The 224876-nt window shown below is 38.1% G+C and carries 188 protein-coding genes and 1 pseudogene; 17 read left to right on the top strand and 172 right to left on the bottom strand.

Going from position 1 to position 224876, the window contains the following annotated elements:
* From T498_RS0101540 to T498_RS0101485, 12 genes are all read right to left on the bottom strand, one after another.
* Positions 1-1165: hypothetical protein (locus T498_RS0101540; protein ID WP_028234403.1), on the bottom strand; the 1165-nt coding region annotated here is incomplete at its 3' end.
* Positions 1166-1172: 7 nt separating this feature from the next.
* The gene (locus T498_RS0101535; protein ID WP_028234402.1) at positions 1173-3440 is read right to left on the bottom strand and encodes a hypothetical protein; all 2268 of its coding nucleotides are present in this window, start codon (positions 3438-3440) and stop codon (positions 1173-1175) included.
* 16 nt (positions 3441-3456) lie between these two features.
* Positions 3457-4134, bottom strand: coding sequence for a DUF4956 domain-containing protein (locus T498_RS0101530; RefSeq protein ID WP_028234401.1), 678 nt, complete (start codon positions 4132-4134; stop codon positions 3457-3459).
* The gene (locus tag T498_RS0101525) at positions 4124-4819 is read right to left on the bottom strand and encodes a polyphosphate polymerase domain-containing protein (RefSeq protein WP_028234400.1); all 696 of its coding nucleotides are present in this window, start codon (positions 4817-4819) and stop codon (positions 4124-4126) included. Before T498_RS0101525 ends, T498_RS0101530 begins: the two co-directional genes overlap by 11 nt.
* Complete coding sequence (locus T498_RS0101520) at positions 4816-6585, bottom strand: CotH kinase family protein (RefSeq protein ID WP_207638267.1); 1770 nt, start codon at positions 6583-6585, stop codon at positions 4816-4818. The genes T498_RS0101525 and T498_RS0101520 overlap by 4 nt, the downstream gene beginning before the upstream one ends.
* Positions 6575-8326, bottom strand: a complete 1752-nt coding sequence (locus T498_RS0101515) for a CotH kinase family protein (protein WP_081779642.1) — start codon at positions 8324-8326, stop codon at positions 6575-6577. The genes T498_RS0101520 and T498_RS0101515 overlap by 11 nt, the downstream gene beginning before the upstream one ends.
* 33 nt (positions 8327-8359) lie before the next feature.
* Positions 8360-9151 (bottom strand): glycosyltransferase family 2 protein, encoded by a 792-nt coding sequence (locus tag T498_RS0101510; protein ID WP_028234397.1) that lies wholly within the window; start codon positions 9149-9151, stop codon positions 8360-8362.
* A gap of 2 nt (positions 9152-9153) precedes the next feature.
* A complete protein-coding gene (locus T498_RS0101505; RefSeq protein WP_028234396.1) occupies positions 9154-9945 on the bottom strand; it encodes a sugar phosphate isomerase/epimerase family protein in 792 nt (263 codons plus the stop codon).
* Positions 9945-12074: a hypothetical protein gene (locus tag T498_RS0101500; RefSeq protein WP_028234395.1), complete on the bottom strand. Its 2130-nt coding sequence runs from the start codon at positions 12072-12074 to the stop codon at positions 9945-9947. Before T498_RS0101500 ends, T498_RS0101505 begins: the two co-directional genes overlap by 1 nt.
* Positions 12064-12990 carry a sugar nucleotide-binding protein gene (locus tag T498_RS0101495; protein ID WP_028234394.1) on the bottom strand — a complete coding sequence of 309 codons (927 nt, stop codon included), beginning with the start codon at positions 12988-12990 and terminating at the stop codon, positions 12064-12066. The genes T498_RS0101500 and T498_RS0101495 overlap by 11 nt, the downstream gene beginning before the upstream one ends.
* A 10-nt stretch (positions 12991-13000) precedes the next feature.
* A complete protein-coding gene (locus T498_RS0101490) occupies positions 13001-13942 on the bottom strand; it encodes a glycosyltransferase (protein WP_028234393.1) in 942 nt (313 codons plus the stop codon).
* Complete coding sequence (locus tag T498_RS0101485; protein WP_028234392.1) at positions 13932-15062, bottom strand: FAD-dependent oxidoreductase; 1131 nt, start codon at positions 15060-15062, stop codon at positions 13932-13934. The genes T498_RS0101490 and T498_RS0101485 overlap by 11 nt, the downstream gene beginning before the upstream one ends.
* A gap of 148 nt (positions 15063-15210) precedes the next feature.
* On the opposite strand from T498_RS0101485, the gene T498_RS0101480 reads away from it, so the two are divergent.
* A complete protein-coding gene (locus tag T498_RS0101480; protein ID WP_028234391.1) occupies positions 15211-16470 on the top strand; it encodes a hypothetical protein in 1260 nt (419 codons plus the stop codon).
* Positions 16471-16483: 13 nt separating this feature from the next.
* Here the strand turns inward: T498_RS0101480 and T498_RS0101475 are convergent, their stop codons facing one another.
* The 18 genes from T498_RS0101475 to T498_RS0101390 form a co-directional block, all read right to left on the bottom strand.
* Positions 16484-18100: a hypothetical protein gene (locus T498_RS0101475; protein ID WP_028234390.1), complete on the bottom strand. Its 1617-nt coding sequence runs from the start codon at positions 18098-18100 to the stop codon at positions 16484-16486.
* Between the two features lie 14 nt (positions 18101-18114).
* Positions 18115-18747, bottom strand: coding sequence for a hypothetical protein (locus tag T498_RS0101470; protein WP_028234389.1), 633 nt, complete (start codon positions 18745-18747; stop codon positions 18115-18117).
* 46 nt (positions 18748-18793) lie between these two features.
* Complete coding sequence (locus T498_RS0101465; RefSeq protein ID WP_036977599.1) at positions 18794-20671, bottom strand: hypothetical protein; 1878 nt, start codon at positions 20669-20671, stop codon at positions 18794-18796.
* 99 nt (positions 20672-20770) lie between these two features.
* Positions 20771-23680, bottom strand: a complete 2910-nt coding sequence (locus tag T498_RS0101460; RefSeq protein ID WP_028234387.1) for a hypothetical protein — start codon at positions 23678-23680, stop codon at positions 20771-20773.
* A gap of 59 nt (positions 23681-23739) precedes the next feature.
* Positions 23740-25695: a hypothetical protein gene (locus tag T498_RS0101455; RefSeq protein ID WP_028234386.1), complete on the bottom strand. Its 1956-nt coding sequence runs from the start codon at positions 25693-25695 to the stop codon at positions 23740-23742.
* A gap of 32 nt (positions 25696-25727) precedes the next feature.
* Positions 25728-27413, bottom strand: a complete 1686-nt coding sequence (locus tag T498_RS0101450; protein WP_028234385.1) for a hypothetical protein — start codon at positions 27411-27413, stop codon at positions 25728-25730.
* 194 nt (positions 27414-27607) lie between these two features.
* Positions 27608-28741 carry a dTDP-4-amino-4,6-dideoxygalactose transaminase gene (rffA, locus tag T498_RS0101445; RefSeq protein WP_028234384.1) on the bottom strand — a complete coding sequence of 378 codons (1134 nt, stop codon included), beginning with the start codon at positions 28739-28741 and terminating at the stop codon, positions 27608-27610.
* Between the two features lie 107 nt (positions 28742-28848).
* Positions 28849-29997: an ATP-grasp domain-containing protein gene (locus T498_RS0101440; protein ID WP_028234383.1), complete on the bottom strand. Its 1149-nt coding sequence runs from the start codon at positions 29995-29997 to the stop codon at positions 28849-28851.
* Position 29998: 1 nt separating this feature from the next.
* Entirely contained in the window at positions 29999-30940 is a 942-nt protein-coding gene (locus T498_RS0101435; protein WP_036977597.1) for a glycosyltransferase family 2 protein, read from the bottom strand.
* A gap of 62 nt (positions 30941-31002) precedes the next feature.
* A complete protein-coding gene (locus tag T498_RS0101430) occupies positions 31003-32136 on the bottom strand; it encodes an ATP-grasp domain-containing protein (RefSeq protein ID WP_028234381.1) in 1134 nt (377 codons plus the stop codon).
* A gap of 6 nt (positions 32137-32142) precedes the next feature.
* Entirely contained in the window at positions 32143-33075 is a 933-nt protein-coding gene (locus tag T498_RS0101425; protein ID WP_028234380.1) for a glycosyltransferase family 2 protein, read from the bottom strand.
* 36 nt (positions 33076-33111) lie between these two features.
* Complete coding sequence (locus T498_RS0101420) at positions 33112-34701, bottom strand: glucosyltransferase domain-containing protein (protein ID WP_028234379.1); 1590 nt, start codon at positions 34699-34701, stop codon at positions 33112-33114.
* Positions 34701-36956, bottom strand: a complete 2256-nt coding sequence (locus T498_RS0101415) for a YfhO family protein (protein ID WP_028234378.1) — start codon at positions 36954-36956, stop codon at positions 34701-34703. Before T498_RS0101415 ends, T498_RS0101420 begins: the two co-directional genes overlap by 1 nt.
* Before the next feature lie 11 nt (positions 36957-36967).
* Positions 36968-38131, bottom strand: a complete 1164-nt coding sequence (locus tag T498_RS0101410) for a glycosyltransferase family 4 protein (protein ID WP_028234377.1) — start codon at positions 38129-38131, stop codon at positions 36968-36970.
* Position 38132: 1 nt separating this feature from the next.
* Positions 38133-39077 carry a glycosyltransferase family 2 protein gene (locus T498_RS0101405; protein ID WP_028234376.1) on the bottom strand — a complete coding sequence of 315 codons (945 nt, stop codon included), beginning with the start codon at positions 39075-39077 and terminating at the stop codon, positions 38133-38135.
* Positions 39078-39089: 12 nt separating this feature from the next.
* Positions 39090-40979, bottom strand: coding sequence for a hypothetical protein (locus T498_RS0101400; protein WP_028234375.1), 1890 nt, complete (start codon positions 40977-40979; stop codon positions 39090-39092).
* Positions 40980-40985: 6 nt separating this feature from the next.
* On the bottom strand, positions 40986-42020 hold the full coding sequence (locus T498_RS0101395; protein ID WP_028234374.1) for a bifunctional glycosyltransferase family 2/GtrA family protein: 1035 nt from the start codon (positions 42018-42020) through the stop codon (positions 40986-40988).
* Positions 42021-42030: 10 nt separating this feature from the next.
* Positions 42031-43731: a hypothetical protein gene (locus tag T498_RS0101390; protein ID WP_028234373.1), complete on the bottom strand. Its 1701-nt coding sequence runs from the start codon at positions 43729-43731 to the stop codon at positions 42031-42033.
* A 102-nt stretch (positions 43732-43833) separates the two neighbouring features.
* Between T498_RS0101390 and murJ the strand changes: the two genes are divergently transcribed.
* The gene (gene murJ / locus T498_RS0101385; RefSeq protein ID WP_028234372.1) at positions 43834-45369 is read left to right on the top strand and encodes a murein biosynthesis integral membrane protein MurJ; all 1536 of its coding nucleotides are present in this window, start codon (positions 43834-43836) and stop codon (positions 45367-45369) included.
* A gap of 29 nt (positions 45370-45398) precedes the next feature.
* On the opposite strand, the gene T498_RS0101380 is transcribed toward murJ, so the two are convergent.
* The 43 genes and pseudogenes from T498_RS0101380 to T498_RS17205 form a co-directional block, all read right to left on the bottom strand.
* On the bottom strand, positions 45399-45971 hold the full coding sequence (locus T498_RS0101380; RefSeq protein WP_028234371.1) for a hypothetical protein: 573 nt from the start codon (positions 45969-45971) through the stop codon (positions 45399-45401).
* Between the two features lie 127 nt (positions 45972-46098).
* Entirely contained in the window at positions 46099-47232 is a 1134-nt protein-coding gene (locus T498_RS0101375; RefSeq protein WP_028234370.1) for a glycosyltransferase family 4 protein, read from the bottom strand.
* A 26-nt stretch (positions 47233-47258) separates the two neighbouring features.
* Positions 47259-48788, bottom strand: a complete 1530-nt coding sequence (locus T498_RS0101370) for a glycosyltransferase family 39 protein (protein WP_028234369.1) — start codon at positions 48786-48788, stop codon at positions 47259-47261.
* Positions 48781-50466 (bottom strand): hypothetical protein, encoded by a 1686-nt coding sequence (locus T498_RS0101365; RefSeq protein WP_028234368.1) that lies wholly within the window; start codon positions 50464-50466, stop codon positions 48781-48783. Before T498_RS0101365 ends, T498_RS0101370 begins: the two co-directional genes overlap by 8 nt.
* Complete coding sequence (locus tag T498_RS0101360) at positions 50447-51406, bottom strand: glycosyltransferase family 2 protein (RefSeq protein ID WP_028234367.1); 960 nt, start codon at positions 51404-51406, stop codon at positions 50447-50449. Before T498_RS0101360 ends, T498_RS0101365 begins: the two co-directional genes overlap by 20 nt.
* A 1-nt stretch (position 51407) precedes the next feature.
* Positions 51408-52244: an NAD-dependent epimerase/dehydratase family protein gene (locus T498_RS0101355; protein WP_028234366.1), complete on the bottom strand. Its 837-nt coding sequence runs from the start codon at positions 52242-52244 to the stop codon at positions 51408-51410.
* Between the two features lie 207 nt (positions 52245-52451).
* The gene (locus tag T498_RS0101350; protein WP_028234365.1) at positions 52452-53537 is read right to left on the bottom strand and encodes a hypothetical protein; all 1086 of its coding nucleotides are present in this window, start codon (positions 53535-53537) and stop codon (positions 52452-52454) included.
* A gap of 3 nt (positions 53538-53540) precedes the next feature.
* On the bottom strand, positions 53541-54914 hold the full coding sequence (locus T498_RS0101345) for a sugar transferase (RefSeq protein WP_028234364.1): 1374 nt from the start codon (positions 54912-54914) through the stop codon (positions 53541-53543).
* Positions 54914-55852 (bottom strand): glycosyltransferase family 2 protein, encoded by a 939-nt coding sequence (locus tag T498_RS0101340; protein WP_028234363.1) that lies wholly within the window; start codon positions 55850-55852, stop codon positions 54914-54916. Before T498_RS0101340 ends, T498_RS0101345 begins: the two co-directional genes overlap by 1 nt.
* A 15-nt stretch (positions 55853-55867) precedes the next feature.
* Complete coding sequence (locus T498_RS0101335; RefSeq protein WP_028234362.1) at positions 55868-57328, bottom strand: hypothetical protein; 1461 nt, start codon at positions 57326-57328, stop codon at positions 55868-55870.
* A complete protein-coding gene (locus tag T498_RS0101330; RefSeq protein ID WP_028234361.1) occupies positions 57329-58582 on the bottom strand; it encodes an O-antigen ligase family protein in 1254 nt (417 codons plus the stop codon).
* A gap of 14 nt (positions 58583-58596) precedes the next feature.
* A complete protein-coding gene (locus T498_RS16025; protein ID WP_051524529.1) occupies positions 58597-60132 on the bottom strand; it encodes an MBL fold metallo-hydrolase in 1536 nt (511 codons plus the stop codon).
* Between the two features lie 13 nt (positions 60133-60145).
* Positions 60146-61291, bottom strand: a complete 1146-nt coding sequence (locus T498_RS0101320; RefSeq protein WP_028234360.1) for a DUF6077 domain-containing protein — start codon at positions 61289-61291, stop codon at positions 60146-60148.
* A complete protein-coding gene (locus T498_RS0101315) occupies positions 61291-61992 on the bottom strand; it encodes an acylneuraminate cytidylyltransferase family protein (RefSeq protein WP_028234359.1) in 702 nt (233 codons plus the stop codon). Before T498_RS0101315 ends, T498_RS0101320 begins: the two co-directional genes overlap by 1 nt.
* Entirely contained in the window at positions 61989-63041 is a 1053-nt protein-coding gene (locus T498_RS0101310) for an N-acetylneuraminate synthase family protein (RefSeq protein WP_028234358.1), read from the bottom strand. Before T498_RS0101310 ends, T498_RS0101315 begins: the two co-directional genes overlap by 4 nt.
* On the bottom strand, positions 63031-63873 hold the full coding sequence (locus T498_RS0101305) for a glycosyltransferase family A protein (RefSeq protein ID WP_028234357.1): 843 nt from the start codon (positions 63871-63873) through the stop codon (positions 63031-63033). Before T498_RS0101305 ends, T498_RS0101310 begins: the two co-directional genes overlap by 11 nt.
* Entirely contained in the window at positions 63870-65066 is a 1197-nt protein-coding gene (locus T498_RS0101300) for a glycosyltransferase family 4 protein (RefSeq protein WP_028234356.1), read from the bottom strand. Before T498_RS0101300 ends, T498_RS0101305 begins: the two co-directional genes overlap by 4 nt.
* A 38-nt stretch (positions 65067-65104) precedes the next feature.
* The gene (locus tag T498_RS0101295) at positions 65105-66730 is read right to left on the bottom strand and encodes a DUF2142 domain-containing protein (protein WP_028234355.1); all 1626 of its coding nucleotides are present in this window, start codon (positions 66728-66730) and stop codon (positions 65105-65107) included.
* Between the two features lies 1 nt (position 66731).
* On the bottom strand, positions 66732-67772 hold the full coding sequence (locus T498_RS0101290; RefSeq protein ID WP_028234354.1) for a sugar phosphate nucleotidyltransferase: 1041 nt from the start codon (positions 67770-67772) through the stop codon (positions 66732-66734).
* Positions 67773-67985: 213 nt separating this feature from the next.
* Complete coding sequence (locus T498_RS0101285) at positions 67986-69152, bottom strand: LegC family aminotransferase (protein ID WP_028234353.1); 1167 nt, start codon at positions 69150-69152, stop codon at positions 67986-67988.
* A 17-nt stretch (positions 69153-69169) separates the two neighbouring features.
* A complete protein-coding gene (locus tag T498_RS0101280) occupies positions 69170-70147 on the bottom strand; it encodes an NAD-dependent 4,6-dehydratase LegB (RefSeq protein ID WP_028234352.1) in 978 nt (325 codons plus the stop codon).
* Positions 70140-71573 carry a capsular polysaccharide export protein, LipB/KpsS family gene (locus T498_RS0101275; RefSeq protein WP_155950998.1) on the bottom strand — a complete coding sequence of 478 codons (1434 nt, stop codon included), beginning with the start codon at positions 71571-71573 and terminating at the stop codon, positions 70140-70142. Before T498_RS0101275 ends, T498_RS0101280 begins: the two co-directional genes overlap by 8 nt.
* A gap of 68 nt (positions 71574-71641) precedes the next feature.
* Entirely contained in the window at positions 71642-73000 is a 1359-nt protein-coding gene (locus T498_RS0101270; RefSeq protein ID WP_028234350.1) for a lipopolysaccharide biosynthesis protein, read from the bottom strand.
* Between the two features lie 21 nt (positions 73001-73021).
* Positions 73022-74836, bottom strand: a complete 1815-nt coding sequence (locus T498_RS0101265) for a hypothetical protein (protein WP_028234349.1) — start codon at positions 74834-74836, stop codon at positions 73022-73024.
* Between the two features lie 19 nt (positions 74837-74855).
* A complete protein-coding gene (locus T498_RS0101260; RefSeq protein WP_028234348.1) occupies positions 74856-75950 on the bottom strand; it encodes a glycosyltransferase in 1095 nt (364 codons plus the stop codon).
* Positions 75951-76110: 160 nt separating this feature from the next.
* Positions 76111-77277, bottom strand: coding sequence for a glycosyltransferase family 4 protein (locus tag T498_RS0101255; protein ID WP_028234347.1), 1167 nt, complete (start codon positions 77275-77277; stop codon positions 76111-76113).
* A 21-nt stretch (positions 77278-77298) separates the two neighbouring features.
* On the bottom strand, positions 77299-78681 hold the full coding sequence (locus T498_RS14515) for an exopolysaccharide biosynthesis polyprenyl glycosylphosphotransferase (RefSeq protein ID WP_036977594.1): 1383 nt from the start codon (positions 78679-78681) through the stop codon (positions 77299-77301).
* A gap of 10 nt (positions 78682-78691) precedes the next feature.
* Complete coding sequence (locus tag T498_RS0101245) at positions 78692-81406, bottom strand: GH25 family lysozyme (RefSeq protein WP_028234346.1); 2715 nt, start codon at positions 81404-81406, stop codon at positions 78692-78694.
* A 21-nt stretch (positions 81407-81427) separates the two neighbouring features.
* The gene (gene rfbC / locus T498_RS0101240; RefSeq protein WP_028234345.1) at positions 81428-82003 is read right to left on the bottom strand and encodes a dTDP-4-dehydrorhamnose 3,5-epimerase; all 576 of its coding nucleotides are present in this window, start codon (positions 82001-82003) and stop codon (positions 81428-81430) included.
* Between the two features lie 77 nt (positions 82004-82080).
* Complete coding sequence (rfbA, locus tag T498_RS0101235) at positions 82081-82959, bottom strand: glucose-1-phosphate thymidylyltransferase RfbA (RefSeq protein ID WP_028234344.1); 879 nt, start codon at positions 82957-82959, stop codon at positions 82081-82083.
* Between the two features lie 45 nt (positions 82960-83004).
* Positions 83005-84123: a UDP-galactopyranose mutase gene (glf, locus tag T498_RS0101230; RefSeq protein WP_028234343.1), complete on the bottom strand. Its 1119-nt coding sequence runs from the start codon at positions 84121-84123 to the stop codon at positions 83005-83007.
* Positions 84124-84176: 53 nt separating this feature from the next.
* The gene (gene rfbB / locus T498_RS0101225; RefSeq protein ID WP_028234342.1) at positions 84177-85262 is read right to left on the bottom strand and encodes a dTDP-glucose 4,6-dehydratase; all 1086 of its coding nucleotides are present in this window, start codon (positions 85260-85262) and stop codon (positions 84177-84179) included.
* 222 nt (positions 85263-85484) lie between these two features.
* Positions 85485-86345 (bottom strand): dTDP-4-dehydrorhamnose reductase, encoded by an 861-nt coding sequence (gene rfbD, locus T498_RS0101220; RefSeq protein WP_028234341.1) that lies wholly within the window; start codon positions 86343-86345, stop codon positions 85485-85487.
* Between the two features lie 3 nt (positions 86346-86348).
* Positions 86349-88037: a 2-isopropylmalate synthase gene (leuA, locus tag T498_RS0101215; protein WP_028234340.1), complete on the bottom strand. Its 1689-nt coding sequence runs from the start codon at positions 88035-88037 to the stop codon at positions 86349-86351.
* A 220-nt stretch (positions 88038-88257) separates the two neighbouring features.
* Positions 88258-88524, bottom strand: coding sequence for an HPr family phosphocarrier protein (locus tag T498_RS0101210; RefSeq protein ID WP_028234339.1), 267 nt, complete (start codon positions 88522-88524; stop codon positions 88258-88260).
* A 111-nt stretch (positions 88525-88635) separates the two neighbouring features.
* Complete coding sequence (gene glmM, locus T498_RS0101205) at positions 88636-89985, bottom strand: phosphoglucosamine mutase (RefSeq protein ID WP_028234338.1); 1350 nt, start codon at positions 89983-89985, stop codon at positions 88636-88638.
* 1 nt (position 89986) lies between these two features.
* Positions 89987-91270, bottom strand: coding sequence for a CdaR family protein (locus tag T498_RS14510; protein ID WP_051524528.1), 1284 nt, complete (start codon positions 91268-91270; stop codon positions 89987-89989).
* Position 91271: 1 nt separating this feature from the next.
* Entirely contained in the window at positions 91272-92129 is an 858-nt protein-coding gene (cdaA, locus tag T498_RS0101195; protein ID WP_242839192.1) for a diadenylate cyclase CdaA, read from the bottom strand.
* Positions 92129-93040 carry a hypothetical protein gene (locus T498_RS0101190; RefSeq protein WP_028234336.1) on the bottom strand — a complete coding sequence of 304 codons (912 nt, stop codon included), beginning with the start codon at positions 93038-93040 and terminating at the stop codon, positions 92129-92131. The genes cdaA and T498_RS0101190 overlap by 1 nt, the downstream gene beginning before the upstream one ends.
* 10 nt (positions 93041-93050) lie before the next feature.
* Positions 93051-93488: a hypothetical protein gene (locus tag T498_RS0101185; RefSeq protein WP_155950997.1), complete on the bottom strand. Its 438-nt coding sequence runs from the start codon at positions 93486-93488 to the stop codon at positions 93051-93053.
* A gap of 116 nt (positions 93489-93604) precedes the next feature.
* Positions 93605-94018, bottom strand: a complete 414-nt coding sequence (locus tag T498_RS0101180) for a flagellar protein (protein ID WP_028234334.1) — start codon at positions 94016-94018, stop codon at positions 93605-93607.
* A gap of 20 nt (positions 94019-94038) precedes the next feature.
* Positions 94039-94545 (bottom strand): ComF family protein, encoded by a 507-nt coding sequence (locus tag T498_RS0101175; RefSeq protein WP_242839195.1) that lies wholly within the window; start codon positions 94543-94545, stop codon positions 94039-94041.
* A 27-nt stretch (positions 94546-94572) separates the two neighbouring features.
* Positions 94573-94773 (bottom strand): annotated as a pseudogene (locus tag T498_RS17205) (double zinc ribbon domain-containing protein); the annotation flags it as partial.
* 78 nt (positions 94774-94851) lie between these two features.
* Here T498_RS17205 and T498_RS0101170 point away from each other — a divergent pair.
* Positions 94852-96240 (top strand): ABC transporter substrate binding protein, encoded by a 1389-nt coding sequence (locus T498_RS0101170; RefSeq protein WP_028234332.1) that lies wholly within the window; start codon positions 94852-94854, stop codon positions 96238-96240.
* 52 nt (positions 96241-96292) lie between these two features.
* On the opposite strand, the gene T498_RS0101165 is transcribed toward T498_RS0101170, so the two are convergent.
* A complete protein-coding gene (locus T498_RS0101165; RefSeq protein WP_028234331.1) occupies positions 96293-96949 on the bottom strand; it encodes a hypothetical protein in 657 nt (218 codons plus the stop codon).
* A 342-nt stretch (positions 96950-97291) separates the two neighbouring features.
* Here T498_RS0101165 and T498_RS0101160 point away from each other — a divergent pair, with 342 nt between their 5' ends.
* Complete coding sequence (locus T498_RS0101160) at positions 97292-98569, top strand: hypothetical protein (protein ID WP_028234330.1); 1278 nt, start codon at positions 97292-97294, stop codon at positions 98567-98569.
* A gap of 87 nt (positions 98570-98656) precedes the next feature.
* Here T498_RS0101160 and T498_RS0101155 read toward each other — a convergent pair whose 3' ends face one another.
* The 17 genes from T498_RS0101155 to flgM form a co-directional block, all read right to left on the bottom strand.
* Positions 98657-99829, bottom strand: coding sequence for a CgeB family protein (locus T498_RS0101155; protein ID WP_036977592.1), 1173 nt, complete (start codon positions 99827-99829; stop codon positions 98657-98659).
* Positions 99822-100097, bottom strand: a complete 276-nt coding sequence (locus T498_RS0101150; RefSeq protein WP_028234328.1) for a DUF4160 domain-containing protein — start codon at positions 100095-100097, stop codon at positions 99822-99824. The genes T498_RS0101155 and T498_RS0101150 overlap by 8 nt, the downstream gene beginning before the upstream one ends.
* Positions 100097-100333, bottom strand: a complete 237-nt coding sequence (locus T498_RS0101145; RefSeq protein ID WP_028234327.1) for a hypothetical protein — start codon at positions 100331-100333, stop codon at positions 100097-100099. Before T498_RS0101145 ends, T498_RS0101150 begins: the two co-directional genes overlap by 1 nt.
* Before the next feature lie 36 nt (positions 100334-100369).
* On the bottom strand, positions 100370-102244 hold the full coding sequence (locus T498_RS0101140) for a glycosyltransferase (protein WP_028234326.1): 1875 nt from the start codon (positions 102242-102244) through the stop codon (positions 100370-100372).
* A gap of 54 nt (positions 102245-102298) precedes the next feature.
* The gene (locus tag T498_RS0101135) at positions 102299-102799 is read right to left on the bottom strand and encodes a hypothetical protein (RefSeq protein ID WP_028234325.1); all 501 of its coding nucleotides are present in this window, start codon (positions 102797-102799) and stop codon (positions 102299-102301) included.
* 136 nt (positions 102800-102935) lie between these two features.
* Positions 102936-104414, bottom strand: coding sequence for a flagellin N-terminal helical domain-containing protein (locus T498_RS0101130; RefSeq protein WP_028234324.1), 1479 nt, complete (start codon positions 104412-104414; stop codon positions 102936-102938).
* 942 nt (positions 104415-105356) lie between these two features.
* Positions 105357-105839: a hypothetical protein gene (locus tag T498_RS0101125; protein ID WP_028234323.1), complete on the bottom strand. Its 483-nt coding sequence runs from the start codon at positions 105837-105839 to the stop codon at positions 105357-105359.
* 262 nt (positions 105840-106101) lie between these two features.
* A complete protein-coding gene (gene fliS, locus T498_RS0101120; RefSeq protein WP_028234322.1) occupies positions 106102-106515 on the bottom strand; it encodes a flagellar export chaperone FliS in 414 nt (137 codons plus the stop codon).
* 119 nt (positions 106516-106634) lie between these two features.
* Positions 106635-109142 carry a flagellar filament capping protein FliD gene (gene fliD / locus T498_RS0101115; protein WP_028234321.1) on the bottom strand — a complete coding sequence of 836 codons (2508 nt, stop codon included), beginning with the start codon at positions 109140-109142 and terminating at the stop codon, positions 106635-106637.
* A gap of 15 nt (positions 109143-109157) precedes the next feature.
* The gene (locus T498_RS16450) at positions 109158-109586 is read right to left on the bottom strand and encodes a flagellar protein FlaG (protein WP_081779640.1); all 429 of its coding nucleotides are present in this window, start codon (positions 109584-109586) and stop codon (positions 109158-109160) included.
* Positions 109587-110480: 894 nt separating this feature from the next.
* Complete coding sequence (gene csrA / locus T498_RS0101100; protein ID WP_028234320.1) at positions 110481-110702, bottom strand: carbon storage regulator CsrA; 222 nt, start codon at positions 110700-110702, stop codon at positions 110481-110483.
* A 2-nt stretch (positions 110703-110704) separates the two neighbouring features.
* Entirely contained in the window at positions 110705-111157 is a 453-nt protein-coding gene (gene fliW / locus T498_RS0101095; RefSeq protein ID WP_028234319.1) for a flagellar assembly protein FliW, read from the bottom strand.
* Between the two features lie 16 nt (positions 111158-111173).
* Positions 111174-112781, bottom strand: coding sequence for a flagellin N-terminal helical domain-containing protein (locus tag T498_RS0101090; protein ID WP_051524526.1), 1608 nt, complete (start codon positions 112779-112781; stop codon positions 111174-111176).
* A gap of 115 nt (positions 112782-112896) precedes the next feature.
* Positions 112897-114810 carry a flagellar hook-associated protein FlgK gene (gene flgK, locus T498_RS0101085; protein ID WP_028234317.1) on the bottom strand — a complete coding sequence of 638 codons (1914 nt, stop codon included), beginning with the start codon at positions 114808-114810 and terminating at the stop codon, positions 112897-112899.
* A 19-nt stretch (positions 114811-114829) separates the two neighbouring features.
* On the bottom strand, positions 114830-116635 hold the full coding sequence (locus T498_RS0101080) for a flagellar hook-associated protein FlgK (protein ID WP_028234316.1): 1806 nt from the start codon (positions 116633-116635) through the stop codon (positions 114830-114832).
* A gap of 48 nt (positions 116636-116683) precedes the next feature.
* Entirely contained in the window at positions 116684-117196 is a 513-nt protein-coding gene (locus T498_RS0101075) for a flagellar protein FlgN (RefSeq protein ID WP_051524525.1), read from the bottom strand.
* 17 nt (positions 117197-117213) lie between these two features.
* Entirely contained in the window at positions 117214-117495 is a 282-nt protein-coding gene (gene flgM, locus T498_RS0101070) for a flagellar biosynthesis anti-sigma factor FlgM (protein ID WP_028234314.1), read from the bottom strand.
* 330 nt (positions 117496-117825) lie between these two features.
* On the opposite strand from flgM, the gene T498_RS0101065 reads away from it, so the two are divergent.
* On the top strand, positions 117826-119952 hold the full coding sequence (locus T498_RS0101065) for a PTS transporter subunit IIABC (RefSeq protein WP_028234313.1): 2127 nt from the start codon (positions 117826-117828) through the stop codon (positions 119950-119952).
* Positions 119953-119972: 20 nt separating this feature from the next.
* Entirely contained in the window at positions 119973-120809 is an 837-nt protein-coding gene (locus T498_RS0101060; RefSeq protein ID WP_028234312.1) for a PRD domain-containing protein, read from the top strand.
* 154 nt (positions 120810-120963) lie between these two features.
* Here T498_RS0101060 and T498_RS0101055 read toward each other — a convergent pair whose 3' ends face one another.
* The 6 genes from T498_RS0101055 to T498_RS0101030 form a co-directional block, all read right to left on the bottom strand.
* A complete protein-coding gene (locus T498_RS0101055) occupies positions 120964-122955 on the bottom strand; it encodes a hypothetical protein (protein WP_028234311.1) in 1992 nt (663 codons plus the stop codon).
* A complete protein-coding gene (locus T498_RS0101050) occupies positions 122930-123832 on the bottom strand; it encodes an ABC transporter ATP-binding protein (RefSeq protein ID WP_330372175.1) in 903 nt (300 codons plus the stop codon). The genes T498_RS0101055 and T498_RS0101050 overlap by 26 nt, the downstream gene beginning before the upstream one ends.
* Positions 123813-124199: a GntR family transcriptional regulator gene (locus tag T498_RS0101045; RefSeq protein WP_028234309.1), complete on the bottom strand. Its 387-nt coding sequence runs from the start codon at positions 124197-124199 to the stop codon at positions 123813-123815. The genes T498_RS0101050 and T498_RS0101045 overlap by 20 nt, the downstream gene beginning before the upstream one ends.
* 121 nt (positions 124200-124320) lie before the next feature.
* Complete coding sequence (locus T498_RS14500; protein ID WP_036977590.1) at positions 124321-125343, bottom strand: SPFH domain-containing protein; 1023 nt, start codon at positions 125341-125343, stop codon at positions 124321-124323.
* 96 nt (positions 125344-125439) lie between these two features.
* Positions 125440-126630, bottom strand: coding sequence for a bifunctional phosphopantothenoylcysteine decarboxylase/phosphopantothenate--cysteine ligase CoaBC (gene coaBC, locus T498_RS0101035; protein WP_028234308.1), 1191 nt, complete (start codon positions 126628-126630; stop codon positions 125440-125442).
* A 72-nt stretch (positions 126631-126702) separates the two neighbouring features.
* Positions 126703-127620 (bottom strand): ECF transporter S component, encoded by a 918-nt coding sequence (locus tag T498_RS0101030; RefSeq protein ID WP_028234307.1) that lies wholly within the window; start codon positions 127618-127620, stop codon positions 126703-126705.
* A 205-nt stretch (positions 127621-127825) separates the two neighbouring features.
* Here T498_RS0101030 and T498_RS0101025 point away from each other — a divergent pair, with 205 nt between their 5' ends.
* From T498_RS0101025 to T498_RS0101015, 3 genes are read left to right on the top strand one after another with little or no spacing between them, the layout of a single operon-like run.
* Complete coding sequence (locus T498_RS0101025) at positions 127826-128113, top strand: nucleotidyltransferase family protein (RefSeq protein ID WP_036977589.1); 288 nt, start codon at positions 127826-127828, stop codon at positions 128111-128113.
* Complete coding sequence (locus T498_RS0101020; RefSeq protein ID WP_028234305.1) at positions 128094-128513, top strand: HI0074 family nucleotidyltransferase substrate-binding subunit; 420 nt, start codon at positions 128094-128096, stop codon at positions 128511-128513. Before T498_RS0101025 ends, T498_RS0101020 begins: the two co-directional genes overlap by 20 nt.
* Positions 128506-129471, top strand: a complete 966-nt coding sequence (locus tag T498_RS0101015; RefSeq protein ID WP_028234304.1) for a tRNA dihydrouridine synthase — start codon at positions 128506-128508, stop codon at positions 129469-129471. Before T498_RS0101020 ends, T498_RS0101015 begins: the two co-directional genes overlap by 8 nt.
* Here the strand turns inward: T498_RS0101015 and T498_RS0101010 are convergent.
* Entirely contained in the window at positions 129439-130143 is a 705-nt protein-coding gene (locus T498_RS0101010) for a zinc metallopeptidase (protein ID WP_028234303.1), read from the bottom strand. The genes T498_RS0101015 and T498_RS0101010 overlap by 33 nt on opposite strands.
* A gap of 165 nt (positions 130144-130308) precedes the next feature.
* Between T498_RS0101010 and T498_RS14495 the strand changes: the two genes are divergently transcribed.
* A complete protein-coding gene (locus tag T498_RS14495; protein WP_051524524.1) occupies positions 130309-130545 on the top strand; it encodes a DUF6465 family protein in 237 nt (78 codons plus the stop codon).
* A gap of 694 nt (positions 130546-131239) precedes the next feature.
* Here T498_RS14495 and ptsP read toward each other — a convergent pair.
* The 18 genes from ptsP to T498_RS0100915 all read right to left on the bottom strand — a co-directional run bounded on the left by ptsP (position 131240) and on the right by T498_RS0100915 (position 149883).
* Complete coding sequence (gene ptsP / locus T498_RS0101000) at positions 131240-132943, bottom strand: phosphoenolpyruvate--protein phosphotransferase (protein WP_028234302.1); 1704 nt, start codon at positions 132941-132943, stop codon at positions 131240-131242.
* Positions 132944-132961: 18 nt separating this feature from the next.
* Positions 132962-133225 carry an HPr family phosphocarrier protein gene (locus T498_RS0100995; RefSeq protein WP_028234301.1) on the bottom strand — a complete coding sequence of 88 codons (264 nt, stop codon included), beginning with the start codon at positions 133223-133225 and terminating at the stop codon, positions 132962-132964.
* 192 nt (positions 133226-133417) lie between these two features.
* A complete protein-coding gene (locus T498_RS0100990; protein ID WP_028234300.1) occupies positions 133418-135331 on the bottom strand; it encodes a PTS fructose transporter subunit IIABC in 1914 nt (637 codons plus the stop codon).
* A gap of 11 nt (positions 135332-135342) precedes the next feature.
* Entirely contained in the window at positions 135343-136248 is a 906-nt protein-coding gene (pfkB, locus tag T498_RS0100985) for a 1-phosphofructokinase (protein WP_028234299.1), read from the bottom strand.
* A gap of 17 nt (positions 136249-136265) precedes the next feature.
* Entirely contained in the window at positions 136266-137018 is a 753-nt protein-coding gene (locus T498_RS0100980) for a DeoR/GlpR family DNA-binding transcription regulator (protein WP_028234298.1), read from the bottom strand.
* A gap of 213 nt (positions 137019-137231) precedes the next feature.
* Entirely contained in the window at positions 137232-140273 is a 3042-nt protein-coding gene (locus tag T498_RS16020; RefSeq protein ID WP_051524523.1) for an EAL domain-containing protein, read from the bottom strand.
* A gap of 168 nt (positions 140274-140441) precedes the next feature.
* The gene (locus T498_RS0100970) at positions 140442-140918 is read right to left on the bottom strand and encodes a hypothetical protein (protein ID WP_028234297.1); all 477 of its coding nucleotides are present in this window, start codon (positions 140916-140918) and stop codon (positions 140442-140444) included.
* Between the two features lie 24 nt (positions 140919-140942).
* A complete protein-coding gene (locus T498_RS0100965) occupies positions 140943-141887 on the bottom strand; it encodes a flavodoxin family protein (protein ID WP_028234296.1) in 945 nt (314 codons plus the stop codon).
* A 71-nt stretch (positions 141888-141958) separates the two neighbouring features.
* Complete coding sequence (locus T498_RS16015; protein WP_051524522.1) at positions 141959-142390, bottom strand: hypothetical protein; 432 nt, start codon at positions 142388-142390, stop codon at positions 141959-141961.
* Between the two features lie 2 nt (positions 142391-142392).
* The gene (locus tag T498_RS0100955) at positions 142393-143607 is read right to left on the bottom strand and encodes an MFS transporter (protein WP_028234295.1); all 1215 of its coding nucleotides are present in this window, start codon (positions 143605-143607) and stop codon (positions 142393-142395) included.
* A 26-nt stretch (positions 143608-143633) separates the two neighbouring features.
* Complete coding sequence (gene buk, locus T498_RS0100950; RefSeq protein ID WP_028234294.1) at positions 143634-144701, bottom strand: butyrate kinase; 1068 nt, start codon at positions 144699-144701, stop codon at positions 143634-143636.
* Between the two features lie 11 nt (positions 144702-144712).
* A complete protein-coding gene (locus tag T498_RS0100945; RefSeq protein WP_028234293.1) occupies positions 144713-145624 on the bottom strand; it encodes a phosphate acyltransferase in 912 nt (303 codons plus the stop codon).
* Positions 145625-145648: 24 nt separating this feature from the next.
* Entirely contained in the window at positions 145649-146212 is a 564-nt protein-coding gene (locus tag T498_RS0100940) for a 2-oxoacid:acceptor oxidoreductase family protein (protein WP_028234292.1), read from the bottom strand.
* Positions 146212-146967, bottom strand: a complete 756-nt coding sequence (locus T498_RS0100935) for a thiamine pyrophosphate-dependent enzyme (protein ID WP_028234291.1) — start codon at positions 146965-146967, stop codon at positions 146212-146214. Before T498_RS0100935 ends, T498_RS0100940 begins: the two co-directional genes overlap by 1 nt.
* 1 nt (position 146968) lies before the next feature.
* Positions 146969-148057, bottom strand: a complete 1089-nt coding sequence (vorB, locus tag T498_RS0100930) for a 3-methyl-2-oxobutanoate dehydrogenase subunit VorB (protein WP_028234290.1) — start codon at positions 148055-148057, stop codon at positions 146969-146971.
* A 2-nt stretch (positions 148058-148059) separates the two neighbouring features.
* Positions 148060-148275 carry a 4Fe-4S dicluster domain-containing protein gene (locus T498_RS0100925; RefSeq protein WP_028234289.1) on the bottom strand — a complete coding sequence of 72 codons (216 nt, stop codon included), beginning with the start codon at positions 148273-148275 and terminating at the stop codon, positions 148060-148062.
* A gap of 33 nt (positions 148276-148308) precedes the next feature.
* Positions 148309-149007: a nucleotide-binding protein gene (locus T498_RS0100920; protein ID WP_051524521.1), complete on the bottom strand. Its 699-nt coding sequence runs from the start codon at positions 149005-149007 to the stop codon at positions 148309-148311.
* Positions 149008-149031: 24 nt separating this feature from the next.
* A complete protein-coding gene (locus tag T498_RS0100915) occupies positions 149032-149883 on the bottom strand; it encodes a hypothetical protein (RefSeq protein WP_028234287.1) in 852 nt (283 codons plus the stop codon).
* A gap of 334 nt (positions 149884-150217) precedes the next feature.
* Here T498_RS0100915 and T498_RS0100910 point away from each other — a divergent pair, with 334 nt between their 5' ends.
* The gene (locus T498_RS0100910) at positions 150218-151591 is read left to right on the top strand and encodes an LVIVD repeat-containing protein (protein WP_028234286.1); all 1374 of its coding nucleotides are present in this window, start codon (positions 150218-150220) and stop codon (positions 151589-151591) included.
* Positions 151592-151741: 150 nt separating this feature from the next.
* On the top strand, positions 151742-152608 hold the full coding sequence (locus tag T498_RS0100905; protein ID WP_155950996.1) for a LysR family transcriptional regulator: 867 nt from the start codon (positions 151742-151744) through the stop codon (positions 152606-152608).
* 10 nt (positions 152609-152618) lie between these two features.
* Here the strand turns inward: T498_RS0100905 and T498_RS0100900 are convergent, their stop codons facing one another.
* Complete coding sequence (locus T498_RS0100900; RefSeq protein WP_028234284.1) at positions 152619-153809, bottom strand: pyridoxal phosphate-dependent aminotransferase; 1191 nt, start codon at positions 153807-153809, stop codon at positions 152619-152621.
* Positions 153810-153952: 143 nt separating this feature from the next.
* Positions 153953-154522, bottom strand: a complete 570-nt coding sequence (locus T498_RS0100895) for a cytidylate kinase-like family protein (protein WP_028234283.1) — start codon at positions 154520-154522, stop codon at positions 153953-153955.
* 136 nt (positions 154523-154658) lie between these two features.
* On the opposite strand from T498_RS0100895, the gene T498_RS14480 reads away from it, so the two are divergent.
* Positions 154659-155792, top strand: a complete 1134-nt coding sequence (locus tag T498_RS14480) for a substrate-binding domain-containing protein (protein ID WP_051524520.1) — start codon at positions 154659-154661, stop codon at positions 155790-155792.
* 33 nt (positions 155793-155825) lie between these two features.
* Here T498_RS14480 and T498_RS0100885 read toward each other — a convergent pair whose 3' ends face one another.
* The 11 genes from T498_RS0100885 to T498_RS14465 form a co-directional block, all read right to left on the bottom strand.
* The gene (locus T498_RS0100885; RefSeq protein ID WP_028234282.1) at positions 155826-157502 is read right to left on the bottom strand and encodes an ABC transporter substrate binding protein; all 1677 of its coding nucleotides are present in this window, start codon (positions 157500-157502) and stop codon (positions 155826-155828) included.
* 61 nt (positions 157503-157563) lie between these two features.
* The gene (yjeM, locus tag T498_RS14475; RefSeq protein ID WP_036977587.1) at positions 157564-159111 is read right to left on the bottom strand and encodes a glutamate/gamma-aminobutyrate family transporter YjeM; all 1548 of its coding nucleotides are present in this window, start codon (positions 159109-159111) and stop codon (positions 157564-157566) included.
* Between the two features lie 219 nt (positions 159112-159330).
* Positions 159331-161355 carry a lysine--tRNA ligase gene (gene lysS, locus T498_RS0100875; protein WP_028234281.1) on the bottom strand — a complete coding sequence of 675 codons (2025 nt, stop codon included), beginning with the start codon at positions 161353-161355 and terminating at the stop codon, positions 159331-159333.
* Positions 161356-161483: 128 nt separating this feature from the next.
* Complete coding sequence (locus tag T498_RS0100870; RefSeq protein ID WP_028234280.1) at positions 161484-162869, bottom strand: MATE family efflux transporter; 1386 nt, start codon at positions 162867-162869, stop codon at positions 161484-161486.
* Between the two features lie 111 nt (positions 162870-162980).
* Positions 162981-163460, bottom strand: coding sequence for a transcription elongation factor GreA (greA, locus tag T498_RS0100865; protein ID WP_028234279.1), 480 nt, complete (start codon positions 163458-163460; stop codon positions 162981-162983).
* Between the two features lie 142 nt (positions 163461-163602).
* Complete coding sequence (gene dusB, locus T498_RS0100860; protein WP_197019889.1) at positions 163603-164577, bottom strand: tRNA dihydrouridine synthase DusB; 975 nt, start codon at positions 164575-164577, stop codon at positions 163603-163605.
* On the bottom strand, positions 164577-165347 hold the full coding sequence (locus T498_RS0100855) for a type III pantothenate kinase (protein ID WP_028234277.1): 771 nt from the start codon (positions 165345-165347) through the stop codon (positions 164577-164579). Before T498_RS0100855 ends, dusB begins: the two co-directional genes overlap by 1 nt.
* On the bottom strand, positions 165347-165673 hold the full coding sequence (locus tag T498_RS0100850) for a DUF6145 family protein (protein ID WP_028234276.1): 327 nt from the start codon (positions 165671-165673) through the stop codon (positions 165347-165349). Before T498_RS0100850 ends, T498_RS0100855 begins: the two co-directional genes overlap by 1 nt.
* Positions 165673-166446 (bottom strand): biotin--[acetyl-CoA-carboxylase] ligase, encoded by a 774-nt coding sequence (locus T498_RS14470; RefSeq protein WP_051524519.1) that lies wholly within the window; start codon positions 166444-166446, stop codon positions 165673-165675. Before T498_RS14470 ends, T498_RS0100850 begins: the two co-directional genes overlap by 1 nt.
* Positions 166436-167434, bottom strand: coding sequence for an ornithine carbamoyltransferase (gene argF / locus T498_RS0100840; RefSeq protein ID WP_028234275.1), 999 nt, complete (start codon positions 167432-167434; stop codon positions 166436-166438). Before argF ends, T498_RS14470 begins: the two co-directional genes overlap by 11 nt.
* Positions 167435-167521: 87 nt before the next feature.
* Positions 167522-168730, bottom strand: coding sequence for a cell wall hydrolase (locus T498_RS14465; RefSeq protein ID WP_051524518.1), 1209 nt, complete (start codon positions 168728-168730; stop codon positions 167522-167524).
* A gap of 186 nt (positions 168731-168916) precedes the next feature.
* Between T498_RS14465 and T498_RS0100830 the strand changes: the two genes are divergently transcribed.
* Positions 168917-169975: an undecaprenyldiphospho-muramoylpentapeptide beta-N-acetylglucosaminyltransferase gene (locus T498_RS0100830; protein ID WP_028234273.1), complete on the top strand. Its 1059-nt coding sequence runs from the start codon at positions 168917-168919 to the stop codon at positions 169973-169975.
* Positions 169976-170043: 68 nt separating this feature from the next.
* Here T498_RS0100830 and T498_RS0100825 read toward each other — a convergent pair whose 3' ends face one another.
* From T498_RS0100825 to dapF, 6 genes are all read right to left on the bottom strand, one after another.
* Positions 170044-170460, bottom strand: a complete 417-nt coding sequence (locus T498_RS0100825) for an HIT family protein (protein ID WP_028234272.1) — start codon at positions 170458-170460, stop codon at positions 170044-170046.
* A 20-nt stretch (positions 170461-170480) separates the two neighbouring features.
* Positions 170481-171473, bottom strand: a complete 993-nt coding sequence (locus tag T498_RS0100820) for a hypothetical protein (RefSeq protein ID WP_028234271.1) — start codon at positions 171471-171473, stop codon at positions 170481-170483.
* Positions 171470-172147 carry a rhomboid family intramembrane serine protease gene (locus tag T498_RS14460; RefSeq protein ID WP_242839191.1) on the bottom strand — a complete coding sequence of 226 codons (678 nt, stop codon included), beginning with the start codon at positions 172145-172147 and terminating at the stop codon, positions 171470-171472. Before T498_RS14460 ends, T498_RS0100820 begins: the two co-directional genes overlap by 4 nt.
* Positions 172148-172149: 2 nt before the next feature.
* Positions 172150-173043, bottom strand: coding sequence for a 4-hydroxy-tetrahydrodipicolinate synthase (dapA, locus tag T498_RS0100810; RefSeq protein WP_028234270.1), 894 nt, complete (start codon positions 173041-173043; stop codon positions 172150-172152).
* The gene (locus T498_RS0100805) at positions 173030-174502 is read right to left on the bottom strand and encodes a UDP-N-acetylmuramoyl-L-alanyl-D-glutamate--2,6-diaminopimelate ligase (RefSeq protein ID WP_028234269.1); all 1473 of its coding nucleotides are present in this window, start codon (positions 174500-174502) and stop codon (positions 173030-173032) included. The genes dapA and T498_RS0100805 overlap by 14 nt, the downstream gene beginning before the upstream one ends.
* A gap of 67 nt (positions 174503-174569) precedes the next feature.
* A complete protein-coding gene (gene dapF, locus T498_RS0100800; RefSeq protein WP_028234268.1) occupies positions 174570-175403 on the bottom strand; it encodes a diaminopimelate epimerase in 834 nt (277 codons plus the stop codon).
* A gap of 230 nt (positions 175404-175633) precedes the next feature.
* On the opposite strand from dapF, the gene T498_RS0100795 reads away from it, so the two are divergent.
* Positions 175634-176491: an AraC family transcriptional regulator gene (locus T498_RS0100795; protein ID WP_028234267.1), complete on the top strand. Its 858-nt coding sequence runs from the start codon at positions 175634-175636 to the stop codon at positions 176489-176491.
* A 1-nt stretch (position 176492) separates the two neighbouring features.
* Here the strand turns inward: T498_RS0100795 and T498_RS0100790 are convergent, their stop codons facing one another.
* From T498_RS0100790 to T498_RS0100680, 20 genes are all read right to left on the bottom strand, one after another.
* On the bottom strand, positions 176493-177302 hold the full coding sequence (locus T498_RS0100790; RefSeq protein ID WP_028234266.1) for a nitroreductase family protein: 810 nt from the start codon (positions 177300-177302) through the stop codon (positions 176493-176495).
* A gap of 322 nt (positions 177303-177624) precedes the next feature.
* Complete coding sequence (locus T498_RS14455; protein WP_036977586.1) at positions 177625-178530, bottom strand: J domain-containing protein; 906 nt, start codon at positions 178528-178530, stop codon at positions 177625-177627.
* A 571-nt stretch (positions 178531-179101) separates the two neighbouring features.
* Entirely contained in the window at positions 179102-179428 is a 327-nt protein-coding gene (locus T498_RS0100770; protein ID WP_028234264.1) for a hypothetical protein, read from the bottom strand.
* Between the two features lie 753 nt (positions 179429-180181).
* Positions 180182-180997 carry a class I SAM-dependent methyltransferase gene (locus T498_RS0100760; RefSeq protein ID WP_028234262.1) on the bottom strand — a complete coding sequence of 272 codons (816 nt, stop codon included), beginning with the start codon at positions 180995-180997 and terminating at the stop codon, positions 180182-180184.
* 147 nt (positions 180998-181144) lie between these two features.
* Positions 181145-183712 (bottom strand): preprotein translocase subunit SecA, encoded by a 2568-nt coding sequence (secA, locus tag T498_RS0100755; protein WP_028234261.1) that lies wholly within the window; start codon positions 183710-183712, stop codon positions 181145-181147.
* 82 nt (positions 183713-183794) lie between these two features.
* The gene (locus tag T498_RS0100750) at positions 183795-184919 is read right to left on the bottom strand and encodes a DUF6382 domain-containing protein (RefSeq protein WP_028234260.1); all 1125 of its coding nucleotides are present in this window, start codon (positions 184917-184919) and stop codon (positions 183795-183797) included.
* Between the two features lie 3 nt (positions 184920-184922).
* Positions 184923-185129 carry a hypothetical protein gene (locus T498_RS0100745; RefSeq protein ID WP_028234259.1) on the bottom strand — a complete coding sequence of 69 codons (207 nt, stop codon included), beginning with the start codon at positions 185127-185129 and terminating at the stop codon, positions 184923-184925.
* A complete protein-coding gene (locus T498_RS16010) occupies positions 185126-185563 on the bottom strand; it encodes a prepilin peptidase (protein ID WP_051524517.1) in 438 nt (145 codons plus the stop codon). Before T498_RS16010 ends, T498_RS0100745 begins: the two co-directional genes overlap by 4 nt.
* Before the next feature lie 11 nt (positions 185564-185574).
* Entirely contained in the window at positions 185575-186279 is a 705-nt protein-coding gene (locus T498_RS0100735) for a hypothetical protein (protein ID WP_207638266.1), read from the bottom strand.
* Between the two features lie 271 nt (positions 186280-186550).
* Positions 186551-188047: a DUF5702 domain-containing protein gene (locus tag T498_RS0100730; protein WP_028234257.1), complete on the bottom strand. Its 1497-nt coding sequence runs from the start codon at positions 188045-188047 to the stop codon at positions 186551-186553.
* Positions 188047-188232, bottom strand: coding sequence for a Flp1 family type IVb pilin (locus T498_RS0100725; protein WP_028234256.1), 186 nt, complete (start codon positions 188230-188232; stop codon positions 188047-188049). The genes T498_RS0100730 and T498_RS0100725 overlap by 1 nt, the downstream gene beginning before the upstream one ends.
* Before the next feature lie 16 nt (positions 188233-188248).
* Entirely contained in the window at positions 188249-189454 is a 1206-nt protein-coding gene (locus T498_RS0100720; RefSeq protein WP_028234255.1) for a type II secretion system F family protein, read from the bottom strand.
* Positions 189438-190205: a type II secretion system F family protein gene (locus T498_RS0100715; protein ID WP_028234254.1), complete on the bottom strand. Its 768-nt coding sequence runs from the start codon at positions 190203-190205 to the stop codon at positions 189438-189440. Before T498_RS0100715 ends, T498_RS0100720 begins: the two co-directional genes overlap by 17 nt.
* Positions 190142-191353 (bottom strand): CpaF family protein, encoded by a 1212-nt coding sequence (locus tag T498_RS0100710; RefSeq protein ID WP_028234253.1) that lies wholly within the window; start codon positions 191351-191353, stop codon positions 190142-190144. The genes T498_RS0100715 and T498_RS0100710 overlap by 64 nt, the downstream gene beginning before the upstream one ends.
* The gene (locus T498_RS0100705) at positions 191346-192344 is read right to left on the bottom strand and encodes a hypothetical protein (RefSeq protein WP_028234252.1); all 999 of its coding nucleotides are present in this window, start codon (positions 192342-192344) and stop codon (positions 191346-191348) included. Before T498_RS0100705 ends, T498_RS0100710 begins: the two co-directional genes overlap by 8 nt.
* A gap of 16 nt (positions 192345-192360) precedes the next feature.
* Complete coding sequence (locus T498_RS16445; protein ID WP_197019888.1) at positions 192361-192789, bottom strand: prepilin peptidase; 429 nt, start codon at positions 192787-192789, stop codon at positions 192361-192363.
* 232 nt (positions 192790-193021) lie between these two features.
* Complete coding sequence (locus tag T498_RS0100695; protein ID WP_028234250.1) at positions 193022-193498, bottom strand: flagellar export chaperone FliS; 477 nt, start codon at positions 193496-193498, stop codon at positions 193022-193024.
* A 55-nt stretch (positions 193499-193553) separates the two neighbouring features.
* Positions 193554-194990 (bottom strand): flagellin N-terminal helical domain-containing protein, encoded by a 1437-nt coding sequence (locus tag T498_RS0100690; RefSeq protein ID WP_028234249.1) that lies wholly within the window; start codon positions 194988-194990, stop codon positions 193554-193556.
* A gap of 204 nt (positions 194991-195194) precedes the next feature.
* Positions 195195-199286: a choice-of-anchor L domain-containing protein gene (locus T498_RS0100685; protein WP_028234248.1), complete on the bottom strand. Its 4092-nt coding sequence runs from the start codon at positions 199284-199286 to the stop codon at positions 195195-195197.
* 219 nt (positions 199287-199505) lie between these two features.
* A complete protein-coding gene (locus T498_RS0100680; protein ID WP_028234247.1) occupies positions 199506-202478 on the bottom strand; it encodes a DUF6240 domain-containing protein in 2973 nt (990 codons plus the stop codon).
* A 179-nt stretch (positions 202479-202657) separates the two neighbouring features.
* On the opposite strand from T498_RS0100680, the gene T498_RS16655 reads away from it, so the two are divergent.
* The gene (locus T498_RS16655; protein WP_155950994.1) at positions 202658-202834 is read left to right on the top strand and encodes a hypothetical protein; all 177 of its coding nucleotides are present in this window, start codon (positions 202658-202660) and stop codon (positions 202832-202834) included.
* Positions 202835-202900: 66 nt separating this feature from the next.
* Here T498_RS16655 and T498_RS0100670 read toward each other — a convergent pair whose 3' ends face one another.
* The 14 genes from T498_RS0100670 to T498_RS0100605 form a co-directional block, all read right to left on the bottom strand.
* Complete coding sequence (locus T498_RS0100670) at positions 202901-204808, bottom strand: DUF1266 domain-containing protein (protein ID WP_028234246.1); 1908 nt, start codon at positions 204806-204808, stop codon at positions 202901-202903.
* 5 nt (positions 204809-204813) lie between these two features.
* The gene (locus T498_RS0100665) at positions 204814-205719 is read right to left on the bottom strand and encodes a DUF1266 domain-containing protein (protein ID WP_028234245.1); all 906 of its coding nucleotides are present in this window, start codon (positions 205717-205719) and stop codon (positions 204814-204816) included.
* 12 nt (positions 205720-205731) lie between these two features.
* Complete coding sequence (locus T498_RS0100660; RefSeq protein WP_028234244.1) at positions 205732-208737, bottom strand: toll/interleukin-1 receptor domain-containing protein; 3006 nt, start codon at positions 208735-208737, stop codon at positions 205732-205734.
* Positions 208738-208851: 114 nt separating this feature from the next.
* Positions 208852-210033, bottom strand: coding sequence for an esterase/lipase family protein (locus T498_RS14445; protein WP_051524516.1), 1182 nt, complete (start codon positions 210031-210033; stop codon positions 208852-208854).
* A gap of 155 nt (positions 210034-210188) precedes the next feature.
* On the bottom strand, positions 210189-212510 hold the full coding sequence (locus tag T498_RS0100650; RefSeq protein ID WP_028234243.1) for a hypothetical protein: 2322 nt from the start codon (positions 212508-212510) through the stop codon (positions 210189-210191).
* Positions 212511-212528: 18 nt separating this feature from the next.
* Complete coding sequence (locus T498_RS0100645; protein WP_028234242.1) at positions 212529-213209, bottom strand: hypothetical protein; 681 nt, start codon at positions 213207-213209, stop codon at positions 212529-212531.
* A gap of 1190 nt (positions 213210-214399) precedes the next feature.
* The gene (gene recR, locus T498_RS0100640; RefSeq protein ID WP_028234241.1) at positions 214400-214999 is read right to left on the bottom strand and encodes a recombination mediator RecR; all 600 of its coding nucleotides are present in this window, start codon (positions 214997-214999) and stop codon (positions 214400-214402) included.
* A 3-nt stretch (positions 215000-215002) separates the two neighbouring features.
* Positions 215003-215344, bottom strand: coding sequence for a YbaB/EbfC family nucleoid-associated protein (locus T498_RS0100635; RefSeq protein WP_028234240.1), 342 nt, complete (start codon positions 215342-215344; stop codon positions 215003-215005).
* A 3-nt stretch (positions 215345-215347) separates the two neighbouring features.
* A complete protein-coding gene (gene dnaX / locus T498_RS0100630) occupies positions 215348-216937 on the bottom strand; it encodes a DNA polymerase III subunit gamma/tau (RefSeq protein WP_028234239.1) in 1590 nt (529 codons plus the stop codon).
* 25 nt (positions 216938-216962) lie between these two features.
* Entirely contained in the window at positions 216963-218036 is a 1074-nt protein-coding gene (locus T498_RS0100625) for a 6-phosphofructokinase (RefSeq protein ID WP_028234238.1), read from the bottom strand.
* A gap of 41 nt (positions 218037-218077) precedes the next feature.
* Entirely contained in the window at positions 218078-219514 is a 1437-nt protein-coding gene (locus T498_RS0100620; RefSeq protein ID WP_028234237.1) for an aminoacyl-histidine dipeptidase, read from the bottom strand.
* A gap of 81 nt (positions 219515-219595) precedes the next feature.
* On the bottom strand, positions 219596-220321 hold the full coding sequence (locus T498_RS0100615) for a phosphatidylserine decarboxylase (protein WP_242839190.1): 726 nt from the start codon (positions 220319-220321) through the stop codon (positions 219596-219598).
* A 99-nt stretch (positions 220322-220420) separates the two neighbouring features.
* Positions 220421-221113: a CDP-alcohol phosphatidyltransferase family protein gene (locus tag T498_RS14440; protein ID WP_036977584.1), complete on the bottom strand. Its 693-nt coding sequence runs from the start codon at positions 221111-221113 to the stop codon at positions 220421-220423.
* A complete protein-coding gene (locus T498_RS0100605; RefSeq protein ID WP_028234235.1) occupies positions 221110-222144 on the bottom strand; it encodes a lysylphosphatidylglycerol synthase transmembrane domain-containing protein in 1035 nt (344 codons plus the stop codon). The genes T498_RS14440 and T498_RS0100605 overlap by 4 nt, the downstream gene beginning before the upstream one ends.
* A 124-nt stretch (positions 222145-222268) precedes the next feature.
* Here T498_RS0100605 and T498_RS0100600 point away from each other — a divergent pair, with 124 nt between their 5' ends.
* Positions 222269-222772: a GreA/GreB family elongation factor gene (locus T498_RS0100600; RefSeq protein WP_028234234.1), complete on the top strand. Its 504-nt coding sequence runs from the start codon at positions 222269-222271 to the stop codon at positions 222770-222772.
* Between the two features lie 40 nt (positions 222773-222812).
* Here T498_RS0100600 and T498_RS0100595 read toward each other — a convergent pair whose 3' ends face one another.
* From T498_RS0100595 to atpD, 3 genes are read right to left on the bottom strand one after another with little or no spacing between them, the layout of a single operon-like run.
* Positions 222813-223040, bottom strand: coding sequence for a hypothetical protein (locus T498_RS0100595; RefSeq protein WP_028234233.1), 228 nt, complete (start codon positions 223038-223040; stop codon positions 222813-222815).
* A 24-nt stretch (positions 223041-223064) separates the two neighbouring features.
* Complete coding sequence (gene atpC, locus T498_RS0100590) at positions 223065-223466, bottom strand: ATP synthase F1 subunit epsilon (protein ID WP_028234232.1); 402 nt, start codon at positions 223464-223466, stop codon at positions 223065-223067.
* Between the two features lie 12 nt (positions 223467-223478).
* Positions 223479-224873, bottom strand: a complete 1395-nt coding sequence (gene atpD, locus T498_RS0100585; protein WP_028234231.1) for a F0F1 ATP synthase subunit beta — start codon at positions 224871-224873, stop codon at positions 223479-223481.
* Between the last annotated feature and the right edge of the window lie 3 nt (positions 224874-224876).

Here is a 224876-nt window from a genome sequence, read left to right as displayed (position 1 = left end):
CATGATGCTTATCACTAAAAAGATAATTCAGTCTATCAAAAGTCTCTTCTTTGGCAACTTGCTCTGCAACTTCTGTATTTCCATTATTCTGGTAATACACATCCAAACAATAACCATTATACCAACCAGGGGCCGTACCATTTTCTTGTAATGCCATGGCAACAAATGCCCATATACCATCATCTCTAATATTCACCCCTGTGGTTTGTATTAATATCTTTTTAGGTACTGTGGAAAACACGCCTACTGTAATACACATTGTAATTATTAAAAGTAGTATTTTGTATACCTTAATCTTATCAGCTGCTCCACGAACAATAGCAAATACAGCCAAGGCTATAATAAAGATGATACCGCTTCCTTTAGCCATAAATGATAGCCCGACAGCAAGCAAACACTTTATTAGTGACCTAACCTTGTTATCTTCAAAATAATTTAATTCGGCATTAAATGCTATTAATGCAAAAGTAACACTCCAGATATTTCCGTATACAAATGAAACGTACATTATCATAGGATAAAAAAGAATTCCACATCCCAATGTGCATACCTGAGAAAAACGCGAACCACCAAATCTATCCCATATATCAACCATCGTTTTATATATTAATACAAGACCTGGAATATTCAAAAACTGCATAAACATGATATTAAAATCGCCAACTAAGTATGCTAGCAGTCTTTCGAGTGTTGTTATTCCTATATTATGTGGCCACCTATCTAGATAACCACCAACCCTGACCATATCAGTTTCTCCAATACCATATTTATAAGCACTAACCATAACGTCGAGCTGATCTGCCCCAGGGACATATTGAGTAATGAAAATCCAAACAAATCCAATAATAGCTATAGTCCATAGCATGATTTTCTTTATTTTTTTATAAAAATCATCATCATCTAGTTTTCCTATAAACGCAGAAATAACTGATTTTTTTTTCAAAATAAACAAAATACCTATAAACACTGCTATCATAAGTATATTCAATACAACGTTGTCCTTACAAAAAAAGGTAACTTCATTGGTATCTGTAGATACATAACAGATAAAGAATACCGACATAACCCATAATAAAGCTATTTCAAATACTCCAAATATCAACAGCATTATTCGATAAAATGTAGCCAAACTTACCCTGCATTCATCTGATTTTATTAGTTTCATAACATTATCATCCCTTCCTAGCTATTTTTTTATATGTAAGAACAATTAAGATACATATAGACAGCAATGAACAAAGTTCTGCTACACGCCATGACCACGGCTCTTGATATTTAATATATACCTCTCCACTGTATGGCTTTTCAAACAATACAGTAATTTTATTATTATGCCCTTTGACGCTTTCTAATCTGTTGCCAGAATTATCTTCCGCATAAAAATGTGGATAAGCAAATCTAGGAACCTCAAGTGTTGCGTCCGCCCCTGCATCAGCATAAACTACCATACCAAGGCCATCTTCGGCAACTATTACAGCATTAACATTATCACCATATACACCATAATCCAAAGCTTCCTTTGATGCATTAGTGCCATCTAGCAGATACTCAAAACCTATAGAAATGCCCATGTTATCGTATCTTGTATATCTTAATAAATCTGCAGTGTCATATGAATTTATTATTGCAGAAATATATTGCTCATCCTCATATTGCCCCGCAAAATAGCAAGTCATAATTACCGAAATCGCAATGATATATCTAAACACTCTTTGGTCAAATATATCTTCTTCAGCAATCTGTTCTACACAAAAACCTAGTAATAACGACAAGAAACACACAGCAATTCCCAAATACCTATATGGAAACTGAACGCTCACTAAAACAGGACCTATAGCTGGAATTTCATATACTTTATTCCACGGAAACACATTACTAGCTACCAATAAACACAGAACTGAGCCTACAACTGTAAACTTTATGGTTCTATTTGCTTTCTTTTTCGCCCATAAATATATTCCTAAAACTAATGCAATCATGAGCAATAATCCCGGTGTCATCAACCCTCGTCTATTAGCGTAATTGCCACCCGTGATTGATTTGAAAAATGAAAAATATTCACTAACATAAGCACCACTGCTCTGAATATAGGTCGATTTGAATTCATCTGAATCTAGCATCGTATTAACACTTGTGCAGTATTCAACAAAAGGAACTATAAATGAGGCCGATAGAAGAGCACATATACCAATAGCCTTAATATAAATCTTAATCGTCTCTGCTCTAAATGTCTTTTTATAATTAACAATGGCTATTATAAACAGTACTATTATAGCCATTTCTGTAGATAAAACGTGAGTATAAATAAGACCAGACATTCCTATTGCAAGCAACATGGCATTATTCTTATATTTCCTGCTTTCTACATTTGCTGTATAAATTTGATATACTGCAAGCATCACAATCGGGTAGAAGCATGTGGCTGAAAATTCTCCAACTGCCGAACGCGCATACACACATATCAAACGATAGGTAGATAGTGTAAATGCTGTAGCAAAAATATAGGCCACCGCATTTTTCTTAAATATCCTATTACCACACCAATAAGATATCGCTGCAGTCATTATATTTATCATGAAAATAAATATCTTATAGCTTTGAATTACGGGAAAGCCTATGATTCTAAGGACTGCAGGCACGTAAAGCAAAAAATCCCCATAGAATATGCCAACAGGATAACCATATCCATCGTTAAAAACAGAATACATTCTAACAGGCAGCTCTCCGCTTTTTATCCCCGATGCAATAGCCTCTATTCTGAGCAAATGAAATCTGATATCGTTTCCTGTCATCATTCCCTTTGAAAATAAAGGCAATGATGCAAGTAGCCCAATCACACAAACTATGAAAACAGCCTTACTTCTGTTTTTGATTCTCTTGCTAAAATAAAAAACATTAAACAGCGCTGCCAAAACTATCCAACTAAATATAGCCACTCTACTGTCATGTGAATTTCTAATAATTTTTACGTCTGTCAACTCAAATTCGCCACCGGCGTACTCTTTTATGCAAAATCTAAAATCTTTAACTGGTGTTGCTGCTGCAAAATCATATCTTACAACATTGGTATTATTGCTGAGGATAAAATAATCTGCCGCTTCTAATGTACCTGAACCTGCTTCAATTACACCCTTTTGAATTTCAGTAGCATTGTAATTTACCTCTATGGTATATGTTCCGCGGCCCAAAGATATATTAGGACTTGCTATATGAATCAGCTTGTCATTGCCTGCGAATCGTTCTCCATTGACTGCGTCTAAGCGCCATTCATCTCCGTAAAAAATCATTGAATCATTTTCAGTGGAGAATGTCTTTAAATCTGCAGAATAGACGGTACCCGTTGCCTTACTTGCAAACATTATTCCAACTAAAATAAAGAAAACGATTAACTCTATTGCTAATACTATTATTGTTCGTTTTTCAATCTTCAAGTTTTTCACCGTCTATCTCCTACCATTAAACGTTTTTAATCTCAGTATCCTGATACATTACTGTCGCATCAATTACACCTGTAATCTTTGCCATGTCATCTACAAGCTCACCACATTGCTTTGTTCTGATTTCGATGATGTAGTTAGTACCCTGCATTGACACATTCTTTGAATTGATATGGATATGCTTTGAATATTTTGCAACGACATCCATTAAATCCTTCTCTGGAACATCTTTTTCAGTCTTTACAATCAAAATATATGGGCTGAATGATAATGGAAGTGCTGAAAACGCCACAATAACCAGTGTAACTGCTAGTGAAACCCAAATTGAAAGCTCATATAAGCTAGCTCCACACATAATTCCAATACCAATTGACCAGAACAAATAGAATAGATCCATTGAATCCTTGATAGCTGTTCTAAATCGTACTATTGAAAGAGCGCCGACCATACCGAGTGAGATAACAAGGTTAGACTGCATCGCCATTACTATACCAGCAGTTACCATTGATATCGCCGCCATAGAAACATTGAAACCCTTGTTATAAAAAGTATTTTTGGTTGTCATTCTATATACAAGGAATATATAGAGCGAAATCAAGAATGTGATTGCTAGTGTAACTAAAATCTTTGTAGTTGAAAAATCAGAGTAGGCAAACCCTTCTAAAACTGAATCTTTGATTGCATCATTAAATGACATTGTTATATATCTCCTTTCGATTTGCAAATTGTCTTACCAACGAGTACTTTGACACTGACTGCCTTCGCAACACATCATAATTTATTGCGTTTAAAAGATACGATGGTAAGAATTCATCATATTTAACCTCAAGTATTAATTGTCCTTTGGGAATTACTTGCTTTTGAATAATTTCTTTATCTAAAAATTTATCTATCTTGTAAGTTCCTCTTACGCGTTTATCAAATGTGATTCGTACATTTCCACAGGGCTCCGTATATGCGGTGCGGTCATATTCCACAATGCACACAGGCTTCATGTACTTGCTGTAATGTTCGCGCATCAAACACTTAAGCAAACTGCCATCGCCCCGAGGCGCTTCACCATTAATTAGTCGCCTTACATCATCAGCGCTGATATCCTCTGCCTCTTTTGACGTCATCTCATGAGATTTTGATTTTTTCTCAAGATGAATAGTGTCGCTATTGCCGTTATATAGCCTTATTCTGTATTTATATCTGTTATCTGTTCCCGCCATCAATTCGTTCAGGCACGAGTCATAAATATCATCAAAATACAGACTTCTTACCTTGTAGAAGGACTCAACGTGATTACCATCAAGCTTCATATAATGCTTTATATTAAATTCGATTTGCTCTGCCAGTAATTCGCTGATGACAAATTTAAGCTCATGTCTATATCTCATTTATTATCCACTCCTAATTCCAAGTATTCCTCTCCAAAATGTTCTACTATCATTTTATGAACATATGTAGGTCTTTCTAATAAAAATTTTCTAATGTTTTCCGCATTTTCAATTATTTCATCACGCCTCTCATTGCCATAAAAACGCATATTACTCTCGCAAAGAGGCTCTAACATCTGTTCATAATAACAATCAATAAAGTTGTTTATATTATCTTCTGTATAGATATTATTCTCCATGTATAACAATCTTTCGCAAAACAACTCTTTAAACGATTCATTTTGAATTAGCGATGCAAATACTTCACTAGTGTTGATAGCATATTCTATTACATCAAACTCTGACACATAAGCATCAAGCCCTTGTTCTTCTGAATTAGCATCAAATAACATCCAACGCCATTTACCATCTTGATATTCTGAATTTAAATTTATATCACGAGAACGCCATGCTGCTATATTTCCCCTAGGCCAATCTCCACATCTACCAATATATATTTGAGATGAAAAATAATCTGCAAAACTATCAATATCTATCATTTCGCATGCTTTTTTGTAGTTCGCATCTATAGACATATCATGTTGAGATATAAATGACACCATATCATTATATAACTCTATATCCTCTTCATTCCCCTCTTCTATTGCATCTTCTTTCCAAATAACAACTTCATCTCGTGGCACATTATAATAGTTCTGAATATAATCACCATTATAATCCTCTGTAATATAGTATGTTCCCCAATACTCTCCTTCTAAGAATAAGACACAAGGCTCAAATTTCATAGTTGCAAAATTCAATTCACTCTCCATTGTATTCGCCAAGTAATCTTTGATTTTGAATATATTATCATCACCGCCGCCAAACAACACATATTTATGCTGATCGACGCCACTATTAAATAAATCTGTCTGAAATATTCTGCTTCCAGAATACTCTTCTCTACTAATAAGTTTTAGGTTTCTAGGTAATTTTCCTCTACTACCATCTCCCTGTACACGAACGCCGCATTTTTGGGCCAGTACTTTATTATGTTTATTATCAAATATCTCTAGTTGAGCTTCTTTTTCAAATTCTCGTCCTTTTTGCCGATAATTTGCCGGCCACATATACCAGTAGGATGACCACCAAAATCTGTTATGTCCTGCCGCATCACTTTCTTCCTTATAAATGTCATATTCCGCACCTGTTACATAGATTCCATCCCAATAATCAAACAAATCATAAGGCTCTACATCAACAGATACGACCATAATATCATCATATTTTTCTTTTATATCAGTTCCAACAAAATATACAGCTGCTATTTCATCAACGCACTGTCCTTTATCATCAAATATTGCTGCGTGAACAATTGTACATTTATCAACATTATAATCAGGCACCACATAACAAGGATCACTACTAGAAGATGAAAAAGAATTTATCTCCTTTTTCAAAAATCCGGTTGAGATGTCCTCTCTATTTGCATAAACATTTGGTTCGGAGGTTCTATCACTTATTTTAATCGGCCCATCATATTTATTTGATTCTAGTGTTGGCGCAGTGCAATCAAGCGTATAATAAATATCATATCCTTTATTTCCATATATTTTCAGTTCAAATGAATCATCATAAAATCCAGAATCCCTAGAAAATCTGAATTTACTATTATAATCAAACAGCAAATAAACTGCTATAAGAACACATACAATCAATAAACAGATGAACATGAATCCCGTGTATGGCATTTTATTATAATAATTATTATTTTTTTTAGCTTCCATACTCATACCCAAAATGTTCCTTAAGGCTTTCATTAACAAATTTGCTTCTTTCCAACAAGAAAGACCTTATATCTTCTGTATTTTTTATTATTTCCTTTCGTTTTTCATCACTATAGAAACGCATATTACTAAGGCAAAGAGGTTCTAACATTTGCTCATAATACCCATCTATAAAATCATTAATCTTTTCTTCTGTATAAATATTATTTTCAATATAGAGCATTCTATCGCAAAACAGTTTTTTAAATGATTCATTTTGAATTAAAGATGAAAACATTGGGCTCCCATTAATTACCTGCTCTAATGTATCATCTTCAAGCTGATCTATATCCAAGTCCCCATCTTCTGAGTTTAAATCAAATAGCATCCAGCGCCATTTACCATCTTGGTATTTTGAGTTTAGATTAATGTCTCTTGCTCTCCAAGCAGCTTCATTCCCACCAGGCCAGTCCCCATTTCTACCTATGTATATTTGTGCCGCATAATAGTCTATATAGCTATCTATATCTATCAGTTCACATGCTTTATTATAGTTTTCCTCGATTGACATATCATTCTCAGAAATAAAGGTTTCCATATCGGAATACAAATCTATGTCTTCTTCATTCCCCTCAGCAATCTCCCCTTCTTTCCATATGACAACATTATCTCGAGGCACATCATAATGGGTCTGAATATAATCATCGTCGTAATACTCTGTAATGTAGTATGTTCCCCAATATTCTCCTTCTAAAAACAAGACACAAGGCTCAAAAGTCATGGTTGCAAAATTTAATTCACTCTCCATTGAGTTTGCCAAGTAATCTTTTATTTTAAATACGTTGTCATCTCCTCCTCCAAATAATACATACTTATGTAAATCAGTATCATCTCCTAAAGGATTAATTTGAAAATATCTACTACCAGAATACTCTTCTCTACTGATTAGCTTTAAATTTCTGGGAAGCTTTCCTCTGCTTCCATTTCCTTGTACTCGTAAGCCACAGGACTGTGACGCAAATAGTTTATTATTATCAAATATATCTACTTGTACTTCTCGTTCTGATTCAATTCCAGTTCTTCTATAGTTAGCAGGCCACCAATACCAATAGGATGACCACCACCTAGAATCATAGCCATAATTAGTCTCACATTCAAATAAATACTTTCCGAAATCTGCACCTGCCACATAAATACCTTCATCGTAATCAAACAAGTTATATGGATCAGTTGCAATGGACACGACCTTGATGTCTTCGTACTTCTCTTTTATATCTTTTCCAACAAAATAGACTCCCGAAATCTCATCAATGCAGTTTCCTTCGTTGTCAATTATTGCGGCTCTTATTATCGTACATTTATCCACATTGTACTCAGGCAAAACATATTGTGGGTCTTCAGCATTATATGAATAATCCGCTACTCTTTCTTTATAATAGCCAGTTGATATATCCTGAATTGTGGAATAATTATTAGGTTCATTAGTTCTGTCTTCTATCTTAATCGGCCCTTCATATTTAGTAGACTCCAGTGTAGGTTCGCTGCCATCGATAGTATAGTAAATATCGTATTTTTTATTACCATATATCTTTAACTCGAATGGATCATCATAAAAGCCCGAATCCACTGAAAATCTAAATTTGCCATTGTAATCATAAAGCAAATACGCCGCGATAAAAGCAGATATAATTCCTATACAAATAAGCATATATTTTGTATAGGACATTTTATTATAATAATTTTTGTCTTGTTTGAGCCGCATGGCTATGCCTTTCTAAAACCCTTTTTCATAATATTAAGGATTATATTTTCCTCTAGCATTGCTAAATAAAATCTTTAATAATTCATTATTTCCCTTAAAGAAGCTAATCTTTGTAGGTGTCTTTTCCCCCTTAGGGTATGCTCGCGTAACAGGAATCTCACATGCCTTCATGCCAATTTGAGTAGCACGAACTGAAAGATATGCCAATAACTCGTAGGTCATAAAGATGTCGCGCAATGGCTGAACTCTTTCGTCTGTAAGATATTTTCTTGAGTATGCGCGGTAGGCGTTTGTTGTATCTGTAAATTTATGATGAGCAGTAAGTGAGATAACTGGAGCATGAATCAAACGCACTGCAATATTTCTAACGAATGGAGTGTTGATTGCCTGTCCACCTTTTATAAATCTAGAGCCCTGAATGATATCATAACCTTCTTCAAGTTTAGCAATAAATTTAGGTACATCTTCTATGCTGTCTTTATTGTTTCCATCAACAGTAATTACGCCCTTGTAGCCCCGCTCCAAAGCCCACCAGATACCCATTCTTAGCTGTGCGCCTTGCTTTCCAGTGTCCTGCTTTACAAGTAGAGTGTTTACATCTAGTGCTTTTAACTTAGCCTCATCTGTACATCCATCAGATGAACCACCATCGCAGATTACAATATCTGCATGAGCCGATACATTATTCTCCTGAGCTCGCTTTAGCTCTTTATGTATCCTATCTCCTTCGTTGATGATAGGAATCAGAACCACATAATCTCGCTGTTTTTCATTGTATTCAAAGCTCTCAAACTTTGGTACACCTGGTTGCTTTTCGTATATCATGTCTATTCTCCAAATACTTCTTTCACATATTTCATCATTCTATCTAATTCACTAATATCTTCCTGGCATCCGACCTCGATAGAAACATATCCTTTATAGGAAGATGCTTTCAGCAACTCTGCCAGCTGATTGTGAAGCTCACGCTTTACAACAGGCTTAAGGCCAGGCTCACTGACATGCACATGGTTAATACAATTCTCGTGTCCTTTAAGAACTTCTACATCTTCACCGTTTTCTATCATCATCCCCATATCAAGATTGAGCTTAAAGCCATCTGAAGCAACATCCTCAATAAGTTTTAATGCCGACTGGGTATCATTAATGAAATTAGTGTTATAGATTGGAGGATTAGCCTCCATTCCGACTACAGTGCCTTTTTCGGCAGCATAATCGCCTATTTCTCTAAAGAAATCTGTGGCGATTTGATAATCAGCATCTTCTGGCATGTTTCTATTTCTAGGACAACCAAATACTAGATTCTTACATTTAGTGGCTGTTGCAAAATCTATAGCCTTTTTTGTGTAATCCACCAGAGCTTCTCGCTCTTCTTTTGTACCGAATAGCTTTTCTGTTCTTCCATACCAGATTGACTGCATTGATGGTACATCAAATCCATATTTTGCTTTTATTTCCTCGGCCCACTTTTCCGCCTCTTCAAGCTTATCATAAGGATTCTCCGGAAAAACACGAGTAGGGGCTATTTCTAGCCCCTCAAAACCCATACTATTCATTTTCTCATACATGACTAAATCGTTTTCACTGGTCCAGCCTATATTAGATATTGATAATTTCATTATTTTTCAGCTCCTGTTCTGCCCTTAGCTACTTCTGCAATTTTTTTGACCATAATATAAAGGCACACTTGAACATATCCCACATACCAAAGTCCAAAGCAAAGTTCAGGATGGACATCTGCATGACCTTTAGCAAGTAAGAACCAGGAAACTGTTGTTAAGAAGAATACAACATATAATGATAATTCTTCTATGTTTAGCTTATTCTTCTTGTAGTCATAAAACATAATGCAAATAGGCGCAACACAATACACTGGGAATAGATTTCCAGGAACTCCCACGAGTATATCAACTGTTGGCATCAGTTTGAAATACTTGCAAAGCACAGCCCAAGAAGAAGTATTTAATGACTCGTACACTTCTGGGAACTGATTCAAATCTAATGCACTTGTACGTCTTAGCACATCATCTTTAATAATGACGCCAATTCCCTTAACAATATCACCCTGTCCCTTAAGACTTGCATGAATGCATATTGCTACAAAGAAACCTAAGAGCGCTGCAACACCAATTATCACTATTGTTCTAACGCAAAGCTTGAATACATCCTTATCTTTCTTACTAAATGCAACAACAGCATCTACTAGTAAGAATGCAATCATCGCCATCATAATAGTGGTTATATATTCATATCCACATAAGCACTTGACTGTAATTGAAATGAAAGCACCTATGTAGCAAAGAATTCTACTCTTCTTATTATTTAACTTCCATGCGCAAATTAAACCGAACAACATTGGTAAGAACCATGTGAATTCTACCCAATATAGATTCCTTGCATAATCTACAATGTATGCCCCAAGGAATGCTGTTACGATAAAACATCCAGCAAAGATGGTATTGTATTTGCGATATAAAACATATGTGACTAATACAAGAACCAATGCTGTAAGCAAACCACAAATCAAATGAAGTACTGGCAATGCATCTTCGTAATCCACGTGTCTAGCTATATGACGGAAGATTTTTCCCTGTAAACCATACTGGCTAAGATATACTTCCAAATAGCCTCTTGGCAATTCTTTTCCATCCTCATCGTAAATACGAATATCGTTAAGAGAGCCATACTTCAATTCCATTAGTGGATTGGATTCTCCTAATGAAATGAAAATGTTATCTCCATCATCATTAATACCTACGATTTCAAATCTGTCTCCGTTTGAAAACTCAATAGTGTTTCCAGGTAAAATAACAGACTTTGTATAAAGATTTGAATCTACTAATAAATCGCCAGCTTTTCTGGAGTATCCATTTACCCAAGTATCATCTGTCAAGAATGTGTAGATATAGTCATCTTTTTCAGCTATGAAATCATAATATCGTCCTAGACCATAACCGTTTTCACTATCATCTGAGAAATATACACCGTTATGCTCTGCCTCAATCATATTTGAAACAAGAGTTTCCGAATTCATTTGGAATTCATTATACTTTTCAATATTTTTAGTATCCAACGAATTGTGAGTGTAAACCCAAGCTAAAAGAGCTGTAGCAAAACCGCAGATAGATACCAAACGCATATAGTCTTTCTTTTTAAGATCAAGCATCTTGCTTGATACAAACAACCAAAGAGAGATAAGTAAAATCACTATTAATACTCTCTCATCGATAGAAAATGTAGGCTGCGCGTAAGAATATGCTAAAAGTGTGTTTCCTGTCAATGTCTCATCTGGAAGATAGTCTTCTAATACATTCTGCAAAAGTGGCACTTCTTTGTAGCCTTCTGCTTCAAATCTGAGAGTATAGGCCACGCCCTTTTTAAGATATTTATTGGTACTTACTTTGTACCACTGGCCAGCTTCAACATCTTTAAGCTTTACACTTACTTCATCGATTAACTTATCTTCAATAAGAATTTTTAATGTTAATGTACCAGTTGCTTTTTCAGGCTGATTACACAAAAAAATTGAAAAACCATTCATAAAGTCCTTAACTGGCGAAAACTGCATCTCGTAGCCCACACCAGTTTCTACTGGTATTTGCTGCTGCCAATCTTCTGGTGCTATATGTCTTACGTAATATTCCTCCACATAATGGCCGTGTCTAAAGACATTTAAAGGCCCGATTAATAAAACTCCCAAGAGGATTAAAACTGTTATAGCGGAATACCAAATCCTTTTATTTTTCATTTTTTCTTACAAACTCCTCTATTTCCTTTAGTACTATTTCCTTACCAAGAATGTATCCATTCTCCCCAGAAAATGCTTTATCATAAATCGTTTTGTAGTCATATCTAGCCGCGCTACCATTTAGCTCATTATTGAAGTCCTTGCCTGTAAGATAGCGGTATACCTCAGATGCTGAAACAGGCTCAGTTGCTGGGTGCCAAAGCTTAATATTATTAGCTAAGCACACCTGAATATCATCCCATAATCTTGCAAGATTATAGAACTGATAGACGCCTCTGCTGTCTGTAAAATTGATAGCAGAAAAACCAAGCTGATTAAAAATATCCTTTAGCTTCTGCTTTTCATCTTCAGACACATTGACTTTATAAAATCCATTGCCCTGATCAACGTAATAGTTCTTAAGCTCTGGATTTATTCCAACCAATTCCTGGAACTTCTCTTCTTTTAACATAAATGGAATCACGTTGATGTAATCGTAAATAAAATTCTTTTTAATATTCTGCCCAAACAAACCTGGGAGGCGAATGATTACAGCTTCTGGATAACGTTCGCGAACCCATAATTCCAACTTATATCGATTTAATCCATATGCATGCAGATTTTCTGTATCGATTGAAGTGTTTTCATCAACATCAATTGGATTTTTAAAAACATCTATAGTTGAGATTAAGACTAAATTCTTTGGATTAATCTTAGTGATGTTTTCTTCCGCCTGAACTATTAGCTCCATATCCTTTTCAGGAGCATTGTTTGCTAAATACTTTTCCGCACGAAGACCGGCATAAATCAACAAATCCGGATTTGTGCCGAAAGCTTTTTCGATATTTTTTGAATTGTAAACTGCATCTATCTTATCCTTGCCGGCGGCGTAAATATTACTGCCAACAAAGCCTGTGTATCCTACTAGTGAAACCATTCTTATCCCCTTATTTTGTAAGCTTTTCTATACTTTCGAAATTGTAATGCTTGCGCTTGAACACAAGATTTACAATCAACTGCAGATATTTGATGATAACCGTTAGTATTCCAAACAATCCAAAGAAGGCAAATGAAAGGAATAAGACAGTTGTTGTCCAGCCCTCTACAGGGTGAGCCGCCACATAAATAAACACTGTGTAAGCAATCATAAGTACTGACATAAGCATCATAACGATTGTCATAACCTTTGCGAAGCTGTAGCCAAGCTCCGTAAAAAGAATAAGGGTATCTACCGCCAACCCTTTTCTGTATTTTAATTCCTTTTTATCACGTACCACATTGTCATGAGCTTCTACTGAATACTTGATTATGTTTGTCTTTAAACCACTGTTGGCATATACAGCTTTTCTGTAAGGAATAGTCTTGTTCATAGAGCTGATACGATTGATGACCCTACGGCTAAGAATCCTAAAGCTTTCTGTAGTCATCTCGTAATCATTGTCAGAAAAGCTATCAAACACAGAATAGAACAAACTAGAAGTAAGGCGTTCTCTCTTGTCTGCAGATGCGCTGACAATATCAAATCCTGTCAGGGCATTTCTATACACTTCCATTATCATTTCTGGCTTGAAATCTAATATCGTATTATCGAATTCGAATACAAAATCACCAATGGATAAATCCATACCTGCATCCATTGCAAGCTCAAGTCCATGAAAATGGCTCATGTTGATTACAGATATGCTAGTGCTGGTAACCTTGTTACTTATATCCTTTATCTTTGCTAAGCTACCATCTGTGGAATGATCATTTACACAAATGATTTCCGAATGCTCGAAATTGTTCTCCAGCTGGCTAATAATCGCTCCTAAGAACTTTTCCAATCGATTTTCCGCATTATGCACATATACAATTGCAGATACGAAATTCTTTTCCTTGTTATCTATCATTTAATACCTCGTCTAAATCGTAAACTGTATTAATTTTTCCTGAAAGCACGCCTACAAAAGTAGGATTACTTGAATATTTTCTAATCACTGTTGGGCGAGAATCATCGATTTCTGAGCTCATAAGAATCGGCTTCATAGAAAACAATGAGTGCTTATACTCAAACTGGTAATCGTCCAACATATATTTTCTTGCTAGATTTGCCATGTATGGGAATGCCGTCTTAGGCTTAGCCTTACAATCATTACAATTGCCCAAACGTTCTGTGGAACAGAATCCGTCACTATTTTGCTGGCAAGCAAAAGTAGGCACGCTATCGTAGCTTGTAGTATGTGGCGTGAATGTAACTGATGTAAGAGAATGCAAGCCAGTTTTTCCAAATGGCATTATGGAGAAGAATGGTCCGTCCATTACCGTGAATCCAACATCTTTTAATTTATCATTCACATCACATAGAATGATTTCGCAAAGCTCATACTTTATTCCAAACTTTTCGAAGCCTGCTTTTTCAAGTATCTGATTGGTGCCGGCATAGGTTGCATTTAGCACATAACCAGATGAATATTCTGTGCCAGTCTCATCTATAATGATGTATGAATCTGTAGTCTTTTCTATTTTAGAAATCTTTGTTCCGTATTTAATCTCAACACTGTTTTGATACTTTGATAATTCTTCCAGTAAATAATCCCTAAGAATCATAGCATCATAAGTGTATTCTCTTGTTCTGAACACCCCATCGCACATCTTATTTTTAAAATATGTACCGGGATTTAATTCCTCACAAGGGATGCCTGCTGCATCACAAAACTGCTTAAACTGCTTGCCATCTGTCCATGAATACTGGCTAGAGGTAGCATAAATCTGATCAAACTCTTTATTTACGCAAAATGCGTAGTCTTTATTAAATCTCTCAAAATATCCTGCAGACTTCATTGCTGTAGAAATCGAACGAGGATAATGATACCCCTGGTGAACACGTGCCTGGTTTATGTATGTTGCACGCTTAAAGGGTGCTGAATCACACTCTAGCACAACGACATTTTCACCTTTTTTACAACAAAAAAGAGCCGCATATAAACCGTATAATCCAGCTCCAATTATTATTCTATCGTATATTTGCACGGTATCCTCCATACTAAGTAGCTTTATAATCCGTTTAATTATATATTTTCTTTACTATTTTTACAATCTTTAGCCATATTGATTTGCAATTTAACGTAAAAATGGGATAATACATAAAGAATTAATATGAATGGAGATTTTTTGTTTTATGAAAGCGAATCTAGCTAAGATTGTAAACTCAAAGTACTATAAGTATTTTGATTATCTTGTCTTCGTTGTGCTTCTAGTCCTGGCAAGCGTTTCTAGCCTTGTTTTATTCTACCGTCAGGCTCAATATGCACCTGGGCCACCATGGCCTTCTGATATAAAGCCATACATTGAAGAAATGTTAGGTACAAACACCAAGTACAACTTCCCATATCCGGTTATGTTCAAACTTGGTAAGCTTATCAACTATTTCGCCCCATCACCTGAATGGGCAATGGTGATTGCCGTGACATTGCTTAATGCGCTGGCAATTATTATTACAAAGGTCGTTCTCGATAAATACTCTGGTGCCAAGTTACTTTCAACCATCAGCACCACATGCCTTTTTTTCGTTTCTATGATTTATGGCTCCGTATTCGAGAAATTCGGTATACTTAACAGAATGCGCGGTGTGTGTTCACCTAATCCATGGCACAATCACACATTCATAGCCGCAAGACCTTTTATGATCCTTGCGTTTATATTTGGTGTAATCACTCTAGCTGAATACGAAAAGGATTTCGCCAAGGGTGCCAAAAATACAGGAAAACAGATCAGCCTATACTTTGCATTTTCTATTTCTTTATTGCTTACAACAATGACCAAGCCAAGTTACACTCTTGTTCACATGGGCACATTTGGCCTGATAATGATTTATCGTTTGTTTGCTGCTAAATGGAAGAATTTCCGACAGACATTTTTACTCGGACTTTTTTACATACCTACAATAGTTGATTTGCTGTACCAGTATTCATCTAACTTTACTGGCGTTGCCTCTACCGGAGAGGAACAGGGCATTGGAATCGGATTATTCAGAGTATGGTCTCACAGCTGTAACAACATTCCACTTGCTGTAGTTTTAGGATTGCTCTTTCCAATCGTAGTATTTATATTTAATTGGAAATCTCTAAAGGAAGATAAAATCTTCAAAGCATCCTGGTTAGTACTTCTCATGAGCTTTTTCATGGCTGCTGTATTCTACGAAAAAGGATTCCGCGAGAACCATGGTAATTTCTTCTGGGGATATCAATGCGGACAGTTTTTAGTATTCATGACATCTGTGATAATAGTTTTAAAGGATACTTTAAAACTTTGGGCTGATGGCATTCGTTCTAAAAAGACCTTAGTTCTTTTAGTTGAATGGCTAGCTTTTGGAATTCATACTCTCATGGGATTATTATATTTCTATTTACTTACAGCTTATGGAATAACATATATGTAAATAAAAAAACCGCCTAGTTGGCGGTTTTTTCTGTTTGATATGTCCTTATGAGCCATATCAATCCATATATGAATATCAAATAACCCACTAGATAAGCTGACAAGAAATACATCAACCATCCTGCTGGTTCTGTAAGAAATACTATTAAAATCTTGAATACCATGGAACTGCATAGCACCCAATAATACCACTTCTTTTTTACAAACAACTTAATCCATGTATAAATAATAATTAATATTGGAATCAAACCATTCCATACAACTCTACATACCGATTGTATACGTTCTCCATCAATAGTTTTACTGCTGAGTATATTTATGACAATAGTACGAGTTTTATATAAGATAGGTCTGTAAGCAAACCAATTCTTTGTATATGCCTCCAATTGTTGTTCATTATCACAATCTTCATCGAATATATATGCCGAATCGTCGTTATAAACTGTTCTCCCATTTAAATTCGTAGCTATAATAAATTTGTTTAATCTTTCAACAGATACAACTTTTGGATACTTTAGTGACAACTTCACTATTGCTTTTATATAATTACGATATTCTTCTTTTGAATAACCATCCCTAACACAATTAGTCCTCCAATATAAACGCTCACCATCGTATTGAGGATTTGTTAATATTACTTTTATATCAGTAACCTTATCAATCGTATTTAACAATTCTGCATCATCATTAATATCTGCTGCTCTAACTAGCTCAGCTGAAGGGCAAAGCAGTGAAATTATCTCGTAATTACTATTAACTAGCTCTGTTTTCTGCCAAGAATTAAGTCCAAATGAACCTAAACAAATCAATACTATGCATACAATCTTTTTACGTATAACAGCAGGTTGTTGCCTTGATATTAGCAATAGTAGTATTACAAATGGTATATAAATCAGCGATTCTGTTCGCCAAATTGCAACTATTACACATACAGCCGCTAATAAAATAATATTCCCCCAAGACCATCTGTAATGCTCTGTATTAATTTCTATTAATTTAACGAGCACAAACAACTCCAGATATACATAAATACCCATTCTATAGCCAGAAAACTGATACATAATAACAGGTGGCAAAATAAAGAATGGAAGTAGTTTTACAATAGTATCAATAACCCAATTACCAGAAACTACCACTTTGAATATTCGCTCTATGCTTAATACTATCGCAGACACACACATTGAAATAATAATATTTTGTAAAATGATTATTCCACCGGGAAAAGGAAGTACTTGCAACAATAAATCTTGATATACGCCAGTAATTATACCTTGCCAAGGAAAAAATGATTCATAGGTATCAATAGTATGAAGTGTCATCAAATCATCCCAGCTCCATGTGCCTGGCCACAATATGATGCCATATATTAACATTATTGCTACATAAACAAGAAAAACTTTTAATGCTCGCTTATGTTCGGCATCTCTACTTTTTAGTTTTCTTATAAAATGAAACAGATAACACCAGAACACTATTAGTAATATTCCATAAAGACACTTAACAATAATGTAATAGTGTGTTACCTGATTATAAGTGAAAAACTTTTTATCCACATTAAATACTAATGTAGCAATCCATTGTAATAGGGAAATAATAATAGGAGCAATATAACTTTTTAAGCATTTAAACATATAAACTCTCCCCTCTAATTTGAGGATTTCATTTGATTCAATGAATCATTTTCTAATCTATACACTGGAGTATCTTCTGCAAATACATCGTATCCAACCGAGTCAATTAGCTCATTATCCTCCAGATCAACAGTAACTATATTTAACCCACTTATATTAGGTGCATATTGTATTGTATCTATAAAAATCTCACCCGTATATCCATCATTATAGGTTCCACTTTGCGCCACAACATAGTGCTTATCTATGGCATCCCCAAAAGTTATCATCTCATCTGAACCAACTTGTTCATATATTATTCTTCCCTTTGATAATATGCCAATATAGCTATGCAATGCATTTTCTTCTAGTAGACCCACATCTTTAAAACCTACGTCTTTCAAATGTTCAATCATTTCATTTGTAACAAATTGAGGCTGAGTATCTTTCAAAACTATTATTACAGTATGGTCAGATGACATTTTTTCAAGGTAATCACTTATGTTTGTCGGATCAACATCAGACTGATTACAGATTAATCTGGATTTACCATAAGATAAAGGAATAGAATCGATAAGGCAAAAACTGCTAAAGATTATCGTTAAAATAATCAGCAATGCCAATATTATTTCCAATGGATATTTATAAATTTTTTTTACTATATTCATTGTCCTTAATTACCTTTCGTTAAATAGACGCATCTATATCTTAGTTTTAATACTCTATTCCATTATCATCCAGCAGTCCCCGATAATAATCACATTGTTCTTGATAAGACTCACACTGATCTTGATAATCTTCAATCTTAGCTTTCATATTATTAATCTCATGAGTAGACTCTGTTAAATCATTCATTGTCCATTCATCTATGTATTTATCAAAAACCTCATTATGTTGAGATAAGCAATTTGAACCATCTAAAAAGTACCCGGCAGTATAAATAACTACTGTAGCACAACTGTATGCCAAAATTACTTTGTTAGTGCTACTTAGCATTTCTTTTCTTTTTTCCATAAGATATTCAAATCCTTCCATCGCGTAAGGAAAAAGAAGAATAAAATATGTAATAGTATATTGGGACTTAGATTCCCACATTAGATTAAATGTAAATCCACCTACAAAGCTCAACAATAAAAATGATTTACAATTAAATTTGTCTTTTTCTTCTAATATCAACCACAATAGTGAGCCTGTTAGTATCAGTATTTCAAATACATCGAAAAACTTTGTAGCAGCAGCATATCCCTTTGCGCTCATAAATAATTCTAACCAACCGGGGAATCTAACTCTATGGTTTCTAGTTTGATTTATCCAATAGCCCTCAAAGGTTGGTTCAATCCACATGGAAGCAACTTTCTTTGAGAAAAACTCATAAGCATGATGCTTATCACTAAATAAATAATTCAATCTATTAAATGTTTCTTCTTTAGCTTCCTTTTCTGCCAATTCAGTATTCCAATCATTATTGGAATAGACATCAAAAACGTAACCGTTATACCATCCTGGTGCAGTTCCATCTTCCTGTAAGGCCATAGCAACAAATGCCCATATGCCATCATCTCGAATATCATATCCCGTTTTCTTTATCATTATTTTCTTTGGAATCACAGAAAATGCAACAACTGATAAACTCATTGCAATAATTATAACAGCAACTTTATAGAGTTTAATCTTATCTTTCAACCCAAGGATAATGGCAAAAATACAAAGTGCTATAAGAAATATAATTCCACTTGCTTTAGCCATAAAAGACAAGCCAATAGTAAGTATACATATTATCAGCGACTTAATCTTGTATTCTCTAAAATAATCTATTTCAGCTTCAAATGCTATTAATGCAAACGCAACGCTCCATATATTTCCATATACAAATGAAACGTACATAATCATTGGATAAAAAATTATGCCACATACCAATGTACAAATTTGCGAAAAACGAGAGCCCCCTAATTTATCCCATGAATCCACCATCTTCTTATATATTAAAACAAGCCCAGGGACGTTCAAAAGCTGCATAAATATAATATTGAAATCTCCAAAAACTCTCGCAAGTATTGTTTCTAAAGTTGTTATTCCAATATTATGAGGCCATTTATCGAGATACCCACCCGATCTAACCATATCTGTGGCACCTACTCCATATCTATATGCACTTCCCAAAACATCAATCTGATCTGCCCCGGGAATATATTGGGTAATTATAACCCAAATAAAACCTATGGCTGCGATAATCCATAGCAGATATTTTTTTACTTTTTTAAAGAATATATCATCACTTAACCTTGTCTTAAATGATGTAATAAAAGGTCTCTTACTTAACAAGTACAATACTATAATAAACAAAACAATTATCAAAATATTTAGAATTGCATTGTCCTTACAAAAGAAAGTAGCTTCATTTTCATCATTAGAAATATAACAAATAAAAGAAATTGACATTACCCATAGTAATGCAATTTCAACAACTCCAAAGAGTAATAAAATCGTTCTATATAATAATCCAATTATTCCATACGAAAATATATTTCGTTTTAAAAAATCCATTAAAATATATTCCTTTCCAACATTATTTCTTCGATTAAATTTAAACATTATCCATTATACCTTTTACTCACTTAAAATAACACAAGGCAAAGATATATTACTCTTTGCCTTGTGTTATTTTATTATTCTAATATCAAAATTATTCTTCTATTTTACCGCCCGCAACTTCAGCATCCTAGCATCTTTTATTTGTGGCACATCAACAATTTCATCATCTATTGTGACCGTTATCCTTATTTCCTCATGATTATCAAATAACCAACCTTTTCCAGCGCCAAGTGGTATTAGAAGTTTTCCTTCATCCATTTCGCAGCGCATACTATTTGTATTATTATTATCATCAGTCCACTCTATTTTGACGTACATTCCTGGGTTATAGCTTTTTTTCATCATGTATTTGACTAATGAATTTTCTGGAACATCATAAAAGAACTCTTCGCTTAAACTTGTTAAAGTATACCGATAATCCTGATCCATGTTCTCAAACTCTACATACAAGAAATCTGCATCTTCCCCAAGCATCGCTTGATCAAATATTATCTTGCCTGAACTTCCATCTTCGACAACAGCTTCATCAACGTTCGGTTCGCTAAATATTGAGTTCAAACTTTGCATTGAGCTTCCCCACGAACCCGCAGTTTTCCCCAAATCAGGATCTGTTAAAGCTGGGATATTCATTTTATTATTCGCAAATATGTCATTAATACTGAGGCTACCATCATTAGGTGTAAATACATATTCTCCCGGATTCCAAATATATTCCCCTGACATAACAAGATAATGATATATATAATAGTTGTTTACTGGATCTAAAGAATACCCAACGATAGTTTTGTTTTTTCTAATTAAGTCAACTGTTTCCTGAGTTGCTTTGTATCCCTTGACAGTAGACCATAATTCTAAAACCGAATCCCCTTTAAAACCATCAAAATAGTATTCTCCGAAATTCCCAACAATCCCTAAATATGCTTTATCCTTATCATATTTTTCTGATTGTTCATAGGATGATTCGATTGTATCATATATATCTTCTGTAACAAAACACTCCCCTAAACTAGCAACAACGTCATTTGCATTTGCATGGATGTATCCGTCTGGTACTTTATAATATGCTTCAAGTTTAGAATCAGCACTTAATTGATTAACGCCTTCTTCCTGTACTAAGGCAATCAAAAAGCAAGCAAAAACAAATACAGCTAATTTATTGTTATTATCACTCATATATTTTGCAACGATTATAACAAGAGCAACAAATGAAAGCTTAACAAACCCATCGCTTCTGGCATATATACTTTCTAGTTCGAAGCGAACAACACTATAGCTCATTGAAATCAATGCTATTATAGAAATTGACAAAGATAAAAAACCATTAACCGGATTATCTATTTTTAATCTCTTTTCTCTATATACCACTTTCCCATTAACATAAAACAAGGCTACCGAAAGTATAACTAATGTAATCACAATTAAATATGACGCCATATAATATAAAAACAACCTTATACCTATAGAATTGATATATGGAAAAAAACTATTTTGTATTATCTGTCCAAAACGAGTTGCTCCATCTGCATATATCGTCTGGCTTGCCATTGCTAACATGTGCCTAGCAGTACCTAACAATAGTGGAATACCTAACCCTACCGGAAGCAATGTAATTATCCAACTTATCCAAAATCTAGCATTTTTTAAATCACTTTTTAATTGCTCTGTCTTAATATAGCTATATATCTGCCAAATCCCTAGTGGCATAAATCCCAAGCAAATTGCCGCCCCATACACTGGATAATATAATCCATGCAAAAAGCTAGTTAAAATCCATATTTTTAGCCACAAGTTCTTATTTTTAATCAAGCGAGGCATAGATAGACACAAAAATACTGGAGTCATTAATACCACTCTATTATATTGCCCAAAGCAAAATACTAGTGAAACAAACAAAACCCAAGTGGAGCTTAGCTGTTTACGTAAAAAATAGATTAAAAATAAACATATAACCAAGTAATATATATTGGCTGATACATTGTAATATGAAACTAGCCCTTCTCCAAAAACTTTAAAAAATACTCCTTGTACAACAGAATATAATCCCGATACAGGTATGTATTGACTATATGGAACCCTTCCCATCTCAAAAATTTGAGAATAACCAATTACATCTTCAAAACTATGATGCATATCTAGTCCAACTAATGAATTGGTACCATAATATTGATTGAATGCCATAATACAAACACATGTCCCATAATTCAATATTTGTCGCACTGAGATTTCTTTCCTAGCATATTTAATTATCTTAACTATTGTCTCTGCAAAAAAGCATAATATCAATATACCAATTGTTATAATTATCTTCTTTGATGATGCTATAGTAATATAGCTGTTATCTGCTGTTAAATAAGTATCTTGAAAATATATTAGAAGTGTAAAAGGTACGAATAGCTGCGCAAACAGAATCCCCAATACAAGCTCACTTCTCCTACGCCACAATACCAATAAACATGTTAGAAATAATGAACATAGAACTAACAACGTTGAATTCGCTTTATTTTTTCCACCCACAAATACATATATTCTATATATACCTACTAGTGAATATATCAATATAAAATATAAAGAAATTGCATCTGTAATCAATTCTTTGTTTAAAACAAATACTATTAAAGCTAGCATTAATGCAGTAAATGATATTGTCTTTATTTCTCCATAAACAATAATAGATGTTATATTAAATACTATTAACGCTATAATGGCATACTTATCTGAATTAATGCTTATAGTATTCTCTACATCAAATGTATTTTTTTGAGCAAAACACAAATAATAAAAACTATAAACTATAATTCCTAGCACCGAGAAAATATAAAACATATTTTTCTCGGCACTCTTGTTGCCCCCCATACCTGCCGTAATCTCATTTACAACATCCGTAAAAACTTGATTTTCATTACCTGTAAACGCGCTATATACAAATATGCAAACTGCGATAAATATTGTCATACAGACAAAAAACATTAATCGCTTTTTGTCTGTGGTAATACTATTTCTTTTCTTCACACTAATTATCCTATTTATAAAATCCTCATTTATACTGATATACTATTCGAAATTATTGATTATAATTTATCTACTTTAATATCATAAAACTCCACTTTGGTATCAGGCGTTGTATTTGACAGGTAAATCTGTAAGTCTTCTATACCAGTAGATAGTACTAAATCTAATTCAATACAATCATCCTCAACCGAGGCAGTACTAAACGATATGCTTTCTTGCGATATTTCCGAAATGACGGCACAATTACATCCTACTAAGTTTTTTCCCTCTATTTTCACTGAATAATGTCCCTTACCCAAGTATGAATATGGACCATGTATAAGTCCATTTTCTTCAAGTATAATTGTGTCCTCTGTCATTGTTCCATACCAATTAAAGTCCATATCCTTAATATCTAAAAGGCCATCTCTAAACCCATCTGCAAGTTTTTCTCCTACATCCTCATCAAAAACATATGCAACTAAATCTGTATAATAAAAATTGCCATTGTCAGATACGTACGCATCCTTTATAAGAAAATCCTCTGTTTGTGTGCCACACATAACAAATACTGCATTGTGACATTTTTCAGCTTCAGCTTGAGTCATTAGTATACAAGATCTGCCTTCTTTTTTTTCAAATGCTTTATCGTCGGCTAAAGGATAATATTTCTGTAAAAGTCTAGGTTTTATTGTTATTGCTCCAGCGGTCAATTTGTTTTCTGAATATACCTCATGTGGGTATGCAATCCAATTAGAAGCATATACTTTTGTGATACCTTTATCTATCAGTTTCTGACATTCTTCTTTTTGGGCTTCAACCTTCTCTTTCCAACCAACAGTACTAGAATATAAATTTACGCCATATATGATAGTGACCGCCAAAAACAATATAGAAAGCACTAAAGAAATAGTATTATTTCTAGTAAAAATATGCCTATAAATATAGTTTGCCGAAATAATGGTAGCCACGAAAATACATGTAATTAAATAACGTTCATATAGCTTAGATGAAAGAATAACTACAATAAGAATAATTATGTTATGGATAAAGGCAAATAATGTATAAGCCATTTCTTCGGCTTTTACTTTTTTATAATCTATTAACTGAAGAACTGGAAATACAATAAAGACTGAAATTGCAATAATTATAGCTAGGCCATTCTTCAACAGATTTCCCTTTAATCCAAATCCAAAAATAGTAAATAGGTTTATAAATGTAGTTTTTAAATTATATAATATCTCTGCTCCTGTTATAGAAAAATCAATTGCAGATGCACGTGTGCTATACATATGAATCTCATTATTTATATAAACATACTTATAGCAAGCATATCCTAGTATTGCTGGAATAATGATATAAATGATTAGATTTTTAATGCTAACATTTATCCTATTATGTTTCTTTAATTGATACACATAAATAGTTCCCAATGATACTATCAGCGGCAATAAATATTCTGCCAGACTTCTTATTCCACAAAGCATCATTAAAAATAATAATGCGAAATGCACCACCCTATATGCGATTCTGTTTTCTTTATTAATCAACATCTTGTAAGCCATTCCAAAACAAAACGTAAATGCGAATAACTGTGAAGTATATGCTGACTCGTAAAAAATCATATTGCGGTAGTTTATACTACTAGCAAATAATAATAGCACTGGAATGGATACTATGTATGAATAGTCATTAAACAATCTTCTGCTTATCCATATTAGTCCCCAACATCCGATGATAAGAACAATTGCAGCTGATACTACCCTTGATAAAATTGCACTAGGAATCAAAGCCTGCATGATTACAGGCATTAAAGTTTCTCTAAAATATATTATTTCTCCATTATTGTAATTCCATGAATCTGGAAAAAGACTCTTACTACTAATAATGCTATTAAATAATCTATTACTAGTACTAGTGTCAGTATGAATCATTGCTTGACCTATCGTTAAGGTAGCATAGATTGCCACTATAAACGCTATAATTGAACAACACTTCAATATTCTTTGTGTGGCTAATTCAGAAAACTTATTCATATTTCTCTCCAGTATTTAAATCTTGTTAACTATTACTTTGTAAACCTATATACATTAATCAATTCTTGCTGACTTACAAGTTCTAGCTTACATCCAGGGACTCTCTCTTCCATATATGAATACAGTAATGACTCCGTTCCCCATGTATCCTGAGAATTACAGATAAAGAACACTCTATCATTAAAAAAATCATCAGGATAAAATGTCTCGAATCCGTTATTATTAATCTGTCTATAGTATATTGGAGAATATGCTTCCCATCCTCCCCAAAGCATTATATTGCTTGGTTTTTCTTTAGGATAAGTTAAAAAAACATCTACTGGAAATCCTACGCTTGTATCATATATAAAAAAGCTATTAGGATAATTCATCGCAAACTGATTAGCACTCTCCAAGAATTTTTTTTCTTCTTTCCTACTGTTGCAAGTATTCACCATATCCTTATATAAGCCATTTACACTCACCATAGAATATATACTAAATAATATAGCTATTAGTCCTAATGCAGAACCTAATACTTTTTTCGTACTAATTACACTTCCTATGTCTAAATCTGAAAAAACTATAAAGAAAGCTGGTATTAAATAAATAATGATGATAGCATACCATACTCTATATAATAGTCTTCCACTTAGCGCAACTGCAAACATTACCGCTATTGTTACTGCCACAAACGAAACAATAGTAACTATGTTTTTCCTTTTGTGAGCAATGAAAGCTAATACTATAGAAGTTATTATCATCAATGTCGCAAATATTTCGATTACTATGCTTCCATTTGTAAAAACTGATTTTAATGCATCTAATACCAGATATCCCTCACTTACATCATTATAGGAATCACGTAACACAGTTAACGCGTCTTTTGTAAAGTTTTCATCTAGGAAAAACCAACTTTTCGTTAACTCATAGAATTTTTCTGACCAGTTTATTGAACTGAAAATTTCAGGGTTGTCTGAGTATGCTAATCGTGGAAAGTCGCTCCAAGCTGAACGTACATTTGCAAATTCTCCAAATTTTCCCCATTCAGTAACATGTAAATACAAGCTATTAATTAGGAACATTATGACCTGCATAATTACACCGCTAACCATGTATTTTTTTGTCTTAGCATTGTAAATGAATTTTAATGACACACCATATACAACTAATGCCGCTGTAAATAAGTATGCTGTTTCTATTCGTAGTATTAGTGTTATAAACGTTAATACTAAAAAACCAACAAATCGCTTATTTATTAAAAATTTGTTAGGATTATTAATTTCATGTGACATTAGCAGTATTGCTGACATTCCTGAAAATGCCGGAATAACTGTAAACTGAAACACAGTTGAATACCAGCAAAAAAGCCCCATAAACAGAAACAAAAAAGCCAATGTTGCAATTACCACTCTTCTATTGAATAGCCTTAAGCAATTATCAAAAACTATAGTCATAGCAACACAAACAATGGCTACATAAATAAGACCATACCATGGAATCATTCCAGTAATTTTATACAGAGTTGAGACAATTATTCCCCAAACAATATTACAAAAAAATGAATGTGGTGTAGGATATCCTGTTTTAAATCCTGCTAAAATAGTCATCATTATGCTATCGTCATTTGTTTCAAAGCATATCTCATTGACACACCAGTTTAAAACTAATATTCCTATAGGCACTAATAAAACTGCTTTTTTTAAAAGCAGTTTTACATTCATCGATTTTATATTCATCTAATCTCCCTCTCAGCTTTTCTAAAAACCATCATATATTTCATTCTTATATAACATTTTCATGGCTTAATATTTATTTCAAATGCACATACAGATAACAAGAATCCATAAAACAATTATCGTCGCTCTATGGATTCTATAATTATTAACTCTTTAGTTATAAAAATGTTTATTAGATATTGATAATGTTATTTTTATCTATTTTTATAAAAATCTCTTACTACATCAATTACCTTGTTTCTGTCCTCATCAGTAAGTCCATAATATAACGGCAATCTTACTAATCGTTCACTTTCCTTTGTTGTATATATATCCTCGCCATTGAAACGCCCATGCTTCTTACCAGCAGGAGCAGAATGAAGTGGAATATAATGGAATACCATCTGAACACCATGCTCTTTAGCAAAGCTAATCAAATTTGTACGTTCTTCCAAATCTTTACACTTAAGGTAGAACATGTGAGCATTATGTTCACAGCCTTCTGGAATAACTGGTAAATCAATCTTTCCAGCATCAGCAATATCTTTAAATGCCTTATAATACTCATTCCATGAATTCATTCTATCGTCAAAAATCTTGTCAGCCTGCTCAAGCTCTCCGTATAGGTATGCAGCATTAAGCTCTGATGGCAAATATGATGATCCGGCATTAACCCATGTATATTTATCAATCTGTCCTCTAAAGAACTTAGCTCTGTTTGTTCCTTTTTCTCTAATAATTTCTGCTGGCTCAATCATATCTTCATTCTTAATTAAGATTGCACCACCTTCACCCATTGAATAATTTTTTGTCTCATGGAAGCTGAAGCATCCATAATCACCAATTGTGCCTAACGCCTTGCCCTTGTATGAGCTCAATACACCCTGAGCAGCATCCTCGATAACAAGTAGGTTGTGTCTGCGAGCTATATCCATGATAGTATCCATCTCGCACGAAACACCAGCATAGTGTACTGGAACGATAGCCTTTGTCTTCTTAGTAATTGCTGCTTCTATTTTTGTCTCGTCTATATTCATTGTGTCAGGACGGATATCAACAAATACCGCCTTTGCTCCTCTAAGAACAAATGCATCTGCTGTTGAAACGAATGTAAATGAAGGCATTATTACTTCATCACCAGGCTCTATCTCAGCTAAAAGTGCAGCCATCTCTGTAGCATGTGTACATGATGTAGTAAGTAACACCTTTGGTGAGCCTGTACGTTCTTCAAGCCAAGCATTACACTTCTTTGTATATTCACCATCACCACAGATTTTATGCTTAGCGATGGCATCCTTTATGTATTTTTCTTCGGTACCCACACATGGTGGAACATTAAATGAAATCATTTTTTATTCCTCACTCTTTCACACAAATTCAAACATTATATGTAATTTTAGCACTTTGTTTACAAATTGAATACAGACATTTTATTAATAAATTTAAGATACAAACATTACTCTATAGTAATTTTTACAATTTTTTCTTCATTAATTTCACTACCTTTAGCGATAATTTGTCCTATTCTATCTGGTCCCACCTGGAACTTATGTACTATTTCACCCGGCTCATAATCCAATGATACCTTTATATCTGGATTATCTGTCAGAATCTTTTGATCAGTAATATGTCCATCCTTGTAAGGGATAATCACCTTACCAATGCAAGGAGTTTTCTCTTTTTCTTCGAAATGTACTTGGTCTCCCATGGCACATGATATCATTTCTTCGTAAAAATCAAAATTGTAAAATATGCTTATTAACTCTGGTATACATGTAGCGCCACATCTACCGCTGGCTTCTAGAATGTAAGGCTGTCCATCGCTAATCATTATATCCATGTTTATAGCACAATCATTTAATCCTATAGCAGAAATAACTTTATTGCACTCATCTTCTATTCGCTTAATCACTGTGCTACTTTCATTAAGTGGGAAACGATGTCCAACCGGAACACAAGTCGATCCATTGAAATAGTTAAGCTTTTCATGAGGTGCTATAAATTGGACTTTGTTATTAACAACAAATGCGTCCAAGCCTATCTCAGTTCCTTCGATAAATCTTTCTATAACCACATAATCCTTTGTCGTAAAGGACATTGCTTTTTCAAATGCTGAATCAAGCTCTGAAATATCATCCACCCTAGTTATGCCCCTGCTACCTGAACTATCCACAGGTTTGATAATAACAGGCGAGTTGAGATATTTCATCCATTCTCTGGCATCATCGATAGAAGAAATCCTTTTATGCTCAGCAGATTTTACACCACCTTTTTCAAAGCAATCTTTCATTAATGCTTTGTCAGCGCAAATGCATGCAGCATCATAGGATACACCATGTAAATTCATTGCATCATTGACATACCCTACAGCCTTTAATGCTACATCAGTGCCTGTAGTGCAAATACCACTAATACCTTCTTCTTTTGCTACTTTAAGAATATTTTCAGTGTCTCTTGTGTCAAAATAATAGTTTTTATCTGAATATTTGAACCCAGGATAATCCCCTGGTCTGCTTACAGCAATAACATAAAGGCCCATTTCTTTGGCTTTTAGTATAAGTGGAACTTGATAGATACCAGCTCCCATAATCATTATTTTTCGCATTCTATTGCCTCTCTACGTTAATAGTTTCTCTCTCAACATATTGCGGAGCATCATTTATGCTTATATATATTCTACCTATATACTCACCTATCATGCCAAGCATAAGCATAATTAATCCACCAATAAATAGCATAAGCGATATAATAGAACTCCAACCAACATGTATTTCAACAATAATAATTTTTCTAAGCACAGTAACTATACCACCTATAAATCCCGCTATTGCACATATTATTCCTATCATTGAAGAAATTCTAAGTGGAATAATTGAGAATGCTGTAAAGCCATTCAACCAGAAGGTCAATAGCTTTGCCAGTGTATATCCAGTTGATCCGCTAATTCTCTCACGTTCTTCCATTGGAACATAACCAATGCTTTTTGTTATCTGTGAAATCAATCCATCCATAAATGGATATGGATTTCTATATTGAATTATCTGATCTCTCACAAATTTTTTCATTGCATAAAAGTTTGATGAGCGAAAATCCTTTGGTACATCCAATACAAGCCTACATGTAACTGTATTGAACTTACTTCCAAAATTCTTAAACCAGCTTTGCTTCTTCTGCGGATAATCTGCCATAGATACATCATAGCCATTCTCAAGTGGTGCAATAAGATCAATAGTCTTGTCTGCTGGACATTGTCCATCATCATCCATAATGATTATATAATCACCAGTAGAATACTTTAAAGCTGCCATCTTAGCGCTAGACTGTCCATAATTCTTCGCCAGATTAATCACCTTAATCCTTTGATCCTGAGCAGCCAATCCCTGCAATACCTCAAATACATTATCCGGTGACCCATCAACTACTGTTATTATTTCGTATTCATATTTATCCTCGACTTTAGCTAGAGTTTCTCTAATCTCTGCAATTACCTGTGGTATTGTATTCGCACTATTATAACAAGGTATTGCAAAACTTAATTTTCTTTTCATCGAACTATAACCTTTCATAAGAACTAATTTTAGGCATTATATTATTATATTAAGAATAATTTCTATTCTTCTGGTAAGTATTTCAATACTTCACCATTTTCATCACACATCATAAAATAACCATATCTTGTCGAACTATCTAAAATTTCACCTTCAAGATTATCAGCCAATTTATAGTCAATAACATTCTCTGACATCTTTTCGAGTGCAGAATCCATCAGTTCTTTATCTTTTTTATTCATCACATATCTTATTATTGCATAATTCTTTCTTGATGGATGTATATCCGGTTTATTTCCCATAGCAACATCGATAACTGCTTTTACGAAATCTACACCTGTAGATAATTGCACTAAACCACTACCAATACAGTCACCACCCATCCGGGCACCTATTTCTATAATCTTAATATTTCCATCTTTATCTATTTTCAATTCTGAATGTGAAGCCCCATTTTCAACTCCAAGGCTGGTTAAGGCATGTTTTACAACATCCTTAATCTTCTTCACGATTTCTACTGATAAGACTGCAGGTTCACAATGAGCAGTTTCAATGAAATGAGGAGCTCCTGTGGTGTACTTTCTTGTAATAGCTAGTATTTCATGATGTCCACGATAGCTTATTCCTTCTATACTATACTCTGTTCCGCTAACAAACTCTTCTATTATTGCTGATTTTTCAAAACCTACTTCTAATGCCATTTTAACTGCAGTCTCTAATTCTAAAGCCGAGTCTACCTTAGTGATGCCTCGACTTCCAGATCTATCAAGTGGTTTTACTATGACAGGGTAATTAAATTCTATTTTATTGTAGTCTTGCTCCGATTTAATTATAGCAAAACGTGGTGATGGATCTGCGTTTTTTAGGAATGTCTCTCTCATTACCCACTTGTTTGTAGATTTTATAGTACAATCCATACTGTTACCAACCAGGCTCATCTCATTAGCGACATAATTAACAGCTACAGTAGCCAAATCGGATGCAATTGTGCATATTCCATCTATTTTTATTTCCTTACATTTTTGAAGGATTTGTTCCTTTTCAATTATGCTTATGGGGTAAAAATAATCTGCAAGCGCTTCTCCTACATCGTTTGCTTCCCAAGCAAATACGTGAGTTTCATACCCCATCTCCTTTGCTTTATTGATTAATGGAACCTGTAAATAAGAGGCTCCTATTATAGCTATTTTTTTCAAACCACTCTAACCTTCCTCTTTATCCTCATTAATTATCTGTCTTATAACATATTTAGGTCTATCCTTTGTTTGCACAAAAATATTTCCAACATACAAACCGACCATTCCAATTGTTAAAATAACAAGACCACCAATCAAGATTATCGAAGCGACCATACTGGTCCATCCAGGGTCAACATCAATTGTAAAATATTGGATAACAATTACAATAATTGCTATAAACGCTAAAAATGTCATACTGAATCCCAGTTTTACAACTAGCTTTAGCATCTTATCTGATTGAGATGTCAGCAATTCAATTGCCATATCAACTTTTTTCTTAAACGTATAAGAACTTTCACCTTCAAATCTCGCATTATGCTCTACATCAATAGCCGTGGAGTGAAATCCTAACCATTTTATATACATTACATAGTCACGATACTGCTCGTTCATGGAACAATATGCTTCAATAACTTTTCTATTAATAACCGAATAGTTACATAAAGCACCATCATAATTTCCGTCTGTCGCATAATTGTATACCTTATAAAATAGATTTGACCAAAATATTTTTATTTTGGAGTCTTTTCTATCAGCGCGTCTTGCGAAGACAACATCATATCCCTCTTTGGCTTTTGCATATAATCTCGGTATTTCCTCTGGCCTATCCTGCAAGTCACAATCCATAACAATAACCCATTCGCCTTTGCAATTATTAAGACCAGCAAGCATGGCATTCATCTGCCCAAAATTACGTGACAGCTCAATACCGATTACATGAGAATCCCTAGCACATAATTCTTCAATTACTTCCCAAGAATTTTCTGGGCAATTATCATTCACTAGTATTATTTCATAATCTGTGGTTAACTCAGATATAGTTTCTGTTAACCTTCTGTGAAGTTCAGGTAGAGCAGCTCTACAACCATATACAGGAATTACAACCGAAAATAACATATTTCATCCTCGTTTCATTTTAGAATAACTATATATCTACATTTCCCCCATCTTAACAATAACCTTCCCATCCACAATAGCTATTCCACCATCATTAGGATATGTAGGCATTGCCTTTACTTCTGGAAGTTCAGCGTATTCATTATCATCATCAATAATGATTTGATCATTTCCGATACCTAGATGATCACGCATAAACTGTACATTCACGCCGAAGTTTATCATTTCCTCTAGTGAATTATAGTACTTTTCTAGCTGAATACCATCCAATTCTTCTTTCTTTGCGACTTCATTTATTGTTGAATCTTCTACATTATTGAAGCCAACAAACACGATATCCATATCATCAGCAAAGCCTTCAGTAGCTTTGATATTTGCCATAAGCGCTGTCATATAAACAACAGCCTGTTCCTGGTAAATGGCAGCCTTATTATAAGCACCATTATCTAAATATACATATCCAAGTGTCACAACACTAGTGCACAAAATCATTAATCCGGCAATTATCTGTGACATTCTTCCTGCAATTACACCATCAAATCCTTCATATTTCTCTAATAGTATTAACGGAATGATGTAAACAAACACTTCTGCATAAATCATCAGAGTACTTACCTGGAACATATCACTTGTGGAAAGAAGATAAATAACTGTCATTGATACAGGTAAAAGTAATGCGCCTACAATAGACGAAAGCTTTACTGCCAGCTTAGCCTGTGACTTAATTAAAAGCATTACAATCATAACTACTGTTAATGCAAAAATTAGCAACGAAATCATTCTTAGATATCTAAGCTGATTAATGCCTTCCATTCTAAATGACAAGAAGCTTGTAATGGCTTCTTTGAGTTTTAGAGGGAATTTGGCGATGTTGTATGGCTCGCCCCAGCCTTTATAATCATTGAGTTCCATGTGCTTAACGGTTCTAAATATCTTTGCGATGATAGACCAGATTCCAAGTGAAAGGCCCAATTCAATTAAATATGAGAAACCTGAAATTGCATATTTCACTACCGATTCTGTCTTAGCATCAATTACGTCTATAAGCATCTTAAGCAAGAAGATAGTAACTACCACTCCAAGGAATGCCTGGTAAAAGCTAAGGCAAACCGCCATCCAAAGAGCACTGATGATTACATTTTTAACAGAAAGCTCTTTTGTAAGAACCCTCGCTGCCTGAAATCCAAATACAAGGCCCATGAAATATGGCCAGCTTGTAAACATAAATGAAAATACGCTTGTTACCATCGGGAACACAACCATAAGGCCACCAATGATTACAGCTACTACCTTTGACCTTATCTCAAAGATGTCCATAAGAATCATTGCGCAAATTCCAATAAATACCACAGACATAAATCCATTAAAGAATGGCAATGAATAGGTCTTTGTAGTAAACACCATTAATCTATAAAGAATACCAAGGCCCCAGCGATTTACTTCGTAAGACGCACCCAAATCAAATAGGCAATGGCTATTGTCATGCACAGACAATCTATTAAAAAAAGCAAATCCGTGAGCAAATATTCCAAACAATATTGCTGAACAAAATGCATACTTCTGCGCAACTGTCAGCCTTTCAATGAATTCTTTTATCTTATTTTCGATAGTTGTTGCTACTGTCATCAGTTTCTATCCTTTCTCCTAGCCATTAGCATCAATGCTGTAAATGCGCACCATCCTAAGGCGGCAATAATAAGTCCGATTTTAAATCCTGGTGTACCATACGTGAATTCCACATTATGATTTCCTGCTGGAACCTTGATAAGCATCATACCGCCAGATTTAATAATGTCCGTTTGAATGCCATCAACTGTAGCTGTCCAGCCCTCATCATAAGGCACACTGAAATACACATAAGTGTCTTTATCATAGCCGGTCACACATTTCATACCGTGACCATCTTTACTAAATCCAAGAACCGAACCATAGGTGTGCTCTGTAACATAATCATCTATAGATTTATCAAAATCTATATCATCTGCTGTATTTTGCTTTAAATCATTTGCAATTTCTTTTGTTACATCAGCCTCATCAATCACTGCACTATCAAGAAGTGCTATTGCTCTTTGATTGACTGGTAAGCTCTTTAATTCCTCAAGTGTGATGTATGAATCTACCGCAAATCCAATTGGACAAGCACCACGCTCCATTAAATAGGCTGTGCCTAGATCTGTATCATAAGTGTCAACAACAGTTCCTGCTGTTTCTTCATACATCAAATAGTATTTTCCTGCAATTAGCTCTGCCAAACCTGGAATATCGTTCTTTGGCATTCCAGCCACATTGTGGTAGTAATCAAATAAATCTTCAAACTCGATAATGCTATTTGCATTTGTAGATGTTTGGTTAGTAAAGCCAGCTACATGTGCAGCCATGCTGATAAGATTCATAGTGTTGTTTAATCTGTACTGTTCACTAGGGAGCTCCAACTCAACAGACACATCATACTTTTGCTTGTAAGCTTGTAAGCCCATCCAATCGCAGGTCTTATATATAAAGGCTGTGCTAAACATGAGGCCTACTGAAACGATAGCTACATTTACAAATACATTTTTGTAATTTATCTGGCTTCTTGTGGTGATGATACAAGTAATAATCGCACCGACTATAGCAATTGCTACATATACATAAAATCTAACTGCATCATTAATCCACTGATGATCGTTGATATTTAGGCCATTTAATACATTTATGATAATCGCAAACATTATGATTATCGCAATGTAGCCTACTGTCGCAACTTTTATAGCTTTAACCTCTGGCTCTTCTATCATTCTGATAGATGCCAATACAACCATAAGGCCGAATGCGTACCACCATCTCATTTGCGCCGCACTGTACATATAAAACAAATCGCTTAGAAGTGGTATAAAACTAGCCACTGCACAAAACAGGATTATTCTAGAAAGCCAATCGCGTTTTTTTATAATATAGGCAATCACCAAAACTAATCCAAACAAAGGTAAGTACATTCCATGGCTAGAGAAATTCTGCTCATTTATAACACTAACAGATGTTAATGTCTCTGCCGGAAGCAGCATATTTTTTAGTATGTACAGGTAATCTTCTAAAGTAGTGGTGAGCATCGATAAGATACCACTGAACTGCCCTGTTCGAGGATTACCCGAGATATACATGATGTTTGGAATAAACATAAATGCTGCCATGGCAACGCCAAGCACGCCACAGCCAATGCACTTTACTACATCTAGGATTAATGTCTTAATATCTTTACTTGCAAATCTAAATAGATAATAGATTATTAGAAATACAACATCTCCCACAAAGAAGAAGTAGTTAACGAAGCAGTTAATGAATATCGAAAATATAAATAATCTGCTATCCTTTTTCTCTTTGTAAATTTCTAATCCAAGCAACATTAGTGGGAAACAAACTATCGCATCATGGAAATGATAGAAAAGCATGTTGGCAAGTGAATAACCCGAAAACGCATAAAGCACTGAGCCAAGCACCGCCCATTTGCTATCCTTTACAAATCTCTTAAGATAAAGGCAAGAGGTAAGGCCTGCAAATGCAAATTTAAGCATAAAGAACCATGCCACCATATAAGGAAATGCATTAACTGGGAACAACATGCTCAACCAGAAAAATGGTCCCCCCAATTCATAAAAACTATAAGCCTGAATTGTGGATGTGCCTAAATCAACGCTCCAACTAAAGCCATTAAAACCACCATCTAATAAGTCTCTATGCAATCCCATTGTAAAAGGAATCTGCTGATCATTGAAATCGTTCGTCAACACAAAAAAGCCATGCCCTGCTACTACAAACGGTAATAGCGAAAGGCAAGCTATAATAAAACATATAATGAATGATTTAACATAATCCTTTTTCAAAAACTGCTTTATATCTATCATGAAATCAACCTTTATAATTCTAAGCTCTTTCTTGCAATCTGTTGATAAGAGAAGTATTCCATTCCCTTTGACTGAGCCACTTCTTGCATTCCTTTAAACACTTCTTCGGAACCAAGCACGGTGTTAATCACTTCTGTCAATTCTTCAACTGTGTCTTTATATAGGAACTTAACATTTCCTCCTAAATCCACATGAGTAGTACCATCCCAATATTTGCAAATCATAGGCTTTCCAATTCCTACAACCTGCTCCCAAAATACTGAGTGACGACCTGGGAATATAACTAAATCTGAGGCGCCATAATAATTCAATGTCTCTGCAGAATTAATCCATCCAATATATTTACATCTATCGCTACACTGAGCATTTACAGCATCCTTTAGTTCATCTACAACTGAACCGAAAACGATAAGCTTCACCTTAGGATTATCAAGCTTATTTATGGCTTCCATAAGATTGACTGTCTGCTTTTTAGCCATATCGATTTTGCCACCAGTCATCACAAGAATATCATCATCCTCAATGTTATATTTCCTACGAATCTCGGCACGAGTGTCAACCGCTAGCGCCTTTTTAACCTCATCATCATCCACGCCCATAACAAGAAGCTCGGTCTTTTCTGTAGGGATATGATAAATATCTCTGAGGAAATCTACGCGGCTAGGCATAACGCCATAAAACTTCTTAATATGGGGAACCAAAAGCTTAGCATAGTGTCTCCATACAATTTTATGAAGAATGTTTTTTGAAAACCAGTTAGTACCTGAATTTGAAAAATCCGCATGATTATCTGCGTAGGCCACAACAGTTGGATGAGCCTTTAAATATTTTACTATTGTAGTATTTTCAGGCGAACTAACACCATGAATAAACATAATGTCAGGATTCTCTTTTTCAATAGCTTCATACAGACCTTCAAATCGCTTGAACTTGTTGGTAAAAGATTCCTTACCTTTGATTTTCAAACGAACTACATGAACGCCATCGTCATTTACATAATCATCTCTATCATCCCAGATTACATTTCCCTTATCATCATTAATCCAGTGTGATGTGATATCTGTAACTGATAGCCCCATCTTCTTATGAAATTTTGTAAGCATCTGATCCTGATAAGACCAGCCATCTGTAAATAAACTATTGAGACTAAGATGGACTATTTTTTTACCGCTCATTTTATTCTTGCTCCTCGTCAGTCTCCCCAATAATGTAGATAGGTCTATGTTTTGTCTCAAGATATGTCTTTGCCATATATTGACCTATGATACCCAAGCATGAAAGCTGTATGCCTGACACCAACAGAATTATACAAACCATTGATGGCCAACCATTTGTTGGGTCACCAAATACTAATGTGCGAATAATGATTACGATTATAAATAAGAATGCCACCATGCACATTATTAGTCCAAGCAATGAAACCATGGTAAGCGGAGCTGTCGAAAATGCTACAATTCCGTCTATCGCATATATAAACAGCTTCCAGAAGGACCATTTAGTTTCGCCTGCAATACGCTCTGTATTTTCGAACTCAAGCCACTTTCGCTTAAATCCAACCCAGCCAAATATTCCCTTGCTAAAGCGATTGTATTCTCCCATAGAAAGAATCGCCTCAACAACTTTTCTTGTCATCATCTGGTAATCTCTTGCGCCATCCACAATATCAGCATCGCTGATTTTATTCATAAGACGATAGAATTTGCGAGCAAACCAAGAACGAATAGGTGGTTCCCCTTTTCTATCTACACGACGGGTGGCTACACACTGGTACTCTCCACTCTCAAGGTACTTTAGCATCTCAGGAAGAAGTGCAGGTGGATCCTGTAAATCCGCATCCATCATAACCACATAATCACCTTTTGAGTGCTTTAGACCGGCAAAAATCCCAGCCTCTTTACCAAAGTTTCTCGAAAATGAAACATAGTGAACTCTTGAGTCTTTTTTCTTAAGCTCTTTTATAACCGATAATGTGTTATCCTTCGAACCATCGTCTATGATAAGCAGCTCAATATCAACATTATTTAGTTTTTGTTCTATCTCTATTATTGCATTATAAAATAATGGCAACGACTCCTGCTCGTTGTAAGCAGGCACTACGATAGAAAGTAACTTCTTTTCCATATTGGCTCCTTATTATTGCACCAGGCTAAGCATGCCTGACTCTTTATCTACTTGATATAATGTAAGATCCTTTATCTCTGAAGAATCTTCAAACAATCCAGCATAAGTATTTACAAGATTATCTGTAGGATTGTATATAGCTACATAATCAAAATTATCAACTAGAATCTCCTTGAATTCCTCTTCAGATAAACCTGCACCACTTTCATCTACATAGCTTGAAATATACACATCACTATATGTAAATGAACGAGGCTTTGCTATTGTTGCAAGTATTGGATGGAATACAACATTAGTATCATCACCCACAATTAAAATAGATGCATCTTCCGGTGTGTTAGCATTAATCTTACCAGCAAGGATATTTACTGCGGCGCGGAAGCTAACAGAATCATCCACAAGCTGTCTAGAAGTATAATATCTAATTGATTCAGCCTTACTGTGGAACACCAAAAGTGTCACCGCAACTGCTGCGATTACCGCAACCTGCTTTTTTGTAATATCTGAAATGGACTCTCTAACAAGCCAAGTCAGAAGTAATAGCCCTGTCAAAAACATGATTCCACAGTATCTATCAAATGAGGCAAGATTAATGGCTTCCTCTTCTGAAAATCTAGATATGTAAAGTGGAAACATTGAAAGTATGTAAAAAATAATCGCTATACTTGGAATCACTGCGCCAGCTATACTTGCAGCCTTTGTTAGCTGTGATTTTCTGTACAGCTTGATATGAAGCCCAATTAATGCAGCTGTAATCAACACCATAAGCGCCGTGTAGTTGAATCCCATTCTTTCAAAATAGATATATCTGTAAGTAATGGCATCCATGAAATTTCCATGTACTGTTGTCTGGAATTCATTTCCTTTTCCTTGCAGCGTAGCAATTGTACCTGCGAAATCAAAAGGTGCACTAAATTTGCGAGGTGTGTGGGAAATAGTAAGCTCTAATTTCCATAGCATCTTTGCAGCAACAAAAGAGATAACTGGAACAAGCGATACAGCTAGCAATTTAATCTTGCTTACAGCATCTGCCCTTTTAGCTGAGATCATGTCAATCACATAATAAAGCGCAATAAACATTGCAAGATATATTCCTACATCCTTAGCAAGTGTAAGTGTTGCACAAAGCATTGAAATATATGTAGTGTAGAGCCAATCCTTATTCTTGGTAAGAGAGATAGCAGCAAAGCCGCATCCGCCAAGAACTCCTAAGAATGGGTCAATATACAAACTGCAGTATGCTTCACTAAAGAAATACAATGGCATGACAACTGCTGCAAACCACATAATGATGCTTGCAACCTTTTTAGCTGTAGCTTCTGCCTTTACCTTTGCAAATGGAAGCATTGAAACAATTGCTAAAAGCTGATATGCATAGTAAGTTTTCCACTCTGAAAACTCGCCTGTAACCAACATGTTTATCTTTTCTAGCATATACTGAAAAAGCGACATTGCTGGTGGATACGAAGGAAACACGGCTGTTGAACCAGGTGCTGTTCCGAAAGCATCTAGCTGTGACATAATAACTACAGTATCTAGCCAATGTGAGAATTCATCAGTACGGGTAGCCATTCTGTCCTGATTCCAATATGCAAGTAGCATTGAAAATGCTGCAAATATCAAAAATCCAGGAGTAACCAGATTAAAGATGCGCTCTTTAAGAACTGATTTTGCCCCGCCTTTAATTATCCAATAAATGGTGTAAACGTATAGCAGTGCTGCAGCAACACCTATCACTACAGCACCGATTTTTAAAATATGTAAAACGCCAAATAGGAATAATACAAGTATTATTCCCATGCAAGATATTGGAAGAGCCTCCTCAAATGTCTTATCTAATTTAAAACATGCAAACACAGCAAAAGCTGATATTACAATCAAAAACAGAATTATTGATAGCATCTACTGCTACTCCTTGTTATTAAAAATAAATGCACGCTGTACCGCGTAATTGAAAATATAAAGTATGACTTCTACTGGCACCTTGATAATAACTGGTGCAATCATAGGCAGAAGCTGTGACAAATTGGTAACAGCCCAACCTGAAATAGTACCTGAGATTACAACAAGCACTAAGTATTTTGCAAGCTGCACTGCAACCTTGCCTTCGCCTTTGAATACCATTTTTTTATTTAAAGTGAAATTCACAAGGCAAGAGCAAGCTCTTGCAATATATGTGGCTGCCATGATTTTGGCACCACAAGCATGAGCAATAATAAAAATAATATAGTCAATCAACGCTGAAAAAAGCGATGAGAATGAATACTTTAAAATGATACTGTATATACGAATTGAATCTCTTACTGGATTAAAGTGAGATGATTCGTTATTGTTCTCGTAAACAGTCTGGATTGTAACTTCCTTCATTGGGACATTGTTGCTCTTAATATCTAGAAGCATATTTGTCTCATATTCGTATTTCTCTCCATCGCATCTAGCTGCGATTTCAAGGAATGAATATGGCAATCCTCTAAGACCTGTCTGAGTATCAGAAACATCGATACCGCAAGCCCACTTGTAAACCTTGCGAGATATTCCATTTCCCATACGGCTTCTAAATGGTATGTTGCTAGCATCAAAAGCACGGCACCCCATTACAACTGCATCTGGATTTGCTTCCATTGCATCTGCAATCTTTACAATGTCCTCTGGACGATGCTGACCATCAGCATCCACAGTGATAACACCAGCTTTTGCAAGCTCTGGGTTAAGTAGGCAATAATTGATTGCACTTTTAAGCGCACGGCCTTTACCCTGATTGATTGCATGAGCTACAACAATTGCACCCATTTCTTTTAGCTGATTAAATATGTGTGCGTATTTTTCTCCTCCACCATCATCGACAACTAAAACATTGTTAAACAGTGTCATTATTTCTTTTGTAAGTGGCACCAAGCTCTCAAGTGGCTGGTACGCAGGTATGATAATTAATTGCTTTTTCATATAATCATTCTCACTTTGAAAGTAATATAAAAGATCCCTCTTCTGCAACAGTAGTAGGGTAGTTTTCTAAAATATATTGATATGTTTCGCCTGCCTCAAATTCCTCGTAGTATTTATTGGCTGTATCTATCAATATGTAATCTGGCAACTGTTCTGGATGTGCCTCCCAATATGCCAATACTCTTGTTTGGCCTTTGCCAGCTCTGGCGTAGGATGTTCCTGCTGCCATTTTAGCGTCGCTATTAAGGTAGGCACTAGACCCGTGTCCCATTGACACAAACAACTTATCCTCTGCACTAACATACTTAGTCAATAATGTATAACACGATTCATTCATGTAGTAATCTTCATCAGATAATGCTATTCCCTGGTACGCTCCATAAGTCACATATGTCCTTTTTTCAAATATGGTACTATAACCACCTTCACCTTCAGCCACCCATATTCCCATAAAGAATAATGTAAAACCCACTACAGCAAAACGCAAAAGCTTCATTCCTTCTAATCGTTCACCAGTGATCATTACAATAGCCAAAATCACATATATAGTCATAAAACCTGGTATAGCTATATCTTGATTGGTTGATAGTGCCCAAACTAACTGCGCACAAACTGACACAAAGAATATGATGCCAAGTTTTTGTTTACCATCATAACCAGGTTGACCGTATTGGCCTATTCTGGTGTATTCATTACTTTCCCTTTTATATACCAAATAAGGGAACCACATAAATATAATCAAGAATCCATATATTAATCTAGAAAGACTGATGCTTTCTGGTTTTATGGCGAATATAGCTACCATAAATATAATCCAATATAAAGATAGTATAGTGTTAAAAAAGCTTTCACTAACATATGACACTTTGTTAACAACATGCATTATTATAATTGGTAAATATGCTATGCAAGCAAATGCAAAATAACTAATCAGCATTTTAACTAAGCGCATGGAGGGATTTCCCGTATGAGATGAATCACTAAGATATGTCATACTAGAAAAAGCATCTACTAAGCCAGATGTAAATTGCAAATATATTAAAGTCAGTGCACCACATACAAAACAAGTAAAAATATATACTATTATTGGTTTAAGCAAATCATAACCTTTGTATGTCATAATTGCTAATACTACAACAAATAGAATTGGCATCAGAATCATAGTAGGATACGCTAAAATTGCGATGCATGTAGCCACTCCCATTAACACTATGTAGATTTTGTTCTCTGTTTCAAAAAATCTATATGCCCAGCATATAAACAAAATAAGCCCAAAATCACACAATGATTTATAAGAAAAGTTCTTAAAGGAAATAATGAATGCGTAGTATACAAGTGCTGTCAAAAAGGCACTATCTCTGTACTTTGTTCTCTTGATACAAGCGTACAGATAAATGGCGATCATCAATCGAATGATTTGATATGAGATACGCATAAATAGAACCACTCCGCAGCCTAATGGTGCGATGATTGGTGCCAGCACTCCATAATACAAAGCAAACAGTGGATATACTAAAATGCCACCCATCTGCAAAGTATCCCAGTTTTCAACAAAAAGCTTTTTACCAAGGAAAGTAGTCCTATATAAAGCAAGTAGCCCAGACTCATCCATATAAAAGCCCCTGTCGATAAAGTAAAACGACCATACTAAAACTGCAATTCCAATTATTGTATTAAAAACGATTTTTTTCTTGTTACTTTCAGCAAACATAATTATCTCCATATTATACACATAGATATTGACATTTTATACCATTTTCTTTGCTTATGCTAGTATTTCGATGTATAATCTCTTTATTTGGAGGACCAGTCAATGAGCAAAAAGAATAAAGGCATTTTAGCTACTACCGCTATAATTGCTGTAATGACCTTATGTTTTAAATTACTCGGCTTTGTTAAGCAAGCCGTTGTAGCATATTATTTTGGAACCACCTTCGAAACTGATATTTACAATCTAGCATTTACATTTGTAGGCACCTTGACTTCAGCATTTGTTAGGGCAATATCTATTTCGATGGTTAGTATCTACACCCACACTTTAGTTCAAAAGGGTAAAGAGGCGGCTTCAAGGCTAATCTGTGCTTGTATGGAATTTATGCTTCCGATAGCACCAGTGATACTGCTTTTCACTTACATGTTTACGCCACTGATTGCAAAGATGCTTGCGCCATCATACTCACCTGAAGAATCGATTTTGCTTCAGCATTACCTTAGAATCTGTTATCCATTCTTTGTATTCTCCATCTTTACTATGGTTGGAACATCACTGATGGATTCAAACAAGGACTTTGTTATCAGCAGAACAGAATCATTCTTTACCAGTTCCATTACTATTTTATGTTGTGTCTTGCTTTACAGTACTCAGGCAGTTACATCACTTGTAATAGCCCAATATTTAAGCTACATACTATTCAGTTCACTGCTCATCTTTAGGGGACGCCGTTATGTACATTATTCATTTGTAAAGCTTAGGGATGTTCCAGAATTAAAAGTAATCCTTACTGCTGCACTGCCGGTATTTATTGGAAACTCAGTTTTTCAGATTAACAAAATCGTTGATGGTTCTATTTCATCTGGCCTTGGAGCGGGAAATGCATCGGCCCTTGCATACGCAGTAGTTCTTGAAGATTTAGTAGTAAACGTAATCGTCAACAATGTTGTAGATATTTTATATGTTAATTTTTCAAACTTCGCTGCAGAAGGAAATATTCAAAAGCTTTCAAATACAATGAAGTCTGCCGTAAGAGCAATGATATGCCTTATGACACCAATTACTATTATCACTTGTTTGTGCTCGAAAGAGATTGTTTCAATTGTATTTTTAAGAGGAGAGTTTAATCAGAAATCTCTAATTATGACTAGCGCAGCTTTAATAGGATACGCTGTAGGATTTATAAGTTCTGGTGTAAGAGATATTGCTTCACGTGCCCTATATGCTTTTAAAGATACAAAAGGGCCAATGATTACAGGTTTTTTTGCTGTAGCTGCCAACGTATTTTTCAGCATCTTACTTTCACGTTTTATCGGTATTATGGGCGTAGCAATTGCAAGCTCTATATCGCTTACTGTTAACTTTATTATTAACTCACTTATGCTTAGAAAGTATGTGCCTGATTACTCATTATTTGATCTTATTCCTGTTATATTAAAACAGGTGCCAGGAAGTGTTGTTTTAGTTATACTCATAATTGTTATAAAAAATTTATTCAACAATAATTTCCTTATCTTCTGCATTTCAGCTCTAGTAGGACTTATTGTTTATGCTATAATCCTAACGCTTATGAAAATCGATGAAGTGAACCTATTAAAAACAAAACTTATTTCTAAAATAAAAAATGCCAGCTTCTAATGAAGCTGGCATTTACTTTATTCTATTCTTTATTCAAACTGCTTATTAGCCTCATGTGGGTCTTCACCATTAATAAATACATCAGGATGATAGTTTCCTGTCTGTACTGGAACTGCGCCTTCTCTTGGCTTCTCCTGACCCTCTACAAAATCATATACGCTATAGATAATGCAGTTATTCCATAATGCATCATATTTTGTAGGCTTTGTTCTCCATGACTGCTCATTCTGATGTGTTGCAAAGTACATATAGTAAGCAACAATATCATCACCGAACTGAATATGTAAATCCGGATTTCTTGTTGCATATACATCTACATTAAATGCTACAGATGGCTGTCTCTGCTCCCAGATACCAAATGTAATAAAATGATTGAAAAGAGTCATCTCATCAGTTCCAAGAACTTCTTTGACATCAGGGTACATCTTTGTATACTCATCTGCTACGAATAAGGTATACAATGTCTGTACTTCCTCGGCAGTAAGCTCTCTCATGTGAGCCTGTCCCTCTGCTGACATTGCTGCTTCGCTTTTAACTGTAAAAACAGATACTGCGAAAATTACTGCAAATGTCAATGACAAAAACTTTGTAAATTTCTTCATAATCTTTTACCTCACTATAAAATATTATATACTCTATAAAATCGTCTTCTAATTTTAATATATCCTAAGATGTTTAACAATTCAACTCATATCACCTTATTTAAACAAATAATTCATGGTTTTATCATTAAATGTTTTTTATTACTGCCAATATGTTTTTTGTTCTCATTTCAATCGTGAGTGTTTTCCCCATTGAATATGATGCTTCGCTCATCTTTTCACGTAATTTTTCATCATTTTTTATTTTTAAAATAGCTTCTTTAAGCTGGTCCTCGTTGTCTGGATCAATCAAAATAGCACAGTCATCATCAAGAATTTCTTTGTTAAAATCTCGTTTTGATGATATGATTGGCAAGCCGCAACCTAAAGCTTCTACTATCACATTTGCACATCCTTCATGCTTTGTTGGAAGCACAAATACATCTGCGGCACATAAATATTCAGGTATATTATCATGATCTAAACTGCCTTTAAATAGAATATGCTCACAATCAGGAGGATTCGGCCCTCCTCCAATAAATATTGAGTACACATCATCCAAGCTCTTTAAAACATGGTTAAGTTCTATTATTCCTTTTCTAGGAATAAAGCTTCCCACGAAGGCTATAATAAATGCCTCTTGTGGGAGATTTAGTTTTTCTCTCATCGATTTCTTGTCTAAAGGTTTAAATACATTTGCATCAAATCCATTAGGTATCAAGACATACGGAGCTTTTTCAATAAGATTAAATCTATTACACTCATTAACCTTTTCAGATGATACACATACAATAGCTTTTAAATTATTAAAATTGTATTCTTCTATTTCGTTACCGTTTTGTAAAACAGATTCACTAGATTCAACTATTAAATTAGTATTTATCTTTAGTTTTGACAATGCCTCATCGAATTGCTTTCCCATTTCCCAAAACATCGAGTAGCAATAATCTGTCTCACCTATTTTTGCTTTTTTTATGCACCTCCTTAAAGCTCGTTGATTACTAGCATCCTGAAGCTTTTTCAGAAATCCTTTTTTTGTATCAGAAAATGTCAAATAAGGATATGCATAAACTGTTAATGTATTTCCATTATCCAATTCTTTTTTATAAACAGATTTAGTTATTCTTTTTCGATGAATAAGTTTTCTTGTAATACTCTGAGGGCTTATTACAACTGTTTCAACATTATGATAATAAGCCATCGCTTCGGCAATCTGCTGGGAAAACACAAATATTGGATCTCCCTCTACAGGATAATGCTTCGAAACCATGACAAAGCGCATATTTATTCTCCTAACTCTATTCCTTATTAGTTGGCCACACCTACATAGTAATTTCCAAACTGTGCTACGGCCATATCATTATCAGTTAACCACGTAACAACTTCTTCATTGTTAACACTGCATATGTAAATATCATTCTTAACCGGTGACTGAGATACAAAATCCCCAAAGTCATATCCTTCAAAACTAACAGGTTGTAAAAACTTTGCATTCTCATCTTCGTATACAACAGTCTCTACATACTTATCGGTTGGATACTTACTATAACATAAAACAAAAGGATGACGAATATCCTGCACATGTATTGTCCCGTCGTAAGTGTTTGCAAATACAATAGCCTCCTCAACACCTTCTGGCCACACGCGCTCCATCATAGCGTTATAATCAGTAAAATAATATTTCGCAAATAATACTCCACTAATGCAATACAGAGCACCTATCACAACCGAATCAACTGCTTTTGTGTTTTTAAAAAGGTCAATAACAAAAACTATACCTGTGCCAATGAAGTAAAACAAAGGCAAAAACAACATATTAATTCGTTCAAAATTAGCTTGAACCAATATTCCAAGAATCAACGCGCAAATAAACCAAAACCACATAACAAATGATTTCTTGCTACGTTTTATCAAATCCTTAATTAATCCAATCACCAAAAATACATTTGAGAATAAATAATAAGTTCCATAAGGCAATGCAGAATCGTACGAAATGTAGTCATACTGTGTCCAAAAATAAGTAACCAATTGTTTTAAATTAGCTATAGAAGGCTTTGCATCATCGCTCCTAAAATAACTTAGTCTTGGTATTGAAATATAGCTCGTTCTTATTTCACCTATAAAATCAAGATTAACCATAATAAATAAAAATAATGGAATGACCACAATGCCTAAAGTCATCGTATATATTATTATGGATTTAAGATTCATTTCTTTTTTTATGTATAAAACTAATATAATTCCATAAACTAGAAAAGGCATAACAACCCAAGGAGAAGCATAGCTATAAAGTGTTATTCCCATTACAATAGCCGCTACTATTGTCTTCCACAAAACATTTCTAGATGTAACCAAAAGGTACAAAGCAATTGTTACAAAACCAACGTAATAATTACAATCTAATCCCCAACGGCTCATTATAATATGCCATGGCGCTATTGCAAGTACAAATGTCGACCAAAATGCAACTCGTTCCTCTGCAACTTCTTTTACTAATAGGTAGAAAAATATAAGTGTCAAACATCCTAGTAACGCTTGTGGTAAACGTATTGCCACAGGGCCAAATCCCAATATTCTAACAAATAAAGATTGTATATAACACTGGACAGCGCTCATTCCACTTCCCCATGTTTCCAAATATACCGGATTATGATATCCATGAGAATCTATCCCATAATTAACTATAGAATATGCTTCATAAGCAGAAAATGCCTCATCTTGAAAATAATTATAATTTCCTGGAATTTTTCCAATAAACATCAATCTAAGTATGCAACCTATTATGATGACAATAATACTCTTATTATTGTTCAATACCTTCAAGGCTCTATTAATCATCAACGTCCCCCTTATTAATCAATCGTAATGCCCTAATATCTATAGTATTAAAAGCAATTACCCAAAAAGCACTATACATCATAGGGAATAAATAGTACAGCCTTCCTTCTGGCATAAAAGCTATAACCGCCAATAGTTCCAAAATAATCCCTAACGACATAATCAAACCATATATATTATAATCAGTTTTCTTCACAAAACATGTCAATTCATATGTAAACATTCGAATTATTCCTAACATTACTAGCATTCTATAAAGTGTTCCTATATGTGTTGTTTTAATAAACAATTGCCAACTATAGCACGTATTTCTTATAACAACACTAATACTTTTTCTCACCTCATTCTTATCCCATTTACCGACTAACCATACACCTAGAATATCATCTCTTCCTTCTATATTACGTAAATCAGTATACTGCGGCAAAACAATTGTTGGCTTTCCTTGAAATATATGAGTCTTATCAACAAATGGAAAATCTATACAGTAAAAATAACTACTAATTTGCTTATAAATATAATCAACAAAGTTGTTTTTTACTATACTATAATAACTACTAATATAATTAGTTGAATCTGATTCTGACATTAGGGTTTGATTTCCATCTTTCCTCCCCATCAAGTAATTATAATTACGATATCCATCTATTCCAGTTTCTTTTATTATTTGAGCTGGTACACAAGCATTGATTTTGTCAATTTCAGACTTAGTAATAATCGCCTTTTCATCATTTAGTATATTATTTAATACGTTTATAGTACTTACAATTTGATAGTCTTTCCCATAATACTTTTTTGCTCCAATGTTCTGGATTCCATTCAAAACGGAAAATATAACAATGCATAAGATACATATTTTAAATAATTCTTTTTTTGATATCTTCATACAAAAGCATATCATGAAAAACAACCCAAATACGCCAATTATTATACCTTCTGTTCTCCATATCATTATGAAACAAGACAAAAAAATAATACTTATATTAATTCTATTTCCTTTTTTGTTTTGAAAATAAAAGAAAATATACGAAAAATAAAACATACAAATAATTGTATAATAGTTATTCCTATAAGCATTAAATACTAACTCATATGTCTCTGGAACTAACAAAAGTACCAACGGGATATATTTAATACTATTACCATTAGTCAATTCAGAAATACCGTTGTATATATATGCAATTACTACTATAAGAAGTAGCCATTGAAAAATAAATATAGATATTGGATTAGGCAATACCATTAAACAACCGGCATAAATAATACCTGTATATATTGAATGCCAATACGTTGGCAAAAAACGGATTGCCAACGCATACACGCCATAATTATCAACTTCCATACCAAAATTATCTGGAAATACAATTACACCAATTATTAATCCCACTAAAAAAATACTTCCAAAGCATTTTATTACATCTTTTCTTATTCTTTTTTCTTTAATTAAAAAAATTAATTTCCATAGCAAAACAATTATTACAATAGAGCATATTTTAGATAATATGTAAACCATTATCATTTCTGTTTTATCACCCAAAATATAATTTTTAGGCTGTGTTGTTCTAAATAAAATGTTATCCCATGAAAAAACAAAAATTAACCTTTCAAATAGAAAGGTTAATAAAATGTGAATAGCAATGATTATTGTTTTCTTCTTATTATCTATCTGAATCTTCATATGTTTTCTCACTAATGATATATCTAGGTCTTTGTTTAGTCTCCATGTATGTCTTTCCAACATACTCACCAATTACACCAAGAGAAATAAGCTGAATTCCTCCAAGGAAACATACCGCTATCATAGTACTTGTCCAACCGCCTAATGTGTTACCCATGAAATGCTGAACGATAGAATAAATAATGAGTAAAAGGCTTATAAAAGCTACAAAAATACCAAAGCCAGTAATCATTCTGATTGGCTTTATGCTAAGACTTGTGATTCCATCAAAAGCAAGACTAAGCATCTTTGAAAGAGGATAATGGCTTTCTCCTGCAATACGCTCATTACGTGCGTAATATACGCTAGTGCTCTTAAATCCAACAAGTGGAAACATTCCTCTAAGGAAAATATTAACCTCTTTGAAATTGGCAAATTCCTTTAATACCTTTGACGAAACCAATCTATAATCAGCATGGTTGAATACAACCTCTGCACCCATTCCATTTAAAAGCTTATAGAAGCTTTCTGCTGTAAAACGCTTAAAGAATGTGTCTGTATCACGCTTATTTCTAACACCATAAACAATCTCACAGCCGTCAGCATAAGCATCTACCATTTCATTCATAGCATTAATATCGTCCTGGCCGTCGCAGTCGATTGAGATAGTGATGTCACATAGTTCCTTTGCTTCCATAAGGCCAGCCAACACAGCATTCTGATGACCACGGTTACGGCTCTGTGTGATTCCTACAAAGTGCTCATCCTGTTTAGCTAAATCCTTAATAATTTCCCATGTTTTATCCTTTGAACCATCATTTACAAACATTATGCGTGATTTATCATCAACTTTTTCTAAGGATACAAGTTCCTTAATCTTATCCAAAAACAAAGGTGCTGTAATTGGAAGAACTTCTTCTTCATTGTAGCAAGGTATTACAATATAAAGTACTGGTTTCATCTCATTCTCCTTTAAAGCTCGAAAGAATCTTATCTATCTTTGTGTTATCTCCCCACACAGCCTTACTATCATAAGGTCTATCAGGGAATGTGCCGTATGCCAAGCTTATTGCAAATCCATTGTCTTCAATAAACTTTTCAACACGGTCTGCAAGTTTCATAGGCTTACCTGTGCAGCATTCAATAATGCCTAATACTTCATCCTGCATAGATGCCTTTGCAACCTGTTCGCAGAACAAATCATAGTCTGTAAAATCAAACTGATTCTGCCCTGTGGTGAATGGGAATGTAACATCACCAGCCTCAGCTGCTGCTGTAAGCTTTGAGAAGATGCTGCACCCCTTATGAGCATTACCCACTATATAGTAGCCTCTGAGCCATTGAAGCTTAGTATTATTCTCTTTGCAAAGAAGAATTGTAGCTTGTCGAAGTGCATTTTTAGCTATTCCATACAATGACTGCGGTGCGCATGGTGTATCTGCCTTGATGCAACCTTCCATAAAACCTACTTCATGCATAGTTCCCATAACGCAAAGCTTTCTGATACCAGCCTTGCACATCTTTTCAAGGAACTCATAATGATGTGGCAAATCATTCATATGATTAGCTGATGCATGTCTGAATCCATCACGCCAAGCCAAGTGAATTACCACATCAGGCTTTTCAAAATATCCATATGGATCTTCAAGCTTAAATAAATCTGCATCAATTCTTTTAGCTCTCTCGTCCACATCATCTGTGTGAAAATCTGTGGCTACAACCTCAGCCCCTAAATCAAGCATAGTCTTCACTACGCCTTGGCCAATATAACCATTTGCACCTGTCACCAAATACTTCATCTTATGTACCTCTAATCCGTCGTCTTTCTATTGAACACCACACTGTTTATTCGACACGCTTTCGCTCTTTGCGCAACGTAGCAGTACTAAGTTCGCTTCGCTCACTAAGTGCTGACGTTGCTCCACGGTCTCATAAACAGTATGTTATTCAATCTCAAGCCGACTCATCTAAACTATTTACCAATTGATATATTACCCAAGTCTACGTTAACGAAATAGATTATCCAACCATGCATGAATGCTGTAGCGTTTGCGGAGGTCTTCGTTCTCCACATATGGTTTATCCAGCCATGCGCTATCTGGCAATACGAAGGCTGAGTAATCGCCTGAAGCTTCTGCTTCATCAGCCTTTTTCGCAAGGTCTTCTAGGACAATTGCATTATCGCTGTTGTAGAACTCGTAGTCCTTCAAATAAACATTATTTGTAACGATTTTGCGTTTGATACCAAGTGTTTCCATGGTACGCATTGTGAGCCCCTGCTGTGTCTCATTTGCTAAATCTAATACTGCCTTTGAGTGAAGGCAAGCATCACGAATGTCTTGTGGTGAGAAAGGTTCGAAGCTTACGATATCCATATCAAGATTCTTTACAAGCTTTGGATCTGTAAATTTCTTTCCCTTGTACACACTAGGTGCTAAATAAAGCTTTAAGAAAAGCTTCTTATCTGGATTAGCCTCCTTGAAGGCCTTGAAATAACGATATCTAAATGGGAAAAATGCAGATACTGACGCGTAATCGTATTTGTTTTCTACATCCTTATCAACTAATGTGGCATCAAAATCATCTGAGTAGAACAATGGAAGTAGCTCATAGTCAGAATGATTTTTGGCATCTACTGAATCAAATGTTGCTCGGTGGTCGAATAATCTGCCAAGCTCACCCTTGTGGTTCATGTTCTCAAATGAATCCCAAGCATAGTAAATAGTCTTAGCACCTTCCTTTAGAGCATTTGCATTGATTGTATTTACCGTCTCTTCGGTGATTATATTGCCTCTGATAACAAGAAAATAATCATAGCCGCCTGCTGGCATCTCTGCAATAATTCTGCTTGCAAGCTCCTTATTGAACTTCTCGAAGATGTTGCTCTTTTTGAAAAGCTTGCCCAATCTCTGCAGAATCAGGAACTTGGAGCGCTCAGGCTCCTCGTCATAAAACATGACATTTGCCCCGCGGGCAATCATATCATCTCTAATCTTAGTTTGGTAGGAATAGAAATTTGGCATGATTATCAATATGTTTTTCAGTTTTAAATCAACTTCATACTCAAATTCTGTATTCTGTAATGTTCTCAAAATTTAGTCCTCTTTTTTACTGCTGCTTGCATCAATAGATGCTAATATCTCATCTGCAGATGCAATCTTATCAAAGCCCTCTGTGCTTTCTTTCTTGAAAACAATTCTTATAGTCATAAGAATAAGCTTTACATCTAACAAGAAACTATAGTTTTCAATATACATCAAATCAAGCTTAATCTTATCGTAAGCTGATGTGTTGTACTTGCCGTAAATCTGAGCAAAGCCTGTAAGGCCGCCCTTTACTTTACTTCTAAATTCAAACTCTGGTATAGCTGCTGTATATTTTTCAACATGCTCTGTTCGCTCTGGACGTGGTCCCACAATAGACATGTCGCCCTTTATAATGTTGAAAATCTGTGGTAGCTCATCGATTCTTGTAGCACGAATCACGTGACCTACCTTTGTAATTCTATCGTCGTCATCTGTAGCTGGACGCTGCTCTGCATCTTCGACCATGCTACGGAATTTAAGGATATCAAATACCTTACCATCTTTTGTTACACGAGCCTGCTTATAAAAGACAGCGCCGTGATCTTCAAGCTTAATTGCAATGGCAACAATAACCATAAGTGGTGAAAGTACTACTGCCGCAATTGCACAAAGCAGTACATCAAAAAATCTCTTAACAAGCTCTTGCTCAGGCGCAAGGCCCTTTGTATTAATCATAGTAAGTGGGGTATCAAACTGATGAATATCCTCGCCACCTGCAATGATTACATCTGAAATCTTTGGTGTAATATATGTTTCGATTTCATGCATGTAGCAATACTTAAGCAAATCGTTTCGCTGCTCTGCACTAACATCGGAAATAACGATACCATCAAAATTTTCAAGCTCTTTGAAGATGGCATCTAAACCTTCTTCAATGCTAATAATCTTTTTAATATTGTAACTATCTGAGCGAGTATCCATTTTCAGCTTGAGCCCAACCGATTCCTTCACTCCATATACCATCAAAAGCTTGCTAGCTTTGGAATGTCTGTAATAAATAAAAAAGAAAATATATACAAATATTCCCGAAATCACATAATCAATAGCCGTAAGCCCTATAATAGGCTTAATAGAAATCATTCTGTTAGCCATCAATGAAAGCTGTAAATAGGTGATTACGTTTGAAATACCGATGGCAATCCACTGTGAAAACAACACATCTGCCATTCTAAGAATTCCATATTTGAATCCATCGCACAAATGTATAATCACAAGATTAAGGATGAAATATACACCCATGAATACATACTTACCACGGCCCCACATAGGATGAAAATCATTCCAGTTGAAAATGTGATTCCAGTAGATATACAAGTAAACAAAAGTAAGTATACATAACTCTATTAAGCTTTCGATTTTTCTGATGGTATTTTTGTTTTTCACTAGTCTTCTGACTCCTTAGTGTACTTTTCCTTGATAATAAATTGTGGTGAATTGTTACCGTTAATGAAGATTCTTCCTACGTATTCACCTAACATTCCAAGCATCAACATCTGCATTCCGCTCATGATTAATATAGCAGCCATCATTGATGTCCAGCCTTCCACATCACCGTTTAGCAATGTTCTAACCACAATAATCGCAAGTAAAACAAATCCTACTATTGTTGCAAAAACGCCAAGCACAGATGTAACTCTAAGAGGCTTGATTGAAAATGAAATAAATCCATCAAACCATAAGCCAATAAGCTTACTTAAAGTATATGTGCTCTTACCAACTTCACGAGCTTTATGCTCAACAAATACGTTTGCAACATTATCTGTCGCTCTAAGAATAAGTCCCCAAATATAAGGATATGCGCCCTTATACTTAATCATCTGGTCTCTTACAAAAGCTGTGATAACAAAATAGCTGTTAAGCTCTATATCCTTAGGCTTACCAATCAAAGATGTAACCATCTTATCATTTAGGTCATGACCAAACTTTTTAAATGCAGAATCTTTTTTTACATGGTACTTTGCAAATACAGCCTCATAGCCCTTTTCGATTTCATCAAGCAGCTTATGTGCTTCTGATGGAGGATTCTGACCGTCATCATCAAGCACTACCATGTAATCACCAGTAGCATTAGTAAGGCCACACATTGTGGTAGCATCCTGCCCGAAGTTCTTAGACTGATTGATTGCCACAATGCGGCTATCTTCATCTGCTAATGACTTTAATACGTTGAAAGTATTATCCTTTGAGCCATCATTAACAAGCACTATCTCAATATTATAATCTGTCTTTGGAAACTCTTTACGTATATCATCTACTACATCTTTGATAGTATCCTGCGAATAGTAGCATGGAATTACGAAAGATATCTTTTTATCAAACATATAAAACCTCACTGCTTATCTTATTTTATATACAATTGTATCTCCGTATGTTGCAATAACTTCGCATCGCTCAGCTAGGAAATCATTTAAATCTCCCTCTGGGCTGTATGCAATATATTTACTATTGAGATTATCCCAATTTTCACGGACATAATCATCTAAGCAACTATTTAATGCGAAGCCCTCTGGGATGGCATACATATCATTAGAATATGTCAATCTAGTAGAGATGACTGTATTATCCCACTCATTATCGCTTAATTCCATTACCTTGCTAAGTTTTTCATGTCCATCTTCTATAGCTTCGATTAAAGCCTTGTTCTCTGGTATCAGCTCTGTAAAATGAGCATCTGTTGAGAACCAATTAGTATATATAAGAACAGCTATCATAATATATGATGCTTTCAATTGAACTTCAGAATAAGCTATAAGCATAACTGCTATCATGCAATATGCCATTAAATGTCTGCAGCCTTCCTTTGCTGTATAAAGAGTCCACATTGCGATTATAAGTGCAACCCATGAGAATAAAAGTGAATAATCGACAATGTTTTTATTCTTAATGCATCTGCGAATGATAAATGGCACTACCAATAGATAGATAATATACCAAGAGCCACGCATATTCTTTAAAAGCACTGCCTCCCACATATACTGTAGGCTTTCGATAAAGCCCATAAGGTTAAGCTTTACAAATGCCTTTGGATGTGTAAGCCATTCTGTATTAATATCTGGAACAAAGTATTCTGCCAAGCAGAAGTGTACTATGAGCACAAAGCCTACTGCTGCTACTAAAGCTACAATCACCTGTATGATGATATTTAAGCTAATCTTTTTGCTATCATTGTATAGTATAGCGAGAATACAAACTATGAAAAGTATGTAATAGCCTCTCATTAATGTGAGATAAACTAATACAACATCTGCAAATATCAACCAACCTAAAGACTTAGGATTCTTATAAAGCTTAACAAACGCAATTGCAACCCACAAGAAACATACTGTTATAAGTGTCTCTGGTGTAGCTGAAAAGATGTATCTAATATTAATTGAATAACTTAACCATACTAAGCCAACAAAAACCTGCTGCTTAAGAGATGGACGTAAAGCAACTGCAAACAATACAAAAGATGCAAGCCATAATACAAGGTTTATTACTACAGGAGTCATGTAATTCCACCCAACAAGCTTACCAATTGCAACAAATGGCAAATACATTGCTATACTCCAACCACCTAAGTTGCCCCAAATGGCATGGCTTTCATTGTAACCGTAGTATCCCTGAGGAAGTCCGTAACGAACCATCGCCTCAATCATTTTATAATACCATAGTTCATCATTCCAATCTGAGCAAGCGATTGATATATCTCCGACTCCGACTTTATATTTAAGCATATATAAAGCCATTCCTAATATAGGTGTAAGAACCGCAATTACCATTATGGCTATATTTCTTTTAGTACTATTCTCTTTCAACTAGAGTTCCTCCCTCTTTAGGAATGTGTAAATAACTAAATATGTAAAATAAGGTGTCATGTACTTGTAGTACATATCAAGACCTAAATCCATAAAAACAAATGAGATTAAAAATGATGCACAGATTAATTTAATCTCCTTGCTATGGCTCTTTATTGTATCAATAACTAATTTAAGTGGTAACCAGTAGTATGCCACAAATCCAACAATACCAAAGCTAAATAATAGCTCCATATAATTCATGTGAGTCTGCACGTGTCTATATGCTATCTCACCACTTTCTAGATGATATTCTTCAAGCTGAGAATATGACATTCCAAGGAATGAATAAAATCCATGACCAAAGATTGGTGTCTCCCAGAAATGCTTTTTAAATGCATCGATTATTGCAAGTCTCTGACCAGTACTTGTATGTAAATCGTACTCACTGGTATCTGCAAATGCCGTAAACACTTCTGCTATACGATATCCTAATGTTCTGTAAAGGATTGGCACTGTCATAAGAGCTATTGTAGCAATCACTCCAACTCCTACCAGGCAGGCTATGTATTTTCCAGCTTCTTTCTTACTTTTTGCAGTTCCCAAAAGCATTATTCCAATAACTAACACTAGTGGTAGCGCAGATGATTTTGAGCCAGTAAGAACAATTCCAACTCCACCTATTATCGCAAATGCGATATAAGCCTTAATCTTTCTAAGAACGATTGTTGAATATAGAATTGGAATCATCATTAATAAATAAAGGTTTCCAGTATCAATATCAGAACCGCCTGGTACCTTTCCTAATCTAAAGAATCGACCTTCTAGAGCATCGCCCCAGAGATGATCTGTTTTCATAGATGTAATGTATGTAGCAATGATGATTATAATACCAACAATACTAAGAATCTCTATCATATCATCACTGTTGTGCCAGAGAATCTCGTAGCAAAGAACTGCTGGCAAAATAGTGAGTATAGTGTATTGCATGCTATAAATATTGCTATTGCCACTAAACAAATCAAAATGACCATAGATAAATACAATAGCTTGGAAAATCACAAGCCAAAGTATTGCCACATTGAAAATACTCTTTTTTGTTTTATTAAAATCCTGCTTTGTCAGAAACAGGCAAAAGATGAAACCAAGTATATCAACAGCCAAATTACATGCTATTGCGTAGCCTTTTGTAACTCCGTGGTCACATCTAAAATATATTATTAAAGCAAGTAGAATAATTGATATTATCTTTTTATTCTTTTCAATGAATGTCATTTGATTTCTCCAATTTATAGTCCAAATGTGTTAGGTGCGGTGCTATACCATACGATTCTAGAACCAAGCTCCTGTAAATATGATGCCAATGCTCCAGCTGTATATTCTGGACTAAACATTATTTTATCTGGTGTATCAAATACAGCAACCTCAGGATTTACAGCTTCATAAAAACCTGTCTCCGTAGGCATGCTGTTGTTGCCGTGGTGGCCGCATTGAAGTATATCTGATTTAAGCTTATCGCCATATGTTTCAACAAAATATTTTGCCATATATTCACTGTGGCAATCTGCGCAGATTAACATGCTGCGATTGTCTGTGGCCATTTGAAATACTAGTGAATCGTTGTTAGGTATATCTGTGCCACAATCTACAACTACATCATCATAAGCATTGAAAAATGTAATTGTTAAATCGCCGTAGGTGAGCACATCATCACGACTGACATAATTTATATTATCAGCCTCCTCAGTGACTTCTAAGAATTTTTCATAGGAATCAACATCATCCCACTCTTGCGCCACCGAATAGAACTTTTCTGAATCAAGTGGTGTGACATACACATCTTTTATTTTTATACCCTGAGGCTCTTCGTAAATCGCATTAAATGAATCTACATGGTCCTGATGATAATGTGTGATTATCCAAGCATCCACATTGCCACCTTTTTCTTTTATGGCATCTCTAACCACTTGCTCATTTTCGGCATCGCCACCATCAATTACAAGCAAAGTGCCATCCTCAAGATTCTCTACTGTATAAAACATGCCCTGGTCACCTGATGCCATAGGATATTCTGTCACAAGCCATGTAGGGTCATTTGGCATCAGCACAGCATAATTAGCAGTGCGTCCATATAACGTAAATCCGAAGTTTAGATATGCATTAAGTATATCTGGTATAGCAGATACAACTACGTAATCCACATCCTTCTTTTTCGCATATTTCACTACTGCTGCAGCATCTGGCTTTTCATTTGTAAGCTCATAAGCTTCATCAGGAAGTGAGCGGGAATAAGGCATGGAGAACCTACTATCCATCTGCCTTAAATAAACGGCAATATCCTGAGGTGCCATTATTCTAATCTGATCACCTTCGTAATCTGCAAACAAATCACAGATTGTTACCACATCCTGTGGAACCTTATTGCGGTTTTCAGCTTTTGTGTACCAATCCTCTGTGTAGATGCAATTGCCCGCTAGCGCAATGACAACGCAAATCACTATGAGGCCACCAAGCTTTTTTATTCCTGAAAGCTTTTTCAAAACCAGTGTAAACATGTATGCAATGACTAGCATCACTGGAAGCAAAGTGAAAAATCTCAAGTAATACTGATCAAAAGTAGTCTCTTCTAAAATCTTTCGGCTCACAAAAAGCGTAATAGGATTATATATGAAAACGAGCACCAGTATGGAATACCATAAAAAGGTGTATCGTTTTATTTTTTCTTTTTCTAATAATAGTATTCCTATCAGACCTGCTATGAAAAGCAACGGGAAAAACCAGCTTCCCCAGTAGTCTGTAGTAACACTAAGCAGATATTTTAACATACCACAAACACCTTTATTCTACTCTGAATCTAAAAAACTTAAACTCATGCATCTGCATATCATACTGAAGCATACAAATCAATGCATAAAAGATTCCTAGATATATAGGTCCAATCAAACTTGCAAGTAAATACTTGATTCCACATATTTTCTTGTGGTATACGCACATCAAGGCCCATACGAAAATAGCGATTGGCACCACAAACAATAATGACTGTGATGTAATTGAACATGCGCCAAGGGATACTGCTACAATCGGTAATAAATTAGCTTTATCGTATTCTCGTTTGTACTGCTCAAATAAATAAACTGTAAAGAAAGGAACTGCAATAATGGAAAGCACTGCCTTGCCTTGCCAGATAGCGCCAAGCAATCTAAATGTTCCTGAGTAATGAGAATACAATCCGAAAATATATCCCATTGATAACAGAATAAGAAAAATCATTCTGTCATCTGTTTTTGAAAACAGAAATCTAGCAATGTAGTAAAAGTTCAAGTAAGCAATCAACAACAAGAACACCGGCAAAATAGTATGATAAACAGTAGTCACTTCAAAGCCAGATGTCTTGGCTACCATTGCCACGTATGTTCCCCAAGATGCTACAGCTCTTTTAGCTGAAACATTTGGCATGGAACCATCAATAAAATTAACGTAAGAAACTGTGTCACTTGAGATTGCATCGTTGCTAGTAACAACATAATCATAATCATCATAGGACCATTCGTTAATTTCATAGGCATAAGCCATATATAACTGAACTAGTAATAACGCAATTACAATCAAGATATAGATGATTGAAAACTTATCATCAGTGATTTTTTGCTTAGTACCATATATCTTAAACTTTATTCTAGCAGGTAATTTTTTAATCTTATCCCTTCTGAGAATAGACCATACAACTAGAGCAATAAGAATAATTCCTGAATAAATGCTTGTAAGCGCAGTGAAGGCGCCAGTAACTGGATCCACAATTGTTTTCCAGTTTTGCCGCCATTCAAGTATCGAATACAAAACGTAAAAGATTGCTAAGTTACCAAAGAATCCTATCAAGTAGCTCTCAATCCATTTACTTTTTGTTCTATATGTAATTAGTCTGCCCACTGCTATTGGCACTATAGTAAAGTGCAATAAAAAGGCCAATGCTCTAATTAATGTCATTAGTTAATCCCTAATTTTTTCTTCATCATAAATTCTGCGATTTCAAAATCTATTGGATAATCTATATCAATTGAATCCTGTCTGCTCATGATGTATGCATAAGTCTCGTCACAGTAATATGTGCGCTGTTCCTTAAGAAGCTTATAATCCAAAATATAGATTGCACCATTAGGAACATAGTAAGTTGCATTTGTCTGGCGATTAGCCACATTAGAACCAGACTGACCAAAGCCTGCATTCTTTATTCTGCCCTGCTCATCCATCATGTGATACCAGCCTACAGGACATTCAGCCTCTGTAAATGAAATAAGTGTTGTGGCGCCATCCTTTTCAAACTGCTCAATAGCTTCGTTGATGTTTTTCTCATCACGAAGTGGAGCTGTTGGAAGAAGCACCATAAACTTATCTACAGGCTTGCCTGTTTCATTCATAACAAACTCTGCTGCATGAATATAAACATCTATAGCTGATGCTGTATCGCTAGCCAAATAATCAGGACGCATAAATGGAACCTCTGCGCCCGCTTCTCGGGCCACTCTTGCAATATCCTCATCATCTGTAGTAACAATGACTCTATCAATCTTATCTGCTTTAAGGGCTGCCTCAATAGTATGCACAATCAGAGGCTTGCCACATAAATCCTTTATATTCTTTCCTGGGACACCCTTACTACCGCCCCTTGCTGGAATAAATGCAATCATACGAGATCCTCCCACTGGAAGATGTCGTCGTATTTTACGTCGTGCTTGAGCGCGCGTCCGATAACCATTTCGTAATGCTTTGGGGAGATTCCTGTGCCTGGGCGTTTGTATGCAAGATCCTCCAGTGTAAGTACGTGACCTGCTGGCATGTCGTACTTAGCAACGATTGAACGCTTGAACTCTTCGCGACGATTCTCGTCCTCTACAACTACCTTGCGGTAACTACCAAGCATAGCGTAACCTTCTCTAGCAGCATCGCAGATAACCTTAAGCTCTTCTGGGTTGGCACTAACCTTGTGGTCCCAGCCTTCCATGTTCTTATCCATAGTGAAGTGCTTTTCAATGATGCAAGCGCCCTTGGCAATACTCATAATTGGAGCGATTGTTCCAAGTGTATGATCTGAATAACCAACTGGATAATCGAATACTTTCTTGTACATATCCATGTTGTTGAGGTTAACATTTTCATCCTTTGGTGGATAAAGTGAAACGCAGTGAAGAATTGCAATTTCCTTACATCCGCCTCTTTCAAGAGCAGCAATTGCAGCACATACATCTTCCATTCCTGTAAGTCCTGTAGAAATAACTACTGGCACTCCCTTGCTTCCGATGTACTCAAGGAAAGGAATGTTTTCTACATCAAGGGATGCAACCTTGATAAATGGAACATGTAGATCATCTACAAGTAAATCAACACCTTCGTTACTGAATGGTGTAGAAACAAAATCTATATCTAGCTCATCACAGTACTTCTTTAATTCGAAGTGCTCCTCACGAGATACTGCATATTTTTCCATGATTGTTCTAAGAGAATAATCTGTACGATTGCGATAATCGTCTGCAAGGAAGTAATTGTCCTCGTATTTCTTCTTTGAAAATAAATCATCTGCAGTCCATGACTGAAGCTTTACAGCGTCTGCTCCACATTCTTTCGCAGTCTTAATGAGTGTTCTAGCTAAATCCATATCACCATTATGATTAGCGCCAAGCTCTGCAATAACATATGGTCTCTGATTTCCTGCAACTAAATCGGCATAATTAAATCTCATAATTGTCCTCCATCTGAATGTCACTCCACCAATATCCCTGATGATCAGCTCTTGCTGAAATGGCATTTATATCTATATCTTCTAACTTAGAAAGTAAATCTCTGAAATAATTATATCTCTTGGCGAGATTTGTATAATGAACCTTTTTTACCTCTAGCTCTTTTTTGATGTCTCTTGTGACACCTACCTCGTTATTATCATAAATACGATAAATAGTAGATGTATTTGGCACCAAGTTGCCATAACCCACATCTAAAAGAAGTCTTGAAAAAAGGTACCAGTCAAACACAGGGCAATCTCCCTCTTTTAAGGAATCAATAAAATCCTCTGTCACATGGTTTAAGTTGATTGCGGATGTAGACATTCCAACAAAATTCCCTTGGGAAATCTGCTTGATACTTTCAGCCTTTGTTGGAAGTGTGCTGAACACTTCTTTTCCACCATCCGTAACTAATTTATTATAAAAGAATACTGCAGATTTGTCTAATTCATAGGCTTTCTTAACCTCTTCTACTCTGCTTGGGGCAAATGTATCATCCACATCCCCCATAACCATTAGGTCGTAGCCCATTTTCTTGGCTGATGCCATCATTTGAATACGAGTACCAGATATGGATAAATGCTGGTCAAACAAATCTACTACATGAATCTTTAAACCTGTTGTTAATGAATTAATCTGGTGTTCCACATCTTTTAACTCTTCACTGTTAAAATTATCATTAATTATCAACAGGTCGAAGTCTTTGTCGGTCTGGTTATCCACAGATTTGATGTATTCCGGTATAAAGCTTTCAGCTTGTTTGTATATTACTGTTGTAAATACTGTTTTCATCGTAAATATGTGTCCATATAATCCATAAGTTTCTTTTTAGAGAAGTGCTCACTGTTATATGCAAGAGCGTTTTCTCCCATCTGATTCAACCTATCCTTAGGAAGATTTCGCATAGCGATGATGTTCATAGCAAGTGCTTTGGCATCTCCGATATCAGAGCACATACCACAATCTGCCTCACTGATAACTCTGGCTGTCTCGCCTTTTGCAGATGCAACTATAGGCATAGCACATGCCATATATGACTGGAGCTTAGCTGGGATAGTCTTAGCAAACAGCTCATCATCTGCAAATGAAATAAATGCCACATCACCTTTTGCCAAAAGTCCTGGAACCTCGGTTGGCTTTACTCTTCCTGCAAACTCAAATAAATCCCAAACGCCTGCTGCAGTAATGCTTTCTTTGAAGCTTTCTCTAGCACGACCATCGCCTACGATTGTAAATCGAATATCCTTTATTCCCTCTGCTCTAATGATTGCTGCCGCCTTTGGAAGAATCTCAAGGCCCTGAGCCTGACCAATGTTTCCTGTAAAGATAACATTAAAGCCTTTGTGCTCCTGCTTTTCCTGTGGCTGATAGAACTCTTCTGCGTACTGAGGCCAAAAACTTACTTTATCCTTTTCATCCTCGTCTACGTATTTACGAATTGAATCAACGAAGCTTGGACTGGTTCCCCAAATATGAGTACAGCCTTTATATATTTTTCTAACCATTCTCTCAATAGGCTTAATAACTATTGGTGAATGAATTCCTGTAATCATCTCTACATTTTCAGGCCACAAATCCTGTACATACAAAAAGCAAGGTATATGGTGCTTTTTGGCATAGGCTACACCTACCTTGCATTGATTCATTGGTGAGGTCTCAAACATGTAAACCTCATCAGCCTTTATCTTTGTAAATAGGTTCCAAAAGAATCCAAAGAATGGAAAACTGAAGTAGTTCAGCACTAGCTGGAATCTGTTATTACCGCTTGGAATAAGCGGTATACGATACACATCTACTCCATTAATAACTTCATGTCTTCTTTTGAAAAATCCATAACCCTTATATACTTTTCCCTCTGGATAATTAGGAAAACCAGTTACAGCCGTAACCTGGTATCCTCTTTTTACCCATTCAAATGCCATATCATTTATCCTGAAATTTTCAGGATAAAAATGCTGGCAAATAATGATAATATGCTTTTTCATATATATTCTCTTCTATTTTTTAGTAATAGTTCCAGCGTTTAGAATGGAGCTGGCATTCCATCTCGCAAATGTAATAAGAAATATAATGTGCCACAAAGTGAAAATGCTAGCACAAGATTCTGTACATAAATAAGTGTAAGTGCAAGCTTATTCTCTTTAGCATTAGTTCCAAGGATAATTGATAGAGCCATGTATAATGGAATCAAATATCTGTATGAAATCTGAATACGCTGGCTATCTGTAGGTGTGAATCGTGTCATACAGCCGATAAATATTGCAACGATACACACGAATAATCCAAGGCCGATAAAGATATATTGCCACTTTGTTAAGCGCTTACCTTTAATGCAAACTATACCAATAATCAAGATGGCGAGTAATGCTAATATGCATGCTGTTGGAACTTTTGCGTTGAGCATTACATGTCCTAATTCACTTCCAACTACATGCTGAATGTTGTACCAAAAATCTACTTTGATTCCTTCTAAGGCAAACTTAATGGTCTCCCATTTATGATCAAGGAAATATTCCCAGCTAAGTACCTGTCGTGATGGATCAACCTCAGAAACATCAGCATTGTAAGTCCAGAATACTAGCTTAACAACTCTATAGAAATACGTGATAACAATCTTATCTATAACAACGGCAGCACCTGCTACAATAAATCCAAGTGTCACATATTCATACCACTTCTTACTGAGGATGACATCTGTCCACCATTTCTTTACAGGAATAGCTAAAATCCAAATAGCGAAAAGCGCATAAACTGTCTTGTTAGGAATCAGGAATACAACGCAGATTCCAAGGATAATTAAATCCCATGCATGAAGCTTTACATGAGGCTGTCCGTAGTACAAGCATAGTGTTAAAAGTGCAAGTGAGAATAAAATACTCATGTTGTCGTATGAGTATGAACTACACAGATGCAACACTGCTGGGAACAGCGCAAATGTAAAGAACTGATGCTTTCCTACAGGAAGAAGCTTCAGTGCAATCCAGCCTGCAATTATTAATGACAGTGAATTCATGAAACGTCCCAAGAATATTACACCTGCAAATCCAAAGTGAAGAAGTCGTGCTATTGTAATACCGAATCCAGACACTAAATATCTAGATGCTTTTGTTGGGGCGATATGACATTCAACATTGTCCTGCATATCATCTGCATGCTTAACCCAATTACCATTTGCAAGTACTGCATACTGATATGGGAATGTAACATCTAAATAAGGGAGCATGTAATAGTCTTCCGCTCTCATGTAGAAGAATGTATCATCTTCCCAAACAGTTCCGTGGAATCTATCAAGGCCAAGGTTATGATCCTTCATTCCCATCATAATGTTTGAACAGTGATATGCACTGTAGAAATGAGTAGTCTCATCAACACCAGAAATAGGTGGCATTACAAGCTGCATACCAATTGTCCATCCTAAGGACAGAATTACAAATAGTCTAGGATAATTCCATTCTTTGTTTTTTAAGAGCAATCTTAGTACAAATAGAACCATTGCAATCATTACAATGAAGATCACTGCATAGTATAGGTTGATTCTTAGACCAGCAGCTTTATTAAAACAGTTCTTGAAATAAAAAAACAAACTGTATGCAATCGTGATAACTGCACCTAAAATGGCTCCGATTTTAAATATCTTTTCTTTTTCCACTCTATTTTCCTCTAAGTCTACTTTCCATCTTGCTTAGTTCATCAAGCTGTCCCATATCCATCCAAGTGTTTTCGTTTATAGGATAAACACCTGCTTTTTTACCATCGTTTTTGATTCTATTGATGATATCTGGGAATCCAATGAATTCTCCATCCTTAATGTAATCGATTACCTCTGGCTCAACTACATAAATACCTGTATTTGTAAAGAAGCTAAACTCTGGCTTCTCCTTCATATCTGTGATATTTCCGTGCTCACCAAATTCAACGACTCCGTAAGCCACCTGGAAATTTCTTAAAGAGCAAACCATTGTAACTAAGTTGCCTTCTTTTTTATGGTGCTCATATATCTTTGAATAATCTTCTTCAATGAGGATATCGCAGTTTGTAAGGATAAATGTCTCATTAATCTTGCCTCGAAGAAGTGCAAGACCTCCACCTGTTCCAAGTGGTTCATCCTCATCAATATATTCGATATTATATGGTCTTTCCGCCTCGCCAAAATATGACTTAATCATATTTTTCTTATGATTTACTATCATAATCATTCTGTCTATTCCATAGTCAGCAAAGCTATCCATAATAAGCTCAGCGATTGGCTTTTCACCTACTGGAATAAGTGGCTTTGGCAAAATTCTTGTGTATGGATAAAGTCTTGTGCCTTTACCACCTGCCATCATGACAACAGGTGTGCTTAATGTTGAATGCTTCTTGTAGTGATTCTCACTCCAAAAAACTGTATCGATAACAACACCATTTTCATCAACAATAGGCAAGCCTTCGATATTATGACGACGTAAGAAATCTCTAGCATCAGCCTTTTCATCTTCAGTAATGCTACGAGGTTTATAATTTGCAATCTTTTTTACAGACTCATTTAAATCGCCACCAGACAAAATAAAACGACGCACATCGCCCTCTGAAAGAGCTGCCAAAAGCTTGTTGCTATCATCAACAATAAACACTGTGCGTCTGCCACTAGCATCAAATGTACGCATCGCCTGTAAAATGCTGTCATCTTCTCTAATTAACACATTATCCATATATCTACTCCATAAAATTCTACGTTAACAATCAATAGATGCTCTTTCGGTCACTAGATGTTCCCTACAGAGCACAATTAGATTGTTAACTGAATTTCACCAACAAATCTTTACGTTAACAATAATTAGATTCTCTTCCAGTCACTAGATGTTCCTTTCAGAGAACAAATATATTGTTAACTAAGATTTGTTCATCTAATTTCTATAGTTATTTTAATTACCAAATGTTTTAACCACGTCAAGAACACGCTTTACACCTGCTTCGTCGAGGTTTGTTGAACATGGTACATTTACAACACGTTTCCAATACCATGGTGCCTTTTCTAATTCATAAGTGCGTGCACCTTCGTATGGCACCTGATCTGAAATCAAGCCCCAAATAGGACGTGACTGAATATGAGCTTCCTTAAGTGCTTCGATAAGCTTATCACGACCCTCTTCATCGTTCTCAAATACAACTGAATAGAACCAGTAGTTGCTGCGAATGCCCTCTCTGAAATCCTGAACGTGAAGTCCTGGCATCTTATCAATAGCATCTTTGTAGAGATGATAGTTCTTCTCTTTTGTCTTAATGAAATCTTCTAGCTGCTCCATCTGCGCAAGACCAAGTGCTGCCTGAAGATTTGTAAGTCTATAGTTATAACCAATTTCATCATGAATGAAATTAGCCTGATCTGCTTTTGCCTGAGTTGTAAGGTGCTTAGCATGAGCTAAGATTGCTTCATCATTTGAAACAATCATTCCGCCGCCACCTGTTGTGATAATCTTGTTGCCATTGAATGAATAGCAGCCAATATTTCCGATTGTTCCAGCATACTTGCCAGCATACTTGCCTTCAGTATAATATGTCCCAAGAGCTTCTGTAGCATCTTCAACAACCTTGATATTATACTGCTCAGCTATAGGCATGATAGCTTCCATATCGGCCATGTTACCAAATACATGAACTACTACCATTGCCTTTACATGACGACCTGTAGCTCTATCAATAAGCTTGCCATCTGTGAAATCACACTCTTCTTCACAGAACTTCTTGAGCTTGACTGGGTCGATGCATAAGCTATCATCACAATCCATAAATACTGGTTCTGCACCAATATATTTTGTAGGATTAACTGCCGCGATAAATGTAAGAGTTGGAACAATAACTGCATCCTCTCTCTTTACACCACAAAGCATCAAGCTAATATGAAGTGCTGATGTACCATTCTGAGTACTAACAGCCGCAGGTACATGCACATACTCTGCAACTTTCTTCTCAAAATCTGATACGTATGGACCTGCAGTAGAAACCCACTCTGTCTCAACAGCATTAGTAACATACTTTAATTCATTTCCCTTTAAGTTTGGCACTGAAAGTGCAATAAATTCATCTGACATTTTAAACACCTCTTAATTTAAATATTGTAAATGTCTACCTTATACTTATCTAAATTATGACGTAAGAATTCGATTGTCTCGGCTAAGCCCTGCTCAAATGTATACTGAGGTTTCCAATCTGTAAGCTGAAGAATCTTCTCGTTAGAACCAAGAAGACGATTAACCTCAGACTTCTCTGGGCGGAGACGATCCTCATCGCAAATAATACGAGCATTAGGATTAATCTGGCGGATAAGCTCTTCTGCAAGCTGTCCGATTGAGATTTCCTTCTGTGTTGCGATATTTATTTCCTGACCGATAGTCTTATCACTTTCGTACATAGCGATGAAGCCATGTGCTGTATCTTTTACATAGTTGAAATCACGTGTTGGTGTAAGTGAACCAAGCTTGATTTCTTCCTTGCCTGCAAGAAGCTGTGTGATAATTGTAGGAATAACCGCACGAGCTGACTGACGTGGTCCAAATGTGTTAAATGGACGCACGATTGTAACAGGCAAATCAAATGAACGATAGAATGACTCAGCCAATCTATCTGCACCAATCTTTGTAGCTGAATATGGTGACTGGCCCTGGTACGGGTGTTTCTCATCGATTGGCACATACTGAGCTGTACCATATACCTCTGATGTAGATGTAACAAGGACACGTGTGCCAAGGTCTCTAGCTGCCTGAAGGACATTAAGTGTACCCTTGATATTTGTGTCTACGTAAGCATCTGGGCTATGATAAGAGAATGGAATTGCGATAAGTGCTGCTAAATGGAACACTGCATCTACGCCCTTCATAGACTCTCTAACGCCATTAGGATCGCGGACATCACCTGCGAATACCTCTACGTGATTCATGATATCCTTTGGAAGAGTGTCGAGCCATCCCCAATTATTAAATGAATTGTAATAAACAAATGCTCTTACTTCATAACCCTTTTTAACTAATTCCTCAACTAAGTGAGAACCAATAAATCCATCTGAACCTGTAACTAATACTTTACTCATGTTTCATCTCCTTAAAATACGAATACATTGATTCCGCTACGTCTGCTAGGTTCTCGTCTGATAGACGCTCCTTGCTTAGTACGTAGGTATTTCCTTTGCGAGCATGGCTCATGTATACGGCCATGTACTGTACGATTTCATCTCTTGTTGGACGCTTGTATTCAGCCATCATCTTTTCGTAATTTCCGAATACTTCCTCCAGGTACATAACGCCTGGAGCGCCCTTGTATATAATGTCGCCACTCATGAATACTGGATGGCGAAGCATCATTGCTTCCTGCCCTGCTGTGCCAGTCAAAGTTGCAACACACTCGCTCTTTTCAATGAGCTTGATTGAATCCTCCCATGGGTCGATTAAGACTACATTTGGATATAATTGCAACTGCTCATAAAAGCTATTTTCACGAATGCCTAAGAACGAATAATGTTCTTTTACATATAATAATGTATCTGCAGGCAACGATTTAGCCAAATTATCAATGAAATACAGCTGTTTTTCATACTTCTGTGCACATACAATTGTGGTAGCCTCCGGCTGCATGTGAAGTGGAAAGTATACAAACTTCTTGCTGTAATCAGCTTTTTTGAAATACTTCTTACCCTTTGAATATCTAAGGTAGAACACCAACTGGTCCATTGTATGCTCATACGCTTTGTAATAAATGTAAGAGCCCTTATCCCTTGTGAGCGGATTGAAAAACCTCTGTCTCAAATAGAAAAATGGCAATATAAAGAACAATGCCTTCCACTTTGGCTTCTTGCCAGAGAACTTCATGAATGCAGGCTTTGAATGCTGCTCCTCAAACTTTGTAAGGAATGCATCCGCTGCTGCACGCTGCTCCTCAGTAACAGGAATATTCTGATAGTCAGCCTCCATATCATACATCTTTTCAAATGGATCATTTAAGATGTAATGATGTGTCAAATCCATGCCACAGGCTCTCATGAACATTAATGAATAGTAACCTGTGTTTGTCTTCTTTCCAACCAAATATGCTGCGTATGTGAGAAGTGTTGCGATAACTTCATCATAGAAGAAATCTACATGATATGTGTTAAACACATACTCCCAAAACGCAAAAAGACCTGCAGCTGTATGCACGCAGTAATCATAATCTCTATATATTAAATATCTGTCTGTGTAGATGTATTTCCACATCGGCTGTGCATCGTATTTCTTTTCGAATTCAGCCATCTTTTCCACTGTGAACTCATCCCAATGGGTATTCATGAATTCTGAGATTTCACAAACAGCGATATCCTTTTTTTCTTCTTCGTTGAATTTAGCCCATATATAGGCCGATTCCTGCTTATCACAGGTAATGAAAACTGCCTTTACATCATCATGAGCTTCTTTTAATTTTTTGTATACAGCTGGCGAAAAATCCTCAAAGGGACGCCTAGCCATAAAACATATTGTGTACACTTGTTTCTCCTAATCAATTATTATAATCCGTATGTATCTTAAAGAAGTTTCTTACCATTGTCAATCAATCAAAAAATCACCGAATATACTGCAAGTCCTGGTACCAGTATTGATACTGCAGGCCCCCAGCTATTAATAAGTAGTTTCCACAATGAAAACTTAAAACGCTTTGATAGCTTGATTACTAGTAAAAGTGAGTACAGGGCATATGAAAGACCTGTACCGATAGCCACCATATTAATGCTTCTCTCCACAAATAACACAAGGCTACTTGAGAAGATTGCATTGAAAATGCACAAAGCAATTGAATTTGCTATCAACGATTTATTAAGCTTGAGCACTGAGAAAATGTTGCCATAAAGCATCGTTGTGGAATATATTGCAACTCCAATTACAAGTATCTGTGTTGCCTTTGTTCCATCTGTGTACATTGGCATAAAGAAATGCACAAATACAGGCATTACATAGAATACAAATAGGCAAGCAGCGCCTGAAATAAGTGCGGTGATTCTTGTAAAATATGCAGCTTTATTTAACAGCTCATTTTCATCATGATTAGCTCCATACAAATGGCTAACCTTTATATAGAACACTTGTGATATCGTCTGTGGCACAAGCACCATTGTGGTAAATCCCATAAGTGGTACGGAATACACACCAAGTGCTTCTGTAGACAAAAATCCAAGTATTACAAACTTATCCACTGACTGGACTATTGTCCAGATTAAGCTATTGATAAGAAGAGGTAATCCCCCGATTATCATAAGCTTCATATACGGAATGTCAAATGTAAGCTTTGCTCCAGCGAAAGCTTCGCTTCTAAACATTATGATTCCCAATAAAGCTGATGCAATTGTCATTGCATACAAACCGTAATATCCTGACACATTTATTGCAATTACACCAATAATAAGTGCAATAACTGTTCTTACGAAACCTATAATCGCTGATTTATTATAGTGCCCGTTCATCTTAACTGTTGCATTTGACATATCATCAAAGCTCTTAAGAAAGATCATTATTGGGCAAAGCATATATCCAAATGCGTAGTAGGTACCCTCAGTATCACTACCTATTGCACCTCTATAATGTATGGCTACCCAAGCTTCAAAGAGAACAAATATTATCGTATATACGATAACCATAAATGTCATTGCTGTATTTTTGAGCTTGTTGGCCTCAGCCATATCTCGCCTGCCAAGTGCTTGAGGATAGTCCCTATTGTAAGCATTTAATACACCAAACTGTGCATAGTTCATATAAGTCATAGCAAGCAGGCATGTACTGTATATTCCAAGGGGTTTTGTCGCCACTATCGACTTATTATATACGCTAAATACGAATGACATTGCTGAACATGCAACTGTGGATAATGTAACTAGGATGAAGTCAGCATTTTTTATCTTTTCAATTATTTTAGTAAACATATTATTTTCTAATCTTAAACTTTAGTATGATATATTATTTTCATCTAATTTTTCTTCAAGATATTTTATTAATCCTTCATTATCTTTTAAGTTGTTTTTCATATGATTAATTTCTAGTACACTCTCATCTGTATTAAACCCACCAGTTGTCTCAGTATAACCAATATATGATTCTGTATTTTCAACCAAACAGCCATATGCATACTTCTTATATATAAATGCAAATGCCATTATCGCAAACACACAAATCATTAAGTTCAAATAATTAATATTCAGCTTATTTGTTTTCTTTTCTACGAGCATTGAACAAGTTGCATTTAAGAATAATTCATATCCCATCACTGCACATGGTAATAATAAGGCTACATATGTCACTGAATACTGTGTTTTCGCTTCCCAAATTAGGTGAAACAGAAAACCACCACAAAATGTTAAAAAGAAAAATGAATTATCAATAAAATCTCCTTTTGGAGCAAGCAAAAGCCAGAGAATAGCTCCAAAATATATTAAAACTTGAACACGATCTAGAATTGAAGCCCAGGACAAATACCCATCCATACTCATAAGACTTTCAAACCATTGAGGAAGTAGCGCCCTATGATATCTTATTTGATTTATCCAAAATCCTTCAAATGTTGGTTCAGACCACATTGAAGCAATCTTTTTTGAAAAGAAATTTACAGCATGTCCTTTATTATCTTTAAATTCTGTTAGTCTTTCTTCAATCTCTTTTTTGGCTATCTTTGTATGTTTATCAGTATTATAGCCACTCGCTTCATAGGATTGATTATTGTAACCATTCCACCATCCTGGAGCAAACTTACTTTCCTGCAATCCCATAGCCATGTATGCATAGCTACTTTCACCTTGATTCAGTTTATAACCTGTTTGCTGTTCTATAATCCATACAGGAAGTTTAGCTGTACCTATAACAAATAGAATCATACAAGCAGCAATAATCATTTTTTTCCAATAATACTCTTTATCTGAAAACAGTTTTACCAAGACAAAAATAACAATTGCAATCAAGAAAATCAATGCATTACTCTTTATCATCATTGCTAGAGATATATTTAAAGAAGCTATTAATATATCTTGCCATTTATATCTCTCAATATACTTCTGTACTCTATTGAAGGCTACCAATGCTAACGCAACATGCCATATAGTGCCATATACAAATGAAGTATACATAGTCATCGGTAAAAATAATCCGCATGTAATCAAAGTAAAAACCTGGACTAATCTACTTGCCTTGCATGTTTCAAGAACATCGATTATTTTCTTATACAAAAGTGTTAATCCTGCTGCATTGAGCAATTGAAGAACAACTATATTGTAATTGCCAATCACCTTTGCAAGATAATACTCAATCAAAGTAAGTCCAATTTGATTGGTACATTTATTCAAATATCCTCCAGGTTCTAGCATGTCATATTCTTTGATAGAAAGCTTATGTGCACAGTTTATTATGTCCAACTGATCTGAACCGGGTATATACTGCGAGAACAACACCCATGCACAGCTCATTGCAAATATCACTAACAGCAGTGTTTTTTTTATTTTGTCAAAATTATTATCATTCTCTATATATTTTTCAATCTTATTGAAAAACGAAAACTTCTTTGCTATAAAAAGCATTAATAAAAACAAAAGTATTACAAAGATATTTTTTAATATACTATCTTCACAAAAGAAAGTAATCTCATTACTATCTACTGTTTTATAGCATGTTGATATAGTACAAATAAATAAAATAACACTAAGCGCTATTATACTAACTGAAGAAACAGCAATTCTATAAATGTTTTGTATAATATTATTAACCTTATTCATCAAGTTCCTCAAATTCTATTTAATTTTTGGTAGAGGCATCGTAAGCATCTTCATAGATCTTCAATACTTCTTCCATATATTCATCGAAATTATTTATATCCTTAGCACGCTTTCGTGCGCCTTCAGATTTCATTCTGTAGATTTCTTCATTTTCAAGAAGCTCATTTATGTTTCTCACAAAAGCTTCTCTATCAATAGGCTTTTTATCTGTTCCACAGATTTTGCCACAATCATCGTTTACATTTAGAACTAGACCGCCCACTTTGCTGGCAAGTACTGGCTTACCAAAGGCCATAGCCTCTGCCACAGCCATACCAAAGCCCTCAAATTTTGAAGGAGCAACTAGTATCTTTGTATAATTCATGTAGATATAAGGATTATGCTGCAGGCCAGCCATTTTGATATTATCGCCAAGTCCTAGCTTGCCGATAAGCTCAAGGCATTCGCTTCCCAAATCACCACCGCCTACCATGACAGCTTTTATATCTGGATGGGTCTTTTTCACCTCGTTGACAATACGAACAAATTCATAAGGATTTTTATTGTCAGTCAGATATCCCACAAAAAGCAAATCAGACTTATAGCCTTCAAGCTTTTCTTTTGACATTTCTTTGCCTGGCAAATATCCTTTTTCGAAAATGCGCACAGCATTAAATGGAGTGCCAAGCACTACTGTCTTGCCTTCCATCTTATCTCTAAACCAAGCCTTTTCTTCGACCTTCTTTACAGGGATGATGATTTTGGCAAAGTTTTTGCAAGCGCCACCATAGATAACTGACTTAGGGCCAATCTTTTGAACCCATTTTGGGAAAGAATACAAATGGCTGATAATTGGAATTGTATCAGTGACTTTCGTACACATAAGGCTGCAATCATATTCATAGGCATGGATGATGTCAGGTTGAACCTCCTCAATGGCTCTTTTTATTGCAGCCTCATCTACCTTTTCCACGCCAATGTACTCAACATCCTGCTCTAACAGCTTTGTCTCGATTGAGCCAGTGGCTGTGAGATAAACGCTATGAATCTTTTCAGGCATAGCCTTAATAATGTTGATAGCAACATTTTCCATACCACTGTATGTACTCGACTTAGAAATATGCAATATTGTCATACAAATCTCCTAAATCCGCATCATGTTACAATCACAAGCATTATGTTTATTCACTCGGCTTAGAACGCCTCGCTCATAAGCATAATAGCTTGTTATTTACATGATGCTCATCTAAAATTTATAGTTACTCGCTGACAATAACCTTGCTTTGTCCGCAAAATTACACTTTCGTATACAATTCTCTCATTACGCTATTTACGTGGTCTTTATCGAATGATTTCATGGTTTCGATGTTGTGGGCTCCCATAGCTGCGCGAGCTTCTTTGGATGTGCACAGCATGTGGTTAATAGCTGATACCAATGTGCCCGAATCCTTTGAGTCGAAGAGATAACCACCTACGCCATCTTCGATTAAGTCTGTGTTGCCTCGGATTTCACTACAAACTACTGGAAGGCCAACGCTCATCGCTTCCATCAGTGCCACAGGAAGGCCTTCCTGGTGAGATGGAAATACGTAAATATCGCTAGCAGCAAATACATCTGCCACATCAGACCTAAATCCCAACATCTTTACATTATCTGTAAGGCCAAGTTCCTTGATTTTGCTCTCCAGCTCTGCTTGAATCTTACCTCGGCCGGCAATCAGATATTTGATTTTGCTGATATCTTCCGACTGCTTCATTTGCTGAAGTGCCTCAAGTACTTCCATGTGATTCTTTCGTGGTATCAATTCCCCAACAGAAAGAAGCACTGTGGTATCGTCTGATATTCCAAGCTCTTGTCGAACTCGTTCTCTTCCACCTTCGCTTGCCACAAACTTATGGGTGTCAACACCAGCGCCTGGTACATATACAGCCTTTTTCGCTTTGAACTTTTTAGCTCTTTTATAATCTTCCTTGTTGATAGTTATCAACAAGTCGGTGAATTTGCTGCACCACTTTTCCACATTGTAGAACACTAACCAGTTCTTAAGTGGAGCACCTTTGAAGAAATGAAAACCATGGGCTGCATATATCACTTTTGTGCCATACAGCTTTCTGGCTTTCCTACAGGCCAACCTACAAATGACTCCGCCTATAGGGGACTGTGTATGAACAATTTCATACTTATTGCTCTCCACCTCAGACTTAAGCTGCTTATAGGCTTTGCTTAGCTCGCCTATATTAAAAATCTTACGCAAGCTTGCAGTCTCGATTACTCTACACCCCAGGTCATCAAGAATCTTTCTACGGCCCTTCATAGCCTCTGGACTCAGGGCGCTGTCATCATCTTGCCAGCAGCATGCCGCATCCACCGTATAACCTAAATCCTGCAAAATCTTAATATTATCTATATTAAATTGTGTCAACATATACGCAGTATGCGCATGCATTAGAGCTTTCTTCATCTCGTAGTCTTTCTCGCTCCTTTACTTATGTACGTTGGCGTTTGTGGCGCCTTCGGCGACACCTTCAGTTGCGTCTTTTGTGAAGATGACGCGCAATGTCATAAGAATGAGCTGTATGTCTAATAGTACACTGCATTTTTCGCAGTAAATCATGTCTAGCTTGAGTTTGTCATAGGATGTGGTGTTGTATTTACCGTAGACTTGTGCGTAGCCTGTAAGGCCAGCTTTAACGTGTGTACGGAATGCAAACTCTGGTACATCCTTGATGTATTCCTGAATGATTTCTGGACGCTCAGGACGAGGCCCAACAACAGACATTTCGCCTTTTAGAATATTAAAGAACTGAGGAAGCTCATCAATTCTAGTGGCTCTAATAAAATGTCCAATTGGAGTGATTCTGTCATCATTTTCGCTGGCAAGGCGAGCCTTTCCATCCTTTTCAGCATCAGTAATCATGGAACGGAACTTCATAATCTTGTATTCTTTTCCACCGATTGTGCAGCGCACCTGTTTATAAAATACCGGGCCACCGTCATATTTGTGGATAAGTATAGCTGTCACCAGCATGATTGGTGATGAAAGAATGATTCCAACACCTGAAATCAGAATATCACCTAATCTCTTGATAGCAGCTGATATGCCATCCATTCCTACATTTTTGCAAAGGTAAAGAGGAGTATCAAAAAGATTAACTTCCTCTGAGCCTTTAATCAAAATATCCGAAATCTTCGGTGTAAAATATACACGCTTATCTGTTGCAAAACAGGCCTTAACAATGTCATTTCTAATCTCCGATGGAACATCATTGATTAACACGGCATCGTAATTTTCAAGCTCTCTTGTAATCTTCTCAAGAGGCTCTCTGCAACTCATTTCACCTGTGATACGATACTTATCAGCTCTTCTGTTCATCTTGAGAACCAAATCATTTTCGTATTCACCGTAAATATTCAAAATTGTAAATGGTGGGAATACCGCTCTATATATCTTTGTGCTAACGTATGTGACAACAAGCACTGCCACAGCTTGCGCTAGTGTGAGCACAATTACATAAGCAAGTGTCATCCACATCAATGCCCTAATACGGGTCATTAAAAGCAAGATGATAAACTCTAACACATTTACAAGCCCCATGGCTATGGCCTGAGACATTGTAAGTATTGATATACGTCCACTTCCAATGCCAAATCCCTTAAACGTATTAATCATCAGCACTGTAAGTACCACGTACAAGCCTATCATCAAATAGTTACCTACGCTCAAGAAACGCTGCATCATCAGCATCTGAAAACGCATGTACCACATAACGCCAAAGAGCGTGGCTAGTACTGCTACTAAAACCACGCTACTTACAAAGCGGAATAATCTCTTTTTAGTTTCTATGTTTGATACGTTGTTTGTCATATTACTCCTGTTAGAAGGCCCTATTCATATCTACATGACCTTTAATTCCTGGTATAGAACCCTTGCTAGAATACTGCCACATATTCTTTCTTCCTGAATATGTACATGAAGTATTGTACTGAGCAATCCATACACTACATGAGCCTGGAATTGCTCCAGCATTCATTCTTGCTGTCATCCAGTTCTTACTGCAGTATAAACCTGCCTTATAGCCTGATGACTGTACTGTAGATACAAACGCATTTACGATAGCCATTCTCTGGTCTACTGAAAGTTTGCTCTGACCTCTAACTGTATCCTCCATATCTAGATAAATTGGATATGAACATCCTCCTGCCTTCTGTGCCATTGCTACAGCCATAGAAGCTTCCTGCACTGCCTCGGCTTCATTCAATGCTGTTGAGTAAATGTAAACACCAACGTTTACACCTGCTCCCTTGGCACCAGACATATTTTTATAGAAGTATGGATCCTCGTGTAATTGTCCATCGTACATACCACGATAACCACAACGGATAATTGCAAAGTTGACAGCTGATTTAGCAGCCTTCCAATCGATTGAACCCTGGTACTTAGATACATCGATACCATTGCCCTTAACTACAAGAACTCCGTCAGCACCAAAGTCGTACTGAACACCTTGAATTACCTGTGTTCCTGTAACCTTGTTTCCGTTTTTATCGAAGAAATATGTATTACCATCTATTGTCTGCCATCCAAAGTAATTGTATGTAGCATCCTTGTAATAGTATTTTTTACCCTTTTCGTAGTTGGCAGCTGTAGCTTCTGTCTTACCTTCTGGATCAAGATAAAGCTGATTGCCCTTTGAATCCTTAAGCTTTTCTGTAGAAGCTGTACCAAATCCTGATACTGTGTAAGTAACACTCAATGTGTTATCTGTCACGCCATCAGAGAATTTTGCTGTACCAGTAAGCTTATAATCACCGTCTTTTGTAACTTTATAAGTGCCCTTGCCACCGCTCATTGAAACATCAGTGCCATTTACCTTTACACCACTTACATTTGATGAAGCAGAAATTGTAAATGTACCACCTGAATATGACATATCAAGTGTTGCTGTTTCAGTTGTCTTTGTCTCAGTAGCATTCTTCTTGTACTTGAAGGTGATATTTATATCCTTTGTGACTGTGCCGCTTAAAGCATCACCACTTGCTGAAACATATGTGTATCCAGTAATTGCATCAGCAGCGTAAGAATATGACTCGCCTTCTTTTTTAGTCTGCACGAAAGCATTCTTTATAGATTTATTAGCTTCATCTACATAATTAATTGTAGCCTTGAATTCTTTTTTAGCTGGCTCTGGAGCAGGTGCTGGCTTCTCCTCCGGCTTAGTCTCAGGCTTTGTTTCAGGCTTTGTTTCAGGTTTTGTCTCAGGCTGAGTCTCTGGCTTTGTTTCTGGCTTGGTCTCAGGCTGAGTCTCTGGTTTTGTCTCTGGTTGAGTTTCAGGCTGAGTCTCCGGCTTTGTTTCTGGCTTAGTCTCACCTGATTCACTTGAGCCACCCTCGGTCGTACCTTCAGTGTTTTCTTTATCTTTATCTTTGTTCTCGTCAGTAGCTGTATTGCCATCTGTTGAGCCATTAGAAGTATCTGTTACAGTAGCTACCTTACGAACCTTGCTAGCTAAGAAATTAGTTGCATACATGTTATTTGCTACAGCAACAGGTCCTTTAGCCTTTACATAGCCCTTAGCTGTTTTGATAACATCATGTGTAGTCTTTGTAATACCACCTTCTTTTACTGTAGCTTTACCGCCTGCAGCATTAGCTGTGGCTGAAGCCTTTGGTGCTACAACATCTGTAGTCTCCTTAAATGTACCGCCACCCGTCTCATCTTTACGAGAATCAATATACTCAACTGTATCTGTAAGCTTATTCTCAACAGGAACTGCCTCTTTCTTCTGTCCATCCTCTGAGGCAACATCCTTCTTAATCTGCTTAGTGATTTCCTTCTGAACCTTGAACTCCACTTTATCTTTTACGTTTGCAGCGATAGTGTATGTAGTTGGCTCATAGTTTACCTCTGCATCAACATCATTCACAAGACAAAGTACATAATCGCCAGGTTCCATTTCTTTCTCAGTGATGACACCATCTTCATCATCATCTGTATAAACCTTTCCCTCAACATCATTAAGGGCCAGGTTATAAGACTGAATAGCTGTCTCTTTATCCAAATACAAAAGATAAAGAGGATCTGAGCTGATGTCCCCCTGCTGTGTCTCCACAACATTGCCTTCTTCGTCAGTAACTGTAACATCGATATTACGCTCCTGAAGAAGATCACTGATAGACTGACCTTCTGTAGCATATTCTGCCAACTGGCCATCTATATCTTTGATTGCATCAACATATGATTGAATTTGCTCTGCATTTTCTGGAGTTAAAAGCTTAACCTGAAAAGGTACACCCTCAATCGGATTTTCTTCTTCATCTGAAATGTAGATTGTCAAATCCTTCTCAAGTGATTCACTTGTAATCACTACATTTTTGATTTCTGGTATGTAAACATCTTCTTTCTCGACAGGTGCCGCCTCTGCAACTTGCTCTTCCACAACCTGAACTTCCTCAGGCTTTGCGTTTGCTACATTGTAGATGCTATAGCCACCCACACCAACTGCAGTTGCGCCTACAGCTCCAGCTACAGCAAGACTTACAGTCCTGTGTGCGCCAAGAAATAACTTTACACCTTCCCATACTCCACTCATATCATTTCTCCCATACAATACTTAAATATTGTGCTCCTTACAATAATCCTTGAAAGAGCCGTTAACCTTATCCTTATCAGATAAAATCAGATCTGCCTCTGTCATTCCCTCTGGAATAGGCCACTGAACCCCGATATCAGGGTCGTTATACATAAGTCCGCCCTCATCATTTGGATGATAGAAATCAGTAACCTTATAGCAGAACTCTGCAAAATCACTAACAACTAAGAATCCATGAGCGAATCCCTTAGGAATCATAAACTGCTTTTTATTCTCTGCTGAAAGAAGAATTCCATAGTGCTGACCAAAAGTCTTAGAAACTTCTCTCAAATCCACTGCTACGTCATAAACCTCACCAGAGATAACTCTTACAAGCTTATCCTGTGAGTACTGCTTCTGAAAATGAAGACCACGAAGTACGCCCTTCTTTGAAGCAGACTGATTATCCTGCACAAACACATAATCAAGGCCTTCTGCCTTCATATCATTCTCATTATATGTCTCTACAAAATATCCTCTGTCATCACCAAAAACCTTTGGAGTGATAACACATAGGCCCTCGATACCGCCTACATTTTTTTCAACTGTTATTGCCATTGTAATTTTACTTCCTTATTTTTTTACACCTCATCAGTCACCTTCGGTGACAGCTTCCCCTTTCTAGGGGAAGCCTTTTATAAGCCGTTTGCTACGTCTACGAGATATTTGCCGTAGTCTGTTTTCATGAGAGGCTCAGCGAGCTTAAGAAGCTGCTCCTTGTCTATGAAGCCACGCTTGTATGCGATTTCCTCGATGCAAGATACGTACATACCCTGGCGCTTTTGGAATGTGCTTACGAATTCTGCAGCTGCAAGAAGCATGTCGTGGTTTCCTGTATCAAGCCATGCGAATCCACGGCCAAGTGTCTCAACGTGAAGATTTCCACGGTTTAAGTACTCGTTATTTACTGCTGTGATTTCAAGCTCACCACGAGCTGATGGCTTGATTGTCTTTGCAATTTCTACAACAGAATTGTCATAGAAGTAAAGACCTGGAACAGCGTAATTACTCTTTGGCTTTTCTGGCTTCTCTTCGATTGAAATAGCCACGCCGTTTTCATCAAACTCAACTACGCCATACTCTCTTGGGTCACGAACATAGTAACCAAAGATTGTTGCACCTGGCTCATTTTCTGTACGGTTAGCTGCTGAAAGAAGTACTTTCGAGAATGACTGACCATAGAAAATATTGTCGCCAAGTACAAGTGCTACTGCATCGTTTCCGATGAAATCTGCACCTATAATAAATGCCTCAGCAAGTCCGTTAGGAGCTTCCTGAACTGCATACTGAATGTCCATACCAAGCTGCTTACCATCACCGAGAAGCTCCTCAAATACTGGAAGATCTCTTGGTGTAGAGATAATCAAAACCTCGCGGATACCAGCAAGCATAAGTGTAGAAAGCGGATAATAAATCATTGGTTTATCATAGATAGGCATAATCTGCTTACTAATAGCCTTTGTAAGTGGATACAATCTTGTTCCAGAACCACCTGCTAAAATAATTCCCTTCATATTTTCCTCCTAAATACGCAATTGTTACGCCTACAATTGCTAACTTTACAATTCAACCTCTACGCAGGCCAACGCGGCTGCTACGACCTTGTCCATATCGTAGTATTTGTACTGGCCGAGGCGGCCTCCGAAGATTACGTTGTCTTCTTTTGATGCCTTTTCTGCATATTTTTCATATACTGCATTGTTCTTGTCGTTATTTACTGGGTAATAAGGCTCAACACCCGGCTTCCACTCTGATGAGTATTCCTTTGAAATGATTGTTGTTGGCTGCTTGCCAAATTCAAAGTGTTTGTGCTCAATGATTCGAGTGTAAGGCACATCCGCTGCTGTATAATTTACAACTGCATTGCCCTGATAGTTTTCTTCGTTAAGCTTTTCTGTTTCAAAACGAACTGAACGATATTCAAGTGGTCCGAAGCAGCTATCATAGTATTCATCAATCTGACCTGTAAATAAAAGCTTATCCCAAGAAACTTCACTGCCATCAACAAGCTTTCCTGACTCAGCCAGCTTAAAGTAATCCTGCTCAAGTACAACATCTGCTCCCTCAAGCATCTTCTCAACTATCTGTGTGTATCCGCCAATTGGAATCCCCTGGAATCTATCGTTGAAGTAGTTGTTATCGTAAGTAAATCTAAGTGGTAATCTCTTTATAATGAAAGCTGGAAGCTCGTCGCAAGGACGTCCCCACTGCTTCTGTGTATAGCCCTTAATGAGCTTTTCATATACATCAGTTCCTACAAGAGAAAGTGCCTGCTCTTCAAGATTCTTAGGCTCAGTAATGTTGAGTTCCTTAATCTGCTCGGCAATCTTTGCCTTAGCTTCTGCTGGAGTCTTGATACCCCACATCTTCGAAAATGTATTCATGTTGAATGGAAGATTGTAAAGCTCGTCTCCATAAACAGCAACTGGTGAATTGATGTAGTTATTGAACTCAGCGAACTGATTCATGTACTCCCAAATCTTCTTGTCGCTTGTGTGGAAGATATGAGCACCATATACATGTACATTGATGCCATCTTCTTCCTTTGTGTAAATATTTCCAGCAATGTGGTTGCGCTTGTCAATCACAAGAACTGATTTGCCGCGCTTCATAGCCTCGTAGGTAAATACCGCGCCGAAAAGACCGGAACCTACCACTAAGTAATCGTAATTCTTCAAGTTAACACCTCATCCGCCCCTACGGGGCACCTTCCCCTCAAGGGGAAGGCTTTTTATTTATCTTTGTACATATCGTTGTAGTATTTCTGATAGTCGCCAGATGTTACATTCTTCATCCAATCCTCGTGCTCGAAGAACCACTTGATTGTCTTCTTAATTCCTTCTTCGAAGCATGTTTCTGGATACCAGCCTACTGCTTCCTTAATCTTATCTGGAGCGATTGCGTAACGACGGTCATGTCCCTTACGGTCTGTTACGTACTTGATAAGGTTCTCAGATACGAGCTCCTTACGTGGGTCGCCCTCTGGAAGCATCTCCTGAAGTGTATCAAGGATGATGTGGATGATCTGGATGTTCTGCTTTTCATTATGTCCACCGATGTTGTATGTCTCGAAAAGCTTGCCCTGCTCCTGAACCATATCGATTCCCTTAGCATGATCTTCTACGAATAACCAGTCACGTACGTTCTTACCATCACCGTATACAGGAAGGTCCTTGCCCTGAAGTGCATTGTTGATGATAAGTGGGATAAGCTTCTCAGGGAACTGGTAAGGGCCATAGTTATTAGAGCAGTTTGTAATGTTTGCTGGGAACTTATATGTATCCATGTAAGCCTTTACAAGCATGTCTGATGAAGCCTTTGAAGCTGAGTATGGTGAATGTGGATCGTATGGGCTTGTCTCATAGAAGAAAGCGTTATCATCATCTGGAAGTGATCCATAAACTTCGTCAGTAGAAACGTGAAGGAACTTCTTACCTTCCTTGAATGTGCCATCCTCAAGCTCCCAAGCTTCCTTTGCACAGTTAAGCATTACAGCTGTACCAAGTACATTTGTCTGTACGAAAACTTCTGGGTTCTTGATTGAACGGTCTACGTGTGACTCTGCAGCAAAATGAACAACTCTATCAATATCGTTCTCTGCAAAAATCTTGCGGATAGCTTCCTTATCGCAGATATCAGCCTTAACGAATGTGTAGTTATCGCGATTCTCAACATCCTTGAGGTTCTCAAGGTTACCCGCGTATGTAAGCTTATCTACGTTGATGATGCGAATCTCGTTATCATACTTCTTAAACATGTAATGAATGTAGTTACTTCCGATGAAGCCTGCTCCACCTGTTACTAAATATGTTCTCATTTTTAATCCTTTCTCGGATTTTCATTTAAGTTTTTTCTCGGATGTTACGCTCTCAAGCCTGTCCAAACTCCGCTCGACAGCACGTCTCGCTTGAGCTTTGGCCAGAGCTTTATAGCTACATCCTATTTATAATATATGATGAAAATCCTATTCAAAATCTTAATCAGTTTTATTTATAATAATTGTTCATTCGAACAACGATTAACGTTTTGCGATATGCCTTTACGCCAAATATTCGCGGAGTGCGTCGTGCCAGTCGGCCATGCGGTAGTCGCTTGTGAGGCGAAGCATGTAGTTATCCAAAATGCTGTAGTGCGGTCTATCGGCACTGGCAGGATTCATGCGCTTGTATTCATCGCTAGTGACATGGTTGACCTTTGCATTGATGCCCTTAAGCTTGAAGATTTCTTCTGTGAAATCTGCCCAGTTGGTATCGCCTTCGCATGTGCCATGGAAGATTCCATAGTTTTCTGTAGGCTCAAGATGATGGATGAGTCTAGCAAGCTCTGCAGCTGATGTAGGTGAACCAAGCTGGTCGCAAACAACTGAAAGTTCATCATGTGTCTCTGCTAATGAAAGCATCGTCTTGACGAAATTCTTGCCATCGCCATAAAGCCATGCTGTACGAACGATGAACCATTTCTCGGCAAACTGCTGAACAAATTTCTCGCCTTCGTACTTTGTCTTGCCGTATGCACTGATTGGCGCTGGCTGGTCAAACTCTGTGATTGGCTTTGATGCATTGCCAGGGAAAACATAATCTGTACTGACATGCACAAGCTTTGCTCCAACCTTTGTAGCGGCAATTGCAAGGTTTCTAGGGCCAAGTGCATTAAGCTTGTATGCAAAATCCCAATCCTTCTCGCAACCATCTACATTTGTAGCGGCAGCACAATTGATGATTACATCTGGCTTTTTCTCTTCAACGAATGAAAGAACCTCATTCAAATCCATAATGTTGAGAGGTGAAATCTTTTCTCCCTCTACTACATCTGTAAGGATAAACTCTACTTCATCCTTGTACTCTTCCTGTATTGCACGACCAAGCTGACCGTTACAACCAGTCACTAAAATCTTTCTCATTTCTTATACATAGTCCTTTGCTATTTTGATAAGACGATTGTATGCGCTGAACATACCACGGATAGAAGCACGTGTGATGTTTGAACTTACGCCTACACCAAATGTGGTATTGCCGTGTCTCTCGTCTCTCATTTCTATATAAGCAGCAGCCTTTGCACCTGAGCCCTGTGATTGAGCAAGTGTATGCTCAGTATAGTCGATAAGTGTAAAGTCTAACTCTGGTACGCACTGCTTAATTGCAAGCTTAACAGCATCGATAGGTCCGTTACCTTCAGCCTCTGAGTGGAATTTCTCACCATTGTAGCTGAAGTCAAGAACTGCAACTGTATCGTCTGTTTCCTTGTCATCCTTAATAACCACATACTCAAGTGTAAGTGGCTCTTTATTCTCAAGATACTGAGACTTGAATGCTTCCATAATGCGCTGTGGTGTAACTTCGCCACCCTGCTTTTCAGAAATTCGCTGAACAACATCAGCGAATTCACGCTGCATCTTCTTTGGAAGCTTGTAGCCATATACTGTGTCCATAACAAAGGCAACTCCGCCCTTGCCAGACTGGCTGTTGATACGAACCACTGGCTCGTACTTACGTCCGATATCTGCAGGATCGATTGGAAGATATGGAACCTCCCAGTACATGTTGTTGCGATCCTTCATTGCACGAACGCCCTTATTTATAGCATCCTGGTGTGAACCAGAGAATGCAGTAAACACAAGCTCACCAGCATAAGGGTGTCTTGCGTCTGTTGGCATTTTAGTAACTCTTTCGCATACTTCAACGATTTCTTTGATGTCGTCAAGATTAAGCTCTGGGTTTACGCCCTGTGAAAACATATTGTATGCGATTGTAAGAATATCTACATTACCTGTGCGCTCACCATTACCAAGAAGTGTTCCCTCTACTCTGTCTGCTCCAGCAAGAAGACCAAGCTCTGTAATAGCAACGCCTGTACCTCTATCATTATGTGGGTGAATTGAAAGGATGATGTTTTCTCTATCTTTAAAGTGTGTACTCATCCACTCAATCTGATCCGCATATACGTTAGGTGTGTTCATCTCTACTGTTGCAGGTAAGTTAAAAATAATCGGAGCATCTGTTGCATGATCCCATGTATCCTGAACTGCTGTACAGATATCAAGAGCAAATTCTACTTCAGTACCAGTAAATGATTCTGGAGAATATTCAAGCTGAAGATTGCCATCATATCTATCAAGTCTATCTTTAACCATCTGAGTACCTGCTTTAGCAATCTTGATGATTTCATCTTTATCTGCATTGAACACAACATCACGCTGTAATGTAGATGTCGAGTTGTAAATATGGAAAATAACATTTGGGATTCCCTGAATAGCCTCAAATGTACGATCTATAAGCTCTTCACGACACTGTGAAAGCACCTGAACCTTAACATCTGAAGGAATCTTATTTTCCTTAACAAGTTTTCTTAAAAAATCATATTCAATTTGGCTTGCTGCGGGAAAGCCAATCTCTATCTCTTTAAATCCAAGTTTTAGTAGGAGGTCGAATAGTTCCATTTTCTCGTCAACATTCATTGGTTCGACGAGAGCCTGATTGCCGTCACGTAGATCAACTGAACACCATAGTGGAGCTTTTGTGATCTGTTTTTCTGGCCATGTACGCTCAGGAAACTTTAACACTGGGTTCGCTTTGTAACGCTTGTAGTTTAACATTATTCTTCCTCCTTATTCTGCGTCTAGCTTGCTCATTCAAGTCTGTGGCTCGGCTGTTACGCTCTCAAGCCTGTCCAAACTCCGCTCGACAACACGTCTCGCTTGAGCTTTGGCCAGAGCTTTATAGCTACAGCCTACTGTTAATCATTCTTAAGCAAGCTTTTTTTAGTATATGTATATAAATCTAATGATTTAACTACACGATTTTTTTATACGAATTTTATTCGCCTAAGCCTCCTTCGATGGATGCTACGAGGTCTGATAGCGCTGCCTCTTCGTCATCACCATCACAGCTTAGTTCTATTTCCTCTCCAGACTTCACACAAGCGCCCAGAACACTGAGCACTGATTTGGCATTTGCCTCATAGTGATTGTCTGTAGTAAATGTAACCTTACTATTGTATTTCATAGCTGTCTCGCACAATACTCCCGCTGGTCTTAAGTGCAAGCCAGTAGCATTTACTATCTTAACTTTTTTAGAAACCATATCAAAAATCCTAGTTTATGACAAATTCTACATTAACAATCATTATGGCTCTTTCAGTCACTAGATGTTCCTTACAGAGCATAATAGATTGTTAATTGAATTTGATTATATTTATAACATTGTTTTAGTAATAAGCTCTGCTAAAGCTTTTGCGTCGGCATCGATTTCTGCCTGATTCTTACCCTCGATCATAACACGTACAAGTGGTTCTGTACCTGATGGGCGGATGAGAACTCTTCCTTCGCCGGCAAATTTCTGCTCGAGCTTTTCGATAGCCTGTGCTATCTCAGGATATTCCATATAGCTCTCTTTCTTGTGGTTTGGAACCTTTGCATTTACAAGAGCCTGTGGAAGTACCTCCATAATAGATGCAAGTGATGACAATGACTCGCCTGTCTCTACCATTACGCGAAGTAGGTGAAGAGCTGATAACAAACCATCACCTGTTGTATTATCGTCAAGGAAAATGACATGTCCACTCTGCTCGCCGCCGATGTTGTAGCCATTAGCAAGCATGTTTTCTAATACATATCTATCTCCAACCTTTGTTGATTCAACGTTGATTCCCTGCTCCTTAGCCATAAGTGTGAAGCCAAGGTTTGTCATAACTGTAACAACGCATGTGTTCTTCTTAAGTGTGCCCTTGTCCTTCATGTGCTTTGAACAGATGGCCATAACCTGGTCACCATCAACAAGATGTCCCTTTTCATCAACTGCAAGCATTCTATCTGCATCACCATCGAAAGCAAGACCAACTGCTGCGTTTTCAGCAACAACTCTAGCCTTAAGCTCATCCATGTGTGTAGAACCGCAGTTACTATTGATGTTTGTTCCATCAGGGTTGTTGTGAATTGTGATTAATTCAGCACCCATTTCTGAAAGACATGCTACAGATGTTCTGTAAGATGCACCCTCTGCGCAGTCAATAACAATCTTTAATCCTGATAAATCCATTGGTACTGTCTGCTTTAAGAAATCAACATACTCTCTACCAAGATCAAATCTATAATCAATTTTTCCGATTTCAGCGCCTGTTGGAAGGTTAACTCCCTTCATATCACTTTCGATAAGCGCCTGGATTTCATCCTCCAATGCATCTGAAAGCTTGAAGCCTTCGCCATTGAAGAACTTGATTCCGTTGAACTCCATTGGGTTGTGGCTGGCAGAAATAACAACTCCTGCATCAACCTTGTGCTTACGTGTAAGGTAAGCGATTGCTGGTGTTGGTAACACTCCAACATAAACTGCATTAGCACCAACTGAGCAGATACCACTCATAAGTGCAGATGCAAGCATTGTGCCAGAAATTCTAGTATCACAACCTACGATGATTGTAGGCTGATGTGAAGCCTCTTTAGTCAAAACATATGCGCCTGCCTGACCAAGTGACTTTGCAAGCTCAATAGTAAGTTCTGAGCCAGCAACTCCTCTGACTCCATCTGTTCCAAATAATCTTCCCATGTTACTCCTCTTTTTCCTTTGATGATGAGTCTGAACTCTCTGATTTTTCAGTAGCGACAACATCAACTGTCACCGATGTGTTTTGGATGGTGAGTCCTTCTGTATTTTCAAACTGTACCACAGCGCTTTGTCCTTCACCGACTGTCAAACTTGAACAATCAATAGTTCCTTTGATTTTGCTTGTATCAAGATTTGATAAAGCAGACTCAGTGCCAAATACATTAACTGTAAGGCTCTTTGTGGTAACTGCAACTGCAATTCCTTCAGGAATATTGGTAAGTTCTATATTGTCAGCGGATATATCCGCAGTGGAAGCTGTCTGTCCAGACATAAGTACGTAAATAGTAACCTTTGAGCTCGAGCCCTCTGTTAGAGTGACATTAGCAGGTATGTACGAACTTATATCGACTGTTGTGGTAAATGATCCTGTCAGATCAGATAAGTTGATAACTGAATCTGGAATAGTGATGCTAGTAACATCATTTAAGGCGCTAGCCTCTCCAATTATCATTACTGATGAAGGGTCTGTCTTTATTGAATCAAGTGAAAGACCATCAGGCAATGTGCCACTTGTCTTTACAACGATATCTACTGTTTTAGTGTTGGCAAACACTACACTAACTCCAACGGTTGAAACCGAAAGAGTAAGCTCCTTTGAATCTACCTCATCACCAGATGCATTGTAGAACTTAGGAATAACGCTCTCTGTAAAATTGTTAGTTACACCTGTAATATTTGCAGTAGCTGTAACTGTTTCGATTGTAGATACAACTTCTTCAGGACCTGTTACTGTGATTACAGTAGGACTACAAGTAACAGAATCTACTGCAAGGCCGGCTTCAAGAGTACCTGTTGTCTGGGCATTGATAACAAAACGCTGTGTCTGCTCATCCTCAAGCTCTACATACAGATAATTCTGTCTGCTGGAAATAGTGATGTAGTTAGCATATGTTTTAGCGCTAATAGTTACAGGAATGCGCTCTTCATTTTCCAAATTGTTCATATCTGCAACTGCAGAAAAATCTGATGGAGAAAGCTTTTCTATAATAGAACGCTTTGCTGTCACTCTGAAGCTTACAGTGTTAACTCCATCTTTTATCTCATATAGCTTTCCTGCTGATTTAAGAACATCCTCATTGGTAACAGTTACAACCGATGTGAAGGTCCTAGTCTGGGTTGGGTCATCGATGTTGACAACCACAAGCCATAACAAGAAAGCAAAGACAAATGCTAGTATTTTTAATCCGACGTCCTTTGTGAGGGCATTAATTATCTTCTGCTTCATGCTAACCCTCCTTCTCCGCCGCGTTTTGCTCTTCCTTGTCAGGATTCTGAATCTTCTTGAGCTCAGCAATAAGCTCATCTTCTTTTACATCCCTGACAATCTTGCCTTCGCGAGCATATGAAACAGTACCTGTCTCCTCGGAAACGACGATTGTAAGGGAATCAGAAACCTCACTAATACCAACCGCAGCTCTATGTCTAGTACCTAAATCCTTTGACAAAGCCATGTTATCTGACAAAGGTAAATAGCATGTAGCAGAAACAACTCTGTCGCCACGAACTATAACCGCTCCATCATGAAGTGGTGTGTTCTTTTCAAAAATATTTATAAGAAGCTGTCTTGTTACGAGAGCATCAAGATTAATACCTGTTCTCTCGAATTCAGTCAGCTGCATGTCGTTTTCAACTACGATTAACGCACCAGTCTTTACAGCCCCCATCTCGTAGCAGGCTGTAACCATACCTGTGATGGTAGAATCATCAAATTTCTTGGCACCAGTCTTGAGAAGATTCCATGTGAAGATAGATGTAATCTTACGTCTCCCGATTTGTTCGAGGGCTCTTCTGAGCTCTGGCTGGAATACGACGATGAGCACAGTGACCGCAACCGAAACTAGCTTTTCGCCTAACCAAAGGATTGTGTTCATCTGGAAGATGGCTGCAAGCACAAAAAACAGCATGATAATCAGGACACCTCTAATAAGCATCCAAACCCTGCTGTTTTTCACCCAAACTAATAGATGATACATAAAGTATGCAATTATGACAATTTCAATAATATCTGTAATGGATACATCTGGAATATTTACATTGAAATAATCATCGATGAAGGCATCTACAGCATTGACAAAATCAACCACTATATCTTCTTAACCTCTTTCTCTTCTTCTACAATTCTAATCTTAGGAACAGCAGTTACATAATAGTAGTAATCATCATCCTCAAACTGAACCTTTTCTATTCTGGAATAATCCAAATCAAGAATGAAGTAATTAAGAATAATTCCAACGATAATAACAAAAATATTTCCAAGTACAAGCCCTGGAATTTCCGCCTTTTGGCTAGTAAGTGAATAGCCAGCAAGCATGATTATAAATTCAACTCCAACGCCAACAAGGTTAGCAACAATCCAAGACATATTGATATTGGACTGACGGAGCATATAAACAACTAAAAACATAGCAGCCATTGCCACCAGGAAGAAGTAAAACATCTTACTTCTAAGAAGCTGCTCGTTAAGTAAAGTGATAACAGAAACATCTGATGTCTCATCAACGATTGCCGCTGCATTATCCTTTACAATATGAAGATAATAAGCAGTAACACTACCGCAAAGTACCGCGCAAATCTCATTAATATTTGATAGCAAACCTGAGCCAAGGGCCATTACATATGGCGCATTAAATGAATAGCACATAGGTACCATCGCTACATTATAAGTGTTTTTGCTTCTAAAATATGCACAAACAAGGTAAGACACTATCACAAGTGCCAATCCAACTAATGCTGTCTGAGCGCCAAGCTCCAGCAAATCAATAAGCAAAACTATTGTCAATACAATGGAAACTCCCTGAATTGGGAAAAATGCACAAACAAGTGCTATTAAAACAGAAATCCACCACTTACTGATAGTTTCGTTGTATCCAAAATTAACCTTGATGCACATCAAACCTATAAATGCAACAAGAGCACTCCATATCTTCAAGAAAAGCATTTCTCGGGAGAGAATATACCTTCTAATATCATCTCTGAATCTAATAAATGCGTTCATTATTTTCCCTCTAGTCTATGTCTTCTATATTTCTAGCAAGAAGCGGCCTGGTTTCTCTGGCTTCGTCTTCGTACATAAGATTAAGCTTGGAATATTTGTTAGCAAGCTCCTTAATAAGCCTCTTGCCTTTTCGGTATTGCTTGGCAGCGCGACGTCTGGTGTTGTGCACATGAATAATGATATAAAGGGCGTATGCCAAAAGGCCTGCCAATATCATAAGTAGAATGTACATAGTAGTGATGTTTTCCAAAACATTACCGGCAATATACAAAACAATACCTATATATATAACTGCAAAGAACAATGTACCTGTGAGGAAACCTCCCCAGCCATGAAGCGCAACATATTCCTTTTTCGAATAGCGCAGCATAGGCTGATATTCAGGTCCAAGCTCCTTTTCGAATATAGCCATAGACGTCATATGTCTGACGCGATCTTCGTTAATCAAAGCTTTTCTCCTTTATAGGAACAAATTTATTCAGAATGAGTATATCACAAAATGTCAATAAAAAGAAATACCTACAAGCTTTTGCTTGTAGGTATTGATATTTGTGCAATATATTTTTATTTCTCCAAGAAACGCATCTTGTTTTTGTTCTCTTTTTTTGCTGGCTTTGGAGGCTCTGGAGCCTTTGGCTTTTCAATAGATTTTGATAAAGCGTTAGCCATAGTATTCTTGCAGTTCTCACAGAATCTTCCTGTTCTAATTGTAGCGCCGCAGTTTTCACATTCGATTCCAATATCAGAATCCTCTGTAAACTGCAATCTTTCCTCACGTATCCACTGGCGAATCTGATTAGTTGTAACTTCATTTTTATCAGCAATTTCCTGTATAGACGCTCTTGGATTTTCCCTAATAAACTCTTTTACGTTCTGAAACTTTTTTTCATTTTCTTCTCTACAAGCCGGACATATATTTATGCCACCGCCCATGTAATTGAATAATCTTCCACAACTTCTACAATTACGAACATCCATAGGTAATACCTCCTGTTAAGCTACTGCATTTCGCCTATGCAGACACATAGCCCATAAACTTCATCTACTCCCCCTGCTTTTAGCACTTTAGCAACCTCATCGATTGTTGTTCCAGTTGTATAAATATCATCAACTATAAGCACTTTTCTAAATTGTACAACATTTTCTTCTAATATAAAAGCTTTTAACAAATTTTTCTTTCTTTTTACACGATTTAACTGTTTCATAGCAGTTGTATTTACATCTCGTCTGACAATTTTATCCATAGTTGGAATCCTGGTAAGTTCACTCAGTGCTCTTGCAAATACTTCAGCCTGATTATAACCACGCTTTCTTTTCTTCTTTTCATACATGGGCACTGGAATAATCGCTTCTATATTTTTCGCTTTCATCCATGGGCCATATTGCTTTACTGCAAACTTTGCATAGCACCTTGCATAATTCCTTCTATTAGCATATTTAAAGCGATACATGGAGTTTTTCATGTTGCCTGTATATCTAAACACAGCCTTTGATTGATCAAACACGTGGGCTCCATCTTTACAGTTAATACAATACACCTGGGACTTATCCCTCATAGGGACGCCGCATTTCATACAATAATCTGAGCCAATGAGCTTTACACTCTTACTGCATTTCTTGCAAATACCCACTTCTTTTTCTAATTTTGATAAAACTTTATCGCATACAACACATCGTTTTGGGTACAATAACCCTAGGCAAAAGCCTATAATACCCTTTATAATATGATTCATCGAATTTCTCACCTATTTTATTGACTAATTCGGGATTTGAAACTATCATTTAATAACTGATGTTTCGAAAGGAAAGATATGAAAAATAAAATTTTAAGCACATTACTTGCTTTAACATTGGGATTTTCACTTGTCGCTTGTGGCAGCAAGTCAGACTCAAAGCCTGAAAACGAAAAAACAGAAGAATCCGAATCGGATTCATATCAATATAATATATCAGCACTTTTATCAGAAGACAACACTTACGATCAAATTCTTTTACAGGGTTTTACTGATGCGTTGTCAGATTATATCGGAGAGGAGCACTTCACCATCACTACCAGCTCTGTTTCAAAGGACGCTTCAAGTGAAGACATTGCAAACGCTGCAATCGCTTCATCACCTGATATGATTTTTACAACTGGCAAGCCTACTTTACAGGCAGCCACTGATAACACTGATACTATTCCAATCATCGCCACAGGCATTATTGATTTTAAGGGAACGTTGCACATACCTAGTCTTAATGGTAAGTCTTGGGACAAGACCACAGGCACTAATGTCACTGGTATCAGCAGTAAGCCAAGCATCGTAGATCAGGTTTCTCTTATGATAGAAGCTACAGATAATCTCGAGACTGTCGGTATCCTGTTTTCACCAGAAGACACAGATGCCATCTATCAAAATGAAATCTTCGAAGCTTATCTGGATCAGGCAGGTATCCCTTGGAAGGAATATCTAATCCCTGCAACCAACACTACTATTAAAGGTTCAGAAGGGCATTCTTCAATAGCACTTAGCCCTAGTAAGTTTGTTGCTTTCTCTGCAAAGGAAGGCATGGACAACAGTGTAGAGCCTCTTGGAGATGATACAATTTTAGGATTGAATTCACCTTCATCTACTCGAGTAGCTCTCGTATCTGAGTTCTGGACTGGAGGCAAGACTAAACCTAAAACAGACGATGATGAATCAGACACTGATACGAAATCAAATGATGAGGAGGATTCTGCCTCTTCAGAAGAAACTGACACAGAAGAAAAGATTGATGTATCTGAAGAATACGATTCAGACACTACTATAGAAGAAAGAATCGCAGATGTTTGCGATGAATGTTCTGTTATTTATGTTCCATTTGGAAGCATGCTCACAGATCAGATGGATTCCATTGGCAAGGTAGCCGAAGAGTCCGATGTTGTAATTGTAGCTGGCGATACTCAGATTGGTGAGAACGCATTAGTAACTCTTTTCTCTGACCCATATTCACTTGGATATGACGCCGGAAAGAAAGCTGTTCGAGTATTCAATGGAGACGATATTTCCACAATCAAGGTGGGATACGGAGATTCAGACGATTCTATAAAGCTTTATAATGGAGAGATTGCTAAGGAATTTGGCATTGAATTTCCTAAATCATTTAGTGAATTTAATGAATTCTTAAGTTCATACAAATACGGAAGCAATACAGCAAGATATTCACTAGCTGAATAATAATACCCCGATTAGTCATTAAAACTAATCGGGGTATTTTACATAAGATTAACTATTTTAAAATTTCTACTGATTCTACATTTCCATCTGCATCAAAAGTTACAGCTACCTGAGTACCAGTACTTATACTTGAAAGTGATACTTCCATATCTCCTTCTGCTGGCTTTTGATCCTGGCCGCCCTGTGGCATATCAGCTGGTGCATCTCCATCTGGAGCCTCACCTTCTGGCGCCTGCCCCTGTGGCATATCTGCTGGAGCTTCTGTCTCATCTGAAGTCTCTTCTGAAGTCTCTTCTGAAGATTCTTCTGTTGTGTCCTCTGTTGTCTCCTCTGTCGCTTCTGTATCTTCTGTTGTTGAATCTTCCTCTACATTTGCATCATCTGGTTTTGCTGGAGCTTCTCCATCTGGTGCCTCTCCTTCTGGTGCGCCGCCTTCAGGTGCTTGTCCGTCCTGCTTTCCGCCTCCCATAGCTGCCATCTTATAAACAGTGTTATCGCTGACTGTGATTTCTGCTGTCTCATCGCCAAGTGTCAATTCATTATCAGCATATGTGCCAACAGTAATTGTAAACCCATCATCGCTTACAGCAGTAACCTCCCCGTAAATTGTCTCGCTTGCATAAGCCGTGGTGGAATCTGCCCCACAAGCTATTAATGAACCGCATGCCATTGCTGCAGCCATCATTAATGCAGTAACCTTTTTTCTCATTTTTCTAGTCCTCCAATTCTGCGCCAGAAATATTCTGGTGGTCAATATATTTTTCGCGCTCTAACCGTAGCGCCGTTACGAGTTATAGTTAATCACTCATATGTGAAGACTAGCTTGATATAAAAGTGAAGATTAGGTGACAGGAAGGTAAAAAGTATTAGTGGCTGTGTAGAAATGCTAGATATTGGAAATTATCAGAATTTTTTACTAAATCTAGGGGGTTTTCAAAATACTTGACTTATGGTATTATGATAGTAACTATAAGTATACATATATCTATGCCCTGGCGGAGACAAAGGATTGTCGATGGCATAATTTCAAGGAAGAAAGGAGGGGCGTCTTATGGCACGCATTGATGCTGCGTACAATTATTTCATGACAACCTATGGCGATAACATAGGTAATCGTTACGAATCTCATAAGAAGAGCGAATTGCGCGATACGTACAATAAAATAGTGAAAGCCAACAAAGATTCTCCTCTTTATAAGATTAAGGACACTGATGACATGGGTCAGTTTGCGATTGATATTAAAGAGCATGCTAATTCTATGGCACTTTCAGTATCTAATCTGTCTTCTGCCGGTGAGGATATTTCTTCAATATTGGAAAAGAGAATTGCTTCTTCATCTGATAATGATTCAGTTGAGGCTCTCTACGTAGGTGACAATAATTCATCTGCTGAAAGCTTCGCTATCGAAGTTGATTCACTTGCCAAGCCGCAGATCAACACAGGTAATTTCCTTGTTAGAGATGGACATGATTTTGCCGAAGGCCAGTATTCATTCGATTTAGACATTAGGAACCACTCTTACGAGTTCCAGTTTAATGTTAACAGAGGCGAAAGCAACCTCAATGTTCAAAACAAGATTGTGCGCCTGCTTAATACATCTGATGTTGGTTTATCAGCAAGCCTGATCACCAACACAGCTTCCAACTCAAGCGCTATTCAGATTACCTCAAAGGCTACGGGTCTTTCTGAAGATGAAAGCTCATTGTTCAATATCTCCTCTACTATTTCATGGAGAGAATTGAACACTTTGGGTATCGACCGCGTAACGCAGCCAGCCAGCAACTCAAGCTTTAAGCTAAACGGCAATGCTCACGAGTCATTATCCAACACCTTCACCGTTAACAAGGCCTTCGAATTAATTCTTAAGGCTCCTTCAAACGAGCCTGTTCAGATTGGATTAATGAACGATACCGAAGCCCTCTCTAATGGTGTTAATCAGCTTTTGGACAGCTACAATGGAATGATTGATGTTGGATTGAAATACAATGGTGCACACCAGAATCGTACATTATTTAATGAGATTTCTTCCATCGCCAAGAATCAATCTGAGAGCCTTACAAAGGTTGGAATTAGTTCTGATACATTAGGACACTTAGAATTAGACAAGGATACATTATCAGACATCATCAACAGTGGTGAACGTGACAATGCATTCTCAACACTGAACGAACTTAAAGAATCCATCAGCAAAGCTGCTACGAAAGCCTCTATCAACCCAATGGCATACGTAGACAAGGCTGTTGTAGAATACAAGAATCCTGGCAAATCACTAGCTGCACCTTATGCGGCTAGCCAGTACTCCGGAATGATGGTAAATTTTGGTCTCTGATAAACCTACGCCCCTGTTACATTCACAAGCCTTAAGTTTCTCCGCTCATCTAACACGATTCGCTTGAGAAACCTAAGAGCTTGTGAACTACAGGGGCTCACTTTTTATCACATCCAAAATTTGTTCGACACGTGATTCATATCCACAATTTTCTTGGACGTATTCACGACCTGCTGCTGCAATGTGCTCACGTTCGGTTTCGTGGCGTATATAATAATCTACTTTTTCGTAGAGGTCTTCGTTGCTGTAGTACCAGACCAGGTGTTTTTCATTTTCAAAAAACATTGGTAATTCTGCCTGGAAATTGGTGAGGCAGAATCCCCCAGCTCCTAATATATCGTAAATGCGAAGTGGCACTCCACTTTTTATATTCGGTATTGTCATATTCAGATTGATCTTAGAATCTCTAAATACGAATGGCATTTCGCTCCAGTAATCCACGCTCCCCTTATACTTAACCCTAAGCAAATCATTTGTGTTTGAGTTGGTGTAGATACTCACATCATGATGCTTCGACAAATCTACTAGTATTCGACGACGCTGCTTTTGAGCAATCTTAAATCCCAAGGTGGTCACCGAAAATATCAAATTCAAATCTGACAACGAATCCTCTGATTTTTCCAACTCAAAATAGTTTTCAAGCTCCATCAATATTTCTGGAGTAAGCATTCTATCGATTATATTCATGCCCTGCAAATCCCGCTGGGCTTCCATCAGCGCCTCAAAATATCCTCTTAGATACTCAGGCAAAGTGTATTCCAACTTATCGTAAGAATTCTTTTCATAAAGAGATCCAACAAAGCTTATCTCATTTGAAAAATCCTGCTGATGCTTCGTATTTGCGAACAGATAATCCAAGCGACCACAATCAACCGCAAGAGGCAGGTGATATACATGTTCCACTCCCATCCCTTTGAATTCTTCCACATTGGTCAAATCAAAAAGAAATATCCTGTTCACATCATTGAATACTGATTGATGATACATCGAAATCAAAGGATTGTCGCAACTCCAGCACACATACAAAAGCCCGCACTCCTGGCACACATTCGAAATAAGCGGAAAATAATTCACCGTAAACAAAAACTCAAAGCTTTCCGCCCGAACAATCCCTCTCAACTTTTCGGCGAACTCCTCGTCCACATCATAATTAAGAAGGTCCTGCCAGACCTCCTTAACCTCATATCCCATCGATTCAAATGTACACTTAATATCCTTGTAGTTGTACGCCTTCCAGCGATACATAAGTATTTTATTCATCAATATAGTGAATCTCTTTTTGATACTGCTTCCATAAATCTATGTATTCTTCTACTGCGACCTGCATTACTGCCAAAATATGTCTCAATATCTTTGCAGGTACTTTACTATTATTATTCTCTAATTTAAATGAATGATTCTTAAGAATCCAGATTTTAGTTGCATTCATTGAAGGTTTTCCTTCTGCAATATGAAAATGAATTGGCTCATTATTTTCATTAGACCAAAAATAAACATACCAACCATCATATCTGATATATACTGGCATTAGACAACATCCTCCAAATTATCAAGTGTTCTAAAGTATGAAATAGTAGGATATATTTTCTTAAACTCCTCAATAAAGTAATTTGTTTTCTCTTCATTATCAGAAAAATTATTATGAATCACTTCGCCACTATTTGAAATTAGAATTGACATTGCGGTGTCTATTTCCTCAAATGCAACATCCTCGTCTGAGTATGTTATCAATATACCGTTTTTCTCACAATATTCTTGTCTCATATATACACCTCATAATCTTTCATATCACAATTGAACCTATATATGTAGTGTATCAACTCCAAATGTATTCTGCAATATTTCAACCAACTGCTTGTATGTAGCCACCGCCTCATCTGTTCGTCCGGCGGCATCAAGCTCTGCGATTTGCGTAAGTACGGATTCCTCCAGCCTGTACATTTCGTTGAATTTATCAGGGTCGGCATCCCTTGCGGTGAACAGCTTGATTCGCTCTTGATATAGACGAGAAAGCTCGCTAAGGGCGTTATTCATTCGGTTGCGAAGCCCAAATAGGTTTTTCAGAGTTTTGAGGGCAGCCGCATAGTCTCTGTCTGCAAGTTCCATAAACTGCTGCAAACCTTGTCCAAGCATAGTTGCATCAGCTAGTGGCTCCTCGTCGCCTTCCTCCAAAAGCCATGAATCATGCTTCTGTTGGAATGTGATTGTCATATCAGCATACTGTGACAGGTTATCTATCAGCTCTCGGTAGCTGTCCCAGGTCTCGATGCCGTTAAATTCTTTTTCCATCAGCCTGATATCTACGAATAATCGTATTTCCTGCTCTCCTGCTGTGGTCTTGAAGGCCTGGGCAATCTTTTCCAATTCCTCTGGCGACATCACTACAGAAGCTCGCTCAATCATACTTTCTATCAGGTTCCTGAATCCGTTGTTAGTAAAGAACTTGTTAAAAACATCTCGCAATTCTTTCTTATATCCGATTTCAGAGGCCTTTGTTATAATCTCCGACATGAATCCTCTGTTCAATCTGACCACTCTATCATTCCAAGATATCTTGCGATAATAGCGAGTCAGCGCAGAATAGTCATCCTTTTCCAATCCCAAGGTCATCAGGAAGCAGTAAATCATATTTAGTTTAGTTGATGTAAATGCCTCTGATGCAAAAAGTCCACCTTGAACAAACATCAGTGCTCTATCTTTTCCTACTTTTTCGTATGACTTTAGATAGTATTCGCCAGCTCTAATGCACTCCTCATTATTTCTATCCTTAAAAAATATGGTCGCAGCGTAATATGCTAAAAATGCCAGTGGCAACTGTAAGATAGTCGGCTTTTGGGCCTGCATATTGTACAAATCAATTAATTCATCATGCCTTCCTAGCTCGTGTAAAGCTATAGCCATTCCGCAGATAAAGCTACCTCTATATCTTATGTTTTCATTTTCCTCTTCGGCATTATAGATGCTTGCGCGCTCAAAGCCATCCTTGCATACTTCATAAAGCTTTTCATAATCATGAATCGACTTATATTCCTGGGCAATCTGATATGGCCATCTGAAGTTGTTTGGATCCTCATCAATCATTTCCTGCAAAAGTGGGATGTTACGCATTGAGTGAGCTACATTGTCCTCATCACTTGTGTACACGTAGCCAAAGTGTCCCGCTTGAGCATCCATAAACATGGCATTGCCGTAGGATGGTTCGATATATTCATGCACCATTCCAATAAATCTAGTTTCTGGTGTCACAGTACACATTCGCACAACCTCGATATCGTTGTACTCCTTGCCCTCGAAATCAAGATAGTTTCGTTGGAAATATCCACCAATGTTATAAGTTACGCAATCTGGACGCTTGAAAAAACTGATGATATATTTCGTATCTAAAAACCATTCATCATCGTCTATAAACAGAAACATCTTTCCATTGGCCTGGTCTAGCTGGAAATTTCTGGCTTTAGCAAAATCATTGCACCACTTGAATTCAAAGACTTCATCTGCATACTTTTCAATTATCGCTCTCGTATCTGGACTGCAGCCAGTATCCACCACTTGAATCTCCGAATCAATTGCCTCGCGAATAGGCATCAAAGATTTAAGACAGCGCTCCGTGGTATCTGCCCTGCCACAACATAAAAGCGATATTGTCAGTAACTTGGTCTTTGGCTTATTATTCATGCGTCTCCCCCATAATCTGAAGAAGGCTCGTCATTTGACGAGCCTTACATTTCTTTATTTGTATGTTCCAATTACAAGTGGTCTGTACATTTCCTCACCCTCTACAAGACCTTCTACCTTGCCTAAGCAGCTATCAATCAATCGATTGATTTCCCCAGCTACTATTGCCTTCTCCCCTGGTGCTTCAACTAAACCTCTGAAATCGTAAACATCAATACTCTTGATTTCGATTATTCTGTTTTCGATTTCATTTAAGATATCACTTAGAATGCACTCTATATCTAGCTTGTGATCTATGATTAAGTTAGCATCATTTAAGTTCTCACTTATATCGTAAATCATATTGCAGTAATTTTCAAACTTTTCAACTATGTCTGAGTAATCCATTCCCATGGATTCAAGATATTCTCCTAATACTAAGGCTTTTTGCTGACATCCGATAAGTACTTGAAGGTCAGCTGCATCATCACCCGTTCCTCCTTGAGCGAATCTGTGGTTGGCTGTATAGAGCTCTAATACCATTGTTAACATCTTGTTTCTTGTAAAATATGCCATAAGCCTTACCTCTTTTCTATATATGGAACCCTTCTTTTAGAAGGAATAATATTCATTTTTAAGTTGCTATTAAGTTGTAATTTTTAAAATCATCCCCACCCCTTTGAAGAGGTGGGGAGTTGTTATTAATTCTGTGTTACTGAAGGAGTGAAAGTACACCCTGTGTTGCCTGATTTGCCTGAGCGAGCATTGACTGTCCAGCCTGCTGTAAGATGTTGTTCTTTGAGTATTCAACCATCTCATCAGCCATATCTGTATCACGGATACGAGACTCAGCTGCTTCTGTGTTCTCAACTACGTTGTCTAAGTTAGCGATTGTGTGCTCAAGTCTGTTCTGGATAGCACCAAGTTCTGCTCTCTGTGCTGATACTGCCTTGATAGCATCTGCGATAGCGTCGATTGCGTATGTTGCGTTCTTTCCTGTTGCATCTGCTACTGTAAGTCCTGCGATACCGATTGACTTAGCGTTCATAGCTTCGAGTACTACGTTGATCTTATTTGACATCGCTGCGTCAGCACCAACATGAAGGTTAACTGTAAGGGCGTTCTGGATGTTTACATAACCCTTGTTAATCTTGAACTCGATATTTGTTGTCTTCTCGTAACTAGTATCTGTTGTTCCTGGTGTCCAAGTCTTGCCGTCAGTATAATCTTTTGCATCATCATCATAATATGCTGCTTTATCTGTTGTACCAATTGATGATGCAGCCTTAAGCTCGATTGCTACCATCTTGTATGCTGCTGTAGCCTTGATAAGTGTTGTATTTGAAGGGTCAATACCATTTGATGTTGCATCCATCTTATCAGAAAATCTTGTAACTGTATTTCCGTTATATGTAACAGTTGAGCCTTCAACAATTAACTTTGAAAGATATCCATTTGTAACCTTACCATTGGCAATATCTGTTTTATCATCATCTCCACCTGCTATAGTGTATGTCTTACCATCGATGGAAATTGTATCACCATCTGCAAATTTCCACTTATTCTCGTCTTTATCCCAAATATCTTCGTTCTTTAATGCCTTTGCAACCTCTTCATTATCCGCAGCACCAATAGTATACTGTGTTCCACCAATTGTATACTTATCGCCTGCTTCAAGTTTCTTCATGATGAATGTTGCCATTGTAGTATTCTGAATGAGAGTTCCATCAAGACCTGCACTGTGTGCGTTGATATATTTTGTCTTAACACCAACATCGCCCTTAAGAAGGAATGTCTCATTAAATTTTGTTGTAGAAGCAATTCTATCGATTTCTTCTGTAAGCTGGCTGATTTCGTTTTGAATATCGTCGCGATCAGCTTCTGAATTTGTTCCATTAGCTGCCTGTACTGCTAACTCGTTCATTCTCTGAAGCATGTCGTGAACTTCTGTGAGGGCACCTTCAGCTGTCTGTACTGATGAAACACCGTCAGATGCGTTTGTAGAAGCCTGGTCCAAACCTCGAATCTGCTTTCTCATTTTCTCAGAAATTGAAAGTCCAGCTGCGTCATCTGCTGCTCTATTAATCTTAAATCCAGATGAAAGCTTCTCTGTACTCTTTCCCTGAGAGCCACTCGTAATGTTCAATGTTCTTGAAGCATTTGCTGCCTGCATATTGTGTTGTACTACCATAATTAATTCCTCCATGAGATTCTGCTAAATCCTTTTAGCATTTAAATCCGTTTTTTGTGATAGCCCAACATCCGTGTCTGGCCTGGTTATTAAATTTGAAGATTCGAATTCGATTTTTGTAAGGTTATCTCCTGTGAATTGTTCCTTACACCTTATTTATCGTGACACAATTTGAAAACTTTAGCCTTTTTCTAAAAAAAATTTATTTTTATACCTCTTTTATATTTTTTGAGGCAAAATAAAAAAGACCTCAATCCCTTGATTTTACTGGATTTTTTGGCCTTTATCTTTTATTAAAAATTATGCTAAATATTTTGTAAATTATGACTAATTTATACTAATTTTCTTATAAATATCACTCAATTCACTCCCTTAATATCCTATCTATCCTATAATATTAGTATGTGACTTTTTGTAGGCTGTTTAAGGAAAAAAGCCCGCAAGAAGTCATTTTTTTGGTGTTTCAATCAAGGGGAAAGTCAATAATTCTGGTTGATGTTAGGGGGATTACGTGTGCTGCTAGAATTCAGCTCAAGAAATCGGTAAAAAATGGGAAGAAGTCTTGTGGGACTACGTGAGGCAAGTTCATACAGGGTGTTAAAACTGTAATTTGAACTAAGGATGCTTGGATGCTTACGTGCGCCGATAAAGCGAAGGCTACTCAATCAGTAAAATAGATTTTGAATTACGAATATAGAGATAGAATATGTTACACACACGTAATGAATTTATGATTGTCACCAAAAATTGCAGACTACAGGCATATATATAGCGGGGCACACGTAACTGCAATGAACTTCCTTAAGTAGTCCGCAAGCAACCTCCACTACTGTTTTTTATGAGTAATACCCAAATTTCAAATTCACTAATTCCCCACTGACATATCAGACAGAAAAAGGCCTTGCAATATAGCAAGACCTGTTAGATTTCATAATGCCTATTTTATTTTTTCTTATCCAAAAAAGCTGGATCCGCTGTAGTCTGTGGACTCATCATATGCTTATAATATGAGCTTACAACATCAGAGGATTTTTTAATCTCTCGGGCTTCCTTCTTTATATTAGAAAACCTGGTTTTGGCATACTCTTTATTGCGATATTCTGAAGCCTCCACATCAGCCGTAAGATCAGTCACCTTCTTTATAAGCTCCTGCATCTTTTTAATCTCTTCAGAATATGTTGCTCTGTCTTCATCTAAAATCTTCTTAACACGATTGAACAGCTGCTGAAAACCGTCATCAAGCATAACGATTCGCTCTATCAATTCAGCCTTCATATTCATATTCTTTTCCAAATCGTCTGGTGTAGAATTAGGATCCTTTAGAATAGCCTCCTGCTCCTTATTTCTGATAACCAGCACTCTAAGAATATCAGCCTTTTTCTCTAGCGATTCTCTAAGCATTACCACATAATCCATATTTTCCATAAGCCCCTCCTATGTCCATCCCTACTTCTATATTAATACAAATATATCCCCTCCAACAAGATAAAATGCAGTTACCATTCACAGTTTGTATTGTGGTGCGCCCTCACCCCTGCTGTGGCCTCCGCTAGACACCTTACGTGATTTTGCGAATATTGCAGTTTTTCTTATGGACCCAATTTATGCATCGCGCATGTGTCTTGTTGCGGAATGATAATATAAATCGAGCCCCTCGTAATGAGGGGCTCGTAGTAGTTTAGTTTAATCAGCCGGCGATTGTTGTCTGCCGGCTATTTAAGTTTTTTCCGTTTGCCGTGAGTTTCATAACATCCTTCCAAGCATCACGCATTGTGCGAAGGTGCTTTAAAACTTCCTGTAATGTCTCTGGATTTTTATCAATCATAGCATGTCTTAGGCAGCTTCTGAGATAAGAATATACTGCGTGAAAATCTTTTGCTACTTCGTATTTCTCGTCCAGAGTAAGCTCAAACTCTTCTATAATTCTGTCGGTCTTTCTGATGTTGATATGAGCTTTCTCTATATCTCTGTTTTCGCAAGCTACAATTGCAATATTGCAAAATTTGATTGCTCCTTCATAAAGCATAAGGGTCAATTCAGCTGGACTTGCTGTCAAAATTCTGTTCTTTGCGTAAGCATCGTAACCATTCATTGGTGTCATATAACCGCCTCCAAATTCCTTTTTCTAAAGCTAGTACTTACCGATTGTAGGAAACCCCTTCGCGCATAGAATTTCTCTACATCATTTATATCGGTTAAAGCCATCAAAAACTTCACCTATCATCCACCTAATAATGAAGATATTGAAGAAGAATTTCCTTGCAATGTTGCCAGTGCTTTTTCCATTGCTGCAAACTTCTTATAATATGCATCTTCCATATCAGTAACTCTATCTGTCCATGTCTTAATCAATGAACTGTAGTCAGAGTACTCAGATGCCATTTCCTTATCATTGTATACCGTATATACGGATTTGATTGATGATGATTTCATCTTATCATCCATAGCTTTATACAAGCCACTTGTGACTTGCTTCAAAAACTCAATTACGGTATCTGGGTCCTCTGCCAAAGCTGCACGTAGTTTCTCATCATTACCTGATGTGTAGCTATCTTCAGAATCACCATCAATATGATAGGCATAACCTTCGTTTTTTTCTGCATTCATTGATCCTAAGGTATGAACACCAAAGGTTGACCATGCATATGTCTTACCATTAACTTCATATGTCTTCATCATAGACATTGTCATTGCAGATATAATGCTAGACAACTGAGTGTCTCTTCTAAGTAATGAATCCTTGATTTTCTGCTCCCACTTCTCTATTTCAGATTCAGACATCTCTGCCTTTTCATCCTCAGTAAGTGGTTCATAGTCCTTTGCCGAATCTGCATTATATAATTTCTGCATTTCGTTCATCAGACTATTGTAGCTTGTAAGGAAATCTTTTACTTTGTCGTATAATGCATCTGTATCATTGGATACATTTACAGAAATAGCCTCTTTAGTTGTTGCAAGGGCCTCGATTGTGAGACCATTAACCGTAATGGAGTTAGTGTTATTTGTGTATGTAACACCATTCAATTCGATTTCAGCATCAGTACCATCAACCTTATGAGCCTGATTCGTAGTATTTATTTCCAGATTGCCTGCTGAAACATTCGCTGCCAAATCGATTCTATAGAATACACTTTGTGCAAGCTCTAAGTTATCGCTCTGTGTCCAGAAATCTGTATATCTCTTATCGTACTCAGAATTCTGTGCACCAAAGTTCTTTTCGATATATTCTTTCCACTTCTGATTTGTTGGATCAGCAAGCACTGTATCTAACTGCTCTTGAGCTTCACGAAGCTTTGCTGCTCTAATAGCTATCTGCTCTGATGTATCTGTTGGCAATGCTTCTGCAGAAGCAACAGCCAGATATCCATCTCGAATAGCATTTAGCGATGCATACATTTCTCTATATGTTGGATCATTAGACATTGCGTATGTAGAACTAGCATATACTTTCTCTGAAAGAGCATTAAGCATATCCTCATCGCCTGAAATAGCAGCCCAATCCAACTCGCCATTAGCGCCAAATTTTATAGCTGTATAGTCATCATCAACTTTTTCTGTCTTATAGACTTCATCAGCATAAGTATTATTAAGATATGTCTTTAAAGCACTAATCTTTTCATCGCTTTCATCAGCTGTACCATCAGCGATACTTCTAATCAAATCCTTAAAGCCCGCCAGATTATTATCAATCTTATAAGACTTTTTTTCATCACCCTCACCTACACTAAAGCTGAGAGATCTTGTAATTGCTGTACTCTTTGTTCCAGTAGTATCGTAAGTTGCTTGATTATAAACGCTCTTTGCCAAAGCCTTTAAATCATCATTTGAAATAGAAGTCCAATCTACGGATTCTTTTAATCCCAAATTTGTCTTATTTGCCTCGATATAACTTACAATTTCATCAAACTCAGCTTTCTCATCACTTGTATATGAACCAGTGCCATTAGTCTTATAGTCCTTAATCTTTGCAAACAGGGCTTCTGCTTCACCCAAATCATAGTAATTTTTTGCAGATGTAAACTCGAACAGCCTCTTTGCCATATTTGAGCTTGTATCTGAAGTCGTAATGCTTTTTATTTCTGTATCTGATAAAAGTCCCAAATTATTCAATGCTGACAAGCCCTGGGAACTATTTGCAGAAATCGAAAAATCTCCAGCACTTCCAGAAGTCTTAGCACCGATATAGAATCGTTTATTCTTCTCATCAAAATTTGCAGAAACTCCAGCTTCATTAAGCTTATTAACAAACTGATTAACAGTCATAGAACTATCAATCTCAATATTTGTTGCCTTCGTACCAGTTCTAACTGAAATACTAGCCTTATCCAAAGAAGTACCGCCCTTAATGCCAAGCTGCATCATAGTAGTTGAGCCAGTAACACTCTTATCCAGCTCACCACCTGTAATAAAGGCAGTCTGCGCCAATTTATTAATTTTCAGCTCCTGGGTACCATTAATAGTAGAACCACTGGCTGTTGCTGTAGCCTTTGTGGTATCAGAAACTGTAGCCTTCTTAACAGAATAATTAGAAGAATAGCGCATCTGACCAACAGATGTATACAGCGAATACACCTTACTATTCAAAGTCTTCCAAGCATCCTGTTTCCAAGATAGCTTTGTCTGCGCTTTTACATACTTATCTTTTTTATAACTGTAGGCAGATACCAACGCGCCTACTATAGCTTCTGTATCAAGACCAGAAGCCAAACCAGATAATCTAATAGGCATAAAGCTACCTCCTACTTATCTCTTCTCATCAACCATAATTCCTGCAAGCTCCATTGCCTTAGCAATCAAATCGAGAGTCTTATCTGCAGGAAATTCCTTAATTACTTCTTTTGTCTGCTTATCCACCATCTTGATAGTCACACGATTAGTGCCATCATGGATACCAAACACAACCTCTGCATTCCCGTTGGCAGATTTAATCTTCTCAACAGCTTCCTTCAAAGAAGATGTAGCCTGAGAACCGCCATTCTTTTCTGCGCCTTCACCTTCAGGGGCAACAGAAGCGTTTTTATTTTCAGATTCAGCCGCCTTCGCATCCTTTGGAGCAGCTGTAAAATCAACAATTGCACTTTCCTTTTGCACTGCTTGTGCTGGCGCCGCTTTAACTGAACTTCCTTGTCCCTGGTAGCTATTCATTGCGCTACTTACTTCGCCTATTTTCATTTCTTTCCTCCTTACGTCCACCGGATTAAAGTCCCATTCTCCAATCCTTTTGGACAATATACATCCTTGTAATATGGGAAATCTTAGTTTTCTAATCCATATATCGGACCATCTCACCCAATACTTTATAGCAACCTCAAAAAAATTTTCCCTTGCCCCACTTTTTACTCCTTGGCATTTCGCTGCCCAAGCTGCCCTTGCCCAGCGCCCCCACATAAATCGCCGGCCCCTGCCCCCGCTCCTGGGTCCTGCTACCCACATGCCAACGGCGCATCATTTGAGCAAAATTTTAGATTCTCTTATTGTTGCAAATGGAGCTTTCTGTGGGTGTACTTTTTTTGGTTTTGCACTTTTGGGGTGGCTGTATGTATATCACAGACACATAGATAAACTCTAATTCATTTCCACACAAGTCATAGGATAATTGCATTCATACTCCATTCACTAAGAAAAATCTAAAAGCAGGTTATGTAAGTTTATATACCGCCTTCAAGTTCAGTCCGTTTCACTATCAGGCTCGGGGTGCCGTCCGTGGCACCCCGTATATAAACTTTACATAACCTGCTTTTGATTTTTCTAAGTTCATTCCAAAATCATGCAATTATACCTATGCTTGATGTGGAAATATATTATCTAGGCTAAGTGTGTCTGTGAGGTACATACAGCCACCCTGCAAAGTGCAAAGAATAAAAAGAACACCCACCAATAAAGAACGCGACATGCAACAATTAGAGAATCAAAATTTTGTGATTGTGCACCGTTGGCATGTGGGTAGCAGGACCTATGGGGCGGGGGCAGGGGCCGGCACACAACAACAGTGGGGGCGCGGCTCGCTTGTAGAAATTTAGAGCAGCAAAATGCCCCGCCACGAATGTGGTGGGGCAAGGATTTTTATTACAGTAAGTTTTTGAGTGCTTCGAGATCGTCCATGCTGATGGCTTGGGCAGCCTCGTTTTCTTTTTGAATTTCAAGGTATACTTCTTTTCTATAGATAGACACTTCTTTTGGTGCCGATATTCCTATTTTTACCTGATCACCGCGAACTTCAAGGACTGTAATCTCGATGTTGTTGTTGATCATAATTGCGTCGCCTGTTTTTCTTGTTAATGCCAACATCGCTACTCACCATCCTTTCCATGTAATGCATCATGAATCAGGAATCGAACTGGCTCGTTGCCGTCAATGATAATCTGATCGCCTACATTTGTCTCTGTGTTAATGATGATAGGTGCTTTCAGGTTGATAGATGCTTCTTTTGGATCCTTTGGTACACGTACTGTGACGAGTACGTAGGTGTTGTCGTCTGTCAGCTCCCCAAGCTGCTCGAGAGCATCTACGTTGAACTGTGGTGCATAGTCTGGCTTAACCTTGTGTGGAAGCATAACTGGCATTGCGAAATCAGTCTCATCCAAGGATTGAAGCCACATGATATTGCCTTTGTCCTTCTTTTCTTCGTCGAAAATGAGGGTGTATCTTTTCATGTCTGGAAATCCGATAAGACCATGAAGTAGATTGATGACTTTTTCATCGGAAATCTCAATTTCGCCGAACAGTCTAGTTTTTACCTGCATTATCCCTTCTCCTTTGTTAGATGTAATTTAGTAGTGTCGAATCGCTAAGCTTTCCAGCAGCTGTAAGCGATGCCTGATATGCGGTGTGGGCTGCTGTGTATTCAATGATAATCTGGGATAAATCTACGTCATCATTTTTCGATTGTAAATCCTGCACAGTTTCTCTTTGATCACCAACTCTCGTCTTGGTCAGCTCAAGAGATTGTCCCTTACAACCCAAATCAGTAATTGCTAAACTTATTTTATCATAATATTTAGTAATTTTGCCTATTTCTGTATCAAAAAGTTTACGCATATCATCAAAGAAGTAATCAAATTCTTTCTGAACTGCTGCTTCCCAATTCTTGAGCCATTCCTGGTCCTTGTCTGATGCGTACTGTGTCTCGCCCATCATGTCTTTAATTGTCTGGAGATTGTCGTATGCATTGATTGTTCTTCTGGCGCTTTCAATCATTTCTCCTAAGTCACGCTGTAGAGAACTGTCAAATACATTGGATGCCTCAGTGTTAATTGTAATTGTCTGATTTGCGGCGATGGTGTACTCAATATCAAAATTGATTACCTTGCCATTTTCATCAAACTTTGTGTAAGTGTTGTTCTTTTCAAGCTTTGCACCTGTCTCATCAATCATCTTTGTGCAGTTGTAATAAAATTCTGGTCGAAGAAGGCCTTCTTCGAAGCTAGTCTTGTCATACTGAATATCTACAGTTGCTTCCTTTGACTTTAATTCTGCTGCAACATTCTTGCCAAAGATTAAGTCACCTGTATCTCTGATAAATACAATGCCGTTATCGGCTACTGTTTTTAGGCCGCCATTTGCTTTAGCCCAATCGCTTTCATTTTCAAAAACTGTAAGCCCAAAGCCTGTTGTTGGATCAGTAATTGTTGTGCCAAGATTGTTTTCGTATACACCATCGGCATCTTCAACAAAATCATAGTTTATCTCTGTGCCATCGTTGTATGTAATCTTTAGATTGTTAAGAGTATCTACATCATCGTATCCTAAGCGTACTCTGTAGTAATTGGTCTGTTCAATATCAGAGATTGCTACATAATTAGGATCAGTCTCGTCTAGAGTGGTAGGAACAACTACATGACCTGAATAGTAGCGCTTTTCTTCCATTTTTGCTTCAATAGAAATTGACTGATCAATTCTATATTTCGTTTTCATCTCATCTTCTGTGAAGGTAAGATTGCTATCTGTTCTGAATCCGGTAAATACTGTTCTGTTTGCATAATCAGCATTGCCTTCAGCATAGAGCTGCTTCTGTAGAGCTTCCAGCTGAGTAAGCATAGTTTTCTTGTCGTCCTGATTGTATGTGCTTGTAGCACCCTGACCTGCTAAGTTCTTACAGTCTTTTACAATGTCCCTGATATTTACTAGGGCTGTTTCTGTAACATCTATCCACTGGTCTGCGTCAGGAATATTCTTTGAGTAGTACTGTGTCACCTGAGATAATGTAGTTGAAAGTCGAAGTGAACGTACAGCTACTACTGGATCATCTGATGGCTTGTCGATTTTCTTCTGAGAAGTCATCTGATTGTTTCTCCTATTAACAATCTCTTTTGTACTGTTAATATTTGAAGCTGCGTTATTCATTATCATTTTGTTTGTAACTCTCATAGTTATTACCTCTTATTACTTTTTCCCCTCATCAGTCAGCTTTCAGCAATTCAAATGTAAGCTTCGCTTACTAGGACGCTGCGAGATTGCTTTAAGCAATCTGCTCGCATCCATGCTATACTCCCGTATTAAGTATCAACCTATCATATATTTCGGAAAAAACTGAAATACATTTAGATGCCAAGTTGTATGCATTTTGGAATTTTACTAAGTCCAGTGCCTCTTCATCTTCATCAACGCCTGATACCGACATTCTCTGCTCGGAAATAGACTTTTCAATGCTCTCAAAATTCTTTGTGAATATTTGGCATTCCTGAGCATCAACTGTGATGTCTGCATATACGCACTGAAGGAATGCATTACCGCCACCGCCTCTAAAAAGCTTTTCCTTGCTCTGAAGGTTTTGAAGCTTCACAACCAAATCAGCTGCATCTACACCTGATGTATAGTTGTCAGCGATTGTTGTGGCAAACTTTCTTGAATCCTTATCAGTGTCTTTTGCTATCGAAAGATTACCTGCTGTAAGCAGATAATATGTCTCTGAAAATGCATCTGCATCATTTGTGTAATCAAATGTCTTTCCATAGGAAATAATCTGACCTGTTCCGTCATCATAGCTGTTTGTAGTTTTCTCACTCATTTCATGTTCTAAGCTATGATCCATTTTATCGATTGCTACGAAGAAAGCGCCCATGTCATTTCCGTCTAAATCTACACCGCGCTGTCCATCTTCTCCACCCATTTCAATGAGATTGAACTGTTCGCAGAAATTTCTAACGAAAAGATTCATCTGATTCTGATAATATGGGATGCCCATGTAATCAACGTCGTCACCGATTTGGAAAGTCTTTGCAATAAGTCCTGATGCTACATCAACGGTTATTGGCTCAGTTAATTCAAATGTAATGCTGGCAACCTTACCATCAGCATCAGTGTTAAAAGTGAAACCGTTGTAGTTAAAATTCATGTTGTTAGTATCAATTTTGCCCTTCAATGGCATGTTAAGCTCATTAATATCTGTGATGCTTAAGTCTGATACTGTGATTGTATTTGCTGTTGCAGCCGAAACCCTCGCATGTAGGTTTTCGTTATTGTTTCCATCACGGACTTCAAACATAGCCTTAAGCTGACCACCATTTGAACTAGGTGTCGCATTAAACTTATCTCCATCCTTTGTCCAAACTAAATCATATAGACCTTCGATATCAGACTGATTATAGTATTCTTCTCTGCTTCGTGAAGCCACTGACAAGGTGTTATATTCATATGTATTAACTAACTGCTGGCCATTAATGTTTACATAGAAATAAGTAGCGCCAGTGTACATATCAGGGTCATTAGAGTTTTTTACGTCTACTTCTCTAACCTCAACATCAACTATCTCTGATAGTTCATCCATAAGAAGAGCTCGCTGATCTCTAAGCTCATTTGCTCGACCACCGCCCTGCTCGATAACATTGATTTGCTTTGTTAAAACAGCTGTCTTTTCTGCAATTGCGTTTATGTTATCTACCGCTGTCTTAATTTCATCGTTGATAGAATTCTGCAATTCCTGAAGCTTTGTGGATAACTGATTAAAGTACTCTGTAAGCTTCTTTGCATCTGATATAAACTGCTTTCTAACTGTATCATCTCCAGGACTTCCCTGTAGTGAGCTAAGTGAATTGAACATCTTTGTGTAGATGTTTGTAAATCCTGCATTATTAGTGTTTTCGTTATAATACTCTTGAATCTGATTCATGTAGTATTCCTTCTTTTGGAAGAAACCTAACGCAGACTGATTGTTCCAATATTTCTCGTCATAATATAAGTCTCTACTCTGAGTTACTGATTTAGCTTCTACACCAGTTCCTGTTGTTCCATAGCTCTGGTAACAGCGCAACGCAGAAGAAGCAACTGTGTTTACCACCTGCTTGCTATAGCCTACAGTATTTACATTTGAAATGTTGTTGGCAGTCGTATTAATCTGAGCCTGAGATGTGTTAAGTCCAGATGCTGCGATTGTCAAACCAAAAAATGTTGATGACATAAGCTAATCCTTTCTAGATTTATACATGACCAAGTGATGTGAGCAAATGCTCAATCATTTCATTTACTACATTTATATATCGGCTAGCTGCGTTATAAGCTGACTGATATTTAATCATTGTTGTAAGTTCTTCATCGGAAGATACACCAATTACACCCTGACGGCTGAATTCAATTTGTTCTTTTGTACCTTCCAAAGATTTCTCTGTTGTGGAATAAACGTTACCAATGTTACCAACTTCACCAATCCACTTTACATAAAATCCGTTGTAACCACATGGTGTGGTATCACTTGGATTAAGATTGAATGTCTGCTGGTTCCAAATTGTGCTTAAGGCTGTTCCAAGTGCATAATCAACGCTTGTCTGATCTTTATATACTCTATGAGGAATATATGATTCCTGCTTCATCAAGTCTTCGTTTACAGTCAAAGATTTGAGTGTGTAGCACTTTGATGAATCTTCCAAATCCTCTTCGTTGTACATATAAACTGTTGCTGTTGATGTCATGCCATTTGTGTCAGTGATTGATATTTCTCGAAGAGTATATCGGTCGCAACCATTTCTTACAAATAGCTCTCTAGGTGGAAGCTCTCCATCTGAACCTACCGAGCAATTCTCTACATCTAAAACTCTTAATTCTGATGCATCTACCGTTACTTCCTCACCCTGATCATTTGTATAAGTTACCGTTGCAGCCCCTTCATATGCATTTGCAACAGTTGTGAGTGGGCTGTAAATATCATTAATCTCTGTTACCAGCTGATGGATTAATGTGTCTAATTCAGCTTCCGAATTCATCATTATTGAATTGGCTATGCCTTTTTCATAAGCTGCTGAGCTAAGCTGATTTCCATTTTCATCTAAGAATGCTGTATAGTTTGTCCAAGTTTCTCCTCTGGCTAACATCAATGCTTTTATTTCGCCAATATCAGTATCTCTTTCAGCATCCACATTTGTAGTATCAAATATCGGATAATATGTATTTAAGGATTCATCATCCTGGCTAACAATATCAGAAAGCTGTGGCCAATATGGTGTCACATATCCAGTTCTTCTATCTGTAAGAATACCTACTCTATAGAAGTTAACATCGTCAATAAACTCCACACCTTCAATATCTACATGTACTACTCCGGTAACGTCCTCTCTATAAGACATCTTGACCATGCCAGAGAGCTTATCTAACAAAAGATCTCTGGTGTCTCTCATATCCATGGCCTTCTCAACTCCGGCAGCCTCAATTGCCTGTATTCTTTTATTTAAATCAACTATCTTTTCCCCAATTTCATTTATAGTGTTTAAGTCTTCTTTGATTTTGGAATTAATGATAGTCTGATAATCTTCAAATCCCTGTTCAACAGCCTGAGCTCTTGACAAAAAAAGACTAGCCTTCTGCAACACAAGATTCTGGTTTACAGTATCAGATGGATTTTTGGCAAACTCTTCGAAAGCCTCCTCAAAATCTGCAATAGCAGCCTTAAAGGCTATTCCATCCGACTCCTGAAGCTGAGTGTATACCTCTTGTACCGCTTCTGAGCTAGCGCTATAAAAAGAATATCGCCCATTCTCCTGACGATATGCTTTATCTAAAAAGATATCGCGATTGTGGGCGATTGTTCCAACCTGCACGCCAAGGCCAGCATACTGTGTGCCGACCGCTGCAGTGCCTATTTTTCTATAATTTCTATCTTCGTAAACAACCTGCTCACGTACATACCCTTCAGTATTTACGTTAGTAAGGTTGTTAGCAGTTGTATTTAAACCATGTGATGCTGACTGTAGGCCTGATGCCCCAACGTATAAGCTTCCAAAACTATTAGCCATAGGTCAATCCTCCAAAGTCTTTACTAAAACTTTAAGGACATCCTTTTCCTACTGTTTAGCATCAAATCCTCTATTTCCTAATATCGTTCCTGTAGTTTCAGCGTTTCTACCATAGTTGGAGGTTTGAGGTGCCTGCTTGGCACTCTTAATAAGGGTAATATCAAACTCCACCATCTCAATGGCTTGTTTGAGCAAATTCTGGGTCTGAAAATTCAATATCTGAACATCATCCGCCGCCTTCACTAATTTATCCTTAGCCTCTGTAAGCTTCTTCTGTTCTACAGGTTGGTTCGATAGATTACTTATCATCCATGAAACGGTAACCTCTTCCCCTTCATGTCCCATCACTGCTGCAATACTTTTCATTATACTTAGACGCTTCTTCTCTAATGCGCACAAGGAATCAGCGATGGCCTGCTCCTGAATGGTAACAGCCTCCAGTACGTCAAGTTTCTTATGGATAATAGAATCCTTCTTTTCTCCATTAAGACTGATTAACTTTTCATATTGTGACCTTTCACCTTCCATGGTTAAGAGCAACTCATCCATTAAACTAGCCACGCTTTACCCTCTCACAACTAAAGAATTGATCCGTAATTAGACAATAGCTTGTCAGCAAAATCATCAGTACTTACATCATAAGTTCCGGCTTTAATTCTAGCCTTGATGTCAGCAACTAGATCTTCTCTGATATCCGCACTCTCAGAAACAGCTGCCTTGGCAACCTGATAATCCTTTCCTGTAGAAGATATCTGCACCTGATCACGGCCCATAGAATTAGCCTTAGATGCTGCACTTGTGTTTTTAGTGTTTGATGTCTGATAGAGCTGAGCTACCTGATTGTAAGCCTCTATACGCATATCGCCACACTCCTTTCCTCCCTTATGTCAATCGTTACACTTTTCATTACACCTCATATATCGGTGCCGTTTGGAAAAACTTTATAGCATTTTTAAAATTTTTTCAAATTTTTCTATTTGAGTTTTCTTCTATTATTTATATCGATTTTTGTTGACAAAACCTTATACGCATGGTAAATTTGTCTGGTAAAAATTTGAATTTTGTGATGTATGTAACTTTAAGTAGGCATAAGCAACACAAGACGCTCGAGGCGTTTTTGTTTGTTTATGCCTTTTTTTATTGCATAGACCTAATCCGCCTCATATCTAATATTTAAGGAGGTCTTTATCATGAAAGACAAAATTTTTGCAGTATTGCAACGCGTTGGACGTTCATTCATGCTTCCAATCGCAATTCTTCCAGTAGCAGGTTTGCTTCTCGGAATCGGTGGTTCATTCACAAACGCTACTATGCTTGAGACTTACCACCTTACATCAGTGTTAGGTCCTGGTACAGTAGGTAACGCTATTCTTACTGTTATGAATGACGCTGGTAACATTGTATTTGGTAACTTACCAATCATCTTTGCAATCGGTGTAGCAATCGGTATGGCAAAGAAAGAAAAGGAAGTAGCAGCTTTAGCAGCAGCTATCGCATTCCTTATCATGCACGCTTCAATCGGCGCTATGATCACAATCAATGGCGGTGTTGAAAAGATGCTTGATGGTGCAACAACATCAGTTTGCGGTATCACATCACTCCAGATGGGTGTATTCGGTGGTATGATCGTAGGTCTTGGAGTTGCATCACTTCATAATAAGTATTATAAGATTCAACTTCCACAGGTATTATCATTCTTCGGTGGTACAAGATTCGTTCCTATCATCTCTGGTTTGGTTTATACAGTAGTTGGTATCATAATGTTCTTCGTATGGCCTTTCGTTCAGCAGGGTATCTACGCAGTAGGTGATGTTGTTCAGGCTTCAGGTTACGCTGGAACATGGGTATACGGTTTAATGGAAAGACTTCTTATTCCATTTGGTCTTCACCACGTATTCTATCTTCCATTCTGGCAGACATCTGTTGGTGGTACTTTCGAAGTTGCAGGTCAGATGATCGAAGGTGCACAGAACTGCTTCTTCGCAGAGCTTGGTGCACAGAACACTATTTCACACTTTACTGTAGCAGCTACAAGATTCATGTCTGGTAAGTTCCCACTCATGATCTTCGGTCTTCCTGGAGCAGCTCTTGCTATGTACAGATGCGCTCTTCCAGAGAAGAGAAAGGAAGTTGGTGGTCTTCTTCTTTCAGCAGCCCTTACTTCTATGCTTACAGGTATTACTGAGCCAATCGAGTTCACATTCTTATTCGTAGCTCCAGCTCTTTACGGTATCCACTGTGTATTTGCAGGTTTAGCTTACATGTTCATGCACATGTTAGGTGTTGGTGTTGGTATGACTTTCTCAGGTGGTCTTATCGACTTAACACTTTTCGGTATTCTTCCAGGTAACGCAATGACAAGCTGGGTATGGGTACCAATCGTAGGTATTGGATATTTCGTAGTTTACTATTTATTATTCAGCTTCCTTATCAAGAAGTTCGACCTTAAAACCCCTGGTCGTGACGCTGATGAAGAAGTTAAGCTTTACAGACGTTCTGATTACAATGCAAAGAAGGAATCTATGGGCGATGAGACTTCTGCTAAGATTACACAGGGTCTTGGTGGAAAGGCAAACATCTCTGACGTAGATTGCTGTGCTACAAGACTTCGTTGTACTGTACACAACTCTGATCTCGTAAACGATGCTCTTCTTAAGAGCACAGGCGCTTCAGGTGTTGTTCACAAGGGTAACGGTGTTCAGATTATTTACGGACCACACGTTACAGTTATTAAGTCAAACCTCGAGGATTACCTTGAGACAGCTCCAAACGAGCTTTACACAGCTGATAACACTACTGTTTCTGCAGAAGATGCAAAGGAAGTAGTTGCTGAAACTCCTAAGAAGCTCGTTAAGACAATTACAGTTTACAGCCCAGCAGATGGTAACGCTGCTGATTTATCTACTACACCAGATGAAGCTTTCGCAAGCGGAATGATGGGTAGCGGTGCTGTTGTTACTCCTGTAGGAGACACAATCTATGCACCATTCGATGGTACAATTGGTTTTATATTCGATACAAAGCATGCTATCGGATTTGTTGGCGATGATGGACTCAATCTTCTTGTTCACGTTGGTATCGACACTGTTAAGCTTGGTGGACAGGGATTTGAAACTCTTGTTTCTATGGGTCAGAAGGTTAAGAAGGGCGACCCACTTCTTAAGATTGATTTAGATTATCTTAAGGCTAATGCTCCTTCAATTGCTACTCCTGTATTATGTACAGATGTTGATGAAGATAAGATTGATGTTCGTCTTGTTAAGACAGGCGATATCAAGGCTGGCGATGCTTTATTCGAGGTTGATTTCTTCGAATAAACACGTTAAAATGTTTGATTATGTATAAAGTAAAAAAAGTGTTGAATCACAATTCGGTTATAGCCGTTGAAACTGATGAATTAGCTGAATATTTAGTTATGGGTAAGGGTATAGGCTTCGATATGAAGCCTACCCAGGCCCTTAACGTTACAGATGATTGTAAAGTCTTTTCCCTTTCAGATACATCTGAGCGTGGTGATGTTAAAGACATTATTAAGCATGTCGATCCCGTGTACTTAGATATTGCTGAAGCTGTATTGCAGCATGCGGAAGAGACATTTGAGCATGTGGATCACAACATCGTCTTTCCTATGGCTGATCATTTGGAGTTTTCTGCCAAAAGAATTGAAAACAATGACCAAATTTCAAACCCTCTTTTAAACGATATCAAAATACTCTTTCACAATGAGTATAAAGCGGCAGAATATGTTAGACAGCTCCTAAAGGACAACCTAGGCTTAGATATTTCTGATGATGAGATTGGCTATGTTGCAATGCATATTCATTCTGCAACTTCCCAGGACAAGCTCTCTCAGACAGTAGAGACTGCCAATGCAGTAAGAAAATGCATTAATGCGCTAGAAGAAGTGACAGGACGTACTATACCGAGCGATTCATTTTCATATAATCGAATGATGAATCATATACGATACATGGTCGTACGAATTCAGCAGCACGAATCTTTAAAAATTGACATGAACGAATATGTATCAAGCAAATTCCCTGAATCGTTCAATATTGCATCCCAGATATGCCATGAACTCAGCAAGAGTCTTGGTTCCCCTACAGACGATCTGGAGATTGGATATCTTGCAATGCATATTGAAAGAGTTAAGGCTGAAGTTCTTGAAGGATAACAATAAAAGACCAGACATCTTAATGGTGTCTGGTCTTTTTGTATCCCAAGGTTGAGAGGTCCTTGAGATGTTAGAGAATTTTGAGAACTATTCATTTGATTAGGAGAGAATAGTTCTCGTTTAAAATTGGATAGAGAATTAAGAAATAAGCAATTTAGTATAATATTGGGCCTTCCCCTACTGGATTACCCATAGCCTTATTGTACTCCTCGTAGGTAAGGATTTCGCTGTCATCATAATAGAATCCTTCGTCCTTTAAGGCCTTTAATGTATTTGTGCACTTTCTTGTAAGTGCTGCATAAATATTTCTCTCATAGGTTGGTTCTGGGTCCATATATTGGTAATCCCAATAGGTATCCTCATCAGAGAAATATGGTATCTTTTTGTTAGATACAGTGAAACTAAAGTCGTTGTACAACTGATCATCAATTTCAGGATTGTAATTGTCTTCTCCAAAGCTTGTTGTGAAAAGATTTCCTTCATCGATATCCTTAAGCACAGCATCATATACTTTCTTGAACTTGGCTTTCTTCTCTCTTTCTGTGAGATAATCGAAGCTTTCCCAATTGCTAACGAAATCATTAAGGTTTTCATCATATGTATATGTGCTAAAGCTCATTTCTTTAATATCACAGTTGTTCCAGATATTTCCAATAATATGCTCTTTAATTTGAGCTGGATTATTAAGATAATCAAGGATTGGCTGTGTTGCTGATACATAAGCTTCGCTTACCATATCAGACTTTGTATCCACTACTGCATAAGAACGTAGAATGACCTTGCCATTCTTAAGCTTGTACTTAATTGTAAAGTTGCCACCAGGAACATCTTTGTACAACACATTTACATCCCTAATTTCCTGCTTATCTGCAAGAAATCCTTTATGTAGCTCCCTTACTGATAGAATATCGTCTTCATCGGTGAAAACCATTGTGTAATTAGATTGAATACCTACCCAAGCAATATCGTTTGCACTAGGGATTTTATTTTCCACCTTAAATACATCAGCTCTAATAAGAACCATGGCTACAAGAGCTGCCACAGTATATCCAACCATCATTCCAAAGCGTTTTGCTGAAAATACCCTGACAGTTTTTTCTATCATCATTTGTGTCGCTAAGAAAATAATACAACCAATTATAAGTGTTGCGACTATAGCAATAGTAAATCTACTGTTATAAGTCTGATAATGAATAGAATCAACTAATCCTGCTACAAATGCACCAGCTACCATTGAAACAAAGAATGATACGCCTACGGCAAATACTGGCTTCAAGAAAGGAACAGAGATAAAATCCTGAACCGTTTCAAGCTTTTTGAACTTATATAATAGGTAAGCAACTATTAAAAGCACTACTGCTACTGCTGCATAACAGGCTATGTATTTTCCACCATCTAAAGAATGAGTAAATGTTTTAATCATTCCAAGCTCATCGTAAGTTTTATATGTTGATACCATACAATTGTTATCAATAAAAACTACTGGAGAGAATGGTGTAAAGCTGATGCTAGTTAACGATTCACTCATACCAAATAACAGTAAGCTTGCCATTAATCTAAATGCTAATTCAATCAGGAAATAAAGGTAATTAAATATGATATAGAACACTACAGCTGTAGCAATCTGTCCTGATGTCATAAGTGAAAAGATTGCTATGGCAAGGAATAATTCCACCGATACAACGCCAATCAATGTCCAATACCATATCGCATCAAATGCATAAGCGTGCTCTGCCGCTGCCACTATAGTCATGACAATACCGTTTAGTATAAGTGGCACAGTGGCTACCACCGAACTTGAAAGAAATCCGCTAAAGAATAAGCTCTTTCTACTTACTGGAAAGGCATGAACCATGTAATTATCTCTTTTGAAGAATAAATACTTAAATGTAAGGCCAGCCACAACTATTGCCACGATACAGGCAATATAAGCATTTGGTCTATATGCATATGACTCATATAAACATGCTGTTCTGGTATATCCAGAATCTGAATACCAATACTCTTCAAAATGCGCCATTTGAATAATAAATGCAACTGGCTGCATTAATGTTAAGATGATGAAATATAGCAAGCCAACTATCCATGTCCTACTGATGTTCTTTTTAAACACTGTAAAGTTAAAAAATGATGTCTTTGACTGCATAATTCTCACCTCCTAACTCGTAAATGAATATCTCTTCAAGAGTAAGTGGCAATACATCCATAAGAATAGGATTCATTGCTCCTATAGCTCTTTCTGCAGCTCTAGGCTCTCCCTTTACAATCAGTGTATGAACACGTCCTGTTGTAATTTTCTTAAGAACCTTTATATCCTCAGGTAGCGCTGGCATATCGCCATCAAATGCTATCTGAATCTTTGTAATGGATGTCTGCAATTCATCAAGAGATCTCTCAATGAGAATCTTGCCATGATTCATAATTCCTACGTGGTCACATACATCTTCAAGCTCTCTAAGGTTATGTGAGCTTACAAGTACTGTAAGACCATTTTCTGCTACATCAGACATGATTAAGCTCCACATCTGACGTCTCATAACTGGATCCAGACCATCTACTGGCTCATCCAAAATCATAAGCTCTGGGCGAGATGCTATAGAAAGCATAAATGCCACTTGTTTTTGCATACCTTTAGAAAGTGTACGAACCATTTTCTTAGGATTTACTTCTGGGAAGCACTCGAGAATTTTCTTGAAAAGTGCCTCGTCAAACTTTGGATATAAGCCTTTGTAATACTTCATCATATCCAGTGTGTTGGCCTGAGTAAAATAGAAAATCTCGTCAGGTATTACAGCGTAACGCTGCTTTAACTTTTCATTTTCATATACAGGCTCTCCATCTATAGTGACGCTACCGCTATCCTGCTTGTAAACACCGCATAGATGGCGAATGATTGTGGATTTGCCAGCACCATTTGGTCCCACAAGACCATAAATAGCACCTCGCTCTACATGCATATTAAGTTGGTCCAGGGCAGCAAAGTCACCGAATTTCTTAGTAACATTATTTACTTCTATCATCATCTGCCCCTCCCTTCGCTAGTTCTTCAATTCGCTTGATAAGAATATCCTTATCTTCGCATAGATACAGAAGTTCCTTTACAATCTCATCGAATTCTTTCATCAATTCTTCATTCCTCCCAGAGGTAACGTCAGCTTTTTCCGCCGCATAACTGCCCTTACCTGCAATAGTGTAAATGTAACCTTCCTGCTCTAATTCTCTATAAGCCTTTTGGATTGTGTTTGGATTGATTGATAAGCTGGTAGCCAATTCCCTGACACTTGGGAACTTTTCATCCTTTTTAATGGCTCCAGTAACAACTAATCGTCTCAAACCGTCCTTAATCTGCTCATAGATTGGCTTAGAATCCCTATAGTTTAATTGGATCATCTAATACCTCCTCTATTAGCTGTATTACGTGTCCTAATACACTTATAGCATAGGTATTTTTTTATGTCAATATAAAATAAAAAAAGTTTGCCGGTTTCCCGACAAACTTTTTGAAATCATTTTAAATATTATCAAAATCCTGATGCTCTTTAGCAAAATGCTGTGTAGTCTTTCCTTTATCTGCATCATCACAACAAGGATCAGCCTTTGATGCTGCTGGCTTTTTGGCAGGTGAATTATCAACTGGTGTGTTATTGCCAAAGCCTAACATCTCTGTCTTGAATGTAAGATCTGCTGCTGCACCTGCAAGCTCTGTAGGAACAACAATCTTAGTAGCACGACCATCTCCCATTTTCTCGAGAGCTTCAAGCTTCTTGATAAGAAGAACTCTCTCATCAATATTAGCATCCTTTAACATCTCGATACCACGAGCTTCTGCCTCGTATACAAGACGGATAGATTCAGCCTGACCTGTTGCTCTAGCAATGGCTGCATCTCTTTCAGCCTCAGCCTTTAAAACAAGTGCCTGCTTATCACCTTCTGCACGAGTGATTGATGCCTGCTTATGTCCTTCAGCCTCAAGTAATGTCTCACGACGATCACGCTCAGCCTTCATCTGCTTCTCCATTGAACGCTGAATCTCTTCAGGTGGAATGATGTTCTTTAACTCAACACGGCCAACCTTGATACCCCAAGGATCAGTAGCCTCATCAAGAATTCCCTGCATTCTAGCGTTGATATTGTCACGAGATGTAAGTGTCTGATCAAGCTCGAGCTCACCAACAAGGTTACGAAGTGTTGTAGCTGTAAGATTCTCAAGAGCTAAAATTGGGCGCTCAGCACCATAAGCATAAAGCTTTGGATCCTGAACCTTAAAATAAACTACTGTATCAATCTTCATGATAACGTTATCCTTAGTGATAACATCCTGTGGTGGAAAATCAGCAACCTGTTCCTTTAATGAAACCTTTTTTGATACACGATCAAATACTGGAATGATTACGTGAAAACCAGGACCAAGTGTCTCATGATATCTACCTAATCTTTCAATGACAAATACGTATCCCTGAGGAACAATTCGTACTCCTAATCCAATGATTATTACAAGGATAACTACTATTGTGCCTAATAAGCCTCCTACCATAACATTGCCTCCTTTAATATTTTCAATCACATCTAGTATAGCATAAAAGGGGCAACTTTCTACTTGAAAGTTACCCCCGTATAGATACATTTTTAATTATTTCCCTAAAATACTATCGAAAATAGCATTTGCTACTTCTTCTTTTGACATGATTGGCAGCTGCCAAGTCTCATCTGACATGATGATAGTCACCACGTTAGTGTCGGTTCCAAATCCAGCCCCCTGGGTCTTAAGATTGTTCGCTACTATCATATCAACATTTTTCTTTGCCAGTTTCTTTTTGGAATTCTCCAGCATGTTTTCCGTTTCCATAGAAAATCCGCAAATAAACTGGTCTTTTCTCTTATGAGCACCTAAATATGATAATATGTCCTCTGTGCGCTCTAGCTCTATTCTAGCATCTTCTGAGTCCTTCTTTTTAATCTTCTCACTAGCTACTGTTTTTGGTCGATAATCTGCTACTGCTGCACTCTTTATGATTATATCACACTCCCCGGCTTTAGCCTTAACTGCTTCAGCCATTTCAGCAGCACTTCTTATCTTAACAACATCTACAAACATTGGTGGTTCAAGTGCAACTGGTCCAGTTACAAGAGTGACATCTGCGCCACGCTCCATTGCAGCCTTTGCAATAGCGTATCCCATCTTGCCAGTACTATGATTAGTAATGTATCTGACAGGGTCGATAGCCTCCTCTGTAGGGCCTGCTGTAACAAGTACCTTCTTGCCAGCTAAATCATGCTCATGAGCCAACTCTTTTAGAATATACTGAAGTAACACTTCTGGCTCAGGCATTTTACCAGCTCCTGTATCCCCGCATGCAAGATAGCCACTAGCTGGCTCTATTATTTCGAATCCATATTTACGTAATGTTTCGATATTATCCTGTACTATTGGATTCTCAAACATGTTTGTATTCATAGCAGGACTGATAAGCTTTTTACATTTCGCCGCCAGAATAGTGGTTGTGAGCATATCATCCGCAATTCCATGTGCCATCTTTCCAATGACATTTGCACTGGCTGGCGCAACCATAAATATATCTGCGCGCTTTGCCAATGCTACATGTTCCACATTGAACTGAAAATCTCTATCAAAGGTGTCCACAAGACATTTATTTGAAGTCAAAGTTTCAAAGGTAATTGGGTTGATGAAATTTGTAGCATTTTTCGTCATGATGACATTAACATCTGCCCCCAGTTTTACAAGAGCTGATGCCAGACTTGCAATCTTGTATGCTGCAATAGATCCTGTAACTCCAAGTACTACACATTTTCCTTTTAGCATAATTACCTCCGAATATTTCTTTGATATAATTGCTGTTTTTACGCTTTACACTTTTTCAATAATTACTCTCTATTATTGAGCTAATTTTTCTTCTGTCGCTGTGGGTGTAACCGCCTTTATTTTGGTGTCTTTACCTGAGTATACTCCTGCTGGTTTAATCTTATCAAGTACGATGCCAACAAGATAAACAATCACTGCACCAACGATTGCTTCGATAACTCCGTTAAAGCTGATGATTCCGCCAATTACTCCCATAAGAGCGCTTGGGTCAATCTGAAGTACCTCTGAGTATGGGATTCTGTAAAATACATAAATGCTTCCCATAACAAGAAGTGTGTTTGTCATGGCACCTGAAATACCAGCTGTGATAAATCCAAGCGCTTTTGCATCTTTATTCATAAATAAATACTCGATAGCTACAAAAACTGCGATTCCAATAACTACTCCAATAATCTGAGCAACTGTTGTTGAAAATCCAACCTTGCCTTCAGAGATCATCTTGTTGAAGAATGCGAATACACCAAAGCCCATAATGAACGAAATGATTGTGTTGATAATTGAACCGTAAACAACTTTCTTCTCTGAACTAATTGCCTTCTTAATTCCTACATATACAAAGTAAGGAACTACACCAATGAGAATTCTTGGAACGATTGCAATAAATGTACTCTTGAAAACAAGTGCAACTGCCTGTCCAACTGTATCATGTGGAAGCATTGTAAGCGCTGCCACTGGCGAGAACGCAAAAGCTGAAGGTGTTGGTGTAAGCGAGCTCTTAATAAAGCTTGTAATACCAAATACTCCTCCAAGGCATGCGCCTTTCTTTGGTCCTAAGAATAATGAACCAATGATAACTGGAATATGAAGTGTGGTTGCATTAATAACTACGAGTGGAATGTATCCGAGTGGTGTTGATGCCATTGCTACTATAATGGCAATGAATAACGCTGTGAGCACAAGCTCATAGGTCTTAGAATTGTTGCTTTGCATAAATTTCCTCCTTTTGGTAGAAGCCTATTAATGGTCTCCTCCTAGTAACACTATGCGTAAGCGTTAATTTTTTAACAGCAATTTATTTTACCATCTTATATATCGGAAGGCAACTGAATTCGCATTAGATTAATATTTTCGATTGAAAGCAAATGCTTTTGCTCATTACCAATGATATAATGTAATCATTATAGGAGGCACCAACATGGAAGTTTATACTATGCCTATTGAAGAAATAATCACTAGAGTCACAGATATTGCTCACAAGTATAATGTAAAACGTCTTGATTTATTTGGTTCTTTCGCCAATGGCACTGCTACCGAATACAGTGATATAGATTTTATAATCTACGGCTGTGACAATATTGATTTATTCGAAGAGGAAGTACAGAACATTCCTACTTTGCGTAAAATTGATATATTTAATTACGATGAAGTATGTAGTCCCGAATTAAGAGAGGATATGGATAAATATGGAAAGCAAATATATTAATAGATATAAAAGCTTATGCAAAAGTCTTGCTAATCTCAGACAATCTAGAGATGCAAATATAAATGAGCCTTTTGTGTTACCAGCTACTGTTCAAAACTATAATCTGACATTTGATCTTGCATGGAAAGTGTTAAAAGAATTAGTTACTAATGAATTTGGATTAACTGATTTTGCAGCTGGTTCACCAAGGGAGACTTTAAAATCAGCTCATTCTGTTGGGCTAATCAGAGATGATAGATGGATGGATATGCTTAGAGTTAGAAACACCCTTGCCCATGATTACGATGGTCAAGTAGCTCTTAGATATTTTGAAGATATTGTGGGTGACTATTATATCTTATTAGAGTCTTTAGTTCGAGAAATAGCACATTATTATAATACGGAGCCAGATAATGAATAAAATTTATTTAGCCCCTTTAGAGGGTGTTACAGATAGCATATACAGAAACACATTTGAGATATATTACGGTGGCGTGGATAAATATTTCACGCCATTTATTTCGCCTAATTCTACTTTTAAATTCACGGCAAGAGAATTTAGGGACATCAACCCAGAAACAAATAATATAAAAACAACTGTACCTCAACTACTTACTAATAATAGCGAACATTTTCTCTGGGCAGTTAAGGAAATAGCTTCGCTCGGTTACAAGGAGATTAATTTCAATTTAGGCTGCCCTAGCGGCACTGTTGTAGCCAAGAAAAAAGGCTCTGGTCTACTCTTCTATCCTGAAGAGCTAGATAAGATGCTTTATGAAGTATTTGAAGGTTTACCATCTGGCGTAGATATTTCTATTAAGACAAGACTTGGAAAAAATGATCCTGAAGAGTTCTACGAGATTCTTGATATCTACAATAAATATCCTATCAGCGAATTAACTATACACCCTAGAATTCAGTCAGATTTTTACAAGGCTCCTATTAGGCCTGAGTTTTTCGACTATGCTACCATCCACAGCAAGGCTCCTCTTGTATTTAATGGAGATGTAAATTCTGTAGGCAACATTAACGACTTATATCGTAAATACGATAATCTAAACGCTATTATGATAGGTCGAGGACTGATTGCAAATCCTGGCCTTGCATTAGCATGTAAAAAAGGCCTAGAGGATAAAGATATCTCTCTAGACCTTACATTATTCAAGAAATTTCATGATGATTTACTGGCTCAGTACACTGAAATACTATCAGGAGAAAAGCCCGTTTTACACCGTATGAAAGAGTTTCTTGCCTTCTGGCAAATAAACTTTCAAGGGGAAGAGAAAATCATCAAAAAGCTACGCAAATCAAATCGTATATGCGAATATCGTGACTACGTAAATACGTTAATCTCTTCTTCTGCCACCACTAACGATTAGTACCAATCTGAGCAACTGCAATATAGTTGTAAACAATGCTGCCACGTATGTCAATGCTGCTGCCTTAAGCACCTTTGTAGCACCCCTATGCTCTTCTCCTTCAAGGATATGATCCTGGTCAAGGATTCTAAGAGCTCTGGCACTGGCATCAAATTCAACCGGCAATGTAATCAGCTGAAACACTACTACAAATGTAAATAAGAACACGCCAATCTGTGCCACTGGTGTACTACCAAGTGCTAAACCAATAATAATAACTGGCCATGAAATCCATGATCCAATGTTAGCAAGTGGTACAGATGCGGCACGCATCTTAAGTGGAGCATAACCCTCACTATGCTGGATTGCATGTCCACACTCGTGAGCTGCAACGCCAATAGCGGCTACACTTGTTTTTCCATATACCGCATCAGACAATCTAAGCACCTTCTCATTTGGAGAATAGTGATCTGTAAGATTTCCTCTTATTCTTTCAATCCTCACATCATAAATTCCTGCAGCATGTAAAATATGTTCTGCCACCTGATTAGATGTGGTACCACGATAGCTTCTGATTTTACTGTATTTATTATAAGTAAAGCGAACATTCAAAGATGCTATACCACTAATTATCGCACCTATAATAACTAGTATGATTGTTGGGTCGTAATACATTCCATATCCGTAATACATATTATTCCTCCTTTTTTATATAACAATAGTATATAGCTTACTCTTTCACATTCCTAATAAAATTTTCTAAAATCTTTATTAATTTTTTTGCTTTTTTTTGCCACTTTAGATATAATGTCCATTGTACGTAATAATTATTTATTCCAAACATGGGAGGATTATGAAATGGCAAATACAACAACAAAGAAAACAACTACAAAGAAAGCAGTTTCTTCATCTTCAGTAATTCAGTTCCAGGGAATCGAATTCTCAGAGACAGACTGCGTAAAGAAAGCTACAGCAGGCTTCAAGAAAGCATACAAGGGCGTTGAACTTGAGTCCCTCAACGTATACATCAAGCCTGAAGAGCACAAAATCTACTACGTAGCAAACACAGACAAGGTTGGCTCAGTAGACTTATAAGATTCACAAAACACATTGCCCCACCACATTTGTGGCGGGGCTTTTTGCTGCCCATATCTATCACTATCAGGGGCCAATGGCACGTGTGGGCTTAGCATTCTCTTTTTCTCGCATCGTCTGCAGATTTTGATTTTGTAAGCGGCACGTCTCGCATTTCTAATTACACGTGTTCTTTCAAAGTTTGACAATTCTATCGTCATAGTATGTACACCACAGACACACTAAGTAAAACATCTGATTTATGTATGCACTCCTAGTATGGTGCTTGATTTTGGAATGAACCTAGTGAAATAGAAATGATGTTTTGACAGATATGGGTACGACGAGCCACGGATGGCGAGGAGAACGAGAGCTGAACACGGATGTGAATCTCGAGTGGTACCCATATCTGCAAAACTCATTTCGTTATTTCACTTGGTGAATGTAATATGAAAGCACCATACTAGGAGTGCATGCATAAATCAGATAGAGAATTTTCAGTGTCTGTGGTGTACACACAATGCCTTCGAATTGTCAAAGCTGCGAAAGGACACGTGGTTATGCTCACCTGTGCCGCTAACGAAATCTAAAATCTTTGCGCTGTCTATCGAAAAAGAAAGTGTTCCAGGCCCACACGTGCCATTGGCCCCGCCTCCATAATTTAGGGCAGCAAAAAGCCCCTAGGGTTACCTAGGGGCAATGTGTTTTATGAATATTATTTCGCTTCAGCCTTAAGTAATGCTACGATTTCGGCTTCTGTTGTAAGCGAAAGGACCTTCTCAGCGAGGGCGTCTGCCTCAGCCTTTGTCCACTTTGAAATGATTGAACGTGCAGTAAGAACAAGAACAGGGTTAACGCTGTACTCGTTGAGGCCGAAGGAAATAAGTAGTGGAATCATGAGCGGATCAGCTGCTGCTTCACCACACATACCTACTGTAATTCCTGCCTTGTTACCAGCTTCGATGATGTTCTTGATTGAACGAAGTACTGCTGGCTGGAATGCTGAATATAAGTAAGCTACGTTAGCGTTACCTCTATCAACACTCATTGTGTACTGTGTTAAGTCGTTAGTTCCGATTGAGAAGAAATCAGCTTCCTTTGCAAGCATATCTGCAATAAGAGATGCTGCTGCAGTCTCAACCATGCAACCAACTTCGATGTTCTCGTCGAATGCAATACCAGCTTCTCTAAGCTCTGCCTTGCACTCTTCAACTAATGCCTTTACAGCTCTAACTTCCTCTACACATGTTACAAGAGGAATCATGATCTTTACTTTACCAAATGCACTTGCTCTAAGGATTCCCTTAAGCTGCATCTTGTACATGTCTGAGTTGCTGAGGCAATATCTAACTGCTCTGTATCCTAAGAATGGGTTCTCTTCCTTCTCAAGTCCGAGGTAAGGGATATCCTTATCACCACCGATATCAAGAGTACGGATGATTACTGTCTTGCCACTCATAGTTTCAACAGCTTCTTTGTATGCTTCGAACTGCTCATCCTCTGTTGGAAGATGTGGTCTGTCCATGAATAAGAATTCTGAACGGAAAAGACCGATACCTTCACCATCACATTCGATAGCCTTTCTAGCATCCTTTGGTGTACCGATGTTGCAGAATAATTCTACTTCTGTACCATCTGCAGTAACTGTCTTCTTGCCAAGGAAGTTCTTAAGCTCAGCCTGAGCCTTAACAAACTCCTCGCGCTTTCTAACATACTGAGAGATTACCTCTCCATCTGGATTAATATATACATCACCTTCAGTACCATCAACGATAGCTGTATCCTTGTCTTTAACAAGCTCAGTGATGTTTGGAACAGAAAGAACTGCAGGAATCTCAAGAGCTCTTGCTAAAATTGCAGAGTGAGATGTCTTTCCACCAACTTCTGTAATAATACCAACAACATTTTCCTTAACAATCTGAGATGTCATAGATGGTGTAAGGTCATGTGCTACAAGTATTGTACCAGGTGCAACAGTGCTGATATCTACATCTGCGATTCCAAGCAAAAGCTTGAGAAGGCTGATCTTAATATCTGAAATATCTGATGCACGCTGACGCATCATATCGTCTTCCATCTTAGAGAACATTCCGATGAACATATCGCATACTGCTGTAACTGCAGCTTCTGCGCACTGTCCAGCCTCAATCATCTTAGTCATCTCACCAGCCATTGTAGGATCTGCGATCATAGCAAGGTGACCTTCCATGATTTCAGCTTCCTTTGGGCCAATGTTCTTTCTGATGTTTTCGGCCATAGCAGCTGTCTCGGTTTTGAATTTGTCGATTGCCTCGTTGAATCTAGCCTTTTCTGCTTCTGTATCATCAATATGCTTAGATTCAAATGACAGATCGTGTTCTACTATAAGACAGATACTACCAATTCCTATTCCCCTAGATGCTTCTATGCCTTTATACATTAATACGCTCCTTCTAAATTAATCTCCGAGTCCACTCTCAACAAGCTCAACAGCCTTAGCAAGTGCTGCTTCCTCATCAGAACCGTTGCAAACGATCTCGATCTCAGCACCACACTTAATGCAAGCTGCCATAAGCATCATAACGCTCTTTCCATCAAACTCGTTACCGTTAAACTTAATCTTAACATCTGAGTCGAATGGAGTAACTGCTGCAGAGAAAACTGTAGCTGGACGCATGTGCATACCCTGCTCGTTTGTTACCTTAACTACCTTTGAAACCATAAATAACTCCTTTCGTTTCAACAAATAAATTATAATCTTTGTTTTATACCTCTATACTCCATAGCTTCCCAGTTCTACAGAGTACAAAAATATAAAACCCATTCTGGGGGCATAAAGCTCCCAGAATGGTAATTATATAATATTCTTAACTATTTTTCAAAACAATTTTGCATTTTACACAATTTATTTTGATTATTCTGCAGCGTTCTTCTTAAGTAATCCTAAGAGTACACAGCTTACTACTGAACCGATAGCAAGTGCTACAAGGTAAAGTGCCCAGTTTCCTACTACAGGGAATACGAAGATTCCACCGTGAGGAGCCATAAGTGTACACTTGAATGCCATTGAAAGTGCACCAGCTACACCAGAACCAACCATAAGTGATGGGATTACGTGTAATGGATCAGCAGCTGCAAATGGGATAGCACCCTCTGTGATGAAGCAGAAGCCCATGATGAAGTTTACAGGACCAGACTTTCTTTCAGCCTCTGTAAATTTCTTAGGGAAGATGAGTGTTGCAAGTGCAATTGCGATAGGAGGTACCATACCACCAACCATAACTGCTGCCATAATCATCCAACCTGTAGGGTTTTCCTGGCTTGCTTCTGCAAGAGCAGCTGTACCGAATACGTATGCAGCCTTGTTAAGTGGGCCACCCATATCTGTTGCCATCATTGCACCAAGTACAATACCAAGTGGTACAAGTGATGTTGTTCCCATACCGTTAAGTACTCCAGAAATCCAAGCATTAAGTGCACCAACGAGTGGGTTGATTGCGCACATTACAAGACCGATTACTGTAATACCAACAAGTGGATAAATAAGTACTGGCTTAATTCCTTCAAGAGACTTAGGAAGGTTCTCGCAAACACCCTCAAGCCACTTCATGAAGTAACCAGCAGCGAAACCTGCTACTAAAGCACCAAGGAATGCTGAAGGAATGTTTCCGCCAGGAGCTGCGAATGTAGCACCTGTTGAAGCAAGTAAACCACCTACGAAACCAACTGCAAGACCTGGTCTGTCAGCAATTGACTGAGCAATGAAACCTGCAAGTACTGGGAGCATGAATCCGAATGCTGCTCCACCAACTGTCTTGAACCAAGCAGCTACTGGTGTGTTAGAACCGAAGTTGCTAGGATCAATTGAATAATCATCAAGTAAGAATGCGATAGCGATAAGGATACCACCACCGATAACGAATGGAAGCATGTGTGATACACCATTCATTAAGTGCTTGTAGAGCTGACGTCCTACTGACTCATTAGCGCTGTCATCACGCTTTGTAACAGCTCCTGAGTGATGATATACAGATGCTGTCTCAGCCTTTTCGAAGAGCTTCTCTGGTGTGTGGATTGCATCCTTTGTAGATGCAAGAACAACCTTCTTACCATCGAATACGCTCATATCTACGTTCTTATCAGCTGCGATGATTACTGCGTCTGCCTCAGCGATTTCCTTAGCTGTAAGAGCATCCTTAGCTCCGCCTGAACCATCTTTTTCAACTCTGATAGAAATACCTAAATCCTTAGCCTTGAGCTCAAGTGACTCTGCAGCCATGAATGTATGTGCAATACCTGTTGGGCATGCTGTAACAGCAACAATCTTCTTTGCTGATGCTGAAACTGTTGTAGCTGTGCTTCCAGCTGCCTTCTCAGCTTCCTTAGCATCGATTAATGATAAGAACTCATCAACTGTCTTTGCCTCAACTAACTTCTTTGCAAATGTAGTATCCATAAGGAACTGCATAAGCTTTGAAAGAACCTCTAAGTGAGTATCAGCGCCACCCTCTGGAGCAGCGATCATGAATAATAAGTTAGATGGCTTTCCATCTAATGCCTTGTAATCAACACCACTTGGGCATGTGATTGCAACAAGACCAGCCTTAGCTACTGCTGCTGACTTTCCGTGAGGAACTGCAATACCGTTTCCGATAGCTGTTGACCCCTTAGCCTCACGTGCAAGGATTGCCTCTTTAAATCCTGCTACGTCATTTAAGTTGCCTACTTCGTTATGAAGTGCAATAAGTTTGTCGATCGCTTCGTTCTGGTCAGCTAATGACACCTGAAGCTTGATCCCCTTTGGATCGATGAATTCTGAGATTTTCATCATTTTCCCTCCTACAATGTGCTATATAATTTTTCTATATCAGCGGCTTTTGCAAGACCGTCTGAGAAAGCTGTTGCAGAACCTGCTGCGGTTCCCATCTTAAGAGCAGTACCATAGTCCTTCTCCTTCATGTAGCCTGCAACAAAGCCAGCTACCATTGAATCACCTGCTCCTACTGAATTTCTAACTGTACCCTTTGGTACGCCGATACGATAACGCTTGCCCTCTTCATCTACAAGCATTGCACCGTCTCCAGCCATTGAGATAAGTACGTTTCTAGCACCCATCTCCTGAAGCTTAAGTGCTCCTTCGTATATCTCATCGTCTGTGTTAAGTACCTTTCCAACAATCTCCCCGAGCTCAAAGTTATTTGGCTTTATTAAAAATGGATGATACTTCAAAACGTTTGTAAGCAAATCCTTTGTAGCATCTACTACAAACTCAATGCCCTTGCCATCCAGCATAGATAGTATCTTTTCATATACATCATCTGGAAGCGAATTTGGAATTGAACCAGCAAGGATAAGAACGTCACCCTTAACAAGTTTTGATAATCTATCAAATAATTCTTTCTGTGCTGCTTCATCTATCTTAGGTCCCTGAGCGTTAATCTCAGTTTCCTCTGTAGCCTTAAGCTTTACATTGATTCTTGAGATTCCTTCTTTTAACTGAATGAAATCTGTATCAATTCCAGCTTCTTTACAACCTTCATCGATTGCACGGCCTGTGAAACCTGCTATAAATCCAAGTGCAGTACTCTTAAGTCCGAGTTCTGAAAGCACCATGGAAACATTGATACCCTTTCCTCCGTAATAAACCTCTTCGCTAGAGGAGCGATTTGTCATACCAGGAAGTAAGTCTTTTTCCATTCTTACGACATAATCAATCGCTGGGTTAAATGTCACAGTGTAAATCATTTCATTTCCTCCTAAGTTTACTCTTCAACGACTTTCACTACAGTGTGATTAATATATTCCCTAGCCACCATCTTATCTGTGATAATGCTGCAGCTGTTAATATCTGCAAAGGTGACTGAATTAACCTGATCAAATTTACTGTGATCGGCTAGCACATATGCCATGTAGCTGTGTCTGATGGCCTCTGTCTTAATCATTGCCTCATCAACATCAGGAGTGGTAAAACCAGCTCTGATTGAAATACCATTTGTTCCCATGAAGGCTTTTGTGAAATGGTATTTTCTAATGAACTCAACACAATCCGGACCAACAACCGCCTCTGTTGAAGCTTTGAGTCTGCCACCAATCATGATTGTTTCCAGTCCTCTGTCCATAAGCTTCTTGGCATGTACTACACCGTTAGTGATGTATTTTGCTTTTTTGTTATCAATGTAATCAATCATAGTCAAGGTAGTGGTACCTGCATCTATGTAGACAAAATCATTGTCTTGAATTATTTTGGCTGCATACTTGCTTATTGTGTCTTTTTCGACTATGTGCTTTGTGGCCTTTTGACCAACTGCATCTTCTTTTGTATTGACATCTAACGAAGAAACTGCTGTTGCACCGCCAAATACCTTCACGAGCAATCCACTGCGATTAAGCTCATTAATGTCTCGTCTAATGGTGGCTGCTGAAGTATCTAACATTTCAACCAGTTCGTTAACAGAAACTGCCTTTTTCTCATTAACTATTTCTACGATTAGAGTCCGTCTTTCTTCAGTAAGCATTTGTTCACCCCTTGAACAATTTCGATTATCTTTGATTGTTCTACTGAAAATATATCATCTAAAAACGTTATGTGCAATCACAAATAATCAAAAACAATCACAGCTAATCAAAAAACGTCATTTTTCACATTTTCAAGAGCCTGGTTTTGTATATATATCACTAAACAAAAAAAGGAACGCATTATAGAAAAATGCATTCCTTCAATTTTGTTATCATTTTTTATGTTTTGCCTTGTCTTCATACATTGACTTATCAGCATTGTTAAAGAGAATATGAACATCTTTGCACTGAGAGTAGGTAGAGTAACCTATAGATACGCGCACTTTAATATCAAAGCCTGCAATTCTCTCAATTTCGGCAAACTTTATTTGAAGTTCCTGTTCAATACTTTTGATTTCAGTATTAGATTTATACTGATGAAGTATCGCGAATTCATCTCCTCCAATTCTAAATGCCACACTATTATTTGATGTAATATTCCTGATTATCTCTGCAGATTTAATGAGTACTTTATCGCCAAAATCATGTCCATACATATCATTAATCTTCTTGAATTTATCCACATCAATGAGCACCATAACAAAATCAGTACAATCTTTATCATACTGAGCCACATACTTTTGAATAATATTGTCAAATGCTCTTCTATTAAGTAACCCGGTTAGCTGATCAGTATTAGAAAGCAACTCTAACTTTTCTTTCTCTTCCAGCTGTTCTGTTACATCACTGAAAAATCCAATCAATCCCATGATTTTGCCATCAACATAAAAAGGCTGTTTACTGGCTACTATTTTACGAACCACACCTTGAACAATGCATTCGCCCTGCACATTTTTAATTGCTTTTCCTTCATTTACTACTGCCAGTTCATCTTTCATGAATGGCTCTGGATTGATATGCCAACCCATGTCCTCGTCTGTTTTTCCCCGTATGCTTTCTTGTGATTTAAGGCCATAGTAATCTAAGAACATCTGATTTGCGCCAACAAATCTCCGTTCTTTATCCTTCCAAAATACACCAACTGGCAATAACTTAAGAATATTCTCAAAGGCGTAATCTTCTATATGTTTTCCAGCTATCGTTTGTTTTGAATATAGATTTTCTCTTTCTTCATATCTAAGCTTATCCAAATAATCAGATATTTCGCTTGTTGCTTCGCTAACACAGCTAAGCAGCACTTCTAATTCCAGATATCTTACAACTCGAATTGTCACCTTCTTCCATACATATTTATTCAATGAATCCTTTATTCTAAAGAATGCAACTTTAATTCCATTCTTTTCTGCCTCTAATCTTTGCTCAACGTCATCCAGATTCATAAATTTGAGATATAATTCTCTATCATCTTTATAAATGCACTGCTTCGCAATTTCTTTAATGACATTCTTTGGAATATTATCTTTGTCTTTAATATGTAACTTACTATTAACCAAATATAGATTTTCATAAAAGTCTACATTCAATCCGAATATATCAATACACTCATATAAAGAGAATAAATACTTACTTATTACTGATGTTTTGTTTTCAAGACTTTCGTTTGAATGTATTGAATACCCGCGAATACTTACAAGGTAAGCTGCACTGTTTGTTTCTTCGTCTGATGTAATATGATGTACTTTCATATTATAGATTTTGCCGTTCTCAACAAATTGAATACTTTCTGTTCGCTTCGTTTCCTTGCTTATGGCGCAGATTTCCCAAAATTCATTTCTTTGTATCCATGACCACCCATTTTGGTTAATCATCTTTTCAACAATATCTAATGTCTCATGCCCAAATACTTTAATCTCTTGTTTGTATCCATCATTAGCATACACGAATTTCCATTTGTCATCTTTTACCACGCCAATGGCAAGAGGCAATCTCTTACTATTAAGAACCCTATCCATTCCATCTAGTGGATTTTGTTTTAGTACATCAATTCTACCAATATCATTGTAGAATTCTCTATCAAATAATCTCTCAAACTGAAGACCATTTTTAGCTATCATGCCAAGACCTTCTTCAAACGGCATAGGTCTTCCAATCAGATATCCCTGAATCAACTCACAGCCAATATCCTGCAAAAATTCCATTTGTTCAGTTGTTTCAACGCCTTCTGCAAGTGTATGGAAGCCCAGATTTTTTATCATGGAAACCATGTGCTTAATGATTATTTTTCCGTCATCAGAAGAGTCAAAACCACGCAGGAATTCCATATCGATTTTTATCAAATCGAATTCAAAATTCTTTAAGACATTTAACGATGAATAGCCACTTCCAAAATCATCCATCCAAACATCGTATCCTTTATTTCGAAGTCTACTAATCTGTTCCTGGATAAATCTTGGATTTTCCATAAGTACGCTTTCAGTTATTTCAAACTTAAACAGCTTTGGATTTACCTCATATCGAGCAATTAATTCATCTATATAAGGCACTATATCAAGAGCTTCAAAATCGATTCTGGACAAGTTGATAGAAACTGGAACTGCTCCAGGACTTCCAGCCTTTGATTGTGTAGCTATGTTTTTTATTACCTGCTCAATCACGTAAGCATCCAGCTTATAAATCAGTCGATATTCTTCCAGCACTGAGATAAACTCATTTGGATATACCACGCCCCTAGCCGGATCAATCCAGCGCACCAGTGCTTCCCAGCCACAAACATCTCCTGTGTAACTTCTTACTATAGGCTGATAGTAAACCTGGATATAGCCTTCCTTTAATGCTTCATCTAAATTATCAATTATGAACTGCTTACGGATTAGGCTTCCGCCCAATTCTTCGTCATAAAATCTATAAGCAACATCGTATTTTTTCTTGATGCTGATACAGGCCATTCTTGCCCTGTCACAGCATCTTACAGCATCAGTGCTTTCTCCATCTAAAACATAAACTCCAGCCTTCAGTTCAAGGTTTATGTTCTTTTGGATTTCTTTAACTTGTTTTCTTACTTCGGTAATTGATGTGATAATCTGAGTTGTATTTGTGCACACTACAAAATGGTCACCAGAGAACTTGGCCACCAATTGATCTTTAAAGATGTTTTTTACAATTTTAGAGATTGATACTAAGAGTTCATCGCCCTTTTCGAAGCCATAATTGGCATTAAACAGCTTAAAGTTATCCATATCAAAAAATATGAATGCAAATGTAGTACAATCTTCAGCTGTATCGATTAGTTCCTGGGCCCAAATATAAAAGCCTTGTTTATCAAGAAGGCCTGTGAGCTCATCCCGATTCTCTCTTAATATTTCAGCTTTGTTCATAATGTTCTACCTTCAGGTAACCCCAATTACTGATGTTATATATTCTACCAATAAAATGTGAACATTCTTTATATATATTATGTATATTGTACAAAAATAAAGGCCACCCGTTTCTTATAACGAATGACCTTTAAGATGGCTAACAATTTTTAATTTAGTTTTATTATTTTAAGCTAAAGCTTTTCCATCAGCTTTTGCAGCTGCGCCCTGTGCGATTGGAATAAATATCATTGCTACAACATAGCATAAAACATACATTGGAATGAATGTCCCGATAAATGCAAATAGGAATGCTGGCGCTGGTGCTCCGGCAAATATTTGCACGTTCACAAAATTCATTACAAGTCCAATGATTGCAACAAAAATTACTACTACAGGTACATTTCCCAAAAATCTTCCTGGTACGCTTTCAGGATCAATATTAAATAATCTAGGAAATCCCATGGCTATTAGCGGGATAGGGAATATCGCATTTACGATACATGCAAGCACAAATCCAATTAATATATTAATAGGTAGTGCTGGAGTAAGCAGGTTCGCTGTGTTTCCAGAAAAAATCATACCGCCAATAGACATTGCTGTTGCAAGTGGAATATTCATAACTAGATTAAATACAATAAAAAACTTTAAGCTTGGTTTTCCCATTTCTTTACCCTCCCAATAATACAATTAAACTGCCTTCGATGGTGAAGGAGTTGGAGCGCATACATTAGTATAGTGCTCCTTACGAGCTTTAAACTCAGGATCCTTGAATAAATTCATAAGACGTCCTTCATTCTGGAAGATATCATCCCCATGAAGCTTCTTTCCAGAAATTGTATCGTGAGCCTTGTGTTCATCTGCTGGATCAAACTTGAACTTAAATGCTCCGTCAATAACTTCAAGCGTACCGTGGAGACCACAAAGTTCGCACTCGCAATCTGTTGTACCTGGGTAGATGTAGAAGTTGTTGCCGTTGCAGTGAGGGCAAGCACCTTCTTTGCCCATCCACTTAGCGTTTTCAACATCCTTTGCAGCCTCTACAAGGTTACGTCCGATTTCTTTCATTCGCTCAACCTTGTCATCCTGCATGATTACATCCTTAGACCATGAGAAGTATTCATTGTTGATTACCTTCCAAGCTGGGCTAAGTGCAAGCATAGCGTGATCTGTTTCAACACGACAAGCCCAATCAGAACCACCGATACCTACGAAGGAAATTGCCTTCTTCTTAAGATACATTGGGTTGAGACCTTCCTTGCCCTGTTCCTTGAGCTTGCCATCAAGCATATGCATCATTCCAATGTCATGACCAGGGCCCATGCGGTCCGCAAGAACGTGAAATAATCCTGAACCACCCTTTTCGTAGATAGGGTCAACTACTAATACTCCATCAGCCTCTGCCATCTTATCGAAAAGCGCTGCATAATCATCCTTCTGAGTACAAATCATACCCTTGCCCATTACTAATCCTCTAGAGCAAGCTACGCATCCTGAACAGTACTTGATATCCCAATCAAATACATGAATAAACTCGATTTCTGCCCCCATTTCTTTTGCTGCTTCAAGAGCAACACGGCACATTGTATCGTTGTTGCCGTTTCTTGTTCCGCATGAAAGTCCTAAAATTTTCATACCATAAACCTCCTAATTTGTTACTAGTTCCTTTTTATAAAATTGTTCCGCTGAACATTTTTACCAAATAATTATTTGCCATACGCTAATTTAGTTACTGGCTTCTCGATAACAATACTTGTAATAAGGCCTACAATATGAAGAATAGGATAGGTAGAAACCCACGCCGATATAAGACTGTCCCCAACTCCAACATTAATAATGGCCATACAGAAGCTTACTATGGTCACGTATATTGCATTTACGATGAAATTCCTTGCTATTATCTCTTTAAAAGTGCCAGGCTTGGTCTTACAGATTTTTTCTGCAAACCAACTGCCAATTAACCCCATTGGAAGAATGACTGCCGCTACAGTATTGATTGTAAAAGCGCAACAACATCCTCTTACCCAACCAGACAAGGAATCCCCACCTGCTAGTATGGTCGCTGTCGTATTGATTGAAAGGGCCATACATACATTGATGATTACATTCCATCTGAAAAAGCGAATTTTATCATCCATTTCTATTTTCCTTTCGCAGGTCTTTTAATTAATAAAGTGCAAATTGTCGCAAGTACAATTGCTCCAATCATTATCATGAAAATGCTAAGATATGTTCCTTGCATATCGTAAATCATGCCTGCAAGAGTCCCGCCAAATGATGCTAATAGCAAATTCAAATTGATAATTGAAAAGTTTACTGGATAATTCTTAACACCATAGAAGTCCATTATGTATGCCGAGTTTGTTGGTGTGACCCCACCGTATGAGAGGCCAAAGAATATAAATCCTACTACTACAAGTGGAAGACTTGCTGCATTTATTCCAACAATGTTGATAAGTACTGAAACTAAGTAAAGCCCACAGTTTAAAAGCATTGTTTTCTTCTGTCCAAGCTTGTCATACAAGCCGCCAAAAATCACTCGACCAATTCCGTTGAATACGGAAATAAGTCCTACGATTGTGGCAATTCCTCCTGCTTCAAGAGCAGGTGCTGTCTCTGTAACTATTCCACTTGCCTGTGCGATAAGTGCAAGAGCTGCCGCGCTTAGCAATATCGCATATACGAAGTAAAGCCAAAAGCTCACCTTCGAAATCATTTCTATTGTTGTGTAATCCTCTGATGTGTCGTTCTTTGATTTTTGCTCTTCTACCGCATATACTTTCTGCTCTTCGGCAGTAGGTTTTCTTACGATAAATGCTCCGATGAAGATTACCGCAAATACGATAATTCCAAGAGCTTTAAACTCTGTTCTCCATCCATATGAACCCAGAAGTCCCGCATAAACCTTTCCTATAATAAAAGCACCAATTCCAAATCCCATAAGAAGGATTCCAGAAATAAGTCCTTTTTTGTCTGGGAACCATTTAGTTACGCTTCCCATGACGGCATTATAGGAGAAACCTGCTCCTAGGCCGGCTAACACACCAAAGCCTAAGTAAAGCATTCCAATAGAAGAAATCACGCTGACTAATTCAAAGCCAATTAAGAAAAGCACAGCTGATGTGATAAAGATGTATCTTTCCTTAATTTTTCCTGCTACTAATCCTGCAATAAGTCCGCCTATGCAAAAGAAGCTCATTGCAAGAGTGAAGGTTAAGGAAAGTGCCCCCTTGCTCCAAGAAGTAAACTCCGAAGCAATAGGACTGGAAAGTACGCTCCATGCATAGATTAATCCTGCAAACAAAAGCACGATTACGCCAGCTATTGCATAAATCCATCTATTAGTATTTTTCATTTATTAATCTCCAAATTTTCAATAACTTATTCGAAGATTCTTGCCTTTTCTTCGCCTCTCATAACACGAAGTGTTCCTTCTGCAAGAGCCTTCATTTCATTTTCACCTGGAATCACTTCGATAGGTCCAACAAAACCTACATGCTTCTTGATTGAATCTACAAACATATCTGAATAAGCAAGGCCACCAGTAAGAACGATGTAATCTATCTTTCCATCAACTGATGGAGCGATACGAGCAATTGTTTTTGCTGTGTTTAAAGCCATTGCTTCAAATAGAAGCGCTGCCTCCTCATTTCCATCAACAACCATCTGCTCTACTTCACGCATATCTGCTGTTCCAAGGTAAGAAGCGATTCCGCCCTTACGCTGAAGTTTTTTCATCAATTCTTCTTTTGTGTACTCACCGCTGTAGCACATATCAACAAGGGCGTATGTAGGAAGTCCACCAGCTCGCTCTGGTGCAAAGGTGCCGATTTCATCATTAAAGAAATCTACTATCTGGCCATTTGAGTGAAGGTTTACTGTAATACCACCACCTAAATGCGCCACAATAATATTTGCCTTGTTGTAATCGATACCTTTATCCTTGCAAAGCTTTAATGCTGCTGCACGGGTGTTAAGGTTGTGTCCCTTTGCAGGAACTCTGATGCCCTTAATACCTGTAATCTTGTTTACCTCTGTCATCTCATCTACAGTGATTGCATCATAGATGTAAGCCTTAACGCCAATCTCTTTTGCAATGCTATATGCAATGCCAGCCCCAAGATTACTTGCGTGCTGATCAACTGGGTGAAACTGAAGTGTCTCCACCATCTTGTCATTGACCTCATAGGCTCCAGTCTTTACTGGAGGGAGTGCTCCGCCACGGCCTACGATTGCTCCAAAAGAATCCAACTTATCACCATGTTTTGATAGGCATGCCATGATAAGTTCTTTTCTCATATCAAGCTGATCGTAGATTGTTTTATATGGCTTCAGGTCTTCCATTGTGTGTCCAATACTCTCAACCCACTGCTGTTCATCAGCCTGATAAACAGCAATTTTTGTTGATGTAGAGCCTGGATTAATGACTAGTATTTTTTCATTTGCCATAACTATCTCCTTTATTTAACAGCTGCTGCAGAAACTACTATTGAAAGATATTTCTCTTCTGCTGTTGAACTGCGGGAAACCATAACGATTGGGCACTTAGCACCAACGATAAATCCCGCCATCTTTGCACCACAGCTAATTGCATACATCTTGCCCATAATATTTCCGGCATGGATGTTTGGTGCAACAAGTATGTCTGGGTCTCCAGCTACACGTGAGTTGAGCCCCTTAAACTCAGCAAGATCCTTTCTCATAACGCAGTCATACTGAATAGGTCCTTCTACGATACAGTTTGTAATCTCGCCACGCTCATTCATTGCCTGAAGTTCTGCTGCATCAACAGACTCTGGCATCTTTGGATTAACCTTTTCAACACATGCAAGCACACCTACCTTTGGGCAGTCATATCCCATTGCGCAAAGTGTATCTACTGTATTTTGGATAATCTCCTTCTTCTGCTGAAGGTCTGGGTATGTTACCATTCCGCCATCAACTGGAAGAATTACCTTGTGATAAGTTGGAACCTCAAACATGGTAAAGTGAGACATAAGTCTTCCCTGCCCAAGTCCATATTCCTTATTAACAACTTCCTTAAGGATAATCTTTGTATCAACCTTACCCTTCATGAGGAAATCAGCCTTGCCTTCACTAACAAGCTTTACTGCCTTTTCGCAGGCTTGCTGCAAATCATCAGCTGGAACATCAATTATGTTCTCCTCTGGGATTACTTCATTAAGCTCTCCAAGGATTTCATCAATAATCTTTTTTTCACCAACTAAAATTGGCTCAATGATGCCTTCTCTTCTAGCATTTACAACTGCTTCTAGAGTATGCTCATCATTTGCACAGGCAACGGCCATAATCTTTTTTGAAGGTGCGCCCTTTACCTTTGCAATTAATTCATCAAAATTGTGAAATACCATCTGCTTCTACCTTTCATTTACTAACTAGTTCTTGCCATTCTTTTCCTTGAACTGACGTCCAATTTCAAGACCCTTATCAAATGCTGCTTTGTTGAGAGGTAAAAGCTTTGGCTTGCTTGAAAGCTTGTGCTCTACTGTGCCCCATACGATTTCTGGAGCGATAACCTCTGTATATCCTACATAAACACCAAGCATGATAACGTTAAGAACCTTTGCATTTCCCATTTCAAGAGCAAGTTCTGTTACAGGTGCTTCAACGATTTCAACGTCTGTTCTTTCAATTTTGTCCTTAACGATTGAGCTATTGATGAAAAGTCTTCCACCTGGCTTTAGTGTTCCGATAAACTTTTTTAATGATGGACCGTTCATAACGATAAGGTCATCCATTGTATCTCCAAGTGGTGCACCAATCATTTCATCAGAAATAACTACGTAGCAGTTTGCTGTACCACCACGCTGTTCTGCGCCGTATGAAGGGAAGAATGTTACATTCTTATCTGTTGAGTCACAGGTTGCAGAAGCAAGGAATTTGCCGAGGGTCATAACGCCCTGTCCGCCGAATCCGGCTACACATAAATTTGTTTCCATTATTTCTCCTCCATTCCTTTATCTCTTACTACACCAAGTGGGTATTCCTTAAGCATGTTTTCCTCAAGGAAATCAAGAGCCTTAAGTGAATCAAGTCCCCAGTTTGTTGGACAGCTTGTAACGATTTCTACAAGTGAGAATCCCTTGCCTGCCATCTGATACTCGAAAGCTTTCTTGATAGCCTGCTTTGTCTTCATCACGTTTGCAGGTGTGTTGCAGCTTGTACGAGCTAGGTAATATGGTGCTGTAAGCTGATCAAGTGTCTCGCAAACATGCATTGGATAACCATGCTCTTCTGCAATACGTCCCTTAGGTGCTGTACTTGCCTTCATTCCGAAAAGTGTAGTAGGAGCAAGCTGTCCGCCTGTCATACCATAAATACCGTTATTTACGAAGATAACTGTGAAGTTCTCACCACGGTTTGCTGCAGACATTGTCTCTGCAAGACCAATTGAAGCAAGGTCTCCATCACCCTGATATGTATAGTAAATAGTATCTGGATTTGCTCTCTTCATACCTGTTGCGACAGCACATGCTCTACCGTGTGGAGCAGTGATGTTGTCGTATGCCATGTAGTCCATCTGAAGACCACAGCAACCGATACCAAGAACAGCTGCTGTCTTATCAACGATACCAAGCTCGTCAATAACTTCTCCGATTAGCTTCATAATTGAAGAATGCATACATCCTGGACAAAATCCTGAGACTTTATCCTCCTGAATTGTTTTTGTTCTGCTATATAATAATTCTGCCATGTTAAGCCTCCTGTCCTGCTAATTTCATTACAGCCTCAAGCACGGCCTCTCTTGACATTACGTTACCGCCAGAGCATAAGCACTTCTCAACTGGGCAACGACGTCTTACAACTGCTTCTACATCTGTTGCATACTGAGCTGGGATTGACATCTCAACATCAAGAATTGCCTTTACCTTTGAGTAATCCAGCTTCTCAAAAGCTTCTGTTGGGAATGGATTAAGTGTGATAGGACGGATAAGTCCAACCTTAATTCCCTTCTTTCTAAGAATATCTACAGAAGACTTAGCAATACGTCCTGAAATACCATAAGCAGTAAGAATGATTTCAGCATCCTCTACCATATATTCTTCAACCATTACATCATTCTTCTTCCAAGACTCATATAAAGCTGCAGCCTCTTCGTTGCACTTCTGCATTACTGTTGTCTGCCACTGTCCTGGCTGAATCCAAGCACGATTTGCATAGTCAAGCTTGTGACCTACACATGCCCAGTTCTTCTTAGATTCTCTAATCTTTTGAACCTCTTCCTCTGACATCATCTCTGGAAGTTCTACTGGTTCCATCATTGTTGCGATTACACCATCTGCAAGGATATGCACTGGATTTCTATCTCTATCTGCAAGCTCGAAAGCTTTTACTGTCAAATCAACTGCTTCCTGAACTGTTGAAGGCGCAAGTACCATCATCTGGAAACCACCGTTACCAGCTGCCTTTGTTGCCTCAAAATAATCCATCTGTGCTGGCTGAATTGAGCCTACTCCAGGGCCCCCTCGTGCAAAGTTTGTATACACAATTGGAATACGAGCTGATGCACAATATGAAATACCTTCACTCTTAAGTGCGATTCCTGGTGATGAAGAAGATGTCATTGCTCTGACACCTGCTGAAGCTGCACCGTAAACCATGTTGATTGATGCTACTTCTGATTCACCCTGTACAAAATTTCCTCCTACCTCTGGAAGTCTTCTAGAGAAATACTCTGGAACTTCATTTTGAGGTGTGATAGGATAACCTGCAAAAAAACGGCAACCGGCACGTACTGCTGCTTCAGCTACAGCCTCGCTGCCCTTCATAAATGTTCTGGCCATTTTTAATCCTCCTTATAAATCTCGATTGCGCCATCAGGACACATTCGTCCACATGTCAAACAACCAACGCAATCTTCTTGTCTTGCTGCCACGATGTATTCATAGCCTTTTCCATTAACCTCTGTACCAACTTCGAGTACATTTTTAGGACAAAACTTCATGCAATATCCGCAGCCTTTACAGCGCTCGGCAACAACATTAATTCTAAATTTCGCCATTATTAGACCTCCTTACTTCTATCTATCCATAACCTAGGCTTTTAACCATTCATAGGTTAAATACAGGTGTATAGGCATTATCTTTTCCTTTGGAAGTTTGTTTTTAACCGACTGGGCAAATCCCTCAAATACACAAAGCATTTCAATATCTCGATATTCAGATATGAGCGCATCCATTTTGTTTGCTCCATCTACAATCTCATCAATTGTTGTAGTTATACCTGCGTTTGGATTATCTATGAAATGAATATCCTCTATGCTCAAATGAGAAACCGCTAGAATTTCAGATAAAAATTTATCTATATGATCGATATCCTGGCAAAATGGTCTGTAATAATTCAAAACATACATGGCGCAGAGTGATTTTCTATCAGCGCCCATCATGAATCCGCCTATAGCCCTTGCTCCGATATCGTCACCGCCTACATCCATGACTACAATTGCATTTGGGTCTGCCATTAGTTTTCTTACACCGCCAACTACTGTTGGGGCATCAAAAAACTGCTCTTCATAATGAATTGTGATTCCTTCAAATTCATCACTATCAAACATATCTCTTGAACGAAACAGTGGCTTTGTCATATCCATATCAAAAAGATGTACGGCTTTATCAGTGTTTTTAGCGAGGTACTTAGCAAGATTAAGTGATATCTCGCTCTTTCCACATCCAGCTTCACCAATCAATATGAAATTTGTTTTACCTGCTTCTAAAGCTTCTTTCATGAATTGCATATGCTACCTCGCTAAAACTTTTGATTATCTAAGTGTGATATACCCCTTGTACTGTCTGAGGTTGTCAGATGTACATCTATCTCCAAGGAATACTGAAGCAATATTGTGCTGTGGCTTTAAGAATGGGAATTCATCCTGCTGAGCCCATGCTGGCTTTGTAAGATGTGTCTTTGCCAAGTTAACGCAAAGCTCATGCCATTCCTCTGGTCCTTCAAACCAAACCTCAACAACTCTATCAAACTGTGCTTCTGGAGCACCGTAATTTACAATTACCTTGCTACTTACAACTCTGTTTACTCGAACAGATCCTGTAAGGAATGGAACCACTTCTTCATGGAACCATCTTTCGCCCTCTTCCTTACCGCACTCCTCTGGATACTTGATAAGGAATTGCCAACGGAAGTTTGGACCATCTTCCATTGTTCTCTCTCTTCCCTTGAAATCTTCCTCCCAGTTGATTGGAACAAAGGAGAAGATAAATGGTGGAAAATCTCCGCCGCCTGCTGCACGACCAGCATCACCTGATTCCGAATTATCGTGAACTGTTGCACTGTCTACATCAGGAATGCATCCCTGCCAGCGAAGTACATCCATTGGCATATATTCACAGAAGATGTTGTTTGCCATCTCTGGAAGATGCTCATTTACTAACCAATAATGCTCAGTCAGCTGCATCTTTCTTGCGCCAAATCTGTCTCCTTCCTCTGGTGTTGGGTATGCCTGATAAAACGCATATTTTGTTACATATGGAGAAAACTTGCTGATGCTCTCTGGCACATGATGATAGTAAAGCCAGTGCTCAAGCTTAGGTCTATATTCTTCCTTTGCTAACCCCACATAGATTAAGCTTCTCATTAAATTAAATTCGTAAGCCATAACAATCCTCCTTTTACATCGGTTAGATAAATCTAACCAACTAGATATAACTTTTATGCACGTTTATTGTGCATATTGAACTATAAATGATGATAACACCGCCGTTTCTTGATAAAAAATATCAATATTTGATGTTTCTCATAACAAATTTGATATAAGTCTGTTAAATTTTTAACCTATATAATGAAGTAATTTTCTATGATGCTGTTTCGATATTGTTGAGAAAAGTTTTTCAATAACATTTTTGATATTAATCCATCACACTTTTTAGTATTGGACTCTATAAAATTTTCGAGACTATAATTTACATAAATCATTTACGAAGGAGGTTTTTATGAGCGATAAGTTTTATGCTAAAAGCCCTGGAAACGAAGGCTATATAAAAAACATGGAAGTTGTCGGCTATCACGATGCAGACAACCATTATTTATTCCAATCACAGTTATATAAGACAGCTGAAGGAAAGTATTATCTTTACGGAGGTTGCTTCTACGGATATGGTGTTGAAATTATTGATGTTACAGACCCAGCAAATCCACGTCATGTGCAGTACATGCCTGTTATGGATCCTGAGGTTTATCCTTACATGTCTACACCAAAGGTTCAGATTGCAGATGATCTTATGATTGTTTCTAATGGAAACTGTCTTGAGTTCTTGCACGGACCTGCTCCTGAAAAGTACACTCCTGCTCCAGGTGGAGTTCACATCTTCTCTCTTAAAGAAGATCCGGAGCATCCTAAGAAGCTTTCTTTCTGGGCAACAGGTGATACTGATAATCCAGGTGCTGGCGTTCATCGTTTCACTTACAACGGTGGTAAATATTTACATCTTTCAGCTACTGCAGTAGGTTTTAAGGATTTCATTTACAGAATTGTAGATATTTCCGACCCTACTAACCCACACGAAGTTGGTCGTTGGTGGAATCCAGGTCAGTTCTTCGGTAATCAGACTAAAAAGACTAGAGAAAAAGAGTGGAATGGATGGCAGGGATACAACACATATCCTGGTTTTGTTCATTTCCCTTATGTGGATGGAGATACAGCTTACCTTAGCTGCGCAGGTGCAGGATTCAAGATTCTTGATGTTTCTAATCCTGAATGGCCTCAGGTTATCGGTGAAGCTAAAATGACTCCACCTTTTGCCACTAAATTTGGTGGTGCACTTTGCCATACATTTATGCCTATCCACGGCACTAAATATGCTATTGGTATGCAAGAAGGTGAGCGTCAGTGGACTTACAACAAAAACGACTTTGACAAATTTGGCGTTCAGGCAATGTGTGGAATCGAAATGTTTGATATCTCTGATCCTGAGGATCCAGTACTTATTTCTGTGCTTCCTTATCCTGAGGTTCCAGAGAACTTCCCTTACAAGAACTTTAATGATTTAGGCTACGGATATCCTACTTCATTTGGTCCTCACAATCTTCACGAGCCTATGACAGGTAAGCCTTGGCTTGAAGATAGAAGCGACAGAGCTTACGACTGCTATTTCCACGCAGGACTTCGTGTGTATGATATTTCAGACCCTTATGTTCCTAAGGAAATTGCTTACTTCATTCCACCAAATCCAGAGAAGCTCTGCTTCGACGTAAAGATGCCTAACAAGCCTCTTGGTACAGCTGAGGATTTGGTTGTAGACGACAGAGGATATATCTACATGAATGCTATGCATGACGGCGTTTATATCCTTAAGTGTTTAGTTTAATTTAAATGCTTGTTGATTTTATTTAGAAATTAACAGGTAGCAATAACTTTCAATTGTTTTTATTTCAACATACAAATTGTTTTTAAATTCTCCAAAAAAATCGCGACTGCCCACGTGACAGTCGCAATTTTTTTTGCTATATTTACCTTTATGAATGATAAACAGATAGAATGCTTTTTAGAAACAGCTAAACATTTAAGCTTCACGAAGGCTGCCCAGAATTTATATCTGCCACAGCCAGCCGTAAGCCGATATATATCAGCTCTTGAAGAAGAGCTTGGTGTAAGTCTTTTCATCAGAGAAAACAGTAGAAACATTTCTCTTTCTGATGAAGGCACATTATATTTTAATTTTTTCCAGAGATATTATGCGGAATTTCACAACATTCGTAAAATGCTATCCACCGCCACCAACAGAATCCGTTTAGGTTACAATATCGGATGGAATGTATCTAGCTTTCTTCCAAAAGTTGTTAATGAATGTAGAAAAGAAAATCCGGATTTCATGATTTCATTTGAATGTCTTGGTTTTAGAGATTTGTTACAGGCCATCGAAGACAAACATTTAGATGCAATTATTACTTCATCAGACTATGTAGAAGGCAAATCTGATTTAGTCAAATATCAATTCACAAGCGTGCCTAGAATTATAGTATATTCTGAGCTTTTGCCTAATTACGACAAAATCACTACAGCAGCTGATTTTGCTTCATGCACCTTTTATATGATTGATGACCCTCGAGTTGGTGAACTATGCCAGGACATAGAATTGCTTTTTAGACCTTACGGTTTTGTACCAAAGTTCACAGCTGTCCCAAACATCAATACTGTATTTGCTGCCGTTGAAAATGGCTTAGGCGTTGCAGTCTTAGACGGCTGGTATCAGGGCATCCATCATCCAGGCATTCACTACATGACTCTAAACGATGAGTTGCCTATCTCTATCGCATGGCACAGAAGCACTATCGCTCCTTCCATCGATAAACTCTATGAAAAACTTAAGAATCACTTTAAATAAAGGATTGTGGCTAGATGCCACAATCCTTTGCTAATTGTTCAAATGCTTTTAGAGAACGATTAATCATATCGTAATCAACGCAATATGCAATTCTTACATATCCTGGGCAGCCGAAGGTCTTGGTTGAAACCAGTATGATGTGATTCTTCTTTGCTGCTTTTACAAATTCTTCCTCATTTTCGTATGGAGATTTAACAAGAAGATAAAAGGCTCCCTGAGGCTTTACTACCTCAAAGCCCAGCTCTGTTAGCTTACTGTATAAAAGCTTTCTGTTTTTGTCGTAGAAATCCAAATCAACGTCTACATCTAAGCATCTTGAAACTACAAGCTGGAAAAGGGATGGTGCATTGATGTAGCCTAAGCATCTGTTTGCTACTACCATAGCCCCTATCATCTCCTCATAGTAATCCATCTTCTTTGAAAGAGCCATGTAACCGATTCGCTCTCCTGGAAGAGAAAGAGTCTTACTGAATGAGTACATGTAGATGCTGTTTTTGATTATTGAAGGGATGTATGGCACCTCGTCTCCATCGTATACAAGCTCTCTGTATGGTTCATCAGCAATGACATAGATTGGATGACCTACTCTTTTTTCTGCCTTCTCTAATATCTCAGCAAGCTTTTCAATCGTAGAGGCTGGATATACTTTTCCTGAAGGATTGTTTGGATTATTTACGATGATGCATTTTGTCTTTTCTGTGATAAGCTTATCAAGCTCATCTAAGTTCAAATCGAAATCATCAAGCTTTGCTGGCACAACATTTAATGTTCCGCCAAAGTTTGCCACATAGCTTCTGTATTCTCCGAAGTAAGGAGCAAATGCGATTACTTCATCATTCAGGCCAAGAAGCGCTCTAAATACACAATTCATGGCGCCGGCAGCACCTACAGTCATGACAATGTCATCTGGACCGTAGCCCATATCAAACTTCTTATTTAAGCTATTAGCGACGTTTGTTCTTACCTCATCAAAGCCTGCATTCTTCATATATCCATGGATATATGAATCAGGATTCTCTGCAATGATATCCTTTATTGCCTGCGTAACCTTTTGAGGTACTGGCGCCGCTGGATTACCAAGGCTGAAATCATATACATTTTCTGCACCAACTTCCGCTGCAAGCTGTAAACCTTCTTCGAAAAGCTTTCTTATAGTGGAACTTCCTGCTACAAGTTTCTCCATATTTTTAGAAATAACCATTTTATCCACCCTCTCTGTCACTTTAATGTACTAAATTATTAGTTGTATTATAGTCTTTATTTTGTGAATTGTCATCAACAAAATTAAAGCTGCTTCATGACCATTATAGTCAAGAAGCAGCCTTGCTTTTCAAAGGTATTTTCCTATGCTTTTACCAAAGCTTCAAGCATCGCAACAGCCTCATCTACTGTGATTGTGCTTGTGTTTAAAATTAAATCAAAATAATCAGATGAACCCCATTTTGCTTTAGAATTAGTAGTGAAGAATTTTTCACGCTTCTTATCGAATTTCTTCATTACATCAGCGGCATCTTCTGCCTTGATTTTCTCAACAGTCTTTGCGCGATTCAATCTGTAATCGTCATCTGCTGTAATGAAAATCCTAAGCAGCTTTTTATCCTTAAGGATTTCGCTGGCACATCTACCTACAAAAATCGCACCAGGATTTTCTGCAGCTTCGCGTATAATCTCTGACTCAGTGTTGTAAATCTGCTCATATAAAGAGATTTCCTGGCCAGGAGCCTTGAAGATCGGCTTGATAGGATTCTGCTCATCCATGCCAGAAACAACATCATAGCTTAAGCCCATGCGCTTACAAGTCTCTACCACCACACCACGGTCGTACAGACGATAGCCAAGTTTTTTAGCTAGTTTGTCAGCTATTTCGTGTCCACCACTGCCGTATTTTCGCTCTATGGTAATAAAATCGTACATATGCACCCCTCCACCTTTTTTTACTATTGTAGCACTTTTCTGACATTTTCAAAACCTTTTTGACAATTTAACAATATCTTCACATTAATATGATGTATAATGTATTTAACTTAATTATTATCACTTGAGGTGAATCATGAGAAATAGATTAATTACACTTGTGCTTTGCACAACACTTATTTTTTGTGGTTGCAGCTCTACAGAAGAAATAGTCGATACCAATGAATCCAAGATTGTTCAGCAAACCGCCGAAACATTTGACTCTTCTGAAATTGACACTATAGGTATTAGCATGCCTGCAGCCCAGCTTGAAAGGTGGACTAATGATGCGGAACTTCTTCAGTCTATGTTTGAAGAAGAAGGCTACAACGTCCTAGTATCATACGGCGATAATCTTATCGATACTCAAATCAATGATATAAATCAAATGATTGATGACGGAGCCGATCTTCTAATTATCGCACCTGTTGATTCCGATTCTTTAGGGCCATGTATAAAGCGAGCAAACGAAAATAATATTCCAGTGGTAGCTTATGACAGACTGATTAACCATGCCCCAACGCTCTTAGCTTATGTATCTTATGACAATTACTATATTGGAAAACTTCAAGCCTTGTATATAGTGGACGCATTTGATTTGAATAACACCTCAAACTCAGAGCCTATTAATATAGAAATATTCGCAGGAGATTCTGCTGATAATAACGCTCTTTGCTTTTTCAATGCTGCCTATGAGGTTTTATCGCCTTATGTTGAAACAGGTAAGATAAATATTATTTCTAATCAAAAATCTTTTTATGCCTGCTCTATTCCTTCTTGGGATACAGACCTGGCAAAGCAAAAAATGGAGATTCTTTTGGCCAGCTATTATACGGACAACCAACAATTAGATGCAGTACTTTGTGCTAATGATTCTATTGCCCATGGTGTATGCGATGCCATTGATTCTTCCTATAAGCTAGATAACAAAATCATTATCACTGGCCAGGATGGTGACAAAGTAAACCTTCAATATATAAAAGAAGGCAAGCAGTCCATGAGCATTTATAAGAATCTCAACAATGAAGCATTGGCTACTGTATATATCGTAAATAGCTTTTTAAATGGTGTTTCCACTGGAGATGATTTAAGTGCTGGAAATGATTTCGATTTTAAGATAAGGCGAGATACTATTTCCTATGTCAGTGATAACGTAGCTATCACATCATATTTGCTTTCGCCCAAAACAATTACTATCGATAATGTTGATGATTTTATTATCGACGAATAAATTATTAAAGAGTGCCATCGCTGGCACTCTTTTTTATAGTTCACTATACATGCAATATCCATTGCGGCCTTCACGCTTAGTCTTATACAATGCTTTATCCGCTCTTGAAAACAGCTTTGATGAATCATCCGTATCATCGGGATATACAGCACCACCCATTGATACGGTAATAGGGATATCCCCTTTGGTAGTCTCAATCGGCTTTCGCATTATCTTTTGTACCTGTTTACAAATGCTTATGCATTTCTGCTGGCTGGCATTTTTCACAAGTACCATAAATTCATCTCCGCCAATTCTTGCGGCAATAGAATCATTTTCAATGGCAACCACATGAAGACGTATTGCAAGCTCCTTTAATACTTCATCCCCCACAATGTGACCCAATGTATCATTGATGCTTTTAAATAAATCCAAGTCCACCATTATGATTCCATATGGTTCTTTTCCTGAAGCTATCTGTTTGATCTGCTTATTAATAAATAGTCGATTAGGAATTTGCGTGAGGGTATCGCTATTAATAAGCTTATCGTTTCGTCTATTAGCTGCTGCAAGAAGTACAATAATTATTATTAAAAGAATTACTATCAATATCACCAGATTGGCCATTAGTGTATTTTCCTTATACCAGGTAATTACGTTTTCATGGCGATTCAGAATAATTGCATCTTCGGGCAACTTTGATTCTTTAATGCCAAATTTGTCCAGAGCTGATTGTTCAAAATACGTGTTTGTCACTGTATCTGTGACAAGGTCTATTTTATCTACTGGCTTTCCCGATAAAATATCCACTCCCATTTCACCAGCTATCTTTCCTGCATCGAAAAATGAATAGGACACTCCACCTAACACGCCATTTTGGATATTAGCCGATGATACTCTAAAAATAGGAACATCACTTGCATACTCACTAATAAAGCTTGATGCTGATTCTAAAGTGTAGATATTCTTCTCACCATCCTCCAGAAAATCCAAGTAAAGAATAATGTCATTCTCTCCTAACTCTGAAAGATACTTTTTAATTCCATCTTGAGAATATCTGGACGTATTTAAAACCTGATAATCCTGTTCTGGATGATTATCTATAAATTCCATGAACTGAACGAACTCACCCTGGCCGGTAGTAGTTGCATCTACAATGGCTGTGATTTTTGTTCTGTGCGGGAATAAGCTCTTCATCAGCTCATAATTAGATTCCATATCAGGCACTTCTGCCACTCCTGTAACATTGTCGATTAAAGCAGCTGTCTTTGCATCTGAAAGGGAGTTTACTCCCATAAATACGATTGGAACGTCTTTGAATATAGAATCTCTATGATTTGTTGCAAACCCAAGTGCTGTATCGTCAGCCGCGATTATTAAATCATATTTTTCGCCCTTTGAAAGCTTGTATTCAAGATAGTCTTCAAACTGTGCAATATCGTCTGAAGTATAGAAGCGCTTGCCATCCATAGACTCGTAAGTAATCTCATACCTGATATCGTTACCGTTATTTGCAAACCCCGCAACAATACCGTCGACTTCTTCCCTTACTGTTGGATAAGCATAATTATATGACAAAAGGCATAGTACACGATGTGTATATGCCTCGTTATCATTATTTGAGGCCCTTACAATAGATGTGTAATTAAAAATCAAGCCCAATAGGACTGACACAATACACATTAAAGTAAGTGCCATTTTTTTAGTTGTTTTAATAGTTGAAAAACCCAATTTAATCCCCTCTTAAATATAGTCCCCTATATTCAGAGTGTATTATAATTTAGCCTAGCTTTCAACCAATTTTCTTCTGCTCTACTGCATTTTCTTCCTCAGAAGAAACCTTTTCTGAGTTAATCTTTTTCTCGTATCTTGTGTAGATAACCCATGCCGCAAATCCGAAAATAACAGGACCGCTTAATGACCAGAATGTTGTCTTGAAATCACCATCAAGTGCTGGCTGAATAATTGCAAATACGTTTGCAAAAAGTAATGTAAGTGTTACAACATATCCCCAGATATTTGCTGATGTCTGAGTCTTGTAAACCTCAAAGCTTCTATCAAGACCCTGAAGCTTCTTGAACTTAGGGAAGGCAAATGAGATGAACATGTAAGGAACTGTCATACCTACATTTACCATAGCTGTAAGGATTAAGAAGAACTGCTGCATTGTGTCGCCACCAAATGAAACTAAAAGAACCATTACGCAAACGATTGCACACTGAATCCACATAGCGTTCTTTGGCATACCATCTTCTTCGATTTCACCCATCTTACCTGGCCATAGACGCTTGTCTGTACCATCGATAAGCTGCTTAAGTGGTGAATATACTAATGTGAACATAGCACCTAAAAGTGCAAGTAACATAATAAGTGCGTATACTCTTGCAAAACCATGTGCAAGTGCTATCTGTGTAGCCTCTGATGCACCAAAGGCTTTTCCAAAGGCTGCCGCAAAGTTAGACATAATTACATAAGATACGTTACCTAATGTGATATCGCCTGCTCCAAGGATCTCCTTGTAGTTTGTGAATGAACCAACGAGCATGATAAGTGATGCATAACCAACAACGATTACCATTGCAGCGATAACGATTCCCTTAGGGAAGTTCTTCTTAGGATTCTCTGTCTTATCAACAAGACCACCAACTGCTTCGATTCCGCCGTAAGCAAAAAGTGCATAAACAATAAATGATAAAATCATTATTGGGCTGCCCTGGTATGCTACGTTAAGAGGAACCTGAAGTGATTCCATTCCTGCAAATGGCTGCTCAAGTCTGCCGTGTCTAGCAATGATCATTACGATAGAACCAACAAATACCATGATGTTGATAACAAGTACTGCTGTTCCGCCGATAGATGTAACCTTGCTAATCTTATCAATACCCTTTGAATCAAAATATGTGATAAAGATAAAGAAAACAACTGCCATTAATCCAAGTAATCTAGAGCCTGATAAAAACTCAATTCCAAAGAATGACCACTGTGATGTACAGTCTTCACCAAAAATTACATTAGATACAGGTACCCAAATTCCTGATGATACATTTACCATCCAAAGTACATAAGATGTGTACCACATAAATGTTCCAACGAACGCATACTTAGGTCCAACAGATTTACACATCCATGAATACATACCACCTGTCTCTTCACGGAATGCTGAACCGAATTCAGCTACCATAAATGCAAATGGTACGAAAAATAAAATACCAGCTATTACAAACCAAGGTATAGCTGCATATCCCATTAAGTAATAAGATCTAGGGATATTGTTGAAGCCATAAACTGATGTAAAGATCATCAGTATGAGGGACATAAGTCCGAGTTTCTTTTCCTTCATTTTTAATCTTCCTTCTACAAAATATATTCTTTATTTAATTTTATGTATACGACAGCGTTGTCAATTATATCATCTTTTTCACAATTTCTCCATAAATCATATATTCTTAATACAAAGGAAATGCAATGCATTAGCACTTTAAACCGCAAAAGTTCTTAAGTTTTGATTTAAAAAAAGCCCCTTGGATATTTCTATCCAAGAAGCTTTGAATACTTATAATTAGTATAATTTTGCACCAGCTGGAATATGGTTATCAATCATGAGAAGGTGCAGCTCTTCGTCCTCGCTGTCCTTAAGGTTGTTAACAGCGCTAAGAAGCATACCGCATGATTCAATTCCCATCATTGGTCTTGGTGGAAGATTTGTAATAGCTACAAGTGTCTTTCCAACAAGCTCCTCTGGCTCATAGAATGCATGAATTCCAGAAAGGATTGTACGATCAACACCTGTACCGTCGTCAAGTGTGAACTGAAGAAGCTTCTTTGACTTAGGTACTGCCTGGCAAGCCTTAACCTTTACTGCTCTGAAATCACTCTTTGAGAATGTGTCGAAATCCACTGTCTCTTCGAACAATGGCTCAATCTTAACGTTTGAGAAATCAATGCTAGAGTTTGGAGCAAAGAATCCATTGTTGTCGCCAGCAGACTGTGAAGCCTTTGCTGGGTTAAGTGACTTCATAGTTGGGAATAATAATACGTCACGGATAGCTGCACTATCTGTAAGAAGCATGCAAAGTCTATCAAGTCCGTATCCAATACCGCCTGTAGGTGGCATACCGATTTCAAGTGCGTTAAGGAAGTCCTCATCTGTGTGCTCAGCCTCATCATCACCAGCTTCTGCATTAGCATCCTGTGCTGCAAAACGCTCACGCTGATCGATTGGGTCGTTAAGCTCTGAATATGCGTTACACATTTCCCATCCATTGATGAAGAGCTCGAAACGCTCTACCTTTGTAGGGTCAGATGGCTTCTTCTTTGTAAGTGGAGAAATCTCGATTGGGTGGTCCATAATAAATGTAGGCTGAACCAAATTCTCCTCGCAGAACTCCTCGAAGAAGAGGTTAAGGATATCGCCCTTCTTATGACGCTCCTCAAACTCGATGCCCTTCTCACGAGCAAGTGCCTTAGCAGCCTCATCGTCTGCTACTGTATCAAAATCAATGCCTGCGTACTTCTTAACAGCATCTGTCATTGTAAGTCTCTCGAATGGCTTGCCAAGGTCGATTTCTACTCCGTTGTAAGAAATCTTTGTAGAACCAACAACCTTTTCTGCCAAATATCTAAACATGCTCTCTGTGAGCTCCATCATACCTTCGTAATCTGTGTATGCCTGGTAAAGCTCCATAAGAGTGAACTCAGGATTGTGACGAGCATCAACACCCTCGTTACGGAATACACGGCCAATCTCGAATACACGCTCAAGACCACCAACGATAAGTCTCTTAAGATAAAGCTCAAGAGAGATACGAAGCTTACGCTCCTCGCCAAGCGCATTGTAATGTGTAAGGAATGGACGAGCTGCTGCACCACCTGCATTTTCAACAAGCATAGGTGTCTCAACTTCCATGAAATCACGACCTGCAAGGAAGTTACGGATTTCACGCATCATAAGTGAACGCTTAATAAATACATCCTTTGATTCCTTATTCATGATAAGGTCAACATAACGCTGTCTGTAACGTGTGTCTGTATCTGTAAGACCGTGGAACTTCTCTGGTAAAATCTGAAGAGACTTAGAAAGAAGTGTAATCTCTTCTGCGTGGATAGAAATCTCACCAGTCTTTGTTCTGAAGGCATAACCCTTTACTCCGAAAATATCACCAATATCAGATTTCTTGAAATCTGCGTATGATTCCTCGCCGATTGCATCACGTGCTACATATACCTGAATGCTGTTCTGTAAATCCTGAATGTTACAGAAGCTGGCCTTACCCATAACACGCTTGAACATCATACGTCCTGCAATGCTAACATGGATTGGATCTGCATCCATAATAGCGCGACGCTCATTATAATCGTCGTTGATAGCCTGCTTTGCTGCTTCTTCATCCATACCATCAGTGTTAACTGCTGCACGACCTGCTAAAAGCTTTGCTTCGTGCTCCTCATAAAGTGAACGAACTTCATCACTGTGGTGAGTCTGATCAAACTTTGTGATCTCAAATGGATCTTTGCCTGCCTCCTGAAGTGCAGAAAGCTTTTCACGGCGAACCTTAAGTAACTGGTTAATATCCTGCTCTGCCATATTATCTCCTTATCTATTTAAATAAAAAATATTTTCCTTTTAAACTAATTGATTATAGACTACGGTTACAATGCATGTCAAGGATGCATGCATTGTAATCTGCTTTCAGCTGACCTGATTTGATCTTTCTAAACCATCTGAACAAGCCATACATCAGATTTAACCATGAAATAACCCATTATATTTTTGATGATTTCTGTACCCTGTACGAAGAAGTAAACCCATACGATGCCAAGGCCTGTATAATGAGCAAGCACAAATGCAAGTGGTGCCATAATTACCCAAGTAAATACCGAGTCGAATAAGAAAGTAACGATTGTCTTTCCTCCTGAACGAAGGGTAAAGTAAGAGCAATGGCTGAATGAACAGAATGGCATCCAGATGGCTGCAACTGCAATAAACTTTGTTGCAAGTGCGCGGATTGCAGGAGTTACATTGTAAATGTGTGGAAATAGGCCTCCAAACATAAACATTATAAGTGCCATTATGGTGCAACAAAATACGCTAAATGCAATCATCTTATTATCAGCATCCTTTGCTTCTTTTAATTCGCCTGCTCCCAAATACTGACCAACTATAATGCTGATGCAAGCTCCCAATTGAATGAAAACTATGTTAAATAAATTTCCAACTGTGTTTGAAATGCTTAATGCTGTGAGAACGTTCATTCCTCGAACTGAGTAGCTCTGTGTTACAGCGCTGACACCTGCAGCCCAAAGCACCTCATTTAACATTAACGGTGCACCTTTTATGAAAATCTGATTGAAAATGTTCTTTGGAATCCCAAAGCCTTTGTATGCGCCTGCTAGATATTTATTCTCATCCCTATGCTTGTGTGCCCAAACAATAACGATTGTAGCCTCAATATATCTTGCTATGACTGTTGCAATTGCTGCTCCCACAACACCAAGCTTTGGAAATGGTCCAAAACCAAATATTAAACAATAATCTAAAATAGCGTTTGTGGCAACGGCAACCATTCCGGCTAACATCGGCACAACGGTCTGCCCTGTCTCTTTAATGTTGGTTGAATATGCCTGGTTTACAGCAAATGGTATCAGACCAACAAGAATGATATTTAAATATTGAAGACCAAGCTGAAGTGCCAGCTCTGGTGACGCTCCTTCACTCTCTGTCAAGAATAGTGAAATAAGCTGTGGGCCAAACTTCAAAAACATCAATATTCCAAGCAATGTAATCAAAAGTGTTGCATACAGCTTGAATCGGAATGTGTACATGTGGCCCTGATGGTCACCTTTTCCATAATACTGTGCACCATAAATACTTCCTGCAGCTGCTGCGCCAAAAACAGCCAGTGAAAATACAAAATTAAGCTGATTAACTGTGGCAACTGCTGATATTGCTTCCTGGCCTAATTGTCCTACCATGATGTTATCCAAAAAACTAACAAAATTTGTAATCGCATTTTGAATAATCATTGGTGTCGCAAGGAAAATATATCTTCTATAAAATGCCTTGTCTCCGATGTACTTTTTCTTTAGTTGTGCTAACATATTTTCCTCCTTGTACTTTTAATAAACTCTATTCAGCTTCCCACTAAAAAGTGGAAAAGCCTAAAAAAAGCCGCAACCATATCGGTTGCGACTTAAATAAACATAGTCTAATTACTTTGTCTTCTTAGCTGCAATAATCTTGTACTGGAACTCACCAGATTCAGTCTCTACTGTAACTGTATCACCCTTTTTATGTCCAAGAATTGCCTTTCCTACTGGAGACTCGTTTGAAATCTTACCCTTAAGGCTGTTAGCCTCTGTTGAACCAACGATTCTGTATTCTGTCTCCTCATCGAACTCTACGTCAAGAAGTGTAACTGTCCAACCAATATTGATGTTCTTAGTGTCATGCTCATCTGTAACTACTTCTGCATTCTTAAGGATCTTCTCGATTTCCTCGATACGCGCTTCGATATCACGCTGCTCATCCTTAGCTGCATCGTACTCAGCGTTCTCTGAAAGGTCGCCCTGCTCTCTGGCTTCCTTAATCTTCTGAGAAACTTCTTTTCGTCTATTGACCTTTAAATCCTCTAATTCGTCCTCTAATATCTTAAGTCCTTCGGCTGTAAGTAAATTCTTCTTTGCTTCCATATCTTGGTTCCTTTCCCTCTGGATTTTGTTTGTATTTGAAAAGATTTTACGTATTAAAAAATCTAATAAATTCAGTAACTTAGTGAATTATAAGCCACAGGTAAATTGATGTCAAGAACTCCACCTTGAGTTCATAGTTTATTTAAAATTTGCTGAGAAATCTTTTAAATAACTCTTCTAATTCTTCATATGATTCCACATCATTTATCTGGCCTCTAAGCTTGCTGGCGCCCTTATAACCAGCTGTGTACCATGCTGCATGCTTGCGCATTTCTCTGATACCAAGGTAATCGCCCTTAAACTCTATTTGAAGCTTTGCATGGCGAAGCATTGTTTTGACCATCTCCTCCATTGGTGGCTTGCCTATCAGCTCACCAGTTTCAAAATAGTGCAATATCTGATGGAAAATCCAAGGATTACCCTGGGCCCCTCTTCCAATCATGAATCCATCACAGCCTGTCTGCTCATGCATGGCTATGACATCCTTAGCATCCAAAATATCTCCATTACCGATAACTGGTATAGATACCGCAGCCTTTACGTCTGCGATGATGCTCCAATCAGCTTTGCCGGAGTAATATTGTTCTCTTGTGCGACCGTGAACCGCTACTGCCGCAGCCCCTGATTCCTGTGCAATATGAGCCATCTCAACAGCATTGATATGGTCATCATCAAACCCTTTTCTAATCTTGACAGTAACAGGCTTTTTTATAGCCTTAACCATCTTTTCGATGATTTCACCTGCCAGCTTAGGGTTCTTCATAAGTGCTGAGCCATCGCCGTTGTTTACAACCTTTGGCACAGGGCATCCCATATTGATATCAAGTATATCGAAATTACGATGCTCGATTTTTGCCGCCATGGCAGCCATGATATCTGGATCTGACCCGAATAGTTGTAGGCTTACCGGACGTTCTCTTTCATCAACAGTAAGCAGGCTCTCTGTGTTTTTATTGTTGTAATAGATTCCCTTTGCACTGACCATTTCCATGCAACATAAGGCTGCCCCCTGCTCCTTGCACAGCAAACGAAATGGCAGGTCAGTAACGCCTGCCATTGGTGCTAAAATCAAATTGTTTTCTAATTCTACGTTTCCGATTTTTAACTTATTTATCATTATCTTTTTTGCTTATCGTAAATAAATTTCATTCCATAAAGTGTAAGATTTGGATTGTAAATATCTATACACTGAGTCTCGCTGGAAATAAGATTGCCTAAGCCGCCTGTAGCAACGACCTTTACATCCTCATAACCACTTTCTTCTATCATGTGCTTAACAATGTATTCTGTCTGACCAATCTGACCATATACAAGACCAGCCTGCATTGAAGAAATAGTTTCTTTTGCAAGAATCTTTTCTGGCTTTTTAATTTCGATTTCTGGAAGCTTAGCAGCATCCTGCCACAAAGCCTTGGCACTGATTCTGATACCAGGTGCTGTAACACCTGATACAAAAGCTCCGTTTGCATCAACCAAATCGTAAGTTGTAGCTGTTCCGTAATCGATTACAAGAACTGGGCCACCGTACAAATCATAAGCACCTGCTGCATCTACGATTCTATCTGCACCAATCTGCTTTGGATTTTCTGTAGCAATACGAATACCAGTCTTAATTCCTGCCTCAACAATAATAGGCTGAATATCGAAATATTTGATGATAGAACTTGTTAGTGAGTGCATTACGTTTGGCACAACTGATGCGATGATAACATCATCAATTGCAGACGCATCCAAATCATTTGAACGAAGAATATCCTTTATTACTATTCCAAATTCATCTGATGTTCTATTGATTTTAGTGGTGATACGGAAGTTGCCTAAAAGCTCCTCTCCAGAAAATACACCCATTGTAATATTTGTATTTCCAACATCGATTGTAAGTAACATTAGAGTCCCTCCCCTAGAAAAACTACCTTGTAATATGTTTCCAGCGCCTCAAATAATTCTGTGCGTTCGCGCTGCATACGCTTAACCTCTAAGGCCGAGCCAATCTCATCATAAAGCAAATCATCCTCATTGTGATCCACTTCGATTCTGAGTGTGCCGTCTTCCTCGTATATCATCTGGATTGTACCGCTTACTTCTTCTGTGTACATAACACATAAGATTTTAAGCTCATCCTTTATCATAGGAGGTAACCCTTCAAAATCTGGGTTCAGATAAAATTTCTTTGTATAGCAGCTAGCGCCGCAAAGTACTGTTTCTTCTTCCATTATACGTAGCCATAGATGCCTCTGACTGAGACCTCTCCTGTTCTAATTATTTTTCTCTCACCACTTGCTTCAATGATAAGTTCGCCCTTATCAGTAATGCCTATGGCGATTGCTTCATAGGATTTTTCCTGAGCTTCTATTCTAACACGTTCTCCCAAGTTGGCAAGATGTGATTCGTATTCTCCCTTTAATCCTGACATATCCTGGGTCTTAATGAAGATATTGTAATATTTCTTGAAGCTTTCCCAAATAGCTCTAGTCAATTCTGCCCTGTGGCCCCTTTGAGCTGCCCCGAGCTTTTCAAGCTCAAGGTCAACTGATGTAGCTTTAAAGGCAATATCGTCATCAAATTGGCGATTGTGTACATTAACACCAATTCCAACAACCACAAACCATGGCTTGCCATCCTTCAACTCCATCTCTGTAAGAATGCCACATATCTTTTTACCGTTTAGGACTATATCATTTGGCCATTTTATTTTGCCGTCTAAATTATAAAGAGAATATAGCGCATCCCTTACAGCCATAGCTGCAACTACGGTGACTGTAGGAACAGCCTCTAGCGGCATGCTGTCTGGGCGAAGCAAAATAGATGTTGCAATGGAATCATTCTTTGGTGATTCCCATTTACGACCTACGCGGCCTTTTCCTGCTGTCTGTGTGCCTGCCGAAATCACAAGCCCCTCAGCAGCCTCGCCTCGCGCTCTTTGTTTTATTTTATCATTTGTCGAATCTACCGATTCAAAATACTCATACTGTATATTATCTAGCATTTCCTAATGTTGCGTACATAACTGCCTTAATTGAATGCATACGATTCTCTGCCTCATCAAAGACAATTGAACGCTCACTTTCAAATATTTCGTCTGTAACTTCCATGCAATCGATGCCAAACTTCTCATGAATCTGCTTGCCGATTGTAGTGTTTAAATCATGGAATGCAGGAAGGCAGTGCATAAACTTTGCATTATCCTTTGCATAAGAGAAAGCCTTTGCATTTACCTGATATGGGCTAAGCTCCTTGATACGCTCTTCCCATACTTCATCAGGCTCGCCCATTGATACCCATACATCTGTGTAGATTACATCAGCATCCTTACATGCTTCTGCAACATCTTCTGTAAGTGTGATAGTTGCTCCTGTTTCCTTTGCAATTTCCTGGCTCTTTTCTACAAGCCAGCTCTCTGGGAAATATTTCTTATTAGTACATGCAACAAAATCCATTCCAAGCTTTGCGCAAGTAACCATTAATGAATTGCCCATGTTGTATCTGGCATCGCCCATGTATACGAACTTGATGCCTTTAAGCTTTCCAAAATGCTCTTTGATAGTCATCATATCTGCTATCATCTGAGTTGGATGTGATTCGTTTGTAAGACCATTCCAAACAGGAACACAAGCAAATTTTGCAAGGTCTTCTACGATTGTCTGCTCAAAACCTCGGTATTCGATTCCATCATACATGCGGCCTAAAACTCGAGCTGTGTCTGCAATTGATTCTTTCTTGCCAATCTGTGAACCAGATGGATCAAGATATGTAACATGTGCGCCCATATCGTGAGCTGCCACTTCAAACGAACAACGGGTACGTGTGGAAGTCTTCTCAAAAATAAGTGCAATATTCTTGCCCTCTAAATAACTAGCCTGCGACTTTCCCTGCTTCTTTTCTTCTTTGAGTCTGAGAGATAAATCAACGAGTCCCTCTATTTCCTCTGAAGTAAAATCAAGCATTTTTAAAAAGTTCTTTCCCTTTAAGTCCATAACGCACCCTCCTGAAATCAAATTTTATCTAAGTATAAAACAAAAGAGCCTTTAGGGAAACCCCCAAAGACTCCAAAAGTGCTTATTTTAGTAGAAAACGTGGTTGCCGATAATAAGGCCTTCTTTTGAACCTGCACGTCTAAAGTGTGTTAATCCACCTGTTGGGTCAGAACCTGCAAGCGCCTCCTGAGCAGCCTGTACACATGATGCCTTTGGTCCTCTTGAAAGAACTGATGACATACGTGATGTAGAGAACTGTCCTCTAGCAAAAATTACGCCATTAACTGAGTTTGGATATGCACCGCTGTGAACACGGTTCATAACAACTGCACCAACTGCAACCTGTCCCTCATATCCTTCATTACCAGCTTCAATCTGAATGATTGCTGCAAGTAACGCAACATCATCTGCAGAATCAACAACTGCCTGATTTGCTGCTGCAGCTGCTTCGGCCTGCTCCTTAGCAGCCTTTGCTGCCTCTTCAGCCTGACGAGCTGCTTCTTCAGCTGCGGCCTTTGCCTCAGCTTCTTCCTCTAATGTGATAGCCTCACCAGTCTCCATATCTACCTGAACGTATTCAGCCTTAACAAAGCCTGATACATTACCATCAGAAACTGCTACCCAGCCATCAACTGCTTCTACATCGGCATCAACTACAAGCTTTGTGCCCTGAGAAACAACCTTTAATATCTTAGCATCCTCAGATGCTTCTTCACGAATACGAAGTCCTGCAACATCTGTTGTAGCGTATGAGCTGCAAATATCAAGGGCATACTCATATGCTTCAATACCTGTTACACAATAATCTGCTGATACAAAACCATGAGCATTGCCTGACTCAATTTCATACCAACCATCAAATACATCTACAAGTGTAGCAACATCGCCTGAGCGAAGCTTTGCAACGGCCTCTGAATCACCGTTAGCTTCTGAACGAATGTAGAGATAATCATCTACAGTCGCCATAACCTTATCAGCCCACTCATCATAAGCGTCTGCTAATTCTGGCTCAACCTGATCAGTTGTAGCAGCAACTACAGAAACATCTGCAGATGCATATACGATATCTGTATCTCCTGCCTGAAGCTCCATTGCTGATACTGCTGAAAATACACCTGCTGTACTAGCTGGCTTCACCTCAACAGTTGTGCTTACCTTCTTAGGTGCGCATGTGTATGCACCTGTGAATAAAAGTATTGTTGCTAATGCAAGAGCTCCTGACTGCATGCTGCGTTTGTTAATATGTTTTCTATTCTTAGCATACATAACAGAAAGATTTTCTTTTAATTTAATCATAAGCCTCCGCGCTTTTTTACAAAAGTTTTCTATTTGTTACAAACTTGTTACGGCTGTTACTATAACATTATTACAATTAAAAGTCAAATTTTGCGGTTTTTGTCACCCTCATATTTGACTTTTTTAGTCGACTTGCTATGATTAGATTGTTTGATTATTACTTATTAAAATAAGAGGTTTTATATTATGAAGACTATAGTTATGACAGGAGGCGGAACTGCCGGACATGTCACTCCTAACCTGGCCCTCGTTCCACTTCTCAAAGAACACGGATATGATGTGGCCTATATCGGTTCATATAATGGTATTGAAAAGAAGCTTGTTGAAGATGCTGGCATCACATACTACGGCATTTCCTCAGGAAAGCTTAGAAGATATTTTGATTGGAAAAACTTTACGGATCCTTTCAGAGTAATAAAGGGTTTTTCAGAAGCTAATCAGTTGCTCAAGCACTTAAAGCCTGATGTTGTTTTTTCAAAGGGCGGATTTGTTTCTGTACCTGTTGTAATGGCTGCTGGTCGTCAGCATATTCCAGCCATTATCCACGAGTCCGACATGACTCCAGGTCTTGCAAATAAGCTTGCTATTCCTTTTGCTTCTAAGGTATGCTGCAATTTTCCAGAGACCTTGGAATACTTGCCAGAAGGCAAAGCTGTACATACAGGCTCTCCTATTAGAAAGGAGCTTTTCTCAGGAAATCGCGAAGCTGGTCTTTCTTTCACAGGATTCTCAGCTGATAAGCCAGTAATCCTTATTATGGGTGGCAGTATCGGTTCTAAATTTATTAACAACGCTGTTTGGGAATCACTTGATACATTACTTGAGAGATTCCAGATTGTTCATCTGGTTGGCAAAGGAAATATCAACAATGAATTGATTGGCCGTGCTGGTTATCAACAATATGAATTTATCAGTGAACAGCTTAACGATATTTTCGCAATGACAGACCTTATGATTAGCCGTGCCGGTGCTAATTCAATCAGCGAGATTCTTGCTCTGAAGATTCCTAATATTCTGATTCCACTTTCTGCAAAAGCTAGTCGTGGCGATCAGATACTTAACGCTGAAAGCTACAAGAAGCAAGGATTCTCTACTGTTCTTCAGGAGGAAGAACTCACAAGCGAACTTCTAATTAATTCTGTAGAAGACGTATATGGACGTCGCGAAGAAATCATCAATCGTATGGCTGAGTCGAAACTTTTAGACGCAAATCAGACCATTCTTGATTTGATAATGAATTGTTAAAAATAGCCCCTGTACCATCAATCTACTGTTTCATTCAGTTAGATTTGATAGTCACAGGGGCTTTTAGTTTACATGCTTAATTTTTCTACAACTTCTTTTGTCTCTTCATCTGTAAAGCTCTGGTGGCTCCATCCGCAGAGTGTCTTATCTGGATCATCCTCATATCTAGGGATAAGGTGAATATGGAGATGATGAACTGTCTGTCCAGCAGCTTCTCCATTATTCTGAACCACGTTGATTCCAGCACATCCAAGCTTTGCCTTCATATTGTTTGCAAGCTTTTTAGCAAGAGGAAGTGCTTTAGCAAGAACGTCATCATCTGCCTCTAAAAGATTAGCAAAATGGTTCTTTGGTAAGATAAGTGCATGGCCCTTTGTAGCTGGGTCTGCATCCAAAATCACTTTAAAATCTCCATCTTCGTAAATTGAATTGGTAGGTATATCACCATTTGCCAATTTACAAAAAATACAATTGTTGTCCTTCATTTCATTATCCTCCTGTGTCTCTAACTAAAAGTAAATATTTCATCAAGCATTCTAAGTGTTCTGAAATTGCCCTTTGCAGTCATATCTCCCACTGAAAAAGCTCTTTGGAATGTCTCTCGTCCTGCCACGATGTTATCCATAATGTTGCCCGTAAGCTTCATATAAACATCGATATTTTCATCCTTACCATAGCGGCAATCCATCTGCTCTCCATCTGCACAAACAAGAAGTGGCTGCTCCTTGCCGTCTATCATGAAAAGATATTTAGCAGTGAACTCTGGATTCCCCCTAAAATGAACTTTGAAATCATTAATGTATTCATTGCTGCTATCTTCCTGCTTTTGGCCCATCATATTTCTAAACATGCTGGTAAGATCCGCAATATCTGCCTTCTGTGTCTGAACATATTCATCATCAGAAACAAACTTGGATAGCTGCTCTGTTTCCTGAGGCGAAAGCTCAAGCTGAGCTGTACGCAAAATGCTTCTGGTAACAGCCTGATTGCTGGTAGGCAAGCCTTTTGTATGCTGAGAAATGGTACGATACAATGTCTCAACCTTCTTTTCGATGATGTGAGCATATTCCGTATTTTCACGGAATTCTTTCACATCCTCCACATAGCCACAGAAGCCTGAGCATGGCAAACCACCAAGGATTTCCCAGGCATTTTCAAGGGTAACCATAGCTTCCCTTTCACCGTAGGTTGTGGACATAACCACCGGTTGCATGTAGGTAGTGGAAAGGGCAGTCTTATCTGCATACAGCCAACATGCATCCAAAAACTGATTCATGAACCCGCCGATTCCAAGCCATTCAACTGTAGTGGCCAAAATAATACCATCTGCATCCTTAAGTGTCTGCGGAAGCATAGAGATAGCATTCTTCTGCTCATAGATGTTATAGAGCTTTACTTCAACCTGAAGTTCAGTAAGCACTTGCTCCATTTTGTTGATAACGTATAGGGTTGGATCCTCTAAAAGGCCCCTTCCGCCATAGTAAATGTTTACCTTCATTTTTGCCCCTCTTCGTCTTCGTTCCTACTTAAAGTATATGTTTTTTCACCCTTAAAATCAACGTGTGCCGCCTTTATTAATGTGGTAATTCCATAGCTGAAAAAGGTGAAAATCATCCCCGAAACAAAGCCACCTATGTGGCCTACATTGTCTGTGCCGGCCGATGTAAATCCAAAATACAATGTAAGTACTGCCATAAAAAGCATTCGTTTTATGCTGATACCATTATATCGCCCCTTATTTACGACAATGACTATAATCATGCCTCCAACAATGCCAAATATCGCCCCAGAGGCGCCTGCGACAATATCTTCCTTTCGCATTAGACACATATAAAAGAATGACAAAAAGGAGCCAGATAATCCTGACCCCAAATAAATTCCTAAATAACGCACTGGCCCTACAGCTCTTTCAAATATCTGTCCAAGTAAAAACAGTAGGAGCATGTTATTCATCAAATGTTCAATTCCAAAATGCATGAAGTTAGATGTGAACAGCCTGTACCATTCACCATTTTGAAGCACCATGTGTGGATTCATGGCTCCGTTTAAGAGCATGAAAATAGCATCTGTAGTGTCACCCATGAATTCCAAAACTACAAATGTAATTATATTTGCTAACACAAGTATAAATGTAATTGGTGTTTCCTTAGGATTGAAATATTCGTCCTTCAATATTATGCAAGCATTTCCTGTGGCATTCTGCTAAGCAACTTGCTCATAGCCACCTTATGCTCTTCCTCCATCTCTGTAAGTGGAAGTCTTAAGCTTCCTACATTAAATCCTAACATATTCATTGTAGATTTAACAGGGATTGGATTTACTTCGCAAAACAGCGCATCAACTAATTCTAAATAATCAAGCTGAAGGCGTCTTGCTTTCTTCTCATCACCATTTAAGTACTCCATTACCATATCGTGTGTACCCTGTGGTGCAACGTTAGACAATACAGAAATTACGCCAATTCCACCAAGTGCGAGGATTGGGATAATCTGATCATCATTTCCTGAATAAATATCAAGACATCCGCGGCAAAGGCTGGCAAGCTTTGTAATCTGAGAAATATCTCCACTGGCTTCCTTGATGCCTACGATATTTTTATGCTCAAGGCCAAGTTTCATAGCTGTTTCTGGTAAGATGTTGCAGCCTGTACGGCTAGGCACATTGTACATGATGATAGGAAGGTCAATTTCCTTTGCAATTGTAGAATAATGTTTATATAAGCCTTCCTGTGTGGCCTTGTTGTAGAAAGGTGTGACGATAAGAAGTCCATCTACACCAAGTTTTTCAAGCTTCTTTGAAAAATCAATTACAAGCTTAGTAGAGTTGGCACCTGCACCTGCAATTACAGGGATGCGATGATTTACTCTTTTTACTGTAAAATCAATGACTGAAAGCTTTTCTTCCTCGCTCATTGTGGCTGGCTCACCTGTAGTGCCGCACACAATAATAGCGTCTGTATGTCCTTCAATCTGTCTATCGATAAGTCGTCCAAGCATGTCATAATTTACGGTTTCATCTTCGTTGAATGGAGTGATTAGTGCTACTCCTGCACCCTTAAATAATGTCATTGCCATCCTCCTTAATAATCTCTGCAATGAGTTCTCGCTCATCCATGTGGTGCTTAACACCCTTAATTTCCTGATAATCCTCGTGGCCCTTACCTGCAAGAACGATGATGTCACCTTCCTTTGCATTTGTAAGGCAATATCTTATAGCTTCCTTACGGTCTGGCACTGTCACGTACTCACCGTCAGCCTTTTTAACACCGATTAAGATGTCATTAATAATATCCATTGGCTCTTCATTACGTGGGTTGTCTGATGTGACAACTGTAAGGTCTGCAAGCTTTGAAGATACCTCACCCATCTCGTAGCGACGGCTCTTAGCACGGTTTCCACCACAGCCAAAGAGACAAACCAATCTGCCTGGCTCGTAAGCCTTGAGTGTTGTAAGAAGGCTCTCAAGTGCCATGGCATTATGTGCATAGTCAATCATAACTGTAAACTTGCTTGAAACTGGAACAAGCTCGATACGTCCCTTTACATGCACATTCATAAGTGCAGACTTAATCTTGTCCTCAGCCACATTAAACTGCTTGCAGATAGCAACTGCTGTAAGTGAATTGTAAACAGAAAATGTACCTGGTACATTTACCTCTACATCCATGTTTTCCTTGCCAGCGATGTGGTAGCGAACTCCAAGAGCACCATTTTCATTAAGAAGCTCTACATTTTCAGCAATAAGGTCGTTATCCTTGCCATATCCGTATTTGATAACATCGCAAGTGTGTCCCTTAAGGATACCTTCGATGTGCTCGCTGTCGCCGTTGAAGATACCGGTCTTGCTCTGCTGGAAAAGTAAGCTCTTACAGTGCATATAGTCCTCAAAATCCTTGTGCTCATTGTCGCCGATGTGGTCTGGTTCAAGGTTTGTAAATACACCGATGTCAAAAGTGAAGCCTGAAACTCTGTGAAGCATAAGTGCTTGTGAGCTAACCTCCATAACTACTGCATCACATCCTGCATCTACCATCTGTCTGAAAAGCTCCTGAACACGGTATGATTCTGGTGTTGTGTTTACAGATGGAATGTGCTCGTCACCTACGATTGATTCGATGGTGCCGATAAGACCAGTCTTGATGCCAGCCTTTTCAAGGATAGACTTAACCATGTATGTAGTGGTGGTCTTTCCCTTTGTACCTGTGATACCGATAGTCTTAAGCTCCTTTGCTGGATGACCAAAGTAAGCAGCTGATGTAATGGCAAGTGCCTGACGGCTGTTCTTTACTTTTATATATGTGATGCCATCTACTGGCTCTACGTCCTTTTCAATGATGATTACACTGGCACCCTTTTCGATTACATCAGGGATAAAATCGTGTGCATCCCTAACTGTACCTGAGATGCAGACAAACACGCTATCCTTCTCTACCTTTCTAGAGTCGTATACCAATGTGGAGATTTCTTTATCAAGCTCTCCTGCATATAATTCATAATCTAATTCATTTAATAATTCACAAAGTTTCATTATTTATCCTTTCCATTGTAGACTTCTCCCTATGGGCGAAGCTGTCAGCGCAGCTGACTGATGAGGGTTATACCTCTATCTCTCCACTAAACACTTCTGTAGCTGGTCCTGTCATGAATACATGATTTGTCGCGCGGTCATATTCAATAGTCAAATCTCCACCACGAAGGTGAACAAGCACCTTATCCTCTGTCTTTCCATTTAAGATGCAAGCCATCACGCAGGCACAGGTGCCTGTTCCGCAAGCCCATGTCTCGGCACTGCCTCGCTCCCACACTCGCATATTTGCCTCTGTTCTGCTGATAATCTGAACAAATTCTGTATTGGTGCGCTTTGGAAATCTTTCGTGATTTTCAAATAGCGGCCCGTAGGTCTCAAGCGGGAAGCTAGCTGTATCATCTACAAACACAACTGCATGTGGGTTGCCCATAGAAACACAAGTCATATTCCATGTCTTTCCACCTACCTCGATTGGCTCGTTTATTACTCGGTCATTTGATGACACCACTGGAATCTCTGCTGGTGTGAGGATTGGTTCTCCCATATCTACACGAACCTGCTGAACCTTACCGTTTTCTGGGAAAAGAATCAGTGTAAGGACTCCGGCACCAGTCTCAACTGTGATTTCAGTCTTGTCTGTGAGCTTGTGGTCATAAACATATTTGGCAACACAGCGGATACCATTTCCGCACATCTCTGCCTCTGAGCCATCTGCATTATATATGTGCATTCTGAAATCTGCCTTATCAGATGGGCCTATGGTGATAAGGCCGTCTGAACCGATTCCAAAATGTCTATCACTTACCTTAATAGAAACTTCTGCTGGGTTTTCTAGGTTTTCTTCAAATAGGTTTACGTAAACATAATCATTTCCGCAACCATGCATTTTTGTAAATTTCATGATAATCAATATGTTACTATTCGCAGTTATAAATGATTAATAAAAAACTCTTGTCAAACTTGTTTGTAAAAGAGTTTTTAGTAATCATTTATAAACTGGAATCAGTGACTCCCCCTATATTTAATCATAACTTTAGTATACTCCGCACTTTTTGATTTATCTAGTCAGATTAGTGCCCTAAATATTGCAAATAGTGCTTCTAATGTTATAATTCTATTTAGGAGGATGCCATGGAATCATATTCAAAGAAGGGTTATTTATACGATAATTTTAAGATTTTCCATCTAACAGATACTAATCTTGGAGAGATTGATTTTCACTATCATGATTTCCACAAGGTTCTGATTCATCTATCTGGCAATACTTCTTATTCAATAGAAGGCCAGACTTTTGATCTTCAGGCAGATGATATTGTGTTTGTCACCGCAGGCGAGGTGCATCGTCCTATTTTTCACGACGATTCCACCTATGAAAGAATCATTATATATATTTCTAAAGAGTTTTTGGCTGAGTATAGCCAGGCCGGCAATGATTTATCTTATTGCTTTAGAAATGCCATGGAAAAAGGTTCTCACGTGCTTCGAATGCATTCTTTTAAGAATTCGAAAGTAGCTGCAGCCGTCTCTCGTCTAACCGCTAACCTTGGCAAGGATGACTATGCAAATGAGTTGCTTATGCAGGTTCTATTTTTAGAATTTATGGTTGAGCTTAACCGAGCTGCAATTGGAAATGAAGTGGAATATATCAATACCAATTACGCGGGCTCAAAAATCGGCGATATTATCCACTATATTAACGAGCATCTAAAAGAAGATTTATCGGTAGATGTAATAGCTGGACAGTTTTTTCTTTCAAGATATTATCTAATGCACACTTTTAAAGAAGAAACCGGCTATACCATAGGAAATTATATTACAATAAAGCGCCTATCACATGCGCAAGCCCTTATAGATAAAGGGACCGCAATCGCATCGGCTGCCGAGCAAGCAGGCTTTGGCACATATTCTACTTTTCTTAGAGCATACAAAAAGACCTATGGCACCAGCCCTAAGAAAAAGGCGGTGTCACAGGCCTCATTTTCATTTTAATTTACCAAATGTAGCTTGCTACATATTCAGTTTTTTCAGGGAGTTGGATGCCTGGGTCGCTTATCTTAAATGTTAGTTTCTTGCCTTCTTCACGGCACTGTGCCTCAAAATGATAAAGAGCAATTCCCATATCCACTTTCTGTAAATCATACGTGCCATTGTCATAGCCTTTATCTTTCTTTTCGAAGAAATGAGCAGCATTTTCTGTAACAACAACTCTCCATGGCTGTTTATTTACTGCAGAAGGAGCAAGTCTAACTGCTTCAAGGGCTGCATTTACCTCAAGCTTTTTAGCATCATCCTCAGATAAAGCTGTACTGAAATCATTTTTGAAAAACAATTCCGCGAAATCGTATCTGGTATCAGCCTTAACTCCCTTACGCATAAGGGTTTCCTTCAAGCCCATTTTGCTTGCCACATAGCCAATAGGGCTCATGCAAGGCATTAACTCACCATCCTTTAATTCACAAGCTTTTTCAAATTTATCACGTGGCAATGTTCCACCAATCCAAACTGTTCCAAGGCCTTTGTTTACTGCATACATCAATAGCTCTTCAAAACTATAGCCGTAGGCAACATCAGCATTTTTTACAGCCTTTACTTTTGCGGCAATATATTCTTTTTCTCCAGAAAGAACTGGGCTTGATAATCCATGCTTCTCTCTATCTAAGAAAACAAATTCCACTGGAATGTTGTAAGGATTAACTATTGTTTGCGCATAGCTTTTCAAATCCGCGATAACTTCCTCGCTGATTCCTTTGCCATCAAAGGTTCTAACGCTTCTTCTATTTTTAACATCATCAATAAACATCGCTTTTACCTCCAATCATTTATCATTTTACACTATTTGATTGTGCCAAACCATTAAATCTCTTATTTTTGTGCGATATGTACAGTTTTGATGGTTGACTTTTATATAATATGTATAACTAGTCAATGGAAGTTTCCTAAAATCGTGGTATTCTATAGATGTTGATTGAGAAGTTTATAGGAGGTTTTATCATGAACATTTTCAAAGAGTTATTCGACAGTGAGAACGGAACAGTTATGACATTCATCGATTATCTTAAGAGCGGCTACATCGATTAATACTAGATAAATCAACAGCTACATCAAACCGATGTAGCTGTTTTTTATTGCTGAGCGTAGGCTCTTAGCAACTCTTCTATCTTAAGATTTTTACTCTCAATATCTGTTTTTCTTTCTTTATTTAATCTTAACCACAATGCAACTTCTGCATATCTTCCTTTTGATCTTGCTTTTAGTTTCTTCTCCACCACCTGCATCTTCACTTGCACTGCGTGACCTTCTAACAATGGAATAATTACATAATACAGCCTATCATCCTTGAAACTTAAATATCCAAGTATCTCCCCAGATATATTTCGAATATATAGTCTATGATTTGTAATCCCTGCTGGATAAAGTGATGTTCCAACCTTTGGAATAGCTTTATCTGATTCCATTTCAAGCATTGCAGACACTTTAAAATCAGAGCCTTCTTTGGTTGCAAGTTGTTGAAGGCTTGTAAGCCCATCAATATACTGGCTAGTGAGAAGGTACGTAAGGTCCGCCAAATACTTTTGCTTTGTTATTTCTGCAGGCTCATTGCCAATGCCTCTAGCATCTATCAGCAAATCTTTTGCTGTTTCGTAAACACTCTTTAAAAACATTGGAAATTCTTCATCCATCGTCCAAATATATTTACCTCTGGCAACTTCAATTGTGCCGATTACTTCACCATCATAGTCTTCTATCTGATGCAGTATCGGTCTTTCTGTAAATGCATTTTTGTTTTCTTTTGCCTTCCAGACTGTTTGAGTTTTCTTATTTTTAGAAGACTTTACTTCACTTTTGGCAAAACCATCCTTTAAAAGCTCATAGGCTGTGTTAATTTTGGCAGCGGTCTTTGAACTAGCATCATTTTGGGTATTGTCTGGATGATAGTCATGCATCAGTTTTCTATATTTACTTTTTATTTCCTTTGGTGTCTCTGCACCTGTAAGACCAAGGATTTTCTTTGCTTGTGCTTTATTCATGATTCCTAGATTACTTTCTTTAATTCTATATTGTAATTTATCTAAAGAATCCTATAATATCAAGCTTTTCGTTTTATATATTGCAGTTTTACATGCATTTCATTTTTATTTGATTTTCTACTATTTTCATATTTAGGCCGCTCTTTGAGGATTCCATTGACAGCAGCAAATTCTCCCCTAGTCGCAGGTTATTATTCTCGTACTCATGGAACTTTTCCATTGTTCTAACTGCATACTCCCCCTGGTCAATCAGCCCTAAGTGTTCCCAGTAAATAGTCTTTCTAGTTCTTTTATTTAGTATTGCAAAATCTGGACACAAGCTTTGACCATTCTCAAGTTTTAGCCTGGGCTCATACACATAAGGAATATCGTATTTATGAAAGAGATCAGCTAGGATTTTTTCCGACTTAGACCGCACCTTCTCGCCTTTAGAAGTATAAATATTACTTTCTATTGGATAGCTATTTTGCCCACCCTGATTTTCTTCATACCAGCGGCTAATGAAAGCTTCGTCACTTTCTATAATCGGAGTGATAAATGTCTTTTTTGATTGAGCTTGTTTCTCGTAGATTTATTTAACCAGCTCTAAATCCACTTCCTTAAGGTCTTTGGATATCCTTGTTAATTTCTTTTGGATTTTCAGGAGGGTTTTGTTTACTGAGAGGTCGTAGTCCCGCTGAATTATTGGGGCGTATTTGATGATGTCTGAAGATTTGATGTACTTGCGAGTTTGGGTGCTAGTATCGTAGCAATAAAGTTGCTCTAATCCATGGCTTCGACTATGTTGGATATGTTTTCCGTCAAATTTTTTCGCCTTTGTGATACCTTTATTCGTTTTAATTATTAGATTGTTAATCAAAATCTTATATTCTTCTATTTGCTTTATAATTTCTTTCATTTAAATCTCCATTTCTTTATACATCGACTCAAAAAACAGTGTAATCATATTGAGTTATTGAAAGCGCTGTCCTGTCACCTATTGCAAATCTCCTTAAACAGCGTTTATGCTTTTAGCAATATTTTTACGCTGTTTGATAATTAATATAATGTCTCGCAAAACAGCGTATTTATAATTATTGAATCTATGTACTGTTTTTATCTATAAGAATCCTTTATCATCACCGCGCTTGCGATTTATTAGATTCCTTACGCTGTTTTTTTATAAGACTTAAACAGCGTTAATCATTAACATTTCTTGTTTAGCGGTAAAACTGCTTACTTCCATTCTTATTCCAACAGTGCTTTTTATTTTTATAGCCCTTTGCGCTGTTTACACGCCGCTTCTACAAAATTTCTAACAGCGTTTATTTAATTCTTGATTATTTGCACTGCCTTTTTTGGCTTGGGCGACGGCCTGGCGACAGTATATAGATTCCTGAAAAACATCAGTTTTTCAGGAATCGTAAATACCATGAAAATAGATTTATCTATTTTCATGTCCTGCAAAGCAGGATTCTTGCTGACAATTTCATTGTTCTGTCAGCAAGAAGTCATACCTTTTTCTTTTATTTTGGCACTGCCTCTGGCCGTCAGGCTAGGCAGTGCCAAGGGCTATTTCTCTTTTGTTACTGTGGTGGGATTAGAATTGAACAGTGCGAGCCGCAGTAGCGGCCGCACTGGGTTAAAGATATTAAGTGATATAACTGTGATTCTATGATTTCTGTAAAATGTCGACTGTGTGGGCGCTGGCGCCGAGCAAGTCGGCGCGCTCGCAGACGGCCATCTGATACTGTATGAATGCCTTAAACTGCTCCTCGGTCAGGGCGTTGACCTCCCGGCGCATGTGATTGGCAGGGCCGTCTGGCGATATGATTTGTACGCGGGTCAGCTCAGCGTCCAAATTCAGCGATTCAATATCCTCTGTGCGCATAAACGCGTACAAATCATCAGCGCCCGGCCGTACGTGGTAGGCTTCGTCCAGCTTTCCTTCAGCAATATTCTCTAAGACGTGGCCCTCCTTGATTCCATAAGTCAGGAAGGCATACTCATTCATTACATATGCTACAAGTATAAATCCGCCAGGACGGGTCACTCGCTTTGCTTCAAGCAATGCCTGAAGCTGCTCCTCGCGAGTCTTTAAGTGATACATTGGTCCAAACAAAAGGGTAAGGTCAAAAGAATCGTTTTCAAAACGCTTCAGCTTCAAGGCATTGCCCTGGTAGGCCTTCACCCCTGTGCCCTTGGCTTTCAGCATGCCAAGGTTGTGCTTTACAAGCTCCACTGCGGTAACATCATACCCCTCTTCCCAAAGAGGGATACTGTAGCCGCCGGTGGCGGCTCCAATATCAAGAATCTTGATATCGGATTTGTCTTTAGGCTCAGCTTCTGGCATTTCTTGCCCCTGTTCAAGCATATCCAAATATTTATGGACATACTTCATGGTCACTGTAAATTCCATAATGCCATGACGGCTTTTTAGTCGTTTGTCTTCGTTAAATTTATTATAGTATTCTTCCAAGTTTGTCATATTTACCCTCATCCACCGCTAAAGCGGTCCCCCTTCCCCCTGTAAACAGGGGGAAGGCTATATTTTAAAAGGCCTCATACTATGTATGAGGCCCCAATAATCAGTAATTTAGTTTTTGGCATGCCTGACGGGAAGACACATCCCTTCTTAGTGCCTACCGCAACACTGCTTATACTTTAATCCGCTTCCACAAGGACATGGATCATTTGGGAAAACCTTCTTTTCCTTGCGAACCTTTGGTCCTGAAGAAGCTGTGTCGTCTTTGTTTGTGCCAGTAACCTTGGCTACTTCCTCACGCTCTACCTTCTTTTCAATGCGGATACGATATAGCATTGTAAGTGTGTCATTGATGATTGCTGCATTCATTGCATCAAGCATGTCGTAGCTGGCTGCCTTGTACTCATCAACTGGGTTACGGTTACCGTAAGCCTGAAGACGGATGCCCTGACGAAGCTGCTCCATGTCGTCGATTTCTTCCATCCACTTGCGGTCAATAACTCTAAGAAGAATTACACGCTCAACCTCTCTAAACTGCTCTGGCTGCTCGAATTCTTTTTCCTTCTTAGCGTACATATCAAGTGCGATTTCTGTAAGCTTATCCTTAAGCTCTTTCTTTTCTTTGATATTGCCAATTGAAAGCTTTGTCATAACAGGCACTGGGATTACAGGGCAAAGTAAGTGGTTAAGCTCCTGAAGCTCCCAAAGATCTGTCTCAACATCATCTGGAATAGTCTTTTCAACGCACTCATCAACCTTGTCACGAATCATGCCAAGAATCTGCTCGTGCATATCCTCACCCATAAGTACACGGCGACGCTGCTTGTAAATAAGCTCACGCTGCTCATTCATTACCTGATCGTAATCAAGCAAGTTCTTACGAGCTGAGAAGTTATTTTCCTCTATCTTCTTCTGTGCCTTTTCGATGGCATCAGAAAGCATTGGATGTTTAATCTGCTCACCTTCTGGAACGCCAAGTGCATTAAACATACCAATCAAACGGTCTGAACCGAAGAGTCTCATAAGATCGTCTTCAAGTGAAATGAAGAACTGTGACTCACCGACATCACCCTGACGTCCTGAACGTCCACGAAGCTGATTATCAATACGACGTGATTCGTGACGCTCTGTACCGATAATCTTAAGACCACCTGCTGCACGTGCATCCTCATCAAGCTTAATATCAGTACCACGACCAGCCATGTTAGTCGCGATTGTAACTGCACCATGCTTACCAGCTTCTGCTACGATTTCAGCTTCCTTCTCGTGGAACTTAGCATTTAATACGTTGTGCTCGATTCCTTCGCGACGAAGCATCTTTGAAACGAGCTCTGAAATATCAATATCAATAGTACCTACTAGAACAGGCTGTCCCTTATCATGAGCCTTCTTAACCTCTTCTACTACGGCTTTATACTTTTCTTTCTTTGTCTTGTAAACTGCATCATCATGATCAATACGCTGTACTGGACGATTAGTAGGAACTTCTACAACGTCCATTCCGTAGATATCACGGAACTCCTGCTCCTCAGTAAGAGCTGTACCTGTCATACCAGCCTTCTTGTCATATTTGTTGAAGAAGCTCTGGAATGTGATGCTAGCAAGTGTCATTGACTCACGTTTAACTTCAACGCGCTCTTTTGCTTCAATGGCCTGATGTAAACCATCTGAATAACGACGACCTGGCATGATACGACCTGTGAATGAATCTACGATCATTACCTGTCCGTCTGAAACAACATAATCCTGATCCTTAAACATAAGGTTGTGAGCACGAAGTGCAAGGATGATGTTGTGCTGAATCTCAAGGTTCTCTGGGTCTGCAAGGTTATCAATGTGGAAGAACTGCTCAACCTTTGTAACACCTTCTGCTGTAAGGTTAACTACCTTATCCTTTTCATCTACGATGAAATCACCAGTCTCGTTACGCTCAACGCCCATGATGGCATCCATCTTAGAGAATTCTGGAAGATCCTCGCCTCGCTTGAGCTGACGAGCAAGAACATCGCAAAGTTCATAAAGCTTTGTAGACTTGCCTGACTGACCTGAAATAATAAGAGGTGTACGTGCCTCATCAATAAGAACTGAATCCACCTCATCGATGATACAGTAGTGAAGACCACGCTGTACCAAATCCTTCTCGTATACACACATGTTGTCACGAAGGTAATCAAAACCAAGCTCGTTGTTAGTGATGTATGTGATATCACAATTGTATGCTGCCTGACGCTCTTCTTTTGTCATGTCGTTAAGAACAACACCTACTGTAAGGCCAAGGAAACGGTGAACCTCACCCATCCACTCGGCATCACGCTTAGCAAGGTAATCGTTAACTGTAACGATGTGTACGCCCTTTCCCTCTAAGGCGTTCAAATATGCTGGAAGTGTTGATACTAATGTCTTACCTTCACCAGTACGCATCTCTGCGATACGCCCCTGATGGAGGATAACACCACCGATTAACTGAACACGGAAGTGCTCCATACCAAGTGCACGCTTGCCGGCTTCGCGAACTACTGCATAAGCCTCTGGTAAGATATCATCAAGAGTCTCTCCTTTTGAAAGACGCTCTTTAAACTCGATTGTTTTGCCACGAAGCTGCTCATCTGAAAGAGCCTGCATTTCAGGGCGAAGTTCCTCTATTTTATCCACGATAGGCTTAATACGTTTAAGCTCTCGCTCGGAATGTGTTCCGAATATTTTGCTGATAATGCTCATTTTCATTTCTCCTAATCTAGGGTTTCCCCACAAACTCCTACTATTTTAACAGAAAACATAGGAGTTCACAATAAAGAGATACTTAATAAAAGATATAGGATTCGCTTGCAAACTTTATTCTATCCATTGGATTTAGCTTGTATGATTTTCTATAGGCTAGAGGTAGACTATTTATAAAACTTCCATTTGTGCTATTTGAATCACATAGATAGAAATCATTACCTTCTTTTGTGATCTTCGCATGGTTTCCGCTTACTGTCTTCGCCTTTAATACAGCGTCATTGTTTTTGGCTGTTCCAATCTTAAAAATGTCTTTTGTGATTATAAAATCATCCTCGTTATTGTTCCCATCGTACACAAGGCGCCCCACAGGCTTTGTCTCTGTTAGAAGCACTGTCTTTTCCTCAAGCTCATAATCAGGATCAAATACAAAATCCTCCGATGCCTTCTCGGTATCTATGTCCTCAAATCTTAATTTTGAAAACAGGTTTCTCAGTTTTTCAAATGGTCCCTCTCTTCTGTTATCTTCATTTGCGCCCATTTCTATATAATCCGTAATATATTCTGATTCCTGTGTTGCATCATATACAGCTGAGTTATCCACATCGTCATCATCTAGAGATACTTTTTCCACATAGATTTGTGGTTTTTCACATTTGATTTTTTGGAGACAATCTATCACCTCATCCAAGGTATAGTCTTCCTTTAGGCATATTTCATAGGCTGCATATATCTGCTTTGAGATTTCCCTATCGCTTATCGTAAGCTTTGTAATGAAATACTCCATTACCTCTCTAAACTGCTCTTGGACAGAGCCGGAATTCTTTGGTAAATAGCATAAATTCACCTGATAGCTGTCACCGCCTTTTTCCAGAAATATTGTCTCCTTGTTCAGAAGGATATGATTTTCATCAATAAGATATTTGCTTATTTCGTCTAGTGCAATTTTGATATTTATGATTAGACGAGAAAGATTTTCCGCATCTAAATCACGTGATTCCACAAAATCTTCCAGGTTCTCCATTCGGCTTATTTTGTAGCTAAGCTTATCCACGCCATTGATAGAAACTGATGTCATATCCAGTAATGCCCTAATGTCATTGGACTTTATCATTTTGGTCTCATAGCTCTTAGAATCTAAATTAGCATCGATAATCATATAGCTTTCGTTATGTTTTCTCTCGTATTCAATATTTGTTAGTTCCATTGTCTAATTTGTTATGGCATGAATCACACCCATTACTCCTTCCTTCAATCTAAATAGGGAAACTGCATCAAAGCTGTCTTCCTTATACTTCACATATTCAATTACAACCTTAAACACTTCGTAAGACAAAATCACCGCCATGCCAAACAGAATAAAACAAAAACTGATTACAATTGCGGCTTCCACTGTGTAACTTCCCTTTAATTTCATACCGCACCACCTCTAAACATTTGAAGTGCAAATAGTGCTAAATACCCCATCAAAAGAAAAGGTACGAAGGGTAATTCCTGGCACTTTGAATTATCGCATTTACGAAGTGTTATTACGCCAATTACTGCTGCAAAGATACAGCTTATCCATAAAAGCACCAGTGTATTTATAAATCCTAAATACAAGCCCGTGACCATGATTATGTATGCATCCCCTTTTCCTATCTTTTCTTTTGACAGGATGCTAAAAATCAAAAGGCCGAGGCCTACTCCTACGCCGCCTAAAATGCTAAGGGCGCTCTTTGATGGAAATGCTATATTTAAGGCAATTCCCAAAACGGCAAAAATAATTATTTCATTCAATCTAACCTGCTTTGTTCTAATATCATCAAAACTGGTTAATCCATATAAACAAACTAATCCTAAGCTTTCCAAAACTCTTCCTCCTAATGAGGTGCACCGCATTTGCTACAGGGCCTCATTTTATCATTAACTTCCTCATATAGAACTTTTTTAATATCATGCTTTATTTCTGTGCAATTCACATCGCTGTGATAGGCCGTTCCATAATCTGTGATGTACAAAAATCCACCTTCTTTTACACCTTGGCACCTTTTGCACTTATAGTAGATGGCCCCGGATTTATTTCTCTTTGCAGACACTTCTGCTTTTTCTATACGATGAACACTTGGGTTTAGATATGTACAATAATAGTTGCTATGGTACACTTCTCCATGCTCTGTAATGTACACATATTGCCCGTCACTTTGATTCTCTGATTTATCATAGCCAACCCATTTTCTGTTTCGGGCTCTCTGGTCCACATCAAATTTAAACTTCCCAAGCAAACCCACGGGAAAAGTCATCTTATAGCTGACTTTTAAGTCTATGTAGTTTCCTTCAGCTGTGCTTTCAAGGAAATTGATGCCTGCTGCACCACCATCAATAAAGGCAAGTGGCACATCATTTTCTGCCACCTGATATCCAGCCAGGGCTATGGTAGATGCTAAAAGTGCCGCCTCCGACAGCTCGCCTTTTATTGTGGAATCCTCACTGCTTGGATCCACATCCTTATCCGATTCACCTGTGTTTGAAACATTGCCAAGTGTTACTGCCATGGTCCTGCTGGCGAAATCTATGGACTGCTGCATCCCCGACTCTACTTGAAGTAGCCTAAACAAAAAGATTCCGAAAACCATTAGTGTAATAAAAAGCGGGATTATCACAGCTGCCTCAATTGTGTAACTGGCCTTTTTCAAGGAGGCATAAATAGGCATCTCTAGCTTTCTTATCTTTTTACTATTGAGTACAACTTTTCTAAATCTAAATCTGTTAATAAGTTCTTTGTTTTTGCTCGGTGCAAATGAGCAATGGGATTTCTTTTTTAATAGAGACACCTATTTACGCCCCCTTTCTAAAAATTTAGTAGCATAAGTATTTTTCCTTGGTCAGTTCATATCCTTCGATTGTGTTTCCAGTAGAAAACAGAGATAAAAACATCTCACTTCCAGTGAATCCAATTTCCATATTTGCGGCAAAAATCATATTGTCGCACTTAACATTTTTATAATCATCTGTACCATGCAGTGCTGTTTCCATCACATCACATGCTCGCATTGCCAGAGTTTCATTTGATTGCAGTGCCAAAAAGCCCATAAGATACTCTTTATATCCAATGCCACCTTTGCATTCTTTTGCCTTTGTCTTTACATCAAAGCAGGCTGAAAGATGCCACACATCTGATGTCCATTCTTCACTGCTTTTAATAATGGAGACCTTGCCTCCTGCTAATAGCAAGCGGATATCCAAGGTGCTTTCCGCATATGCCCATGCGCCAATAATCGCATATTTAACTGCTTCTATGATTGCTGGATTCATTGTAAAGCCCGCCAATATTTCTGCTATTGCCTGGGCCTGATTCACCATACTTGGTGTTTTAAGAATTGTTGCATAGTTGGCTGATTCTCTTATGACCATAAGCTCTTCAACAACTGCTGCAAGACTTTGAGCATCTGTTTCTTTTCCAGATACGAGATATTCTATTTCATACTGCATGCCGGCATGTTTTCTGTCCATACCATAATAACTGTAATTTGTGAGAAGATAATCGATGAATAATGCCTTATCTGTAATGCCTGTGCTATAAGCTACTTCCCCAGTGCCTGCATTTAAGCTTCGGTGAGACGGAAGATTATCTAAATCTACTCTTTTATCAGATAAACTATCAGCATCAACAACCGTAGCAAGCAATCCCTTTGATAAGGCTTCTTTCATGGTGCTAAAAGCATCCAGCGGATCATCCTCCACCTCTCCGGGGTCTGGATAATCGCTTGGATTGGTGTTGGGGTCATCGTCATTTGCTGCTGCCTCTTTAGCTGCGGCTAATTCTTCTTTGGCATTCTCCAAATCAGCCTTACCGCTTTGAGTCTGTTCATCCACATTAACTATTTCTACACCATTTACATCATTTACATTTCCCTGAACAGCATCTATCACCTGGGCAGCCATTCCATCTCTAGCCGCTTTGGTGCCAAGCATAATTACACCTTGGCCTAAGTTATCTGTTAGCAGAGAATACTGTTTTGCATTACAGCTGGCCGGGGTAAGCCTAGCATAGTTACTGCCGTAATCAATGTTTGAATTATAACGGCAGTAATCTAAAGTTTTTTGCTCTAAGATTGCTGGCCCGACGGCCTCTGTCCCATATCCTAAATCCACAGCCAGTATGCGATAATTGGCCCAAAGATATGGGTTGTATTCAGAAAATGCGCTTTCTACTGCCATGTCTGTATACTCACTGGCAAAATCATGTAATTCGTATATACGAATACACTCAGCCATGGTAAAAATAAGCGACATAACTGAAACCATTATCAGAGCAAAAAACACTGTTAGGCTTCCCTTTAGCTTTTTTCCCATTAAACCTTTCCTGCCTGGCTCTTGATTGTCTTGAAGATATCATTTACCAAAGATGTAAGCTGATCCTTGAAGATAAGTACTAAGCCAATGAGAACAACCAAAATCAATATCATCTCAACTGTTCCGATTCCATCTTCCTCCTGAATAAAATTTTTTATCTTTTGCTTAATCATTAAATAATTCATTTTCTTTATTTCCTTCCTATAAACTAAAACTTAATAACGCAGGTACAATCAGAATAACTATTACGATGAAAAGCATTCCTGCCATTGGTAGCAATAGTTTTGTAGATGCTTCCTCACCTGCTCTAATTGCTCGTTGCTTTCTCATTTCAAAAGCGTACTGTTCTTCTTTTTCAAGACTTGATATTAAATCTCTGGAACCTTTCTTTAGGTTTTGAACCAACATCATGGCAAGCTTTCTGTATTCCTTGCTATCACTTTTTTGCCCTAGGTCCTCAAGGGCTGCAATCTCTCCCATTCCGTCAAGCATTTTTCTGTAGGTGTAAAGCATGTCTTCATAGCCAGGGCGAATCTCTCCATCTGTTTTTCTTTTATTATATTTTCCAACAATTCGCTCTAAGGCTTTTCTAAAGCTCATGCCCGCACTAAGCAGTATTGATAATTCACTTATGATAAGTGGATAATCCTGCTCCTTTTGGGCTAATAGATTTTTGGCTTGCAGCTTCTCATCACGCTTTTCGCCTACCTGCAAGCCTACTACTGCTGCAATTCCTAGGAGGATCAGCTGTAGCCCTCTATAGTTCATTTTCTTAGACCAGGTGAGACTCATGTTCTCTACTTTTTTAGGCAAGACAAGATTATCTTCTGCCCTTGTTTTCTCATCCTCGTTTCTTACAGCTTTTTTGATTGCGTTGATTTTCCCTTCAGTTGTATCTATGCTGATAGGGCATACCACTACTGAAAAGCTATAAATCTCACCATAATCTTCGTAAGAAAGCTCAGCTATTACATTTACCACCTGACCCTCATCAGGTATGTTCTCCTCATTTAGCTTGCCCTCATCTGTTATGAGTCCATACTGATCAAATCGCCAATATGCCTGTATCAAACCATCACAATAGCTGGATTTGAAATTTAGGTCGTAGCAAACATTATTTGCCGATTCATTATTCCCTAAATATGATTCTTCAATCTCTTTTATTGCCTGTTTAAATTTAGACTGGACTTGCTTGTTCTTAAGTCCCTTTTCAGAAACTTCCACGGTCACTTCTTTATCTTCATCAAGAAACTGCAACTCCAAAGCTTCGCTTGCACTTCCCTGACCTGCTTCATTTCTTTTTAAAATTCCATCAAAATTCACCTTGTTGTCCATGTAATCATGGGCAAGCAATGCCAGCCCCATAATTATGCAAACAATAAGTATTTTCTTATACGTTGATTTCAATGATTCTCCTTCCAAGCATAATCAAAAAGCCATATGCAACCAGGCACACACTCATCAAAGTGATGCCGATGATATTTCCATAAAGCGGAGCAATAAACGAACTTGATGTAAGTGTGATGTACGCTAAAATACCCATAGGCATTACGCACATTACCTTTAGCTCTAGTCTCTTTTCCGTTGTTATGGTCTCTATCTCCTGCTTTATTGCCAGATTTTCCTCGATTTTGATAGCGGTCTCTCTTATGTTTTTTCCATAGTCTCCACCGCTTCTTTTGGCAAAGGATATGATATCTGCAAGGCTTATTGCTTCCTCCAGGTTCACCGCTTGAGCAAAGTCCATAAAGGCTTTTTCCAATTGAATGTTCATTGCAATTTTTTGATTCATCACATGCACATATGGAAGAATTACTGACCCATTTGGATATAATTTTTTTATTTCTATCTCGGATTGTTTTATAGCTCGCTCCAGAGAATATCCTGTCTGGAGACTTGCAACAATCATCATCATGTATTCTTTAAATTCTAGCAGCAACACGGATTTTCTTTTTGCGGCCTGTTCGTTTTTCCATAAGCGTAGCCAAAATGGTATAACTGCAACAGCTACCGCCATGCCCCAAATGGATCTGTAAAAAAGGAATGCAATCACAGCAGACAAACCAACTGATTGAAAATATGGCACTGTGTTTTTTATATTGATAGACCACTTGCCAGTAGTTTGTCTCTTCTTTTTAGGCTTCCTATCTTTTCCCATTCACCAACAATCCTTCCTTTTACTTCTTCAATTTCTTTGAACTTGTATAATGGATTCAGCAGTATCTCATTATCTTCAAGTCCAATTACCTCTGATATTTCTAATAGCTTTCTACTTTTGTCACGCAATCGGCCTAATTGAACAATTACATCTATGCCTGATGCAATTTGCTGCCTAATAGCAGTGAGTGGAATCTCCGCCCCCATCAGCACCATTGTCTCCAATCTTGAAAGCATATCTTTACAGGAATTGCTATGTCCTGTAGAGCAGCTGCCATCATGCCCTGTATTGAAAGCCTGCAACATTTCTAACGCCTCAGCACCACGACACTCTCCTACAATTATTCTATCGGGGCGCATTCTGAGGGATGACTTTAGCAAATCTCTAATAGTGATTTCATTGTTTCCTTCAAGGTTTGCATTTCTAGCTTCAAGCCTCACTATGTTTTCAACATTCTTTAGTTGAAGCTCTGCGCTATCCTCAATTGTGATCACTCTTTCGTCTTTTGGAATAAATTCTCCTAGTGCATTCAAAAATGACGTTTTGCCGCTACCTGTTCCGCCAGAGACAAATATGTTATACCCACTTATTACCAGCTTTCTAAGCAGCTCTATCTGTTCAGCAGATATAGAGCCATAGCTTTTCAACCTGTCCATTGTCATTTGTTCTTTTGGGAATTTTCTTATTGAGATTATGCTGTAATCTACTGCAGCCGGCGGCAATACGATGTTCACTCTGGAGCCGTCTTTTAGACGTGTGTCTACAATAGGATTTGATTCATTTACAACCTTATTACTGCTTCCTACGATACTTTGAATGATGTCATTTAACTTTTCTTCCGATGAAAATTTTTCCTCTGAATGAATGACCCTTCCATTCTTTTCTATGAAAATATTGTCAGGTCCATTTATCATTATTTCCGTTATCTCTTCATCGTTTAACAGGTCCTCTAAGACATCCAATTTTCGCAAAGAGTTAAACACATGAGATTCTATTCTTTTTCTTTCCTTGAGGGATACCGGGCGTATTCTGCCCATTTGAATTATTTTTTCTTTAATGAGTCTAAGAAGTGCTTCGTCTGAAATGTCCACCGAAAGATCTACGGCATCCATTACCTCTACTCTAATTTGTTCTTCTAGATTATCCATAATTTTCTTTCATACCTTGTCCATTTGCACTGAGTAATTTCTTTACAAATACACCTAAATTACCTTGCAACAGTTCTTCTATTTGATAGCTATTATCCGATAGATTTGACGCTGACATTGGTAGGATTACATTTTCCAAATTAATTTCAGCATCTAATTTTTCAATGTAATTAAAAAATATGTCCTGGCCCTTTTTGAAATAGTCTCCCGGCTTTCCTAAAACATATAGCTTATCCAACATCTGAATACATTTCTCAAATCCATTTATCGTTCTGCCAAATAGCACCACTATCATGTCGTAATCCATTTTTAGTAACAACTCAAATAAGCCTATCCAGCTTTCGCTATCAATTTCACTTATTTCATTAGGATTGATAAATGGTTCGATGTAATCAACGCCCATAAAGCTTCTGATATATTCACTTAAGTCAATATGGTTGGTGTTTGTATCTATTTCATATAGAAGATCCATCAGATTTCGTTCATTATTTTTACCGAGCAGCTTTGGCAAAATAGAAATCTCTTCCAGATCAAGAAACAAGATTTTTCCGTAGGTTTTACTAACCTGACTTAGCGCCATTGAAAATGGCAACTGTAGTTCATGGCATGTAGGTGAATAAACACCTACAAATTTAGACTTTGTATTAGAATTATGTATACTAGCACCAACGCATTTTACTTTCTTAAGTTCCTTTATTTCATCCATAATATTTGTCATCGACTGGTACTTATAAATGAAATTTGCGTCTTCATTGTCATGGCTTTCACATAAAAAGTACTTATGCTTAATCACCCCTTTGGGTCTAAACTCAGATATCTCTTTAAAATCTTCCGACATAATAGCGATATCATAATCACTATCATCAGAATAGAAGCCTTCTGTTGTTGTAAATATGTGTATCCCTACGTCCATATTATCCATAAGATAGGATGCAAATTTTAATATGTATTCATCGCAGGTATCACACAATGCAAGTTCCAAATTTTTCATTTTTAACCTCCATTATCTATGATTTGAACTGCAGTAAGAAAAACGCAGCCGTCATATAAAAAGAATAATGAAGCTTTCCCTTTATTAATTGCTTTCTATAAAGACTTAGCACCAAAATAACACAGCCTGCGATTATTACGGAAGTAACCATCACATCCACTGTTAATTGAGATCCCACCACGGATGACATGACAGAAAATAATTTGATATCTCCTGCACCTAGTCCTTTACCCAATATGTATAACAGTGATAAAGCAAATATTGGCCAGGCGGCCTTTAATATGAAATAAGCAATACCCATCATCCCATAAGCCTCCAGGTTCAAGCATATTCCTGCGCCGTATCCTAGGATGATTAATTGATTTGGAATCCGATATGATTTTGCATCAAAGATAGATGCGGTAGTCAAGATAGTCCAGATCAAAAATAAGCTCGTTTTTCTCACCTCGCTTCCGAGTGACAAGTATAGGTCCCTGGAGCCATTTTTTATATAGCATTTCTCGCTATATTTTATTTTGTTTATTTTTACGAATTGATAATTTGTAAAAAATTGACATCAAATCAAGTCAATTTATCATCTCTCATGTATAGTTGTGACAATAAAAGCTACAAAATAGGCCTAAAAAAAAGAGACTCCAAATCAATTGGAATCTCTTTTACATAATTCTTATTCATATTTATGCCCAAAAGCCTCGGCTTGCTTGGTTGCCCATTACACTTTCGTTTAATGAGTTTCTTCCATATGTAGCGCCTGCCATTATAGCTTGGGTATTCTGCATTAACGGAGCTGAATTATCCTCCTTTGCAATCTGCTCAAATGCGTCACCTAATTCATCCATTACTTTCTTTGCTTCTATAAGCCCCTCCGTATTTGCCTTATAGATGGACTTTGCAACATTTCGTTTTACATAATCGTAAAGCGCGTACAGATTTCCACTTACCTTGTAGTTAAAGTTTAAATCTTTCTGGAGGTGGTCTACAACCTCAGCACACTTTTTCAGTGCAACCACAGCTTCATCCACTTGGCCAGCTTCAAAATATATAAGTGCATCACTCTCGTATTCTTCGTAAATGTCATAAAGGATTGTAATTAATCCTGTGCCATTACTAGATGCTATTTTTAAGGTAAAAGCTGAAATCTTATCTTTGTTCATTAACTATACTCCTCTAAGGCATCGGATTTACTTGTGAAGCTTCGCTCCCATTCCCTTACTGTAATAACTGTAATGCTAGCTGTGGAAGCTCATTTGCCTGAGCAAGCGCCGATGTGCCAGCCTGCTCTAAAACATTTAGTCTTGTATATTCAACCATTGTTGTTGCCATATCAGCATCTTCAATTCTGGAAATGGCTGATGTCATATTTTCCTCTGTTGTATCAAGCGATTTTGTTGTATGGTCCAATCTGTTTTCGTATGCACCAAGCTGAGATCTTACAGATGTAACATAGCTTAAAGCTGTATCAAGAGAATCTAACGCATCCTCTGCTCCATCTTTTCTTGTAACATCTAAATCATCGATGTACATAAACTCTGTTGTAACTGCTGCAATTCTTACTTCCATGTTCTGGTTCTTATTTGCACCAACATGAAGTGTCATTGACCCGATATCTGTTACGTTGAAATTGATAATTCCAAGCCCATCCGGATCTGTAGTTTCATCAAAACCTGCTTCAACTAAGAATGAGAACTTGAAACCATTTGTATCTGTAATAGTCATATGGTTTCCGTCTTTGTTAACTGTTGCCTGCGGGCCAAACATTGAAGGTTCGACTGTGTCAAGATACATCACTGCATCAAAACCTGTATCTTCAAGGATAGGTGCACCGTTATCGCCAACTGGTGCTGTTGCAGCCTCAGTAAATCCTAAAGCTACCGCAAAATCTATAGATGAAAATTCAATTTTCAAATTTGCATTTGCGCCATACTTAAGTGAATTAATCTGAATAACATCATCAGGATTTGTAATCTGTGCGCCACCATGTTCGCAAGCATCTCTCATTGCCTCGTACACGCCTTCTCTGCTCATACCAGCTGCAAGTGTGATGCCATATCCATTAATAATGACTTCACCACCCATTGATAGCTCTGTATCGCCGTTCAAGAATAAAGCTGTGCCGCCTACCTTTGCCTGCTCTGCAGCCTTCTCAATCTTTACTGTGTATGTTCCAGCTGGAACTGCAGTAGAGGTCTGAATTCTTGTTGCATGCTCACCATAGGTTCTGTTATCTAAAGAACCATTAAGCAGATTAATACTGTTGAATTCTGTAGTGTCTGCTACTCTATCAATTTCCTCTAATAGCGAATCGATTTCCTTCTGAATTGATTGTTTGTCAGATAATGAATTTGTTCCATTAGCTGCCTGAACAGAAAGCTCTCTCATTCTTTGAATCATATCTGTTACTTCGTTGAGTGCACCTTCTGCTGTTTGAAGTACTGAGATTCCATCGGAGCCATTTGTAGAAGCCTGTGAAAGCCCCTCGATCTGAGCCTGCATCTTTCCGGCAATAGCGATTCCAGATGGATTATCTGAAGCATGATTAATACTGAAGCCTGAGCTTAATTTTTCCATTACATCTGCAAGGGAATTTTCTGTACCTAATAGCTGATTATTTGTAATCACCGCTGACATGTTGTTGTTAATTCTCATACGTTGCCTCCTAAAGCAAAAACAAGTCTAGCATCCGTGCGGTGTATTTAATTGTATAGGTCTTCCATGTCCTTACATCATAATTATCGGTTCGAGACTGCCAAACTTAACCCAAGATATGCAACTTTTGCCCACAAAAAAATGCAAGACCTTGTATTTTAAGGCCTTGCATTTCATTATTCCTCAATGTTGATTTTTTGACTTTTAGCTAGCAATCTGTTTCTTTTCAGCTTCCTGTTTTTTCTCCTTCTTCTCTCTATTAATAATGATAATAGAAAGGATGATAGTAAATACGCCTACTATTATAAGAAGCCATACGAAATAGCATATTCCAAGGAAGGTTGGACATCTGTGACATAGATGGCAGCGTTCCTCTACTACTTCTTCAACCACTTCCTCTACCACTGGAGCCCCTTCATACATAAGCACATAGGTAGAGAAGAATTCTGTAGAGATGGTGATTGTGTCAGGATCGTCATCCAAATCCTCCAAAAGCGTAAGCACGCCATCATGCACTCTAAGGATATAATAGTTTTGCGACAAGCCCTTGTAATCATCAGGAATTTCTATCACTATATTGATTGGTTTTTCTGTCTCAGTAATCTGATCCCAATTATCATCGTTCATTCTCATGAACATACTAATATCCATGTAATCAGCCACAGTGATATTTGGAATAGTTGAATCAAATGAGCTCAAACCTCTTTCGATAGCCTCTACTTCTTCTTCGGTCACGTTTTCAAATAGGATTGGTGTAAGCTCGACTTTTATTTCTATATTGCTACCAGAATCAACAGCATTTCTTTGGTCTGGGCTGAGCACTATATCTGCCACGGCATTGCTATCAGCCAATGCCGCATTATTTCTTTCTGCATCTGCAAGCTCCATTGAAACAATGATTTTACCTGGGTTTGGCTTTTCAGGCTCTGCCACAGGAGCCAATACTTTTTTCTTTGTTTTCGTTACTGGAGCAGGGGCTGGGGTTGGCTCTGGGTTTGGTTCTGGTGCCTTTTTTGTCACTGGAGTAGGAGCAGCCTTTGAAGGAGTTGATTTTGTTGTCTCTTTCTTAACTGTTTCTTGTTTTACTGGCTCTTTCTTTACCGGCTCTTTTTTAGGCTCCGGCTTTTTCTCTGGCACTGGTGCTGGCACCTCAGGCTCTTTTTCATACCTGAATGGCATCTTAATATAATAATCCTCGTAGTTCTTGCTTGAAATTCTATATGTAACAGGATTATTGCTGCTTACTAGAACAGCCTTCTCGTAATCTTCAATGAGGTCCCCTATTTTAAGCATTGGAACTGGATTATCTTTTTTATTAATCTCTATTTCATCTAATATGATATCTTCACGTGGCGCCTTTAAGATAGTGACTGTATATGAGCCATATTCAGTCTTAAAGCCCTTTTTACCTACTTTATAGTAAACCTTGTATACTCCAACATCTACGAATGTTGGCTTTACTAATGTGTAAGCTTCCTCTGGGTCAGAGCTGTACATAATTACAGCATCCTGCTGGTCGGCAGCCACAAAATATCCCTTTGTATTGCCATCATACACAGCTTCCACATCATCCTTGTTTTCCACAATAAGTGAGCCTGTTGTCCTTACTTTTACACCTTCACTAATAGGGGATTGGAAAGACGATTCTGTAGCAGGCTTTCTCGATCTGATGATATATTCATGACCTTCCTCCAGGCCTTCGAATTTCAGAGTGCCATCCTCAGAAGGCTTCACCCAGTCATAGCCTGGCATTTCATTTCCGCCCATATCGTAAATACGATACTCTTCATCCATCTTATCAGTCTCGCTAGGCTCGATATGAATTGTGATAGTAGTCTTGGTCGCCTCAGCATCCACGTCATCCTCTACCACCTCTGAAGGCTTGAGAGCACCGCTAGTCTCTGGGTCAGGTGGCTCTTCCTGTGGGGTATCCTCGGATGTTGGCCTATCTGGAATTTCATGTACCTGTGGGTCGGAATCTGGTTGCCCCTCCCCACCCTTTTGTACAATAGTAAGAGTTTTTCCTATGAAATTATATGGATTGCCATCGTTATCCGTTCCTTCTAGAGGAATGCATCCATTTTCATCAGCAGTAAATGTAAACTCACCCTCATCTGTTGTAATTTTGTATTCCTTGCCTGGTTCCAGGTTTTCAAGATTTTCGTCTATGTACTCTGTTTCTGCCTCTGGGGCGTTGAAGCTCAAAGAGCCTTTCTTTATAAACACATAGGATGTAACAGATGTATCTCCAATATCACAAATCGCAAACTTAATTTTTACTTTATCGTTTATATGCACTGCTTTTTGGGCTGTAAATACATTGGATATTCCATTTAATTCAGTACCATTTAATGGTAGAGTTGTGTATGTAAATAATGAATGTGTACCTTCTTGAGGATTCTGTGCACTACCATTATTCATTTCTGTTCCGTCTACACCTGCACGCAAATTTACTATGGTCACTGGTACTGTTGTTCCATCTGCTCTGGTAATTAATGCAATATTTTCATAAGGCCCATCATTTATGCTTACAAACAATCCAAATATATCATTAAAACTAGAATCATATACAAATTCAGATGAAGCAAAGGCGTAATCAAATGTAAGCAGTTCCCCATCTGCTATCATTTCAAACTCAAGGGTTGATGTATGTCCACCATAACTTTTTCCCATATTTGCGACTAATTTGGCCAAATCTGGATCATTTGCACCGGCTTCAGTTCCGCTTGAATCTAATATAATTCCTGATCCAATTCCTACATCTGATCCACCATTTGAGAATGTATATACTGTTCCCGTTCTACTTGTATTTGTGGCTTTAATACTCTTATTAACTACTTCCTTTACAAGACTATCTGCACTTTGATTCCTATCTTTACTTAAAACAATTGATGGGGTGGCAGCACCATTTGCATAGGCTAATGTATAGTAAGAAAATCCATCAATATTAGCCTCCACAGTGTTGTCGTATCTTTCGCTGTTAATTCTTTCAACAGAAGTTAAATTATCTATTGAACCCGTAATGTGGTAAAGTTCAATCTCTTCTTCTGGATTACTAGCAAGGGTAAATGAAAGGCGTGCTCCACCCTTGGTGGTATCTGGTTGCACTTCGTTACCTGATGCATCGATTACCTTAATGTCATAGCTTATTGTGCCAACTAGCTCTGTTTCATCTGTTGAATTTCGCACTGCATCATCAAGTATCTGAGCTTCCTCGTCAGATACCTTTCTTGCGCTTAGGGCCACACCATCAGGAAATACTCCAGCATCAGCTCTAAGAATTATTGTCACATCATCCAAAACTGCCACAAGCTCAAGGGCTGTAGGAACCACTGCCTCTTCCACAATGTGCACTGTTATTGTAGGAAGTTCTGCCTCCACAACATAATCTGTTTCAATCTCTGGGCGATACACATAGACTGCCCCTGCTATCGATGAATCAAAACCTGCCCCTGTGCTACTTGATTCGTCCAACACCCAACCGGTGCAGCTAATGCCAACCTGCTCAGTCTTAATCTCAATCTCTGTCTCGGCATGGGCAATCATAGTTGGAAATAGCATGTTTAAAAATAGCCCAGCTGTAGAATCACCATCTGAGCCTCCATCATCTGATGAGCCACTGTCTGAGGAACCCGTATCTGATGTGCCAGCATCTGAGGAGTCAGCATCTGAGGAACCAGCATCTGAGGAACCAGCATCTGAGGAACCAGCATCAGTTTGACTTGAATCTGCCCCGCTATCATCCTGGGCCCCAGTTTCATCTGAAGGCTGTCCCTCTGAAGCTACAGGTGCCTCCGTACCTTCTGCTGTGCCGGTTTCGGTACCTTCTATTCCTTCTGCTCCGTCTGTTCCTTCTACTGCTTCTACACCTGTTTCGCCTGGTTGTCCCACATCAGTAGGCTCAACACCGTCTGCATTTCCTTCACCTTCTATGACTCCATCCACTGGGACCTCACCCTCAGGCAATTCACCTTCTGGTAATTCCTCTGGAGGCAATTCTTCTAGTGGATGCTCCTCTGGTGGAAGTTCTTCTGGTGGCAGCACTTCTAAAGGCAGCTCCTCTGGCAATTTTTCCAGAAGCTCTTCCTCTTTTTCTTTTTCAATCTTTGTCTCTAATGTAGCTGTTAAAGTGGTTGGAAAGCTGATGTTATCTTCTGACGCCCCAAGTGGAAGATACTGATTTGCGACGCCCTCGCCTAACATTTCAAAAGATACAACTGTTGATTGTCTCATCTCGTCATCAGCAATTGTAAATGGAATTCGTATAGAGATAATAAACAATACAAAAACCAGCACTAGAGCTATTCCTCTAGCGCGGCTATTGCTGTAGAATCCTTCAATTAACTTCCTGATTTTCTTCCTTGAAACTCTCATATCCGTATAAAAAAACAGCGATATTTTGCTATTCGCAAAGTACCGCTGTTATATTTCTTTTAATTCCCCATTTCTTAAGCTGATTATACAATAATTTTCTTAAAATTTGTGGATTTTAACAATATATACATAAAACATCATTTAGAATAGCTCAGCGATTACATCTATATATCCTCTCGCTATTCCATAAAGCGCTTCGGTCTGTATCTCATTTTCTTTTGCTTTTGTGACATCGTCTGCTACGGCAAAATTACCAAGATTCCAATTGTAGATATCTGAAGCACTAATGCCTATAGATTGTGTAAAGCTAAAGCTAAACATAAAGCCTGTTTGCTCTTGCATGATTTCAGAAATCTTAGATGCCTGGCTTGCAAACATCTCTCTCATCTGTGCAGTCTCGCACTCAACAGATGCATGCACCTCGCCTGCTTCATATCTAAATGAGGTAGATATTGTTCCTGTAGATTCCATGTAAAGTGCCATCTTGACTAAACCTGCCTCGCCATTTCCTCGCACAATTCTGAGGCTCATAGTCCCAGCTTCTTCTGCAATCATCATTGGTATATGATAAGTTTCGCCTGATGTAGCCATCTGTTGCATTGCCTTAGCCTGCTGCACCACCATCTTCATTCCATCCATATCGATAGTGCGCACATCTTCTGTCTCTATCATGGTCTTCATGACATTTTCAGCAAGTGTTCCCAATGCTTCCTGAGCCTCGGCCATGTCTTCTGGTATGTGGCAAGCTTCCTCAAAACGAGAGTAGGCTAAGTTGATTAAATCTTCAATATCCATAGCTTCTAATGAGCTATCTACTGAGGATTCTCTTTCATTCATCACTTCCATTCTCTGGCTAGAAGCCTTCTGGAATAGATCCTTCATCACCTTACCATTGTTTTCCACAAGTGCCTCTACCGCTGCAATCATATTTGGTGAATGAGGAAGATTGTACTCATCTAAAATGGCTGTGTATCTTTCTTCAGCTGCCACTGCCTCCTTAAGCTGGGCGCTCACATACTTGTTGTAAGCAATCTCAGATTCCTCATCAACAGCTTCTTCCATAGCTGTTGCTAATTCATCTGGGTTCATAGCCATAATCTCATCTTCGCCAAGCTTTGCCATCTTAGCTGGTGTCATAGCCTCTTTTGCATCACGACATCTATCTGTTAGGAACACCTTTTCAATCTGCTCAGTGATGGAAAGATCTCGAACAACCATCTCATCAAGCTGACCAAATTTATCATTGATTTTATAATCCTGTCCTGTATGCTTGCTTGAGCGCACTGCAGTCATCAGATTTCGCATAGTAACTTCTACGCCCTGACTTATCAACGCACCTATCGCTGCGCCATCAGACTTTTCCACTTGGTGAAGAAGTCTGTACACACCAACAAATGCATCTCGTTCTGCCTCTGTTATTTCAGAATTGTGCTCTGCCTTCCACAGGAATTTCGCAAAGCTCTCATCGTCAGATGTGCTTCCAATTTCTGCCTTGATTTCCTCTGCTTTTGCCTTTAAGTCTGCCATTGTCATATCAAGAGGATTATCTCCGCGCTTAATCATTTCTGCTACTACGGCTGGTGTCATGCTCTTGAATGTTCTGGCTACCATTTCTGTGCTTGCCTGCATTGTAGTGACAGATTCAGCTGTTATCTCCATCTGATTATATGCAAGAACTCGCACAGCCTTCTGACTAGAATCGGTTGCGTCAATATCTAAATCAGCCAAAATATCATCCACATTTTGGAATGCCTTATTCATGCTATCGCCAAGGTCAGTTCTTACCTCCGTTCCTACTGCCTCATATGTCATTTCCATACGTGTATACTCTGCCTTTACAGATACGCTTACCTCATGTACATACGAGAATGTTTCAGCATTGATATTAGAAAATCTTCCAAGCATTGCTGCAGGGGCAGAATTAATATCTGCCATCTCATTCATAACCTGCTTGAACAGATTTACATTTGCATTGGTAGCTTCTTTATTACCTGCTCTCATAAGAATTTGGAGCAGATTGTTTTCCTGTAATTTCAGCTTGTCTAATAAATCAGATAGGTCACGAGTATTCACCTCTATACCATTTTTCATCATGGTAAATGTAGACTGAACAGTCATTGTTAGTTGAATTTCAACAAGCTGTCTCTGGGCGGTGATTGTTGGAAGGGAATTTGCATCCATCCCCATCACTTCATCAAATGTCATTCTTGCCTTGTCCATTAAAGAATAGCCAGGCACAAGATATGCGTCTACAGGCTCTTTTCCCTCAGCCACAATATCATCTATCGCATTTACGATAGCTTCTTCCGAAGGTTTTTCATAGTCCTGCAATTCAACCATGTACTCAAGATGCTCCTTCGTAACAGGAACATCTTGCTTCATCATGGTGGCCACCGTTTGCTTTAGCTCTTCTGGTGACATAGGTCTTTGCGCAGACTCTGATTGTTCACTTTCTACTTGTTCTATAAGTGAATCTAGCTTATCTCCTAATTTTTCAAGAAGACCAATTATGTCTTCGTCATTCATCTCTCCAGTGCCTTTTTCATTCACTGGAGCCGAATATGTAGCATTATATATATTAGAAATTGTTGGCTCTAATTCATTTTTTACAAGGTATGCCTGCGTTTCTACTGGAAGTGTATCAGCAAGGCCACGTGTCATTTCAACAGCCTGTGCCACTGAGCCTGTCATTGCTTCTATCTCATCTGCATCAAGGCCTCCCATTTTGCTGATATCTTTGCCGCCCTTAGCCAAGTTCATTTTGATTTCATCCACTACTGTAACAAGGGCATCCGTTTCCATGTCCATTGGGCTATGTCCATCTTCGCTTACCTTTGCAGTTGCTTCTTCATCCCAACCACGCTCAATATTCTTTACCTTCTCAACTGTGGACATACCAAGAGCTGATGCCTCATTTACCTCCTTGGCAAATTCTTCATCAGTCCTCTTTCCCCTATTATCATAAAATGCATTTTCTACTGTAATAGATCTTAACTCTATATTTTGATTTGCTTTTTTATCATCCTTGATACCGCTGGTACCTACGCCATATCCTTGGCTGTCGGCCCCTTCTGTTTTAATGTAATCCGTTACCTTTAGTCCTTCAATTTGCATACAGTTCCTCCACGGTATTTTCGTTTACATTTTATATGTCGGATGAAAAGAATAAATTCTTTATAAGATTAGCCTCATTTTTCAAAATTTTGTCATAGCTTTTTCACAAGATATTGTTATACTTATATACAAGTTCTTGCTAGATATAGTATTTAGCATTGTAAAAGGGGGTAGCAATTATGAAGGAGCAGGATGTGAGAGCCGTTGAGGCAATGTGTAGCTGTGGGATGGATTTTGATACGTTATGTGTATGCTTTCCAGGATTCTTAGCTACAGATTTAAAACGTATTTATGACAATTATAAAGGGGTTACACCACCTGCTACGCAAGTGGCTATGAGTATGAATTGTTCCTAATATAGAATTATATTTATAATATGTATAAACCAAGGCCAGTAGTTTATCAAACTACTGGCCTTAATCTTATTTCATATACTTGTTTACTTCAATTCCTGATAGCATTCCTTCTGGCTGAATCCAGAAGATATACCAGCCTGCATCACTTTTATATTCATAATAGTCTAATGTAACATAGCCATTATCATAAGTATCGCCGCTCTTCTCAAGTGGGCCATACATTTCCTCTAAATCTTCGAGATTGTAGATTTCAAGCTCTGCGCCCTGAGAAATAATGAATGGGTAGTCCTCGTACTGGTTCCAGCCAAACATTGTAGCGCGAACATACTGTACATCTAAGTCGCTAAGGGCCATGTCTTCCTCTGAATAGTTAACAACACCAAAGTTCATCTTGCTGTACTCGTTGCCTAAGTAGTAGCCAGAAAACTCGAATTCTTCTCCGGCAGGAACTACAGTGTCAGCGCCATCTTCAAATTCAAATCCCATATCAACTAGTTGCTGATAAGAAAGAGGAAGGGCTACCACTCTTCCATCAATCTGGAGAGTAAAATCATCCAGGTTATCCGACATCTCTACATCTGACTCTGCTGCACCTTCAGCCTCTGGGCGATATTTGTATGTCTTTGCTCGAAGAGACATTGCATGAGAATAATTGTAGAATTCTTCGTCTTCTGTAAGTATCTCATAATAGTTTTCCAGATTGCCTTCTCTACCTACAAGTGTTGCAAAAATCGAGAAGCTTCCTACTTTTCCATCGTCTTCTGTGATTGTGACATCACTCATGTTGTGGGCTGCTGAAGTGATTGAAGCTTTTACTCCGTCGTCTTTGACGCCGTTAGTAATACCGTATTTCTTGAGTGTCTTTACTACTTTGTCAAAAGATTTGCCTTCCTTTATGTCTCCAGGAAGTACAACGTCTACACTGCCCATTTTTACAGTATTAATTTCTTCAACAAGTCCATATTCTACCTGAGTATATTGTGCTCTAAGAGCGCTTGTAGTTACAGTAATTGTCTTGCCTTTACGCTTTAATGTAACATCATCTTCCCTGTTTGTAGCTAATTCATCAGGTGCATCTTTTACCTTCCAGCCATTGTCCATAAATTGCTTAATTGTAAATGGCATGTGATAAACATCACCATCAATTTCGATGTTTCCAGATTTAGGATTATCTCCTAATTCCTTTGGGGCGATATAAGCTAATACAAATTCTGGGTCCTTGCTTTTGATAGCATCTACATCTGCTTTCTTTGGCATATCATCAAAAAATGTTGAGTATGCTTCTTTTGTAAGTTCCATGTCAAAGTCTATTGCATAGGCTTCATCGTAAAATCTTGCTAAACCAACAAATTCCTGCTGAGCGACTTCTCTGTATCCGATAGAGGCAATATCACCAAATTCGCCCTCGCCAACATGGGTCATGTAACCTGCAACGTAATTGTCACCGTAGTCATCAAAGCTTTCGAAGTCCTGCTGAATCATTTTAGAAACTGGAACAGCATGCATTAAATACTCATCAAAATCCATATCGTTTGAGCAATAGCTAGCTGCCAAAATACCTTCTGCAGTTCCAAGATTATAAGCTCTTTCAGATGAATCGTCGTACTCAGCCTTTACAAGCTCTTCCACCTTTTCAATGGCTTTATCTTTGCTTTTTGCAGAATGCAATGAAAGATAATCTTCTACTGTGTCGAGGTCCACTGTGTCTGGTCTTGCTCCACCAATTCTCTGCCAGTCTAAGCCTTGGCCCTCAATCTCAACAGCATTGGCTGCTAAGAGCCATCTGATAAGATCATTACTGACATCACTTTCTGTAGCATCCTTAAAAGACTCGTCTACTAATGGAATCTCTACCTTAGCTTCTTCCTTGGTGCTTTCCTTTTCCTTAGATGCGGCATCTTTTCCTCCGCCACAACCTACTAGCATAAGGCCCGCTAAGGCTAATGCTGTAAGTCTTGTAAATCTCTTTTTCATTTATATCATTCCTCCATACTTGCACTATTAAAGCTGATTTCTTTTTCAAAGCGCTTTTCAATCTTAGTGTAGTATCTCTCGTCGGTCATTTCGCTTATCGCTTTGACAATATCATTAATTAATGATGTTGATTGTCTATCTTTTGTTCCAAGTCTAAACATTTCGCCGTAATAATAACATTCATGAATATCTTTGAAACTAGAATATTGTTGCTGTAATGCAATGTCTATATTGTATATTAGCTGGTCGTGCTCTTCCTTTGTAAGATACCCTATCTGATAACTAAATGTGATTACTCTTATTAATCTGATGTAATCATATCCCTTTAAGCAGTCGTTCCCAAATCTTACATAGGCGCAGGCAGCGCCCTTTACTCTATAAAATTCGGAAGTATCTATTTCGTTTTCCTTGAAGTAATCCTCGTCTATGGTCAAGGCATCCTCGTAGGTGAAATCATCACCAAAGTCTCTTTTAATGGCCTTAATCAGAGCCTTGATATCGGATTCTTCTTTGATGGCCTGATTGCATTTTGCATTATGGCCATTTGTAAGAACTCTGTCTATTACCTCTTCTGCAGATGTTCTATCTGTAATGTTCCAGGCTTGGGCTAAAAATGTAACTGTGTCATCATAAATGCTGTCGTCTACTTCATGGCCAGCCAAGTACTTAGGGCTTCCATTTTCAAGATATGCATAAAGTGAAGTGACTGCTGCACCCCATCGATATACCTCGTTGTTCCTATCAAGCCCGTTATTGTCATAAAATGTGCCAGAATCATCGTACTCAACCAGCATCTGTTCGTAGGCTGATGTTGGCTGGAGATTGGCATCTGCTAGCATATCTTCTGGAACTTGCGTAACTGCAGTAACTCCTGCCAATATCTGCGCCACTATAAGAACTAGTATCTTCACATTATCCCCCTGTTAATTAACCAGATATTTTAATCTCTGGAATTCTGTAAGCTTGGCATCGCCAAATCTTTCTTTTACTTTTTTAACCAGGTCATCCTGATTTTTAACCTTGAATTCGGTCATGCTTCTTCCGTATGCACTGACAATTGTTTGGGACTGTGGAATGTACAATCTGCCGTATTCTGCATAGTCAAGGAAACCGTATGTGTTCAAATCAATAATGTACATATCATAGTAATTGCAGATTGATAGTCTGTTATTATCTTCATCATAGCAAGTGTATAGCACATCATTTATCTGTTCATTCATCAAAAGAACATTTTTTTCTGCAGCCCTATCGTATATACGGAAATATAAATCGTCTCCCTGAAGGAAAAGCTGATTATTGTCCTGAGAGAACTGAATAAATGAATACTGGTCACCATAATATTCAATCTCATTTTCAACGTCACCAGTTTCAGCGTTTATTACTCTAAGTAATCCATCAGTACATGCGACTGCTATTTCGTTGTCGTTTTGGCTGGTCACTATCGTATTTACGTTATACTTTTTGAAAATTTCTTTTGTCTTACCTTTTTTGGCGTTAATCTTGTATGATTTGCCGTAGACGTCTACACCATAAATTGTCTCGCCGTCATTGGAAATAGCTGCAGTCCAGAAATGGAAATCTGCATCGCCCTGATAAACTATCTTACGAGCTTCCACGTCAATTACATAGTATTTGTCGTTTCCAAATACAATATATTTTCCATTGGTAGATACGCCGAGTTCGATGCTGATTACATCCTCATCTATCTCCACTATTTCCGTCTTTTTATCACTTATTGAATAGTAGATTACCTTACCTGTGTATGTAGGTATTACAATTGTGTCTTCATCAATGTAAGACAGCTTGCCATATCTGCCATCATCTACTTCTATCTGACCAATTTCTTTACCAGTTGCAGTTTCAAATACTCTAAAAATGTATTTATTATCTGAAGCACTATCTACTGTTTGAAGTACGTAAGTGTCTCCTGAAGGGCTGCTTACAGCTCCGCCGTAAAAACCAGTCTCCATTTCGTACTTAACTATGTAATCCTCGTCCGTTATAAAACGCATAACTGTCAGTTCTGGGCTTCTAAATCCAGAGGATACAAAAACACCATTCTCAATATCAAAATCTACTAAAGAATTGCCCTTATCTACATCGACTTCTTCAGATATATCACCAGTTAGTGCATCGTAGAATGTGAGCTTACCGTCAGCTGTTCCAACAAATAACAGATTGCTGCTGGCGCTCATCATATAGTTTTGAATATAAGCATTTGTGGTAATTTCATTAATGCTTTCGCCAGTTTCAAGGTCTAAAACATACAGCTTTTTAGAACCATTAAACATAAGCTGATTATATTCCTGGCCATCGAGTTCAAGGACTCTTGAGCCTAAATAACTATAGCTGGTATTGAGAGGTCCTCCGATATAATCAACATCCTTTGTCCACTTTACTTCACCAGTATTGATATCACATTTATAAACATGCACTGGCGCATTTTCACCTGCGAGCATCGCACTGTAGCTCATGCTTGCAGCTGCCATGTCACCATCTCTTGTTTCAATGATGTTGACAACAGCTCCACCTTCTACTGGGACATCGACTATGTTACCTGATTCTAAATCGATAATGGATACATAATTCTGCACATCATCATTACCTGGCAGATGCTCTATCAAAAGCTTTGAATTATCTTTTGTGAAGTTCATTTCAGCGCCATAGGTTACATCTGTCTGATTCTCGTATTTTTTGCCTGGCTCACCAGTAGCAGCATCAATCATTTGTACATATTCATGCTGCTCATATGTTTTCTTGTCATAGGCATTTATTTTAGCTGCAATATACTTACCAGACTTGCTTATTTTTGCAAATGTAATACTTTCATCCTGCTTACGTTCGTATACTATTTCGCCGTTGTCTTTGAATCCTCTAATGTAATTGTTGGTGACTGCAACAATTGTGTCGCCTGAAAATCCTACAGCGATAACTTTATCATCAGTTTCGTTAATAATATCTACAGGCCTTTTGAAGGTACACTCGCCATTATCCAAATTCCAGATATATAGCTTGTTGTTGAAATCAACTGATACTACTTTAGTACCGTCTTCATTGACAGCAAAATCCGAAACATTTACATCATGTGAAAGCTTTAAATCGTGGGACAAATCAAGCCCAAGATTATAAGTGCCAAGTGCCTGCGAAAGTGCGTAAACATCATCTGCCACATATGGACGCTTGTTTTCCTCTGTAGATAGACCTTCCATTGCAACAAGGGCTGCTGTTTTGGTGTCTCCTGCTTCTAAAATATCAAGAGATGTGGCAGCCAGCACTTTTGATTCATTGATAAGCTTTTGCTGATATTCAGCATTAATCTTGGAAAGATTGTAGGCATTATAAACGCCAAAAGCGACAGCGACAGTTGCGATACCTGCTGCAATGGTGACATTGCGACGCATCTGACGCTCTCTGTGTCTTTGCTTTAAATCATCATAATCTACGTGCAAAATAGATGCAGCCAAACGAAGTGTCTCGGTCTTAAGCTTGTGTCTTACTTCTGATTTGGATTCGCCTCTGACATCAGCTGCAAGTGGCTCCACTGGCCTGCCTGCTTCATCAGCGAGCAACTGTGGTGGAAATGAATCGGCAGGCTCTCCATCAACCAACACTGCCAAAACATTTTCTCTGCCGTGCATAGAAATGAAGGTGTCGATTTCCTTCATAACCCAATAAGAATCCTTTGTCTGTGGTGAACATATAACCACAAGAAAGGCCGCCTCCCTAAGGGCTGCCTCGATGTTCGAACCAAGGTCGCTACCGATTGGAAGCTCCTCCTGATCCCTGAATACTCTATTTATTCTTTTACGACCAATTTCCTTTTGAATCTTCCTAGGAATCTTGGTAGTCTCTAACGCTTTGTGAACTTTTTTTGCCACATACATATCCCGCTCTAAATGTCTGTAGCTAATAAATGCATCATATTTCATAATCATTACCCTCATTAATACTATGGTTTTAACTGATTATAATAAATTTTATGCTATATATCAAAAATTTTATTTTGCGTCATGGTAGTATATTACTATTTATCAGATAGATATTCAATACCCTTTATTCTTCAAATCAGCAACCAGCTGTACGTAAAATTCTCGCACATCAAATTCCGGTAGATTTTCTCGATTTAAATCAATCATATCTCCATGAGAAATGCCTCTGTTGCCTTTTACAGTTAGCATTTTATAATTTTCTCCCCAAGGGAAAGATTTCTCTCCAACCAAACCATCATTAGAGCCATCAAAGTATTTCACCAAATGTGTAGAGAAATTCAGAGGGAAACGCCCGCCTCTTGCCACATTCATCTTTGAACCATAGCTTTGATATAGAACGCCTTCTACATTTTTACATTTTTTATTAAATGCCGCGCATGAACTGGCAGTCAAATCGTAAACAGCCGCCAAAAAATCTGGTTGATGATCCCCCAACTTGTGCAAGATTGAATTATATCCCTTTGCCACAGCCTGCTGCTGAGATGTGCCGATTTTACTTAGAAGATAATCGGCAAACTCACAACCTCTGTGAGGCGTATTGATTGTGGTCAAGCTTGCAACATGCTCAGCTGTATTCCCTATTGTTAGTGCATATCTAGAATCTAATCCGCCTTTGGAGTGGGCTATTATATTGACCTTATCGCAACCTGTCTTTGCACAAATTTCCTTTATACGTTCAGCCAATTCTTGGCCACAAGATTCGACAGATTCGGCAGACTGCTGATTGCCATAGAATATCTTCGCCCCATTTAACTCCAGCTGCCCTGGAATTCGTCCCCAATAATTCAGATAACGAAAATCCCTAAAGAACACTCCATGCACCATCAATATTGGATATTTTGTTGCGCAGATTTTAGAATCCAGTCTGGCCTCATTCAATCTGATTTTTTTCTTTTCAAAATAGTATTCTCCAATACATATCTTTAGGATGATGCCTAGAGTAATCAAATGAGCAATTGGAATCATACCAAAGATTGCACCTATCGCTCTCCATTTAATTCCAAGCTGCACTGAGTTTCGATAAACAAGATATATACCAATCCAAAACACTGCAGCTAGGCTGAGTATAATCCCAATGGCTGTAAATGTGAAACTCATCCATTTGATATCATTTACAATCAAACTGGTATATGCATAGTAGATTGAAACTACACATAATATCAAAAACAACACCAGTATAAAGTTACCTGCTCCCAGCCTCTTTATTCGCTTTTTTTCTTTGTTTAACTCAATCATAACTAGTCTCCATTTTGTTTTCTGTCATATTATTCAGCCCCCTGGTGCATATATTGTATCTACTTCATTTCCATCCTCATCAAAACCTACTTATTCTGGCTTTAACTCATCACGATCCAATATGGTCTTGCTTTCTTGCTAAATATTAATGCTCTTTATCGCTCAAATATGTAAGTACTTAAATCAACCCCTATTGCGATTTCAGGATTCTCTTCCAGCCCCTTATATGGCATTCCTCCAAAGTCAAATATTTGTACAAGTTCATCATTATCGTTGTACAGATAGTAACAAAATCTACTTCCGCTTGTTACGTAATAGAGACGATACAATGGTCTTTCCTTATCGTCAAAGTACAGCTCTCCGGATGAATTGTATGTGCCATACTCATAGGCATCTGAGTCGTATTCAACTTTTACAATAGAACCATCCTCATCCTTAACATAGTTTTTTTCTTGATAGTCCAATAGTGGCTTGAGGTCGTCTGTATAAAAATACTTTTCCCCATCCAGTGAATACATGTAATCAAATAACTCATCACCATTTTTTGTCTTATCATATTTCCCTTCGATAACAGCATCATTTAAAGAATACCTGAATCCATAAGCATCATTGCCATATTCATCATTCACGATGAACACAAATATGTTTTCACCATCTTCTTGCCCTAGGTATACTTTAGAAGTAGATGTTTCAATTACTTTCATATCTGCTTCATCATCAAAAAAATATGATAGAAATTCTTTTTCAGCATTTGCATCATCAACTCTCGCCCACATGCCGTTTTTTAGTGATTCATCATCTTCATAATCATACAAATCACTTAGACTGATGTGTTTAATTATTCCGTACTTATCTGCATTCACAACAACGTGGTCAGCCCCGACAAAGTAATTTATTCCATCTTTTTCAAATTCAATTCCATCCCTATCATTGCTTATGATTGAATCTATGTCATCTACTAGGATATTTCCATCATAGTCAAGGATTAAGTATCTTTTAGTCTCGTATGTATGTGCGGTCTCTTCTGGCAAGTAATATTTTATTATAACCATCCCCTCAATATCGGTTATATGAACGTCCTCTATATCATAATCAGCTAACAGCGGTTTGCCGTTTTTACCATATAACTGTTCATCAATTTTATAGATGTGCCATCTGTTTTCTATATAATCATAATCTGGTTTAATCACAATCCCATCTTTGTCACACACTCCCTCTTTTTCCCTGACATGAGAGTAGAATATGACTGCGCCGTCCTCATTTGTATCAACCACAGTATTATAAGGGGCCTTCACATGATCGTAATAATCTATATATTTTATTTCCTCTCCATATTGTAAATATATTAGATTATTTAGATATTTTAAAAACGAACGATACACTAATGTTCGCTGAGATATTTTTGCGTTACATAGATATGGTAAATCATACTGATATTCACCGGTTACATCTATTATATGGCCTTTGCCATCTGGTAGAATCCCATAATCGTCTGCCTCGCCAATGTCTATTTTTATATGAGATGCCTTAACTGTTCCGTCCGAATCGACTATTTCACCATAAGATTTATCAAGTCCCGTCCAGGTTGGCATTATATTTTTGTATCCGTAGAAAAAGTATTTTTCTTTAAATGACTTTGAATTATGTTCATTCCAATCACCACGGCCATTATATCCATACTCTTTTTCAGAGTCTTTTACATAATAATTTGAGGCAACACCAGCTATAATAACTATTACAACTGCAGCTATACCAAGTGGTTTTACGAGCTTGTTAGCAATTAGTTTCACCTTAAAAAGTGTATCTAATTCTGTTTCTTCATTCTTGTTTTGTGCTTCATCATCATCTTCTGTATTGTTGCTTTTTGAATATTCCTTTTGGTAGTTTCCTGCATCGCAGATGGACATTAATATGTTTATTCTCCATCCTATAAAAACAAATGCTAATATCATTGAAAAAAATGCATTTTCTGTTTTGACAAAATGCACGAAAGCAAGGATAATAACCACCGCTATGTAATATCGATTGCAATCTAGCTGCTTTTTAAATGAATAAGCAATTTCGAGATGCCTATTATTCTCAGCATCTTCTTTTACATACTTAATTATCTGAGCTGGTAGAATCGTAAACGTAAAAATCAGTTTTATTATTTCCGCCATATGCCATATATATTCGAAGAATATTATGTAATCCCTGAATAACTCCATAATAAACAGAACTGCTTCTGCTGCAAGTATAAACTTGAAACACTGTCTTACTTTTGCATTGGCAACTGTTTCAGCGTAATCCTCCAGTTTCCAAAACGAAACTACAGATAATACTATTATCGTAAATACGTATAATATCCAATCCATCCAATCAAACATAAAGTGATGACAGTAATCTATTATGTGTAGAAAAACTACGGAGTAGACTACACCCATCACTAATCTATATGCATCATAAAGATCTATTCTATACTCTTTAATCTTTTTCAATATTATTCTCCCGTACAATTACTTTAAGTCTATCCAGTCCGCATGATAGTCTTGATTATCTACATATATTTGCGCCATATTAAGCCATTTTTTCATATCCATTTCGCTTCTTTCATCATTGCGAATCACGATATATTTATCTGTCTTATCCATTTTCATATTGTCATTTTCGTCATACCAAGAATAGTAATTTTCCTTATCGACACTACCATTCTTGAAAGAAACAAATTTATAATCATCATGAGTTGGGGCTGCGCCTGGTCTATACCAATACACACCTACCATATCTTCATTATTTATAGGTTCATCATAGGTCGCTCCAGAGTATATTACTGTAAGCTCCCCGGCTTGCGCTTTGAGTATATAGAATGATGGAAAAGCTCTGACACACAGCTCTTCCTCTCCATCACCATCGATATCCATTTCTATATATTCAACTTCATTTCCTTTGGCATTGATATCTATGCTTTCGCCTCCTAGTTCTACAGTAAGTTCGCCTTTAAGATAGCTGTCATATAGTTCTTGCCTTGGTGTATATGATTCCGTGGAATTCTCTAATTTTTCTATTTCTCTACCGGGTTTACATTCGTCAACTCTTTCAGATTTTTCTACCTGAACAGGTTCCTCTTTTACTAGTTCTGGTGTTCTCCCGCATCCAAGTAACAAAATGCAACAACTTATAATTAATATTTTCTTCATCTAATCCTGTAATAACTCCTCTATCGCTTTTTGTATTCCCCAGTGTTACTTATCGCAGTTTGTACTCTGATTCTCTTTTATGTCCACATATCTGCCTATAATTACTTCTGTATAAAGTACAGTTGCATGTTTGCTTTTATTTTTTCTGGCATACATGTAATTCTATAATCAACGAATTCAATATTTGCAGTCACAACAGTTAATCCAGCACAAAGCATGCAATTTTTTGAAAGAATACGTTACATCTTTGCATGTATCTAATAAAAAACTACTCTATGCTTGCATAATTTATTTTTACTATTTTAAATATTGCACGCATCATTCTAATATTTCTTTACATACATGTAAAATGCTTCTCCGACAATTTGAGATATACATACATGAAGTAGAAATTGATATAAACTTGCAACAACTTATCAACAATAATCTTTTACAGCCATTATAATTTCATTTCTTGTATATTTATCTAAGTCTTACAAAGTGACATTTATAGTCTCCAACCCAATATTCAAAACTCGTCGCTATTTCAAATGTCATAAACAATGCAAACACAATAATTATTATTCTCTTTAATATTTTTTCATTCATTTTCCTCGTTTAGTTATGGATGAATATTGTCACTCCTATGAACTTTTATTGTATTCTCAACAATTGTTATTATCCCTTTGTTTTTTGCTTATTTCTGTACAGCGCAGATGGTTAAAATTTTACCATTTATGTTATTTTAATTAAAGAGTTTTATGTAATAATTTTTCAAGTATCACTTTTCAAGCCTTTTTATAAAGTGATACTCATATCCAGCCAAACTCTTCGCAAAGGATAAAAAATGAGTATCACTATCGAGGCAATTTCTCAAAGTGATACTTCAAAATGGTGAAATCAGTGGATATAGCACTAAATTACGTATCACTTTAAAAATATGCTCAATAGTGATACTTGAAAAATCAAAATCTGCCTTATTTCATCGAAATTCCGGTATCACTTTGCAAATAACGCCGATAGTGATACTCCAAAATATTAGAATAGCAATTCATATTAAGATTTACATAACAACCTTACTTTTATAAAGAAAAAGAGGATTGTGCCATGATGACACAATCCTCTTTTTATATCATACATAAAAATATTTAATTATTAATTTGCCATTTTAATTGTTTTTACCCATACATGACACTATCATTTTTTTACCGCTACAACTCTGTTCTGCCGTCAAGTGCTCTAAGCAGCGTGACTTCATCGATGTACTCAAGGTTGCCACCTACTGGGACGCCGGATGCGATTCGGCTGACTTTGATGCCTGTAGGCTTTATCAGCTTGCTAATATAGGCTGCAGTGGTCTCGCCTTCTAGGGATGAGTTGGTGGCGATAATCACTTCTTCTGCGTCCACCTGCTGCAAGCGCACCATAAGTTCCTTGAGCTTGATATCGCCAGGGCCAATGCCAGCCATCGGTGATATTGCACCGTGAAGCACATGATATACTCCATTGTATTTTCCTGTCTTTTCATAGGCAGCAAGATCTCTAGTGTCTTCCACCACCATAATGATATTCTGATTGCGCTTAGGATTGGAGCAGATAGGACAAAGCTCATCATCAGTGAGAGTAAAACACTGCTTGCAATATCTCACATTCTTTCTGGCTTGCACGATGGCATTTGCCAAATCGTTTACCTTTTCCTCATCCATTCCTAATATATGGAAAGCCAGCCTTTGGGCTGACTTATTTCCAATGCTAGGCAAATCACTTAGCTCTGCTATTAAGTTACTAATTTCTTTGCTATAGTATTCCATTAATTAAAATCCTAATCCACCTGGCATCTTTGGCATAGATGCAGCAGTGATTTCATCAATCTTGTGAAGTGCTTCATTTGTAGCTGCCATTACAAGGTCCTCAAGCATCTCTACATCATCTGGATCAACTGCTTCTGGGTCGATGTGTACCTTTGTGATTTCTTTGGCACCTGTAACTGTAACCTCTACAACACCGCCGCCTGCTGTACCTGTAACTTCTGTCTCCTCAAGCTTTGCCTGAGCTTCTTCCATCTGGCGCTGCATACGCTGTGCCTGCTTCATAAGGTTGGCCATGTTGGCTCCACCCATTGCTCCACCTGGAAATCCGCCTCTACCTTTACCCATTTCTTATTCCTCACTTTCTATCTCGATTCCTTTACTTGCGAAAAAGTCCACAATATCTGTTTTGGTATCCTGTGAACTTACACCGCTGGAATTAATCTCTACTTTTATTTTTACGGTCTTGTGAATCATCTCTTCAATGGCTGATTCAATCTCCTCTATGACCTCTGGCCTGTTAAGGAAATCTCCGGCCATACGCTCTGAGCCTTGTGGCTGATCGTAAATGATAACAAGCTCACCCTGCTCATTGACCGTGCGAGTGTTGGCCTGCTTTAGATATGTCTTTACATTGACAGGAAGCTTGCCTAACAACATGCTCCACTGGCTAACCACCTGCTGCACCTCCTCTGGTATAGCTGCTGGAAGTGGCTCCTTTTTTACTGGAGCTTGACTGGGAGCAGGCGCCTGTCCTGCCGCTGGGGCTTGCATAACTACTGGCACACCCTTTTCCACCTTTTTCTCAAGGTTGGCCATTCTGTTATTTAATGCTGAAATATCCTGTTCCATTTCTGGCTTGCACAGCTTAATCAGTGCAATCTCAATAAGAACTCTCTTGCCTGTGGCATACTTGATTTCGTTGGATAATGCCGACAAAACCTGAATATATCGCATAAGGATTTCTGTGTCTACCATGGTAGCCTCTTCCTTTAGAAGGGCTATATTGTCTGATGACATTTCAAGGGCATCTTCCATATCATCTGAGCTTTTGATAAGCATCAGATTTCTAAGATACCATGTAAAATCTATGATGAATTGATTTAAATCTCTACCCTGAGTGATAATCTCCTCTAAGATGCCTATGCACTGTGGAATCTCTCCATTGATTACATGTCTAAGCAATCTAGAGAACACTTCTGTGTCGATGGCCCCCAGTACTTTTAATACATTGTCGTAGGTAAGTGTCTGGCCTATGTAAAATGCTATACATTGATCCAAAAGGCTTAGTCCATCACGCATTGAGCCGTCGGCTGCCTTTGCCACATAGCGAAGTGCCTTTTCCTCTACCTGAATCCCTTCTTTATCCATCAGCTCCTGCAAACGAGCAGCTATAGTTTCGATGGAGATTCGATGGAAATCGTAGCGCTGGCAACGGCTTAAGATTGTGATTGGAATCTTGTGAACCTCTGTTGTGGCCAATATGAACACAACATAAGAAGGTGGCTCCTCCAAAGTCTTAAGTAGGGCGTTGAAGGCACCTGTACTAAGCATGTGCACCTCATCGATGATATACACCCTATATTTTCCTTCAGTTGGAGGATATGCCACCTCCTCCACAATCTGTCTGATGCTATCAACACCGTTGTTTGAAGCGGCATCCATTTCTATGACGTTCATGGAATTGCCCGCTGTGATAGCTTTGCACATGGCACATTCCATACAAGGACATCCATCTACTGGATTCTCGCAGTTGATGGTGCGAGCCAGGATTTTAGCCACTGTTGTCTTACCTGTACCTCTTGTGCCTGTAAATAGATATGCGTGTCCTATACGGTCTGCTTTGATCTGATTCTGTAGAGTTGTAACGATGTGGTCCTGTCCCTTAACATCCTCAAAAGTCTGAGGGCGGAACTTTCTATATAAAGCCATATAAGACATAACATTTACCTACCTTAATTAATGATTAATCTCCGAAGCTGATGCCGATTCTCTTTGCTTCTTCAATCATCTGGCAATCAGGCTCTACTACTTTGAGCTTGCCAGCCACCTCTTCAAGAGGGATTCTCTTTGTCTTGCCGTTTACCATAGCAATCATGTTGCCATAGTCGCCATCCATGATAGCCTGAGCTGCTGCAGAACCAAGACGGGTACAAAGTACTCTATCGAATGGATCTGGGCTACCACCACGCTGCATGTGACCTGGCACTGTAACACGTACTTCGATGCCAGTCTCTTTTTGAATACGCTCTGCAATCTCGTAAGATACTGAAGGATATTTTGAAGACTCTAATTTCTTTTTATATTCCTTCTTTGAAAGCTTGGCATCCTCTTTTGATATAGCACCCTCGGCTACTGCAAGGATTGTGAAGCCCTTTCCTTCTTCTGCACGGTGATTGATTGCTTTTATTACTTTTTTAATATCGTATGGAATCTCTGGAAGAAGGATGATATCTGCGCCTGATGCAACGCCTGCATACAGTGTAAGCCATCCTACTTTGTGTCCCATAACCTCTACGATGAATACACGGCTGTGAGATGAAGCTGTTGTGTGGATGCAATCGATTGTGTTACAAGCGATATCGATAGCACTCTGGAAACCGAAGGTCAAATCTGTTCCATAGATATCGTTGTCGATAGTCTTTGGAAGATGAATGATATTAAGGCCTTCCTCGCGAAGAAGGTTCGCAGTCTTTTGTGTACCATTTCCACCGAGAATAACAAGGCAATTGAGGTTAAGCTTGTAGTAGTTGGACTTCATAGCCTCTACTTTATCAAGACCGTTCTCATCTGGCTCTCTCATAAGCTTGAATGGCTGACGGCTAGAACCTAAAATAGTGCCGCCTCGTGTAAGGATACCAGAGAAATCCTGGCTGGTAAGGAGCCTGTAATCCCCATAAATCAAGCCCTTATAACCATTAAAATATCCGTAAACTTCCAAATCCTTGACATTGGCAGCTAATCCCTTAACTACACCACGCATAGCTGCATTAAGTGCCTGACAGTCACCACCGCTTGTAAGCAATCCGATTCTCATCATAGAAATCTTCTCCTTCCTTAAGAAAAATCCCCTAATTAGTTTTACATACTAGTTTCAATAACTCTTCTTACGAAGTTGTATATTCTCTCTGTAGAAGCTATTGATAAACGCTCCTTTGGAGTATGAATATCGTACATTTCTGGGCCGATTGATACGGCATCAAGTCCTTCAAGCTTTGATGCTAAAAGACCACACTCAACACCTGCGTGGATTGCCTCAACGATTGGCTCTTCTCCGTTCATGTCATTGTAAATCTTAACAAGCTCATCTCTGAATGATGATTCTCTTAAGTACTCCCATGCTGGATACTCACCATGAACTGAAACTTCACAGCCAAATGCCTTACCAACCATAGATACCTTTCTCATGAGAGCAGCCTTTGCGCTATCTACTGAGCTTCTAAGTGAGCAAGAGAACTTAAGCTCTGTATCAAGAAGATTGAGGATACCAAGGTTAAGTGATGTCTCTACTAAGCCTTCGATATCGTGGCTCATTGTCTGAACGCCGTTTGGCATACATGTAAGTAACTCAACGATTTTTCTAGTATCAGCTGCGTTAACACCTTCAACTTCAGCATCACCTTCGTTATTGATTTCGATCTTCATTGCAGGATCTGTGATTGCATATTCGTTGATGATTGCCTTTGCTTCAGCTTCCATTGCTGCGATAGCTTCTGCTGATGCTACAACCTTTGAAAGTGCTGCACGTGGGATTGCGTTGTCCTTTGTACCACCCTTGAACTCAACAAGGCAAAGCTCACCTGCTTCAACACCTGCTGCAAATACACGATTTGCAATGTGAGTAGCGTTTGCTCTTCCCTTATCGATTTCTGCACCTGAGTGACCACCTGTACACTCCTTAACATTAACTGATACAAGTGCGCCCTTAAGTGTCTCCTTCTTGAATGGATAAGCAACATCCATTCTGCATCCACCTGCACAACCTGCAAGGAAATGTCCTTCTTCTTCTGAATCAAGGTTGAGAAGGTTGCGTCCCTTGAGCATTGAAACATCGATGCCTGCTGCACCTTCCATACCAACTTCCTCTGAAACTGTAATGATAACTTCGATACGTGGGTGCTTGAGCTCCTCATCCTCTAAAATAGCAAGGGCCATAGCAACAGCGATTCCATCATCGCCACCAAGTGTTGTGCCCTTAGCTGTAACAAAACCGTCAACTATTTCAAGATCGAGACCTTCTGTCATCATATCCTTTGTGCAATCATCATCCTGCTCAGCAACCATGTCCATGTGTCCTTGAAGAATGATTGGAGCTGCATTTTCCATGCCCTCTGATGCTTCTTTAATCATGATTACATTATATAAATCATCTTGATAATACTCTAAATTATGTGCCTTAGCGAAATCTACTAAGTAAGCACTGATTTTTTCTTCGTGATAACTTGGGTGAGGAATGTTACAAATCTCCTCAAAATAATGAAATACTCTTTCTGGCTTCTGACCTGATAATACTGCCATATTTAAATAACTCTCCTAACTATTATTTCTAATAAAATATCTTCAATCTATACTATATCATTTTAGATTGGTAAATTCTATCTAAGATGCGCCCTTTTCTCCTATAGTTTGGCCCATTTTTACTGGTGTTTCTATACCATTTTGGGATGCATCCATCAGTTCCTTATTAATTTTTACCTGATTTGGTGGTACAAGCACAATAATTGTTGAACCGCCATATTCAAAGTGTCCCTTTTCATCACCTCTTGCCACTGGGCCTTCATTTGGTTGTTCATTGACGATTCTACCTACAAGCATCGCTCCTACTTCCATTTGTACACAGCGCCCAAAGCTCTTTGTGTCGATGACTGTATACTGGCGACTGTTTTGAATAAATACTGGCCCCGCTTCAAGGGCGACAGGTTGAACTGTGTGATAAAGTCCAGGAATCACTATATCCTCTGCCTTTTTTCCTGTTTCAAAATATGCATATCGATGGTAATGATTTACGCATAATCGATACACCAGACAATATCCACCATCAAAGGATTTTGCCAGGTCTTTATCCACAAGTAGATCTGATATTGTGAACTCACTCTGCTTTACTGGCAAAACTAAATCATCATTTATTGGATAGACCTTTAACAGGCCATCACATGGGGTGATCAAATGATTTTCATCCATGTCGATGGGGCGAAGCTCTGGCTTGATTTTTCTACAGAAAAACGCGTTGAAACTGTTAATATCTTCTAAAATGTAATCATCAAGATTGATATTGTTAGACTTAACAAAAGGTTTAATCAGACACTTTGATAATCTCGAATCCAAAAGCCACCCTGAAAAATCAGAAATCGGTCTTAATAATAAAGGGCGAAGTAGAATTCGCCCCATTTTTGTTTTGTATAAAAATTTTAATCCGTCCATATTTTACTCGTAAAGTAATATTAATATTACTGCTATAAACTCAACCAAACCAACAGCAAGTATTATTGCAAACTGCTTTTTATTTGGCTTAGGTATCTTTACGTTTGCCAAAAACATCAATGCTACGATGAGCATTAACCAGAAATAAAACAATGTCAAATCCGCTCTGGTAAACCAATGAACAACTAATGTAAGTGGGAAGATTAATGCTGCTGCAGTTACTGGAAGTCCTGTGAAATATGATCTTCCTCTGATGATTGCCTCTTCTGCTCGCTCTTCGCTTGTGGCATTGAAATATGCCAGGCGAATAAGTGCTGCAAGGACATAAACTGCTGCAATGCTAATTAATAACAATATCAACGAATAATGATCTGGTCTTTCTGCGCCTCTTCCTAAATCTGTAAGAATACCACTAACTCTAAGCTGAGCGATTCCAATAGATGCTGGCAAGACACCAAAACAAATCAAATCGGAAAGTGAATCAATCTGTACACCAAAGTCCTGCTCCATCTTTGTTCTGCCTTTTTTAGTTCTAGCTACTTTTCCATCAAATCCATCCATTAAACCAGACAACATCAGAAATAGTGTACCGCAATATGGATGACCAATTCCGGTCATGGTGACAATGATTCCAACTACCCCCGATATTGTAGATAAGTAAGTCAAAATAACTGTATAGTCATATACGCCTATCATACTTTCTTTTTTCCTTTCAGATATCCTATTAAAGTAATCAAGCCACTTAATGTGACGCAAATATAAAACGTAAGCCCTCTACTAATCATATCTAATTCGAAAGCCGCAGCTTTATCCATAATACTAGAAAATCCATCAATCATCAAATAATCTGCAATTCCTAATGCTCCTGGAACCGGAACATAGTTATAGCCAATCGTAATCAAGCATTGCTTTGAAAACAGAAGTGATATTTTCTCGCGATTGCCCCCAAGTGATATATAAACAAGGGCCGGCACTATTATCTGTGAAGCTCTCTGCAAAACATTCCAGATAAAGGCCTTGAACATTATACCTGTTTTTCCTGCAATCAGCTTCGAGCAATTTTCATAATCTGTCTCAATTTTTTCCAGCTTTTCCAGCTTGGAATCCAATCTTTTAAAGGCTTTTCGGGAATGCAAAAACCTTAGAAATTTGCGAATTATCCAGAAGATTTTGTCTCCACAATGAAGCATCAATAAAAACAGAAACGACAGCAACGATAGACCTATAAATCCAAGTATTATAAGAACTTTTGATGTAATCTTAAAGCCCATGAAGCTTCTTGGGGCAATGATTATTGCCAGTATCCCAAGGAAGACTATGGATGCGTTGTACATCACAAGATTTAATATCAATGCTGCTGATGTGGCACCTCCTGGCACTTTATCTCTTATCATGAAATATGCACTAGCCGGCTGACCGCCTGTGGCCGATGGTGTTATCGCTGAAAAATATACATCCGAAGTACTGTAGATTAATCCTTTTATAAAACTTCTTTTATGGGATATTCCTTTTAATATTGAACACAAGGCCACCGCTTCAAATATCACATATAAAAAGGCCGATACCATTGCGGCAACCATCCATTTTCTATCTGCCGATGAAATGAGTTTAACAAGTCTAGCCAGGGACATGCTTTGGCTTTGTTTTAAGACTGTCCAAATAGTTAAGACTGAAAGCCCCAATGTAAAGCACATCCAAAATAGTTTCTTTACAAATGCCTTATTCATTACCAATTCCTTTACACACATTTACTCGGATTTTATTATACTACAACTTACGTGTCTTTTTATTTGCATTTGCTATTTTATTTTTATATCATAATTTAAGAGTTTTTATTATGGAGGGACTAATATGGGAGAAAGACTTACCCAAGGTGATATTGAGAAAATTCAAGCTGAAATTGATGAACGAAAGCTAGTTATTCGTCCTAAATTATTAGAAGAAGTTAAGGAGACCAGAGCGCAAGGTGATCTCTCTGAAAACTTCGAATACCATGAAGCTAAACGTGCTAAAAATATGAATGATAGCCGTATTCGCTACTTAGAGAAGATGTTAAAGTTTGCTGAAGTTGTAGATGATTCCAGTGCTGACGATGAAGTAGGCATTAACAACACTGTTACTCTTTATATTCCAGAGGACGATTGCGAGGAAACATACAAGCTGGTTACATCTATCCGTGGCAACTCTCTTAAAGGGTTAATTTCCATAGAATCTCCTCTCGGAGCCGCAATACGTGGCAAACATGTAGGCGATAAAGTTATGGTAAAAGTTAATGATGATTATTCTTATGAAGTAGAAATTAGGTTGATTGATAAATCCACTACTGACGAAGACGATCAAATCAAAAGATATTAAACCAAAAAATTGGGCACCGCATTGGCGGTGCCCTAAATTATTATTTTGATTCAGAAGTAGATGTACCATGACGCTGATTATAAACCATAGTCAGCATATCCTGTTGATACTTATCATCATTACTGAGTTCTTTGAGTTTTTCTTTAACCTCATTCTTTTTCGCTCGAAGAGTCTCCAGGTCTTTTAGAATCCTAGCTTCCTCATCCTCGAAACTTTTCAATTGAATTTTTAACCCTTCAATGTCTCGTCTTGTATCAGCATCAATCATGGTGCCACCTCCCCTTATCAAAAACTAGTTCTTTATATCCTGTCGAACCAATGCTTTCTTTAAGGCTAGCTCAGCTCTAAGTACATCAAGACTTGCATCCTTTGTAGCAAGACGCTCTCTAGCTCTTTCTTCAGCACTCTTAGCACGCTCCACATCAATCTCGTCTGGCCATTCGGCAATCTCGGCAAGAAGTGTTACCCTATCAGGAAGAATTTCGGCAAGTCCCGCATGAACTGCAGCCTTCTTTTCTCCCTCAGGCTCGGTGATGGTGCATATGCCAGGTGCTATTACTGTAGTGAGTGGTATGTGTTTTGGCAGAACGCCAATCTCACCACAGGCAGTATTAAATTCAACCATTGTAGCTTCTCCCTCATAGAAGCTACGCTCTGGCGTGATGATTGAAACCTTAAAGGTGTTTTCTGCCATTTAAGCCACCTCCTATTTATTATTCATCTTGGCACGAACCTCGTCGATTGTACCTGCATTTAAGAAGTAGCTTTCTGGAATATCATCATGCTTACCTTCGAGGATTTCCTTGAAGCCACGTACTGTCTCAGCGATTGGCACATACTTTCCTTCGAGACCAGTAAACTGACCAGCTACGAAGAATGGCTGTGACAAGAATCTCTGAATCTTACGAGCACGGTTAACTACAAGCTTATCCTCTTCTGAAAGTTCATCCATACCAAGGATTGCGATAATATCCTGTAATTCCTTATACTTCTGAAGAATCTCCTGAACACCACGTGCAACCTGGAAATGCTCCTGACCTACGATACGTGGATCAAGAATACGTGATGTAGAACCAAGTGGATCTACAGCTGGATAAATACCAAGCTCAGCGATAGAACGCTCAAGAACTGTGGTTGCATCCAAGTGTGCGAATGTTGTAGCAGGAGCTGGATCTGTTAAGTCATCAGCAGGAACGTATACGGCCTGAACCGATGTGATAGATCCGTTCTTTGTAGATGTGATACGCTCTTGAAGAGCACCCATCTCTGTCTGAAGTGTTGGCTGATAACCAACGGCTGAAGGCATACGACCAAGGAGGGCTGAAACCTCTGAACCAGCCTGAGTAAAACGGAAGATATTATCGATGAAAAGAAGCACGTCCTTTCCACCCTTATCTCTGAAGTACTCAGCCATTGTAAGTCCTGTAAGACCAACTCTCATTCTGGCTCCTGGTGGCTCGTTCATCTGACCGAAAACCATGCAGGTCTTGTCGATAACACCTGACTCCTTCATTTCGTAGTAAAGGTCATTACCTTCACGAGTACGCTCACCTACACCGGTGAATACTGAATATCCACCGTGCTCAGTAGCGATGTTGTGGATAAGCTCCTGAATAAGTACGGTCTTACCTACACCGGCACCACCGAACAATCCGATCTTTCCACCTTTCTGATATGGGCAAAGAAGGTCAACGACCTTAATACCTGTCTCAAGCATTTCTGTTGATGTTGCCTGTTCCTCAAACGCTGGGGCTTTTCTATGGATAGGCATCTTCTCAACACCCTCAGGTGCTGGCTGCTCATCGATAGCGTCGCCAAGTACGTTAAAGATTCGACCAAGTGTAGCTTCACCAACAGGAACCGAAATTGGTGCGCCTGTTGCAACTACATCCATTCCACGTACTAAACCGTCTGTAGGACCCATGGCAATACAACGAACTGTATCGTCACCCAAATGCTGTGCAACCTCGACAACAAGTCTCTCACCGTTTTCTCTTGTGATTTCAAGAGCATCGTTGATTTCTGGAAGAGAATCCTCTCCAAACTTTACATCAAGAACCGCACCGATAATCTGAGTGATTTTACCAATATTATTTGCCATCTT

The organism is Pseudobutyrivibrio sp. MD2005 (assembly GCF_000621865.1).
Taxonomy (GTDB): domain Bacteria; phylum Bacillota; class Clostridia; order Lachnospirales; family Lachnospiraceae; genus Pseudobutyrivibrio.
Note: the sequence above shows the minus strand (reverse complement) of the source record. Positions and strands in the feature narration are given on the sequence as shown.

Coding starts and splice junctions, on each gene's coding strand:
- T498_RS0101365 (WP_028234368.1), bottom strand. CDS start 50,466: ATGAAGATTCAGATAGATAATAAGAAGAAAACAATAATCATTGCTATT.
- T498_RS14515 (WP_036977594.1), bottom strand. CDS start 78,681: ATGACAAACAACGTATCAAACATAGAAACTAAAAAGAGATTATTCCGC.
- rfbB (WP_028234342.1), bottom strand. CDS start 85,262: ATGAGAACATATTTAGTAACAGGTGGAGCAGGCTTCATCGGAAGTAAC.
- T498_RS0100920 (WP_051524521.1), bottom strand. CDS start 149,007: ATGCAATTCATGAAAGAAGCTTTAGAAGCAGGTAAAACAAATTTCATA.
- rffA (WP_028234384.1), bottom strand. CDS start 28,741: ATGATTTCATTTAATGTTCCACCATGTGTGGGTACCGAAGAAAAATAC.
- T498_RS0101530 (WP_028234401.1), bottom strand. CDS start 4,134: ATGTCATTTAATGATGCAATCAAAGATTCAGTTTTAGAAGGGTTTGCC.
- T498_RS0101330 (WP_028234361.1), bottom strand. CDS start 58,582: ATGACATTCATTGAAAAGAATAAAAAGATAATATCAATTATTCTACTT.
- T498_RS0101425 (WP_028234380.1), bottom strand. CDS start 33,075: ATGTTATTTTCGGTTGTAATTCCTGTATATGGTTGTAGAGCTGCTCTA.
- T498_RS0101255 (WP_028234347.1), bottom strand. CDS start 77,277: ATGAAGAAAGCTCTAATGCATGCGCATACTGCGTATATGTTGACACAA.
- T498_RS0101135 (WP_028234325.1), bottom strand. CDS start 102,799: ATGGCATATTTTACAAGAAACAAGATGTTAACAATGGTATTAGAGCTC.
- rfbD (WP_028234341.1), bottom strand. CDS start 86,345: ATGAGAAAGATTTTAGTGACTGGTTGTAACGGTCAGCTTGGTCGTGCA.
- T498_RS14455 (WP_036977586.1), bottom strand. CDS start 178,530: ATGAATAAAGCACAAGCAAAGAAAATCCTTGGTCTTACAGGTGCAGAG.
- T498_RS0101160 (WP_028234330.1), top strand. CDS start 97,292: ATGGCACGCATTGATGCTGCGTACAATTATTTCATGACAACCTATGGC.
- T498_RS0101520 (WP_207638267.1), bottom strand. CDS start 6,585: ATGGAAGCTAAAAAAAATAATAATTATTATAATAAAATGCCATACACG.
- T498_RS0101270 (WP_028234350.1), bottom strand. CDS start 73,000: ATGTTTACTAAAATAATTGAAAAGATAAAAAATGCTGACTTCATCCTA.
- T498_RS14445 (WP_051524516.1), bottom strand. CDS start 210,033: ATGATTGAGTTAAACAAAGAAAAAAAGCGAATAAAGAGGCTGGGAGCA.
- T498_RS0100745 (WP_028234259.1), bottom strand. CDS start 185,129: ATGAAATTAAAGGGAAGTTACACAGTGGAAGCCGCAATTGTAATCAGT.
- T498_RS16450 (WP_081779640.1), bottom strand. CDS start 109,586: ATGAAAATAGGCGAAGTAAGTAGCGCAATGAATAGCTACCAGGGACAA.
- T498_RS0100730 (WP_028234257.1), bottom strand. CDS start 188,047: ATGGGAAAAAAGCTAAAGGGAAGCCTAACAGTGTTTTTTGCTCTGATA.
- T498_RS0101260 (WP_028234348.1), bottom strand. CDS start 75,950: ATGACAATATTGCATATTTCTAAGTCGAGTACATACAGTGGTATGGAA.
- T498_RS0101010 (WP_028234303.1), bottom strand. CDS start 130,143: ATGTATTACGGATATGGAATGTATTACGACCCAACAATCATACTAGTT.
- T498_RS0101420 (WP_028234379.1), bottom strand. CDS start 34,701: ATGACAGTAGCAACAACTATCGAAAATAAGATAAAAGAATTCATTGAA.
- dnaX (WP_028234239.1), bottom strand. CDS start 216,937: ATGTCTTATATGGCTTTATATAGAAAGTTCCGCCCTCAGACTTTTGAG.
- T498_RS0101400 (WP_028234375.1), bottom strand. CDS start 40,979: ATGCTATCAATAATTCTGTTTTTGATTGTAATATCAGCTTTTGCTGTG.
- T498_RS14440 (WP_036977584.1), bottom strand. CDS start 221,113: ATGATAGGCGTATATGACTATACAGTTATTTTGACTTACTTATCTACA.
- T498_RS0101450 (WP_028234385.1), bottom strand. CDS start 27,413: ATGAATATAAAATCGATGAATGTAAAACTGCTTTTAAAAAAAGCAGTT.
- T498_RS0101080 (WP_028234316.1), bottom strand. CDS start 116,635: ATGGCTAATAGTTTTGGAAGCTTATACGTTGGGGCATCAGGCCTACAG.
- T498_RS0100725 (WP_028234256.1), bottom strand. CDS start 188,232: ATGAATTATTTAATGATTAAGCAAAAGATAAAAAATTTTATTCAGGAG.
- T498_RS0101395 (WP_028234374.1), bottom strand. CDS start 42,020: ATGAAAAAGCAATTAATTATCATACCTGCGTACCAGCCACTTGAGAGC.
- T498_RS14510 (WP_051524528.1), bottom strand. CDS start 91,270: ATGAAGCAGAAGATAATTAATGCCCTCACAAAGGACGTCGGATTAAAA.
- T498_RS16020 (WP_051524523.1), bottom strand. CDS start 140,273: ATGAACAAAGCTGAAATATTAAGAGAGAATCGGGATGAGCTCACAGGC.
- T498_RS0101340 (WP_028234363.1), bottom strand. CDS start 55,852: ATGTTTGATAAAAAGATATCTTTCGTAATTCCATGCTACTATTCGCAG.
- T498_RS0101475 (WP_028234390.1), bottom strand. CDS start 18,100: ATGTTTAAATGCTTAAAAAGTTATATTGCTCCTATTATTATTTCCCTA.
- T498_RS0100990 (WP_028234300.1), bottom strand. CDS start 135,331: ATGAAAATCTCAGAATTCATCGATCCAAAGGGGATCAAGCTTCAGGTG.
- T498_RS0100915 (WP_028234287.1), bottom strand. CDS start 149,883: ATGGCTTACGAATTTAATTTAATGAGAAGCTTAATCTATGTGGGGTTA.
- fliW (WP_028234319.1), bottom strand. CDS start 111,157: ATGCAGGTAAAAACTAGACTGTTCGGCGAAATTGAGATTTCCGATGAA.
- T498_RS0100715 (WP_028234254.1), bottom strand. CDS start 190,205: ATGGGAAAAGATAGGAAGCCTAAAAAGAAGAGACAAACTACTGGCAAG.
- T498_RS0101090 (WP_051524526.1), bottom strand. CDS start 112,781: ATGAGAGTTACAAACAAAATGATAATGAATAACGCAGCTTCAAATATT.
- T498_RS0100710 (WP_028234253.1), bottom strand. CDS start 191,353: ATGGATAATCTAGAAGAACAAATTAGAGTAGAGGTAATGGATGCCGTA.
- T498_RS0101285 (WP_028234353.1), bottom strand. CDS start 69,152: ATGTCAGATGAATTTATTGCACTTTCAGTGCCAAACTTAAAGGGAAAT.
- T498_RS0101060 (WP_028234312.1), top strand. CDS start 119,973: ATGTATAAAGTAAAAAAAGTGTTGAATCACAATTCGGTTATAGCCGTT.
- T498_RS0100900 (WP_028234284.1), bottom strand. CDS start 153,809: ATGGTTATTTCTAAAAATATGGAGAAACTTGTAGCAGGAAGTTCCACT.
- T498_RS0100595 (WP_028234233.1), bottom strand. CDS start 223,040: ATGATTGATGCTGATACAAGACGAGACATTGAAGGGTTAAAAATTCAA.
- T498_RS0100625 (WP_028234238.1), bottom strand. CDS start 218,036: ATGATGAGAATCGGATTGCTTACAAGCGGTGGTGACTGTCAGGCACTT.
- T498_RS0100805 (WP_028234269.1), bottom strand. CDS start 174,502: ATGAAACTTTGTGAATTATTAAATGAATTAGATTATGAATTATATGCA.
- lysS (WP_028234281.1), bottom strand. CDS start 161,355: ATGGCAGAGCAGGATATTAACCAGTTACTTAAGGTTCGCCGTGAAAAG.
- T498_RS0101500 (WP_028234395.1), bottom strand. CDS start 12,074: ATGAAAAATAAAAGGATTTGGTATTCCGCTATAACAGTTTTAATCCTC.
- T498_RS0101180 (WP_028234334.1), bottom strand. CDS start 94,018: ATGGATGTTCGTAATTGTAGAAGTTGTGGAAGATTATTCAATTACATG.
- csrA (WP_028234320.1), bottom strand. CDS start 110,702: ATGTTGGCATTAACAAGAAAAACAGGCGACGCAATTATGATCAACAAC.
- T498_RS0100760 (WP_028234262.1), bottom strand. CDS start 180,997: ATGACAAACTTGGAAGAATACTATAATAAATTTAACGAAGACAAACGA.
- T498_RS0101525 (WP_028234400.1), bottom strand. CDS start 4,819: ATGAGATATAGACATGAGCTTAAATTTGTCATCAGCGAATTACTGGCA.
- fliS (WP_028234322.1), bottom strand. CDS start 106,515: ATGACACCAATGAATGGTTACGATGCTTACGCAAAGAACAGAATTTTG.
- T498_RS0101375 (WP_028234370.1), bottom strand. CDS start 47,232: ATGCGCTTTGTCATGGTTTCGAAGCATTATCCTGTAGAGGGAGATCCA.
- T498_RS0101145 (WP_028234327.1), bottom strand. CDS start 100,333: ATGAGACAAGAATATTGTGAGAAAAACGGTATATTGATAACATACTCA.
- greA (WP_028234279.1), bottom strand. CDS start 163,460: ATGGAAGCAAAGAAGAATTTACTTACAGCCGAAGGACTTAAGATATTA.
- T498_RS0101025 (WP_036977589.1), top strand. CDS start 127,826: ATGGAAGTTTATACTATGCCTATTGAAGAAATAATCACTAGAGTCACA.
- T498_RS0101310 (WP_028234358.1), bottom strand. CDS start 63,041: ATGAGATTTAATTATGCCGATTTAGTTGCAGGAAATCAGAGACCATAT.
- T498_RS0100980 (WP_028234298.1), bottom strand. CDS start 137,018: ATGCTTACTGAAGAAAGACGGACTCTAATCGTAGAAATAGTTAATGAG.
- T498_RS0101360 (WP_028234367.1), bottom strand. CDS start 51,406: ATGAAACCAGTACTTTATATTGTAATACCTTGCTACAATGAAGAAGAA.
- T498_RS0101170 (WP_028234332.1), top strand. CDS start 94,852: ATGAAAAATAAAATTTTAAGCACATTACTTGCTTTAACATTGGGATTT.
- T498_RS0101280 (WP_028234352.1), bottom strand. CDS start 70,147: ATGAGTAAAGTATTAGTTACAGGTTCAGATGGATTTATTGGTTCTCAC.
- T498_RS0100790 (WP_028234266.1), bottom strand. CDS start 177,302: ATGTTTATTGATGATGTTAAAAATAGAAGAAGCGTTAGAACCTTTGAT.
- glmM (WP_028234338.1), bottom strand. CDS start 89,985: ATGGGAAGATTATTTGGAACAGATGGAGTCAGAGGAGTTGCTGGCTCA.
- T498_RS0100995 (WP_028234301.1), bottom strand. CDS start 133,225: ATGGTTTCAAAGGTAGTTAAGGTAACAAACGAGCAGGGTATGCACATG.
- T498_RS0101390 (WP_028234373.1), bottom strand. CDS start 43,731: ATGTTTGCTGAAAGTAACAAGAAAAAAATCGTTTTTAATACAATAATT.
- atpC (WP_028234232.1), bottom strand. CDS start 223,466: ATGGCAGAAAACACCTTTAAGGTTTCAATCATCACGCCAGAGCGTAGC.
- T498_RS0100695 (WP_028234250.1), bottom strand. CDS start 193,498: ATGAACAAAGATAAGATTTCAGCTTTTACCTTAAAAATAGCATCTAGT.
- secA (WP_028234261.1), bottom strand. CDS start 183,712: ATGAGCATTATCAGCAAAATATTCGGAACACATTCCGAGCGAGAGCTT.
- argF (WP_028234275.1), bottom strand. CDS start 167,434: ATGGACTTAAAGGGAAAGAACTTTTTAAAAATGCTTGATTTTACTTCA.
- T498_RS0100735 (WP_207638266.1), bottom strand. CDS start 186,279: ATGCAGCAGTCCATAGATTTCGCCAGCAGGACCATGGCAGTAACACTT.
- T498_RS0100855 (WP_028234277.1), bottom strand. CDS start 165,347: ATGTTACTTACAATCGATGTTGGAAATACAAATATTACAATGGGTGTA.
- T498_RS0101245 (WP_028234346.1), bottom strand. CDS start 81,406: ATGAGTGGAGTATGGGAAGGTGTAAAGTTATTTCTTGGCGCACACAGG.
- T498_RS0100690 (WP_028234249.1), bottom strand. CDS start 194,990: ATGAGAATTAACAACAACATGTCAGCGGTGATTACAAATAATCAGCTA.
- T498_RS0101190 (WP_028234336.1), bottom strand. CDS start 93,040: ATGAACGCATTTATTAGATTCAGAGATGATATTAGAAGGTATATTCTC.
- T498_RS0101405 (WP_028234376.1), bottom strand. CDS start 39,077: ATGGAAAAGAAGTTACTTTCTATCGTAGTGCCTGCTTACAACGAGCAG.
- T498_RS0101415 (WP_028234378.1), bottom strand. CDS start 36,956: ATGATAGATATAAAGCAGTTTTTGAAAAAGGATTATGTTAAATCATTC.
- T498_RS0100705 (WP_028234252.1), bottom strand. CDS start 192,344: ATGAAAAATTTGGAACTTGCATTGTGTGATACCTGCGATGAATACATA.
- T498_RS0101515 (WP_081779642.1), bottom strand. CDS start 8,326: ATGCGGCTCAAACAAGACAAAAATTATTATAATAAAATGTCCTATACA.
- T498_RS0100850 (WP_028234276.1), bottom strand. CDS start 165,673: ATGGAAGAAGAAACAGTACTTTGCGGCGCTAGCTGCTATACAAAGAAA.
- T498_RS0100830 (WP_028234273.1), top strand. CDS start 168,917: ATGAAGACTATAGTTATGACAGGAGGCGGAACTGCCGGACATGTCACT.
- T498_RS0101440 (WP_028234383.1), bottom strand. CDS start 29,997: ATGCGAAAAATAATGATTATGGGAGCTGGTATCTATCAAGTTCCACTT.
- T498_RS0100820 (WP_028234271.1), bottom strand. CDS start 171,473: ATGAAGGTAAACATTTACTATGGCGGAAGGGGCCTTTTAGAGGATCCA.
- pfkB (WP_028234299.1), bottom strand. CDS start 136,248: ATGATTTACACTGTGACATTTAACCCAGCGATTGATTATGTCGTAAGA.
- T498_RS16025 (WP_051524529.1), bottom strand. CDS start 60,132: ATGTTAAAATATCTGCTTAGTGTTACTACAGACTACTGGGGAAGCTGG.
- T498_RS0101455 (WP_028234386.1), bottom strand. CDS start 25,695: ATGAATAAGTTTTCTGAATTAGCCACACAAAGAATATTGAAGTGTTGT.
- T498_RS0101265 (WP_028234349.1), bottom strand. CDS start 74,836: ATGAATAAGGTTAATAATATTATACAAAACATTTATAGAATTGCTGTT.
- T498_RS0101410 (WP_028234377.1), bottom strand. CDS start 38,131: ATGAGCGGTAAAAAAATAGTCCATCTTAGTCTCAATAGTTTATTTACA.
- T498_RS0101130 (WP_028234324.1), bottom strand. CDS start 104,414: ATGGTAGTACAACACAATATGCAGGCAGCAAATGCTTCAAGAACATTG.
- rfbC (WP_028234345.1), bottom strand. CDS start 82,003: ATGGCAATAACAGTTGAAAAAAATGTAGGCGGTATCGAGGGCCTATGT.
- T498_RS0101495 (WP_028234394.1), bottom strand. CDS start 12,990: ATGGTTTCACTAGTAGGATACACAGGCTTTGTTGGCAGTAATATTTAC.
- T498_RS0101380 (WP_028234371.1), bottom strand. CDS start 45,971: ATGAAGAAATTTACAAAGTTTTTGTCATTGACATTTGCAGTAATTTTC.
- T498_RS0100620 (WP_028234237.1), bottom strand. CDS start 219,514: ATGGCAGTATTATCAGGTCAGAAGCCAGAAAGAGTATTTCATTATTTT.
- T498_RS0100750 (WP_028234260.1), bottom strand. CDS start 184,919: ATGGAACTAACAAATATTGAATACGAGAGAAAACATAACGAAAGCTAT.
- T498_RS0100635 (WP_028234240.1), bottom strand. CDS start 215,344: ATGGGTAAAGGTAGAGGCGGATTTCCAGGTGGAGCAATGGGTGGAGCC.
- T498_RS0101045 (WP_028234309.1), bottom strand. CDS start 124,199: ATGATCCAATTAAACTATAGGGATTCTAAGCCAATCTATGAGCAGATT.
- T498_RS0100955 (WP_028234295.1), bottom strand. CDS start 143,607: ATGAAAAATACTAATAGATGGATTTATGCAATAGCTGGCGTAATCGTG.
- T498_RS0101510 (WP_028234397.1), bottom strand. CDS start 9,151: ATGATATACGAAAAGCAACCAGGTGTACCAAAGTTTGAGAGCTTTGAA.
- T498_RS0100670 (WP_028234246.1), bottom strand. CDS start 204,808: ATGAAAAAGAGATTTACAAGACTTACAGCATTAGCCTTAGCGGGCCTT.
- T498_RS0100895 (WP_028234283.1), bottom strand. CDS start 154,522: ATGTACGATTTTATTACCATAGAGCGAAAATACGGCAGTGGTGGACAC.
- fliD (WP_028234321.1), bottom strand. CDS start 109,142: ATGCCTATTAGATTATCTGGTTTGGCTTCTGGTCTTGATACAGAAGCT.
- T498_RS14465 (WP_051524518.1), bottom strand. CDS start 168,730: ATGATTAAATTAAAAGAAAATCTTTCTGTTATGTATGCTAAGAATAGA.
- T498_RS0101300 (WP_028234356.1), bottom strand. CDS start 65,066: ATGAAAAAGCATATTATCATTATTTGCCAGCATTTTTATCCTGAAAAT.
- T498_RS0100970 (WP_028234297.1), bottom strand. CDS start 140,918: ATGGGAAAACCAAGCTTAAAGTTTTTTATTGTATTTAATCTAGTTATG.
- flgM (WP_028234314.1), bottom strand. CDS start 117,495: ATGCGTATAGAGGCTTACAATCAGGTAGCTCAGCTCTATCAGACATCA.
- T498_RS0101065 (WP_028234313.1), top strand. CDS start 117,826: ATGAAAGACAAAATTTTTGCAGTATTGCAACGCGTTGGACGTTCATTC.
- T498_RS0100925 (WP_028234289.1), bottom strand. CDS start 148,275: ATGGCGAAATTTAGAATTAATGTTGTTGCCGAGCGCTGTAAAGGCTGC.
- T498_RS0101490 (WP_028234393.1), bottom strand. CDS start 13,942: ATGATAGATAACAAGGAAAAGAATTTCGTATCTGCAATTGTATATGTG.
- T498_RS16015 (WP_051524522.1), bottom strand. CDS start 142,390: ATGGATGATAAAATTCGCTTTTTCAGATGGAATGTAATCATCAATGTA.
- T498_RS16655 (WP_155950994.1), top strand. CDS start 202,658: ATGAAGGAGCAGGATGTGAGAGCCGTTGAGGCAATGTGTAGCTGTGGG.
- rfbA (WP_028234344.1), bottom strand. CDS start 82,959: ATGAAGGGAATTATTTTAGCAGGTGGTTCTGGAACAAGATTGTATCCA.
- T498_RS0101370 (WP_028234369.1), bottom strand. CDS start 48,788: ATGATTAATAGAGCCTTGAAGGTATTGAACAATAATAAGAGTATTATT.
- T498_RS0101470 (WP_028234389.1), bottom strand. CDS start 18,747: ATGAATATAGTAAAAAAAATTTATAAATATCCATTGGAAATAATATTG.
- T498_RS0101210 (WP_028234339.1), bottom strand. CDS start 88,524: ATGGTTTCTAAAAAAGTTAAGATAGTAAATGCTACTGGCTTGCACTTA.
- T498_RS0100600 (WP_028234234.1), top strand. CDS start 222,269: ATGGGAGAAAGACTTACCCAAGGTGATATTGAGAAAATTCAAGCTGAA.
- T498_RS0100605 (WP_028234235.1), bottom strand. CDS start 222,144: ATGAATAAGGCATTTGTAAAGAAACTATTTTGGATGTGCTTTACATTG.
- T498_RS0101320 (WP_028234360.1), bottom strand. CDS start 61,291: ATGACATTAATTAGAGCATTGGCCTTTTTATTGCACTTTACTATAGTG.
- T498_RS0101015 (WP_028234304.1), top strand. CDS start 128,506: ATGAATAAAATTTATTTAGCCCCTTTAGAGGGTGTTACAGATAGCATA.
- vorB (WP_028234290.1), bottom strand. CDS start 148,057: ATGGCCAGAACATTTATGAAGGGCAGCGAGGCTGTAGCTGAAGCAGCA.
- T498_RS0100905 (WP_155950996.1), top strand. CDS start 151,742: ATGAATGATAAACAGATAGAATGCTTTTTAGAAACAGCTAAACATTTA.
- T498_RS0101150 (WP_028234328.1), bottom strand. CDS start 100,097: ATGCCAGTATATATCAGATATGATGGTTGGTATGTTTATTTTTGGTCT.
- T498_RS0100935 (WP_028234291.1), bottom strand. CDS start 146,967: ATGGCAGAATTATTATATAGCAGAACAAAAACAATTCAGGAGGATAAA.
- ptsP (WP_028234302.1), bottom strand. CDS start 132,943: ATGTATAAAGGCATAGAAGCATCTAGGGGAATAGGAATTGGTAGTATC.
- T498_RS0101020 (WP_028234305.1), top strand. CDS start 128,094: ATGGAAAGCAAATATATTAATAGATATAAAAGCTTATGCAAAAGTCTT.
- recR (WP_028234241.1), bottom strand. CDS start 214,999: ATGGAATACTATAGCAAAGAAATTAGTAACTTAATAGCAGAGCTAAGT.
- yjeM (WP_036977587.1), bottom strand. CDS start 159,111: ATGAAGGAAAAGAAACTCGGACTTATGTCCCTCATACTGATGATCTTT.
- T498_RS0100645 (WP_028234242.1), bottom strand. CDS start 213,209: ATGAAGAAAATATTAATTATAAGTTGTTGCATTTTGTTACTTGGATGC.
- T498_RS0101165 (WP_028234331.1), bottom strand. CDS start 96,949: ATGAGAAAAAAGGTTACTGCATTAATGATGGCTGCAGCAATGGCATGC.
- T498_RS14500 (WP_036977590.1), bottom strand. CDS start 125,343: ATGGTAGGAGGCTTATTAGGCACAATAGTAGTTATCCTTGTAATAATC.
- coaBC (WP_028234308.1), bottom strand. CDS start 126,630: ATGCTAAAAGGAAAATGTGTAGTACTTGGAGTTACAGGATCTATTGCA.
- T498_RS0101355 (WP_028234366.1), bottom strand. CDS start 52,244: ATGAAGTATTTGGTGACAGGTGCAAATGGTTATATTGGCCAAGGCGTA.
- buk (WP_028234294.1), bottom strand. CDS start 144,701: ATGGCAAATGAAAAAATACTAGTCATTAATCCAGGCTCTACATCAACA.
- T498_RS0101125 (WP_028234323.1), bottom strand. CDS start 105,839: ATGGAAAATATGGATTATGTGGTAATGCTTAGAGAATCGCTAGAGAAA.
- T498_RS14480 (WP_051524520.1), top strand. CDS start 154,659: ATGAGAAATAGATTAATTACACTTGTGCTTTGCACAACACTTATTTTT.
- T498_RS14470 (WP_051524519.1), bottom strand. CDS start 166,446: ATGCTAGATAATATACAGTATGAGTATTTTGAATCGGTAGATTCGACA.
- T498_RS0100660 (WP_028234244.1), bottom strand. CDS start 208,737: ATGAAATATGATGCATTTATTAGCTACAGACATTTAGAGCGGGATATG.
- T498_RS0101140 (WP_028234326.1), bottom strand. CDS start 102,244: ATGAATAATAAGCCAAAGACCAAGTTACTGACAATATCGCTTTTATGT.
- T498_RS0100870 (WP_028234280.1), bottom strand. CDS start 162,869: ATGTTAGCACAACTAAAGAAAAAGTACATCGGAGACAAGGCATTTTAT.
- T498_RS0101030 (WP_028234307.1), bottom strand. CDS start 127,620: ATGCAAAGCAACAATTCTAAGACCTATGAGCTTGTGCTCACAGCGTTA.
- T498_RS0101315 (WP_028234359.1), bottom strand. CDS start 61,992: ATGATTGCATTTATTCCAGCAAGGGGCGGTAGTAAGGGTGTCCCAGGA.
- T498_RS0101055 (WP_028234311.1), bottom strand. CDS start 122,955: ATGCAGTCAAAGACATCATTTTTTAACTTTACAGTGTTTAAAAAGAAC.
- T498_RS0100940 (WP_028234292.1), bottom strand. CDS start 146,212: ATGGAAACAAATTTATGTGTAGCCGGATTCGGCGGACAGGGCGTTATG.
- T498_RS0101290 (WP_028234354.1), bottom strand. CDS start 67,772: ATGGATAATGTGTTAATTAGAGAAGATGACAGCATTTTACAGGCGATG.
- T498_RS0100910 (WP_028234286.1), top strand. CDS start 150,218: ATGAGCGATAAGTTTTATGCTAAAAGCCCTGGAAACGAAGGCTATATA.
- T498_RS0100945 (WP_028234293.1), bottom strand. CDS start 145,624: ATGGTATTTCACAATTTTGATGAATTAATTGCAAAGGTAAAGGGCGCA.
- T498_RS0100825 (WP_028234272.1), bottom strand. CDS start 170,460: ATGAAGGACAACAATTGTATTTTTTGTAAATTGGCAAATGGTGATATA.
- dapF (WP_028234268.1), bottom strand. CDS start 175,403: ATGAAATTTACAAAAATGCATGGTTGCGGAAATGATTATGTTTACGTA.
- T498_RS0100770 (WP_028234264.1), bottom strand. CDS start 179,428: ATGAAAGAAATTATAAAGCAAATAGAAGAATATAAGATTTTGATTAAC.
- T498_RS0101505 (WP_028234396.1), bottom strand. CDS start 9,945: ATGAAATTATCAATATCTAATATAGGCTGGACCAGTGAAAACGATTTA.
- atpD (WP_028234231.1), bottom strand. CDS start 224,873: ATGGCAAATAATATTGGTAAAATCACTCAGATTATCGGTGCGGTTCTT.
- leuA (WP_028234340.1), bottom strand. CDS start 88,037: ATGTTAAACTACAAGCGTTACAAAGCGAACCCAGTGTTAAAGTTTCCT.
- dusB (WP_197019889.1), bottom strand. CDS start 164,577: ATGATAAATAAGTTAAAAATCGGAAACGTAGAATTAGAAAACAATTTG.
- T498_RS0100965 (WP_028234296.1), bottom strand. CDS start 141,887: ATGAAAATTTTAGGACTTTCATGCGGAACAAGAAACGGCAACAACGAT.
- T498_RS0100795 (WP_028234267.1), top strand. CDS start 175,634: ATGGAATCATATTCAAAGAAGGGTTATTTATACGATAATTTTAAGATT.
- T498_RS14495 (WP_051524524.1), top strand. CDS start 130,309: ATGGCAAATACAACAACAAAGAAAACAACTACAAAGAAAGCAGTTTCT.
- T498_RS0101480 (WP_028234391.1), top strand. CDS start 15,211: ATGAAAGCGAATCTAGCTAAGATTGTAAACTCAAAGTACTATAAGTAT.
- flgK (WP_028234317.1), bottom strand. CDS start 114,810: ATGTCATCAACATTTTTTGGTTTGACAATCGCAGCATCTGGACTTAAC.
- T498_RS0101155 (WP_036977592.1), bottom strand. CDS start 99,829: ATGAATAAAATACTTATGTATCGCTGGAAGGCGTACAACTACAAGGAT.
- murJ (WP_028234372.1), top strand. CDS start 43,834: ATGAGCAAAAAGAATAAAGGCATTTTAGCTACTACCGCTATAATTGCT.
- T498_RS0101050 (WP_330372175.1), bottom strand. CDS start 123,832: ATGATGATAGAAGTAAATAATGTTACTAAGAAATTCGGTGACTTTGCT.
- T498_RS0101305 (WP_028234357.1), bottom strand. CDS start 63,873: ATGAAAACAGTATTTACAACAGTAATATACAAACAAGCTGAAAGCTTT.
- dapA (WP_028234270.1), bottom strand. CDS start 173,043: ATGACATTATTTAAGGGTGCAGGAGTAGCACTAATCACTCCATTCAAC.
- T498_RS0100680 (WP_028234247.1), bottom strand. CDS start 202,478: ATGCAAATTGAAGGACTAAAGGTAACGGATTACATTAAAACAGAAGGG.
- T498_RS0101435 (WP_036977597.1), bottom strand. CDS start 30,940: ATGAAAAGAAAATTAAGTTTTGCAATACCTTGTTATAATAGTGCGAAT.
- T498_RS0101465 (WP_036977599.1), bottom strand. CDS start 20,671: ATGTTTAAATTTAATCGAAGAAATAATGTTGGAAAGGAATATATTTTA.